The organism is Paenibacillus sp. DP01 (assembly GCF_044784315.1).
GTDB lineage: Bacteria > Bacillota > Bacilli > Paenibacillales > Paenibacillaceae > Paenibacillus > Paenibacillus polymyxa.
Genome location: NZ_CP173059.1, coordinates 3,647,745 through 3,878,430, shown reverse-complemented (window position 1 = coordinate 3,878,430; position 230,686 = coordinate 3,647,745). Strand labels below are relative to the sequence as shown.

The 230,686-nt window shown below is 46.0% G+C and carries 186 protein-coding genes, 2 tRNA genes, 1 other RNA gene and 2 other annotated features (2 of these 191 only partly in view); of the genes, 166 read left to right on the top strand and 23 right to left on the bottom strand.

Annotated features, from left to right (window positions below; genetic code table 11):
• The 7 genes from aroE to ACH59B_RS16915 form a co-directional block, all read left to right on the top strand.
• Positions 1 to 745, top strand: partial view of a shikimate dehydrogenase gene (gene aroE, locus ACH59B_RS16945; protein ID WP_016821639.1) — the 3' portion only. 125 nt of this gene lie to the left of the window's left edge; 745 of the gene's 870 nt are visible here — the last part of the coding sequence; its start codon lies beyond the left edge, outside the window; it ends in the stop codon at positions 743 to 745.
• Positions 746 to 812: 67 nt separating this feature from the next.
• A complete protein-coding gene (gene yhbY / locus ACH59B_RS16940) occupies positions 813 to 1,109 on the top strand; it encodes a ribosome assembly RNA-binding protein YhbY (protein ID WP_013372202.1) in 297 nt (98 codons plus the stop codon).
• Between the two features lie 17 nt (positions 1,110 to 1,126).
• On the top strand, positions 1,127 to 1,717 hold the full coding sequence (nadD, locus tag ACH59B_RS16935) for a nicotinate-nucleotide adenylyltransferase (protein ID WP_025365380.1): 591 nt from the start codon (positions 1,127 to 1,129) through the stop codon (positions 1,715 to 1,717).
• Positions 1,701 to 2,297 (top strand): bis(5'-nucleosyl)-tetraphosphatase (symmetrical) YqeK, encoded by a 597-nt coding sequence (gene yqeK, locus ACH59B_RS16930; RefSeq protein ID WP_016821637.1) that lies wholly within the window; start codon positions 1,701 to 1,703, stop codon positions 2,295 to 2,297. Before nadD ends, yqeK begins: the two co-directional genes overlap by 17 nt.
• Positions 2,294 to 2,641: a ribosome silencing factor gene (gene rsfS, locus ACH59B_RS16925; RefSeq protein ID WP_013372199.1), complete on the top strand. Its 348-nt coding sequence runs from the start codon at positions 2,294 to 2,296 to the stop codon at positions 2,639 to 2,641. Before yqeK ends, rsfS begins: the two co-directional genes overlap by 4 nt.
• Positions 2,638 to 3,546 (top strand): S1 RNA-binding domain-containing protein, encoded by a 909-nt coding sequence (locus ACH59B_RS16920; RefSeq protein WP_016821635.1) that lies wholly within the window; start codon positions 2,638 to 2,640, stop codon positions 3,544 to 3,546. Before rsfS ends, ACH59B_RS16920 begins: the two co-directional genes overlap by 4 nt.
• A 2-nt stretch (positions 3,547 to 3,548) precedes the next feature.
• The gene (locus ACH59B_RS16915; protein ID WP_025365379.1) at positions 3,549 to 4,322 is read left to right on the top strand and encodes a class I SAM-dependent methyltransferase; all 774 of its coding nucleotides are present in this window, start codon (positions 3,549 to 3,551) and stop codon (positions 4,320 to 4,322) included.
• A gap of 72 nt (positions 4,323 to 4,394) precedes the next feature.
• On the opposite strand, the gene ACH59B_RS16910 is transcribed toward ACH59B_RS16915, so the two are convergent.
• A complete protein-coding gene (locus ACH59B_RS16910; RefSeq protein ID WP_019688081.1) occupies positions 4,395 to 4,784 on the bottom strand; it encodes a tautomerase family protein in 390 nt (129 codons plus the stop codon).
• 179 nt (positions 4,785 to 4,963) lie between these two features.
• Positions 4,964 to 5,222: a binding site (T-box leader), on the top strand.
• Between the two features lie 61 nt (positions 5,223 to 5,283).
• On the opposite strand from ACH59B_RS16910, the gene leuS reads away from it, so the two are divergent.
• Positions 5,284 to 7,722, top strand: coding sequence for a leucine--tRNA ligase (gene leuS / locus ACH59B_RS16905; protein WP_016821632.1), 2,439 nt, complete (start codon positions 5,284 to 5,286; stop codon positions 7,720 to 7,722).
• Here leuS and comER read toward each other — a convergent pair.
• Complete coding sequence (comER, locus tag ACH59B_RS16900) at positions 7,703 to 8,548, bottom strand: late competence protein ComER (protein WP_016821631.1); 846 nt, start codon at positions 8,546 to 8,548, stop codon at positions 7,703 to 7,705. The two genes, leuS and comER, sit on opposite strands and share 20 nt — an antisense overlap.
• Before the next feature lie 289 nt (positions 8,549 to 8,837).
• Here comER and ACH59B_RS16895 point away from each other — a divergent pair, with 289 nt between their 5' ends.
• From ACH59B_RS16895 to holA, 6 genes are all read left to right on the top strand, one after another.
• Positions 8,838 to 9,494, top strand: a complete 657-nt coding sequence (locus ACH59B_RS16895; RefSeq protein ID WP_045244372.1) for a helix-hairpin-helix domain-containing protein — start codon at positions 8,838 to 8,840, stop codon at positions 9,492 to 9,494.
• 85 nt (positions 9,495 to 9,579) lie between these two features.
• Complete coding sequence (locus ACH59B_RS16890; protein ID WP_016821629.1) at positions 9,580 to 10,098, top strand: dCMP deaminase family protein; 519 nt, start codon at positions 9,580 to 9,582, stop codon at positions 10,096 to 10,098.
• A gap of 202 nt (positions 10,099 to 10,300) precedes the next feature.
• Positions 10,301 to 12,919 (top strand): ComEC/Rec2 family competence protein, encoded by a 2,619-nt coding sequence (locus ACH59B_RS16885; protein ID WP_404302184.1) that lies wholly within the window; start codon positions 10,301 to 10,303, stop codon positions 12,917 to 12,919.
• A 407-nt stretch (positions 12,920 to 13,326) separates the two neighbouring features.
• Positions 13,327 to 13,875, top strand: coding sequence for an RNA polymerase sigma factor (locus tag ACH59B_RS16880; RefSeq protein ID WP_013311184.1), 549 nt, complete (start codon positions 13,327 to 13,329; stop codon positions 13,873 to 13,875).
• Positions 13,872 to 15,335, top strand: a complete 1,464-nt coding sequence (locus ACH59B_RS16875) for an anti-sigma factor (protein ID WP_017428181.1) — start codon at positions 13,872 to 13,874, stop codon at positions 15,333 to 15,335. Before ACH59B_RS16880 ends, ACH59B_RS16875 begins: the two co-directional genes overlap by 4 nt.
• A gap of 213 nt (positions 15,336 to 15,548) precedes the next feature.
• Entirely contained in the window at positions 15,549 to 16,580 is a 1,032-nt protein-coding gene (gene holA / locus ACH59B_RS16870; RefSeq protein ID WP_017428180.1) for a DNA polymerase III subunit delta, read from the top strand.
• An 83-nt stretch (positions 16,581 to 16,663) separates the two neighbouring features.
• Here the strand turns inward: holA and rpsT are convergent, their stop codons facing one another.
• The gene (gene rpsT / locus ACH59B_RS16865; protein WP_013372187.1) at positions 16,664 to 16,936 is read right to left on the bottom strand and encodes a 30S ribosomal protein S20; all 273 of its coding nucleotides are present in this window, start codon (positions 16,934 to 16,936) and stop codon (positions 16,664 to 16,666) included.
• Positions 16,937 to 17,134: 198 nt separating this feature from the next.
• Between rpsT and gpr the strand changes: the two genes are divergently transcribed.
• The 6 genes from gpr (at position 17,135) to ACH59B_RS16835 (ending at position 24,286) form a co-directional block, all read left to right on the top strand.
• Positions 17,135 to 18,136, top strand: a complete 1,002-nt coding sequence (gene gpr / locus ACH59B_RS16860; protein ID WP_031461814.1) for a GPR endopeptidase — start codon at positions 17,135 to 17,137, stop codon at positions 18,134 to 18,136.
• A 233-nt stretch (positions 18,137 to 18,369) separates the two neighbouring features.
• On the top strand, positions 18,370 to 19,629 hold the full coding sequence (locus ACH59B_RS16855) for a stage II sporulation protein P (RefSeq protein ID WP_019688075.1): 1,260 nt from the start codon (positions 18,370 to 18,372) through the stop codon (positions 19,627 to 19,629).
• A 28-nt stretch (positions 19,630 to 19,657) separates the two neighbouring features.
• Positions 19,658 to 20,167 carry a hypothetical protein gene (locus tag ACH59B_RS16850; RefSeq protein ID WP_016821622.1) on the top strand — a complete coding sequence of 170 codons (510 nt, stop codon included), beginning with the start codon at positions 19,658 to 19,660 and terminating at the stop codon, positions 20,165 to 20,167.
• Between the two features lie 71 nt (positions 20,168 to 20,238).
• A complete protein-coding gene (lepA, locus tag ACH59B_RS16845) occupies positions 20,239 to 22,053 on the top strand; it encodes a translation elongation factor 4 (RefSeq protein ID WP_016821621.1) in 1,815 nt (604 codons plus the stop codon).
• A gap of 412 nt (positions 22,054 to 22,465) precedes the next feature.
• Positions 22,466 to 23,653: a radical SAM family heme chaperone HemW gene (gene hemW, locus ACH59B_RS16840; RefSeq protein ID WP_016821619.1), complete on the top strand. Its 1,188-nt coding sequence runs from the start codon at positions 22,466 to 22,468 to the stop codon at positions 23,651 to 23,653.
• A gap of 156 nt (positions 23,654 to 23,809) precedes the next feature.
• Positions 23,810 to 24,286, top strand: a complete 477-nt coding sequence (locus ACH59B_RS16835; RefSeq protein WP_017428176.1) for an N-acetyltransferase — start codon at positions 23,810 to 23,812, stop codon at positions 24,284 to 24,286.
• 86 nt (positions 24,287 to 24,372) lie between these two features.
• Here the strand turns inward: ACH59B_RS16835 and ACH59B_RS16830 are convergent, their stop codons facing one another.
• A complete protein-coding gene (locus ACH59B_RS16830; RefSeq protein ID WP_017428175.1) occupies positions 24,373 to 24,822 on the bottom strand; it encodes a hypothetical protein in 450 nt (149 codons plus the stop codon).
• A 441-nt stretch (positions 24,823 to 25,263) separates the two neighbouring features.
• Between ACH59B_RS16830 and hrcA the strand changes: the two genes are divergently transcribed.
• The 15 genes from hrcA (at position 25,264) to ACH59B_RS16755 (ending at position 40,987) form a co-directional block, all read left to right on the top strand.
• Positions 25,264 to 26,295: a heat-inducible transcriptional repressor HrcA gene (gene hrcA / locus ACH59B_RS16825; RefSeq protein ID WP_013372178.1), complete on the top strand. Its 1,032-nt coding sequence runs from the start codon at positions 25,264 to 25,266 to the stop codon at positions 26,293 to 26,295.
• A 120-nt stretch (positions 26,296 to 26,415) separates the two neighbouring features.
• Positions 26,416 to 26,988: a nucleotide exchange factor GrpE gene (gene grpE / locus ACH59B_RS16820; RefSeq protein ID WP_016821616.1), complete on the top strand. Its 573-nt coding sequence runs from the start codon at positions 26,416 to 26,418 to the stop codon at positions 26,986 to 26,988.
• Positions 26,989 to 27,075: 87 nt separating this feature from the next.
• The gene (gene dnaK, locus ACH59B_RS16815) at positions 27,076 to 28,911 is read left to right on the top strand and encodes a molecular chaperone DnaK (RefSeq protein ID WP_013372176.1); all 1,836 of its coding nucleotides are present in this window, start codon (positions 27,076 to 27,078) and stop codon (positions 28,909 to 28,911) included.
• Positions 28,912 to 29,159: 248 nt separating this feature from the next.
• Complete coding sequence (dnaJ, locus tag ACH59B_RS16810) at positions 29,160 to 30,284, top strand: molecular chaperone DnaJ (RefSeq protein ID WP_016821615.1); 1,125 nt, start codon at positions 29,160 to 29,162, stop codon at positions 30,282 to 30,284.
• 152 nt (positions 30,285 to 30,436) lie between these two features.
• The gene (dcuS, locus tag ACH59B_RS16805) at positions 30,437 to 32,092 is read left to right on the top strand and encodes a DcuS/MalK family sensor histidine kinase (protein WP_107733282.1); all 1,656 of its coding nucleotides are present in this window, start codon (positions 30,437 to 30,439) and stop codon (positions 32,090 to 32,092) included.
• Complete coding sequence (dcuR, locus tag ACH59B_RS16800; protein ID WP_107733283.1) at positions 32,085 to 32,792, top strand: two-component system response regulator DcuR; 708 nt, start codon at positions 32,085 to 32,087, stop codon at positions 32,790 to 32,792. The genes dcuS and dcuR overlap by 8 nt, the downstream gene beginning before the upstream one ends.
• Positions 32,793 to 32,912: 120 nt before the next feature.
• On the top strand, positions 32,913 to 34,259 hold the full coding sequence (locus ACH59B_RS16795) for a 2-hydroxycarboxylate transporter family protein (protein ID WP_107733284.1): 1,347 nt from the start codon (positions 32,913 to 32,915) through the stop codon (positions 34,257 to 34,259).
• 62 nt (positions 34,260 to 34,321) lie between these two features.
• Positions 34,322 to 35,518 (top strand): NADP-dependent malic enzyme, encoded by a 1,197-nt coding sequence (locus tag ACH59B_RS16790; protein WP_019688067.1) that lies wholly within the window; start codon positions 34,322 to 34,324, stop codon positions 35,516 to 35,518.
• 185 nt (positions 35,519 to 35,703) lie between these two features.
• Positions 35,704 to 36,078 carry a hypothetical protein gene (locus tag ACH59B_RS16785; protein WP_016821610.1) on the top strand — a complete coding sequence of 125 codons (375 nt, stop codon included), beginning with the start codon at positions 35,704 to 35,706 and terminating at the stop codon, positions 36,076 to 36,078.
• Between the two features lie 24 nt (positions 36,079 to 36,102).
• Complete coding sequence (locus ACH59B_RS16780; RefSeq protein ID WP_016821609.1) at positions 36,103 to 36,288, top strand: YfhD family protein; 186 nt, start codon at positions 36,103 to 36,105, stop codon at positions 36,286 to 36,288.
• A gap of 230 nt (positions 36,289 to 36,518) precedes the next feature.
• Positions 36,519 to 37,484, top strand: coding sequence for a 50S ribosomal protein L11 methyltransferase (gene prmA, locus ACH59B_RS16775; protein ID WP_045244382.1), 966 nt, complete (start codon positions 36,519 to 36,521; stop codon positions 37,482 to 37,484).
• 2 nt (positions 37,485 to 37,486) lie between these two features.
• Positions 37,487 to 38,179 carry a site-2 protease family protein gene (locus tag ACH59B_RS16770; protein ID WP_016821607.1) on the top strand — a complete coding sequence of 231 codons (693 nt, stop codon included), beginning with the start codon at positions 37,487 to 37,489 and terminating at the stop codon, positions 38,177 to 38,179.
• A gap of 160 nt (positions 38,180 to 38,339) precedes the next feature.
• Entirely contained in the window at positions 38,340 to 39,104 is a 765-nt protein-coding gene (locus ACH59B_RS16765) for a 16S rRNA (uracil(1498)-N(3))-methyltransferase (protein ID WP_017428169.1), read from the top strand.
• Position 39,105: 1 nt separating this feature from the next.
• Positions 39,106 to 40,449 carry a tRNA (N(6)-L-threonylcarbamoyladenosine(37)-C(2))-methylthiotransferase MtaB gene (gene mtaB / locus ACH59B_RS16760; RefSeq protein WP_404302173.1) on the top strand — a complete coding sequence of 448 codons (1,344 nt, stop codon included), beginning with the start codon at positions 39,106 to 39,108 and terminating at the stop codon, positions 40,447 to 40,449.
• Between the two features lie 103 nt (positions 40,450 to 40,552).
• Positions 40,553 to 40,987 carry an NUDIX hydrolase gene (locus tag ACH59B_RS16755; protein ID WP_016821604.1) on the top strand — a complete coding sequence of 145 codons (435 nt, stop codon included), beginning with the start codon at positions 40,553 to 40,555 and terminating at the stop codon, positions 40,985 to 40,987.
• On the opposite strand, the gene ACH59B_RS16750 is transcribed toward ACH59B_RS16755, so the two are convergent.
• The gene (locus ACH59B_RS16750; protein ID WP_126665842.1) at positions 40,977 to 41,999 is read right to left on the bottom strand and encodes a Na/Pi cotransporter family protein; all 1,023 of its coding nucleotides are present in this window, start codon (positions 41,997 to 41,999) and stop codon (positions 40,977 to 40,979) included. The genes ACH59B_RS16755 and ACH59B_RS16750 overlap by 11 nt on opposite strands.
• A gap of 297 nt (positions 42,000 to 42,296) precedes the next feature.
• Between ACH59B_RS16750 and ACH59B_RS16745 the strand changes: the two genes are divergently transcribed.
• From ACH59B_RS16745 to rnpB, 34 genes are all read left to right on the top strand, one after another.
• On the top strand, positions 42,297 to 43,676 hold the full coding sequence (locus tag ACH59B_RS16745) for a class I SAM-dependent rRNA methyltransferase (RefSeq protein WP_153794752.1): 1,380 nt from the start codon (positions 42,297 to 42,299) through the stop codon (positions 43,674 to 43,676).
• Between the two features lie 241 nt (positions 43,677 to 43,917).
• Positions 43,918 to 47,484: a helicase-exonuclease AddAB subunit AddB gene (gene addB / locus ACH59B_RS16740; RefSeq protein WP_153794753.1), complete on the top strand. Its 3,567-nt coding sequence runs from the start codon at positions 43,918 to 43,920 to the stop codon at positions 47,482 to 47,484.
• A complete protein-coding gene (addA, locus tag ACH59B_RS16735) occupies positions 47,481 to 51,500 on the top strand; it encodes a helicase-exonuclease AddAB subunit AddA (RefSeq protein ID WP_017428165.1) in 4,020 nt (1,339 codons plus the stop codon). The genes addB and addA overlap by 4 nt, the downstream gene beginning before the upstream one ends.
• Positions 51,501 to 51,528: 28 nt before the next feature.
• The gene (locus tag ACH59B_RS16730; protein ID WP_017428164.1) at positions 51,529 to 52,713 is read left to right on the top strand and encodes an exonuclease SbcCD subunit D; all 1,185 of its coding nucleotides are present in this window, start codon (positions 51,529 to 51,531) and stop codon (positions 52,711 to 52,713) included.
• Positions 52,710 to 56,099 (top strand): AAA family ATPase, encoded by a 3,390-nt coding sequence (locus tag ACH59B_RS16725; RefSeq protein ID WP_404302168.1) that lies wholly within the window; start codon positions 52,710 to 52,712, stop codon positions 56,097 to 56,099. The genes ACH59B_RS16730 and ACH59B_RS16725 overlap by 4 nt, the downstream gene beginning before the upstream one ends.
• Before the next feature lie 260 nt (positions 56,100 to 56,359).
• Entirely contained in the window at positions 56,360 to 56,764 is a 405-nt protein-coding gene (locus tag ACH59B_RS16720) for a hypothetical protein (protein WP_017428162.1), read from the top strand.
• Between the two features lie 351 nt (positions 56,765 to 57,115).
• Positions 57,116 to 58,459 carry a PLP-dependent aminotransferase family protein gene (locus ACH59B_RS16715; protein WP_016821596.1) on the top strand — a complete coding sequence of 448 codons (1,344 nt, stop codon included), beginning with the start codon at positions 57,116 to 57,118 and terminating at the stop codon, positions 58,457 to 58,459.
• A gap of 162 nt (positions 58,460 to 58,621) precedes the next feature.
• The gene (locus ACH59B_RS16710; RefSeq protein ID WP_013372152.1) at positions 58,622 to 58,981 is read left to right on the top strand and encodes a histidine triad nucleotide-binding protein; all 360 of its coding nucleotides are present in this window, start codon (positions 58,622 to 58,624) and stop codon (positions 58,979 to 58,981) included.
• A 170-nt stretch (positions 58,982 to 59,151) separates the two neighbouring features.
• Positions 59,152 to 59,325 carry a 30S ribosomal protein S21 gene (gene rpsU / locus ACH59B_RS16705; protein WP_005547957.1) on the top strand — a complete coding sequence of 58 codons (174 nt, stop codon included), beginning with the start codon at positions 59,152 to 59,154 and terminating at the stop codon, positions 59,323 to 59,325.
• 16 nt (positions 59,326 to 59,341) lie between these two features.
• On the top strand, positions 59,342 to 59,785 hold the full coding sequence (locus ACH59B_RS16700) for a GatB/YqeY domain-containing protein (RefSeq protein ID WP_013372151.1): 444 nt from the start codon (positions 59,342 to 59,344) through the stop codon (positions 59,783 to 59,785).
• A 280-nt stretch (positions 59,786 to 60,065) separates the two neighbouring features.
• Positions 60,066 to 61,433: a nodulation protein NfeD gene (locus ACH59B_RS16695; protein WP_031461801.1), complete on the top strand. Its 1,368-nt coding sequence runs from the start codon at positions 60,066 to 60,068 to the stop codon at positions 61,431 to 61,433.
• 42 nt (positions 61,434 to 61,475) lie between these two features.
• Complete coding sequence (gene floA, locus ACH59B_RS16690; protein WP_016821594.1) at positions 61,476 to 62,477, top strand: flotillin-like protein FloA; 1,002 nt, start codon at positions 61,476 to 61,478, stop codon at positions 62,475 to 62,477.
• A gap of 43 nt (positions 62,478 to 62,520) precedes the next feature.
• Positions 62,521 to 63,099, top strand: coding sequence for a hypothetical protein (locus tag ACH59B_RS16685; RefSeq protein WP_019688053.1), 579 nt, complete (start codon positions 62,521 to 62,523; stop codon positions 63,097 to 63,099).
• A gap of 422 nt (positions 63,100 to 63,521) precedes the next feature.
• Complete coding sequence (locus ACH59B_RS16680) at positions 63,522 to 64,931, top strand: amino acid permease (RefSeq protein WP_164964485.1); 1,410 nt, start codon at positions 63,522 to 63,524, stop codon at positions 64,929 to 64,931.
• A gap of 402 nt (positions 64,932 to 65,333) precedes the next feature.
• A complete protein-coding gene (gene yqfC / locus ACH59B_RS16675) occupies positions 65,334 to 65,627 on the top strand; it encodes a sporulation protein YqfC (RefSeq protein ID WP_016821590.1) in 294 nt (97 codons plus the stop codon).
• Positions 65,624 to 66,817, top strand: a complete 1,194-nt coding sequence (gene yqfD / locus ACH59B_RS16670; RefSeq protein ID WP_016821589.1) for a sporulation protein YqfD — start codon at positions 65,624 to 65,626, stop codon at positions 66,815 to 66,817. Before yqfC ends, yqfD begins: the two co-directional genes overlap by 4 nt.
• 6 nt (positions 66,818 to 66,823) lie before the next feature.
• On the top strand, positions 66,824 to 67,795 hold the full coding sequence (locus tag ACH59B_RS16665; RefSeq protein WP_016821588.1) for a PhoH family protein: 972 nt from the start codon (positions 66,824 to 66,826) through the stop codon (positions 67,793 to 67,795).
• Between the two features lie 95 nt (positions 67,796 to 67,890).
• On the top strand, positions 67,891 to 70,137 hold the full coding sequence (locus tag ACH59B_RS16660) for an HD family phosphohydrolase (RefSeq protein ID WP_031461798.1): 2,247 nt from the start codon (positions 67,891 to 67,893) through the stop codon (positions 70,135 to 70,137).
• A 55-nt stretch (positions 70,138 to 70,192) separates the two neighbouring features.
• Positions 70,193 to 70,690 (top strand): rRNA maturation RNase YbeY, encoded by a 498-nt coding sequence (gene ybeY, locus ACH59B_RS16655; protein WP_016821586.1) that lies wholly within the window; start codon positions 70,193 to 70,195, stop codon positions 70,688 to 70,690.
• Entirely contained in the window at positions 70,690 to 71,064 is a 375-nt protein-coding gene (locus tag ACH59B_RS16650; RefSeq protein ID WP_016821585.1) for a diacylglycerol kinase family protein, read from the top strand. The genes ybeY and ACH59B_RS16650 overlap by 1 nt, the downstream gene beginning before the upstream one ends.
• Positions 71,065 to 71,120: 56 nt before the next feature.
• Entirely contained in the window at positions 71,121 to 72,023 is a 903-nt protein-coding gene (gene era, locus ACH59B_RS16645; protein ID WP_016821584.1) for a GTPase Era, read from the top strand.
• Positions 72,024 to 72,535: 512 nt separating this feature from the next.
• Positions 72,536 to 72,673 carry a YqzL family protein gene (locus ACH59B_RS16640; RefSeq protein WP_404302160.1) on the top strand — a complete coding sequence of 46 codons (138 nt, stop codon included), beginning with the start codon at positions 72,536 to 72,538 and terminating at the stop codon, positions 72,671 to 72,673.
• 42 nt (positions 72,674 to 72,715) lie between these two features.
• A complete protein-coding gene (recO, locus tag ACH59B_RS16635) occupies positions 72,716 to 73,468 on the top strand; it encodes a DNA repair protein RecO (protein WP_016821583.1) in 753 nt (250 codons plus the stop codon).
• Between the two features lie 138 nt (positions 73,469 to 73,606).
• On the top strand, positions 73,607 to 73,753 hold the full coding sequence (locus ACH59B_RS16630; protein WP_155399770.1) for a hypothetical protein: 147 nt from the start codon (positions 73,607 to 73,609) through the stop codon (positions 73,751 to 73,753).
• Positions 73,754 to 73,871: 118 nt separating this feature from the next.
• Positions 73,872 to 74,759 carry a glycine--tRNA ligase subunit alpha gene (gene glyQ, locus ACH59B_RS16625; protein ID WP_039276142.1) on the top strand — a complete coding sequence of 296 codons (888 nt, stop codon included), beginning with the start codon at positions 73,872 to 73,874 and terminating at the stop codon, positions 74,757 to 74,759.
• Positions 74,752 to 76,827: a glycine--tRNA ligase subunit beta gene (glyS, locus tag ACH59B_RS16620; RefSeq protein WP_039276140.1), complete on the top strand. Its 2,076-nt coding sequence runs from the start codon at positions 74,752 to 74,754 to the stop codon at positions 76,825 to 76,827. The genes glyQ and glyS overlap by 8 nt, the downstream gene beginning before the upstream one ends.
• A gap of 122 nt (positions 76,828 to 76,949) precedes the next feature.
• Positions 76,950 to 77,426, top strand: a complete 477-nt coding sequence (locus ACH59B_RS16615) for a YaiI/YqxD family protein (RefSeq protein ID WP_017428153.1) — start codon at positions 76,950 to 76,952, stop codon at positions 77,424 to 77,426.
• Complete coding sequence (dnaG, locus tag ACH59B_RS16610) at positions 77,419 to 79,293, top strand: DNA primase (protein ID WP_173426142.1); 1,875 nt, start codon at positions 77,419 to 77,421, stop codon at positions 79,291 to 79,293. The genes ACH59B_RS16615 and dnaG overlap by 8 nt, the downstream gene beginning before the upstream one ends.
• Positions 79,294 to 79,335: 42 nt before the next feature.
• The gene (gene rpoD, locus ACH59B_RS16605) at positions 79,336 to 80,469 is read left to right on the top strand and encodes an RNA polymerase sigma factor RpoD (RefSeq protein ID WP_007431230.1); all 1,134 of its coding nucleotides are present in this window, start codon (positions 79,336 to 79,338) and stop codon (positions 80,467 to 80,469) included.
• Positions 80,470 to 80,556: 87 nt separating this feature from the next.
• Positions 80,557 to 81,396: a hypothetical protein gene (locus ACH59B_RS16600; RefSeq protein WP_016821578.1), complete on the top strand. Its 840-nt coding sequence runs from the start codon at positions 80,557 to 80,559 to the stop codon at positions 81,394 to 81,396.
• Entirely contained in the window at positions 81,393 to 82,154 is a 762-nt protein-coding gene (locus ACH59B_RS16595; RefSeq protein ID WP_404302155.1) for a tRNA (adenine(22)-N(1))-methyltransferase, read from the top strand. The genes ACH59B_RS16600 and ACH59B_RS16595 overlap by 4 nt, the downstream gene beginning before the upstream one ends.
• Positions 82,130 to 83,245, top strand: coding sequence for a Nif3-like dinuclear metal center hexameric protein (locus tag ACH59B_RS16590; protein WP_016821576.1), 1,116 nt, complete (start codon positions 82,130 to 82,132; stop codon positions 83,243 to 83,245). The genes ACH59B_RS16595 and ACH59B_RS16590 overlap by 25 nt, the downstream gene beginning before the upstream one ends.
• A 62-nt stretch (positions 83,246 to 83,307) precedes the next feature.
• On the top strand, positions 83,308 to 83,874 hold the full coding sequence (locus ACH59B_RS16585; RefSeq protein ID WP_016821575.1) for a flavin reductase family protein: 567 nt from the start codon (positions 83,308 to 83,310) through the stop codon (positions 83,872 to 83,874).
• Between the two features lie 79 nt (positions 83,875 to 83,953).
• Positions 83,954 to 84,352, top strand: an RNA gene (gene rnpB / locus ACH59B_RS16580) — RNase P RNA component class A.
• Positions 84,353 to 84,628: 276 nt separating this feature from the next.
• Here rnpB and ACH59B_RS16575 read toward each other — a convergent pair.
• Positions 84,629 to 85,849 carry a PLP-dependent aminotransferase family protein gene (locus ACH59B_RS16575; RefSeq protein WP_019688045.1) on the bottom strand — a complete coding sequence of 407 codons (1,221 nt, stop codon included), beginning with the start codon at positions 85,847 to 85,849 and terminating at the stop codon, positions 84,629 to 84,631.
• A gap of 116 nt (positions 85,850 to 85,965) precedes the next feature.
• On the opposite strand from ACH59B_RS16575, the gene ACH59B_RS16570 reads away from it, so the two are divergent.
• Positions 85,966 to 87,441, top strand: a complete 1,476-nt coding sequence (locus tag ACH59B_RS16570; protein WP_045244387.1) for a PLP-dependent aminotransferase family protein — start codon at positions 85,966 to 85,968, stop codon at positions 87,439 to 87,441.
• 88 nt (positions 87,442 to 87,529) lie between these two features.
• Entirely contained in the window at positions 87,530 to 87,760 is a 231-nt protein-coding gene (locus tag ACH59B_RS16565; protein ID WP_013372124.1) for a hypothetical protein, read from the top strand.
• A gap of 53 nt (positions 87,761 to 87,813) precedes the next feature.
• On the opposite strand, the gene ACH59B_RS16560 is transcribed toward ACH59B_RS16565, so the two are convergent.
• The gene (locus ACH59B_RS16560) at positions 87,814 to 89,694 is read right to left on the bottom strand and encodes a S8 family peptidase (protein WP_039276131.1); all 1,881 of its coding nucleotides are present in this window, start codon (positions 89,692 to 89,694) and stop codon (positions 87,814 to 87,816) included.
• Between the two features lie 185 nt (positions 89,695 to 89,879).
• Here ACH59B_RS16560 and ACH59B_RS16555 point away from each other — a divergent pair, with 185 nt between their 5' ends.
• The 6 genes from ACH59B_RS16555 (at position 89,880) to thiI (ending at position 94,633) form a co-directional block, all read left to right on the top strand.
• Positions 89,880 to 90,386, top strand: a complete 507-nt coding sequence (locus tag ACH59B_RS16555; RefSeq protein ID WP_016821571.1) for a YpuI family protein — start codon at positions 89,880 to 89,882, stop codon at positions 90,384 to 90,386.
• 188 nt (positions 90,387 to 90,574) lie between these two features.
• Entirely contained in the window at positions 90,575 to 90,802 is a 228-nt protein-coding gene (locus ACH59B_RS16550) for a DUF1540 domain-containing protein (protein WP_025365350.1), read from the top strand.
• A gap of 41 nt (positions 90,803 to 90,843) precedes the next feature.
• Complete coding sequence (locus ACH59B_RS16545; protein ID WP_016821569.1) at positions 90,844 to 91,239, top strand: hypothetical protein; 396 nt, start codon at positions 90,844 to 90,846, stop codon at positions 91,237 to 91,239.
• Between the two features lie 163 nt (positions 91,240 to 91,402).
• Entirely contained in the window at positions 91,403 to 92,101 is a 699-nt protein-coding gene (locus ACH59B_RS16540; protein ID WP_016821568.1) for a lytic transglycosylase domain-containing protein, read from the top strand.
• Positions 92,102 to 92,256: 155 nt separating this feature from the next.
• A complete protein-coding gene (locus ACH59B_RS16535) occupies positions 92,257 to 93,405 on the top strand; it encodes a cysteine desulfurase family protein (protein WP_117289016.1) in 1,149 nt (382 codons plus the stop codon).
• 1 nt (position 93,406) lies between these two features.
• Positions 93,407 to 94,633: a tRNA uracil 4-sulfurtransferase ThiI gene (gene thiI / locus ACH59B_RS16530; protein ID WP_243537549.1), complete on the top strand. Its 1,227-nt coding sequence runs from the start codon at positions 93,407 to 93,409 to the stop codon at positions 94,631 to 94,633.
• Positions 94,634 to 94,701: 68 nt separating this feature from the next.
• Here thiI and ACH59B_RS16525 read toward each other — a convergent pair whose 3' ends face one another.
• Positions 94,702 to 95,397 carry a TerC family protein gene (locus ACH59B_RS16525; protein WP_016821565.1) on the bottom strand — a complete coding sequence of 232 codons (696 nt, stop codon included), beginning with the start codon at positions 95,395 to 95,397 and terminating at the stop codon, positions 94,702 to 94,704.
• Between the two features lie 217 nt (positions 95,398 to 95,614).
• Here ACH59B_RS16525 and ACH59B_RS16520 point away from each other — a divergent pair, with 217 nt between their 5' ends.
• The 5 genes from ACH59B_RS16520 to ACH59B_RS16500 all read left to right on the top strand — a co-directional run bounded on the left by ACH59B_RS16520 (position 95,615) and on the right by ACH59B_RS16500 (position 101,883).
• Complete coding sequence (locus ACH59B_RS16520; RefSeq protein WP_025365349.1) at positions 95,615 to 96,274, top strand: TerC family protein; 660 nt, start codon at positions 95,615 to 95,617, stop codon at positions 96,272 to 96,274.
• A 162-nt stretch (positions 96,275 to 96,436) separates the two neighbouring features.
• Positions 96,437 to 96,928 (top strand): hypothetical protein, encoded by a 492-nt coding sequence (locus ACH59B_RS16515; RefSeq protein WP_016821563.1) that lies wholly within the window; start codon positions 96,437 to 96,439, stop codon positions 96,926 to 96,928.
• A 293-nt stretch (positions 96,929 to 97,221) separates the two neighbouring features.
• A complete protein-coding gene (gene typA, locus ACH59B_RS16510) occupies positions 97,222 to 99,063 on the top strand; it encodes a translational GTPase TypA (protein WP_016821562.1) in 1,842 nt (613 codons plus the stop codon).
• 125 nt (positions 99,064 to 99,188) lie between these two features.
• Positions 99,189 to 100,250, top strand: coding sequence for an LCP family protein (locus tag ACH59B_RS16505; RefSeq protein ID WP_016821561.1), 1,062 nt, complete (start codon positions 99,189 to 99,191; stop codon positions 100,248 to 100,250).
• 301 nt (positions 100,251 to 100,551) lie between these two features.
• Positions 100,552 to 101,883, top strand: coding sequence for a PhoH family protein (locus ACH59B_RS16500; RefSeq protein ID WP_019688036.1), 1,332 nt, complete (start codon positions 100,552 to 100,554; stop codon positions 101,881 to 101,883).
• 99 nt (positions 101,884 to 101,982) lie between these two features.
• On the opposite strand, the gene ACH59B_RS16495 is transcribed toward ACH59B_RS16500, so the two are convergent.
• Positions 101,983 to 103,068, bottom strand: coding sequence for a coiled-coil domain-containing protein (locus tag ACH59B_RS16495; RefSeq protein WP_404302148.1), 1,086 nt, complete (start codon positions 103,066 to 103,068; stop codon positions 101,983 to 101,985).
• A 296-nt stretch (positions 103,069 to 103,364) separates the two neighbouring features.
• Here ACH59B_RS16495 and ACH59B_RS16490 point away from each other — a divergent pair, with 296 nt between their 5' ends.
• The 37 genes from ACH59B_RS16490 (at position 103,365) to ACH59B_RS16310 (ending at position 144,826) form a co-directional block, all read left to right on the top strand.
• Complete coding sequence (locus ACH59B_RS16490) at positions 103,365 to 104,015, top strand: RsfA family transcriptional regulator (protein WP_016821557.1); 651 nt, start codon at positions 103,365 to 103,367, stop codon at positions 104,013 to 104,015.
• Positions 104,016 to 104,118: 103 nt separating this feature from the next.
• A complete protein-coding gene (locus ACH59B_RS16485; RefSeq protein WP_404302146.1) occupies positions 104,119 to 105,099 on the top strand; it encodes a ketopantoate reductase family protein in 981 nt (326 codons plus the stop codon).
• A 4-nt stretch (positions 105,100 to 105,103) separates the two neighbouring features.
• Entirely contained in the window at positions 105,104 to 105,493 is a 390-nt protein-coding gene (locus ACH59B_RS16480) for a DUF3397 domain-containing protein (RefSeq protein WP_013372105.1), read from the top strand.
• Positions 105,494 to 105,646: 153 nt separating this feature from the next.
• Positions 105,647 to 107,347, top strand: a complete 1,701-nt coding sequence (locus ACH59B_RS16475) for a peptide ABC transporter substrate-binding protein (RefSeq protein WP_019688033.1) — start codon at positions 105,647 to 105,649, stop codon at positions 107,345 to 107,347.
• A 197-nt stretch (positions 107,348 to 107,544) separates the two neighbouring features.
• Positions 107,545 to 108,477: an ABC transporter permease gene (locus ACH59B_RS16470; protein WP_016821554.1), complete on the top strand. Its 933-nt coding sequence runs from the start codon at positions 107,545 to 107,547 to the stop codon at positions 108,475 to 108,477.
• 4 nt (positions 108,478 to 108,481) lie between these two features.
• Positions 108,482 to 109,432, top strand: a complete 951-nt coding sequence (locus tag ACH59B_RS16465; protein ID WP_016821553.1) for an ABC transporter permease — start codon at positions 108,482 to 108,484, stop codon at positions 109,430 to 109,432.
• A gap of 11 nt (positions 109,433 to 109,443) precedes the next feature.
• The gene (locus ACH59B_RS16460) at positions 109,444 to 110,382 is read left to right on the top strand and encodes an ABC transporter ATP-binding protein (protein ID WP_016821552.1); all 939 of its coding nucleotides are present in this window, start codon (positions 109,444 to 109,446) and stop codon (positions 110,380 to 110,382) included.
• Between the two features lie 122 nt (positions 110,383 to 110,504).
• Complete coding sequence (gene bshC / locus ACH59B_RS16455) at positions 110,505 to 112,136, top strand: bacillithiol biosynthesis cysteine-adding enzyme BshC (RefSeq protein WP_404302142.1); 1,632 nt, start codon at positions 110,505 to 110,507, stop codon at positions 112,134 to 112,136.
• 43 nt (positions 112,137 to 112,179) lie between these two features.
• On the top strand, positions 112,180 to 113,445 hold the full coding sequence (locus tag ACH59B_RS16450; protein WP_016821550.1) for an adenosylhomocysteinase: 1,266 nt from the start codon (positions 112,180 to 112,182) through the stop codon (positions 113,443 to 113,445).
• A gap of 328 nt (positions 113,446 to 113,773) precedes the next feature.
• On the top strand, positions 113,774 to 114,211 hold the full coding sequence (mraZ, locus tag ACH59B_RS16445; RefSeq protein ID WP_013311099.1) for a division/cell wall cluster transcriptional repressor MraZ: 438 nt from the start codon (positions 113,774 to 113,776) through the stop codon (positions 114,209 to 114,211).
• A gap of 17 nt (positions 114,212 to 114,228) precedes the next feature.
• The gene (rsmH, locus tag ACH59B_RS16440; RefSeq protein WP_017428135.1) at positions 114,229 to 115,179 is read left to right on the top strand and encodes a 16S rRNA (cytosine(1402)-N(4))-methyltransferase RsmH; all 951 of its coding nucleotides are present in this window, start codon (positions 114,229 to 114,231) and stop codon (positions 115,177 to 115,179) included.
• A 24-nt stretch (positions 115,180 to 115,203) separates the two neighbouring features.
• Positions 115,204 to 115,584, top strand: coding sequence for a hypothetical protein (locus ACH59B_RS16435; protein WP_404302138.1), 381 nt, complete (start codon positions 115,204 to 115,206; stop codon positions 115,582 to 115,584).
• Positions 115,585 to 115,644: 60 nt separating this feature from the next.
• Positions 115,645 to 117,999 carry a penicillin-binding transpeptidase domain-containing protein gene (locus ACH59B_RS16430; RefSeq protein WP_404302136.1) on the top strand — a complete coding sequence of 785 codons (2,355 nt, stop codon included), beginning with the start codon at positions 115,645 to 115,647 and terminating at the stop codon, positions 117,997 to 117,999.
• Positions 118,000 to 118,080: 81 nt separating this feature from the next.
• Complete coding sequence (locus ACH59B_RS16425) at positions 118,081 to 119,997, top strand: stage V sporulation protein D (RefSeq protein ID WP_016821547.1); 1,917 nt, start codon at positions 118,081 to 118,083, stop codon at positions 119,995 to 119,997.
• A 55-nt stretch (positions 119,998 to 120,052) separates the two neighbouring features.
• Complete coding sequence (locus ACH59B_RS16420) at positions 120,053 to 121,540, top strand: UDP-N-acetylmuramoyl-L-alanyl-D-glutamate--2,6-diaminopimelate ligase (RefSeq protein WP_019688028.1); 1,488 nt, start codon at positions 120,053 to 120,055, stop codon at positions 121,538 to 121,540.
• The gene (murF, locus tag ACH59B_RS16415) at positions 121,540 to 122,943 is read left to right on the top strand and encodes a UDP-N-acetylmuramoyl-tripeptide--D-alanyl-D-alanine ligase (protein ID WP_404303988.1); all 1,404 of its coding nucleotides are present in this window, start codon (positions 121,540 to 121,542) and stop codon (positions 122,941 to 122,943) included. The genes ACH59B_RS16420 and murF overlap by 1 nt, the downstream gene beginning before the upstream one ends.
• Positions 122,944 to 122,965: 22 nt before the next feature.
• The gene (gene mraY / locus ACH59B_RS16410) at positions 122,966 to 123,934 is read left to right on the top strand and encodes a phospho-N-acetylmuramoyl-pentapeptide-transferase (protein WP_013372092.1); all 969 of its coding nucleotides are present in this window, start codon (positions 122,966 to 122,968) and stop codon (positions 123,932 to 123,934) included.
• A gap of 4 nt (positions 123,935 to 123,938) precedes the next feature.
• Entirely contained in the window at positions 123,939 to 125,360 is a 1,422-nt protein-coding gene (gene murD / locus ACH59B_RS16405) for a UDP-N-acetylmuramoyl-L-alanine--D-glutamate ligase (RefSeq protein ID WP_153795324.1), read from the top strand.
• A 49-nt stretch (positions 125,361 to 125,409) separates the two neighbouring features.
• Positions 125,410 to 126,507, top strand: coding sequence for a stage V sporulation protein E (spoVE, locus tag ACH59B_RS16400; protein WP_031461775.1), 1,098 nt, complete (start codon positions 125,410 to 125,412; stop codon positions 126,505 to 126,507).
• Positions 126,508 to 126,513: 6 nt separating this feature from the next.
• Positions 126,514 to 127,623, top strand: a complete 1,110-nt coding sequence (gene murG / locus ACH59B_RS16395; RefSeq protein ID WP_061828512.1) for an undecaprenyldiphospho-muramoylpentapeptide beta-N-acetylglucosaminyltransferase — start codon at positions 126,514 to 126,516, stop codon at positions 127,621 to 127,623.
• 146 nt (positions 127,624 to 127,769) lie between these two features.
• A complete protein-coding gene (gene murB / locus ACH59B_RS16390; RefSeq protein ID WP_069289985.1) occupies positions 127,770 to 128,675 on the top strand; it encodes a UDP-N-acetylmuramate dehydrogenase in 906 nt (301 codons plus the stop codon).
• Positions 128,665 to 129,975: a UDP-N-acetylglucosamine 1-carboxyvinyltransferase gene (murA, locus tag ACH59B_RS16385; RefSeq protein ID WP_013372087.1), complete on the top strand. Its 1,311-nt coding sequence runs from the start codon at positions 128,665 to 128,667 to the stop codon at positions 129,973 to 129,975. The genes murB and murA overlap by 11 nt, the downstream gene beginning before the upstream one ends.
• A 56-nt stretch (positions 129,976 to 130,031) precedes the next feature.
• A complete protein-coding gene (locus ACH59B_RS16380; protein WP_017428129.1) occupies positions 130,032 to 130,796 on the top strand; it encodes a cell division protein FtsQ/DivIB in 765 nt (254 codons plus the stop codon).
• Between the two features lie 199 nt (positions 130,797 to 130,995).
• A complete protein-coding gene (ftsA, locus tag ACH59B_RS16375; RefSeq protein ID WP_016821540.1) occupies positions 130,996 to 132,267 on the top strand; it encodes a cell division protein FtsA in 1,272 nt (423 codons plus the stop codon).
• Between the two features lie 67 nt (positions 132,268 to 132,334).
• Positions 132,335 to 133,459: a cell division protein FtsZ gene (ftsZ, locus tag ACH59B_RS16370; protein WP_013372084.1), complete on the top strand. Its 1,125-nt coding sequence runs from the start codon at positions 132,335 to 132,337 to the stop codon at positions 133,457 to 133,459.
• A gap of 191 nt (positions 133,460 to 133,650) precedes the next feature.
• Positions 133,651 to 134,637, top strand: a complete 987-nt coding sequence (spoIIGA, locus tag ACH59B_RS16365; protein ID WP_404302130.1) for a sigma-E processing peptidase SpoIIGA — start codon at positions 133,651 to 133,653, stop codon at positions 134,635 to 134,637.
• A gap of 104 nt (positions 134,638 to 134,741) precedes the next feature.
• Positions 134,742 to 135,482 carry an RNA polymerase sporulation sigma factor SigE gene (gene sigE, locus ACH59B_RS16360; RefSeq protein ID WP_044785336.1) on the top strand — a complete coding sequence of 247 codons (741 nt, stop codon included), beginning with the start codon at positions 134,742 to 134,744 and terminating at the stop codon, positions 135,480 to 135,482.
• A gap of 96 nt (positions 135,483 to 135,578) precedes the next feature.
• The gene (gene sigG, locus ACH59B_RS16355) at positions 135,579 to 136,361 is read left to right on the top strand and encodes an RNA polymerase sporulation sigma factor SigG (RefSeq protein ID WP_013372080.1); all 783 of its coding nucleotides are present in this window, start codon (positions 135,579 to 135,581) and stop codon (positions 136,359 to 136,361) included.
• 112 nt (positions 136,362 to 136,473) lie between these two features.
• Complete coding sequence (locus ACH59B_RS16350; protein ID WP_173426158.1) at positions 136,474 to 136,818, top strand: YlmC/YmxH family sporulation protein; 345 nt, start codon at positions 136,474 to 136,476, stop codon at positions 136,816 to 136,818.
• Between the two features lie 82 nt (positions 136,819 to 136,900).
• Positions 136,901 to 137,785, top strand: a complete 885-nt coding sequence (gene pgeF / locus ACH59B_RS16345; protein ID WP_026065490.1) for a peptidoglycan editing factor PgeF — start codon at positions 136,901 to 136,903, stop codon at positions 137,783 to 137,785.
• Between the two features lie 8 nt (positions 137,786 to 137,793).
• The gene (locus ACH59B_RS16340; protein WP_017428126.1) at positions 137,794 to 138,495 is read left to right on the top strand and encodes a YggS family pyridoxal phosphate-dependent enzyme; all 702 of its coding nucleotides are present in this window, start codon (positions 137,794 to 137,796) and stop codon (positions 138,493 to 138,495) included.
• The gene (locus tag ACH59B_RS16335) at positions 138,486 to 138,938 is read left to right on the top strand and encodes a cell division protein SepF (protein ID WP_013372076.1); all 453 of its coding nucleotides are present in this window, start codon (positions 138,486 to 138,488) and stop codon (positions 138,936 to 138,938) included. Before ACH59B_RS16340 ends, ACH59B_RS16335 begins: the two co-directional genes overlap by 10 nt.
• Before the next feature lie 7 nt (positions 138,939 to 138,945).
• The gene (locus ACH59B_RS16330) at positions 138,946 to 139,203 is read left to right on the top strand and encodes a YggT family protein (RefSeq protein ID WP_013372075.1); all 258 of its coding nucleotides are present in this window, start codon (positions 138,946 to 138,948) and stop codon (positions 139,201 to 139,203) included.
• An 8-nt stretch (positions 139,204 to 139,211) separates the two neighbouring features.
• On the top strand, positions 139,212 to 139,994 hold the full coding sequence (locus ACH59B_RS16325; protein WP_017428125.1) for an RNA-binding protein: 783 nt from the start codon (positions 139,212 to 139,214) through the stop codon (positions 139,992 to 139,994).
• 172 nt (positions 139,995 to 140,166) lie between these two features.
• Positions 140,167 to 140,676, top strand: a complete 510-nt coding sequence (locus ACH59B_RS16320; RefSeq protein WP_013311075.1) for a DivIVA domain-containing protein — start codon at positions 140,167 to 140,169, stop codon at positions 140,674 to 140,676.
• Between the two features lie 170 nt (positions 140,677 to 140,846).
• Positions 140,847 to 141,125 (top strand) — a binding site (T-box leader).
• Between the two features lie 78 nt (positions 141,126 to 141,203).
• On the top strand, positions 141,204 to 144,293 hold the full coding sequence (ileS, locus tag ACH59B_RS16315) for an isoleucine--tRNA ligase (protein ID WP_404302125.1): 3,090 nt from the start codon (positions 141,204 to 141,206) through the stop codon (positions 144,291 to 144,293).
• Between the two features lie 140 nt (positions 144,294 to 144,433).
• A complete protein-coding gene (locus ACH59B_RS16310) occupies positions 144,434 to 144,826 on the top strand; it encodes a DUF5665 domain-containing protein (RefSeq protein ID WP_026065489.1) in 393 nt (130 codons plus the stop codon).
• Positions 144,827 to 144,838: 12 nt separating this feature from the next.
• Here ACH59B_RS16310 and ACH59B_RS16305 read toward each other — a convergent pair whose 3' ends face one another.
• The gene (locus ACH59B_RS16305) at positions 144,839 to 145,579 is read right to left on the bottom strand and encodes a TraR/DksA C4-type zinc finger protein (protein ID WP_016821531.1); all 741 of its coding nucleotides are present in this window, start codon (positions 145,577 to 145,579) and stop codon (positions 144,839 to 144,841) included.
• Positions 145,580 to 145,813: 234 nt separating this feature from the next.
• On the opposite strand from ACH59B_RS16305, the gene lspA reads away from it, so the two are divergent.
• From lspA to ACH59B_RS16240, 13 genes are all read left to right on the top strand, one after another.
• Positions 145,814 to 146,305, top strand: coding sequence for a signal peptidase II (lspA, locus tag ACH59B_RS16300; protein ID WP_107733308.1), 492 nt, complete (start codon positions 145,814 to 145,816; stop codon positions 146,303 to 146,305).
• Position 146,306: 1 nt separating this feature from the next.
• Entirely contained in the window at positions 146,307 to 147,278 is a 972-nt protein-coding gene (locus tag ACH59B_RS16295) for an RluA family pseudouridine synthase (protein WP_107733309.1), read from the top strand.
• 509 nt (positions 147,279 to 147,787) lie between these two features.
• Entirely contained in the window at positions 147,788 to 148,348 is a 561-nt protein-coding gene (pyrR, locus tag ACH59B_RS16290) for a bifunctional pyr operon transcriptional regulator/uracil phosphoribosyltransferase PyrR (protein WP_016821529.1), read from the top strand.
• A gap of 2 nt (positions 148,349 to 148,350) precedes the next feature.
• Complete coding sequence (locus ACH59B_RS16285) at positions 148,351 to 149,265, top strand: aspartate carbamoyltransferase catalytic subunit (RefSeq protein ID WP_016821528.1); 915 nt, start codon at positions 148,351 to 148,353, stop codon at positions 149,263 to 149,265.
• A 60-nt stretch (positions 149,266 to 149,325) separates the two neighbouring features.
• Positions 149,326 to 150,648, top strand: a complete 1,323-nt coding sequence (locus tag ACH59B_RS16280) for a dihydroorotase (protein WP_404302121.1) — start codon at positions 149,326 to 149,328, stop codon at positions 150,646 to 150,648.
• A 61-nt stretch (positions 150,649 to 150,709) separates the two neighbouring features.
• A complete protein-coding gene (gene carA, locus ACH59B_RS16275; RefSeq protein WP_404302119.1) occupies positions 150,710 to 151,846 on the top strand; it encodes a glutamine-hydrolyzing carbamoyl-phosphate synthase small subunit in 1,137 nt (378 codons plus the stop codon).
• A 1-nt stretch (position 151,847) separates the two neighbouring features.
• On the top strand, positions 151,848 to 155,063 hold the full coding sequence (gene carB, locus ACH59B_RS16270) for a carbamoyl-phosphate synthase large subunit (RefSeq protein WP_016821525.1): 3,216 nt from the start codon (positions 151,848 to 151,850) through the stop codon (positions 155,061 to 155,063).
• 66 nt (positions 155,064 to 155,129) lie between these two features.
• Positions 155,130 to 155,924 carry an orotidine-5'-phosphate decarboxylase gene (gene pyrF, locus ACH59B_RS16265; protein WP_016821524.1) on the top strand — a complete coding sequence of 265 codons (795 nt, stop codon included), beginning with the start codon at positions 155,130 to 155,132 and terminating at the stop codon, positions 155,922 to 155,924.
• Positions 155,921 to 156,562, top strand: coding sequence for an orotate phosphoribosyltransferase (pyrE, locus tag ACH59B_RS16260; RefSeq protein WP_404302116.1), 642 nt, complete (start codon positions 155,921 to 155,923; stop codon positions 156,560 to 156,562). The genes pyrF and pyrE overlap by 4 nt, the downstream gene beginning before the upstream one ends.
• A 150-nt stretch (positions 156,563 to 156,712) precedes the next feature.
• On the top strand, positions 156,713 to 156,877 hold the full coding sequence (locus ACH59B_RS16255; protein WP_010345444.1) for a hypothetical protein: 165 nt from the start codon (positions 156,713 to 156,715) through the stop codon (positions 156,875 to 156,877).
• Positions 156,878 to 157,000: 123 nt separating this feature from the next.
• Positions 157,001 to 157,074, top strand: a tRNA-Ile gene (locus ACH59B_RS16250).
• A gap of 1,049 nt (positions 157,075 to 158,123) precedes the next feature.
• Positions 158,124 to 159,188, top strand: a complete 1,065-nt coding sequence (locus ACH59B_RS16245) for a fibronectin type III domain-containing protein (RefSeq protein ID WP_404302114.1) — start codon at positions 158,124 to 158,126, stop codon at positions 159,186 to 159,188.
• Between the two features lie 183 nt (positions 159,189 to 159,371).
• Entirely contained in the window at positions 159,372 to 160,379 is a 1,008-nt protein-coding gene (locus ACH59B_RS16240; protein ID WP_404302112.1) for a hypothetical protein, read from the top strand.
• 71 nt (positions 160,380 to 160,450) lie between these two features.
• Here the strand turns inward: ACH59B_RS16240 and ACH59B_RS16235 are convergent, their stop codons facing one another.
• The 3 genes from ACH59B_RS16235 to ACH59B_RS16225 all read right to left on the bottom strand — a co-directional run bounded on the left by ACH59B_RS16235 (position 160,451) and on the right by ACH59B_RS16225 (position 163,549).
• Entirely contained in the window at positions 160,451 to 161,005 is a 555-nt protein-coding gene (locus ACH59B_RS16235) for a hypothetical protein (RefSeq protein WP_404302110.1), read from the bottom strand.
• Between the two features lie 429 nt (positions 161,006 to 161,434).
• Positions 161,435 to 161,695, bottom strand: coding sequence for a hypothetical protein (locus ACH59B_RS16230; protein ID WP_404302107.1), 261 nt, complete (start codon positions 161,693 to 161,695; stop codon positions 161,435 to 161,437).
• A 357-nt stretch (positions 161,696 to 162,052) separates the two neighbouring features.
• Positions 162,053 to 163,549: a GDSL-type esterase/lipase family protein gene (locus ACH59B_RS16225; RefSeq protein ID WP_016821520.1), complete on the bottom strand. Its 1,497-nt coding sequence runs from the start codon at positions 163,547 to 163,549 to the stop codon at positions 162,053 to 162,055.
• Positions 163,550 to 163,714: 165 nt separating this feature from the next.
• Here ACH59B_RS16225 and ACH59B_RS16220 point away from each other — a divergent pair, with 165 nt between their 5' ends.
• Positions 163,715 to 165,976 (top strand): helix-turn-helix transcriptional regulator, encoded by a 2,262-nt coding sequence (locus ACH59B_RS16220; protein WP_016821519.1) that lies wholly within the window; start codon positions 163,715 to 163,717, stop codon positions 165,974 to 165,976.
• On the opposite strand, the gene ACH59B_RS16215 is transcribed toward ACH59B_RS16220, so the two are convergent.
• Entirely contained in the window at positions 165,973 to 166,872 is a 900-nt protein-coding gene (locus ACH59B_RS16215; RefSeq protein ID WP_016821518.1) for a carbohydrate ABC transporter permease, read from the bottom strand. The genes ACH59B_RS16220 and ACH59B_RS16215 overlap by 4 nt on opposite strands.
• 268 nt (positions 166,873 to 167,140) lie before the next feature.
• Here ACH59B_RS16215 and ACH59B_RS16210 point away from each other — a divergent pair, with 268 nt between their 5' ends.
• The 7 genes from ACH59B_RS16210 to ACH59B_RS16180 all read left to right on the top strand — a co-directional run bounded on the left by ACH59B_RS16210 (position 167,141) and on the right by ACH59B_RS16180 (position 175,282).
• The gene (locus ACH59B_RS16210; protein ID WP_016821517.1) at positions 167,141 to 168,106 is read left to right on the top strand and encodes a sugar ABC transporter permease; all 966 of its coding nucleotides are present in this window, start codon (positions 167,141 to 167,143) and stop codon (positions 168,104 to 168,106) included.
• A 21-nt stretch (positions 168,107 to 168,127) separates the two neighbouring features.
• Positions 168,128 to 168,751, top strand: coding sequence for a YesL family protein (locus ACH59B_RS16205; RefSeq protein ID WP_016821516.1), 624 nt, complete (start codon positions 168,128 to 168,130; stop codon positions 168,749 to 168,751).
• A gap of 28 nt (positions 168,752 to 168,779) precedes the next feature.
• A complete protein-coding gene (locus ACH59B_RS16200; RefSeq protein WP_117288990.1) occupies positions 168,780 to 170,300 on the top strand; it encodes an extracellular solute-binding protein in 1,521 nt (506 codons plus the stop codon).
• A gap of 134 nt (positions 170,301 to 170,434) precedes the next feature.
• Complete coding sequence (locus tag ACH59B_RS16195) at positions 170,435 to 171,796, top strand: glycoside hydrolase family 28 protein (protein ID WP_044785318.1); 1,362 nt, start codon at positions 170,435 to 170,437, stop codon at positions 171,794 to 171,796.
• 24 nt (positions 171,797 to 171,820) lie between these two features.
• Positions 171,821 to 172,705, top strand: a complete 885-nt coding sequence (locus ACH59B_RS16190) for a dienelactone hydrolase family protein (protein ID WP_044785317.1) — start codon at positions 171,821 to 171,823, stop codon at positions 172,703 to 172,705.
• A 25-nt stretch (positions 172,706 to 172,730) separates the two neighbouring features.
• Positions 172,731 to 173,711: a pectinesterase family protein gene (locus ACH59B_RS16185; RefSeq protein WP_044785316.1), complete on the top strand. Its 981-nt coding sequence runs from the start codon at positions 172,731 to 172,733 to the stop codon at positions 173,709 to 173,711.
• On the top strand, positions 173,705 to 175,282 hold the full coding sequence (locus tag ACH59B_RS16180; protein WP_044785315.1) for a glycoside hydrolase family 43 protein: 1,578 nt from the start codon (positions 173,705 to 173,707) through the stop codon (positions 175,280 to 175,282). The genes ACH59B_RS16185 and ACH59B_RS16180 overlap by 7 nt, the downstream gene beginning before the upstream one ends.
• 58 nt (positions 175,283 to 175,340) lie before the next feature.
• Here the strand turns inward: ACH59B_RS16180 and ACH59B_RS16175 are convergent, their stop codons facing one another.
• Complete coding sequence (locus ACH59B_RS16175) at positions 175,341 to 176,228, bottom strand: LysR family transcriptional regulator (protein WP_017428109.1); 888 nt, start codon at positions 176,226 to 176,228, stop codon at positions 175,341 to 175,343.
• A 117-nt stretch (positions 176,229 to 176,345) separates the two neighbouring features.
• Between ACH59B_RS16175 and ACH59B_RS16170 the strand changes: the two genes are divergently transcribed.
• Both ACH59B_RS16170 and ACH59B_RS16165 read left to right on the top strand, forming a co-directional pair.
• Positions 176,346 to 177,371 (top strand): YeiH family protein, encoded by a 1,026-nt coding sequence (locus tag ACH59B_RS16170; RefSeq protein WP_404302102.1) that lies wholly within the window; start codon positions 176,346 to 176,348, stop codon positions 177,369 to 177,371.
• A 236-nt stretch (positions 177,372 to 177,607) separates the two neighbouring features.
• Positions 177,608 to 179,152, top strand: a complete 1,545-nt coding sequence (locus ACH59B_RS16165) for a GH25 family lysozyme (protein ID WP_044785313.1) — start codon at positions 177,608 to 177,610, stop codon at positions 179,150 to 179,152.
• Positions 179,153 to 179,222: 70 nt separating this feature from the next.
• Here the strand turns inward: ACH59B_RS16165 and ACH59B_RS16160 are convergent, their stop codons facing one another.
• Positions 179,223 to 179,489 (bottom strand): DUF2642 domain-containing protein, encoded by a 267-nt coding sequence (locus tag ACH59B_RS16160; RefSeq protein WP_016821507.1) that lies wholly within the window; start codon positions 179,487 to 179,489, stop codon positions 179,223 to 179,225.
• A gap of 169 nt (positions 179,490 to 179,658) precedes the next feature.
• On the opposite strand from ACH59B_RS16160, the gene ACH59B_RS16155 reads away from it, so the two are divergent.
• On the top strand, positions 179,659 to 179,787 hold the full coding sequence (locus ACH59B_RS16155; RefSeq protein WP_016821506.1) for a hypothetical protein: 129 nt from the start codon (positions 179,659 to 179,661) through the stop codon (positions 179,785 to 179,787).
• A gap of 187 nt (positions 179,788 to 179,974) precedes the next feature.
• Here ACH59B_RS16155 and ACH59B_RS16150 read toward each other — a convergent pair whose 3' ends face one another.
• Both ACH59B_RS16150 and ACH59B_RS16145 read right to left on the bottom strand, forming a co-directional pair.
• A complete protein-coding gene (locus ACH59B_RS16150; protein ID WP_016821505.1) occupies positions 179,975 to 180,202 on the bottom strand; it encodes a hypothetical protein in 228 nt (75 codons plus the stop codon).
• Positions 180,203 to 180,311: 109 nt separating this feature from the next.
• Entirely contained in the window at positions 180,312 to 180,983 is a 672-nt protein-coding gene (locus ACH59B_RS16145) for a cupin domain-containing protein (RefSeq protein WP_044785312.1), read from the bottom strand.
• Between the two features lie 456 nt (positions 180,984 to 181,439).
• Between ACH59B_RS16145 and ACH59B_RS16140 the strand changes: the two genes are divergently transcribed.
• From ACH59B_RS16140 to ACH59B_RS16115, 6 genes are all read left to right on the top strand, one after another.
• Positions 181,440 to 182,093 carry a cell wall hydrolase gene (locus ACH59B_RS16140; protein ID WP_044785309.1) on the top strand — a complete coding sequence of 218 codons (654 nt, stop codon included), beginning with the start codon at positions 181,440 to 181,442 and terminating at the stop codon, positions 182,091 to 182,093.
• A gap of 186 nt (positions 182,094 to 182,279) precedes the next feature.
• Positions 182,280 to 182,630 (top strand): hypothetical protein, encoded by a 351-nt coding sequence (locus ACH59B_RS16135; RefSeq protein ID WP_013371964.1) that lies wholly within the window; start codon positions 182,280 to 182,282, stop codon positions 182,628 to 182,630.
• A gap of 31 nt (positions 182,631 to 182,661) precedes the next feature.
• Complete coding sequence (locus ACH59B_RS16130; RefSeq protein ID WP_404302098.1) at positions 182,662 to 183,648, top strand: ketoacyl-ACP synthase III; 987 nt, start codon at positions 182,662 to 182,664, stop codon at positions 183,646 to 183,648.
• A gap of 216 nt (positions 183,649 to 183,864) precedes the next feature.
• Positions 183,865 to 184,398 (top strand): GNAT family N-acetyltransferase, encoded by a 534-nt coding sequence (locus tag ACH59B_RS16125; RefSeq protein ID WP_016821500.1) that lies wholly within the window; start codon positions 183,865 to 183,867, stop codon positions 184,396 to 184,398.
• A 133-nt stretch (positions 184,399 to 184,531) separates the two neighbouring features.
• A complete protein-coding gene (locus tag ACH59B_RS16120; protein ID WP_019688002.1) occupies positions 184,532 to 185,632 on the top strand; it encodes a glycerol dehydrogenase in 1,101 nt (366 codons plus the stop codon).
• A gap of 189 nt (positions 185,633 to 185,821) precedes the next feature.
• Positions 185,822 to 186,037, top strand: coding sequence for a hypothetical protein (locus ACH59B_RS16115; RefSeq protein ID WP_013371960.1), 216 nt, complete (start codon positions 185,822 to 185,824; stop codon positions 186,035 to 186,037).
• A gap of 72 nt (positions 186,038 to 186,109) precedes the next feature.
• Here the strand turns inward: ACH59B_RS16115 and ACH59B_RS16110 are convergent, their stop codons facing one another.
• The gene (locus ACH59B_RS16110) at positions 186,110 to 187,141 is read right to left on the bottom strand and encodes a glycosyl hydrolase (protein ID WP_025365323.1); all 1,032 of its coding nucleotides are present in this window, start codon (positions 187,139 to 187,141) and stop codon (positions 186,110 to 186,112) included.
• Positions 187,142 to 187,803: 662 nt separating this feature from the next.
• Here ACH59B_RS16110 and ACH59B_RS16105 point away from each other — a divergent pair.
• The 3 genes from ACH59B_RS16105 (at position 187,804) to ACH59B_RS16095 (ending at position 188,604) form a co-directional block, all read left to right on the top strand.
• Complete coding sequence (locus ACH59B_RS16105) at positions 187,804 to 187,986, top strand: hypothetical protein (protein ID WP_016821496.1); 183 nt, start codon at positions 187,804 to 187,806, stop codon at positions 187,984 to 187,986.
• 43 nt (positions 187,987 to 188,029) lie between these two features.
• A complete protein-coding gene (locus tag ACH59B_RS16100) occupies positions 188,030 to 188,356 on the top strand; it encodes a YnfA family protein (protein WP_113049891.1) in 327 nt (108 codons plus the stop codon).
• Between the two features lie 95 nt (positions 188,357 to 188,451).
• Positions 188,452 to 188,604, top strand: a complete 153-nt coding sequence (locus ACH59B_RS16095) for a hypothetical protein (protein ID WP_019688000.1) — start codon at positions 188,452 to 188,454, stop codon at positions 188,602 to 188,604.
• A 35-nt stretch (positions 188,605 to 188,639) separates the two neighbouring features.
• Here ACH59B_RS16095 and ACH59B_RS16090 read toward each other — a convergent pair whose 3' ends face one another.
• Entirely contained in the window at positions 188,640 to 188,831 is a 192-nt protein-coding gene (locus ACH59B_RS16090) for a hypothetical protein (RefSeq protein ID WP_025365320.1), read from the bottom strand.
• 125 nt (positions 188,832 to 188,956) lie between these two features.
• A complete protein-coding gene (locus ACH59B_RS16085) occupies positions 188,957 to 189,115 on the bottom strand; it encodes a hypothetical protein (RefSeq protein WP_013311032.1) in 159 nt (52 codons plus the stop codon).
• Between the two features lie 247 nt (positions 189,116 to 189,362).
• On the opposite strand from ACH59B_RS16085, the gene ACH59B_RS16080 reads away from it, so the two are divergent.
• Positions 189,363 to 189,448: transfer RNA gene (locus tag ACH59B_RS16080), tRNA-Leu, on the top strand.
• Positions 189,449 to 189,849: 401 nt separating this feature from the next.
• Here the strand turns inward: ACH59B_RS16080 and ACH59B_RS16075 are convergent.
• The gene (locus ACH59B_RS16075; RefSeq protein ID WP_404302093.1) at positions 189,850 to 190,668 is read right to left on the bottom strand and encodes a MerR family transcriptional regulator; all 819 of its coding nucleotides are present in this window, start codon (positions 190,666 to 190,668) and stop codon (positions 189,850 to 189,852) included.
• A gap of 84 nt (positions 190,669 to 190,752) precedes the next feature.
• Here ACH59B_RS16075 and ACH59B_RS16070 point away from each other — a divergent pair, with 84 nt between their 5' ends.
• Genes ACH59B_RS16070 through ACH59B_RS16060 form a run of 3 tightly spaced genes read left to right on the top strand, consistent with a single transcriptional unit; the run spans position 190,753 to position 191,968 of the window.
• Positions 190,753 to 191,190, top strand: a complete 438-nt coding sequence (locus ACH59B_RS16070) for an N-acetyltransferase (protein WP_017428097.1) — start codon at positions 190,753 to 190,755, stop codon at positions 191,188 to 191,190.
• Positions 191,191 to 191,241: 51 nt separating this feature from the next.
• Entirely contained in the window at positions 191,242 to 191,682 is a 441-nt protein-coding gene (locus ACH59B_RS16065) for a ribonuclease domain-containing protein (RefSeq protein ID WP_017428096.1), read from the top strand.
• A gap of 13 nt (positions 191,683 to 191,695) precedes the next feature.
• Positions 191,696 to 191,968: a barstar family protein gene (locus tag ACH59B_RS16060; RefSeq protein WP_404303986.1), complete on the top strand. Its 273-nt coding sequence runs from the start codon at positions 191,696 to 191,698 to the stop codon at positions 191,966 to 191,968.
• Between the two features lie 543 nt (positions 191,969 to 192,511).
• On the opposite strand, the gene ACH59B_RS16055 is transcribed toward ACH59B_RS16060, so the two are convergent.
• Positions 192,512 to 192,751, bottom strand: coding sequence for a hypothetical protein (locus ACH59B_RS16055; RefSeq protein ID WP_404302090.1), 240 nt, complete (start codon positions 192,749 to 192,751; stop codon positions 192,512 to 192,514).
• A 464-nt stretch (positions 192,752 to 193,215) separates the two neighbouring features.
• Between ACH59B_RS16055 and ACH59B_RS16050 the strand changes: the two genes are divergently transcribed.
• The 10 genes from ACH59B_RS16050 to ACH59B_RS16005 form a co-directional block, all read left to right on the top strand.
• Complete coding sequence (locus ACH59B_RS16050) at positions 193,216 to 193,851, top strand: MBL fold metallo-hydrolase (RefSeq protein ID WP_038978042.1); 636 nt, start codon at positions 193,216 to 193,218, stop codon at positions 193,849 to 193,851.
• Positions 193,852 to 194,178: 327 nt separating this feature from the next.
• Positions 194,179 to 194,700 carry an antiterminator LoaP gene (loaP, locus tag ACH59B_RS16045; RefSeq protein WP_016821487.1) on the top strand — a complete coding sequence of 174 codons (522 nt, stop codon included), beginning with the start codon at positions 194,179 to 194,181 and terminating at the stop codon, positions 194,698 to 194,700.
• 113 nt (positions 194,701 to 194,813) lie between these two features.
• A complete protein-coding gene (locus tag ACH59B_RS16040) occupies positions 194,814 to 195,569 on the top strand; it encodes a 4'-phosphopantetheinyl transferase family protein (protein WP_404303984.1) in 756 nt (251 codons plus the stop codon).
• Between the two features lie 25 nt (positions 195,570 to 195,594).
• Positions 195,595 to 195,834: an acyl carrier protein gene (locus ACH59B_RS16035; RefSeq protein WP_016821485.1), complete on the top strand. Its 240-nt coding sequence runs from the start codon at positions 195,595 to 195,597 to the stop codon at positions 195,832 to 195,834.
• Positions 195,812 to 197,059 (top strand): beta-ketoacyl synthase N-terminal-like domain-containing protein, encoded by a 1,248-nt coding sequence (locus ACH59B_RS16030; protein ID WP_102998783.1) that lies wholly within the window; start codon positions 195,812 to 195,814, stop codon positions 197,057 to 197,059. The genes ACH59B_RS16035 and ACH59B_RS16030 overlap by 23 nt, the downstream gene beginning before the upstream one ends.
• Before the next feature lie 15 nt (positions 197,060 to 197,074).
• Entirely contained in the window at positions 197,075 to 198,337 is a 1,263-nt protein-coding gene (locus tag ACH59B_RS16025; protein ID WP_016821483.1) for a hydroxymethylglutaryl-CoA synthase family protein, read from the top strand.
• Positions 198,334 to 199,095 carry an enoyl-CoA hydratase/isomerase gene (locus ACH59B_RS16020; protein ID WP_016821482.1) on the top strand — a complete coding sequence of 254 codons (762 nt, stop codon included), beginning with the start codon at positions 198,334 to 198,336 and terminating at the stop codon, positions 199,093 to 199,095. The genes ACH59B_RS16025 and ACH59B_RS16020 overlap by 4 nt, the downstream gene beginning before the upstream one ends.
• A gap of 46 nt (positions 199,096 to 199,141) precedes the next feature.
• Positions 199,142 to 199,891 carry a polyketide synthase gene (locus tag ACH59B_RS16015; RefSeq protein WP_404302086.1) on the top strand — a complete coding sequence of 250 codons (750 nt, stop codon included), beginning with the start codon at positions 199,142 to 199,144 and terminating at the stop codon, positions 199,889 to 199,891.
• A 232-nt stretch (positions 199,892 to 200,123) separates the two neighbouring features.
• Positions 200,124 to 211,253 carry an amino acid adenylation domain-containing protein gene (locus ACH59B_RS16010; RefSeq protein ID WP_404302084.1) on the top strand — a complete coding sequence of 3,710 codons (11,130 nt, stop codon included), beginning with the start codon at positions 200,124 to 200,126 and terminating at the stop codon, positions 211,251 to 211,253.
• Positions 211,237 to 230,686, top strand: the 5' portion of a protein-coding gene (locus ACH59B_RS16005) for an SDR family NAD(P)-dependent oxidoreductase (protein WP_404302082.1). Its footprint extends 311 nt past the window's final position; 19,450 of the gene's 19,761 nt are visible here — the first part of the coding sequence; its start codon is at positions 211,237 to 211,239; its stop codon lies beyond the right edge, outside the window. Before ACH59B_RS16010 ends, ACH59B_RS16005 begins: the two co-directional genes overlap by 17 nt.

Genomic DNA, 230,686 nt, shown 5'->3' with positions numbered 1-230,686 from the left:
GGGAGATTTTGTACCTCTTCATGTCACACCGGATCAGCTGGAGGATGCTGTGAAGGGGATTCGGGCTTTGCATTTCCGCGGAGTCAATGTGACGATTCCCCATAAGGTTGAGGTTATGAAATATCTGGATGAGATTGATGAAGGGGCCCGGCTCATCGGCGCTGTCAATACGATAGTGAATGACAATGGACGGCTCAAGGGCTATAATACGGACGGAATTGGCTATGTGCGTTCCCTTAAAGAAGAGACTTCTGTTGAGTTAAAGGGTGCAAGAATTGCTGTTCTAGGAGCCGGTGGGGCTGCTCGGGGCGTGATTCATGCTTTGTTGGAGGAGCGACCTGAATCGGTCATTATTCTGAACCGAACTCGTGACAAAGCTGAACAACTGGCATTGGAGTGGACGACAGAAGCAATTCCAGTAATGGGCTATTCCAACGAGGAAGCCAAGAATGTGCTCATGACAGTGGATGTATTGATTAATACAACCTCGGTGGGAATGTCTCCTTTATCTGATGAGCTTCCACTGGAAACGAATCTGATTCCGCAGGGAATCATTGTGAGCGATTTGATCTACAACCCGCTGGAAACGAGGCTTTTACGCGAAAGTCGTGAACAGCGTGGCTGCACTGTACATGGAGGTTTAGGCATGTTTGTGTACCAAGGGGCAGTGGCTTTTGAGTATTTTACGGGAGTGGCCCCTGCAGTAGACCAAATGAGAGCGGCTGTGCTGAGAAGCCTAACGTAAGTCGGATATACATTAAAATTATGGAAATGCCGCATTGTATATGTGGCGACGAAGGGGTTAAATATACATGTTAACAGGTAAACAAAAAAGATATCTGCGCTCCATGGCGCATCATTTGGACCCAGTTTTTCAAGTAGGTAAAAACGGTACGAATGAGCATCTTATGCGTCACATCAATGATGCGATTGAAAAGCGTGAGCTGATGAAAGTACAAATTTTGAACAACTGTTTAGACGACAAACATGAAATTGCGGAAGAACTGGCAGCAGAGACGGGTTCCGAGCTTGTACAGCTTATTGGGAGCACCATTATTTTGTACAAGGAATCTCGTGATCATAAGCAAATCGAGTTGCCTAGAGGATAATACGCGGGGAGAAAATTATGAAAATCGGTATTATGGGTGGTACATTTGATCCCATTCATATTGGACATCTGCTGGCTGGAGAAGCGGCAAGAGATGCCTATGGGCTGGATCAAGTATGGTTTATGCCTTCTCATATTCCTCCGCACAAGCATCAAGCGGGGGCAAGCGGCAAGGAGCGTCTGGAGATGACGAGTGAAGCGGTGGCGGGTCATCCTGCTTTTGAAGTGCTGGATATTGAAGTGCTTCGCGGGGGGGTATCCTATACCATTGACACGATCAAGAAGCTTCAGGAGCTGCATCCTGCTGTAGATTTTTATTTTATTATTGGTGCAGATATGGTGAACTACTTGCCTCATTGGCAGGGGATTGAGGAATTGGCGCATCGGATTTGTTTTATTGGGGTGCGGCGACCGGGCTTCGAGCTTGCGCTGGATGAGTTGCCATATTATTTGCAGGACAAGGTACTGCTGGCGGATATGCCAGTGGTGGACATTTCTTCGACGGATATACGGGAGCGTGTGACAGAAGGCCGCACTATTCGTTATCTTGTGCCTGATCGTGTTCATGACTATATTACAAGGGGCGGTTTGTATGAAGTACAGCCGTGAGCAGCTAATGGAAGTCGTATCAGGCCAGATGCCTGAAAAACGCTGGAAGCACACGCTGGGTGTTATGCATACCTCTGTTGAGCTTGCGAAGCGTTATGGAGCAGACCCGGATAAGGCAGAACTGGCGGCTATTTTGCATGATGTAGCGAAATATTGGCCTGTTCAGCAGATGGAGGAAGTGATTCGTAACTATCCCGAATGTGATCAGGCGCTATTGGAGCATGACAAGCAGCTCTGGCATTCAGAGGTAGGGTACTGCGTCGCGGCAAGAGATTACGGAGTGGATGATCCGGAAATAAGGAATGCGATCCGCTGGCATACGTCAGGCCGCGTAGGTATGAGCCTGCTGGATAAAGTCGTGTGTCTGGCTGATTACATCGAACCGGGGCGGGATTTTCCCGGGGTTGAACATATTCGTAAACAGGCAAAGAAAAGTTTGGAGCAGGGCCTTATCGCTGGATTTGATTCTACGATTTCTTTGTTGCTGGAAAAGCAAAAGGTTATTTTTCCGCTGACGGTCTTGTCGCGCAATGACTTGATTCGACAGCTAAAACAGAAAAAAACGGAGGTTCATGAATGACCCTAACGAATGAGAAATTAATGCAAACGGCGGTTGAGGCCGCTAATGATAAAAAGGCAATGAATATTGTCGCACTGGATTTGCGTGGAGTATCGCTAGTCGCGGATTACTTTGTAATTTGCCATGGTAATTCGGATACACAAGTACAGGCGATTGTAACAGAAATTCGCAAACGCGCTCATGATGAAGGTGTAGCCATCAAAGGAATCGAAGGAATGGATTCCGCTCGCTGGGTTCTAATGGATTTGGGGGATGTCGTAGTGCATGTCTTCCATCGCGACGAACGCGAATATTATAACATTGAGCGACTCTGGTCGGATGCTAAGGTTGTGGAGAAGGTATGAGTTTGATCGCTGGTACTTATGTCACCATTATGGTGGATCGTGAGGTATCTCCTTTCGGCTACTTTCTTACCGTCGGTGAGCAGGATGTTCTGCTGCATTATACCGAGCTTACTCGTGAAATCGAGGTAGGTGAACGGCTGGAGGTATTTATCTTCCATGATACAGAGGACCGTTTGGCTGCAACTATGAAAAAGCCGTTCTTGTCTCTGGGGGAAATGGCCAAGCTTGAGGTGGCCGATGTGCATCCGCGGTTGGGATGCTTCCTGGAGATGGGATTGGGGCGCCAACTTTTGCTGCCGATTCGTGAGTTGCCAGAAAACCGTGATCTGCATCCTCGGGTGGGTGACTACGTGTATGCCATTATGGAACATGACAAACAAGGCAGACTGCGAGCTAAGCTGGCAGGGGAGCAGGAACTGGCTCCATTGTGTTTCCATGCTCCTAGTTCGTGGCTTAATACATGGGTGCAGGCGACGGTGTACAAGCCGCTTCAGATGGGCACATTCGTCCTGGTGGACGGGGGTGTGCTTGGTTTTGGTGCAATAGGAATGATTCATTCGTCGGAACGTAACCGCATGCTTCGCTTGGGCGAGGAGGTTAAGGTACGGGTCACGCTTGTTCGTGAAGACGGTCGGGTCAATCTGGCGATGTCGCCACGCAAGGAAGTAGGCCGTGATGAGGATGCGGATCGGTTGATTGCATTTCTGAAGGAACGTCCGGGTGGCGGTATGCCATATTCTGACGCAACGCCGCCGGATATTATCAAGCAACGGTTTGGTATCAGTAAATCCGCCTTCAAGCGTGCGATGGGCAAGCTGATGAAGGAAGGGCTGGTTACACAAAAAGAAAACTGGACCTACCTGGTGGAGAAGATGCCTAAACCGAAGGACGGGAATGGGGAATAAAGATGGCTTCTTACCGCAAGTTTGCCTATGTGTATGATGAGCTAATGCAGGACATGCCGTACCCGGACTGGTTGCGCTTTGCACGGCAGGCTTGGGATCGATACGGTATGCCACATACAGTGGCCGAGCTGGGCTGCGGAACGGGCTCAATTACGATTCCACTGGTTAACTCAGGCTTCGAGGTGGCTGGCATCGATTTGTCCTCTGACATGCTGGCAGTAGCCCGTCGCAAAATGGAAACTACTCCTCAAGGGCAGCGATTGTTTCGTGAGGGGAGCGTTCGCTGGATACAGCAGGATATGCGAGAATGGATTTTACCGGAGCCCGTGGATTCTGTCATTTCTTTTTGCGATTGCCTGAATTATTTACTTGAGGAAGAAGATATCATTTCTACTTTTCGCAGAACGTATGCTGGTCTGAAGCCTGGTGGAACCTTTCTGTTTGATGTACATCATCCCCAGACATTTTTGCGTTATGATGAAGAACAACCATTCGTACTGGATGAACGCTCTATTTCGTATATCTGGACATGCGCATTGGACACTCCCCGTTGTGAAATTGAGCATCATCTCAGTATCTTTGCGAAAGCAGAACATGAAGGACGCGATCTGTACCAGCGTTTTGAGGAAATTCATGTACAGCGTGCTTATGATCCAGCCTGGATGAAGGCAGAATTGTCCAAAGCGGGTTTTCGTGATGTGAAGGTATATGCAGATTTTGAATGGGTAGAAGCAGCAGATGACGCGGCGAGACTTTTTTATGTCGCTGTAAAATAGCTAGGATTCATTGAGCTAATATAGAAAAAGAAAGACGCTTTTCATGAAGTCATGAAGGGCGTCTTTTTGCTCTCATATATTCACTTTATAGTTCAGCTGAAGTTCATCACCCGGTACACCCCGAATGCCCCAATTCTGTTTCGGGGTTTCAAATATAGTAATTTCAAGATCCTGTGGAGAAATACCCAAAAGATCGTTAATTCTTTGAAATAACAGGTTGATGAGTTGCTTCTTAGCTTCTGTCGTTCTGCCTTCGAAGATACTGATTTCAATAATGGTGTATGCGTCGGAGCGACCATCTGCATATATAAAATCTTCATGATTCATAGGAAAAAAACGATGAAACCTCTTTTCTGGAGGATAATTGAACGCATCCACCACGGCAGAGTGAATCACCTCTGAAAGTTGCTTTTTGATCGGATTTAGCTTTTCTTTTGTCCCGAAAATTTTAATCTGTGCCATGTCTCCACTCACCTTTCTTATCTCATCTCAACTTGAACCATTGCAACTTGGAGTTATTATAAAACATTCGTATTCATGTGTCATGGACAACTAGTATGAAGATGGCGCTTCGTATCAAATGTAGTCCTTATTTGACTTTTTTCGCGGTTTTCAATATAATAGTGCCATTATTAACGGTTAAATAATCGCTGATGAGGAATAGTAGTTTTGTCTGGACATGTAGAGAGCCGGCGGGTGGTGCAAGCCGGTTGACAGTGCAAAGCGAACTCGCCTCGGAGATATGCGTCCAACGCAGGAAAGCACCTATATAGGTGTCAGTGTCCTGTTATTAATACGCATCGGATCACCTCCGTTATCAGGTGCAAAGGGAGTAGAATGCGAAGAACGCTTTCTGCTAACTAGGGTGGTACCACGGGAATATAACCTCTCGTCCCTAGCGCTGACACGCTACGGGATGCAGAGGTTTTTTTGTTGCATACCGTTTGAGGAGGAAAAGACAATGACAGACACACAGCCGAAGCACGGCTATCAACCGCAAAGTATTGAACCAAAATGGCAGAAATATTGGGATGAGAACAAAACGTTCCGCACTGGGGAAGAACCGGGTAAACCGAAGTTTTATGCTTTGGATATGTTTCCGTATCCGTCTGGAGCTGGTCTGCATGTAGGCCACCCGGAGGGATATACAGCTACAGATATTGTTTCACGTTATAAAAGAATGCGTGGCTACAACGTACTGCATCCGATGGGTTGGGACGCCTTTGGTCTGCCTGCCGAACAGCATGCGCTGGATACAGGCGAGCACCCACGCGAAATTACGGTGAAGAACGTAAATAACTTCCGCCGTCAAATCAAATCACTTGGCTTTTCATATGACTGGGATCGTGAAATCAGCACAACTGATCCTGATTATTACAAATGGACACAGTGGATTTTCATCCAGCTGTACAAGCGTGGCCTCGCTTATGTAGCTGAAGTGCCCGTGAACTGGTGCCCAGCACTGGGAACGGTACTGGCGAATGAAGAAGTAATTGATGGTAAGAGTGAACGTGGCGGCCATCCGGTTATCCGCAAACCCATGCGTCAATGGATGCTGAAAATTACGGAATACGCCGATCGTTTGCTTGACGATCTGGAGGAACTGGACTGGTCCGAAAGCATTAAGGATATGCAGCGGAACTGGATTGGTAAGTCTACCGGGGCAGAGGTTCATTTTCCAATTGAAGGCTATGACGAACAACTCACAGTATTTACAACCCGTCCAGATACATTGTTCGGTGCAAGCTACTGTGTGCTGGCCCCAGAGCAGGAATTGGTGGATATGATCACTACACCTGAGCAAAAGGACGCTGTACAACAGTATCGTGAACAAGCTGCTCGGAAAAGTGACCTGGAGCGTACGGATCTGGCCAAAGATAAAACAGGCGTATTCACAGGAGCTTATGCAGTGAACCCGGTGAACGGCGAAAAGCTGCCAATCTGGATTGCCGACTATGTACTGGCAGGCTACGGAACAGGTGCAATTATGGCAGTACCGGGCCATGATACACGTGACTGGGAATTTGCCAAGAAGTTCGGATTGAAAATCACTGAGGTCGTTCAAGGTGGAGACGTGGACAAAGAGCCATACACCGAGGATGGTCCGCATGTCAATTCAGGCCTGCTGAATGGACTTACCAATGAGGAAGCTATTCCGAAAATGATTGAATGGCTCGAAGCTGAGGGTAAGGGGCAGGGCAAAGTAACCTATCGTCTGCGTGACTGGCTGTTCAGCCGCCAACGTTATTGGGGCGAGCCGATTCCAGTAATTCATCTAGAAGATGGAACGATTAAAACAGTTCCTGAGGATCAACTGCCGCTCGTACTGCCAGAGATGGACAATATCAAGCCTTCAGGTACAGGTGAATCCCCACTGGCGAATGCGACAGATTGGGTAGAAACCGTTGATCCTGAAACAGGTATGAAAGCACGTCGCGAGACAAATACGATGCCGCAATGGGCAGGAAGCTGCTGGTACTACCTGCGCTTTATTGATCCAAAAAATGATAAAGAGCTTGTGTCCAAAGAGAAACAGCGCGAATGGATGCCTGTTGACCTGTATATTGGCGGAGCGGAACATGCGGTTCTTCACTTGCTGTATGCCCGTTTCTGGCACAAGGTGCTGTATGATATCGGCGTAGTGGAAACGAAAGAGCCTTTCTATAAGTTGGTCAACCAGGGTATGATTCTGGGCAACAATAATGAAAAAATGAGTAAATCACGCGGTAATGTCATCAATCCTGACGATATTGTAAATACGTTTGGCGCCGATACGCTGCGTATTTATGAGATGTTTATGGGGCCGCTGGAAGCGACCAAGCCATGGAATGAGAATGGGGTAGAGGGAGCGCATCGTTTTCTGTCCCGCGTATGGCGCCTGTTTGTTTCCGAGGATGGTAGCCTGAACGAAAAAATTAAAAATGACGGCGGTAGCGACGAGTTCAAACGGACCTGGCATAAAACGCTGAAAAAGGTAACCGAGGACCTGGATGCATTGCGTTTCAATACAGCGATCAGCCAGCTGATGATCTTCACCAATGATGCATACAAAGCAGACCTTCTGCCGCGTGCAGCGATGGAAAACTTCGTGCAAATGCTGTCGCCGCTTGCACCGCATCTAGCCGAGGAACTGTGGCAGCTGCTGGGACACAACGAGAGCATTACCTACGCGGCTTGGCCTGCCTATGATGAAGCATGGACGGTAGACGCTGAAGTGGAAATTGTCATTCAGATGAATGGTAAAATCGTACAGCGTGCAACGATTGCCAAAGATCTTGATGCCAAAGCGATGGAAACTTTTGCATTGTCGCTGGACAGCGTTCAGGAAGCACTGGCTGGTAAAACGGTTCGCAAGGTAATTGCTGTTCCGGGTAAGCTGGTTAATATTGTTGCCGGTTAATCGGCTTTAAGCCGAAGGAGGCATCTATCTTTTGCATGTCCTCTTCATACTTGTTGTGCGTGACCCGTATTAGCTCAGGGAAGACACTATGCAGGCTGATGTCTAACAACGCAAGAGCTTCAGCGGTTATACCTCCGGGAACCGCTACTCTTGCTTGTAACTCGGCTGGTGTCATCCCGCCTTCCGTGAGCAGCTTTCCAGTGCCGATGATCATTTCACCGGCCAATGCGCATAGTTCTGTACGGTCTATACCCGTAGCTTGAACTGCGGCTTGAATCCACTGGTCCATAAAAAAGGCCAAGAAAGCAGGGCCGCAGCTCGAAAAATCCGATGTGATCCGTGTGTGAGACTCTTTAACCCGAATTGGCCTGCTGATGTGGGACATAAGCTCTTCCAGAAGGGAGCGATCCTCCTCTGTAATCCGGTTTCCATGGATGCACAGTGAGGCTCCGCTTCCAATCTGGTGAGTGATACTCGGAATAATTTTGGACACCTTGGCTTTCAGTGCATGCTCCAAAATACGGATCTGTACTGGACTTGTGATAGAAACGACGATCTGCTCTTCTGTAATGACATTGCGTATTTCATCCGTTACGGTTTTTGATTCCAGCGGCTTCACGCAGATAAATAGGATATCGCTTTCCGCTGCCGTCTCACGGTTGCTTTGGGCTGCATGCAAACCTGGATAACGACGGGCTAGCTCGGTTACCTTGGAATACGTTCGGTTGCTTGCTAATATTTGCTGCGGTTTGAGTGCGTCCGAATGAATAAAAGATTCGATTAGCAGACTTCCCATGCTGCCAGTCCCGATAAATCCAACTTTCATTGTTCAACGTCCTCCTTTCATACTTTGCGGTATAGACGCTGTGCTGTCATTCTTCTTAGTGTATGCACTTGGTCTTGGCCGACATGACGAATTTTATGTCTGAGCACATTAGATCGTGCCTGGGGTCGTACCACCCTTGTGTATAAATACTCACAGCGATACCGTATGGAGGTGTTTACAACCTCCGGTTTAACGGGAATTGAACAGACTTGCTCTGTTTAATTGAGACGGTGTTTTCAGTCGGCTCAAAATTCTCGAAATCCATGTGGAGTAGGGGACGATACGAAAAATGAAACGCGTATGGACAGGAACGGCAATAACGCTTGCTGTAATCGGGAGTGGACTTATTTTGTTTGCTGGAGGGCAGCGAACTGAGCCACAAGAAGAGTGGAGTTTGCTTAACCATAAGGTGGAGCAGGCTTTGGCGATAGAGTCGCAGCCAATTGAGTCACAGCGCAGCAGTGAGTATGCCGAAGGAAAGCATGCTGTAAAAGAGGCTTCAGACCAAGCTGAACGCAGTGCGAATGACGAAGCTGTTGACAATGTGAAGCATAATACTAAGCAGAGTTCTACGGGTGTATCTGCTGATTTAAGTGAAAACTCTGAACACTCCATGGCGGGGAATTCAAGTACCGTAAAGCAGTCAGATGTTGCGGATTCGAGATCAGACACAGCTGTTGCCAGTTCGAATGCTGCAACGACGAGTAGGACAAATACGGTGAATGATTCGGCTACTCCATCCGTTTCCGGTGAAAAAAAGGTGAACATTAACACAGCGACTGCTGCCGAGTTAATGGAGCTGCCGGGAGTTGGGGCTAAAAAGGCCGAGGCTATTTTGAACTATCGTAATCAGCACGGGCTGTTCAAACGTGTGAACGATTTGGATCATGTAAAGGGAATCGGAGCTAAAATGTTAGCGAAAATGAAGCCGTATGTTAGCTTATAACTTATTTAAGTTTACGGTGTAGGCTTTGAGAGTGGCTGTAACGGATATGTTTTACGTTTAACTTGTTTATACGGGAGAGATGGAAATGAGTGCAGATGTACGCAAGGACTGGGACACCTATTTCATGGATATCGCTTATATGGTATCCACCCGCTCGCGCTGCTCGCGGCGTCATGTTGGAGCCGTACTTGTGCAAGGTAAGAAGCTATTGGGGACGGCCTATAATGGAGCACCATCCGGGGTGCCTGACTGTTCTGAGGCAGGCTGTATGATCTCGGAGGAATATGAGGTCGTTCACCGTGATGGACGGGAGGAAATGGTTAAGAAGCAGCGTTGTATTCGCACTATTCATGCGGAGCAGAACCTGCTGCTGTTTACTGACCGGATTGACCGTGAAGGCTCCTCAGTATATGTCACCGACCAGCCGTGCTGGACGTGTGCCAATATGCTGGCGAACAGCGGCATTGTGGAGATTGTATATCACCGACCTTATCCAAAAGATGCCGACAAGGTTCGAGCTATGATGGAGGAAAAGGGAATCGCCTTTCGCATGCTGGAGACTTATCATCCACCGCAGGAAACGCTGATGGATGTTAAGGATTAAACAATAACGAGGAAGAACCTCTGACAATGTTATTTTGTCAGGGGTTCTTTTTTTGTTTTGTGTGTTGACAGAAAGCAATGTTTGCTAATGGGAAGGTGATTGTATTCAAGCCCAACTTGTGTTTACTAGGCCTATATTAAGCCTCACTGTTTGTTGGATTATAGGAAGTGCGGGAGCGTGTCTGTATTCGGGACGTATACTTTTGGTGCTGTGGGCGGGAATTACTTTGGTTTTCCCGCTTATAGCTTTATTGATGAAAATTCCTAGCCGACATATGGTATTGCTATGGATTGCATTGAGTGGTGGTGGATTTCATTGGTTTTGGCATGATACGCATAACGTGAGCAGTATTCCTGGTGCACTTCATGTATCTTCTTCTGTCATAGAAGACATGCCTGTTCAAGCAGCAGGGTTTATTGCTTCAGAAGTTGAGATTGATGGTGATCGTGCGCAGTTTGAGATGAGAGTTACTTCAATTCATCACTTTGCTAGTCCTTCCAATAAGGATGAACATCGGGGGTCTATTTCTGAACAGGTCATTGTTCATATCAAGTTGGCTGCGAAGCAGGAACAGCAACTTGCGGCAGCATGGCAGCGTGGGGATGCAATCCTGCTGCGTGGCAGCTTAAAGGCACCAGCAAAAGCGGGGAACTTTGGTAGCTTTGATTACAGTGAGTACCTGCACACGCAGGAAATTCACTGGCTTATCAAGGGGGCTGGAGCCGCCTCGTTACAGAGGCAGAAGGCTTCACTGTGGAACCGCTACACATTATTGAGATGGAATGATCAGCTTAGAGAGCAGTTAGGTCAGAAAATGGAATCTGCTTTTACATCACTTCTTCACGCAGGATATATGAAAGGTCTGATACTTGGGGTTACAGATGAGCTGGACCCAGCAACGTATAATGAATTTACGCAGCTTGGTTTAACGCATATTTTGGCGATATCAGGTATGCATGTGGCGGTATATGCGGCCACATTATTATATTTACTCAAGCTGTTACGAGTTAGCCGTGAAACCTCCCTTACGATTGTGATGGTACTGATTCCGGCTTATGTGCTGCTGACAGGTGCTTCTCCCTCTGTTGTAAGAGCAGGGATTATGGCGATGATCGGCTTGTTTGCAGCTCGGCGAGGGTTGCTCAAAGACGGACTTAATATTTTAAGTGTATCTGCGTTGCTTATGCTGCTATGGAATCCATACTACCTGCTTAGCGTCAGCTTTCAGCTTTCCTTTTTGGTGACAGGTGGGTTGCTCATATATATGCCGCTTATGAAGCCGTTTTTCGCCAAATGGCCCCTCCTGATCGGTGGTGAAGTTGCGATCACAATTACGGCACAGCTTGTTTCGTTTCCAATGACGGTGTTCTACTTTAATCAATTTTCGATATTATCATTTGCGGCTAATTTTTTACTTGTCCCCCTAATTACATATATCGTGCTTCCACTAGGTACGGTGGCAATGGGAATGGCCTTTTTATGGGGGGAGGGGGCTCGCATCCTTGCGTGGCCAGCGGAGCAATTAAACGATCTAACCTTTTCGCTTGTGAAATGGATGAATGTGGATGATGCTTATGTGAGTATTTGGCCGTCTTCTTCTATTCTGTGGGTTCTGGCATATTACGCAGCTTTGTACAGCGTTCTGTACTGGCTCAAAACATGGTTGATATCTCGAAGGCAAACAGGCGACATCTCCGATGTGAAATCTAATCCCATAGCTTCACCTGTGCATACAGGACTAGCGGCTTCTGCCGAGTGGGCGGCTATTTTGCAAACGGATCATGAACCGAAGGGTGCAGGGAAATTTGCGCATCGACAGTGGGATGGATATCGTCATGTGGCACTGGCTTTAAGTGGTATTGTCTGGCTTGGCATACTATGTATAGGGTACCAATCTCCTAGTGAAAGAAACACGGGAGTTGTTCAATATCTGGATGTGGGCCAAGGTGATAGCATTTTAATTACAACGCCGGGAGGAAAACATATTTTGGTAGATGGCGGGGGTACGATGGACTTTGCAACAGGGAAAAATGCTTGGCGCAAGCGTACAGATCCCTACGAGGTTGGCGCGGATACGATTGTCCCTTTGCTAAAGCAACGTGGGGTGCATCGGCTGGACGCTGTCATTTTAACGCATGGAGACCATGATCATGCCGGAGGACTACAGGCTATATTTGACCAGATTCCCGTAACCACCTTGTTTTTTAATGGTACCCTAACAGACAAAGCTCCATTTCGAAAGTTGTTAAACACGGCTTTGAACAAGCAGATCAAGCTGTACGGTGCACATCATAGCATGGAGTGGGAACCAGACCGGGATACGACAATTCGCTTTCTCTATCCGTTTAAGCTGGAGGAGAACGAATCTGGGCAGTTGCCTGTTATGAAGGAACAGAATCATTATTCCGTTGCCATGATTTTAGAGATGGAGGGGGTCTCGTTTTTATTCACAGGAGATATGGATGATGCCGCAGAGTCGCTGTTGATTTCTGAATTAACCCATTCTTCATCCCATGTGAAAGCTCAGGGAGCAATAGGAGCTGCAAGGAAAGCTGTAGACGTTATGAAAGTGGCACATCACGGAAGTAAGTATTCCACCTCGGAAGAGTGGTTGTCCTATTGGCAGCCGAAAGTATCCGTCATTTCAGTTGGTGCAAGCAACACTTATGGACATCCGAATCAAGCAGTATTGGAACGTTTGGCGGAGGTTGATTCTGCCATATATCGAACAGATACAATGGGAGAGGTGCAGATTCGTGCGCAGCAAGGTAAGCTGAGTGTTCGGTATCAACGCAGACGTGAACAGACGAATTCAAAATGATTTTGTTAAAATCATCTTCAACTACAAAAAAGCAGGCTTGTAACAGCCAAGAACCTGCCTGCCGTTAAATCAGATAAGGTATATCAATTCTTAATCGACGATTTTTATTTTCAAGATCCGATTGCTCTATCTTATCGATTACAACTCATATCTGATTTTCTGATTTCTAAGAAGTGACAAAATGTTTCATGCAGTTTAATAGGTCTAGTATTTAGATGTATGTAGGGGCTGAGGGAAGGTGACTACCTTCCCTTTTTCTGTTATTCTAAGGGAGGATACAATGGGGATTCTGGGCATTTTGTTATAATTTTTTTTATTAAAAAAATAAAATTAGCGTCAGACGTCTATCCTGCAACAATTTGCAAAAGGGATACGTCTGTAATATTGCAGGGAGAGGGGGATCCTTTGTGGTAGAGCAGGGACTCATCCGAGCCGCTCAATCGGGCGATCGCGACGCTCTCATTACCCTATTAAGAGAGATAGAACAGCATGTGTACCGTACGGCATATTACATTCTAAATAATGAGCAGGACGCCATGGATGCTTCACAAGAAGCCCTCATACGAATATATTCCAAAATTAACTCTTATGAGGAAAAAGCACAGTTTAAAACCTGGGTCCAGCGCATTGTAACGAACATATGCATCGACAAATTCAGAAGAACAAAGCCTTCGGTTTCCATTGACGAGCATGACATGATATTTAACGACCCCCAAAACGTGGAGGTTGAGGTGTTAACCTCTTACATGGCACAGGATGTTCGTGAGGCTATACAACAGCTCCCGGAACACCACCGGACGGTAATTGTCCTGAGATATTTGCAGGATTTCTCTTATAACGAGATTGCCGATTCTCTGGATTTGCCGCTAAATACGGTCAAGTCATACTTGTATCGTGCAAGACAGCAATTGCAAGGGCTACTTCAGGAATATCAGAAAGGTGGTGTATCAGGATGAAGTGTGGAGAAGAGGTGATGGATTGGATGCAGCGTTATGTGGATCATGAACTGGGCGAAGAAGAGACGTCCCAATTAATGAACCATATTGCGACTTGCCCGGACTGTGCGGAAAAATTCCATATTCTTCAGACACTCTCTCGCGAGCTGGAGGAATTGCCTGCGGTTTCCCCGGCGTTCAGCCTGGTGGATTCCATCATGCCTCAGCTTGATGCCATTGACCGCGCACGTGAAGAGCAGGGAAGCGCGCTTCAGGAAATGCAGCCTGTAGCTGCTGATCCAGAGTCTGGAGCAGGGCCTAGACAACGTACTCAGCCTATACCTTGGTGGAACAGGGTGGGAGGGCGTGCTGCCATGGGCGTGGCTGCCGCTGCCGTTGTACTGGGGATTGTAGTATTCAACTTTGAGCCTAAAACAGTGCAGGATGCGGAAGGTATACTTACATCCCAGTCACCCGAGGTGACAAGCCAGCAGACTCAGACGGAAATTCCAGGTACGACCAATGGGAGTGGAGGACGTGATGCAGCCATTGGAGCGGAATCGACCAAGCAGCCATCTGAACAGGGACAAGGTGCTGATTCCTCTCTGACACCTGCAGATAAGGAACCTGACCTGGGCAACCAGGGAACAGACAGTTCAGATAGCGAAAAGAATCCTTCCAAACAGGATGCTGGGAAGGTCGATGACCAGCAAGCTGGCGAGGAACCTTCAACAAAGTCTGCACCGACTAAGCATTCATCCCATCAGGATGAAAAGCAGGGACAGCCGAACGTCGATCGTCAGGCGACAAAGGATGACTCGCCTGCAGATGCTCCTACATCCGATGACAAACAGCTAAGACAGAAAAAATCTGATCAACCCACGATTGCTCCTGATGAACAGCTGGATCCGAAAATGGAAAAGGCACCTTTAGCGGGTACGAGTACCGCTCAGGAGGATAATAGCGATGATACAAGTACAAATGATGCATCTTCGTCGCTTAGCCAGGAATTAAAGGTACAGAGTCGAATTGCCTCAAATGAAACGTCGAAAGATGCGACATCCAAAAGTGTCACCAAGGATGCGGGGAACTCTTTAGGGGCGGATAGCAGCAATGCCGATTCTAATGATCAGCAATCATCGGTGTCACAAGACCCGGTTCGTAGAGAAGGCTTTGTATCTAATTCGCTGGTCTCTCCGGACAGTAATAATGCTTCCACCTATGGTGCCCAGTCGGCCTCTACAGATCAGTTCAACTCGCCTGATGGTAGCTATGCGGTGGCTATTGAGGGCAAAAAGCTGAAAGTGTATAAGCTTTCCGATAACGGTGTAGACCGAACAACACTGGAAGTCCGTACCCTGAAGGGTGCTTGGGTCAAAGGAAGCTGGTCAGATGACAGCCAGACCTTTATGTATGAGACAGAGCAGGATGGGACTGCAAGTAAATATACGTACACCGTTCCGCGTGGCACTGGAAAATAGTTTTCGTAAGTGGCACACTTTTTAGAAACAGAGAATAAACTATATGAACCGACGTCGTATCCCGACGGCCGAAAGTTTCTAGAGCTTTCTGCTGCCGTGTTGATATAGATGGTGGTGAAGGGATTCTGCCTAAAGGTGGGGTCCCTTTGTTTGTGTCATGACTTGCCTTCCGGTCGGATGTCAGGTACGATCAGTGGGTGGGGGGAACGGAAAATGGATGTAAAAACAGCCTCTAAGGCTATTCGTAAAGGTGATATTTCGCCAGTGTATCTGTTATATGGCAATGAAAAATATCAAATGAAGCAGTTTGTTGAGATGCTAAAAGAGAAGGTGGTCGAGGAGGAGCATCGTGACTTCGCCATTAGTTCTTATGATTTAACCGAGACGCCAATTGAGGTGGTTGTAGAGGACGCAGAAACAGCGCCTTTTCTGGTGCCAAAGAAGCTAATTATTGTACGGGATACCAGTGTATTTGCAGCAGGCAAAGATAACGGCAAAATAGAGCACCGTCTTGAGACGCTGTTGACTTACATGGATAACCCGACTGACTATAGCGTCATCGTTTTTACGGTTCAGGCTGAAAAGTTGGATGAACGGAAAAAGATCGTCAAGAAACTGAAAAGTGATGCCTCAGTTATTGCTTTCGCCCCTATGGGTGGAGATGATCTTGTGGCTTGGGTCCATAAGCGTGCAGCAGAAAGAGAAGTGCAGTTGGCAGCAGGAGCGGCTGAGAGACTCATTCAATACACGGGTGTCGGGCTTCAATCCTTGGCAGCCGAGATAGATAAGCTGTGCTTGTACGCAGGAGCGCAGGGAACGATCTCATCCGCTGACATTGAATCCCTTGTGCCTCGTAATACAGAGCAGAACGTATTTGCGATGGTCGAGGATCTGGCTAATTTGCGGCTGGATAAGGCGCTCAGTATTTTTTATGAATTGCTTAAGCAAAAAGAAGAACCCATCAAGATAGCAGCTTTGATCACACGGCAGTTTCGTATTATGTTGCAGGTCAAAGAGCTGGCAGGTCAAAGCTATTCTCAGCAACAAATTGCGAGTCAGCTCAGCTTGCATCCTTATGGGGTGAAAGTTGCAGGGGATCAAGCACGACGCTTCCGTTCTGAGCAGCTACGCCAGCTTCTCTATGAACTGGGCGAACTGGACTATCATATGAAGACAGGTGTCGTTGACAAGGTGCTGGGACTGGAACTGTTTTTAATGAAAATGGGGGCAGGCGCTTCAATCTAATCTCATAAAGTTATAAACTAAAAAATCCTGATCAGCCAAGGCTGGTCAGGATTTTTTCATTAACGTATAAAAGTAGCTCGTGCTTACGCTTGAGCTGTAAGAGCGTTAAGTTTTTTCGCCAAGCGAGATTTCTTGCGAGCCGCTGCATTTTTGTGGATCAGACCTTTAGTTACAGCCTTGTCCAGCTTTTGGGAAGCCACTTTGAAAGCAGCAGCAGCAGCTTCAGCTTCGTTACCTACCAACGCTGTATCGGCAGCTTTAACTGCTGTACGAAGCGCGGATTTTTGGGAAGCGTTCAACGCACGGCGTTTGTCGCTAGTTTTAACGCGTTTGATAGCGGATTTGATGTTTGGCATTACATTCACCTCCTGTAAAGGCATTACTTATGAACACAAACGTTTCACAACTTAAAATATTTTAGCATGCCACACCCCAAATTGCAATAAGAAAACATTCTAAGACGATGCAAATTACAGGATGAAAATGGATGTGCATAAACCTGTTGGGTGTCTCGCACACTATAGCCAGAGATGGTATATAAGGAGGTTTAACAGATGGATCTGGATTTGCAGAAGTATGCGGTACGCACGGATTTGGCATTAGAGGCAAGAGAGCTGGCAGAACGGAATCAGACTGTCCCGCTGACGGGTATAAATGAGAATGTGGAGGAAGATAACGGGATTAAAATTACGCGGCTGGATGTATTAAATGAGGAAGGAGCCAACCGTATTGGGCGGGTACAAGGGCATTACGTTACGCTCGAAGTACCTGGCTTGCGTGAAGGCGACACTGGACTCCAACAACGGGTAGCCATTGCCTTTGCAAAAGAAATGGAGCATTTTATACAAAAAATAGGGATCTCTAAGGTGGCAAGGGTGCTGGTGGTAGGGCTGGGGAATTGGAACGTTACTCCTGATTCGCTGGGTCCGCTTGTCGTTGAAAATTTAATGGTCACCCGTCAATATTTTGAACTGACACCTGATCAGATCAACCCTGGATATCGGGATGTGAGTGCGATTGCGCCGGGTGTTCTTGGTATCACGGGAATCGAATCCAGTGAGATCGTTCAAGGTATTGTGGACCGCACAAAACCAGAGCTGATTATTGCTATTGATGCTTTGGCGTCACGTTCACTGGAGCGTGTCAATACGACCATCCAGGTGGCGGATATCGGAATACATCCGGGTTCAGGTATTGGCAACAAGCGCCGCGGTATCACCAAGGATATTATGGGGGTTCCGTGTATTGCTATCGGCGTTCCAACGGTATGCTATGCTTCGACCATCGTCAATAATGTAATCGAACTGATGAAAACGCATTTTACCAAAGAAAAGGCTTCTACCAAAGTAATTCTGGGAATGTTGGATGATATTTCAGAACCTGAGAGACTCGGGCTGGTGAGAGAGGTACTTCAACCGCTGGGGCATGATTTGATTGTGACTCCAAAAGAGATCGATGAATTTATTGAAGATATCGCGAATATCATTGCGACCGGTTTGAACGCAGCTCTACATGAAGCTGTTGATCCCGACAATGTCGCCGCTTATACGCATTAATGAAAGGCTAGCAAAACCATCTTTCTAAGACACGGCACAAAAATCTCTATTTAACAGGTAGCCTATCTCTTTCAAAAAGGGATGGGCTTGTCCTGTAGATAGAGATTTTTGTGTTCTAGTAATTGTTCTCCGTTCATAGAGTTGAAGTATAAGAGATTTCCGAAACAGATAGGAACCCTGTGTTCTGAATGTAATAAGCGGGTTTCGACGGGACGAAGGAGGACAAGGCTCACATGAAAAAAATTCAGACCTGGAACGTCGGAAGATGGAGAAGAAAAGGTATCGAAATTTTGGCAATGGGACATACGCTTGTGCTGCTCATCATGGGCTCGGCGCTTTTATTTGTCGTTTTGGGACTAGGAGGGCTGGCAGAAAATCGTTTGCAAACTTCTCCTGTTTCTTCGATGAAAGGATTGGCAGGCTCGGTGTCCAGCGGTTTTTTCGCGGATATGCTAGGTATGGAGGTACCTCATTTGGCACAAAAGAAACAGCATTCTTCGTTGTCGGGTGAACAATGGTCGCCATTTGTTTTTCAGATGCTTACAGGTATTAATCCGCAAGATCCCAAAAGTCTCATTTCTCGTGAAATTCCTGGCATGGCTGCTGGAGCGCCTGTCTTGCTGCGCAAGGGTTCGGGGAACATCAAGGTAGAGGGTCCTACGGATTATCAGCCTGATCAGGGAACGACAGATACCCCTGGGAGCTCAAACGCAGCTGAGAACCCGCCGTCTACTACGCCGGATATTCCGACAACACCGGAAACAGACCCTGCACGTGAGGATGATCCAGGTGATTCCGCCAAAGGGGAGAAGCGTATATTAATCTACCATTCTCATCCCAGAGAAGCATATAACCCATTACTGAGCAAAACCAGTTCCAACCCCAATTCAGGCTCTAAGTCAGCTAATGTATCAAGGGTAGGAGACTTTGTAAAGAAGAGACTGGAAAAGCAAGGGATATCTACACTGCATGTAAACAAGGATTATGCCACCACAGTTCAAAATTACAATTGGAACTACTCCTATAAATATTCACGCACAACAGTCAAGGAGGCTTTGGCTCAAAATAAAGGTTTAACTTATCTGCTCGATATTCATCGTGATTCCCAACGTCATGGAAAAACAACAGCCACGATTAATGGACTTTCTTATGCCAAAGTGTATTTTATTATCGGACATGACAACAAAAATTGGCGCAAAAATGAAGCTTTTGCTGCTCGCATTCATGAAAAGCTGGAAAAATCATATCACGGCGTATCGCGCGGTGTATGGGGAAAAGATGGCGGCAAAGGAAACAATGGTGAATACAATCAAAGCTTGTCTTCTCATAGCATTTTGATCGAAATCGGAGGGATTGACAACACCGAGGAGGAGTTAAAACGAACTTCTGACGTTTTGGCGGACATGATCAGTGAAGTGTATTGGGAGGATCAGAAAGCACAGAAGGCGGGTACCAACGTATCTGACACCAAAAAGAACAACAGCGGTAATTAAATAAGGCAGCAGTTAGGGGGGGGATATAATGACCGGACATTTTCGTAAAAAAGCGCTTGGATTTGTGCTTCTGATCGGAGCAGGCGTATTACTTGGCATGCAGCTGGCAGGCTCTGGCCTGCGCTCAGTCTATGGCCCGGAATGGGACGAGAATCCAGTTTCATCGGTGAATCAACAGAAAGTTGATTATGAGCAGACGGTGATTGAAGATACCCCGGCAGCTAATGCCCGAGCGTATAATCGTACGTATAATACAAGTGGAAAGGTCGAGTTTGAGCCACAAACGGACACGAATGAAGGAAAAACAAACGAACGAAGTGAGGAGCAGACCGCACGCTGGACACATGAATGGGATACGAAGACTGCTCAGAATGACAATATTCGGCAGGGCCTAGAGACGCCTCGTGAGCTGCTAGCCGTAAAGGCGCAGCAGGCTTCGGTGGATACCATGGCCGATAAAACGGCTGGGCTGCTTCAAAACCTGTCAAGACAAGGTATTCGCTGGGTTGTATCTGTATTTGACGGGGTAACAGAATAGAAATATTGCTGCCCCCCCTTACAACTGCTATAATAAGCTGATTGATACTAGGCATTGTGTGGGGGTAAGGCATGACTGACATTTTGGCAAGACAACGTAAAATTCGGAACTTTAGTATCATTGCACATATAGACCATGGTAAATCCACGCTGGCTGACCGGATCTTGGAGTACACCGGTGCACTCACTTCCCGCGAAATGCAGGAGCAAGTGCTTGACCAGATGGAACTGGAGCGGGAGCGCGGGATTACAATTAAGCTCCAGGCAGTGCGACTCACCTATAAGGCCGATGACGGCGAAGAGTACATTTTGAATTTGATTGATACACCGGGACACGTCGATTTTACCTATGAGGTATCTCGTAGTTTGGCAGCCTGCGAAGGCGCTTTGCTGGTCGTAGACGCAGCGCAGGGGATTGAGGCGCAGACATTGGCTAACGTTTATTTGGCGCTCGACAACAATCTGGAGATTTTGCCAGTGCTTAACAAGATTGATTTGCCAAGTGCTGATCCTGAACGGGTAAAGCAGGAAATCGAGGATGTTATCGGTTTGGACACGAGTGAAACTGTACATGCTTCAGCCAAAGCTGGAATCGGTATCAAGGAAATATTGGAACAGGTGGTCAGAAGTGTGCCTGCTCCGCAAGGAAATCCGGATAATCCGCTTAAGGCGCTTATTTTCGATTCGCATTATGATCCTTATAAAGGCGTAATCGTATATGTACGTGTTGTGGACGGCAGTATCCGTGCGGGTTCGAAAATTAAAATGATGGCGACTGACAAAACGTTTGAGGTTATCGAGGTTGGAGCTTTCATGCCACGTATGACGATCGTGGATGAGCTAAATATCGGTGATGTTGGTTTTATCGTGGCCGGAATCAAGCATGTGGGCGACACTCGTGTCGGGGATACGGTAACGGATGCCAAAAATCCAACACCAGAACCGATGCCAGGCTATCGGAAAATTAATCCGATGGTGTATTGCGGTCTGTATCCGATTGAAACATCGGAATACAACGATCTGCGTGAGGCGCTTGAAAAGCTGCAGCTGAACGATGCTTCGCTCAGCTTTGAACCGGAAACATCCAGTGCGCTGGGCTTCGGTTTCCGTTGCGGTTTCCTTGGTCTGCTGCATATGGACGTTATTCAGGAACGTATTGAACGTGAATTCAATATTCCGTTGATTACAACGGCACCAAGCGTAATTTACCGTGTACAATTGACTAATGGGGAAACGATCGAAATCGATAACCCGTCCAACTACCCAGAAGTAGGGCGTATTGAACATGTACAAGAGCCATATGTTAAGGCGGGCATCATCGTGCCAAATGATTATGTAGGTACAGTTATGGAGCTTTGTCAGAACAAGCGTGGTGAGTACGTGAACATGGAGTACCTAGATACAACACGGGTAACAATTACGTACCAGATTCCTTTGTCTGAAATCGTATATGATTTCTTTGATCAGCTTAAATCCAGCACCAAAGGCTATGCTTCCTTTGACTATGAGATTTCAGGCTATCGCCAATCTAATCTGGTGAAGATGGATATTCTGTTGAATGGTGAGCAGGTCGATGCGCTGTCGTTCATCGTGCATAGAGATCGAGCTTACCACCGCGGACGTATCATTTGTGAGAAGCTGCGCGAGTTGATCCCGCGGCAAATGTTCGAGGTGCCAATCCAGGCATCTGTAGGAACAAAGGTTGTTGCGCGTGAAACCGTTAAGGCTATGCGTAAAAACGTCTTGGCCAAATGTTATGGCGGCGATATTTCTCGTAAACGGAAGCTGCTTGAGAAGCAAAAAGAGGGCAAGAAGCGTATGAAGCAGGTCGGTAACGTAGAAGTACCACAGGAAGCATTTATGGCGGTACTGAAGATAGATGAGTAAAGCAGTTTGAAGTATTCGTCCATTCTTTCATGGGGCATTTGCCATGCATGGAGAATGGACGTTCTTTATTTGAGCAAGCTATTCAGGACAGAGAGCTCGTTCAAGTTATAATCAGCGTAACAAAGCATAGTATCATTAAAACTTTAGAGTAATTCTTAAAGCAGTGTCTCTTTTACTGCAACACCTACACCACAAAAATGGGCCGACTCGTGGTGGGCAGCAGCGGAGGGGGCCATTTGAATCTGGAGAAGCGTAGCGTTCGCCTTTACTCCCCAATTTTATCCCTAAGAGTGCTTATATAATGGAAAATTGCGGAGTAACAGCGATCAGAAGATCAAATGGAACACGAAGCGGTTGGTCTCGACCTCGGCTCATTTTCTCACTAAACCCTGAATCGACAAGGAGGATCGGTATGACCGCATCCATACAAAAACATGAATATTCATCCGCGCCTCAAGCGGTTTATCTGCATATACCTTTTTGCACGAATAAATGCTTTTACTGTGACTTTAACTCTTATGTGCTCAAGGATCAGCCTGTTATGGAATATCTGTATGCCTTGGAACGGGAGATGGAACATACGGTCAAACTTCACCCGCCAGGACAGATAAAAACCATTTTTGTCGGGGGCGGAACACCAACAACCCTCAATCCGAAGGAAATGGAATATTTCCTGAAGAGCGTTCGTACCTATTTTCCAAATTGGGCGGAAGATATTGAGTTTTCCATGGAAGCCAATCCAGGCACAACTGATTTTGAAAAACTTTCTGTGATGAAAGAAGGCGGCGTCAATCGACTCAGCTTTGGTGTGCAGGCTTTCCAGAATGAGCTGCTTACAGGCATAGGTCGTATTCATAGTACAGATGACGTCTATCGTAGTTTGGAAAACGCACGTAAGGCCGGCTTGGACAATCTGTCGATTGACCTGATGTTCGGTTTGCCGAACCAAACGGTGGACATGCTGGATGAAAGCGTCAGTAGAGCCCTAGAGTTGGGACTTCCTCATTACTCTATCTACAGTTTGAAGGTTGAAGAGAATACGCTCTTCCACACGTTGTACCAGAAAAATCAGCTGCCGCTTCCACATGAAGATGACGAGCTGGAAATGTATTTGCTCCTCATGCGTCGCATGAAAGAAGCGGGTTATGAACAGTATGAAATTAGCAATTTCGCAAAACCAGGTTTGGGAAGTAAGCACAATATGACTTATTGGCGTAATGAGGATTATTACGGTCTTGGCGCTGGGGCACATGGTTATGTTGGCAGAGAGCGTCATATGAACATTAAGGGCATTAACCCTTATGTGGAGGCTACTCGGAATGGTTTACCGCGTTTGGACAGTTTTGAGGTGCCGACGGCGGAAGCCATGGAGGATTTCCTCATGGTCGGTTTGAGAATGCTGGAAGGTGTGTCTAAATCCCGTTTTGAAGCTCAATTTGGTCAGACATTGGAAGACACGTTTACAGTTCCTCTCAGAAAAATGCTGAATGCGGGATTAATTGAATCAATCGAGGATGGGTATCGTTTGAGCGAACGCGGTATTTTATTCGGAAATGACGTATTTGCAGAGTTCATCGGTTCTATCACGGTAAATTCATAAGTTGCAGGTTTCAATACAATACATTTTGACATCGTAAGCTGGGCTATCATTTTATTACACCATTCTGCCACAGCAGGGTAAATGGAGTATTGCGATTCTATGCGTTATGTTGTATATTTATTCATTATATGCGGCAAGCGGCAGGAGGAGAGCAAGATGGCTTCAGTGTGTAAAGATGTATTGTGCAGAAGTGCGGTTCCTGAGGATGTGGAGCCTTTATATCAAATGATTAGTGGCTATGCAGAGCGGGGGATTATGCTGCCACGTTCAAGGGAAGTGCTTACGCGCCAACTGGAGCTGTTTATTGTTGCAGAGGTGGACGGCCAAGTCGTTGGCTGTGGTTCTTTATGCAAATTGGGGGCTGATTTGGTAGAGATTCGCTCCCTTGGCATCTCTGAGGGGCATAAAGGAATGGGGATAGGCTCCAAGCTTGTGGAAGGCCTTATTATAGAAGCACGGCGGCAACGTATTCCTAAAATTATGGCACTGACCTACGAGGTATCCTTTTTTATAAAAAACGGTTTTGATGTAGTTAGCAAAGAGATTTTCCCCGAGAAGGTATGGACCGACTGCATTCACTGCAGTAAGCAAAACAATTGTGATGAAATCGCAGTGTTGAAAGTACTGAACTGACCTGTCAATAATGAGGTCAGTTCAGTGTTTTTTTATCAGGACGTAGCCGTGTGTATGTGTTACGGCTTACATTATTGTGCCCCTGTTTATTTCTCAAATGTTTGGAGTAACCACCAAATGAATTGATGATGAGGCTCCAGTTCCGAAGGTATATCATTCAAGCTTCTTATGGGATGGTCCTTATGGTAATCCGTATCATTATAAAAGTATGTAGTGCCATCTAACGGAACCTGACGTTTGTATTTATACAAGGCGACAACATATTTTTCAGACTCTCCGGTTCGGCTTGGACGATATGTGTATCCTTCCCAGTCGGCTGGTGTTACATCATCATAATGCAGTATAGCTGCCACACTATATTTGATTTGCTTGGGAATGCTTGGACTGAATTCTTGTGGGTAAAATAAAATGGTATTCCACATGCTTAACAGAATGGTAGGGACCAAAATTAAGGCACACCATAGGGGTCTTAATTTACGAATTAAGTGGATCACCGAAATGATAAGGGCAGCGTTCAGAATAAAAACTAGTGGCAAAGCAAGTATTCTTCCTAGTCCTGTGTACGGAAACAATTCGATTAAAATGTAAAACATACAAATTGTAGTTAAAAGAGCGATTAATGCGTATAAAAGGTTGCGGCGCTTGCTTCTCAGATCCCATTCCTCCTTAAAGGCAATAAAGTTATACAGTTTGTAGACACAGTCTCAAATTTTTCAGTTTTCTGTTGCCTATACATAAATACGGTTTGGATATGATGAAAAATGAGGTTTTCCGTGAAAAATTGCAAATAGTCTGTTTCATTGTAGTCATCCAAATGGATGTAATAAATCTGGTTTATTGAAAATACTGATCTGACTTGACAATGATCAGGTCGGTTTGGTATTTTTGTATTATCAGTTAGCACTCATCGCGAACGAGTGCTAATGATTCCATTTAACAATCATGCTATTATGGATAAATGACAAGGGGGGATTCGCTTGTTAACCGAACGTCAGAGACTCATTTTGAATGCGATTATTGATGACTACATTCGTTCGGCTGAGCCAGTGGGTTCCCGCAGCATATCCAAAAGGCAGGATGTCGGATTCAGCCCAGCCACAATCCGTAATGAAATGTCGGATTTGGAGGAACAGGGCTATCTGGAGCAACCCCATACTTCTGCGGGACGCATCCCGTCTCATAAAGGCTATCGTTATTATGTGGACCATTTGGTGCCACTAAATACACTGAAGCCTATGGAAATGCGGGAACTAAAAGCCTTTTACGCCGAAAAGCTGAATGTAATGGAGCAAGTGATCCAGCATGCATCAGGCATTTTGTCCCATATGACCAATTATACTTCCATCCTGCTTGGGCCGGAGGTTTTTCATACTTCGTTGCGTCATTTTCAGCTGTTGCCGCTCAACGAAACGACGGCTGTGGCGATTATCGTGACCAATACCGGTCAGGTGGAGAATAAAACGGTGGATATTCCGCCTGGAATTTCAATCTCCGAGATGGAAAAGGTTGTGAATTTACTGAACAGCAAGCTGGTCGGTGTACCGATTTATCAGCTTAAATCACGCCTTTACACCGCGCTGGGTCAGGAAATGGAGAAGCATGTATCTCATTTTGAGGACGCTATGAAGGTGCTGGATAAAGCACTCGATAATGAATCAGATCAGCGCCTATATTTAAGCGGTGCGACGAACATGCTGAATCAGCCTGAATTTAAAGATGTAGAAAAGGTTAAACATATTCTCGATCTGCTGGAGGAAACACCAACGCTACTTAAACTGATGACTCCTGTAGCCGGAGCACCTGAAATTCAAGTCCGCATCGGCACAGAAAATGATCATGAAGCATTTGCCAATTGCAGCCTGATTACTGCTACATATGCAGTAGACGGAGAAGCGTTGGGTACTATAGGTATATTGGGTCCGACGCGGATGGAGTATGCGAGAGTTATTAATATTTTGGGTATCCTGTCTAAGGATTTGACCGCAATGCTAACGCAACGGTTTAAATAAAATAAGATCGCATAGGTTGCGGTCCTACATGTTCCGCGCTGGGATACGGTTTGTATCCTGCGCGGGTGCATTGTTGCGTGCTTTTATAGGGGAGTTACAACTTGAAGGAGGTGAAACATTTTGAAGGAAGAACAAGCGTTCCAAGATGACAAACAACAAAATGTAAGCACAGAGGAAGCCGCCGAAACGAGCCAGCAGGACGAGCTGGTGAATGAAGCGGCAGCACTGGAAGCCGAGGAAGAAAACACAGAGGTGGCAAAACTTCGTGCAGAGGCGGAGGAGCATCAGCAACGGTTTTTGCGCGCACAGGCGGATTTTGATAATTTTCGTCGCCGTACGCTGAAAGAAAAGGAAGACCTTGCTAAATATGCGTCTATGAAGCTTGTTACCGAGTTGGTGCCTGTTCTGGATAACTTCGAGCGAGCGCTGGCAACAGCAACGCAAGGAGCGGAGTCTGAGTCATTCACCAAAGGCGTGGAAATGATTTTCCGCCAGTTTGAGAGTGTGCTTCAGGCAGAGGGAGTGACGGCCATGAATGCAGTGGGACAACCGTTTAATCCTGATTTCCATCAGGCTATTATGCAGGTGGAGAGCGAAGAGCATGATGAAGGCATCGTCGTTGAAGAGGTACAAAAAGGATACATGCTGAAGGACAAGGTGCTTCGTCCAGCGATGGTAAAAGTTAGCATGTAACTTTTTCTATATACATTAGAATTACATCATTTTGATTCAACCATTCTGGCCTGAGGGCCTCGTATATACAGAAGGAGGAATTGTCCGATGAGCAAAGTAATCGGTATTGACTTAGGTACAACCAACTCTTGTGTGGCTGTTATGGAGGGCGGCGAAGCCGTCGTTATTCCAAATCCGGAAGGCGCGCGCACAACCCCTTCCGTTGTCGGTTTCAAAAAAGATGGGGAGCGTACTGTAGGGGAAACGGCAAAACGCCAAGCAATTACGAACCCGGATCGTACAATCATGTCCATCAAGCGCCACATGGGTACAAATCATAAAGAAAACATCGACGGTAAGGAATATTCCGCACAGGAAATTTCCGCTATGATTTTGCAAAAGCTGAAAGCTGACGCTGAAGCTTACCTGGGCCAAACGGTTTCTCAAGCGGTTATCACTGTTCCAGCATACTTCAATGATGGTCAACGTCAAGCAACTAAGGATGCAGGTAAAATTGCCGGTCTGGAAGTTCTGCGGATTGTCAATGAGCCAACAGCAGCTGCATTAGCATATGGTATGGAAAAATCCGAAGACCAAACCATCCTCGTATATGACTTGGGCGGCGGTACATTCGACGTATCCATTTTGGAACTGGGCGATGGTTTCTTCGAAGTTAAAGCAACAAGCGGCGACAACAAGCTGGGTGGCGATGACTTTGACCAAGTGATTATTGATTACCTCGTAAATGAGTTCAAGAAAGATCAAGGTATTGACCTGAGCAAAGATAAAGCAGCTGTACAACGTCTGAAAGATGCAGCAGAAAAAGCGAAAAAAGAACTGTCCGGCGTGCTGACAACGACAATTTCCTTGCCGTTTATCACAGTAGCTGATGGCGTTCCACAGCATTTGGAGTTGAACCTGACTCGTGCGAAGTTTGAAGAATTGTCCGCAGGTCTGGTAGAACGTACTTTGGGACCTACTCGTCAAGCGATGAAAGATGCAGGCATGAGTGCTAGCGACATCGATAAAATCGTTTTGGTCGGCGGCTCCACACGTATTCCAGCTGTACAAGAAGCAATCAAAAAACTGACAGGTAAAGAGCCTCACAAAGGCGTAAACCCTGATGAAGTGGTAGCTTTGGGCGCGGCAGTTCAAGCAGGTGTATTGACAGGTGATGTGAAAGACGTCGTTCTCCTTGACGTAACTCCACTGTCCCTCGGTATTGAAACCGCAGGTGGCGTATTCACTAAAATGATTGATCGTAACACGACAATCCCTACGAGCAAATCGCAGGTATTCTCGACGTATGCCGACAATCAGCCTAGCGTAGAAATTCACGTGCTGCAAGGTGAACGCGAAATGGCAGCAGGCAACAAAACACTGGGCCGTTTCCAATTGGGAGATATCCCTCCAGCACCACGTGGTGTACCGCAAATCGAAGTTACTTTCGATCTGGATGCGAACGGTATCGTGAACGTATCTGCTACAGATAAAGGCACAGGCAAAAGCCAAAAAATTACGATCACTTCTTCTAGCGGCTTGAGTGACGAAGAAGTAGAACGTATGATGAAGGATGCCGAGTTGCATGCGGAAGAAGATAAGAAACGTAAAGAGTTGGTAGAAGCGAAAAACGCTGCAGACCAACTGATCTACTCCGTAGACAAAACGATTAAAGATCTGGGCGAAAAAGCGGATGCAGGTGAAGTCGAAAAAGCAAATGCAGCTAAAGAAAATCTGCAAAAAACGCTGGAATCCGATAACCTGGAAGACATCAAAAAAGCTACTGAAGAGCTGACTGAGATTGTTCAGCAATTGTCTGTGAAATTGTATGAGCAAGCTGCTCAAGCAGCGCAAGCTCAAGACGGAGCAGCAGACAGCAAAGGCCGTGACAATGTAGTTGATGCGGACTATGAAGTTGTTGACGAAGATCAGAAGAAAGACTAAGCAACGGATCGGATAGTGGCAACTTTACGGTATACCGGTACGTTATGATATACTGAACAATAATTAGCAGCGTAGCTGCCTTGATAAATAACAATTAGCCTAAGGGTAACTGTTATTTCCAAGATAAATAAGCATATTACGGGTTGTACTGCCTTGAAATGATGGGAAGGTCAAAGCCGGGTCATCCCGCGCCTTTGGCTTTCCTTTTATATGTAGTGCAGACACGTTGTAGGCATGGGGGTGGAACATTGGCTGATAAGCGTGATTATTATGAGGTGCTGGGTGTCGCAAAAGGCGCTTCGGATGAAGAAGTCAAAAAGGCTTACCGTAAGCTTGCGCGTCAGTATCATCCGGACGTGAACAAGGCTGCGGACGCAGAAACTAAATTCAAAGAAGTTAAAGAAGCTTACGATGTCCTCAGTGATGGTCAGAAGCGGGCAAGATACGACCAATACGGTCATGTAGACCCGAATCAGGGCATGGGAGGCGGCTTCGGTGGTGCCGACTTCGGTGGCGGATTTGGTGATATTTTTGATATGTTCTTTGGTGGCGGTAATGGTCGACGTGACCCGAATGCACCGCAACGAGGGAACGATCTTCAATATACGATGACAATCGAATTCAAAGAAGCGGTGTTTGGTAAAGAAACCGACATTCAAATTGAACGTACGGAAACATGTGATACGTGTCATGGTACAGGAGCCAAAGCGGGCACTCAACCACAGACCTGTTCCGTCTGCCACGGCAGTGGACAGGAAGAAGTGGTGCAGAATACACCGTTTGGCCGCATGGTTAACCGACGTGCCTGCTCCAATTGCGGCGGTTCCGGTAAAATCATCAAAGAAAAATGTACGACTTGTAGCGGATCAGGCCGTGTCCGCAAGAAACGTAAAATTCATATTCGCATTCCGGCGGGTGTGGATGACGGCGCACAAATGCGTATCAACGGTGAAGGCGAAGGCGGTGTCAACGGAGGACCGGCAGGTGACCTGTACGTCGTATTCCGCGTGAAGTCGCACGACTTCTTTGAGCGTGAAGGAGACGATATCTACTGTGAAATTCCGCTTACGTTCTCACAGGCAGCGTTGGGAGATGAGGTGGAGATCCCGACGTTGACCGAGAAAGTGAAGCTGAAAGTTCCAGCAGGCACGCAAACAGGGACTTATTTCCGTCTTAAAGGAAAGGGTGTGCCAAAACTGCGCGGCGTAGGTCAAGGTGACCAGCATATTAAAGTAGTCGTGGTAACGCCTAGCAAGCTGAGTGAGGAACAGAAGGATTTGCTGCGTCAGTTCTCTTCGCTTAGTGGAGAGCAGACACATGAGAATGAGCAGTCCTTTTTTGACCGTGTGAAGCGGGCTTTCCGAGGCGACTAAGCCAAAGTCGAAATCGCGGAGCTTCAATTATGAATCCGAGGGACTATTCCGCAATTGCGGGATAGTCCCTTTTTTTATATTCACGTAAACACATACATAGCCATTTTTGTATAACCAGAGTTAACAATTGAGCTTCTATCAACTAGAAAGGGGTGAGTTCCATCGAAAAAATACGGACAAGTCTGCGTCGAGGTAAGCCGATATTAAAGCTTAGAGGTCTAATAACGCTGCTCGTATGTCTGGTTATGGCACTTGTGCTCCTGCCAGTAACACTGTTATTTGCCGAGAGAGTTGAGCATGAAACGGAGAAGGGGCTCGAGGAAAAGGCAATGTCCATTGCGCGTACACTCGCCCATACACCGCTTATTATTGAGCAATTGCAACAGACAGGTTCTTCTCCTTCCATGCAGGAGTATGTGAAGAAGGTCTCAACGGCGAATCATATCCAATTTGTCGTGGTTATGGATATGAAGGGAATTCGTAAAACCCACCCGGATGCTAGGAGGATCGGCAAAGCCTTTGTCGGAGGGGACGAGTATACTGCACTTCACGGTCAGGAGAGCGTGTCCGTTGCAAAGGGGACATTGGGCATGTCCATGCGGGCCTTCTCCCCCGTGTTTAGTGTGACGGGAAAACAGGTAGGTGCGATTGTTGTCGGTATATCCATGCAGGATGTACAGCGGGCCCAGGAAGGCAACACCCGTCTTATTGCTATCGCCATTGGGATCGGAATGTTGATTGGCACAGGAGGAGCGGTTGTGCTGGCTCGTAAAATCAAAAATATGCTGGTCGGTCTGGAGCCGCCGGAAATCGCACGTTTGCTGGAGGAACGCAGCGCGATGTTACAGTCCATCAAGGAAGGCGTCATTGCGGTGGATGAATGCGGTCGTATCATGCTGATGAATGCAGAAGCGATCCGTCTACTGAGGCAAGCGGGGATTGAAGATTTCTCATTCTCTGGACAGGAAATTACTGTGTATTTATCTGCTTTCCGATTACAAGAGGTCTTGGAAGTAAGCACTCCACTGATGGATGAGGAAATGGAGCTGGGTGGGATCACCTTGCTGACCACCAGTGTTCCGATACGGGTCAAAGGAAAAATTGTCGGAGCCATTGTAACCTTTCGGGATAAGACGGAGATGAAACAGCTTGCTGAACGTTTGACAGGAGTTTCTCTGTACACGGAAGCACTACGCGCGCAGGCTCATGAATTTATGAACAAGTTGCATGTCATTATGGGGATGGTGCATTTGCGAATGTATGATAAACTGGAGCACTATATTATGGATGCTGTCGAGCATCATCAAGTAGAGATTGGCTCCATTACTCGGCAGCTTAAGGACCCAGTGATGGCGGGGTTTGTGTTAGGGAAATTAAGCCGGGCCAGAGAGGCAGGGGTAAATTTTGAACTGACTCCGGGTAGTTACTTGCCTGAATCCAGTCAAACTCAAACGACTCATGAACTGATTACTATTCTTGGCAATCTGTTTGATAATGCAGTGGAGGCGATGGAATCTCTGGAGCACAAGCGGATTACCCTTTCACTTTATTATGAAGAAAACCAGAAAAATGGCTGTCTGACCTGTATCATGTGCGACAATGGTCCAGGTATACCGGAGGGCCTTGGGAAGGCCATTTTTAAAAAAGGTTTTTCGACCAAGGGAGAGTCGCGAGGGATGGGACTTTACCTAGTGTCGCAAAGCGTGAAAAGGCTACAAGGTAGTGTAAAGTTGATCCCAGTCGAGCAGGGGTGCTGTTTTCAGATTAAGATTCCATACATTATAGCGGGGAATGATGAACATGATTAATGTCCTGATTGTAGAAGATGATCCGATGGTTGCGGAATTCAACCGCAAATATACGGAGCAGGTAGAGGGTTTCCAATGTGGTGGTTGGGCTTCTTCGGTGGAAAAGGCTAAGAAATATATAGCTGAACAAGCCATTGATCTGATATTGCTGGATGTGTATATGCAAGAAAGTAATGGCCTCGATTTACTGTCATTTATACGGGAGGCTGGAGTGAATGTGGACGTTATTGTCATCTCAGCTGCAAGTGACATGAGTAGCATCAAAAAAGCGATGAACTTTGGCGCGGTGGATTATTTAATCAAGCCTTTCCACTTTAACCGTTTTTTAGAGGCCCTTACCGGGTACCGAGAACACATTAGTATTGTTCGTGAGCGTAGTCTACTGTCGCAGGAGGAGCTGGACCGACTGATTTATCATAAAAGCTTGACTAAAGACTTGGCACGGTTGCCTAAGGGGATAACGAAATCCACGCTGGCTATGATATGGAATTGTATCCAGCAGCATCATAAGGTTCTGTTTTCCACCGAGGATATTGCGGAGAGTGCAGGGATCTCCAGGGTGTCTATGCGCAAGTATCTGGCTTTTATGACAGAGATTGAAGTGCTTTCTATGGAAACTATATATGGTACCATTGGACGTCCTGTTTACCAATACCAGGTGTTGCCGCAGGCAGAAGGAATCATGAATAGTTATATTTAGCCCTATTTCTGATTACTTTAGTTACTAAAGTTAGTTCTTAGTTTTAAAACCAAATAAAGCGTTTTCCAAGATGTAGAATGGGAACATGATCATCATTCTTCACTTTATGGAGGGAGATTTATGGAAAATGCTACGAACCAGCCTGTCATTCAAAAGGGGCAAAGATGGAGTAAAAATACTGTAGATGGGTTTAGGATGCTGGGCAGGATAAAGGTGGGAGTTATTCCTCTTCCGCTATATGCCGTGATTGCGCTAATTGTTTATGCGGCTGCAATTACAGAAAGACTTCCGAACGATCTATTGGGCGGGTTTGCCGTCATCATGATTTTAGGTATACTGCTCAGTGATCTGGGGGCCAAACTTCCACTGCTCAAACATATAGGCGGGCCAGCCATTTTATCCCTTATGGTTCCATCGTTAATGGTATTTTGGAATATGTTCAGTCCATCTGCAATGGGGGCTGTGCACACGCTTATGAAAACCTCGAATTTTCTTTATTTTTACATCGCATGTCTAGTAACAGGAAGCATTCTTGGCATGGATCGCAAAATGCTGATGAATGGAATTGTCAAAATTTTTGCCCCCATTATCATAGGATCTATTGCTGCTGTTGCTGTCGGTATGGTGGTGGGTATGGCTTTTGGCTACAGTGCTTATCATACATTTTTTTTCATCATCATTCCGATTATTTCCGGTGGGATTGGAGAAGGTATTTTACCGTTGTCCATTTCGTATGGAATGATACTGGGCAAGGATTCTGCGGTATTCGTATCCCAGTTTATCCCGGCTGCCATTATCGGTAACATTGTTGCAATTATAGGTGCAGGGGTCTTGAAGAGATTAGCGGAGAAAAAACCAAAAACTTCTGGTAACGGAAGGTTGTTAAAACTAGAAAAAGACGAAGACAAGTTAGCTCCGGTAAACTTGGGACAAACCGTTTCTTTTCCATTAATGGGTGGTGGTCTGCTGTTGGCCTGTACTTTCTTTATTGTGGGTAAGCTGCTAGAGCCGTATCTCCATATTCCAGGGCCGATTCTCATGATTCTGGCGGCCGCATTAATAAAGTGCATTCAGATCATGCCGAACACATTGGAGCAGGGAGCTTTTCATTTGTACAAATGTATAACCGCTAGTTTGACGTGGCCCTTGATGGTGGGGTTAGGCATTTTGTATGTGCCATTAGATAGTGTAGTTGGGATTCTAACGGTTCCTTATGCGATCACCTGTGCATCTGTAGTGGTTGCATTGATTGTTACTGGATACTTCACAGGAAAATGGATTCATATGTATCCCGTAGAAGCTGCCTTGGTGACCAGTTGTCGCGGCGGATTGGGGGGCACGGGCGATGTAGCCATTCTGTCTGCATCCAATCGGATGGAACTGATGCCTTTTGCCCAAATTGCAACACGGATTGGTGGAGCAGGCACCGTCATTTTAGCAACCTTGTTACTACAATTATGGAGCTGATGAGTTTTAGACCAAGCTATAAAATTCATATCATATACAGTCATGAAAGGATGGAGAAATATATGGGCAGTTTAAGAGATGAAATCAGAGAATTACACGAAGGTGGCAAAATGGAGACCTTACCCAAGAAGCGAATTGAAACGATGGAGGGGTTGTCCAAAGTTTATACGCCAGGTGTGGCTCAAATTTGCATGGAAATTGCCAATGATCCAGCCAAAGCGTTTCAATTAACGATCAAAAAAAATACAGTAGCAGTCGTTTCAGATGGAACAGCGGTACTTGGATTAGGAGATATCGGGCCGGAGGCAGCTATGCCTGTGATGGAGGGGAAGGCAGTACTGTTCAAACAATTTGCAGGTGTCGACGCATTCCCAATCTGTCTCAATACGAAGGACCCTGATGAGATTGTTCAAATTGTCAAAATGATCGCTCCTGCCTTTGGCGGCATTAACTTGGAAGATATATCTTCACCACGCTGTTTTGAGATCGAGAGACGGTTGAAGCAGGAACTCGACATTCCAGTATTTCATGATGATCAGCATGGTACGGCAGTCGTGGTATTAGCGGGTTTGGTCAATGCATTAAAGGTATGCGGCAAAAAAATGGAAGATGTCAAAGTAGTTTTTGCCGGTATCGGTGCGGCGGGTATGGCTTGCTCGCGCATGCTGCTCAAGGCAGGAGTACGCAATCTGATTGGGGTCGATCGGCAAGGAGCCATTCACCGCGATGTGGAATACAGTAACCCGCATTGGACAGAGTATGCGAACATGACTAACCCGCATAATCTAAGTGGAAGCTTATCTGAGGTAATTGTGGGAGCTGATGTGTTCATCGGTGTGTCGGGTCCAGATATACTGACTGTGGAAGACATACAGAGCATGGCAACTGATCCTATAGTGTTCGCCATGGCGAATCCGAAGCCAGAAATTGATCCGGCAATAGCTTCACCTTATGTACGTGTGCTTGCTACCGGTCGCTCCGATTTTCCTAATCAGATTAATAACGTGTTGTGCTTTCCGGGAATTTTCCGGGGCGCTCTGGATTGCCATGCGAAGACGATTAACGAGGAGATGAAACTGGCTGCCGGGCTTGCCATCGCTGATGCAATTTGCCCTGAGGAGCTAAGTGAAACTTATATCATACCGGATGTTTTTAATCCAAAGGTGGTGCAAAAGGTACGGGATGCTGTTATTCACGCAGCCTGGGAGACAGGAGTAGCCATGTCAGGTGAAGCTCCGGCTGCTACTTTACGTCCGTAAAAGTTATGTTCTTCACAAACTTTAGTTCACCGTCTTGCCCTGCTGTTCATGACAATGCAATGTCTGTATCCGTTAAGCTTTCGTGGAGAATATAAAGTCTTGCCAATGAGCAGGATATAACAAAGCGTAACGATCTATGTTCTCAAACACGAGTTGCGCTCAATACTACACAGGGAGATTTTGGGATGGGCGAAAAAAATATTTTGGCGTATTTCAAAAGTCCTGAGGAAGCACAGGGAGCCGCGAGAAAACTGGAAGCTCTCCGGGTAACGGATATGTCGATAGATCGTTTTAGCCGGTATCCGCGGCAGTCTACAGGCAACGCCGGACTGCCTGTGTTTTCGGGACAGATTAGCAGCTTGTCCTCACTCACACAGGGTGTGGATTTTACAGATGCGTCTCCAGCGATACTGGCTGCGGCTGATCCTGCTGCCAGTGGCATGAGTGATGGAGGACAAGGTGGACCAACAGGCCGCGATATTTTGTTGACTGCGGTGGTGGACGAATCCATTCATCATCAGGCGATGTCGATTGTGGAACAAGCGGGTGGAATGCTGTGACAAGTTTGGAAGGAGCAGTGACCGATGTCTAAAAACAAACGGTTCGATAAAGTGCTGACCAAAACCGAGAAAATCAAACGCATGCAATCTGCCAAAAACGAAGATGTTGAGTTCTCGGCAGAGCAGGCAGATGCTGAGGATCTGGAAGCGATCCGACGTAGTGAAGTAGCTGACCGCCGTCAGCAACGGATCATAAACGACAACGAGTAGAATACAATAAGGCGGGTATCCCACCTAAAAAGGTGATTTGTGGGATAGCCCGTCTTATTTATGTTTCTCCTTTGTGCTATTCACTAGTAGATTTATACCAGATGATAGCCGTAACAATAACTAGCATTATAATCTAATATTGTCTTTGTCATACTGGCTTTTTTGAACTCCTATGCGAGTATATAGTACAATGTAATGTATGCATGTGAAATGAGGAGGAAATGTAAACAATGTTGTGGAATGAAATTACAATACATACAAGTGAAGAAGCCATCGAAATGATTTCGAATTTTCTGCACGAAGCAGGTGCGGGAGGGGTTTCCATTGAAGAATCCGGTTCGCTTAATAAGCCCCGGGACACGTCTTATGGACAATGGTACGATCGTCCTTTGAACGACATCCCTGAAGGACAAGCGATCATCAAGGGCTATTTTGCCGAAGAAGTAGACATGGACAGCGTGCGTGCACAAATTGAGCCGCGGGTTGAACAATTGAGAACTTTTGATATTGACCCTGGCGAGGTTCGGTATGAGCTGAAAACGGTCCACGAGGATGACTGGGCTAATGCCTGGAAGCAATATTTTAAGCCTTTACGTGTATCGGATCGTTTGACCATCAAACCGACTTGGGAAGAGTATGAGCCTGCGAGTGAAGATGAAAAAATTATTGAGCTTGATCCGGGTATGGCCTTCGGCACTGGAACACATCCGACGACGTCCCTTTGTCTGAGAACGCTGGAATCCGTGATTCAGGGTGGAGAAGAAGTGATTGATGTTGGTACGGGCTCCGGTATCTTAGCGATTGGAGCGGTCAAGTTGGGAGCAAAGCATGTACTTGCCTTGGATCTTGACCCGGTAGCGGTATCCAGTGCGCGTGAAAATACGCGTTTGAACGAACTGGAGGAGCGCATCACCATTAAAGAAAGCGATTTGCTCTCCGTGCTTAATGCAAGCGATCCAACGCTGGGTATTCAACTGCCAGTCAAGCTGGTGGTAGCTAATATTTTAGCCGAGATCATTTTGTTGTTCATTGATGATGTATATAATGCCCTACAGCCAGGCGGTATTTATATTGCATCAGGAATTTGGAAGAACAAAGAAGAGGCTGTCGAAACCGCATTGAAAGCTGCTGGCTTTGAGATTACCGAAATCAACCGGGATGAAGATTGGCTGGCGTTTGTGGCGAGAAAGAGGTAAGCATGGATTTTTTACAAAGTATTTTTCGTGTAAATTTAAATGTCCTTCCATTTTACTTGTTGGCTGTGATCATATCGTTTACGGTGCATGAATTTGCGCATGCGTATTATGCCAATAAATTTGGCGACCCTACGGCCAAGCTACTGGGGCGCGTGACTTTAAATCCGGCAGTGCATATTGATCTGCTGGGTACGCTGTTACTGTTGATCGGAGGCTTTGGTTGGGCCAAGCCAGTCCCGGTCAATCGTGACAATTTTAGCCGCCCGCGCCTTATGGGCATTATTGTATCGGCTGCTGGTCCGCTGAGCAATCTGCTGCTTGCATTTGTGACTACACTGATCTATGCTGTGCTTCTTCATTTTCAAGTATTGCCGGGAATGGAGAACCAGCGGGTGGCTCAGGCAATCTATTTGTTTATCAATGCGCTAATCAATTTAAATTTGTTTTTGTTTATCTTTAATCTGATCCCACTGCCTCCACTCGATGGCTACCGGATTGTGGAGGACGTGGCTCCGACTCCTGTGCGCCGCAAGCTTCAGCACTTTGAGCAATGGTCGATCTTTATTTTTCTGCTTATACTGGTAATTCCGCAAGTACGAGCTGTAACGATTGAACCTCTTTACACGCTGTCTCAGATGATTTATATACAGTTTTTACAGTTCTCTTTTTACATTACCGGATTGTTTGGAGCCTAAGGGCTCCTTTTTTTTTACGAGAATTGGTATAACATAAACGGAAAAGGGAACAGACTGGTCATACAGGCGCAAAAGATGATATGATGGTGCTTGGTGATTTCATCGGATTTTGTACGGAACGTTAGTGGATAATAGTTATTTTTAGAATAGGTGTGAGAGAATGCAGCGTTATTTTATTCCGGCAGAGCAATTTCTAGAAGATCACGCAATTGTTACGGGTGAGGACGCGCGACATATCGCCAAAGTCATGCGCGGCCGTAGTGGTGACAAAATTATAGTCAGTGACGGGGTATCCAGGGAAGCGCTGGCTGCATTGGATACGATTGAGCAGGACCATGTGAAGGCGACGATTATCGAACCGCTGGAGATGACCTCTGAACCGCATGTTCAGATCACCATCGCGCAGAGTCTTCCTAAAGGGGACAAGATGGAGACGGTGATGCAAAAATGTACAGAAATCGGAGCCACCGGGTTCGTACCGTTTTTATCCGAGCGCACGGTCGTACAGTATGATGCCAAAAAGGAAGGCAAGCGACTGGAGCGTTGGCGCAAGATTGTGAAGGAAGCGGCTGAGCAAAGCCATCGTAACCGGATTCCGGAAATTAGCGCACCCCTGACGTGGAAAGAACTTCTGGCTTCTTTTGCTGGGTATGATTTGATATGTTATTGTTATGAAAAAGAGCAGGGGCGGCAGCTACGGGATGTAATCCAGCCTTTCGCAGGACAATGGGTGTCCACAGACAAGCCGCGTGTGCTGGTGGTGGTGGGCCCGGAAGGCGGCTTTACTGAAGCGGAAAGCCTAGAGGCTGAGCAGGCCGGGGCACAGTCTACAGGACTGGGAAGACGTATTTTACGTGCGGAAACCGCAGGTATGGTTGCATTGGCATGCATTTTATATGAGACAGGAGAAATGGGAGGGGTTTAATATGCCATCAGTGGCATTTTACACATTAGGTTGTAAAGTAAACTTTTATGATACAGAAGCGATCTGGCAGCTGTTCAAAAAAGAAGGTTATGAGCAGGTGGATTTTGACGAGCAGACTGCTGATGTCTATTTAATTAATACATGTACGGTTACGAATACCGGTGATAAGAAGAGCCGTCAGATCATTCGTCGTGCGATTCGCCGAAATCCAGATGCCATTGTGGCAGTGACGGGCTGTTACGCTCAAACTTCTCCGGCCGAAATTATGGATATTCCAGGTGTTGATCTTGTTATTGGTACGCAGGATCGAGATAAGATTATTCCGTTTGTGAAGGAGATCCAAGAGTCGCGTCAACCTGTAAACGCTGTGCGTAATATAATGAAGACCCGTGTGTTTGAGGAAATGGATGTGCCTGATTTTGCTCATCATACCCGTGCGTTTCTAAAAATTCAGGATGGCTGCAATAACTTCTGTACCTTCTGCATTATCCCGTGGTCGCGGGGCTTATCCCGCAGCCGTGATGCCGCGAGCATTATTACACAGGCGCGTCAACTGGTGCACGCAGGCTACAAGGAAATCGTACTCACGGGTATCCATACTGGTGGTTATGGCGACGATATGGATAATTATGACCTGTCCGATCTGCTGTGGGATCTGGAGAAAGTGGAAGAGCTGGAACGTATCCGTATCAGCTCGATTGAAGCCAGTCAGATTGATGAAAAAATGCTGGATGTACTGAAACGCTCCAATAAGCTGGTTCGCCATTTCCACATACCGCTTCAAGCAGGGGACGATACCGTGCTGAAACGGATGCGCCGCAAGTACACGACAGAAGAGTTTTATAACAAAATGCTTATGATTCGTAAAGCGATGCCAGATGTAGCAATTACAACAGACGTAATTGTCGGCTTCCCTGGAGAAACGGACGAAATGTTCCGTAATGGCTATGAGCTGATGAAAAAAATCGGCTTCTCGGAAATGCACGTGTTTCCGTATTCCAAGCGTACTGGCACGCCTGCGGCACGTATGGAGGATCAGGTGGACGAGGACGTGAAAAATGCGCGTGTGCGTGACCTGATTGCATTGTCAGAGCAAATGCAGCTGGCATATGCTGAAAAGTTTGTTGGTCAGGTGCTGGAGGTTATTCCTGAAGTAGCCCCTAAAGGGACGGAAGATAGCGGTATACTTTATGGTTATAGTGACAATTACATTCAACTGGTGTTTGAAGGTAATAAGGATCTGGTTGGCAAGGTGTGCCGCGTGAAGCTGACGAAGGCGGGCGTTAATGAAAGTGAAGGCCAATTGGTCCGCGTATTGGAGAACGGGCTGCAAACAGCTTTGTAAAATAAAAAGAGCCTGAACAGGCAATAGCGATGGCCAACAAGGATTTCGCCTTTCCCTACAGAGAGGACGGAATCCTTGTTGCGCAAGGAAAGGAGATTACAGGATGGCAGCAAAAAAGGAAATTTCCGCAGGTGGCGTAGTGTTTCGCAAACAGGGGGAGCAGCTTGAAATTCAGCTGATTACCGACCGATATGGCAAGACATCTCTGGCTAAAGGCAAAATGGAGCCAGGTGAAACAATCGAACAAACCGCTCTACGTGAAATTCGTGAGGAAACAGGGCTGAACGGGCGGATTATTCAGCATGTGGATATGATTGCTTATACGTACCAGCACCCTGAATATGGGGAAGTGGACAAGGAAGTTCATTATTATCTCGTAGAGGCACTGGATGGGAATTTGCAGGCACAGATAGAAGAAATCAAAGGCGTCGCGTGGCATACGCCCGAAGAAGCATGGCGTCTCCAGCGTCAGGGTGGATATGACAACAATGATGTCATTCTGAGCAAGGCGCTGTCTATGCTAGGAATTAACGTTTAACCCTATGGGAAGACACTTGCTCCTCTATACGAGTCCATACAGGTAAATAGCAGAGGGGCAAGGCAAGCAGAGAACTGATGACGTTAAACAGGGTTTGGGCATGCGCTACCTTGGCTCCGGGCTCAGTAGATATCCAAGAAGCGGCCATATCCAGCCCGGGGATTAACGGCATAAAGAGCAATGCCCCGCCTACGTTCAGCAGCACGTGGGACCAGGCCACAAATTTGCCAGACACGCTGCCGCCAACAGCGGCAATCAGGGCAGTCACGCAGGTGCCCACATTGGAGCCGATGACGATGGCGATCCCTACATCAACTGGCAGGGCACCCGCAGCAGCCAGGCTAATCGCCATACCAATGACAGCTGCGCTGCTGTGAACCAGTGCGGTTAGGCAGGCTCCAGCAGCGAAGGCCCACCACATGTTGGCTGCAGCATGATCAAGAAACCAGCGGAATAGTCCGGCTTGCTCAATCCAGGGGCCAACGGCTTGCATCACGCGGATACCTGCGAGAATCAGCGAAAATCCGGCAAAGACGAGGCTGATAAATTGTACAGCCTGTGGGCGGCTAAGCCCATTGGAGGTGGCTGAAGCTCCGGCAGCTGCATACTGACGGCCAGCGACCGTTTCCCCCCACAGAACAGCAGTGCCCCAGCATAGCAGTGATCCACATAGCAGTGGAGCAGCCAGCTTGCCGAGCTGGAGGCCCATCAGCTCGGTTGTCAGGCAGGTACCAATATTGGTACCAAGAATGATGCCGAGCGTGCGGCCGTAGGTCAACAGCCCGGCATTGACCAGTCCGATCGTCAGCACCGTTACGGCGGTGCTGCTTTGCAGTAGGGCGGTAATGCCTGAGCTAAACAGCATACCCCGCCAAGGGGAAACCGTAGCCCGGTTTAGCCAGCGAGTAAGGAAGGGGCCGGCCAAATGCCGGAGGGCAGCTTCCATCAGCTTCATTCCACCTAAAAAAATAAGCAGCCCACCGCACAGCGGCAATATAACATGTATAAACACGGCTTTAGCCCCCCCTTTTCTAGGCGAAAATGAGAATACTTATGTAACAGCCTATGATCTACCTAGGACAGCCATGACAAGCATGGCCGAGCAGTTTTTTATGGAACGAACATTTTGTAGTATCTTCACAAGCTTTTAAAGCGTGACGTCGATATATAGGCGGGCAGTAGCGAAGCGGTTCATTTGAAGCTGGAGAAGCGCCAGCGATCGTAAGACCAAATGAATCGGTGGAGCCGCGCCCCTATCGAACAAAATGTTTTAACACTTTGAGTAATCCAAGAATAGGAGTGAAGGATTTTGCCTTCAGTAATATTAGAGCGTAGCCGTAAAAAAAGGCTGGAGCAAGCACACCCTTGGGTGTTTAAAAATGAAATAGCCAAGATTGAGGGTGATCCAGAAGCTGGTGACTTGGTCAGCATCCTGAACCATCAGGGGCGTTATTTGGCGACAGGTTACTATAATCCTGCTTCACAAATTACAGTGCGTGTGATGTCCTATGAGCCGCTAGAAGTGATGGACCAAAGCTTCTTTGCCCAACGTTTCCGCAATTGCTTGGAGCACCGCGAACGCTTTGTGACCGGAGGAAACGCTTATCGTTTGGTGTACGGCGAGGCTGATTTTTTGCCTGGGCTGATTGTAGACCGTTTTGGTGATGTATTGGTCGTTCAGCTGTTAACGCTTGGCATGGATCGGCGCAGGGAAGAAATCAGAGATGCACTTGTTGAAGTAATGGGGCCAGTTGGTATATATGAGCGTAGTGATGTATCCATCCGTGAGCTGGAAGGGTTGGAACAGACGAAGGGTTCTTTGTACGGCGATTGCCCGCGCCATGTGGTGGTGACGGAAAATGGCTTACAAATCAAGGTCGATATCGAAGAGGGACAAAAGACGGGGTATTTCTTTGACCAGCGTGAAAATCGTGCGGCCATCGCGCCGTTGATGACAGGTTGGGGAGCGCGTAGCGGAATTACGTTGCAAGAAGTAGCTGCAAACCCAGGGGATGACGGCACAACGGTCATAAAGCCTGTGAATAAAAGTGGTAAGGTTGTTGAATTCCCATTCTGGGACGGTGCAACTGTATTGGAATGTTTTTCACATACAGGTAGCTTTACGCTCAATGCGTGTAAACATGGTGCGAAAAAAGTAACTTGTCTTGATATTTCTGAACATGCGATTGAAAGTGCTCGGGATAATGTGAAGCTGAACGGTTTTGAGGATCGCGTCGAGTTTGTCGTCGACGATGCTTTTCAATATTTACGTAATCAGGTTAAAGGTGTAGAGGAACGCACCGCGCGAGCGGGCGGCAAAGGAGATACATCTAAGCCGCTGACTGCGGGTGGCGGACGTACCTTTGACGTAGTTATTCTGGATCCGCCGGCTTTTGCCAAAACGAAGAGTGCTGTCAAAGGAGCTACACGTGGATATAAAGATATCAACCTTCACGGAATGAAGCTCGTCAATGAGGGCGGTTATTTGGTAACGGCGAGTTGTTCGTTCCATATGCGGCCGGAGCTGTTTTTGGACACGATTAAGGAAGCGGCTGCAGATGCCGGCAAAATCCTCCGACTGGTAGATTGGAGAGCGGCAGGGAAGGACCATCCCCAAATTTTAGGTGTGGAGGAAGGTCATTATTTGAAATTTGCCATCTTTGAGGTGCGCAGCCGGACACAGCTGTAGATTTCATACCCTTGTCAAAGTTAATCTACTATTAGGCGATAAAGATAAATAGGTGAAAACAAACTCATTTTTAGTATACATCAGTCCTGTAGAGAAGGCTTGCACCAAGCCATCCTGCGGGACTGTTTGTTTTTGAGAAGAGCCCAATTGCTACAACATGGCAAACGTACGTTCTTTTCTCCTTTGCCTGATATGCTATACTGTTTAATAGAATGTTGTTGGTTAGAAAGGAGGCGGCATCATGTCGGTCCGCTTATTGATTGGCCGCTCTGGTAGTGGTAAAAGCACGTTAATCCGTAATGAAATGACCTCTATGTTACGCGAGGAGCCGCTAGGTAAGCCTATGCTGTTACTTGTGCCTGAGCAATCGTCATTTGCTTCAGAGCATGCGTTGCTCACCGAAGTCGGAAACGGTATTCAGGGGTCGGTGCGCGCCCAGGTGATGGGATTCCATCGTCTTGCCTATTTAGTCATGCAGGAAACAGGGGGTTCAGCACTGGTGCCTGTAACGGAAGAAGGCAAGAAGATGCTTTTATATAAAATTATTCGTCGTCGCAAGGATGAACTGAGTTTATTTAAAGATTCAGGAGACCAACTCGGTTTTGTGGATCGGTTGAATACGTTGTTCACAGAGCTAAAGCAGTACGGAAATGATGCTCGGTCTGTACCGGAGCAACTGGATAGAATGCATGCTGCGGGGGAGTCCACTCCGATTTTAAGAGGCAAGCTCAAGGATATCAGTCTAATCTATGAGGATTTTGAACGGGAGCTGACGCTTAAATATATCGATGGTGAAGATACGCTTCGCATGCTGACAGAACAGATTGCACAGTCTTCCCTCGTGCGCGGAGCAGACATTTGGATGGATGGCTACCGGAGGTTTACACCACATGAATACAAGGTGGTGGAGCAGCTTATGCTGCACGCCTCCTCGCTGACAGTGGCGCTGACCTGTAACCGTAGCTACGATAGCGGACAGCTTCCACATGAGCTGGATTTGTTTCATCCTTCAGCGGCTACCTACGTCAAGCTTAAAGGAATGGCAGAGGAGCTGATGATTGAAACGCAGACACAGTTATTACGCCCCGATCCGATGCCTAGGTTTAAGGAACGTCCAGCGTTGGCGTATTTGGAGGCTAATTTCGAACATCGCACAGGGCTGCGGAATCAGGAACAGCGGCTGGGGCTACAGCAGCTACGAGAGCAATGGGCAGGTACAGAACCTAAGGGTATAAAACTGCATGCTGCGGCAAATCGTCGTGCCGAGCTGGAAGGAGCCGTACGCGAAATGCGCCGTCTGGCCCGCGATGAAGGTGCGCGTTATCGGGAAATGGCCCTGTTTGTGCGTCATATTGAAGATTATGAGCCATGGGTGGAACCGATATTCAAGCAGTATCAGGTTCCAGTATTTTTGGATCAGCGGAGAAGTATACTTCATCATCCCTTGGTGGAATTGATTCGGGCTTCACTGGATATCGTGCAGCGACGCTGGCGATACGAGGATGTATTTCGTGCGGTCAAAACAGACCTTCTATTGCCGCTGGACGGTCGAGTGAGCCGCGAGCAGATGGACCGTCTGGAAAACTATGTGCTGGCCTGCGGAATACAAGGTAGCCGTTGGACAGATGGTCGGGCGTGGCAGGCTGTGCCCAGTTTGTCGCTGGAGCTGGAGGAACAGGAACGGAACCGTCAACGGGATGAAACGCTGGATTTGATGGAGTTGTGCCGAGATGTGATTGTGACGCCTTTGCATGCGTTTGAGAAGCGTATAGGTAAGGCACGAACGGCGCTTGAGAAGAGCGAAGCTGTATATCTGTTGCTGGAGGATGCAGAAATCGGTCACAAGCTGGACGCCTTCATTCATCAGGCAGAAGAAGCTGGAAATCCCGAGCAGGCGAAGGAGCACCGTCAGGTATGGGAGGCGGTGCTTGAACTGCTGGATCAAATCGTCGAAATGATGGGTGATGAGCGACTGGACACTGCTTTGTTTGCGGGTGTGCTGGAAACGGGATTGGCTGAGTTCCGTATGGGGCTTGTTCCACCGGCTCTGGATCAGGTGCTGGTCGGAAATACGGACCGTACACGTGTATTCGGCATTCAACATGCCTTTGTGCTAGGGATGAACGAAGGTGTAATGCCGGCTGTGTTCCATGAGGATGGGGTGCTGAATGAGCAGGAGCGTACGGCATTAAATGAACAAGGTATAGAGCTGGCGCCAGATATGACAAGACGTCTGTTGGACGAACGGTTTCTCGCTTATACGGCCCTGACCTCTGCTGGTAAAAGCCTATGGATGAGCTATGCGGTGACTGATGAAGAAGGCAAGCCATTGCTGCCGTCGGAGTTAGTGCGACATGTGCGGCAACTGCTTCCTGGTCTGGATGAACGTCCACTGGCTGGATACCCTTTGCCTGAAGACGCTTGGACGACGCAATGGGAGTATGCTTCCCATCCGTCTGAGGCATTGCCGCAGCTCATTGCGCAATTACGGCATTGGCGGCGTGGCGGTGATATTTTATCTCCCTGGTGGGAGGTATATAACTGGTATGCCAGCCAGCAGGGACGTGAGAAGGACAAGCTGCGTCAGTTGTTGACCTCACTTTTTTACGAGAATCATGCCGAAATGCAGAAGGAAACGAGCCGCCGTCTGTATGGCAGCAAGCTGCGTACCAGTGTATCTCGGATGGAACGTTTTGTCGCATGTCCATTTTCTCACTTTGCCTCTCATGGTCTTCGTTTGAAGGAACGTCAAATGTATCGTCTGAAGGCTCCGGATATCGGACAATTATTCCATGCAGCGCTTGGTGAGATGGCGATCAATCTGCGTGAACGTAATGTCAGTTGGGGAAGCCTCACTACCGAGGAATGTCGCCAAGAGGCGGAAAGTACGGTGGAGCGTCTTGCTCCTCGCCTGCAAGGCGAGATTTTAATGAGCTCCAAGCGGTATGGCTATATTTTGCGCAAGTTAAAAGACATTGTGAGCCGTGCTTCGTTAATTTTGGGTGAACATGCACGGAGAGGTAGCTTTGAGCCGATTGGGCTGGAGTTGGACTTCGGACCGGGTCAGCCGCTTCCTCCCTTAAGCTTCCGGTTAGATAACGGCGTGGTGATGGAAATTGTCGGACGGATTGACCGTGTCGATGTGGCAGAAGGAGAAAAAGGATTACTTTTGCGTGTCATTGATTATAAGTCCAGTCAAAAGGATCTTAAACTGCATGAGGTGTATTATGGCTTGTCTTTGCAAATGCTCACCTACCTGGATGTGCTGCTGAATGCGGCGGAGGAATGGTTGGGCGAGACTGCTTATCCGGCGGGTACACTGTATTTTCACGTCCACAATCCGATGCTGCAATCGCCTAACGGCCTGAGCGCAGAACAGGCGCGTCAGGAGCTCTTGAAACGTTTTAAGATGAAGGGATTATTGCTCGCGGATCGGGATGTAGTTGGGCAAATGGATACAGCATTGGATAAAGGATATTCCTCTATTTTACCTGTTGCAGTGAAAGCAGACGGCAGTTTTTATAGCAGTGCTTCCGTTGCTTCGCCTGAACAGTGGGATAGCCTGTTAGCGTCGGTGCGCAACAATATTCGGACGATTGGCACACGGATGACGGAAGGCGATGTTGCCATTGAACCTTATCGCATCCAGCAAGAAACGGCATGTACCTTCTGTTCTTTTAAGCCTGTTTGTCAATTTGACGACAGTCTGGAAGGCAGTGGTTACAACCAATGGGGGAAACCGGGCAAGGATCAGGTCTGGGATCTGCTGGGTCATACACAGGAAGGGAAAGGAGGAATGAAGCAATGATAAGCACGTCAAATGCTAAAGGCTTGCCGAAGCCGGAAGGAAGCATGTGGAGCGATGATCAGTGGCGTGCCATTTCGGAATCCGGTAACAACATGCTGGTTGCGGCAGCGGCGGGGTCTGGTAAAACAGCGGTGCTCGTAGAGCGTATTATTCGCAAAATTGTTGATCCTCAGCTCGGCTTCAGTGTAGATCGGTTACTGGTGGCGACCTTTACGAAGGCTGCAGCCGCAGAAATGCGTCAACGGATACGCGAAGCGCTGGAACGTGTGCTGGAACAGGAACCGGAAAGTGAACATGTACGTCGCCAGCTATCGTTGTTGAATCGAGCCTCGATTACGACGCTTCACTCTTTTTGTATGGAGGTCATCCGCAGGCATTATCAGGCCATTCCTCTTGATCCCGGCTTTCGGATTATGAATGAGCATGAAACAGAATTGCTGCGCCAAGAGCTTTTAGAAGAACTGTTTGAGGAGAAATATGAGCTTCATGATGAAGGCAGCACATTCCGCAGACTGGTCGACTGGTTTAGTGGAGAACGCACCGATGATGCCATGTATGTGCTTGTTCAGCGTTTGTATGATTTTTCTCAAAGTCATCCTTGGCCGGAGCATTGGCTGCGCGAGACGGCAGCAGCATTTCGTGTACAGGATGTAGCAGCTTTGGGGGAGACTCCTTGGGTTCGTAGTATTTTGACGGATGCTGCCCTTTCGTTGCGCGGAGCAGCGAGTTTGCTGGAACAGGCGCATGAAACAGCTATGCAGCCTGGCGGTCCTGCACCCTATGCCATGACACTGCAAGAGGATACGGCGATGGTGAAGGAATTACTGCAAGAGCTCGAGACACAGCCGTGGGCATCCTTGTATGATCAATTTCAAGCAGCATCCTTTGGCAAGCTCAAGCCAGTTAAAAAAGATCAAACCGAGCCTGCATTGCAGGAACGGGTTAAGACGCTGCGCGAGGCTGCCAAAAAAATGATTACGGATATGAAGGCTTCCCTGTTCGGTCGGAGAGCAGAAGCTTATTTGGAGGAACTGCATGCGACCGCTCCTCTGATGGACGAACTGGTGGAGACTGTGATTGCTTTCGGGGAACGATTTCAACAGCACAAGCAGTCAAAAGGACTGGTGGATTTCGGGGATTTGGAGCATTATTGTTTGAAAATATTAAGACACCCCGAATCTACTCCGTACAAGCTGTTACCTTCCGATGCTGCACTTGAATACAAGGCGCAGTTCGACGAGGTACTGCTGGATGAGTATCAAGATACGAATACCGTACAGGAAGATATCGTTAGACTGGTATCGCGCGAGGAACCGGGTAACCGTTTTATGGTGGGAGACGTGAAACAGAGTATTTATCGGTTTCGGCTGGCAGAGCCAGGGCTGTTTTTGAATAAGTATCAACGATACGGCATGCAGGAACAGGAAGATGGCTTTTTGATTGATCTGGCGCGTAATTTCCGCAGTCGGGAGGAAGTTGTCGATGCGGTTAATTTGGTGTTCCGCCAGATTATGAGTGTGGGTGTGGCGGAAATTGAGTACGATGAACGAGCCTGGCTCGTACACGGCGCGTCCTACCCAGAGAAGACAGAGAAGGACGCTGCTTCTGCATACGCGCCTGAACTGATGTTAGTTGATAAAGGCGGGCGTGGTCTTTCTGAGGTTTCGGAGTTGTCTGAAACGGGGGACGAATCGGCTTTACAGGAAAGTGAGCTGGCCGAGCTTGCGGAGCTTGAAACGGCTCAGTTGGAGGCTCGTGCAATCGCTCAACGGATCAAGGAGCTGACTGGAGATACTGGACAGCCACTGTTGATTTATGACAAGGGATTAAAAGCGATGCGTCCAGCAGTCTACGGTGATATTGTCATATTGCTTCGTTCAGCAAGCGTATGGGCTCCCTTAATTGTGGAAGAATTGCGGCTTGAGGGCATCCCAGCCTCTGGAGAGCAGACGACAGGCTTTTTTAAAGCAACGGAAGTTGAGGTAATGTTGTCCCTGCTGCACATTATTGATAATCCGCAGCAGGACATCCCGCTTGCATCCGTGCTTCGTTCGCCAATTGTCGGCTTGACCGAAGATGAACTGGCACAAATTCGTCTAGAGAAGCCGGATGGAATGTTTTATGATGCATTGCTGGCGGCGGCAGAGACTGAACAAGTTGAGGAGAGTTTAAAAGAGACCTCTGCTGATGTTATGGAGATGGATCTTTTCACTGAGGACCCGCTATCTCCACCTGACCCAGTCCATAGGAATGACGGGAATACGTTGTCTACCCGACTACGTTCATTTTTGCGTAATTTGGACGCATGGCGGCAGGAAGCCAGACAAGGAAGCTTAAGTGTATTGATTTGGAATGTGCTGGAGGAAACAGGATATCTGGATTGGGTGGGTGGACTCCCTGGCGGCTCACAGCGTCAAAGCAACCTACGGGCTTTATATGACCGAGCGAGACAGTATGAGACTTCTACGTCCAACCGAGGCTTGTTTCGATTCCTGACCTTTATTTCCCGTCTGCGGGAGCGAGGCGGTGATTTAGGATCCATCAGCGGGGGGACTGAACCCGATCAGGCTGTCCGCATTATGACTATTCATAAAAGTAAAGGACTTGAATTTCCTGTCGTGTTTATTGCCGGGACGGCAAAAATGTTCAATCAGCAGGATCTGAATGCGCCGTTTCTTATGCACAAGGAGTTGGGATTTGGTCCTAAATATGTGGAGGAACAAAACCGCGTTAGCTACCCTACGCTGCCTAATTTAGCGATCCGTCGACGCTCACAGCTGGAGCTTTTGGCTGAAGAAATGCGTGTGCTATACGTAGCGCTTACGCGTCCGCGTGAAAAGCTGATTATGACCGGAACCGTGAAGGATCTCGCTTCCCGCGCAGCAGGTTGGGCACGTGCCAAGGAACATGCGGAAACAGTACTACCAGACTATATGCTGGCGGCAGGTCGCAGCTATCTGGACTGGGTAGGTCCTGCGTTGATTCGTCATCCTTCTGCAACTTCGCTGAGGGAAGCGGCAGGGGATCAGGAGGGGTATTATCACAGACTGGAACACATGCCGGGGGCAGACTGGTTATTTAAAATCGTAGCCTCAGAAACACTTTCTGGCTCTCGTGTGAACTCGGATCGTGGAGAAGAGGTATCGGCCGAAGAACGCCAAAAGAAAACAGAAGCACTGAGAAATGTTGAGCTAATCGAATTAGACGAAGAAAGTGAAACGGATATTGCTGCGGCTCTTTCCTGGACCTACCCGTATGAACGGGCGGGCAAGACAGCAGCCAATACATCGGTCACAGAGATGAAAAGATGGCTGGAGATGCAGGAGATAGGATCTGATGATTGGCTGAATCTATCTTCTATCTCCCAACAAGCAGACTTACCAGAGGATCGCGAAGATTCTGACACTAGGGGCAGTCAATTACACTTGCGCAGACCTAAGTTTATGGGAAATCAGCGACTGACTCCTACAGAACGAGGGACGGTCTATCATACGTTGATGCTGCATGTGCCCCTAGATGGAGTCTTGAGCGCTGAGGTTATTGAGGAAACCAAAGCTCGTTTGCTGAATCAACGTATCTTACTGGATGTTCATGCAAAGGCGCTGGATACGAATAAAATATTACGGTTTTTCTCTAGTGAGCTAGGGGAGAGAATGCTGGGTTCATCCCGTATTCAGCGTGAGCTTCCGTTTACTTATACCATGCGGGCAACCGATTACTGGAACCACAGTTTGCCTGCGGTGTTGCCAGAACAGAAGACAGTTACGGAAAGCGGGCGGGACGATAAAGTGCTGATGAACGGGATCATTGACTGTTTGTTTGAAACTCCCGAAGGGCTTGTGCTGCTGGATTATAAAACAGACCGGATAACCAAATATCGTACGCTGTCACATTTAACAGACCAATATCGTTTTCAATTGGAGCTGTATGCCCGTGTGATTGAAGAGATTACAGGCAAAAAGGTTGCTGAGAAATGGTTGTATTTTATAGAAGCTGGAGAGAGTGTGCAGCTGTAGTGATATAGATAGGGAGAGGGGGAATAGCATGCGGATTTTGCATACAGGGGATTGGCATTTGGGTCGCACATTGGAAGGTCGAAGCCGTCTGAAGGAGCAGGAGGCGTTTTTGGAAGAATTGGTGAAAATGGCTGACGACCAGCAGGCTGATTTGATTATGATGGCTGGGGATGTGTACGACTCAGTCAATCCTTCGGCCGCCGCAGAGCAATTGTTTTATGAAGCATCTGCTCGTCTTACGGCTGGAGGAAGACCGCTAGTCGTCATTGCCGGCAATCATGATCAGCCGGAAAGAGTATCCTCGGTCACCCCGCTGGTGAGCGGGCGTGGAATTACATTGCTGGGACTGCCTCATGGGGAAGCAGTGCGCGTTCGTACACCGCGAACGGGCGAAATGGCATGTATTGCGGCCTTGCCATATCCGTCTGAGTCTCGTCTGAATGAGCTATTGTCTGAAGACGGGGATGAAACCATATTACGCGAGGCATATAGCCGTCGTGTAGGGATGCTGATGTCACAGCTGGGTACAGCGTTTCGGCCCGATACTGTTAATTTGTCGATGAGCCATATATATGTGCTTGGCGGGCTGGAGTCGGATTCGGAACGTCCGATTCAGGTCGGGGGAGCCTATACCGTAGATCCGTCTGCTTTGAGCATTGGAGCGCAGTATACGGCTCTGGGGCATTTGCATCGTCCCCAATATGTGAAGGGCGATGGGCTGATGCGTTATAGTGGTTCTCCGCTGGCTTATAGCTTTTCCGAAGCTGGACAAGCCAAATCAGTTACGTTAATTGACGTGATTGCCGGCAAGCCAGCACAGGTTGAGGAACTGTATATTACCAGTGGACGCCCATTAGTGAGGTGGCGAGCACGGGGAGGTCTGGAGGAAGTATATCGCTGGCTGGATGAAGGACTGGATGCTGATGCCTTTATTGACCTGGAAATTACGCTGGATGAAGCGATGTCAATGGGAGATATTCAACGGTTGCGCAAAAGCCGTGAAGGCATCATTCATATTCGGCCCGTGTACCCAGAAATGGCGGCGGCACAGTTGGAACAGCAACGTTCAGAACTGCCGGTTCATGAGTTGTTCCGGGCGTTTTACCAAAGACAGACGGGCGGAGCACAGCCGGATGACGGATTAGTACAGTTGTTTTTGGAACTGGTAGAACAGGATGATGCAAGAGACCACGCTGAGGAGGATGAAGTATGAAACCGATCCTTCTGAAACTGGCGGGGTTGCAAAGCTACCGGGAGTCGCAGGAAATTCGCTTTGACGATTTGACCGAAACGGGACTGTTCGGAATTTTTGGTCCAACGGGTAGTGGTAAATCAACATTGCTGGATGCCATTACGTTGGCCATGTACGGTAAGGTGGAGCGGGCGGTGAATGGTACACAAGGCATCATGAATCATGCCGAGGATACGCTGTCTGTAGCATTTACATTTGAATTAATGTCAGCTCAAGGACCTCGCCGTTACCGTGTAGAACGACGTTTCAAACGTCCAGGAGGCGTATCGGTTAATAATACGCTTAGCCGTTTTATTGCATATACAGAAGACGGCGAGGAAGTACTTGCTGACAAAGTACAGGATGTGACGCGCTGTGTGGAGGAGTACATCGGCCTGAAAATGGACGATTTTACGCGCGCTGTCGTATTACCGCAGGGGAAGTTTGCGGAATTTTTATCCTTAAAGGGCAGTGAACGTAGACAGATGCTTCAGCGTTTGTTCCATCTGGAGAAGTACGGAGATCAACTTGCTCAGAAGCTGAGCCGTCGTGTGAAGGATAACGACATCGCCTTGAAGTCGTTGGAAGCGGAGCAGCAAGGGCTGGGGGATGCGAGTGCTGAAGCGCTTGAGCTTGTAAAGCTGCGCCTCCAAGAAGCGATGGACCATGCAGAGGCTTCACGCCGCGAACTAGAGCGTGTTTCACGGGAAGCGGAGGCGCTGAACAAAACACGGGAACTGGTCATCGAGCTTAGCCAAAGAGTGAATGAGCTGGAGGATATGGCAAGACAGGAACCAGGCATTGCTTTGCTGGAGCGCAAGCTGCGACAAGCATCTGCAGCGGAGGCGTTGCTGCCTGCACTGACAGATTGGAAGGAAGCCGTTGCCGAAGCAGAAAAACGGCAAAAGAATGCTGAACAGATGGCAGTCCAGGCTGCCTCCGCAGCGGAGACAGCGCTTGTATCTGTGCAAGCAGATGAGCAGGCGCGACAAGCACTCAGTGCTGAAGAACCGAAGCTATTGCTTCGGATCGACCAACTGGAGCAGGCACTTCAACTGGAACGTGATACGGAGGTGCTGTGGACCGAAAGAGAACGTTTGGCGGCCGAACTGGCGCATAGCGAACAAACCCTTGCAGAGCATGCCGCAGGTCTCGCAAAGGAACAAGAGTTACAGACACGAGGTTTAAAGCGGCAGCAGGAGCTTCAGCAGGAGTTGAAGCAAAATGAAGTGCGGGCAGATGAGCGGCGTATGCTGCAAGAGGCTGTGCAGCGGCTACAACAGCTGGAGATAGCGCATGAGCAATGGCGTGAAGCTGAACAGGAGTATTTAGCTCAGGAGAAACGGCTTGCGCTAGCAGACGAACGTCTAAAGCTAATGGAGCAGGAGACACAGGAGACCGAGACACGACGTTCTGTCCTTGCTGCACAGGCGGCTGAAGGCATCGAGGCGTTGCTGGCGCTGGATGCGGAAATTACAGCCGACGTGTCGGCACTGGCTGCCGAGGAGGAGCAGCTGCGTCACGAGCTTCGTGCCGAGGAGCTCGGACGTCTCGCGCAGCATCTCGCTGCCGAGCTGCGCGAAGGAGAGCCATGCGCAGTGTGTGGCTCTCTGCATCACCCCGCGCCTGCCGCTGTTGCGGCCCATGGCGCGGATTCCGCTGCGCCGGATGAGCTGCACCGCCTGCGGCTCGGCTTACAGGAGCTGCGTCTCACACTGCGCCAGCAGTTGCACGAGCAGCGCAGCCTGCTGACGCAGCCCGCCGCCGCAGACAGCGGCGCTGCCGCCACGGGCGAGCCTTTTACGCCTGCGGCTGCTGTGCCTCGTGGTGTCGCCGTATGGGCGGAGCGCTGTGCAGCGCTGGAGCGTACAGCGGCTGAGCTGGCAGCGCGTGCGCATACGCTGCCTGCCGAGGCACAGGCACTGCGTGAGGCGGACGTCGCCGGACAGCAGCGGCGTATCCGTGCAGCCGCTGAGCAGGAAGTGGCGGTTGCAGCCCTGGCGCAGGCGCGGAGCAAGCGCGAGGCATGTACCACGCGCAGCGAGGGGCTGCGCGCCGAATGGACAGCGCAGCTGCCGGATGTCGGCCCCGACCAAGCTGCGGAGCGTTATCGCGCCATGCAGGAGCGCGACCGGCGTGCGGAGGAGCTGCGATCCCGACTGGAGACGAGCGTGACCTTCCTCGAAGAAAAGGCAGCGCGTGTACAGCAGATACAGCAAAGCATCATCGAGGAGGACAAAATCATTATTGCCCGTCGTACAGGGCTGCAAAGTAAAGATGATTTGCTGCGTGAAAAGCAAGAACAGCTCCGAAAGTGGGTTGGAGAAGGCCAAGCAGCCTCATTGCTGGAAGAAGCGACCTCACGCTTGTTGGGACTGAAAAACGGAGCCGAAGCCGCTGCACGCCGCCGTACCGAAGCGGAAGAACGCAAGCAGCAGGCTGTTCATGCTTCACTGATAGCGCGGCAGGCCTCCGACTCGGCAGAAGAAAGACGGCAGACAGCAGCATCCCGTTGGGGCATCCGTCTGGAAGCTTCCTCTTTTGCTACGGAAGCAGAGGTCTTGGAATGCTGCTTGGGACCGGAAGAAGCCACACGCTATGAGCGTGAAGTGAATTTGCACCGAGAACGGGAGAAGGAGCTGTCTTCCCGCTTAAAACATGTCGAAGAGCAGTTGAATGGAGCAACAATAACAGAGGAACAGTGGAAAACGACCACTGCGAGGCTGCGTGATTGCCGTGCACGCGACGAAGAGGCGCTTCAGAATCGCGCCAAGGCCGAACGTGATTTAGAGGACTTGCAGCGTCGGCACGTCCGCTGGATGGAGCTGGAGTCCAATCGTTTACATCTGCGTAGCGAGGCAGAAAAAATGTCCAAGCTCCAGTCTGTTTTTCGAGGCAATGCCTTCGTTGAATATATTGCCGAAGAGCAGCTCATGCAGGTCAGCCAATCCGCTTCACGCCGCCTACGTTTTCTGACTAAGCAGCGTTATGCGCTAGAAGTAGATTCCAGCGGTGGTTTTGTCATTAGTGATGATGCCAACGGTGGGGTCAAACGTCCGGTATCGACCTTGTCCGGCGGCGAAACGTTCCTGACCTCTTTGTCGCTTGCGCTTGCGCTGTCGGCTCAAATTCAATTGCGGGGCCAATACCCTCTACAATTTTTCTTTCTGGATGAAGGATTTGGAACGTTGGACCCCGAACTGCTTGACACAGTAATTACCTCGCTAGAAAAGCTGCATCACGATCAATTATCTGTTGGTGTGATTAGCCATGTGCCTGAATTGCGGGCCCGGCTCCCACGCAAGCTGGTTGTTCTTCCCGCAGAGCAGGCTGGTGGAGGCTCTCGTGTAGTTATGGAAACATTTTGAAACAATGTGATACGGATCACAGATACAGTTTCAAACTGTTGTTATAATACAGCTAAGCCGACAAGTTAATCATACAGCACCCCGGCGGACGTATGCTGCGGAAGAAGTCTTCCCGTCATACGTCCGTTCAGAGGGGCTCTGCCAAGAGCTCCCGGGGTGCTTCTTTTTTTTGTAGCCGGAATTCGCCCAATTTGATGTAGCACATAGCCCGTTTTTGAATAACATACGGTATACATGCAAGAGTCTAGGAGGAAACAACCATGGAAAAAAGCATGATAACCGAAAATGTTACAGCATCGCAACAGATGGATGCTAAAACACTATGTCAACAGCATATGCATCGTTATGTATGCGTATGGGTAAAGGATGGGACAATGTATGACGGAATAGTAGAGCATGTGGATGATGAAAAGATATACTTAGCCGTTCCTATGGGTGGAGAAGAAATGGAGAATGTTAATCTCCCCTATCCGCCCAACAATTGTGGATGCGGCTCCCGTGCTTATGGCGGCTATGCATCTTATCCTCCGTACCCTTATCCGTACCCTTACCCGGTCCCAGTACCCGCCTATGCGTATGGATTCCCATACGGACGTCGCCGCTTTAATCGCTTGATTCTGCCACTTGCTGCGTTGACAGCGATTAGTTTACTGCCTTACTACTAATCCGATCTTCTTCGTTGCCTGACCATCGTTCTACTCTCTCCCGCCTAAAGCCCTTGTACAGTATAAGTGGCTATATAGGCGTATCCATACATCATCACTAAGTAAGGCTGTTTCTTCCAGCATGAAGAAACAGCCTCTTTTTCACATCTACCGTCTCAATATGTTAATGAGCTATAACGCTTACAGCCTTTATCGAGGTTACAATTATTTATGAATGGAGACTGTATGGGTACAGTTTAGTGAAAAGAGGTATCCTGTTTATCTAAAAACCATGTTAACATCAAGCGTGTACAGAAACATAAGAAGGAATAAGCATATAAAGAGGATGTACTGAACAGGCAGGAGGATATCGTGAAAAAATATGTTTCGGTTTTATTAGATATAGAGCTTAAAATTCGCGAGGGACAATATAGATCTGGTTACAAGCTGCCATCGGTCCGTGATGCTTCGGAGCTATACAAGTGCAGCAAAAGCACAATTCTGCGAGCCTATGCTGAACTTGAAAGGAAGCATGCCATTTATTCCATACCGCAAAGCGGATACTATGTAGTGGAAAACCCCAGTGACGTACACCATAGCCATATTTCCGACTACGTTGATTTTGCTTCAGCATCCCCGGATTTAAATGTATTTCCATATCTAGATTTTCAACATTGTCTAAATCAGGCTATTGACACTTACAAATATCATCTGTTCACATATGGGGATTCGCAAGGATTGGAAACATTGCGACATACGCTCGTCTCTCATTTGGCTGATACTCAGGTGTTTGCAAAAACAGATCGGATTATCGTTACTTCAGGTGTTCAACAAGCATTAGAAATACTCGCGAAAATGCCGTTTCCCAATGGCAAAGAAAAGATTTTGGTCGAGCAGCCCAGCTACGATATTTATTTGCGTTTTTTGGAGGAAGAGAGCATACCCGTCAATGCGATTGCACGGACAGCGGAAGGTCTAGATTTTTATGAGTTGGAGAACCAATTTAAGCAGGGTAACATCAAATTTTTTTATACCATGTCAAGGCATCATAATCCTCTTGGTATCTCATATAACACGGAGGAACGAAAAACGATAGCTGCCTTGGCTGCGAAATATGATGTGTACATCGTAGAAGATGACTATATGGCTGATTTGGGAGTTGATCATCTTGTTGATCCTATTTATGCATACGATCAGACAGAGCACACTATTTACTTGAAAAGCTTCTCAAAAATCATTTTCCCTGGCTTGCGATTAGGGGTTGCGGTACTGCCAGAAAACTTATTAAAGACGTTCAGTACCTATAAAAGATATGTTGACACATCCATTTTGTCTCAGGCAGCACTTGATATCTATATTAAAAATGGAATGTATGAACGCCATAAACACACGATATCCAAACTGTATTCGGAGCGCGTTCGTATTCTGAACAAGGCGGTGGAACGATACAATCAGTCCGGGTACATTCAAACTCCAGCTGCAACCTCAGGTGTTTATACGCAGTTTAAGCTGCCGAGGACGGTGAATTTGGAACGTTTGGTACACAGTCTTAACGCGAGAAGCATCCAAGTTGTAGCTGGAAAAGGCTTTTATTTATCAAGCTACAGGGAACAAGAAAAATTTTTGCGCATAAGTATTTCGCGTGCACAGCCGGATCTAATTGATAAAGGAGTTAAATCTATAGTAGAGGAAGTTAGTAAGGGAAACTGGTATTAAGCCCCATTTTCCGTTATGATACATATAGAAACAAAGGCATAACCAATCATGATTGGTTATGTTTCTGTTTGGTGTGGAAAATACATAACTTTGAATGCCGAGAGCAAGGACTGCTGATGTTTAATTGCTTATGATCGGCTCACTGCCAAAGGAGGGTTTTGAATGGACGATCTGTTTTTGAAAATTGTGGATGGAAGCATCCCCAGCAAAAAGGTGTTGGAAACCGACAATGTGCTCGCATTTCATGACATCCAGCCTGCGGCGCCAGTACACGTGCTCATTATTCCAAAAAAATACATTCCTTCAATGAATGCTGTAACGGAGGAGGATCTTCCTCTTATCGCGGAGATTCATCGTGTTGCGGTTGAGGTTGCGAAAAAGTTGGGAATCGCTGAGTCTGGTTATCGGTTGATTAACAACTGTGGACCGGATAGTGGACAAGCGGTAGGCCATCTGCATTATCACTTGCTGGGCGGCGCCAAATTAGGTGCCCTGACAGGTATTTCGGACTCGCATTCTTAAAAATGACAGAGCTAGTCTTTTCAGTAATGCGGAAGTGACGGGAAAAAAAGTTCCTTCTATGTACTCATTTTTTCTTATAGGTTGACACCTGGTTTCCGTTTCACCTATAATAAAATTTGATGAACCGTGTTATTGCTCTTGGACGGTCTGGTCGGAGGGAGGGAAAACTGGTGTCTGAAACTAAAGTTCGCAAAAACGAGACAATTGATGCTGCACTTCGTCGCTTTAAACGCTCCATTGCTAAGGATGGCGTATTGGCTGAGGTGAAGAAACGCAAGCATTATGAAAAGCCAAGCGTAAAGCGCAAGAAAAAGTCCGAGGCTGCTCGTAAGAGAAAGTTCTAGGAGGATCTAAGTAATCATGAATTTGAGCGAACGATTGAACGAAGATATGAAGCAAGCAATGAAGAGTAAGGACAAGTTCAAACTCTCCACCATTCGAATGGTTCGTTCTACGATTAAAAATCTTGAAATAGATTTGAAACGGAATTTGGACGACAACGAAGTGCTTGATATTCTGAGTCGTGAGATCAAACAGCGAAAAGATGCCCTCCATGAGTTTGAAAAAGCCGGTCGTGATGAACTTGCGACAAGCACTAAAGCAGAAATAGAGATCATCGCTCAGTACCTTCCTGAACAACTTTCTGAAGAAGAAATTAAAGTTATTGTACAGCAGACCATCCAGGAAACCGGTGCTTCTTCGAAAGCCGAGATGGGGAAAGTAATGACGGCCTTAATGCCTAAGGTAAAAGGTCGTGCTGACGGTAAGCTCGTGAACCAGGCGGTTCAGCAATTTCTGCAATAAACCCTGCGACAAACAGGAAAACACAACACCCTCTGTTTACAGAGGGTGTTATTTCTATATGTGTGACGCCTGTCATAAAAGAGAATGGTGGAAAACGCCTTTATGAAAGCGCTTCTCGCAATTGTGTGAAACGTGATGTCCATTAGGGGCGTAAAGTATTTGACAGGCGTCAGGATTAGCAATATACCCAATAATTTCACATTAAATCCTGAAAACTGTATAGTTTGTCTAACAAAGTTTGGTATGCTGTAACAAGGAAAGATCGAAAGGGGGGAAAGAAATGCATAGAGAACATCACCACTCCAGCCGCAAATTGGTCTTTTTAACGTTGTGGATTATGATATCCGTTCTGTTGTTACCCTTAGTTCATTCTGGATCAGCGGCAGCTCAAACAAAGGGTGGAGCTGTGTTTGTTATACCAGTTGATCAGGAAATTGAACAGGGTCTGGGCAAATTTATGGAGCGTGGATTTGCAGAAGCGGTTGATTCCAAAGCAGGTCTGATTTTACTGGATATTAACACTCCCGGCGGACGGGTAGATACAGCGGAGAAGCTGGGCAAACTGATTAAAGACAGTCCCATACCGACCGTAGCCTATATAAAGGGAGAAGCGGCCTCAGCGGGTAGCTATATTGCGTTGAGTGCTAACAAGATTGCTATGAAACCGGGGAGTATTATCGGAGCAGCAGCGTTAGTAGACGGCAGGGGGAATGCTATTACAGACCCAAAAACGATAGCTTGGTGGAAGAGCAGCATGGCATCTGCCGCAGAAGCTGGCGGGCGCAATCCCGATATTGCTAGAGGCATGGTCGACTCCAAATCGACTGTATCTATCCCGGAGATGAATTTTAATAAGGAAAATGGCCAGATCATTTCTTTAACCAGTGAGGAAGCGCTGAAATTGGGGTACGCGGATCACATCGCGTCTTCGGAACAAGAAGTTATCCAGTGGATGGGCTACAGTACAGATGATGTAATCCATGTGGAGCGCACATGGGCTGAAAAAGCAGCCGAGATATTGACCAACCCGATCGTGCAGACATTGCTTTTATTTGTTGGTATCGCGGGTGTAGTTATTGAACTGCTTGTACCTGGCTTTGGTGTACCGGGAATTTTAGGTGTACTTGGATTTGGTTTGTATTTCTTTGGTAATTATATCGCTGGCTTTGCAGGTTCGGAGACGTGGCTGTTGTTCATTATCGGTCTGGCACTGCTTATACTTGAAATGTTCATTCCAAGCTTTGGCATTCTGGGTATTTTGGGTTCCATCAGCCTTGTCGCGGGTGTAGTCCGTGCAGCATACAACATGCAGCATGCGTTTATATCTTTGGGGATTGCTTTTGCAGCGGCTGTTGCCGTGGTGGCGATCATCGCGGTTGTCTTTAAGGACCGAGGGATATGGAACCGTTTTATACTTCAGGAACGTTTAACGGCTGACCAAGGGTTTTCTTCGGTTGTGAATCGGGAAACGTTACTAGGTCAGAGGGGTGTCAGTCTGACCCCATTACGTCCAGCTGGAACGGTGCTAATCGCTGACGAGCGAGTGGATGTCGTAACGAATGGGGAGTTTATCGCCCCGGATATGCCGATTATCGTATCCAAAGTAGAAGGCGGGCGAATTGTAGTCAAGGCAGACGCGAGCGTCTAGCAAGCTAACAACGAAGAATTAGATTAATGGAGGATGATGCGAGTGTTCGAATCGGGTATTGTCAGTATTTTGCTGATTGCCGTAGTAGTGATTATTGTATTGAGTGTGTTTTTTAGTTTCTTCCCGGTGATGCTGTGGATTTCGGCGCTGGCTTCGGGTGTGCGGATCGGTATCATTACGCTAGTAGCTATGCGGTTGCGGCGCGTCACGCCAAGCCGAATTGTCAATCCCCTCATTAAGGCTACCAAAGCTGGTCTGGGCTTGAATATCAATCAGCTGGAAAGTCATTTTCTCGCAGGGGGGAATGTAGACCGAGTGATCAATGCGTTGATTGCCGCGCAGCGCGCTAACATTCCGCTTGAATTTGAACGTGCGGCTGCGATTGATCTTGCGGGACGGGATGTTCTGCAAGCGGTCCAAATGAGCGTTAATCCGCGTGTTATTGAGACGCCTATTGTTGCTGCGGTCGCCAAGGATGGTATCGAAGTGAAGGTTAAAGCTCGTGTTACGGTGCGTGCCAACATTGATCGACTCGTCGGTGGTGCAGGAGAAGAAACGATTATTGCTCGGGTTGGTGAAGGTATCGTAACAACGGTTGGTTCCAGTAACTCGCATAAAGACGTGCTGGAAAATCCAGATTCCATTTCGAGAACCGTACTATCCAAAGGTTTGGATGCAGGGACAGCATTTGAGATTCTGTCGATTGATATTGCAGATGTTGATGTAGGTAAAAATATCGGTGCCTTCCTGCAAACAGAGCAGGCGGAAGCAGACAAACGTATTGCGCAGGCAAAAGCCGAAGAACGGCGTGCGATGGCTGTAGCGCAAGAACAGGAAATGAAGGCACGTGTTGTAGAAATGAGAGCGCGCGTGGTGGAATCCGAATCCGAAGTGCCTCTGGCAATGGCTGAAGCGCTGCGTAGTGGTAAACTTGGCGTCATGGACTATATGAATTTAAAAAATATTGAGGCAGATACGCAAATGCGTAGTTCCTTAGGCAAACCGAATGAGAACTCGGGGAATGATAACAAGAACCGGGATTAACTAATGGACGGGCCGATGAACTATAGCAGTTAGGCGGTGAGTAATGAATTTTATCAGCTGGATCTTTGACCATTTGTATATCTTGATCGTGATTGGCTTTGCACTGGTGTCCTTTTTGGGGAAAAGCATTCAAGGTGGAGATCGGAAATCTTCCCCGCGGCAAGGTATGCCTACCTTTGGTGGTGATCATGGTTCGCGCGGGTCCTCGACGTCGTCCAGACCTTTCACAACGGAACCTGAGATAGAGCGACGTCAGCAAGATGTTACTGGAGAGCTGCAACGTCAATTTCCTAATGAGCGACGGGCGGTGATGGAAGCTCGTCGTATAGAAGAAGTGGGGGACGGGCTGAAAAAGGAAGAACAGATGGACCAAGATTCATTAGATAACGGTACGACTCTAGAGGATCGGATTCGTATTATGGAAGAAGAGCGAAGGATGGTTTTAGCCCGACTCGATCGTATATCCAATGCGAGTGATTCGGAGGAAATTACAGATGGGCTAGAGCAAACTTCTCAAGAGCGGGGTACCGTGAATGCAGCTGACCTACGCAGAGGTGTAATTTGGGCAGAGATATTAGGCCCTCCGCGTTCCAAGCGTTACATGGGTGGAGGAAGACGTTAAAATGATAGTGATCCGTCACGGCTTTGGCTGTGGCGGATCTTTTTTTTGCGATGTTTTTAGCAATACATAAACTTGCTAGAATAAAAAAAGACCTAACGACAAATGCTCAAATTACCTAACAACGAATGTGATGATCTCATATATGCTACATTCTTCTGACATTTACTGTCATCTAAAAAGACGGCATTTTGTCTAATTTAGAATCTCATTTGTGAAAATACTTATGTGAAAAATGATCAAATGTAACAATATGAACGAAGCCTTCCAAAAGTCGTTTTCATTTTTTCTTTTTTATATATAATGTTCTCAACGATAGAACTTATGAAAATTTACCCCATATTTAGCTAAAATTTGATTTATATCGAGGTGATGTCACAGGGTTATACAAAAAGTAAAAATTTATGTTTAGGAGGATGGGATGGATGGGGAATAGCTTGTTCAGAAAGAAGAACATTGATCAACTGATCGCTGCTACACGTGGGGAAAAAGCACTTAAAAGGGAATTGGGTGCGTTTGATTTAACAATGCTTGGGATTGGAGCCATTATCGGAACGGGAATTTTTGTTTTGACAGGTACGGGAGCAGTTACGGCTGGTCCGGGTTTGGTAATGTCTTTTGTGATTGCGGGGCTCGCTTGTTTGTTCGCAGCATTGGCTTATGCTGAGTTTGCTTCCACCGTTCCAGTATCCGGTTCTGTTTACACTTTTACATATGCTACGATGGGAGAGCTATTGGCTTTTATTATCGGATGGGATTTAATTTTGGAATATATGTTGGCTGCCAGCGCTGTTTCAGCAGGTTGGTCGGGTTATTTTGTATCCTTTTTGAAAGGAATTGGTCTTCATATCCCGGTTGAATTCACTGCTGCGCCAGGAGCTTTAAAAGACCGAACTACTTATTTTAACCTTCCAGCTTTTTTAATTTTGATGGCTATCACATTCTTGCTTTATTTTGGAATAAAAGAATCCAAACGAATTAACAACATCATGGTTATTGTAAAAATTGTTGTCGTTTTATTGTTTATTATTGTTGCTGCTAAATATGTGAAGCCAGACAACTGGACACCATTTATGCCGTTTGGGTTCAGTGGGGTGTTTGGAGCCGCAGCCCTTGTGTTTTTTGCTTTCATTGGCTTTGATGCTGTTTCATCAGCTGCTGAAGAAACCAAAAATCCAGCTCGTGATTTACCACGTGGCATTATTTTCTCGCTTGCTATTTGTACGCTTTTGTATGTGATCGTTAGCGCGATTATGACAGGTATTGTGCCGTTTATGCAATTTGAAGGTATCTCCCATCCGGTGTCATTAGTTTTGCAGGTTGCCGGTCAGAATTGGGTGGCGGGTATTGTGGATATCGGAGCCATCTTGGGGATGACAACGGTCATGCTGGTAATGTTATATGGTCAAACCCGTATTATGTTTGCGATGTCACGTGATGGCTTAGTACCTAAAGTATTGTCAAAGGTTCATTCCAAATATAAAACACCCTATATTAACACGTTGTTTTTTGGTACTTTATCTGCATTAATGGGTGGGTTGATCCCGCTGGATGAGTTAGCAAGCTTGGTGAACATTGGAACCTTATCAGCATTTATTCTGATTTCAGTCGCTGTCATAGTGATGAGAAAAACACAACCTGATTTGCCAAGAGCCTTCCGATGTCCTGGGGTTCCATTTATTCCTATTCTGGCTATCATTTCATGTGGGGTTCTTATTCTTAATCTGAATGGTCAAACGTTTATTCGTTTTATCATTTGGCTTGTTATTGGTATGGTTATTTACTTTTTATACTCCCGAAAAAACTCTCTTTTGAATCAGGATTCCGAAAACTAACCATTTCATACTGTGAAACTAAAAAGACAGCCTTGTTTTGATATGAAAACGAGGTTGTCTTTTTTTATGTGAATTTTTATAAAGCATGGTCTTTTTCCTCTTTAATATTGCAGTTGCTACGAATTGTAAGTTTAGCCTCATAAATGCGATGACTGGATCATAAAATGTACAGTACAGATATCTGTGACGCTGGTGTAACAGTGTCCAGTGATGATCGAGACATAGGATAAACCGAATAGTCATAACAAGCGATTAAAAAAGCAGCATAGCTGCTGTCGTAACAACGATGGAGTGCTAATGGTAATAACAGAAGATTATAAAAAAGCAGCATAGCTGCCATCAACACAACTATTAGCCGTTGGATAACAGTTGTTCTGATGACAGGAAAGGAGATTTCGCCGTATGAGCCGGATGAGCCGCAAACTGCGAAAGTGGGCCAGCGAGACGTTGGAGCTTCCGCAGGATATTCTATTTGATCTGCCGCGGTTAACCCTCATCGGCAGCCGCCAGCTTTATGTAGAAAATCACCGGGGTGTGGTGGATTTTACACCAGACCAGCTCGTACTTGCACTTGCGCAAGGCAGGCTAAGAGTGTCAGGCCATGATCTAATCATTACGTCTATCCTGCCAGACCAGGTAAGTGTAGAGGGACATATTACGGATATTCAATTGGAAGGAACGGAGGAAGGCTCGTGAAACATCCCGCTTTAGCAAAGCTGCGTGGCACGGTTACCCTAGCTGTCGAGGGCGAAAGTGTGGAAGCTTTCATTAATTTACTCACTGATCACCATATACCTGTTTGGAACGTGCGGCCGATGGGTACTAGACTTGCAGAAATGAACCTTCTGCTGCCGCACGTCTTCCTGTTGCGTCCGCTTTTGAGAAGGACAGGCTGCAAAATGCATGTTCTCAAACGTCAAGGACTTCCCTTTACTGTTGTACGACTCGCCAAACGTAAATTTTTTCTCGCAGGACTGGCCTTGTTCTGGATAGGACTCCTGCTGATGTCATCGCTCATCTGGGACATTGAAGTGAAGGGGAATGACAAGCTCCCAACGGAAGCTGTTCTCAAAGCAGCCCGACAGGAGGGGCTTTATCCGTTTCAATGGAGTTTTCGCCTTTCCAGCCAGGACAAGCTTTCGCGCGCACTCATGCAGAAGCTTCCAGAGGCATCCTGGATCGGTGTGGAAAGGCAGGGAACCTTGGTGACAATTCAGGTCGTTGAAGCTTCACAGCCTACTCCCCCGCCGCTCTACAGTCCACGTCATCTCATCAGTAAGGCGGACGCGGTAGTCACTGAAATTTTTGCCGAGCAGGGACGTCCTGTTGTGCATAAAAATACACGGGTCAAAAAAGGAGCTATTCTCATTTCAGGAACGCTTGGAGATGAGGAGAATCAGCAACAGGTCGTAGCCAAAGGAGAGATTAAGGGGCTTGTGTGGCATGAATATGAAATTAGTAGTCCCATGGTACGACGCAGCAGCACATATACGGGGAATAGCCACGATCGCTTGTATCTGGTGCTAGGCAACCGTGCGATACAATTGTGGGGATATGGGAAAATACCTTATTCTACACATAAAACAACCGTTGAACATGATCCGCTAACATGGCGTTCTTACAAACTTCCGATGGGTTGGATGAATGAAAGTGTGAGGGAGACCAAGATACAAGAGCAGAAGTTAACGGAAACAGAAGCCAAAATGTCAGGAATAGAAGGCGCACGCGCGGATATTTTAGCTAAATACGGCAAAGGAACGAAAATAATGAGCCAAAAAATTTTGCATGAGAAGAGAGAGAATGGTAAAGTTTATATGAAAGTACTTTTTGAAGTGGAACAGGATATTGCGGAAGAACTTCCGTTAGTTCATAACCAAGGAGAATGAGGCTATTTGGCAGAACAACAACGCAGCATACAAATTGCATTGAACAGTGCGGGAGAAGGTCAGGCGTTATTCGGCCCGCAGGATTCCTTTTTAAAATTGATCGAAGCAGCTATTCCTGCAAAAATAGCATCTCGTGAGGCGGAAATTAATGTTTTTGGAGATGCTCACGAAGTGGAAGTGCTCGAACAATTGTTCGATGTTTTGCTCCAGTTAATTCGTAATGGGTATATACTGACCGAAAGGGATGTCCATTATGCGATTGAGCTGGCAAAAGATCTGCGCGCCGATCAGTTGCTTGATTTGTTCAAGGGAGAAATTACGACAACGTTTCGGGGCAAACCGATTCGTGTCAAAACGATTGGACAGAAGCACTATGTAACCACGATTAAAAAACGCGATATTGTATTTGGGATTGGCCCAGCGGGTACTGGTAAAACCTATCTGGCTGTAGTGCTGGCCGTAGCTGCTCTAAAGGAAGGTTCAGTCAAGCGTATTGTACTGACTCGTCCTGCGGTAGAAGCTGGTGAGAACTTGGGCTTTTTGCCCGGGGATTTACAGGAAAAGGTTGATCCGTATTTACGCCCGTTGTATGATGCCCTATACGATGTGATGGGTCCTGAGCAGACGGCAAAAGCGTTGGAGCGCGGGTTGATAGAAATTGCGCCACTGGCTTATATGCGGGGTCGTACGCTGGATGACTCATTTATTATTTTGGATGAAGCCCAAAATACCACACCAGAACAAATGAAAATGTTTTTGACTCGACTTGGCTTCGGTTCCAAAATGGTTATTACCGGCGATGTTACACAAATTGATTTACCTCGTGGCAAAAAATCCGGTCTAATTGAAGCAAATGCGATTTTAAAAGGGATTGAGGAAATAGGCTTTGTCCAGTTTGCGGAAGAGGATGTTGTCCGTCATTCCCTGGTTCAAAAAATCATCGTCGCTTATGACCGTGTTGCTGAAAATCAAGCATAAGCCCTTGAGCACGAGTATAGTGGGTATGATCAGAAAACGAACAAAATGAGCAGCATAGCTGCCTTGAAAAAGATGATGGAGAGGGATTGTTTTAGATGACCTCGAAGGAATTATCTAAAGGAAAAACGTTCCAGCATAGAATGAATGGATGGAAGTATAGCGTGGCGACACGCTATCTTCTGTTTTTATTTTTGGTGGTTCTTTTTTATGTGGGTTTTGCGTCCAAGCTGCTTCCCGAACGCTATGACATCCGGGTGAATCAACCGAGTGAAAAGGAAATTGTCGCTCCAATGCAGCTTCCTAACAGTAAGGCGACTTTGAAGGCCCAAGAGGAATCTGCTGAGCGCGTGCAGCCCATGTATACCATTGTACCGATCCGCAACGATAACCTGATTACCGGTATTTTGGATCGAATTGAACGGCTCAATCAGGATGATCAGGTCTCCAGAGCAGATAAGATTTCGATTTATAAGGATGAGATTCCTCAACGTGCACGGGAATTCGTGCAAAATTTTGTGAACAACAGCCGTAATGCGGATGCCTACCCAGATAAATTGCTGGATGAGGTGCTGGAAAAAACGAAAGAGCAAACGTACCGAATCCCAGAGGAGACATACATCAAAATTCCGCGACTTACATCTGAGGATATTGCCGAAATGCGGCCCGTAGCCCGTGAGATTGTAACAGGATTGATGAATGATCAAATTACGGATGCCCAGACGGCTCGAGCCAAGGTAGCTGAACGGGTGAGTACAAGCTCTCTTACTAAACGTACCTCCCGGGAGGTTGTTCAGGAACTTGCAAGGCTTGTGATTACAGCCAACAAGTTTTATGATGATACAGCTACGAAGGACGCTAAAGTACAGGCTCGTGAAGATACACCTACAGTTTACATTAAACAGGGTGAAGTACTTGTTAAAAAGGGTGAGATTATTACCCAGGAAATCTATACACTGCTTGATGAGAATGAGCTGCTCAAGGATAAAATCAACTATTGGCCACAATTTGGCCTGCTGTTGCTGTCTATGATGCTGGCATTGGGTCTGTTTATGTATATTCGTCAATTTCAATCACGAACACGAAACTTCAAGTATAATAATGCACAGTTGCTCATGCTGGTGTTAATCTTTGTGATTACAGTGGGAGCTATGATGTTAATTTCTATACTGCAGACTAGTGAACGATCCTACCTCGGCTATCTGGCGCCTATCGCACTTGGAGCTATGCTTGTAACGTTGTTGCTTGATATGTCGCTGGCATTCGTATGTGCCGTTATATTCAGTATATTGGCAAGTGTTATTTTGAATGTTCGTCAGGGACAAATTTTTGATTTTAATTTTGGTTTTTTTGCCCTTGTGGTCTGTCTGGCGTCGATTTTTTCTACCCACCGGGCCAGCCAGCGTTCAACGCTGTTCAAGGGATCTATTATGGTATGCCTGTTCGGGGCTCTGGCTGTTTTTTCTTTGGCGCTGATTGACCAAGGGAACTGGACTCAAACAACGACACTCTATGGGGTAGCCTTTGCTTTTGCAGGTGGTCTGGTTACAGCGATCCTTGTTATAGGGCTAATGCCATTTTTTGAATCCACCTTTGGCATCTTGTCGGCACTGAAGCTTGTCGAATTGTCAAATCCTAATCATCCATTGCTTCGCAAGCTACTTACCGAGACTCCCGGAACATATCATCATAGTGTAATGGTAGGTAATCTGTCGGAGGCCGCAGCGGAGGCTATAGGAGCAAATGGGTTGTTGTGCCGGGTTGGTTCGTATTATCATGACATTGGTAAAACCAAAAGGCCTTCATACTTCATTGAAAATCAAAATGGGATGGAAAATCCGCATGATACAATAGAGCCCAAGCTTAGTAAATCCATCATTATAGCCCATGCCCGTGATGGTGTGGAAATGCAATTGGATTACAAGCTACCCAAGCCGATTCGTGATATAGCCGAACAACACCACGGAACGACATTTCTGCACTATTTTTACCACAAGGCATTGCGTGAGGCGGAAGAACGGGGGGTGGAGCCTGACTTCACAGAGGATGATTTCCGTTATCCGGGACCGAAGGCTCAGTCGAAAGAGGCTGCTGTAGTAGGAATTGCTGATAGTGTGGAAGCAGCAGTTCGATCCTTGCGAAAACCTACGGTGGAGCAGGTAGAATCCATGATTGAAAAAATTATTAAGAGCCGTCTTGATGATCACCAGTTTAACGACTGTGAACTGACCATGAGGGAGCTTGATATCGTGGCCCAAACGCTCAAGGAAACAGTAATGGGAATTTTTCATTCCCGTATTGAATATCCAGAGGAAAGACCTAAGCCCGAAAGTGGAAAAGCTTAATATTACTTGTGCATGAAGCACAGCTAAAGCATTAGAATTAAAAGGAGCGGTTGGCATGGGCCTTCAATTAGCTTGGAATAATGAACAAAACGATATGGTAATTAACGAATCGTTGATCACGCTGCTGAACACCTTATTAGAGGAGGCTGGCAAAGCGGAAGGGGTTATGGACGGTGAGGTTGCCCTTACTTTCGTGAATGATGATCAAATACATGAGTTGAACAGGGATTATCGCGGAATTGATCGTCCTACTGATGTGTTGTCTTTTGCTATGAAGGAAACACTAGATGAAGAGCTTGAAATAATTTACGAACCGACGGAAGAAAATCCTTTAAACGATGTACCGGATGTTCTAGGAGATATTATTATTTCTGTACAGACAGCCCAAGCTCAAAGCGAAGAATATGGACATTCGATTGAGCGTGAAATCGGTTTTTTGTTTGTTCACGGTTTTCTGCATCTGTTAGGCTATGATCATCAAGACGATGCAAGTGAAGCGGAAATGATGGGTAAGCAGGAAGCTGTGCTGGCTCAAGTGGGGTTGACACGGTAATGAGACGTCAGCCTTGGAGAATGACCTTTCGCTATGCCGCAGAAGGCGTGGTATACGCTCTGCGTACGCAAGTAAATATGCGGATACATGCGGTCGTGGCGCTCCTTGTCATTGTGGCAGGGTTAACTCTGCGCATCTCCCGGCTCGACTGGTTATTCGTGTGCATGGCCATTGCCATAGTCATGGTAGCCGAACTGATCAACACCGCTGTTGAAGCAGCGGTGGATCTAATCTCACCTGATATTCATCCGCTGGCCAAAGCGGCTAAAGACACCGCCGCCGGAGCCGTGCTCCTGGCAGCGGTTTTTGCTGTAATTATTGGCATATTTGTATTTTATAGACCTTTGTTGACGTTAATGAGTCAGCTGCTTTAATGAAAAAAACAAAAATAAAAATTAGGTGCTTAATCGCGCTGGAGGAAATAAAAAAAATGGCTAAGAAACAGTTTAAATCCGGCTTTGTCGCAATTGTTGGCAGACCCAATGTCGGAAAATCAACATTGATGAACCATGTCATTGGGCAGAAGATTGCCATCATGTCAGACAAACCCCAAACGACACGGAATAAAATTCACGGTGTATACACCACAGAGGACACACAAATTGTATTTTTGGATACACCGGGGATTCACAAGCGCCAGTCAAAACTGGGCGATTATATGAATCAGACCGCTTTTAATACATTGGGTGAGGTAGAAGCGGTACTTTTTCTGATTGACGCTGCTGAAGGTTTGGGCGGAGGCGACCGTTTTATTGCGGAACAGCTTAAACAAGTCAAAACACCAGTTATATTGGTGTTGAATAAAATTGACCGCATTGAGCCGGAGGCATTGTTGCCCCTGATTGAGCAGTATCGCAAGTTGTATGACTTTGCGGAAATTGTGCCGATCTCGGCCAAAATGGGCAATAATGTAAACACTCTGTTGGACCAGATTCAAAAATACTTGCCAGAAGGTCCGCAATATTATCCTGATGACCAAATTACCGACCATCCAGAGCAGTTTGTCATTGCCGAGCTGGTTCGGGAAAAGATTTTGCACATGACACGTGAGGAAGTACCCCATTCTATTGCGGTTATGATTGAAGACATGAAAGTACAGGATAATGGTGTAGTGCATATTATGGCGGTTATTTTTGTAGAGCGTGATTCCCAGAAGGGGATCATTATCGGCAAACAGGGAGCCATGCTCAAAGAGGTGGGCAAACAAGCTCGCCAGGATATCCAAAATTTGCTAGGCTCCAAAATTTTCTTGGAACTTTGGGTTAAAGTCAAAAAAGACTGGCGTAACCAGGAACGTGTCCTTCGTGATCTGGGCTTCCATCGCGACGCTTAAAAGCAGATATCGATTCTACCATCACTTTGGTCGTCAAAGGTTTATTGAGGCTAAAATTGATGTTAAATAATATGTATAGTTGTTGTAAGTATCATAAAAAAGCCGTACCGATCTCTACGACGGAGATAAGTATCAGTCTTCTAATCATCCCAAGCGCCGCGCATAAGCGGCGCTTAACTTCTTGCTCTTACCCTTTCTTCCAGCGATGAAATAAGGAGTGCTTTTTAAAAGAGCTATTGTAACTGTATGCACGTTGTAGCGGAGCGAAGAATTTGAATCTGAAGAAGCGTCAGCGTTCGCCTTTACTCCTGATTTACTCCTTTTCTCATTGGATAAAATAAATTCAGGGGTAACAGCGATCGTAAGATCAAATCATTCGCGAAGCGGTGACCAGACCGTACACAGTAGCCTTTTTCAACGTAATCCATTAATTTCATCGCATACTTCTTCCCTCTTCGCATCATCCTATTTTTGAGATGCAGACGTCATTTCCGAAGAAAGGATGAATACGAATGCGAGATTTTTCGTGGAAGTATTTTGCGATGACTGGAGATGTCGATGCGTATCTGTTATACAGGGAGAGCGCCGTGACAAGGGAGCAAGACACGGATGAAGGAGAGTCGGACGAGCATGAAGAAGCCCGTGAATAGAGCGAACCACTGGCTTCTTCGCGAATGTTTGGGGGAAGAAGCATGCTTTACAGGATGGAAGGAATCGTCATCCGCAGCATGGATTACGGTGAGGGGAACAAAATTATTACGCTTTGCACCGAAAGCGGAGGCAAAGTAGGTGTGCTGGTCAGAGGCGCGAAAAAATCCAAAAGCCGTCATGCTGCTTTAACGCAGCCGTTTACGTACGGTGAATTTGTTTTTTTTCGTAACACAGGCTTAGGCACACTGAATGCCGGTGAAATTATCCAATCCCACCATACACTGCGCGAGGATATTACAAAGGCTGCTTACGCTTCCTATGCTTGTGAACTGCTTGATCGGGTATTACAGGATGAGGAAACAGGTGCATTTTGGTTTAAGCAGCTCAAAGCCTGTTTGGAGGCATTGGAGAGTGGCAAAGATCCGCTGATCGTCATGAGTATTTATGAATTTAAAATATTGCAGGCGGCCGGATATGCACCTCAGCTTGATGCTTGTATTTCAAGCGGTCAACAATGTGCTGATGAGGATATGTTTATCAGTCCGAGGTTAGGTGGGGTTTTGTGTCGGGGCTACAAGCATTTTGATCCAGCTGCGTTGAGTGTTGCTCCACGTACGTTGAAGCTGCTGCGCTTGTTCGCCCAAATGGATCTAAATCGACTCGGCAATATCGACGTGAAGGACTCCACCAAGCTGGAGATCAAACATGTCATGCGTCAGTTCATGGATATGCAGTTGGAGGTTAAGCTGAAATCCCGTAATTTCCTGGATCAGCTTGATAAGTACGATATGTGAAATACGGTGTTCTCTTGACTGTATCCCTGAAAACGTGTAATATCCTACTATATATCTCCTTTGGGAGCAGATGCATTGAACGAGAAAGTAACGAGACGTATTCTCTGTAGTTAGCGAGTTGGGGACGGTGTAAGCCCAGTGGGAATTGTTCGTGAACATGGCACTCTGGAGCGTCTGAATGGACACGGAAAAGAGGATTACGATCTGACTGGTGATGTAGGATCGCAATCAAGTAGGGTGGAACCGCGGGAGTCAGCTCTCGTCCCTACGTCTGTACAGGCGTAGAGGCGGGGGCTTTTTGCTGTCTCTAGCAAGGCTTATGGGATAAATTAGCCCTGTACATATGAGCTTAATGTTTAGAAATCACCAACATTTTAGGGAATTGGAAAGGAAGCGTGTGCCCATGAATTTTCAGCAGATGATTTTAACGCTGCAACAATTTTGGTCTGAACACAACTGTATTATTGTACAGCCTTATGATACGGAAAAAGGGGCAGGTACGATGAACCCGATGACGTATTTACGTTCAATTGGACCTGAGCCGTGGAACGTAGCTTACGTTGAGCCTTCTCGCCGTCCGTCTGACGGACGTTATGGTGAGAACCCGAACCGCCTGTATCAGCATCATCAGTTTCAAGTGGTTTTGAAGCCTTCACCTGATAATATTCAGGAATTGTATTTGGAGAGTTTGAACCGTTTGGGGATTAACCCACTGGAGCATGATATTCGTTTCGTGGAAGACAACTGGGAAGCACCGACGCTGGGAGCCTGGGGGTTAGGTTGGGAAGTATGGCTGGACGGTATGGAAATTACCCAATTCACCTACTTCCAGCAAGTGGGTGGTATTGATGCCAGTCCGGTTGCGGTTGAAATTACCTACGGTATGGAGCGTCTTGCTTCCTACATCCAGGACAAGGAAAATGTGTTCGATTTGGAATGGGTCACTGGAATCTCGTACGGTGATGTTTTCCATCAACCAGAATTCGAACATTCCAAGTATACGTTTGAAGTATCTGATGTCAAAATGCTATTTACTCTTTTTAATATGTATGAAGAAGAGGCGAATAAAGCGATGGCGCAGCATCTTGTATTCCCAGCCTATGATTATGTGCTGAAATGTTCTCACACGTTCAACTTGCTGGACGCTCGCGGAGCAATCAGTGTAACGGAACGGACTGGCTTTATTATACGAGTACGCAATTTGGCGCGCCAGGTCGCTGCGACCTATCTAGAGGAGCGCGAGAAGCTGGGCTTCCCGCTGTTGAAGAAAGGAGGTGCGGCAAATGTCTAAGGATTTATTATTTGAAATCGGATTGGAAGAAGTTCCTGCACGTTTTATCCCGAATGCGATTCAGCAGTTGAAGGAACGTATGACAGCGTGGCTCGACAGCTCGCGTATTGCTTACAGTGCTGTAGAGGCTTATGCTACACCTCGTCGTTTGGCAGTACTTGTTAAGGAAGTAGCGGAGAAGCAGGAAGATATTAACGAAGAAGTTAAAGGACCTTCCCGCAAAATCGCACTTGATGAAGCCGGTAACTGGAGTAAGGCTGCTCTAGGCTTTGCCCGTAGCCAAGGTGTTGATCCTGAACAGTTCACGTTCAAAGAGCTTGGAGGCGTGGAATATATTTACGCGACCAAGAGCAGCATAGGTGTACCGACGGCAGATGTGCTGTCTGAAGGTTTACTACACATTTTACATGCCATGACATTCCCTAAATTTATGCGCTGGGCGAGTTATGACTTTAAATTTGTTCGTCCAATCCGCTGGTTGGTAGCCTTGTTTGGCAACGATATTGTTAATTTGGAGATTGCTGGCGTACAGTCAGGGAATGTGACAAGAGGACATCGTTTCCTTGGACAGGAGGCCATTGTAGAAAGCCCGGCGGACTATGTCGAAGTACTTCACAAGCAGCATGTCATTGTGGACATTGAGGAACGTCAATCGCTTATTGTGAAGCAGATTGAAGCACTTGCAGCCGAAAAAGACTGGACGATTGCGGTCAAGGACGATTTGCTGGAAGAAGTGCTGTATTTGGTGGAAACTCCAACAGTGCTGTTCGGAGGCTTTGACCCTGCGTTCCTGAACATTCCGAAGGATGTATTGATTACTTCCATGCGTGAACATCAACGCTATTTCCCAGTGCTGGATCGCACAGGAAAGCTGCTGCCATACTTTGTTACGGTACGTAATGGTGGCAGTCAATCACTGGAAGTCATTGCAAAAGGAAACGAAAAAGTATTGCGTGCGCGGCTGTCTGATGCCAAATTCTTCTATGAAGAAGATCAGAAGCTGGAAATTAAGGATGCACTCTCCAAGCTGGAAAGCATCGTTTTCCACGAAGAGCTGGGAACGGTTGGAGACAAAGTGCGCCGGATTCGCCGCATTGCCGATGCTCTGGCAGAGAAGCTACGTGTTTCCCAAGATACACAGGAATCGGTTAGCCGAGCAGCAGATATTTGTAAATTTGACCTTGTAACACAAATGGTCTATGAATTTCCGGAACTGCAAGGGGTTATGGGCGAAGATTATGCTCGTAAGGCTGGAGAGAAGGAAGAAGTGGCAAGAGCGGTGTTTGAGCATTACCAGCCGCGATTCGCAGGTGAAACGGTTCCTTCAACGAACGCTGGAGCGATTGTAAGTATCGCAGACAAGATAGATACCATTACAGGCTGCTTCTCCATCGGCATTATTCCGACAGGTTCACAGGACCCTTACGCGCTTCGTCGCCAGGCAGCGGGTATCGTGCAGATCCTGTTAGATCGTAAGCTTTCGGCTACGTTGTCTGATGTGTTCAATATCGCGCTTGATGTGCACAGCAACTTTGGAAATATGAAACGTTCTGCAGATGAAATACGTAAAGAATTACATGAGTTTTTCGGATTACGCGTGAAGAAACTATTGTCCGAGACACTTCGTTATGACGTTGTGGATGCTGTGCTTTCAGCTGGATATGACGATGTTGCTTCCGTTGTTAACCGCGGAGCTGCGTTAATGACTGCTGTACAAACAGGGGATGCCTTCAAGGCAACAGTCGAGTCTTTTAATCGCGTAGGTAATTTGGCTGCTAAAGCAGTTCATAAGTCAGTGAATACGGGTGAATTTACGGAACAGGGCGAGAAAAACCTATATGAAGCATGGTATGGCGCCTATGAGTCTTATTGTACAGCTTTACAGGAAGGTGATGCGACACAAGCATTGACGCTTGCTTCATCCATTACTCCTGCGGTGACGGCGTTCTTTGATTCCGTTATGGTTATGGCTGAGGATGATGCTGTACGTAATAATCGTTTGGCATTGCTGGCTGCTATTGACTCAGAATTGAAGCGTTTTGCTGATTTTTCCAAGCTTGTAGTTTAAACGTCGGTTGTGGTAGTATGAACAACTTGAAAAAATGGGTATAAATATACGGAACGGTGTAAGAGTGATCTTGCAGCCGTTCCGTATTTTACTCGAATGCGGATGCGAGATGGGGGATGTTCATGGGAGGGTCCGGAAATTTCCCGGATATACGGATCGTTGTTGACGGGGACGCTTGTCCGGTTAAAAGTGAAATAGCAGAGACAGCTTCCCGTTTTCATATTGACGTTATTATGGTATCTTCATATGATCATCTCATTCAGGGCAGCAAAGGCGTAAGCGTTGTTAAAGTAGACCGAAGCGACCAGAGTGCCGATCTCTATATTGCCAATCATATCCGCCGCGGAGATATTGTAACAACCAACGACTATGGTCTTGCTGCACTTGCCTTGGCAAAAGGGTGTGAAGTGATGTCTTTTCGCGGAACGATGTATCGAAACGATTCGATAGACTTCATGCTGGACCGACGCCACACTTCTGCCAAAGAACGGAAAAAAGGACGTTATGGAAAAGGTCCTAAACCGTTTACATTAGAGGATCGTGAAGTTTTTCAACATAAACTGACAAAACTTTTACTTCGCTTGCAGGAGAATGAATAACGGTATCGAATTATATTTACGTGCTAAAGAGATGAAGGTGGTTAATATGAGTGCCGGACAAGGTAACATACCGGACGATATCATCGAGTCAGTTTTACAACATCATGATATTGTAGATACGGTAAGCAAGTACGTGCATTTGACCAAACAGGGGAAATATATGAAAGGCCTCTGTCCTTTTCATTCCGAAAAAACCCCTTCATTCACCGTGACACCGGATCGTCAGATTTTTTACTGCTACGGCTGCGGCGCGGGAGGCAATGCCATCAAGTTCATGATGGAAATCGAAGGACTATCCTTTCCCGAAGCTGTCAGGACAATGGCAGAAGAAAGTCATATTCCGCTCGGCGAATGGCAGGGACGTGATTCATCGCATCAGCATCCTGAGTTGGACAGGCTGTTGCAAGCGTATGAACTAACATCTAAGATGTACCATTTTTTGCTTAAAAATACGGAGCACGGCAAACCAGCCATGGAATATTTGCGTTCACGGGGATTCAGTGACAAGATCATTGACCAATTCCAAATTGGCTATGCACCCAACCGATGGGATACGATCGTTCAGTTTCTAGAGAAGCGTTCTTTTGATCCTGTCGAGATGGAGAAGGGAGGGCTTATTTCTCCCCGACATGAGGGTGACGGATATGTAGATCGATTCAGAGATCGTATCATGTTTCCCATTTGGAATCGAAACGGAAAAGTTATTGCCTTTGCGGGCCGTATACTTGGCGAGGGGCAGCCGAAGTATTTGAACTCACCGGAGACCAAGCTATTTAACAAAAGCCGAACGCTGTACAATCTCCATCATGCTAAAACCTCAATTCGCAAGCTTCGTCAAAGTGTTCTTTTTGAAGGTTATGGCGATGTGATCTCGGCATGGGAAGCTGGCGTACAAAATGGAGTGGCCGCCATGGGGACAGCTCTAACGGAGCATCATGCTACGATGTTAAAGGGACTGTGCGACGAGGTTATTATTTGTTATGATGGTGACCGGGCAGGACAAGCGGCAGCGCTTAAAAATTTTCCACTGTTGGAAAATGCGGGACTTCACGTGAAAGTAGCGATAGTCAGCGACGGTATGGACCCGGATGATTTTATCCGGCAATACGGCGCCGAACGATTTCAACGCCAAATTATCGAAAGTGCTGTTTCAACGGTGAAATTTAAGCTTATATATCTGAAAAAAAACCATATACTGCAAGAGGAAGAAGGAAGAATCGCGTATTCCCGCGAAGCATTAAATGTCATTGCACCTCTGTCATCCCCGACTGAGCGGGAAGTGTATCTGCGCGAAGTTTCAGCCGAAGTCAAGGTTGATTTTGAAACCTTAAAGCAAGAATGCAATTTACTCCGCCAAACCCTGCAAAAAAAACAGAACTTTGGGGATAATAACGAAAATGGGTGGAATAATGGTAGGCATAAAAAAGGGCAGGTTTCTACGCCTAATCTGTTGCCGGCTTACCATGTGGCTGAACGTAGGCTGCTTCACTGGATGATGCAGGATTTAGAAGCTGCAGAGTATGTAGAGAAGCATCTGGGGGACGCCTTTAATATTGAGGATCATGCAGCAATTGCTGCTTATCTATATGCCTATTACGCGCAAGGGAAGTTACCGGATACAAGCCGTTTTATTTCATCTTTGCAAGACGACCGACTGGAGAAGAACGTAAGTTCGATCATGATGATGGATGCTCCAGGCGTATGGGCACCGCACATTTTGGATGATTATATTCGTCAAGTGCGAAAATTTCCATTGCAGGAGCAACTGGATTTGAAAAGGGAAGAAATGAGAACCGCTGAGCGCTTAGGTGATTTTTTGCGTGCAGCACAAATTGCAAGTGAGATTATAGCCCTAGAGAGACAATGAACACACAGAGGTCGGATGTTTCTAGGAGGAGGGAGTCGAAAGATGGCGAATGATCAGCATACTGAACTGGAGACGGAATTAACACTGGATCAGGTCAAAGATCAACTGATTGAGTTGGGTAAAAAAAGTTCCTCTCTGAACTACAAAGATATCATGGAAAAACTGTCGCCGTTTGATCAGGACCCCGAGCAAATGGATGAGTTTTATGAGCAGCTGGGTGACTTGGGGATTGAGGTTGTAAATGACAACGACGAAGAAGTTACCAGATTGCGTCAAAATGACGACCCGGAAAACAATGACGGGGATGATTTTAATTTCGATGACGATCTGAGCCTGCCTCCCGGTATTAAAATTAATGACCCAGTCCGGATGTACTTGAAGGAAATCGGTCGTGTACCGCTGCTTTCTGCTGATGATGAGGTGGAGCTTGCCAAACGGATCAATAACGGCGATGAAGAAGCTAAGCGTCGGTTGGCTGAAGCAAACTTGCGTCTGGTTGTAAGTATTGCCAAACGTTATGTTGGTCGTGGCATGCTTTTCCTGGATCTAATTCAAGAAGGTAATATGGGTTTGATTAAGGCAGTAGAAAAATTTGATTACGAAAAAGGCTTTAAATTCAGTACGTACGCAACCTGGTGGATTCGTCAGGCGATTACACGCGCAATTGCCGATCAGGCTAGAACGATCCGTATTCCGGTGCATATGGTGGAAACGATCAACAAGCTAATTCGCGTATCGCGTCAACTGTTGCAAGAGCTGGGGCGCGAACCTACGCCGGAAGAAGTGGCTGCCGAGATGGAGCTAAGCGTGGAAAAAGTACGGGAAATCATGAAAATTGCCCAAGAACCGGTTTCATTGGAAACACCAATTGGTGAAGAGGATGACTCACATCTGGGGGATTTCATTGAGGATCAGGAAGCATTGGCGCCTGCAGACGCAGCTGCCTATGAGCTTCTGAAGGAACAACTCGAGGATGTACTGGATACGTTGACCGAACGGGAAGAGAATGTTTTGCGTCTCCGTTTTGGTTTGGACGACGGAAGAACCAGAACTCTTGAAGAAGTGGGTAAAGTGTTCGGTGTTACACGTGAACGTATTCGTCAGATTGAGGCCAAAGCGCTGCGTAAGTTGCGCCATCCAAGCCGCAGTAAGCGACTGAAGGATTTCCTCGAATAGAAGCGTAACATTGCGGACCTTCTGCGGCTTGAAGCGCGCAGAAGGTCTTTTTTTATCTCATGGCAGCCTTGGTGGAGGGGAAGAAGCTTGGACCAGGAGAAAAAACGGACAATACTGTTACATGAAATTGAGCATTGGCGGCAGAGTCGACTGCTCCCTGAGCAATATTGCGATTTTCTATCCAACCTGTATCGGGACGATGAAAATCCGGCACAAAGCCAGAACCGTAACAACACTGGGCTGCTTACATATCTTAGACACGGGCATGGGATCGCCTGGCTTCTTGGTTTTGTCATTATTTCCTGCATTTGTTTGATCGGTTTTTATTTTACCGCTTTTCCGTTGGCAATGCAAATATGCTCGGCAAGTGCAGTTACTGCCATTTGCTATGGAATGGCCGCGGTTTGGCGGTCTTCCGAAAAGAGTATGAGTGCAATGTTGAGCACTTTAGGCAGTGCAATTATGCTGGGTTCAGGTGTATGGATCATTCAGCTTCATCAGGGTGAAGCTAAGGTTTGGTTTCTAGTGCTGGTGGGCCTGTGCGGTTTGATATGGTGTCTCGTAGGATTAACTTTGCGCATCAGCTTGCTTCATTACTGTGGTCTTGCTGGGCTGCTTTTAGTGTATGCGGTGCTTATAGGCCGCTATTGGCCTACAGCTACTTTAGTGATGCTTGAGGTATTTTGGATTTTACACGCAGTATTGTTGATTGGATTAAGCTGGTGGGTACATCGCCGCTTTCCCCGTCTCGCGTTGGTTTATTTTACTATAGGACTGACCCTTGTGTTTATGGCGGAAGCAGACACGGTCGTCCTGCGCCATCAAGCAGCAGGCGAAGTGATGTTTTTTAGCATACTGAAGTTGGCTTTTGTCGTAGGGATTTTATTTTGGACTCGAAAAAAATGGATTACGTGGGTGACGTCATGAAACTTTCTCAGCGATTACAATATATTTTGGAACAAATTCCTGCCGGTAGCAGACTGGCTGATATTGGCTCGGATCACGGATTACTCCCTGTGGCTGCAGTGCGCTCTGGCAGAGTATCACAAGCCGTAGCGGGTGAGGTCAACGATGGACCATTGCGTGCGGCTCAAAAGCAGGTGGCTGAAGCAGGCCTTACAGATCGCATTGCGGTTAGAAAAGGGGATGGCTTGGCTGTAGTTAAGGTCAATGAGGTAGATGTTATTACGATAGCGGGCATGGGTGGTGCCTTGATCGCTTCCATTTTGGAGCAAGGGAAAGACAAGCTTGTTTCAGTGAAACAGCTTGTTTTACAGCCCAACGTAGGCGAGGATATTTTACGACGCTGGCTAATCAAGCATCAATGGGTATTAATAAACGAACATATTATGGAAGAAGACGGTAAAATATATGAAGTTCTGACAGCAGTACCTGCTTCCGAAAGCGCACTGAAACAGGACGAGCTGTATCGGCCATGGGAACTTCCTGGTAGTTCGCTGGTGCTGACAGAGGATTTGTTGATACTACTCGGACCGTTATTGGTCAAAGCACCCAATGAAATCTTTTTTTCTAAATGGCAATTGGAGATTCGCAAGCTTCAGGATGTGCTGGCGCAAGTGGCACGGTCAGATCAGGAATCCGCGCAGCATAAGCAGGAGCAATTGCGCAAGCAAATTGAACAGCTGAAGGAGGTACTTGCATGTTTGCCAAAGGACAGACAGTAATTAGCTATATGGAGCAGCTGGCTCCGAAATACTTGGCAGTTCCAGACGATAAAATTGGTCTTCAACTGGGTAGCCTGCAAAAGGAAATCAAAAGCATATTAGTAGCCCTGGATGTCAATGATGAGGTTGTTGAAGAGGCGATCCGCATAAAAGCTGATCTCATTATTGCGCATCATGCGATTATATTCCGCCCACTTAAAGCTTTGAACACGGACCAGCCTGCAGGCAGATTGTATGAAAAGCTGATCAAGAATGATATTGCTGTCTACATCAGTCATACGAATCTGGATACGGCAGAGGATGGCATGAATGATTGGATGGCAGAAGCACTGGGTATTCAAAGTGAAGGTACGCTGGAGGATGTTCACACCGAGCAATTATTTAAGCTTGTCGTTTTCGTACCCAAAACACATCATCAACGTGTACTGGATGCCGTACTGAATGCGGGAGCTGGACATATCGGTAACTACAGCCATTGCAGCTTTAACATCGATGGTTATGGAACTTTTGTACCGGGTAAAGGCACACAGCCGTTTTTGGGTGAGCCAGGTAAAATGGAACGTAGTGAAGAGGTTCGTATTGAGACTATTGTACCGCAGGGTGTACGCAATAAAGTTGTCCAAGCGATGCTGAAGGCTCATCCTTATGAAGAGGTGGCTTATGACCTTTACTCTATGGATTTGAAAGGCCGTACCTTTGGATTGGGACGAGTGGGCAAGCTCAAGGAAGCCCGCACGTTGCGGGAGTTTGTAGATGTTGTTAAAAACGGTCTCAACGTTGAGCATGTACGTGTGGTGGGTGACTTGGACCGTTGGATCAAAAAAGCAGCCGTGCTTGGAGGCTCTGGCAGTCGCTATGTAAATAAGTCGCTTTTTAAAGGCGCTGACGTATTAGTGACGGGGGATATCGACTATCACACGGCTCACGATGCCCTGATGGCAGGCATTGCTATTATTGACCCTGGACATAACGCAGAAAAGATTATGAAGCCTAAAACCGCAGAATGGATGCGCAAACGCTTGGCAGAAGGTCGATACTCAACGGAAGTATATGTATCAGAAGTGGACACCGAACCTTTTCAATTTTTGTAAAACCTTCACATCTATGAGAAAATAAAGGCGTACTATTACATTTTTTCGTAGGGAGAGGTTGTATGCGAACGATGATAGCCGATTCTGCGATTCATGCCTATCCAGGCATGGTTGCAATTGTTACTTCCCGTTATGAGGGAGTAAATAATGTAATGGCCTCAGGCTGGCATACATATATCGGATCATCACCGGGCATGTATGGCATTTCATTGAGGAAGGAAACGTATTCTTACGGACTGATTAAGAAAAGCGGAGGCTTTGGTGTTCAGTTTCTGCCTGCGCACAGATCGGAATGGATTCAGGCTGTAGGTACCTTTAGTGGTAGAGATGTAGATAAGTTTCAGCAGTTTGGGATTGCATATGAAGACGGAATTTCAGTGGATGTGCCTATATTGCTGGAAGCGTATCTCGCTTATGAGTGTAAAGTAGTGGATATTCATACCTACGGAGATCATGACTGGATTGTCGGCGAAATACAGCAGACCTACCGGGATGATGAACTATTCCTAGATGAGGACGTTCCTGATTTTAGTAAGCTTTCAATTCCGTTATACGTGGGAAGATCTGCTTATTACGTGGCAGATGATTCATTACAGAGAAAGGTACATCCGTTTTATTTGAGCAAGTAAAAAGAGTGCTCTATAATTTACAATATTTTCAGGGTTGTATCATGCACGCGTTCCCTGTATACTATGTAATGTTGTTCGGAAAGTTTAACAGACAATCGCTGGTGGCGTAAGCCACGAGAGGAAAGTCCGGGCTCCATAGGGCAGGATGCTGGATAACGTCCAGTCAGCGCGAGTTGAAGGATAGTGCCACAGAAATGGACCGCCGATGGCCGCTTGCGGCACAGGCAAGGATGGAACCGAGGTGTAAGAGACCCCGAGGAACGCTGGTGACTTCGTTCCTGGTAAACCCCATCTGGAGCAAGACCTAAAGGGACACAGCTTCTTCGCGAAGCAGCCTTAGCCCGAGGTGTGTCTAGGTTGGTCGCTGGAGCTGGATAGCAATGTTCGGCCTAGATAGATGATTGTCGCTTTTAGTGGGAGGGTAGTTCCCGTCTGTACCACGAATAGCACAGAACCCGGCTTACGGAAAACTTTCCCCACTGCAACACCTTAAAATGTATGAATCTATTTTATTAATGACCTGTTTGCATGAGAAATCTTTAATCCAAATGTATTTATTGCATTAAAAAGGGTGCGTCATATTCCTGTGGGAATGATGAAGCACCCTTTTTAATGCACAGCCGGATTGCGCAAAATCCGTACATTTATAGAATGAAGCCCCCAGCATAGCACTGGAGGCTTCATTCTGTTTTTTTGACTTACAAATCCTGTGTCGTATAAACGTGCGAGGATGAGACTTGCAATCAGCACTCTATTAACGCGCGTTTCTTACTACATTTTCCTCCATATACATCTTCAACGCCCGATCCAATCGGTCAACTGCTTTTGGAAGCAGGCTTGGATCGGTATGCGTGAAGTTGATTCGCATATGGTTGCTGCCGCTCAGGTCAGCATAGAAAACTTGTCCAGGCACAAATGCGACTCCTTCCTGAATCGCGAGTTGCAGCAACTGCTCAGAACGGAAGCCTTCAGGTAAGGTAACCCACATAAACATGCCACCAAGTGCATCATTCCAAGTGATTCCTTCCCATTGGCGTTCTTTCATTAACGATGTAAGACGCAGCATACGAGTGTGATACTCAGCGGACACGGTACGTATATGTCCCTCCAAATCAAAGAAGTCCAACAGTTCATTCAAAGCACGCTGGTCAATACTGCTGGAGTGCAAATCAGCAGATTGTTTGGCATTCGCGGTCTTAACGACGATCGCTTGATCGGCCACCAACCATCCAGAGCGAACACCTGGAGCGACAGTTTTAGAGAATGTAGAAGTGTACATTACATGACCGTCGCCACCTAGCTGTTGATCAATAGAAAATAGGGATGGGAAGTTAAGGTTCTCATCAAATTTGAGTCGCCCGTAAGGATCGTCTTCAAAAATTAAAGTTCCGTATTTACGGCATAGCTCAACAACACCTGTTCTGCGTTCCATACTCCATACACTTCCTGCTGGGTTGGAGAAGGTAGGGATGACATACACAAATTTTGGCTGATGCAGTTTGATTTTGGCCTCAAGATCATCTAATTGCATACCGTTAGCGTCTGTATTTACACTTACAATGTTAGCGCCATAGGAATTGAATACCTGAAGAGCTGCCAAATAAGTAGGGGACTCCACCAATACAGTATCCTGCGGATCAAGCAACACACGTGAAACTAGATCAATGGTCTGCTGCGAGCCTGTTGTCATGAGGATGTTATCTCTGGTGACGGAGATGCCTTGGGATGACATGATTGCTGCCAGACGTTCCCGTAGAGGAATGTATCCCTCGGTTAGGCCGTATTGAAGTGCGGTAGTACCGCCGAGGCGGAATACCCGCTCATAGGCTTTAGCAACCGCTTCGACGGGAAAGAAGGCATCGGCCGGAAGGCCACCTGCGAGAGATAATACATCTGTTCCCTGTGTCAGCTTCAAAATGTCCCTTACCATGGACGAGCCCTGAGTACGAGCCATACCCGAAAATTTGTATTCCAATCCAATCATCTCCTGTGTTCTATACTGTGCTAAGAAATTTGTTGTATTATATCGATAATGAAGTATAACAGTAAACGTCTAAATGTAACAGTTGATTTTTGGAGGGAAGGGTTCCGATGCATATTGATCTCAGCCGCAACAGCAGTGTCAAATTATATTTACAGATTACCAAAACATTAGCGGATCGCATTCAGTCAGGGCTCCTACCTCAAGGTACCAAGCTTCCCTCTATCCGTCATCTGTCCAGTCTGCTTGCGGTGAGTCCTGTAACTGTAAGCAAAGCGTATGCCGAGCTGGAGTCCATGAATCTGGTTACGTGTACACAGGGAAAAGGTTGCTATGTGGCGGAAGCTTCAGTACCGATTTATCGTGAGCGGACGCAGGATTTGTCTTGGCAGATGTCGCTCATCGATTATTTGCCGCGCGCGCAGTTATGGAGAAACTTTAATCATAGCCGAAAGGCTACCTATTCTTTTCATATAGCCGCAATACAACCGGAGCTTCTTCCCACGCGCGAAATCATCGCAGATACTCAACGTTTATCCTCTGAACATTCCGATGTAATGGCTGCATATGGGACTTTTGAAGGTGATTTAGAACTAAGAGAAGTGTTTGCAGACCACTTGAGTGAACGTGGTATACCTACAGTGGCAGAGCAACTGCTTGTGACCAGCGGAGCTCAACAGGGGATTGACCTAGTGGCGCGTACGTTTGTTGGCCCGGGAGATGTGGTCTACATGGAAGCTCCTACCTATACTGGGGCCATTGATGTGTTCACTAGTCGTGGTGCCAAAGTAATTATGATTCCGATGGACGAGCAGGGGATGCGGATTGATATTTTGACACGTCTCTGTGATACCCATCCCCCAAAATTGATCTATACGATACCTACCTTTCATAATCCTACCGGTGTAACTTTGACGATGGCCAGACGCACACAATTACTAGATCTGGCTCAAAGTTATCACTGTCTCATTGTTGAGGATGATCCATTTTCCGACCTGTATTACAAAGCAAAACCACCGCTTTCTATCAAGGCGCATGATCAATCCGGGCATGTTGTCTATATCAAAAGCTTCAGTAAAACTGTTGCTCCCGGTTGCCGTATAGCTTGTGTAGCGGCAACTGGGAGCGTAATGGATCGTTTAGTGGCTGCCAAGTCAACTACGGATTTGGGAAGCCCTCTATTAACGCAAAAAGCACTGCTACCCTTTATCAGAAATCGACTTGATCAGCATTTTGTTTCATTGCGAGAACAAATTCGTGATCGTCTAACTGTCGCATTGAATACGCTCCAGCGCTATGCTCCGCCAGAGGTTGCCTGGTATGCTCCTGAAGGTGGTCTCAATCTATGGATTAAACTTCCCTCTATGGTGGATATTCCAGAATTGGAGCGGGTAGCTGACCGTGAAGGCATTTCCTTTTTGCCTGGTGCGGTGTGCTATGCAGGTGGTATGGATAGTAATCATATCCGTATTTCTTTTTCGTATGCGGACAAGGAAACACTTAAATCAGGTCTGCGCAAGCTATGTCGTATGTTGGGCGAAATTCTTGATCATTCGGTCATTGTGGAACGAAAGCCTATTTTATAAGGGATAAATGTATTAGGGGGTAAACATCCAAGCACAGCATACGCCTTCTTAATATGCTGTACTAATTCACCGAAAGGAGTTGCACATTATGAGTCATTGCCATTACGACCCGGTTGTGTGCCCGCCGATCCAATTTGTAAATCATCAATTTTACCCACAGGTGGTGCCTGTTGTTCATCCGATTGAAATTATCAATCAGGCGCATGTTATACCTGTGCCCCACCACGTATTTCCGGTGGTTGTCAAGGATCCTGGTGACCCATGCTGTCATACTCGCAGTCATGGAAAGCGGCCTGTCCGTACCAGTTCCAAGCGTTAAGAAAGCCTAAAAAGGCAGCCATGGAGCAACATGGCTGCTTTTTCTGGGGTATCCTAGGCTTCCAGTTTCCTCAATAGGGATTTTAACTTGTCACTGAAATGCTGTGGATAGAATTGCAGGGGAACATACGGACGTTGTGCTGCTTTCAATGCTTTATACACGTCGATTTGACCATACCCAAAATATTTGTCATGTCCTGGTGTGCCCAAATCAATTACGCTGTCTCTCATTAAATCCATTACCTCTTTATTGGTTAGATCAGGGTTAATGGATCGAATCAGGGCAGCTAGCGCTGATACATGTGGACTGGCCATTGAAGTACCCGACAGCGCAGCATATTGATTCCCTGGATACGTACTGGCAATACTTGCACCTGGAGCCATGACGTCCACGTAATCGCCGTAGTTAGAAAAGGATGCGCGGTGCATAGAAGAATCTGTAGCAGAAACGGCAAATACTTCAGGGTATGCTGCTGGATAACCAGGTCGCTCCGTATTATCATTGCCTGTGGCTGCAACTAATACAACATCTTTGTCATAAGCGTATTTGATTGCATCATGCAAAAATGAAGCTTGTGCATAGTTGCCGAGACTCAAATTGATGACCTTGGCCCCGTGATCAGCTGCCCATATAATACCTTCTGCAACCGAGTAAGTCGTACCGGAGCCAGATTGGTCAAGTACCTTGATCGGCATGACCTTGTTGTACCACGTCATACCGGCGACTCCCTCACCGTTATTTACGAGCGCAGAAATGATGCCAGCGACATGCGTTCCGTGACCGACGTCATCATAAGGCTTTTCAGACGGGTTGACCACGTTATGCCCTGAAAGAATTTGACCTTTTAGATCAGGATGATCCAAATCCACTCCTGTATCTACAACCGCGACAATTACATCCTTGCTGCCTTTGCTTAGTTTCCAACCTCTGTTGGTTTCGGTAGCAGGCAGGTTCCATTGATAGCGAGAAAAAAGCAGATCATTAGGAATAGAGCTGTCCGCTTTGATAGGTGCTTTCTCATTAGTCAGATACACATAGTGAGGCTCAGCATAAAGTGGATTCCACTTTCGTGAAAAGTATTGCTTTAGCTCTTTAAAGTTCATCTTATCCGAATGAAATACATAAGTATAACCAAGCTTGCGACCTGGCTCACAATGTAAGTCTGCTGCAATTTCCTGCAGTTGTCGTGAATCAGGATTGTGACGGAAGCGAACCACAATTTCGTTTTCAAAATAATGGCTTGCATTTTCGTTGTCGTGTCCCGTTTTGACCGTGATATCGTGCAATGTGTCGGGATGTACGGATTCGATTTTGTAGCTACCTTCTTTTGGATAGGGAATTAAACGCAAATTTTTGCGCTGGTGCTTCTCCACGTCACGCAATACTTGCTGACTGACTAGAGCAGCAACACCGCATGTTCCGTCAGCCGATGGTTCAGCCATGACGAAATATTTACCGCCTTCAACCTGAAAAGCAGCCGATTCATAGGATTTATTTTGCGTGACGGAACGACGAGCTGCAGCCAAGCTGCTTTGAATTTGAGGATGGCTTAGCAGACTTGTCTGTGCTTTGCTACCTGTATAGGTGTTAGTCTTTCCGTCCCTAATGTGAATCCACTGGAGCGTATGAAGATGACTGTGTGATTGCTGCAATGTGTGGGTGAACTGTCTTTTCTGATCGGCAGTTTTACCATTCAGCTCCCGCATTACGTATTGAATATCCTGTCTTGCGTCCATCCGTGTGAGGGTATCTGTAGCGGACAGGTCCAAAGCCAACATTCCTTTTTTAAGCTGCTTCTCCTGCTGTGGTACCATCTTGGTCGTATATTCGGGCTGTGGTGTGTGGCGGTGATCGCGTGAAGGCAGCATCAGTGTGATCAGAAGCACCCCGGCAGCTGCTCCAAGCAGGGGTTTTAACCATTTTCGCCGAGACATGAACCGTCCTCCTTAAGTATTCATAAATTTATGGTTTAGCGTGAGGAGGTTGGCATGTTTTTATACCTTTCAATGCTTATTTGTGGTAGGATAAATACTGAAAATTACAGCTCTTTCGGTTAGAAGGGACTATTTTCGGGTAACCAAATTGATGAACAAGCAACAAATAAGGGGGAGCTGCCTTGATGTCAGCAGTCAACGTACAAAAATTATGTGAGTCGGCGCAGGAGAGACTGAAAACTGCCGTAAAACGTGTGGAAACATTTCTCAATGAGCATGCTCTGCCGCAACTGGCTGTGGATGGCAATGAGGAGTCTGTACTTTTTTACAAAGGTTTTTTATCGGATCTCCGCCATGTCCTTGTTTTTTCCGAAGTATCCTATGAAAAGCTGGGTGTGGCTTTGCGCCGTGCCAACTTTGACGTCGATTTTGCGGAAAAGGCATTGTATAACGTATACCATGACTGCGTGAACAGCTTTTTTTATCCCAAAAATGAATCTTACGCAGAGGACGGACGCTATGCTTATACGGGACAAGATGCTATCCGCTTCCGTAAAACGCCTGTGCCAGCCGCACGCGAAGTGATCATGGACATTACGAAAAATTTTGAAGAATTGCGTGATGATCTGACTTATTATGAAAGTGATTATTTGACACAGCGCCGGATGCAGACTCGTCGTACTCATGCCTAAAGCATTCAATCCAGAAATTCATTTCTAATCAAAAACTAAAACAAGACAAGCAAGCCGTTTTCTACTTGTTTCCTGCCAGTTTGGAGGAGACGAAGGGAAGCGGCTTTTTTCGTATGTCACCAACTGCCATATGCCATGAACGCATAGGTGCAGACGAGCGGGGGGACAATGAATCCGAGGTGATGATCATGAGCCAAGAGGCCAAGCCAATCGTAAAGTGCAGTGTAGCCAATTGCCATTATTGGGGAGAAAACAACTTTTGCAAGGCAGATTTGATCATGATTGAAGTAGATGGTCATGCCGGGAAAAAATTTAAAGAAGAATATGCGGGGGAAAGCTTTAGTTCAGAAGAACGTGATAAGGCTGCAACGTCTGCTGCAACCTGTTGCCACACCTTTAAGCCGAAGTCTCTGTAGATTTATTACGCGATTCATTTCCATTTGGAGGTGCAGGAATTATGGAAGATCATGAAAACGATAAGCATAAGAATGAAGAGCATGTTAGCCGTGAACGTGTAGATTATCCTCGTCACGTTCAGGAGCGCTCTGCCAAGCGCCGCCATCATCGTGAGGAATATGCCGCAGAGGTTGCTCCTGGCTCGCCAGTTGTGACCAAACATGAGAACAAGGGTGAAGAGCAGGTTATAAACAATAGTGGTCGTATTTCCGGCTATATTGGGCTGGCTGCTGGTATCGCATCATTGTTTATGTGGTCTATTGTGCTGGGACCCATTGCGGCAGTTTTAGGATTTTTTGCTTATGTAAATGGCAGTAAAACAACCGGTATTTGGTCGATTGGTCTTGGCGCATTGGCAACCTTGAGTTATTTTGCTTTTATCCCGTTTGTGCGCTAACCCTGTTGGGTAAAGGTTCCGATATCTTAGCTCCGCTGTCTTTTCGACAGAAACGGAGCTTTTTTTCATTAAAAAGTATGGAAGTACATAGTAAAAAGTTGTATCATAGCAATAACGACAAGCTATTTGGGATATAACAACTATAGAAAGTTGGGAACACCACATGCAAATTGATCCGCGCGTGTCCAAATCTATGTTAGACATGCAGCTGTTAAATAATATGAGTGCTACGACCCAGACGGGTACAGCGGATGCTTTTTCTGGATTGCTGGAACAAGTAGGTCAGCTGGAAACAGATGATGCTGTCACCCAAGAAAATTCAGGCGATGTTACCAGAGATGAAAACGGCTTGCTCTGGCTACAACTGGGACCTTCGAGGGGAACGGCTTCGCCATTGGCAGTCTATCCGGCTTCTTCCAATGCGGCAACGGACGGACCTACAAAAGCTACAGCGTATGATAGTTTGATTAATGAGGCAAGTCAGAAATACGGCGTTCCGGTAGCTTTGATTAAAGCAGTTATTGATACGGAATCTTCATTTAATCCATCGGTTACTTCTTCGGCCGGAGCCAAAGGACTTATGCAGTTGATGGATGCTACAGCTCAAGGTCTGGGAGTTAGTGACCCCTATGATCCTGCACAAAATATTGATGCTGGCGTACGCTATTTGTCTTACCAGATTAAACGTTTTAACGGACAGGAAAATATGGCGCTGGCTGCGTACAATGCAGGTCCCGGACGGGTGCAGCGGCTTGGAGTAAGTAGTGATGAGCAGTTGATGTCTGTACTGGACAAGCTTCCGGTAGAAACGCAAAGATATATTTCCAAAATTCAGAATGCACGTGAAAAATATACCATCTAAGCCCTATAGCTTATAGCATAAAAGTGCGTAATTTCAATTCGATTAGGTCCGCAGACAGGATCAATATGGGGAAAGGGTGTCGCTGTAATGAAGCGGCCTTTCCCTGTTTTGGTCTTTTTTTGTTGTAGCAGTTGTGGGGCAGAAAGGGGAGTTTGATGAAATATTTTGATTATGCCGCGACAACTCCGCCTTTTGAAGAGGTGATTACAACCGTTGCCGAGGTAATGAGACGCCATTATGGCAATCCATCTTCCATGCATCGGTATGGAGAGGACGCGGATAAGTTGATTAAGCGCTCGCGCGAAGTATGCGCTGCAGCTTTGGGAGTATCTCCTTCAGAGATTGTCTTCACATCCGGGGCAACGGAAAGTAATAATCTTGCCGTTAAGGGAGCAGCTTTGCAGTATCAGACTAGAGGCAAACATATCGTTACTGTATCGACAGAGCATCCGTCTGTGTATGAAGCATGCAAACAGCTAACAAATTTGGGTTTTGAGGTTACTTTTTTACCTGTGGATGAGGAAGGTCATGTGACTGCCGAACAGGTTTGTGCAGCTGTTCGTAAAGATACGATTTTAGTTAGTATCATGCATGTCAATAATGAGACGGGAAGAGTGCAACCGTTGCATGATATCGGAGCTGCGCTGAAGAAACAGTTCCCTCGTGTCCTATTTCATATTGACGGTGTACAGGGGTTTGGAAAGCTGCCGGTTGATATCCGGGGGTGGCAAGCTGATCTGTATAGCCTTTCAGCGCATAAGCTACGTGGACCCAAAGGTGTGGGGTTGCTATTCGTTCGAGAAGGTGTAGAGCTTTTCCCACTGCTTAGTGGCGGCTCTCAGGAGCAAGGGGTTCGTGCGGGTACCGAAAATGTACCATCGCTTGTCGGTATGTCCAAGGCGGTACGGCTGGCGGGCGAACGACAAGCAGAGACAGCACAGCGCATGATTGAGTGGAGAGAACGAGTGGCTGCAGAATTGAAAACAATCCCACAACTGCGGCTGAACAGTGGGAAAGAAGCGCCGCATATTGTCCACTTTTCGTATCCGGGCATGAAGGCCGAGGTACTGCTGCATACGCTGGAGCAATTGGGTGTGGCAGTGTCCACCAAATCGGCTTGCTCTTCAAAATTAGCCGAGCCCAGCCGGGTACTGCTGGCGATGGGCCGCAATGAGGCAGAAGCAGCCGGCGGCATTCGTATCAGCTTTGGTGATGAACATACGGAACAGGATATCGACGAGCTCATACTCGCACTTCGACAGGCTGTAGCCAAGCTGGAATCCCTTGAAAGGTGGAAACGTTAAAATGCACTATGATATGCTGTTACTTCGCTTCGGCGAATTTACATTAAAAGGGAAGAATCGTGCTCGTTTTGAAAAGGCTGTACTGAAACACGTAAAACTGCTGCTTAAGCCCTTTCCAGGTGCCTCTTTGCGCAAGGAATTTGGACGGATTTATGTGGTTCTCGGGGGAGAGCCTTATGAACAGATCATTCAAGTATTGCAAAAGGTGTTTGGCATCACGACGATTAGTCCTGTCAAAATGGCTCCTGTTGAGTTGGATGCTATCATTGAGACGGCTGTAGCTTTAATGCATGAGCTGAACGTAGACGAGGGAACAACATTCAAGGTAAATGCCCGCAGAGTATGGAAGGAGTTTCCCCATTCTTCACAAGAGATGAATCATTTAATTGGTTCTCCTCTATTGCGGAATTTTCCGGCGCTGAGGGTCGATGTACGTCAACCTAATATTGAGCTGCGTGTGGAGGTAAGAGAGCAGGCGGCATATATTTTTAGTGATGTTATTATGGCTGTAGGGGGCTTTCCGTTAGGGACGAACGGCAAAGCTATGCTGCTGCTGTCCGGTGGAATTGACAGTCCGGTAGCAGGATGGTCATCCATGCGTAGAGGCTTGGAAATCGAATGTGTACATTTTTATAGCTATCCATTTACAAGTGAGCGTGCGAAAGAAAAGGTTATTGATTTGGCAAAAGTATTAGCAGGCTACGCGGGCCGAATCAAAATCCACCTTGTGCCGTTTACAGAGGTGCAGACGGCCTTTACTCGCACTGGGCAGGATAATTTGATTATTACGCTAATGAGGCGGTCTATGCTGCGAATTGCAACGATGCTGGCAGAGCGTGAAGGAGCATTGGCACTCGTGACGGGCGACAGTCTGGGTCAAGTTGCTAGTCAAACGCTATCCAGCATGAATGTGATTGGTCGTTCGACGGAACTCCCCTTGCTGCGACCTCTCGTCATGATGGATAAGCAGGAGATCACAGAAATCGCTAAGCAAATTGGCACCTACGATTTATCCATTCTCCCGTATGAGGATTGCTGTACATTGTTTGTTCCCAAATCTCCCACGACCAATCCGAATTTGTGGGTAGTGCAGAAGATTGAAGCTTCTATTCGGGATTTAAATGCTTTAATCGATCAGGCTGTAGCTACAACGGAGACGGTTGTCCTTGAGGCAGGCGGAGCTATAGAGGGGCGTAAAGAGGAAGTTATACAGGAAGATTGGTTTTAATAAAAAAGGCAGACCCGCAACAGTGTTGGGTCTGCCTTTTTATTTGGGTTGTGCTTTTGAAAACTCTTTTAGACGGCTTTTTCTCGACGGGCTACTGCTCTGCGATTTTGAAGATATCCTGTGAGCAAGATCCCAGCCATAACGGTGGCAATAAACAAGATACGCAGCGCCGGATGCTCTGTAAAGTATGGTGCCAGCTTACGTTCTTCAGTGATCATATTAGAGGCCGTATAACCAAGCACAGCCGATCCTAAATAGATGATCCATGGGAATTTGTTGATCAGCTTGATAAAAAGAGTGCTTCCCCATACAACGATCGGCACACTGATTAACAGGCCCAGTACTACAAGTATCAAATGTTGCTGGGCCGCGCCAGCAACAGCAATCACGTTGTCCAGACCCATTGCCGCATCGGCGATAATAATGGTGCGGATAGCACCCCATAGCGTTGTGCCTGCTTTAACTTCAGCATGATCCTCTTGGTCCACGAGCAACTTATACGCGATCCAGACTAGCATCACACCCCCAATGAGTAACAACCACGGTACTTGGAGCAACCAGAGTACCACAATAGTGGCTGCTATGCGGATGAGCAGGGCACCCCCGGTGCCGTATAGAATCGCTTTTTTTTGCATTGCAGGAGGCAGCTTTCTGGCGGCAAGCCCAATTACAATTGCATTATCTCCTGCGAGTAGAAGGTCAATAAATATTACATTAAGCAATAGCCAAAAGAACTGAAGTACAGACATGTCAATCGTTCTCATCTCCCTGATTAAACATCCTCAAAAACATTGCATGTTGTTTATGTTAATACCCGTTTTTCGGAAATACGATTCATTATATTGCTGTTTGTTATTGAATTCAAGGTATATACTCAACAAATTGGATATCAGTTATTAATAAATGATGACTTATTTGAAATGCCTGCAAGCATAGCCTCGTCCAATTTCGCATACATGTAGGATGGGGGTGTTTGTACATATGGAGCATATCATTTTGCTATTGAAAATATTAATGATTAATTTGGTGCTAAGCGGTGATAATGCAGTTGTTATAGCCATGGCGAGCAAAAACTTGCCTGCAAGGCAGCGAAGTCAAGCAATATGGTGGGGGGCAGTCGGTGCGGTCCTTCTGCGCTGTGTGTTGACTTTTGTAGCTGTTATTTTGCTGGGCATACCTTTTATTCAGGCGGCGGGCGGTTTACTTCTGTTATGGATTGCATTCAAGTTGCTGTATGAGAATGATGATCATGTAGGAGTAAGAGCGGAAACAACCATTTGGAAGGCAATACAAGTGATACTAGTAGCAGACTTTGTGATGAGTCTAGATAACGTGTTAGCTATTGCAGCTCTAGCCAATGGGGACATTGCTATTATAGTCATTGGTATCGCAATTAGTATTCCGATTGTCGTCTGGGGCAGCAATGTGATAGCAATCTGGCTTCATCGATTCCCGATCCTTGTTCTGCTGGGATCTGCCATTCTGGCCTTTACGGCAGGAGAAATGCTATTGCGTGATCCCAAATTGGGCATATGGTTAGCAGTCATGGGTGAGGTTATACATGCATGGTTACCTCTCTTGCTGGCCGTAGCAGTTGTCATTGCAGGAATATATCGACAGCTACGGACCCGTCATATTTGAACGTGGTTTTTTTGGAAAACATCGGCTAAACTAGACATAGGGTTTTGCAGATGCCGGGGAGTTTGCTCGGTTTTTGTAAAAACTCTATATTCATAAAAGTGTACTTAAAAATAACTACATTTAATGACTCAAAAACAAATCCAGCAAACAAAGGAGACCACGATGAATTCCGGAAAAGAGCGTATGATCGGAGTAGGCATTGTTGCCGTAGGACTGATTATTTTGTTGGGGAAATTGGGGACGTTCTCCTTCTTGGGACGCAACCTTTGGCCCTTGCTGATTTTAATACCTGGAATCGTGCTGCATGCAATGTATATGATGCGCAAGGTATCACCCTTTATGTTGCTGCCGGCAGGGATTTTGTCGGTATACGGCTTCCTCTTTTTTCTCTGCAATACTTGGGGATGGCATTTAATGGTCTACTTATGGCCTATGTTCCTTCTAGGTGTGGCGATTGGATTATGGGAGTATGCCATTAATGATATTTCGCTTTCTCGCAATGTATACACAGGGAGCGTGCTATTAGGCTTGATATCGGTGCTATTATTAATTATTACCTTGCTAAGTACAGGCATCATGTATATTATCGCCGTTTTGCTGATTGGAGCTGGAATCTGGTTGGTCATAAACAACCGTAGCAAACGCAACTGGTAAACCGACAAGCTGTGCAGATTTCATGGCGGTAAATTACGGAACAGGCAATAATGTCTTGCTTTATGACATATTTCTACTATAATATAATGGATATGAAAAGAGCGTCGGAATGATTTCTGACGCTTATTTTAAGGTTTTCACGCGAATCGGAGAGAGAAGCTGTCTGTATAAAGCCTGAAACATATAGAAGGCTGGCAGGGAGTGGGCCTAAAGAACGATTGTTAGCCTTGAATGAGCATTGCTTCAGGATAGAGACACTATTTTGATATACGGAAAGGATATGGATACAAACCATGCATGCAAGAGAGAACATTCGCAATATTGCGATTATTGCCCACGTCGACCACGGAAAAACGACACTTGTCGATAAGTTGCTTCAACAGTCTGGAACATTTAGAGAACACGAGGCTGTTCAGGAGCGCGCCATGGACTCCAACGATCTGGAACGTGAACGCGGTATTACGATTTTGGCTAAAAATACAGCTATCACTTACAAAGATTACCTGATTAACATTGTAGATACACCGGGACACGCCGACTTTGGTGGTGAAGTGGAACGGATCATGAAAATGGTTGACGGCGTTTTGCTCGTCGTTGATGCTTACGAAGGCTGCATGCCGCAAACGAAATTCGTACTGCGTAAAGCGCTGGAACAAAATCTGACGCCTATCGTTGTAGTCAATAAAATTGACCGTCCGGCAGCTCGTCCAGCAGAAGTCATTGACGAAGTACTGGATCTGTTCATCGAGCTGGGTGCAAATGATGATCAATTAGAATTCCCTGTTGTGTACGCTTCGGCACTGAACGGAACCTCCAGCTTGGATGCTGAAAAGCAAGATGACAACATGCAAGCATTGTACGAAACAGTGGTAGAGCATATTCCATCTCCAACTGAGAAAGTAGATGAGCCTCTTCAATTCCTCGTAACACTGATGGACTATAACGAATACCTGGGCCGAATTGCAGTAGGTCGGGTGAACCGCGGTATTATCAAGCAGGGACAAGCGGTCACAGTTATCCAACGTGATGGCAGCAGTAAATCAGCGCGTATTGAGAAGTTGTTCGGCTTCCAAGGACTGAAACGGATTGAAACCGATCAAGCAGGCGCTGGTGACATTGTGGCGATCGCGGGGATTAAGGACATCAACATTGGTGAAACCATTGCCGATCCAAATCATCCTGAAGCGTTGCCTGTACTGAAAATTGATGAACCTACACTGCAAATGACCTTCTTGGTTAACAACAGTCCATTCGCAGGTCGCGATGGTAAGTGGGTAACATCTCGTAAATTGCGTGAGCGTCTTCTGAAAGAACTCGAAACAGATGTCAGCTTGCGTGTTGATGAAACCGATAGCCCGGATGCCTTTATTGTATCTGGACGTGGTGAATTGCATTTGGGAATCCTGATTGAAAACATGCGTCGTGAAGGTTACGAACTGCAAGTGTCCAAACCGGAAGTTATCGTTAAGGAAATTGACGGTAAAAAAATGGAGCCAATCGAACGTCTCCTCATTGATATTCCGGAAGAAAGCATGGGTGCAGTTATGGAAAGCCTGGGCTCCCGTAAAGCCGAAATGGTCAACATGATTAATAACGGTACTGGACAGGTTCGCTTGGAATTCCTGATCCCTGCACGTGGTTTGATCGGTTACACTACAAACTTCCTTACTTTGACTCGTGGCTACGGTGTAATGAACCATGCATTTGACAGCTATGGACCATTTGTTGGCGGTCAAGTAGGTGGACGTCATCAAGGTGTACTCGTATCCACGGAAAACGGCACCTCTACATTTTATGGTATGCTGGGCGTAGAAGATCGTGGTATTTTGTTCTTGGAGCCAGGGACTGAAATTTATGAGGGTATGATCGTTGGTGAGCACACACGTGATAACGACATTGTCGTTAACATCTGTAAGGAAAAACAATTGACAAACGTTCGCTCCGCAACAAAAGATGATACAGTTAAATTGAAAACACCTGTTATCTTCTCTCTGGAGCAGGCGCTTGAATACCTGAATGATGATGAGTATTGTGAAATCACTCCTAAATCCATTCGTTTGCGTAAAAAGATCTTGAACAAAGGTGAGCGCGAGCGTGCGGAGAAACAACGTAAAACAGCACAAGCAAATAGTTAATTCATAGGATTGGTCTTTGGCCACAGCGGCGACGCCCGGAAATGGGATGCGCCGCTGTATGTGTTTTAGGATTGTAAACTTGGAGAAAGCTATATTTCTCAAAACGCAGGAAAAGGTGTTGAAGCATGAGTAATCTTTCGAATGGATTGCCTCCCCGGACACAAAGCGGGAAAAAATCCGCCAAACCGAAAAAAACGAAAAAGAAAAAAAGCTTTTTCAGATCGTTTATGAAGTTTGTCTTATTTCTACTCATTATAGGTATCTTGGCAGCAGGTGGTTATACCTACTATATTTACAATCAGGTAGAGGAAGTTTTGGATACTGGAATCAACAAGGAAGTGCCCAAAACGCAACTGGCTGAGGCTAAGCCTTTGACTATTTTATTGCTTGGAACCGACTATCGCCCTGACCATCCGACGTATTTGTCAGATGTTATTATGGTAGCTACATTGAACCCTAGTACAAAATCGTCTACCATTGTGTCCTTGCCTCGTGATACGCGTCTAGAAATGGATGGGTATAAACCACGCAAGCTGAATGAGTATTATCCGGTGTTTAAGGCTAGAGAGAAAGACTCTGGTGAAGTTGCTGAAGAGCAAATGAAGAAGATGATCGGCAAATATTTAAACATTAATATTGATTATGTAACGGTTATTAACTTCCAGGGCTTTAGAGATGTTGTAGATAATCTAGGTGGCGTAGATGTAACGGTTGACAAAAATATGTGTTATCGAGACCGTGCTGATGGCACCGATATTAACTTGACAGCTGGGGCCAAGCATTTGAACGGTGACCAAGCTCTTGATTTTGTTCGCTACCGCAAGTCGAATTGTCGTCCGAGAACGGCTGAATCTGACGACTTTGATCGCAATCGGCGACAAAATCAGGTGCTTCATTCCCTAATTGACCAAATGCAATCCTTTAATGCTTTGACCAAGTTTAGTGCAATTATTAAATCGGTTGATAAGAATATGATGACTGATATCGAGTCACAGCAAATGAAAAATATCGTACAAACCTATTGGAATATTTCCAAGCAAAATGTAAAATACAATCCTGTATCAGGAACGTGGCGTAGCCCTTATGTGTACATTGATGAGCAACAGCTCGATTTGGCCAAACAAGCGCTACAAGAGGAATTAGCCAAAAAAGCAAGCGACAGCACTGAAGCTTCTTCCAATTCCTGAGTATGTATCTTTTTCCCCGCTTATGTTATACTCGCAGCGAGTAAAGCTCTTATATAGCATAAGGGGGTTGAGGTATGTCTAAATTTAAAGTGAACCCAGTCTAGGTCCAGTGAGCAATCACTGGGCCTTTTGTGTCTAATTTTAAAAATGTACAGGCTCTGAGGCTATCTTCAGCTACACTTTTCGTTGCATTATGCTGTTTTGGGGTTCTTTTTTCAGGGAATCAGCAAGTATTGGGTAGCCAGTGAATAGGTATAGGTATGAAACATGAGATTGTCCACGCCGCTTTGGAGGGGATTTAATGAAGAAAATTTTTGTGCTGGATACGAATGTGCTACTGCATGATCCGAAAGCCATTTTTACCTTCAAAGAACATGAAGTTGTTATTCCAGCTGTTGTTCTGGAAGAAATCGACTCCAAAAAACGCAACGCGGATGAGATTGGACGGAATGCCCGTAATGTATCGCGATTGTTGGACGGGTTGAGAGAAGTGGGGCATCTTCACAGCGGCGTTCCACTTCCCCAAGGGGGAAGGCTTAAGGTTGAGTTAAACCACCGGAGTTTTTTGAAAGTCCAGGAGATGTTCGGGGAGGTTTCGAACGATAACCGGATTTTGGCAGTTGCCTTAAATTATCATTTGGAAGAACAGGAGCAATCTGATCCGCGTTCGGTGGTGTTGGTTAGTAAAGACGTATTAGTCAGAATCAAGGCAGATGTATTGGGGCTGCTGACTGAAGACTACCTATCCGATAGAACGGGCGATCCAAGTGAGTTGTACCCCGGATACTCAGCGATACAGGTGCATCCGTCCATCATAGATGAATTTTACTCTAACCGTTTCTTACCAATCAAACCACTGAAACTACCTTATACACTGTATCCACATGAATTTGTTATTTTGAAAGATGAAATGGGCACTGGAAAATCAGCATTGCTGAAAGTAAACCAGGAGGCAGAGCGATTAGAACCTTTGTACTTAAGTAACGAATCGGTGTGGGGAATCAGCGCGCGTAATGCTCAACAACGGATGGCATTGGAGCTTTTGCTTAATGATGATATCCCTCTTGTGACGATTACTGGAAAAGCAGGTACAGGCAAAACGCTACTGGCACTGGCGGCGGGGTTGCTTAAAGTAGAGGATGAGCATCGCTTCAAGAAACTGTTAATTGCTCGGCCTGTTGTTCCTATGGGCAAGGATATCGGTTATTTACCGGGAGAAAAGGAAGAAAAGCTTCGCCCCTGGATGCAGCCAATCTACGACAATCTGGAGTATCTGTTTGATGCCAAAAAATCTGGGGATATCGACAAAATCTTGATGGGCTTGGGCAGTATTCAGGTTGAGGCGCTCACTTATATTCGCGGACGTTCGATACCTGGGCAATTTATTATTATCGATGAGGCGCAAAATTTATCACGACATGAGATCAAAACGATTGTGTCTCGGGTAGGTGAGGGAAGTAAAATCATTCTGATGGGAGATCCGGAGCAAATTGATCATCCTTACCTAGATGCAGCCAGTAATGGCTTGACCTATGTGGTGGAGCGGTTTAAGCAAGAAGGGATTAGCGGACATATTATGTTGGAAAAAGGAGAACGCTCCAAGCTCGCGCAGTTGGCAGCTGATCTGTTATAACCCCTGATCGTTATTACAAATAATGAAGACCTCGGGAACATCCCGAGGTCTTTTGTTTTGTTCATATCAAAAATCAGAACAATGTAGGTGAGCAAAAACTTACTTAAAACTTAATTCGAGCTTAACTTCAAGAATACCTTTTAAAGCATGTACTTCTGTAGCTTTGACGTATGATATAAGCTGCTGTGGATAGAAGCCGAGATCAAAATCTTCTTCCAGTTTGTTGCGAGTCGTGTCCGGCAATTCCAGTCCGTTAAATACCAGTCGATCTACATGAAATAGAATGGCATTTTTGGGTTCATTCTCTACTGTATAGTGACCTTCTACCCTCAATTTCATCGTTCCTTGCTGACCTTCTACCACAATCTGATCCTGCACGAAGAAAAAGTTGAAGTGATTAAACAATTCATTCTCTGACTTTAAAAAACGGTTAAATTCTTCTTCACGAATGCTTATCGTAATGATTTTTCCATTTGTAATCATAGCACCTTGCTGTTGTTGAATGAATTGGGGTAAATCCTGCATCGCTTGAGCTAATGCTTTAAAGTGTTTATTTACCTCGTATACCCCTACATTCTCCCAATAAGCTGTCATTTCGCCAATTAACTTGCGTAGAGTATCAGGGTTATCGCTGGCGTTAACGCCGTCATCTACACGCGACTGGAGTTGGAGAATCCGTTTACGTTGTGCCAGTAGGTTTGTTTTAACCGTCCCCAATTCCGTCGTGGCTTGGGCGACTTGCTGCTCTGTTTTTCGCATAAATTGATAATTGGATTCGTATTCTTGAAGCACATCCTGATCGTGACTAATCAATAATAAGTAATAATCGTACAAAGAGAGAAGTTGCTTTATACTTTTAGCCCCTAGCACTACACTCAGCAGCTTGTCCCTTTCTCCCATATAGTAAGATCGAAGCACAGAACCTGCACGCTTACGTTGTAGGTTCATTTGCTCCTGTTGATCAGCTAGACTACTACGCAGTTCCTGCTGACGCTGTAAAAGAGCCTGCTGTTCCTGACTAATCCGCTCGATTTCATGGTCGATCTCCACGATAGACAGGCTATCTTGTAAAATCTGATTTTCTTCAGGAGAGGGAGCGGCCAAAATAGGACGTACATATATGGAAGTCAGCATCATTATGAGGACCAGCAGGGTGCAGATCGCGATTTTTATTCGTTTATTCATTTAGTTTCCCCTTTTATGTATTCCAGAAAAAGACTAATGGTAATGTATATGATCCTTTTTTATTCTTTAACCATTCATTTTATTGTACAGCAGTCAGAGCATGCGTGAAACCCGAAACTGTTTACTTCACGTATGAGTTCTGGCAGAAATGGAAATACAATTTAGTATCAAATAGATTCTATGAACTCTACGAGAGGCATAGGAATGAATAAACAGCTTTTATACCCTATTCAAATACCGGCAAGATCGGTTCATGAAGACGGTTATTTCAGGATGTTGTTAGGAGGGCTAGAGGCATGACTGCAATAAGACAAGATGCATGGAGTGCGGAAGATGACTTGATATTGGCGGAGGTGACATTGCGGCATATCCGGGAAGGTGGAACACAGCTCGCTGCGTTTGAGGAGGTTGGACAAAAAATAGGTAGAACCTCTGCGGCATGCGGCTTTCGTTGGAATAGCTGCGTGCGCAAACGTTACGATGAAGCGATTAGCATTGCCAAAGCGCAGCGCCAGAAGCGCAGTTATATTCGCAAGCAGAGCCCAGTAGGTGTATCGCAGGTAGCGGCCTTTGCCACGCTCGATACAGTCGAAGGGGGATACAGAACCGATGGCACGAGTGAAGATACGTTATCTATTGATGCTGTAATTCGCTTCTTGCGTCAATGGAAGGGATCTGTGCAGGAGACTAATCGGCAGATTAAGATGCTGGAGAAAGATTTGCGGGAAAAGGAAGAAGAATTAAATCAGCTTCGCTCCATTAATGACCGGCTGTCCAAAGAAGTGAATGATGTGCAGACCGACTATCGTGTTGTAAATGATGATTATAAAGCTCTGATTCAGATTATGGACCGTGCCCGGCGTTTGGCTTTAATCACTGAAGATGAGGAAGAGCTTAAATCCAGGTTCAAAATGGACGCTAATGGGAATCTGGAGCGCATTGAGTAGCAAGATTACAATAGCTATCTAAATAAAACGTCAACTATCGCTTGGCCGTAGTTGGCGTTTTTTGTTATTACATTGGAGTGCATATGATATAGTAGAAAAAAAGATGGAAGCGAGACGATACAAAGTGATTGATATTATTGGAGCGGGTTCGCTGGGATTGCTGTTTGCCGGGAGATTATCGGCCTCGGGTGCTACAGTAAGGCTGTGGACACGAACACTTGAACAGGCACAAATCATTGCTCGTGAAGGGATTACTGTGCTTGATAAGGAGGGACAGGTGGTTGTTCATGTATCGGGGGACCAATTAAAGGTAGCGCCATTGGCAGATTGGCAACGGTTAAATTCACAGACTTCGGCACGGTGGATCATGTTTTTGACCAAACAGGGGGCGATAGAAGAAGTATTGGCGCAGATCCAGCCTGTAGCTCAAACGGAAACAGGTACAGGGATTATTTGTTTACAGAATGGAATCGGTCATATAGAACGCATCAGGCAGGCGTGGCCTAAAGCTGTAGTATATCCTGCTGTGACAACCGAAGGAGCCAAGAAACAAGGCGCAGCATCCATTGTGCATGCAGGATCGGGCGTGACTGAAATTGGATATTCGGAGGAAGTAGAGGGAGAGCACAACACTGATTTCAAACAATATGTGTTAAATCGGCTGCTTGCAGCAGGATTTGACGTTTGCTTGTCGAAAGAAATCGAGAAAGGGATTTATCGCAAGTTGTTGATTAACGCTGTGATCAATCCACTGACAGCCGTATGGCGAGTTCGGAATGGCGAGCTGCTATCGGAGCCTGTTCGAATACATATGATGCGTAAGCTGTATGATGAAGGCATTCAAGTATATGAAGCTCATGGTATCCGCTGGGAAAGCGCATGGTGGGATCAAATTATGGATGTTTGCCGGGCAACGGCAGAGAATCACTCGTCTATGCTAGCTGATGTACTTGCACATTCCATGACCGAAGTTGCTTCCATTAACGGGCAACTGGTGCAGATGGCAAAGCGAGCTGGGATTAGTGCGCCAACTCATGAGGTATTGTGGCAATTAATTGAAGGAATGCGGCTAAAAGAGGGGTGATCAGTTGAGTCTTATACAAGGTACTATTATCACTTTCAGTATTCTTCCCTTTTTTCCGTTTTTGATCGTGTTTGCGGTTTGTCGCTACATTCTTAAAATGGAAAAGAAGAAATCATTGCTTACTTCTATGGATATTACCACTTTTTTTCTGATATTTTCCGTCGCAGCACTCTTTAATGTCCTATTTACATCCCGATTCGGTTTTTATTTGATTCTACTGCTCTTGTTACTGGCATTGGGTTTAATTGGAGGAGCTCAAAACCGAATAAAAGGAAAGGTTGATGGTAAAAGATTATGTAGAGCGGTCTGGAGATTAACTTTTATGGCGATGACATTGGCGTATACTTTGTTGACTGTTGTTGGTATATTTAAAAATATATTCAACTCTATGTGATGAAATATGACATGAAATGATGAAAAAATATGAATTAATCATGTTTTTTTGAAAAAAAAGCTCAATTTGAAGAAATGTAATGTAGATTTTTTTGACCGCTGGTTGTATAATCTATAAACATATACCACTTTAGAACTAGGGGGAAAACGCTAGATGAAAAGGAAAAGCTTTTTAGTCCTTTTGACACTCGTTCTTGCAGTTGGCGCACTGCTCGCAGGTTGCGGCGGCAAGAATGATACCAATGGTAAGGGCGCACAAGAAAATACCTCGACTACGCCGGCCCCGGCCGACAAGCAAATTTTGCGCGTTAACCTTTCTTCCGAGCCGCCAACCTTCGATCCGGCACAAGCTCAGGATAGTCAAACCAACGCGGTTCTGAAAACTTTGTATGAAGGTCTCGTACGTATGGGTCCTGACGGCAAAGAAATCCCTGGCGTTGCTGAATCTTGGAAAATCTCCGATGACGGCAAAACCTACACGTTCAAACTTCGTGATACTGCAAAATGGAGTAATGGCGACCCAGTCAAAGCAAGCGACTTCGTATTCGCTTGGCAACGGGTATTGGATCCTTCAACGGCTCCTGCACCTCCATATGCTTACCAATTGTACTATATCAAGAATGCTGAGGGCTACAACCTGAGCACTTCGAAATCTTATAAAGGAACAAAAGTTACAGACTTTAAAGATGTAGGTGTCAAAGCTGTTGATGACCATACATTGCAAGTAGAGCTGGAACACCCAACTCCTTACTTCTTGGGATTGACTTCTTTCTACACTTTCTATCCTGTAAACCCTTCTATTAAAGGTAATGACAAGTGGGCAGTTCAGAAAGATAGCATGATTACTAACGGACCTTTCACATTAACGGCTTGGGATAGCGGTCAAAAGATCGAAGTTTCCAAGAACGAAAACTATTGGGGTAAAGACGAAATCAAGTTGAGCAAAATCACTATGTCCCTTGTAAACAGTGGAGCAACTGAACTGGCTTCGTACAGAAGTGGACAACTTGATTATTCAGGTATGCCAACAGGTGAAATTCCTACTGACCAAATTACGGCTGTGAAAAACGAATTGCCTAATGAATTTAAGGCTAAAGGAATTGCAAGTACGTACTACTATCTGTTTAATGTAACAGAAAAACCATTTAACAATGCTAAAATCCGTAAAGCGTTTGCGATGGCTATTCAACGCCAACCGATCGTTGAACGTGTAACAATGGGCGGTCAAATTCCTGCTTACGGCTTTGTACCTCCAGGCATAAAAGGAGTTTCTCAAGAATTCCGTAGCGAGCATAAAGACGATTTCTTCAAAGAAGACTTCACTGAAGCGAAAAAATTGCTTCAAGAAGGTATGAAAGAAGAAGGCATGACTACGCTTCCTACAATAACTATGCTGTACAACTCCAGTGAAAGTCACCAAAAGATTGCTTTGGCAGTAGCTGATATGTGGAAGAAAAATCTTGGTGTAGATGTTAAAACTCAAAACCAAGAGTGGGGCGTATTTATCCAAACACGTAACAAGCTGAATTTCCAAATCGCTCGTGGTGGTTGGTCTGCTGACTATAATGATCCAATGACATTCCTGGATATGTGGACAACAGGCAATGGTAACAACAACTCAGGTTATGCTAACCCTGCGTATGATGAATTGATTAAAGCTGCTAAAACAGAAACTGATCCAGCTAAACGCATGGAAGATTTTGCGAAAGCAGAGAAAATTTTGGTTCAAGATGATATGGTAATGCTTCCGATCTATTACTATTCAAATGTTTCTTTAACGAAACCGAATGTTAAAGACATTGGACTTGACTTTAGTGGAGCAATTGATTTCACAAGAGCGTATATTACACAGTAACTGAAGCTTAATTCTGAAGTTTGATAGTTACTTCGGGATATATATGTGGATTGAACCATATATATCCCGTTTTTTTTGTGTGTCCTAGTCTTTTCCATCATCATGTAACCATGCAAATAAGTAGATTGGACAGTCCAATTCTATTTCGATAAAATCGAATGGTGTCGAAAATAATTTATGGGGGGTGTAAACGGGCAATGACGCGTTATTTGATCAGTAAATTTTTCTATATGTTGCTGTCTTTGTTCATTCTGATCTCTGCGACGTTTTTTCTCATGAAAGCAATTCCGGGTAACCCCTTCATGAGTGAAAAAGCGACTTCTCCTGAGATTCAAGCCCGGTTAATGGAGCAATATGGGCTGGATAAGCCTGTATATGTCCAATATTTTAAATACTTAGGTGATATTGCTTCAGGTGATTTTGGTATTTCTATGAAAAAGCTGAATCAAAGTGTAACTGACATTATCGGACAAACGTTTACGGTTTCCCTCAAACTCGGTTTTGTTGCCATAATCGTGTCGATAATTGTCGGTATCTTGCTAGGAATGCTAGCAGCTTTGTATCATCGTAGGCTCATAGATAACGTCGCTATGGTATTAGCTATCATGGGGATTGCGGTTCCCAGCTTCGTTCTGGCATCGTTAATTCAATTTTTCTTTGCTCAACAGTTAGGCTGGTTTAATGTTATGGGCTTTGAAGGCCCGATGGATTACTTCTTGCCAGTTGCGGCTCTATCTGCTTCACCGATTGCGTTTATCGCTCGACTAACGCGTTCCAGCATGCTGGAAGTACTCCATGCAGATTACATTAAGACTGCCAAGGCTAAAGGTTTGAAATCCATTACAATTATGTTCAAACACGTTATACGTAATGCCATTCTTCCAGTTGTTACCTATGTAGGACCAATGACAGCCAATATTATTACGGGTTCGGTTGTTATTGAACGAATCTTCGGGATTGGCGGTATCGGTAAGGTGTTCGTAGATAGTATTACAACCCGTGATTATACGATGATTATGGGAGTTACTATTTTTTACGGTATTTTGTTGATGGTGGCACGTTTTATTACGGATATTGCATATGGATTTATTGATCCGCGGATTAAGCTTACTGGCGGGAAGGAGGGATAACTTTATGTCTGTTAAAGATAATGCTGTGAACTTGGATAAACTTCAGGTGAAACCGGAAGATTTCCAGAGGGTCGGAGCGGATGAAAAGCAGTCTGAAGTTATTCAGCGTGAAAGCTTATCCGCTTGGCGAGATGCTTGGGAGCGTCTTCGTAAAAATAAATTGGCTATGACGAGCTTAAGCGTTTTGGTTCTCATAGTGCTTGCTTCAATTATTGGTCCGATGCTGTCGCCATACGATGACCGCACGAATGATTTGTTGAGCACCAATCTTCCTCCATCGGCGGAACATTGGTTCGGAACAGATGATCTGGGGCGTGATATGTTTGTACGTACTTGGATGGGCGCTCGGATTTCATTGATTATTGGTTTGGCTGCTGCAATGATTGACTTGATGATTGGTGTAATTTATGGTGGAATTATGGGTTACTTTGGTGGCCGCGTTGATGAAATCATGAATAAATTTTCTGAAATCTTGTATTCCATTCCTTACTTGCTTGTTACAATTCTGTTGCTGGTTGTACTGGAGCCAAGTATCACCACCATTATTATTGCGCTCTGTGTAACAGGGTGGATTAACATGTCGTGGATTGTACGTGGTGAAATGCTGCAACTTAAAAACCGAGAATTCGTACTTGCTTCCCGTTCAATGGGTGCTGGTGCAGGTCGTTTGTTGTTCCGTCACTTGTTGCCTAACGCGGTAGGACCAATCATTGTCACATTGACCTTGACGGTTCCAAGTGCTATTTTCTCCGAGGCATTCCTGAGCTTCCTTGGATTAGGGGTACAGGCTCCTCAGGCATCGCTGGGTTCAATGATTGAATCAGCTCTGACAGGGTGGATGTATTACCCTTGGCGGATGCTTTTCCCAGCAGGTTTGATCAGTTTGATTATGCTTGCGTTCAACCTTTTTGGCGACGGCTTGCGTGATGCGCTTGATCCGAAGTTGAAGAAATAGGAGGTGAGATCATGGTGAGTAGCAACAATTTAATTGAAGTTGAAGGCCTTAAAAAGTATTTTAATGTTGGCAAAAACCGTGTGCTCAAAGCGGTGGATAACCTGAATTTCTATATTCGTGAGGGTGAAACGCTGGGTATGGTTGGCGAATCCGGTTGTGGTAAGTCTACAGCGGGTCGTACTATTTTGCGCTTGTATGAGCCTACAGCAGGTAGCGTACGTTTTAACGGCACAGATATTTACAAATTATCACCGGGGAAAATGAAAGCAATGCGTCGTGATATGCAGATGATCTTTCAAGATCCGTATGCATCATTGAACCCACGTTTTACCGTGTCTGATATTATTGGTGAGGCACTGGATATTCACAATATGGCAGGTAGCCGTGCAGAACGTAAGAAACGGATTGAGGAATTACTCGATCTGGTTGGTTTGAACCCTGACCATGCAACACGCTATCCGCATGAGTTTTCTGGTGGTCAACGTCAGCGGATCGGTATTGCCCGTGCATTGGCTGTTAATCCTAAGTTCATCATTTGTGATGAGCCGATTTCAGCGCTTGACGTATCTATTCAGGCTCAAGTTGTCAACCTGTTGAAAGAGCTTCAAGAACGTCTTGGTCTGACGTACCTGTTCATTGCACATGATCTGTCGATGGTCAAGCACATCAGTGATCGGGTAGCTGTAATGTATAGAGGCAGAATGGTGGAGCTTGCTGAAAGCTCTGAATTATATGCCAATCCGATTCATCCGTATACGAAAATGCTTTTGTCGGCGATTCCACTTCCTGATCCGGAAGTTGAAGCCAACAAAAAGCGAATTATTATGCCTGACGATCAAGGCGGACCGATTCATAACGCGTCCGATAATAAGGCAGGGGCTTATAACCTGGAAAATGCCACGCTTATCGAAGTGTCTAAAGGGCATTTTGTAGCTGAACCTTACGCTTGATTTTGTTCTATATACCAACCGCCGAGTTATTCGGCGGTTTTTTTTGTAGGAAGCTTTGACGTGGACATGGGCTTTCGGTACAATCAAGCAGTAAGGTTTTGGTGGAGACAGGAGGCAGACCCATGAAAATAGTTCCGGAAACGCTTCGCGGAGGGTCGGCTTTGGCAGAAGACTATATACAGGGTACAGGACGCGCAAGCGATTTGTATGAATATGATATTCTGCACGCCGATGCTTATGCCCAACGGGCGAAGTGGCTGGATAAGACGGAGCATCTGCGATTAAACCGTAAGGATGTCGTAGCATGTTTTCGTATATACAATGAGCAGCACAATTCGCATGAGGCGGTTCATACTTCATTGGACCGTTTGGAAAGCCCAGATGCTTTAGTAGTAGTTGGCGGACAGCAAAGTGGCCTGTTCACAGGCCCAATGCTGGTCATTTATAAAGCCGCTACGATTATTAAAGCAGCTAGAGAAGCTGAAGAACGGCTTGGACGTCCGGTTATTCCAATTTTCTGGATTGCTGGTGAAGATCATGACTGGGACGAGGTCAATCATACATACGTAATGGCAAAAGACCCGCAAGCAGTTAAAATCAAGCTGAATAAGCAGCCTGAACGTCGTTCTTCAGTTAGTGCTATTAAAGTCGATACGGTTGAGTGGAAGCAAGCTATGGCGGATATAGAGCAATGCTTGCCAGATTCAGAACATAAGACCGATATTATGCACATGATTGAGCAGGGTTTGACAGAGTCATATGGACTAAGTGATGCCTTTGCCAAGCTGATGGGTCGTTTGTTTGGTACCTATGGATTGGTGCTCATGGATTCTGCAGATCCTTTGCTGCGCAAGCTAGAGACATCCGTTTTTAGACAGTTGGTTCAGCACAATGATGAGTTGGAGACAGCGTATAGGACAACCGCTACGCGGATCGTGGACTATGGTTATCATTTACAAGCGGATGTGCATGAAGGTGGTGCGAACCTTTTTTACATTCATGAAGAGGAACGCCTGCTGCTTTTTAAAAAAGCTGGATTATTCACAGATCGACGCGGTTTAGTGGCGTTTACAGCGGATGAACTGCTTGAAGAGATAGATAGACACCCCGAACGTTTTAGTAACAATGTACTAACCCGTCCTCTCATGCAGGATTCACTGTTCCCCGTACTGGCATCTGTGTTGGGTCTAGGAGAAATTGCCTACTGGGCAATTACACGGGATGCTTTCGAAGTGCTCGGGATGCAGATGCCAATACTGCTGCCGCGTATGTCTTTTACATTGATGGAGCCAGGTGTGGAGAAGCATATGCTTAAGTACGAGCTAACTTTTGGTCAAGTTAGAGACGGGCTTGAGGAACGGAAAAAGCAATGGATCGCCACTCAAGATCAGCTTGGAATGCAGGATCAGTTTTCCGAGGCTAAGGATGCTTTTGTCCGCATCTATAAACCGCTTATACAGCAGACAGGAATGATAGAAAAAGGTTTGCTACAGCTCGGAGAAACCAACTGCGAGAAAATTCTGGGGCAGATCGCCTATCTGGAGGCAAAGGTGGAGGAAGCGCTGCTTCGGCAAAATGGAACAGCACTTCGCCATTGGGATCATATCGAATGGTCGCTTTTCCCATTTGGACAGCCGCAGGAGCGTGCGTATACGATCTATCATTTTCTGAATCGTTATGGTCTCGACCTGATGGATATGATTATGAACGTACCATTGGATTTGTCCGGGACGCATCGTGTGATTTATGTATAATGATCATAAACGAATTTAACTAATATTTAGGAGGAAATAACGTATGACTTCCCATTCTCTGCAAAATAGCATTATTCACGATCTTAAATTGGCCCCTGAAGGTCATTTGAAAATTGATTGGGTAGAAGCCCATATGCCGGTATTGAACCGTATACGTCAACAATTCGAGCAAGAGCAGCCTTTTGCTGGTCTGAAGGTAACGATTTGTTTACATCTGGAGGCCAAAACGGCTTACCTGGCTAAAGTGGTACAAGCAGGTGGAGCACAGGTCACCATTACGGGTAGTAATCCTTTGTCGACACAAGATGATGTTTGCGCCGCATTAGTAGAAGATGGCGTTACGGTATTAGCTAAATACAATCCAGATCCAGAGGAATTCAAGAATTTGCAAATCAAGGCTCTGGAAACTAAGCCAGATCTCATTATAGATGACGGTGGTGACCTGGTTACTCTGTTGCAATCTGAACGGCCTGATCTGATTTCTACGATCCGTGGAGGAGCAGAGGAGACCACTACAGGGATTATTCGTTTGAAGGCCTTGGAAAAAGAAGGGCAGCTTCACTTTCCGATGGTAGCTGTAAATGATGCTTACTGTAAATATTTGTTCGACAATCGCTATGGTACAGGCCAGTCAGCTTTCGACGGTATTATTCGTACGACTAATCTGGTTGTGGCAGGAAGTACAGTTGTTGTGGTGGGTTATGGTTGGTGCGGCAAGGGGGTTGCAATGCGTGCGAAAGGGCTGGGAGCCAACGTGGTTGTAACGGAAGTTGATCCAATCAAGGCTGTAGAAGCCCATATGGATGGTTTTCATGTATTGCCAATGGTGGAAGCTGCCAAACTGGGCGACTTCTTCATTACAGTAACTGGAAATAAAGCTGTAATTACAGGGGAACACTTTGATGTTATGAAGGATGGAGCTGTGCTGTGTAACGCAGGGCATTTTGATGTGGAGGTTAGCAAGCCTGAGCTCGCTAAACGCTCCGAATCCATTCGCACAGTGCGTCGCAATATCGAAGAATACCGCTTTAAAGATGGACGTAAAATGTATTTGCTCGCAGAAGGACGCCTCGTGAATCTAGCTGCCGCTGACGGTCATCCAGCAGAGATTATGGATACGACATTTGCTCTTCAGGCACTTGGCTTGAAATATGTGAATGATCGTTACAACGAGCTGGGTAAAGCTGTGATTAATGTACCTTATGAAATTGATGAGCAAGTGGCTCGATTCAAGCTTGATAGTCTGGGAATCAAGATTGATACATTAACAGAAGACCAAAAGGTCTATCTGGACAGCTGGAACGCCTAATCTATTTTCGGTCACGATGTCCGCTGCAGAAATGGTGCATTTTTAAGCAAGTGCTTGTATAGGTTGACATGATGGATAGAGAATAAGCCCTTTATTCCGTGTTGTTTCGAAACCTGATGCATATTGTCGGGGGTTCGACTTCATGGGATAAGGGGCTTTTTGGCATCTTATGACGCGGGGCAACAATAACAGACATATGCCCGAATTCTAGGTTTATCACTTTTTTGTAATGAAAAAGAGGTCTTTGATTTTTTAAAGCGAATCTATTATGCTTAGGTGGTGGAAAGTGGGCCAAAGTGGGAGAATGGGGTAAGGGGTGACGAAACCAATGTTTATGGGGGAGTTCCAACATAGCATTGATGAGAAGGGTCGGCTTACTGTCCCGGCCAAGTTTCGTGAACTTCTCGGTGCCTCGTTCGTGGTTACCCGCGGGCTGGACCAATGCCTCTTCGTGTATCCTATGGATGAGTGGGCTGTCATGGAGAAAAAACTTAAAGCACTGCCTTTGATGAAGGCTGATGCGCGTGCGTTTACCCGTTTTTTTTTCTCGGGAGCGACTGAATGCGAATTGGACAAACAGGGCAGGGTAAATTTACCGGGGAATTTGTGCGAATACGCCAAGCTTACAAAAGAGTGCGTCGTATTGGGAGTGTCCACCCGGGTAGAGATTTGGAGTAAGCACACTTGGGAGCAATATTTCAACCAATCAGAAGAAGCATTTAACGACATTGCTGAGAAATTGGTTGATTTCAACTTTGAATTGTAATTTAGGAGGTCAGCCGTTTGTTTCACCACATTACCGTACTCAAGGAAGAAGCAACACAGGCACTAAACATCAGGCAGGACGGGATTTATGTGGACTGCACGTTGGGAGGGGCAGGACACAGTTCCGTCATTGCATCACAGCTTGGCCCTGAGGGGAGGCTTATTGCCTTTGATCAGGACGACTGGGCATTGAACAATGCACGAGAGAAGCTGTCAGCCTATGAAGGAAAGATTTCATTAGTGAAATCCAACTTCCGCCACTTGCAGGACAAGCTGGCCGAACTGGGATTGCCCGAAAAAGACGGCGTCCCGCAGGTCCAGGGTATTTTGTTCGACCTGGGTGTATCCTCGCCCCAGTTCGATGAGGGGGAGCGGGGATTCAGTTACAATCATGATGCACCGCTAGATATGCGGATGGATCAGAGCAGTTCGCTTACGGCATATGAAATTGTTAATGAATGGCCGGAGGCGGAGATTGCGCGTATCCTGTTTCAATATGGAGAAGAGAAGTTCTCCAGGCGGATCGCGAAGATCATGGTTGAACGTAGAATGAACAAGCCTATTCACACAACGGGGGAACTTGTCGATATTATCAAAGAAGGAATTCCGGCTGCGGCACGCAGAACCGGGGGACATCCGGCTAAACGCAGTTTTCAGGCTTTGCGGATTGCTGTGAATGATGAGCTGGGTGCACTGGAAGATACTTTGCATCAGGCAGTAAAATGTCTGGCTCCAGGGGGCAGAATTTCGGTTATTACGTTTCATTCCTTGGAGGATCGGATATGCAAGCATATTTTCAAGGAGTATTTGGCGAAAAGCATCTATCCGTCTGACTTGCCGATTCTGGATGACAAAATGGTAGGCGATCTAAAGCTGGTGAATCGTAAGCCGATTGTGGCATCAGAAGAAGAGTTAGAGCTTAATCCACGATCCCGGTCAGCCAAGCTGAGAGTTGCCGAAAAATTGTAAATTTAATGGAGAAGGAGAGGCGACATGGCTTATACACGCGGTAATTTGGCTGTAAAAGAAAGAGCCCGTCAGGAACAGGTTCAGCAACAACGGTATCGTGAGACCACTAAAGTCGTTACACGCCGCAGAGAGCTGCCGATTCGAGAAAAGCTGCTGTATCTATTGACACTTGTAGCATGCATTGTCATTGCGGGGACGTTGATTGGCAGATATGCGCACATTTATCAAATTAATTATGCGATTAATACAGCCAGCAAGGACATTTCCAAATTACAGACCAATATCGCCCAATTGAAGATTCAGAAGGAACGTCTGGAGAATCAGATTGTGCCTACTGCAAAGGAACAGGGATATATCGAACCAACAAGAGAGCCCATTCGTGTGGAAAAGCAGGCTACCAAATAGTTAAGAGCATAGCATCAAGCTATGCTCTGACGTATATTTTTTTGCAGAGAGGTTTGAGCTATGGTCAAAAGAATAAAGCTTCGCACACTGCTGATAGGGGGATGTATTACCCTCTTTTTTCTTGTTCTGCTACTTAAAGTATTTTGGATTCAAGTTGTGAGTGGGGAATACTGGCATAATCAGGTAGTTGCACAGATAGAAAGAGACCAGGTGATTCAGCCCAAGCGTGGAACTATAATGGACCGTAAAGGGAATGTACTAGCTACGGATGCACCGGCTTACACGGTGGTTGTCAACCCTAGCATCATTCAGGAGTATGATCTGGAGAATGAGGTTGTAGCCAAGCTGCATCAGCTTCTCAAAACGCCTGAGGATGAACTGAGAAGACATCTATCTGCAAAGGATAAAAAGGGTAACTATTTAAAAAACCGTGAGATTCGTAATGGAGGCTGGAAGGTAGACCCTGAGGTGAAGGCACAGGTGGATACATTCAAAGAGTATTTGAAGGATAAGTATGAGGTAGTTGGAGCTGTGGACACTGTTCAGGAATCCAAACGCTATTATCCAGAAAATAAGCTGGCTTCTCATGTCCTTGGCTATTTGCGAAAAGATGGTACAGCAGGTATGGGGTTGGAAGCTTATTACAATAAAGAGCTCTCCGGCACGGCTGGAAAGCTTCTATATCAGCGGGACCGAAAGGGAGTTCCTCTTCAGGGATCGGAAAGTGTCTATGAGCCGGCACAAAATGGTAAAAATTTAAAGCTGACGATTGATGATACGATTCAGTATTATATAGAGGATGCCATGCAGGAAGCTATCGCAAAGTATAATCCCAAAACGATGACTGTCGTAGCGGCTGATCCCAAAACGATGGATGTTCTCGGTTTGGCGACTTATCCGAATTTTAATCCCAATACATATGGGAGTACACCTTTGGAAAATTTCCGTAATAATGCTACTCAGTCTATCTACGAACCAGGCTCCACGTTTAAGATAGTAACCTTGGCTGCTGCGGTTCAAGAAAAGGTATTTAATCCGAATGAGACCTACCAATCTGGTATGATTCGTGTCGGAGGCTGGGATATTCGTGACGTAAGCCGTAGCTGGGGAACATTAACCTATCTTCAAGGGGTCAAGCGTTCAAGTAACGTGGGTTTTGTCCATTTGGGGCTGGATAAGCTGGGTGGCGAGCGGCTGAAGAAGTATATCAATAACTTTGGGTTTGGTGTCAAAACAGGCATTGATCTTCCGAGTGAGTCTACCGGTGCTATCACATTCCATACCCAGTACAAATCCGAAGTCGCGACGGCTTCATATGGACACGGACGGGTTCAGGTAACGCCAATTCAGCAGGTGGCAGCGATCTCGGCGATTGCTAACGGTGGGAAGTTGATGCAGCCTCATCTGGTGAAGGAAATTATAAACCCAGATACAGGCGAAGTGCAGACGATTCGACCGAAGGAAGTCCGCCAAGTGATTACTCAGGAATCGGCAACTCAGACAAGCAACTATCTGGAGCAGGTCGTGTCTGACCAGGAAATTGGTACGGGACGTCTAGCTTATATTGACGGATATCGTGTTGCTGGTAAAACAGGGACAGCGACGAAAGTCGTCGGAAAAGTTTACGATCATTCGAAGGATGTCGTGTCTTTTATTGGTTTTGCACCAGTAAATGATCCGAAAATAGCTGTCTTGGTAGTTATGGATGAACCTAACAAATCGGTAGGCGGCGGTACAGCAGCAGCACCTGTGTTTAAAAAAATCGTGTCCCAATCGCTGCAATATATGGGGGTTCCCAAAACGGGAACCAAAACGAATAAATCAGGTGGGGCTGCAGCGAAAACGGTGAATTTGCCAACGGTACCACAATTAACAGGCCAAGTGAAGAAGGATGCGCAAAACGCATTGCTCAAACAGGGGATTGCTTACGAAACGGTAGGTAAAGGCTCCAAAATTGTTCGTCAGTATCCTGAAGCAGGCGTCAAAATGAAACCGGGACAGCGCATCTATTTGCTGACAGAGGATAGTGCCAACATGACTATTCCCGATTTTACAGGTGTCTCGTTGCGTGACACACTTCAAGTTCTGACGCTTATGAAGGTTGGTGTTCAGGTAAGCGGGGAAGGGTATGTTGTCTCTCAAAAGGCACAAATGGTAAATGGCAAGCGGGTCGTCAGTGTGACGCTTCAGCCGGCCAAAGAAACAGTGACCGGAGTGAAGCCGGAGGAAACACAGGACTCGACTACTGGAGTTGCAGCTAACGAGACAGGCAATGCAACGAAAACGGAAGCCGATACTAAAACCAAAGCCGATACTACTGCGAATACTGAAACAAATGCGGGAACTCCAAAGGGAGGAATATCTGCTGTAGCAGATGAGAAAAGTGCTGCCGCGATTAAAGGCGAAGATAACTGATAGCTTGTTCTAATGTCCGTTCTTTTGAATATTCATGAGGTAAGACATGTCATGAGTATTTGAGGAACGGAGGGGGCGCGTTTGAAAAAATCTAACGTGACCATGCGGCGTAGGCTGGTATGGGGGCTACTGGGATTGTTTGTACTGTTTGCGGCCTTGTCGATCCGGCTCGCCTATGTTCAATTGGGTAAAGGAGGCGAGCTCTCAGCCAAGGCTGAGGATTCGTGGCGCCGCAATATTCCTTTTGCCGCCAAGCGTGGCGAAATTTTGGATCGACAGGGTACTGCGCTGACCTATAATGTCAGTTCGCCGACTGTCATGGCGATACCAGTACAGATTAAGGAGCCGGAAGAAACGGCTCGCAGGCTGGCGCCGTTGCTAGATATGAGTGAGGATAAAGTGCTCAAGCTGATTACCAAACGAACAGCAAGCCAAAAACTTCAGCCCGGTGGACGAAAAATTACGATGGAGAAAGCCCAGAAAATTCGTGATTTGAAGCTGCCGGGTATCGTTGTTGCTGAAGACAACAAACGTTATTATCCTTATGGTGATCTAGCGGCTCATATTCTTGGATTTACCGGAATTGATAATCAAGGGCTGACAGGCGTAGAGAAGCAGCAAAACAGTAAGCTTCGGGGAATCGATGGAAGCATCGCGTATTTATCAGACGCAGGTGGCCGTCTGATGCCTGGTTCTTCTGAAAAGTACATTGAACCGAAGGATGGACTGAATTTACAATTAACCATTGATAAATCGGTGCAATCCATTATGGAACGAGAGCTTGACCAAGCCATGGTCAAATTTCAGGCGAAGTCCGCGTTGTCTATTGCGATGAACCCCAAAACGGGTGAAATATTAGGCATGGCTGGACGGCCAAGCTATGAGCCAGCGCTTTACAAGCAATATGCGCCTGAAATTTATAATCGCAATCTGCCGATTTGGATGACATATGAACCTGGGTCTACTTTTAAAATTATTACCCTTGCCGCTGCCTTGGAAGAAAAGAAGGTCAATCTCAAAAATGATCGTTTCTTTGATCCGGGATATATTGAAGTTGGTGGAGCACGTCTACGTTGTTGGAAAAAAGGCGGGCATGGCAGCCAAACCTTTCTTCAAGTGGTGGAAAATTCATGCAATCCCGGTTTTGTAACGTTGGGACAACGTCTGGGCAAAGAAACACTGTTCAAGTACATTCGCAATTTCGGCTTCGGCAGCAAAACAGGAATTGACATGATTGGTGAGGGCAATGGCATTTTGTTCAAGCTACCTCAGGTCGGACCTGTAGAGCTGGCTACTACGGCCTTTGGTCAAGGGGTATCTGTCACTCCGATTCAGCAGGTTACGGCTGTATCGGCAGCAATCAATGGCGGCAATCTTTATAAGCCTCACATTACAAAAGGCTGGATTCAGCCCGGAACTGGAAAGGTTCTCGAAAAAGTGGAGCCGGAACTGGTGCGTAGAGTTGTTTCAGAGGATACCTCTCGACAGGTAAGGGAAGCGCTGGAAAGTGTCGTCGCTAAAGGTACAGGTCGCCCTGCCTTTATTGAGGGTTACCGGGTTGGAGGTAAAACGGGGACAGCACAAAAGGTGATTAACGGACGTTATTCTTCCTCGGAGCATATTGTATCCTTTATTGGTTTTGCTCCGGCGGATGATCCGCAAATCGTCGTCTATACTGCTGTCGATAATCCGAAAGGGATTCAATTCGGCGGTGTGGTTGCTGCGCCAATCGTGCAAAATATTTTAAAAGATGCACTGATTGCCTTGAAAATACCACCTCGTACTAATCAAATTGCCAAAGAGTACAAGTATGGCGAAAATCCGATTGAAACGGTACCTGATCTGGTAGGTGCCACTGCAGCTGATTTATATGAAGATATGAATATGAACTTTATGCTCGTGAAATCTGGGTCAGGCAAGACGGTCGTAAGTCAGGCACCGAAGCCAGGCTCTCGATTGGAACGAGGATCAACGATCCGTATATATATGGGGGATTGATAGGTTCTTTTTATACCATACTATGAATAACGAGAGAGCAATGGAGGAATGTAAGATGCAGCTTCAACAATTGGCTTCACTGCTGGCCGTTTCCCGAGTGGTGGGTGACGGTACAGTGGATTGCCGAGGAATCGGGGCGGATTCACGTCGTGTCCAGCCGGGAGACTTATTTCTGTGCTTGCCTGGTTTTACAGTGGACGGACATGATTATGCTGAGCAGGCCGTTGCGTCTGGGGCGGCGGCTTTGGTCGTAGAGAGAGAACTGGATGTGCCTGTCCCGCAGCTTGTCGTTAAGGATGCGCGACATGCCATGGCGGTTTTGGCGGATTATATGTTTGATTCGCCAAGCCGCCGTATGCGTATGATCGGCATAACCGGAACGAACGGGAAAACAACGATAACATACCTGCTTGAAAAAATTATGAAGGACGCCGGGGTGAACACCGGGCTGATTGGTACGATTCAAATGCGTTATAACGGCCAGTCTTACCCTATGTCCGGCACTACGCCCGAAGCGGTAGAACTGCAACGTTATCTCGGAAATATGGCAGAGCAAGGAGTTCAATGCTGTGTCATGGAGGTATCCTCACATGCGTTGGAGCAGGGCCGTGTCAAAGGAACAGATTTTCGTACCGCTATATTTACAAACCTAACGCAGGACCATTTGGACTATCACAACACGATGGAGGAGTACCGCGCTGCCAAGGGACTTTTGTTTTCCAGATTGGGAAATGCCTTCTCGCGTGATGCATCCAATAGTAAATATGCTGTTCTGAATGCAGACGATCCGGCCTCTTCCTATTTGCAGGCTCAAACAGCGGCCCAAGTGATTACCTACGGCGTGGAAAAGGATTCGGATGTGCAAGCGTCTCGTATCACTATAAGTGCCAAGGGAACATCCTTCCATGTCTCCACTTTTAAAGGAGATACTGATATTGAGCTTCGGATGGTAGGCAAGTTTAATGTGTACAACGCACTAGCAGCCATTTCAGCTGCTTTGCTGGAAGGAATCTCGTTGGTGGATATCAAGCGGAGTCTGGAATCTATCGCAGGCGTAGATGGGCGCGTAGAGCCTGTTGATGCGGGTCAACCCTTTGCTGTAATCGTTGATTATGCCCATACGCCAGACGGATTGGAAAATGTCCTTCGTACCGTAAAGGAATTTGCGATTGGTAAAGTATGGTGTGTATTTGGATGCGGCGGAGATCGGGATCGTACGAAACGTCCGTTGATGGGGAAAATTGCTGCACGATACAGCGATCATTCGTTTATTACATCCGACAATCCGCGAACAGAAGACCCGATATTGATTTTGAAAGACATCGAACAAGGGTTGATTGATGAAGGTGTACCTGCCGAACGTTATGAACTGATCGTGGATCGCAGAACTGCAATTCATAAAGCTGTTGAAATGGCAAGCCCTGACGATGTAGTATTGATTGCGGGAAAAGGTCACGAGACTTACCAGTTAATCGGAAAAACGGTGCATGAATTCGATGATCGCATCGTAGCCAAAGAAGCGATAAGGGGTTTATCCAAGTGATGAAAAGAACAATCAGTCAGATTGCATCCATGTGTGGAGGAACACTTCACGCAGAGGCGGACGCTGAACGGATGGTTGAGGGCGTTTTTACAGACTCACGCAGGCCGCAGAGTCTGGGACTGTTCGTTCCACTCGCGGGTGAACGATTTGATGGACATCATTATGTTCAGCAGATCGTAAGCGAGGGAGGGGCAACAGCATATTTGTGGCAAAAGGATCATGGAACACCTCCGTCCGTAAATGCTATTGAGGTCGAGGATACGTTAGAAGCCCTTCAGCATCTAGCGGCCGCATACTTGCGCAAAACTGACGTTTCTGTCGTCGGAATCACGGGAAGCAACGGTAAGACGACGACGAAAGATATTGTAAATGCTCTATTGGGCACGACTTTTAAAGTACACAAAACCGAAGGAAATTATAACAATCATATCGGGTTGCCTTTAACAGTACTGTCCATGCCGCAGGATACAGATATCCTGATTCTGGAGATGGGCATGAGTGGACGCGGGGAAATCCGTCTGTTGGCTAATATTGCCCAACCAGATGTAGCTGTCATAACTAACATTGGCGAATCGCATTTACTTCAGCTTGGTTCTCGCACTGAAATTGCTCGTGCAAAGCTGGAAATTGCAAGTGGGATTAAACCTGGTGGATTGCTTATTTATAATGGGGATGAACCACTACTTCCACAAGTGTTGGCAGAACCTGAAACGGTCAAGCCTGAAGGATTAAAATTATTCACGTTCGGGTTAGCTGCGGACAATGATGATTATCCAATTGAAATCACTTCGGATGAAGAAGGTAGCTCATTCATAACAGCCCAATCCGGCCAAGAGGCTTTCCGGCTTCCCTTGCTTGGACAGCACAATGTTGTAAACGGGTTGGCAGCGCTGGCGGTAGCACGTCATTTCAATGTGGATGTAGACCATATACGTAAAGGATTGTCGTCTTTAAAGCTGACGGGCATGCGCATTGAGGTCGTGAAGTGTTCGGATGGACTTACCGTGCTAAATGACGCTTACAATGCCAGTCCTGCTTCAATGAAGGCTGCAATTCAGACGTTGTCTGCATATCAAACGGGTGGACGTAAAATTGCCGTGCTTGGGGATATGCTGGAACTGGGCGCTGAGGAAACGCAATTTCATGAGGAAATTGGGCGTTTTGCTGCAAAGCATAACATAGAGGCACTGTTTACCTATGGTGCGTTAGGCGCTTCGATTGCGCAGGGTGCGCAAGGAACAATGCCAACTGCTAACGTACACGCTTATACAGATAAGCAAAAGCTGATCCAGCATTTGAGGTCTTATCTCCATGCCGATGATATTGTGCTGGTTAAGGCATCCAGAGGGATGCGATTAGAAGAAATTGTGGATGCGCTGAAAAACGGTCCGCTACAGAACTGATGTTGACGAGAGGGAGACTCCCATGGATATTCAATTATTACTGCTGACGATCGTCGTATCGTTTATACTGGCGGTCATTGCCGCTCCACTGCTCATTCCGCTGCTGCGGCGAATGAAATTCGGCCAGCAGGTCCGGGATGACGGGCCACAAAGCCATCTTAAAAAGATTGGTACGCCTACAATGGGCGGTATCGTAATCTTGCTGGCTTTTACGCTGACCTTTCTTAAGTTTTCAGCTATCAAAAATACGGACTTTTACGTTCTACTGGTTGCTACGCTCGGTTTTGGGCTGATCGGCTTTTTGGACGACTATATTAAAATCGTATTCAAACGCTCGCTCGGTCTGACGGCGCGTCAAAAGCTGTTCGGGCAGTTATTGTTTGGCGCAATTATGTGCTGGCTTCTGATTAGCAATGATCACAGCACGGCAATCGGCATCCCAGGCACCTCATGGTCATTTGATTGGGGCGGCTGGTTTTACTATCCGTTCATTATTATCATGATGTTGGCGATCAGCAACGCTGTCAATTTTACAGATGGGCTGGACGGGCTGCTGTCCGGTACAAGTGCGATTGCATTTGCTGCTTATGCCATTGTGGCGATTCAAGCAACCTCGCTTCCGGCTGCCGTTTGCGCAGCGGCCATGATTGGTGCTGTACTTGGTTTTCTCGTATATAATGCTCATCCTGCCAAAGTATTTATGGGAGACACAGGCTCGCTGGGAATCGGCGGAGCCATCGGCGCCATCGCCATTGTTACGAAAAGCGAAATTTTGTTCCTCATCATCGGTGGTGTATTCGTGATTGAAATGCTGTCCGTGGTCTTGCAGGTAGCTTCCTTTAAAACTCGTGGCAAGCGTATTTTCAAAATGAGCCCGATTCATCATCATTTCGAGCTGTCCGGCTGGTCCGAATGGCGCGTAGTTATCACATTCTGGGCTGTAGGACTGCTGTTGGCAGGACTCGGACTTTATCTCAACAAGGGGTTGTAGACAAATGAATCATCCAGATGCATACCGAGATCAGGAAGTCGTTATTATCGGTCTGGCCAAAAGCGGCGTACAAGTGGCCAAGGTGCTACATCATGCCGGGGCAAAGCTCACAGTCAATGATAAAAAAGATAGGGAACAATGTCCCGAAGCTTCTGAATTAGAGGCTTTGGGAATTTCCGTTTTATGCGGGGGTCACCCGGAAGGACTGATTCATCCTGGAGTGAAACTGGTTGTCAAAAATCCAGGAATTCCTTACGCGGCCCCTCCCGTACAGAAAGCTGTCGAGCTCGGCATTGAGGTCGTGACCGAGGTTGAGGTCGCCTACCATCTATGTAAAGCTCCGATTATCGGAATTACTGGCTCCAACGGAAAGACGACCACGACCACTTGGGTGGGCAAGTTGTTGGAGGCATCCGGCATTAATCCGATCGTGGCTGGTAATATCGGTACGCCGTTATGCGAGGCGGCTGTGGACGCCAAGTCGGACGAGTGGATGGTTGTGGAGCTGAGCAGCTTTCAGTTAAAAGGAACAAAGGATTTCAAGCCCGCTGTAGCCTGCTTGCTCAATGTAGCTGAGACCCATTTGGACTACCACGGAGGCATGGAGGATTATGTTGCATCCAAGGCACGTCTATTTGCCAATCAAACAGCGTCGGATACCGCGGTGGTGAACTGGGATGATCCCGTCTGCCGGGAGCTTGTGCCCTATATTCAAGCGAAGCTGCTTCCTTTCTCAATGACGGAACGTTTGCAGGAAGGGGTGTTCGCTGACCCGCCATACATACCGGATGTAACGGATGATATTGAAAGAAACATCGTATACCGTGATGGAAATGGGGTACTGCAACCCATTATAGGCGTGACCGATATTGGGCTTCCGGGTCGTTTTAACGTAGAAAATGCTCTAGCTGCTTGCGCAATCGCCATAGCCGCAGGCGCAGAACCAGCAAAATTGGTGGAACCATTAAGCTCTTTTCGCGGTGTAGAACATCGGCTTGAATATGTTTTAGAACACGGTGGAGTAGCTTATTACAACAATTCCAAAGCAACCAATTCCAAAGCGACAATGATGGCCTTATCTTCCTTTAAGCAACCCATCGTACTCATTGCCGGAGGATTGGATCGTGGCTCTGATTATGCGGAGCTTGTACCGTCCTTGCAGGAAGGTGTGAAAGCCGTTGTTCTCTTGGGTGAGACACGGCATAAGCTGGCAGATCGGGCCCGTCAGGCTGGAATAGAGCATGTCAAGGTCGTCGATAATGGAGAGGATGCCGCCGCTACGCTCGTGGAGGCTGTAAACAAGGCAGCTGAATTTGCTGAGACGGGAGATGTGGTATTACTCTCACCCGCCTGTGCAAGTTGGGATATGTTCCAATCCTATGAAGAGCGTGGACGTATTTTTAAAGAGGCGGCGCATAAATTGTAAGTAGGGGGGTTGGATAAGCCCCTACTTTTATGCAAGGGGTGGCCTCCTGATGAAGCAATCTCGTCCGGCGCCAGATATATGGCTTTTCGTCTGTATTGTAAGCTTGTTAGCCATCGGCATGGTTATGGTATACAGCGCGGGCGCCGTCCTCGCTTTTCACGAGTACGGGGACTCCTACTATTTTGTTAAACGACAATTGTTGTTTGCGGGGCTCGGCCTTGTAGCCATGTACTTTACGGCCAGAACGGATTATCGGATTTGGCGGAAATATGCCAAGGTCGTATTGTTGATCTGTTTGGCTCTACTGGTTGCCGTTTTAATTCCTGGCATTGGTGTAGTAAGAGGTGGAGCACGAAGCTGGCTTGGTATTAGCTCTTTTGGCATTCAGCCTTCCGAGTTTATGAAGCTGGGTATGATTCTTTTTCTGTCTCAATGGCTCAGTCGTCCTGACTATGATATTAGCTCTTTTACGCGCGGGCTGTTGCCTCCGCTTGGGCTCATGGGACTGGCCTTTGGGCTCATCATGCTCCAGCCCGATTTGGGCACAGGCACCGTAATGATGGGAGCATCCATGCTGATAGTATTTACGGCAGGCGCGCGTATGAAGCATCTGGGTCTACTGGCCTTGTCGGGGGCAGCGGGGTTTGCTGCACTGATTGCAGCTGCTCCTTATCGACTCCAGCGTATTACCGCGTTTCTGGATCCTTGGTCTGATCCGCTTGGTGCGGGTTATCAAATTATTCAATCGCTATATGCGATTGGTCCTGGCGGATTGGCGGGGCTGGGGCTCGGCATGAGTCGGCAAAAATACAGCTACGTTCCTGAGCCACAGACGGACTTTATCTTCTCTATACTGGCGGAGGAGCTTGGTTTTATCGGTGGAATGACGGTACTGGGGCTTTTTTTGGTCCTTGTTTGGAGAGGGATGCGTGTCGCTATTACCATCCCGGATACCTATGGCAGTTTGCTTGCAGTCGGTATTGTCGGAATGGTGGCGGTACAGGTCGTTATTAATATTGGTGTTGTTATCGGTTTAATGCCAGTGACAGGAATAACACTGCCCTTAATCAGCTATGGAGGTTCTTCACTGACCTTAATGTTAACTGCTCTGGGTATTTTATTAAATTTATCACGTTATGCGAGGTGAACGTTTATGCGCGTCGTGTTGAGCGGCGGCGGCACCGGAGGGCATATTTATCCGGCGCTGGCCGTAGCCAGACAGTGCGAAGAGATTGATCCGGACGCTGAATTTTTATATATTGGCGGTCAACGAGGACTCGAAAGTAAGTTGGTTCCTCAGGAAAAAATTCCATTTGAGGCTATTGATATCACAGGATTTCGCCGCAGCTTGTCTGTGGAAAATATAAAAACGATCATGCGCTTTTTCAAAGGGGTTCGCAGATCCAAAGCATTATTAAAGAAATTTAAGCCAGATGTCGTTATTGGCACTGGGGGATATGTATGCGGCCCCGTCGTTTATGCAGCTTCCAAGTTAGGAATTCCCAGCATTATTCATGAGCAAAATGCAATTCCAGGGTTGACTAATACATTTCTGAGTCGCTATGTGGATACAGTGGCTGTTAGCTTTGAAGGCTCAGAAGGAGCTTTCCCCAAAGCTAAAAATGTACTGTACACTGGGAACCCGCGTGCTACAACAGTTCGTTTGGCTAACCGGGATCGGGGATTTGCTACAATTGGGGTTCCGATGAACAGTTCGGTCGTCCTTGTGGTCGGTGGCAGCAGGGGAGCGAAGGCCATTAATGACGCCATGATTGCAATGGCTCCGCAACTTTCGCAACTGAAAGACGTCCATTTTGTATATGTAACCGGTGAATCTTATTATGAGCAAACGCTGGATAGCATACGGAATCAGATCGGCTCATTGCCCAATCATCTACATGTGCTTCCCTATATTCACAATATGCCTGAGGTGCTGGCTTGTACCTCATTAATTGTTAATCGCGCAGGTGCGTCCTTCTTGGCAGAGATCACATCTTTGGGCATTCCGTCCATTCTGATCCCATCACCTAATGTGACGAATAACCATCAGGAGGCTAATGCTCGTACACTTGAAAAGGCAGGCGCATCCGTCATGATTGTAGAAAAGGAACTGAGTGGCCCGGCCCTGTTTCAATCTATAGCGGGAATTATGAAGGATGAGGCCCGGCGAAGTCGCATGGCAGAGTCGGCGTCTGCGCTCGGCAAGCCTGACTCAGCAGATATTTTAGTAAAAGAAATGGAACGTCTTGCCCATAAAAGGTAGTCTGCAGCGCAGAATTGGGCGGTTGTCACACACCGGATGGTATTTACATAGGATACCCTATAGATTGTGACCATCACTCAGGCTGCCGGTTGTCAGGTGAGAGCCTTACAACCATGCGGGGCAAGCAACAAGGAGGTTTCAGTACAATGCAGCAATGGATGCCATTATTAGCGGAGCATGATATCGGAAAAGTGCTGGAGCATGAGCCGCTGTCCAAATATACGACATGGAAGATTGGAGGCCCTGCGGATGCACTTGTCATCCCGGATACCAAAGAGCAGCTGGCAAGAGTTTTGAAGCTGGCTAGCGAGCACGGAATTCCCTGGATGCAGTTGGGGCGGGGCTCCAACATGCTCGTCTCTGACAAAGGGATACGGGGACTTGTGATCAAGCTGGGGCCAGGATTTGATTATGTTCATTTTGAGAATGAACAGATCGTTGCTGGAGGAGGCGTTTCACTGGTCAAACTGTGCGTTATGGCCAGCAAGCAGGGCCTGTCCGGTCTTGAATTTGCTGGTGGTATCCCAGGATCAGTCGGTGGGGCTGTCTACATGAACGCCGGTGCCCATGGGTCTGATGTGTCACAAATATTCCAGTCCGCTGAGATTGTGCTGGATACAGGGGAATTGGCTGTGTACGATGCTGACAATATGCATTTCAGCTATCGTCACTCCGTGTTGCATGAGCAACGTGGAATGGTGACAGAGGCAGTGTTTCGGATGAAGCGGGGCGATCGGGAGGAAATTTCATCAGCGCTTGCGGCTTTTAAAGACCGCCGTCGGCTGACCCAGCCGCTACAGTTAGCTTGTGCAGGAAGCGTGTTCCGTAATCCTCCAGGAGACTATGCTGCTCGTCTTATTGAGAGCGCAGGTCTCAAGGGCTTGAAGGCGGGAGGCGCTGAGGTATCTGTACAGCATGCCAATTTCATTGTAAATACCGGTCAAGCGACAGCAGAGGACGTGCTTACCCTAATGAAGCATATTCAAAGTACAATATCATCTCAAACCGGCATCAAGCTAGTTCCGGAGGTTTTCGTAGTGGGTGAGCGGTAAACTCGGAGGTGATACATTGGACAAATTGGTGATTGAGGGAGGCCGTCCCCTGTCAGGCACCATACGTATCCATGGGGCAAAAAATGCGGCACTACCTATTCTTGCAGCGAGCTTACTTGCACAAGGTAAGGTAGAAATTCGGAATGTGCCCCATCTTTTAGACATTAAGGTCATGCTGCACATCCTTGAAAGACTCGGCTGTACATGCCGACATGAAGAGGAAACGGTATACGTGGATACGTCGTCCGTCCGAACGTTCCAAATTCCGGAAGATTTGATGAAGCAAATGCGCTCATCTATCTTTCTGATGGGACCGCTGCTCGCCAGATATGGAGAAGTTTCCATTTACCAGCCCGGAGGCTGCGCCATAGGCGAGCGCAAAATTGATCTTCACCTAGAGGGCTTAAAAGCTCTTGGCGCAGAGATAGAGGAAAAAGACGAGCAAATTACGTTTCGAGCCCGTAAGCTGATCGGCTCGGACATCCACATGGATTTTCCGAGCGTAGGCGCAACAGAAAATATTATGATGGCTGCCGCGCTGGCCGAAGGACGAACAACGATTACCAATGCAGCGAGAGAGCCAGAGATTCAGGATCTTCAAAACTTTCTGAATGCCATGGGAGCCCATATTATCGGTGCTGGAACAGACACAATTACAATCACGGGGGTCAGTCAACTCAATCCTTGTACGTATGAGGTCATTCCTGACCGCATAGTAGCTGGAACGGTTATGATTGCAGCGGCAGCTACACGAGGTAGTGTGTCGTTGACACACTGCAATCCTTCCCACTTGTCTGCTCTGATTCACGTCCTCAGGCGGGCTGGTGTTCAAATTGGCATCTTGAATGATATAATGACCGTAAGTTGTATGAGTCGTCCCAAAGCAGTGGAGAGGATCGTTACCTCACCTTATCCGTCATTTCCGACGGATTTGCAATCTCAGGTCATGGTTCTATTATCTTTGGCGGACGGCTTCAGTGTCATGAAAGAGACTGTCTTCGAAAGCCGATTTAAACATGTAGATGAACTGAATGTAATGGGTGCTGATATTACGGTCGATGCGAATGCTGCTTTTATAAGAGGGGTTTCTCGTCTGTACGGGGCTACAGTAGAGGCTACCGATCTGCGGGCAGGGGCTGCACTGGTTATAGCCGGTCTAGCCGCTCAGGGACGTACCATTGTCGAGCAGGTTCATCACATTGACAGAGGATATGACCGGATCGAACGTCTTTTCCAGGGATTGGGTGCCCGAATGAGCCGTCAGTCTCCGGTGCCCGAGCAGCTGGATTTCGTAAATTAATGCCTATAATGTCCCTCCGTTAACGGGGGGACAAAGGGCTTTTGTGGAGAGAAGCTATGCCAAATGCTCAAATACCTGTTCTTAAAAAGAACAGAACGAAAAAAAGAACAAGCCGGAAGATTGCTATTCTTCTCATTTTGTTGTTTATTGTACTGCTCGCTGTTCTCTTTTTCCGTTCTTCGTTGAGTCAGGTTTCTGAAATTCGTTTTGATGGTAATGTATTTTCGACCCGGGAGCAACTTCTCAATCGAAGTGGTCTCGCTGTCGGAGATCAATATTTCGGAGTCAGTGCTTCCGACGTCTCTGAGAAGCTGCGGGAAATTCAGTCGATTCAGCAAGTCACTGTGGACAAGCAGTTTCCGGGCATCATTACGATTCACATTAAGGAGTTTGCTACAGTAGCTTACGAGTTACAAAGTGACGGTAGCCTGCGTGCTATTCTAGCAAATGGGACAAGCGTGGGCGTAGGTAGCAGTGGGATAGCGGTTGAAAAGCCTATTTTGACTAAATGGAAATCAGATGATCCCTACAAAGCGAAGCTGTGTGATGCTTTATCACGCATTCCGGGAGAATGGACAGCTGATATTTCGGAAATCATTCCGGCGCCGATTCCTTCTTTTCCAGACCGTATAAAAATGTACACGCGTTCCCAGTTTGAGGTTATTACAACTGTTTCACTGTTGAACTCTAAAATCAGCTATCTGAACCAAGTGCTAGAAACAGAGGAGCCTGGTGTGATCACAATGCTGGAGGCGGATTCCTACGTTCCATTCAAACCCGATACGAGCGAAGAGGGCCAAGAAAAAGATACTACTCAGTGATGTGAAAAAATGCTAGAATTGATTTTATGGGTAATAGACTTGCCTCCTTCTTTTTTCTTCAAATTTTTATGTGACTGCAACCATAAATTGGCTTCTAAAAAATTTGTAGAAAAAAGAGGGAAAGCATGGAGTATGTTGAATATGTACAGAGTGTGTTTAAAGAACGAAATTCATTTTGGAGTCAGGAGGTGCCACAGACTTGAGCAACAATGACATCATTGTTAGTTTGGACATCGGTACATCCAAAGTTCGGGCTATTATTGGGGAAATGAATAATGGAACCTTTAATATTATTGGAGTTGGATCTGCCGACTCGGAAGGGATTCGCAAAGGTGCAATTGTAGACATTGATCAAACCGTGCAATCAATCCGTAACGCCGTGGATCACGCAGAACGCATGGTTGGTATTCAAATAACAGAAGTGTATGTGGGGATCTCAGGCAACCATATTGGTCTGCAAAATAGTCATGGCGTAGTAGCCGTGTCCAACGAGGACCGTGAAATCGGTGAGGAGGACATTGAACGTGTACTGAAGGCAGCAGAAGTAATTGCCGTACCACCGGAGAGAGAAATCATTGACGTGGTAGCCAAGCAGTATGTCGTGGATGGCCTTGAAGGAATTCAGGACCCTCGTGGTATGATCGGTGTTCGTCTCGAAGTAGAGGCTACGATTGTTACTGGAGGCAAAACCCCAATACATAATCTGTTGCGCTGCGTTGAGAAAGCTGGCCTGAGGATTAAAGATCTCGTCTTGTTGCCTCTCGGAGCTGGACAGTTGTCTCTTTCGAAGGATGAAAAGGTGATGGGTTCCGTGCTGGTGGATATTGGTGCAGGTTCTACGAATGTGGCCATTTTCCAGGAAGGAACGATTGTCGCCACATCAACACTCCCAATCGGCGGAGAATTTGTAACCAATGATATTGCCTACGGACTGAGAACCCTTACCGATCAAGCCGAAAAAGTTAAACTCAAATACGGCTGCGCTTGGTATGATGATGCAGCAGCCGATGTCGTCTTTAAAGTGACCCGTATCGGCAGTAATGTAGATAAGGAGTTCAACCAACAGGATTTGGCTGCTATTATTGAGCCGAGAGTACAGGAAATTTTTCAACTCATTCAGGCGGAAGTTAAGCGCTTGGGTTACACAGAGCTTCCGGGGGGTTATATACTTACCGGAGGCACCGTCTCCATGCCTGGTGTACTTCAGGTGGCACAAAGCGAACTGGCCGCTTCCGTAAGGATCGCTGTACCTGATTTTATCGGTGTAAGGGATCCGGGATACACGAGCGGAGTTGGTATCTTGCATAATGCTATTCGTTACTATCGCGGGAGATCGACTAGTGTTAGCAACAGTGGCGGTAGTACCAAGAAGCCGACTAACCGAACCAAGAGCAGCAGTCCCGTTGCGGAAGGCGAGCAGAAGCAGGGGTTGATTGAACGCTTAAAAAATATGTTCAGTGAATTTATATAACGTTCATTGCTAATTATGCCAATCATGGACGGGCCATCCATGCACATTGAGGGGGAGATGGAATAGTATGTTGGAATTTGATTTTGAAATGGAGAGCTTGGCTCAAATTAAAGTGATCGGCGTCGGAGGCGGCGGCAGCAATGCAGTTAACCGAATGATCGAAAATGGAGTTCAGGGTGTAGAGTTTATTACTGTCAATACAGATGCCCAGGCGCTTCACTTGGCGAAGTCTGAGCATAAGCTTCAAATTGGCGATAAGCTGACTCGTGGTTTGGGTGCCGGGGCTAACCCTGACGTGGGTAAAAAAGCGGCTGAAGAGTCGCGTGAGCTCATTATGAATACGCTCAAAGGCGCGGATATGGTATTCGTAACTGCGGGAATGGGTGGCGGTACAGGAACCGGAGCGGCCCCTGTCATTGCAGAAATTGCTAAGGAGTGCGGTGCGCTGACTGTAGGCGTGGTAACCCGACCATTCACATTTGAAGGGCGTAAACGCTCTAATCAAGCTGAACTTGGCATTGAGGGATTGAAAGAAAAAGTAGATACCTTGATTGTAATCCCGAATGATCGCTTGCTTGAGATTGTGGATAAGAAAACCCCAATGCTGGAAGCATTCCGTGAAGCAGATAATGTTCTGCGTCAGGCCGTACAAGGTATTTCGGATTTGATCGCTGTACCGGGTCTGATCAATCTTGACTTCGCTGACGTAAAAACGATCATGACGGAGCGTGGTTCCGCGTTGATGGGGATTGGCGAAGCGACGGGTGAAAATCGTGCGGCTGAAGCAGCGCGCAAGGCTATCATGAGTCCGTTGCTAGAGACATCCATAGAAGGTGCGCGTGGTGTCATTATGAACATCACTGGCGGCACCAATTTGTCTCTATACGAAGTCAATGAGGCGGCTGAAATTGTAACATCAGCTTCCGATCCGGAAGTGAACATGATTTTCGGTGCTATCATTGATGAAGACTTGAAAGAAGAGATTAAGGTTACCGTGATCGCCACTGGTTTTGAAGGTAAGCCGAGCCAACCAGCACCGGGACGTAGACCAGCAGCTAACCCAGCGGCTTCCGAAGCAACGGAAAAGTCCTCTCCTAACTTGCGTCCATTCGGTAACACTCAAAGCAGTGACCAATTGGATATTCCGACATTCTTACGTAACCGTTCACGCAATAATAATAACGATAACTAGTTTATATCTAGACAGCCCGCATCTTCCTTGGAGATGCGGGCTTCTTTCTGTTTTCTCCGCATCCCGCACGGCCAGTGCTTCTCCTCTTTCCGACAAAATTAGTCGGACACCGTCCCCACCGTTAGACAGACTTTGAACCATATGACTACTATACTTAAGCCTATCCTGCAAAATGCTGGGCGGGTGAATCCTTGGTTGTTTATATCGATTTAATTTTCTTGGCCAATTTGTTCATTGATGCTGTGTTGCTAATGGCCACCGCCTGGATGAGAAAGATTCGTCCAGTGTGGTGGCGATTGATGACTTCAGCTGGAATTGGCGCAATGTATGTAGTCATGATGTTTGTGCCGGAACTGTCATTTTTATTTACGTTTCTAATCAAGCTGGCCTTATCGGTCATCATGCTGCTGGTGGCATTTGGTTTTGGAAGCATGCAAAAGTATCTTCGTACAATGGGTGCCTTTTACATGATCAATTTTGTAGCAGCAGGTGGCATTTTGGGGATGCATTATTTTCTCCAAAATACGGGGGAATTGTTTAATGGCATCTGGTATACCGCATCAGGTGGAATGTCTTTTGAATTGAAAATCGCATTCTGGTTTATTTTATGCGCATTTGGCGGAGTGATGCTTTTCTTTCGTATTGTGCAGTCCTCGAAGCAGCGCACAGAAAGGATGAGTGGCTTTTTGGGGCAAGTACAGGTGTGGATTGGGCAGGATCATATTGAGTGTACAGGCTTGTTGGATACAGGTAACCAACTGCAAGATCCTTTGACCCGAACCCCAGTAATGGTGATGGAGGCGGCTTTGTGGGAATCGTATTTACCCGCTTCCTGGCTCCAAAAATGTTCTGAGGGTAATGCTGATCAGCTAGTGATGGATCTGGGGGAGGAACCGTTCAACTGGCAGGATCGTGTTCGTCTCGTTCCCTATCGTGGAATTAACAAAAGTCATTCCTTTATGCTCGCACTCAAACCAGATCGAGTAGAGGTGGTGATGAATGGGATTCATTTTGTACATCATCGAGTGCTGATTGGCTTGGACGGGGGAAAGTTGTCGGCAGAGGGCAAATACCGTGCCATCATCCATCCAGATGTGACGGCACACGAAGAGGGGGATGCTGATTCAAGCTTGAAACGAGAAGCATATGCTAGTGATCATTTTACAGAATCAGGATAATGGAGAAGAGTACAGGACAAGGTTTAAAGACGAGGAGAAACATTCGATGCTGAAATGGACGGAGCCAGTAAGACTTGTACTATTTCCAAAAGGGGGAGAATGATATGAGGGAACAAATGAATTTAAAGATGAAATTTAGGCTAGCATTACAACTGCAATATTATCGTATTTTATTTTTATTCGGGCTGAAAAGTGAAGAAATTTATTATATTGGCGGTAGCGAGGCGCTCCCCCCTCCATTAACAAGAGACGAGGAAGAGTATTTGCTTGGAAAGCTTTCTTCTGGAGATGCAGCAGTGAGGTCGATGCTAATTGAGAGAAACTTGCGGTTAGTCGTGTATATCGCCCGTAAATTTGAAAATACGGGAATCAACATTGAGGATCTCGTATCCATCGGTGCTATTGGGCTGATCAAAGCGGTGAACACTTTTGATCCAGAGAAGAAAATCAAACTTGCCACCTATGCATCTCGATGCATTGAAAATGAGATTTTAATGTATTTGCGTCGTAATAGCAAAACGAGAACGGAAGTTTCTTTTGATGAGCCTCTGAATATCGATTGGGATGGTAATGAGTTGTTGCTTTCCGATGTGATGGGCACGGAAAATGATACCATTTACCGTAATATTGAGGAGCAAGTAGATCGTAAATTATTGCATAAGGCACTGGATAAGTTGACGGATCGAGAGCGTTTGATTATGGAACTGCGCTTCGGCTTACAAGACGGAGAAGAGAAGACACAGAAGGATGTTGCTGACCTGCTGGGTATATCGCAATCGTATATTTCGCGTCTGGAAAAACGAATTATAAAGCGCTTACGAAAAGAATTCAATAAAATGGTATAATGCTTGGGGATATCCGGAAGCGATGGAAACGGCGAATAAAAAAATGCCCTCAGGAGATAATGTACATTAATGTTGCTCCTTGGGAGGTAAGACACGATGACCCGAAACAAAGTGGAAATTTGCGGTGTGGATACCGCCAAACTGCCGGTATTAACCAATGCAGAGATGCGCGAGTTGTTCACATCACTTCAGCAAAATAATGAACGATCAGCCAGAGAAAAATTGGTCAACGGCAATCTCCGGCTCGTCCTGAGTGTGATTCAGCGTTTTAACAATCGGGGGGAGTTTGTGGACGATTTGTTCCAGGTAGGATGCATCGGCCTGATGAAGGCGATTGATAATTTTGACCTTTCGCAAAACGTAAAGTTCTCCACTTATGCGGTGCCGATGATCATCGGAGAGATCCGCCGTTATTTGCGGGATAACAATCCGATCCGTGTGTCCCGTTCGTTGCGGGATATTGCATATAAGGCGCTTCAGGTGCGGGACAGTCTGACAAATCTGAACTCGCGGGAACCAACGATTTTTGAAATATCAGAGGTGCTGAACGTGCCTAAAGAAGATGTTGTGTTCGCATTGGATGCGATTCAGGATCCAGTTTCGCTGTTCGAGCCGATATATCACGACGGGGGCGACCCAATCTATGTGATGGATCAGATCAGTGATGACAGAAATAAAGACGTCTCATGGATTGAGGAAATCGCTCTCCGGGAAGCGATGCATCGCCTGGGCCAGCGTGAAAAGATGATATTGTCTATGCGTTTTTATGAAGGAAAGACGCAAATGGAGGTTGCCGACGAAATCGGTATCTCTCAAGCCCAGGTTTCGAGATTAGAGAAGTCGGCTATACAGCAAATGCAAAAACATGTAAAGTCCTAATGAAATGAATGCTTGAATGATTCAGTGATAAAAACGATCCCGTGTGGATCGTTTTTGCGTTTGCAGGACATTTTTTGGGCTCTCCCACTCATATAGTGAAATAAAGGATGTGATGCGTGTGAATGCACCGGAAACGTCAGTAAGAGCCATGAAAATTTCCGAGTTTCAAACCAAGGATGTCATTAACATTGTAGATGGACGACGTCTAGGACAAATCAGTGATCTGGAGATTGATGTACGACAAGGGAAAATTGAAGCTATTGTGGTTCCGGGCAGCAGCCGATTCATGGGTTGGTTTGGAGGGGGAAGCGAATTGGTTATTCCGTGGCGCAACATTGTGAAAATTGGTTCGGATGTTGTGCTTGTTCGACTGGAGGGATTGCATGAGCCGCCGGATGAGAGGGAGGAAAAGTCTTATATCGAACGTCAGGAGCGGAATGACCGACGGGGCTTTTGAACAGCAGGTACACGTAATTTAGTATGTTGTGAAGACACAGCGGCGGCTTTTTGGTACACTGGGCAGTAGAGGTGAGAACGAAATGGAACCGTTTATAGTGAATACCGAGGCTAGAGGGACTACGCCCATGCAAGATGGCGGACGTCCCGTGCCAGAGTTGTTATATATCCAATCTTGGGAGCGGCAGGTTCAGGGATTAACAGTGGGGTTTACAGGGCGTCATGGCGGTGTCAGCGAAGCGCCATACGATAATCTGAACTGTGCGTTTCATGTAGGGGATGACCCGGAGAAAGTCATTCGCAATCGCCAATTAATTGCTGAGCAGCTTGGTTTTGCTGCTGAAGCGTGGACGTGCGGCGAACAGGTCCACGGTAATCATGTTGCTGTTGTCCACGCTGCTGATCGTGGGCGAGGCTTTATGGATCGTGCATCAGCTTTTCAGGACACAGATGGACTTCTGACGAATATACCAGGCATTTTGCTGACGTCCTTTTATGCGGACTGTGTACCCTTATATTTTTGTGATCCCGTGCATCGTGTGATTGGATTGGCGCATGCAGGCTGGAAGGGAACAGTTGCGGAGATTGCGTTGAAAATGGTACAGACCATGCAAACTGAATATGGATCTCAGCCGTCCGATATACTAGCAGCTATTGGTCCTTCTATTGGTCCTGAATCCTATGAGGTAGATGAGCATGTGATGAATCAAATCCGGGTTTTAGAGCATGATTGCCCGGGTAATGATAAATGGGAAGGTTCTGTTTATTTCCCCTTAACTGGTGGAAAAACACTACTCGACTTGAAACAATGCAATCGACACATTATGATGAAAGCAGGAATATTGCCGAGCCATATCGAATGTACTACCTTGTGCACGAGTAGCCGCAGCGATTTATTTTTTTCATATCGCAAGGAAGGCGGCGTTACAGGAAGAATGGCGAGTTGGATTGGTCTGGAAGAGAGGTGAGTCCTCCCGTGTCTTTGGAGGAACGAATTAAAGAAGTTAACGCCCGTATCGAAGCGGCATGTGCCCGTAGCGGACGTTCGCGTGATGAAGTAAATGTCATCGCTGTCACGAAATATGTTTCGGCGGCGGCAATGGCATCCGTATTGGATAACGACTTGGAGCATGTGGGCGAAAATCGCTGGCAGGATGCTGCGGATAAATGGAGCAAGTTGGGTGATCGGGGAACGTGGCATTTTATTGGTCATCTCCAAACGAATAAGGTTAAAGATGTAATTGGAAAATTTAAATTTATACATTCGCTTGATCGCTTATCGCTTGCTCAGGAATTGGACAAGAAGGCAGCCGCTTTGGGACTGCGAGTCAAAGCTTTTGTGCAAGTCAATATTTCTGGGGAAATTTCAAAATACGGCTTATCCTCCGAGGCAGTTGCCCCTTTCCTAGAACAAATTCGCGAGTTGGAACATGTGGATGTAATCGGCCTGATGACCATGGCTCCTCATGAGGAAAACCCAGAACATACTCGACCTGTGTTTCGGGGATTACGTGAACTGCGTGATCGGTTAAATGGACAAGCTTTGACTAGAGAACCTATCGTTCACTTGTCTATGGGGATGTCCAATGATTTTGAAGTGGCGGTTGAAGAAGGAGCGACTTGGTTGCGGCTTGGTTCCGTACTGGTCGGACGAGAGGAGGATTTTCAGTGGGCGTAATGAATAAGTTCATGAACTTTCTGGGCCTTCAGGAAGAAGAGGAAGTTATAGAGCGAGAGGTTATGAATACGCCGGAAGATCAAGAAATTGAAACCCCAAGCTTTGATAAACGTAAGAACCAGAAGGGCACGAATGTTGTCAGCATCCATTCACAAAAAAATGTGAAAGTTGTTCTGTATGAGCCGCGTTCTTACGATGAAGCACAGGAAATCGCCGACCATATCCGTTCCCACCGGACCGTCGTGGTTAACTTGCAACGAATTCGCAAGGATCAGGCGCTACGCATCATTGATTTTTTGAGTGGCACTGTGTATGCACTGAGTGGCGGCATTTCGAAGGTCGGTAACAATATTTTTCTGTGCACACCGGATACGGTTGAAATTCAAGGCTCCATTACGGAGATACTGGCTGACACTGAACAAGAACTTAACAGAATGAGGTGAGCTTTTCTTGATCGAGGTAATTTACTGGCTATTTCAGATTTATTCGTACATGATCATTGCATATGTCCTGCTGTCATGGCTTCCTAATGCCAGAGAGAGTGTGATCGGTGATTTACTTGCCAGGTTTGTGGAGCCATATTTGTCTCCTTTCCGCAGGTTTATACCGCCAATCTTCGGGATGATTGATATTTCACCTATCGTAGCGTTGATTGCTCTGCGTTTTGCATCGTACGGTTTGATTTCTTTAATCGGCAATTTCGTCTAGGAGGATTTATGCGGACTGAGATTTATGAGCATTTTCACCCGGATGAACGGGATTATGTGGATCGTGCTTCCGAATGGATCAGTCATGCGGGAGCTTATCATGAGCAGAAGCTGACTGATTTTTTGGATCCGCGACAACAGTACATATTGGAGACACTTGCTTCGAAGGAAGACAAGGTCACGATTAGGGTAGATGGCGGATACATGGCTTCGGAACGAAAGCGGGCGCTGATTGCGCCCGATTATTCGTATTTGGACGATGAGGAAATGGGAATTCAGGTCCTTTCCATCACTTCTGATGATCATAAAATCAATACCCTTGAGCACGGTGATTATCTAGGTGCCATTTTGGGGCTTGGAATCAAGCGTGGCAAAATCGGGGACATTCACGTGCTGGATGATGGGTGTCATGTATTGGTGGCGTCAGAGATTGGAGATTTTATGACCATGCATTTGCAGCAGGTACATCGTGTTCATGTATGGACAGAACTGTTGCCAGTAGCAAGTCTCCGAACGAAGGAAGTCGCATTAGAGGCGATGGATCTGACGGTGGCTTCTTTGCGCCTGGACGGGATTGCTAGTGACGTCTACAAATTGAGCCGCAGTAAAATATTAACACCGATTCGAGCGGGACGATGTCGGGTAAACTGGAAGGTGGAGGAGAATCCATCGACTTCACTTAAAGTTGGGGACGTTATTTCCATGCAGGGATTTGGGCGTTTTAAAGTGCTTGAAACAGACGGGATGACAAAAAAGGGTAGATTCCGTGTCAAAATTGGTAAGTTTGTATAGCTGAAGGCAGGATTCATGAGATTTCTGTCGAAAGAATTAACCTATAGCGTTGAACTGGAACGATTTTGCTCTGTACAGTATTCACAAAACGGGGTATGATGACCGATAGATGATATTGAGCGTCGTGACGCGGAAAATTAATTTTTTGTCAATCTTATAGGAGGTGGACGGCATGCCATTAACGCCATTGGATATACATAATAAGGAATTTGCCCGCCGGCTTCGCGGTTATGACGAGGATCAGGTTAATGAATTTTTGGATCAGGTGATCAAGGACTACGAGGGCGTTATCCGTGAAAATAAAGAATTGAGCACCCAGTTGTTGAACGTACAGGAGAAGCTCGATCATTTCGCGACGATTGAGGATACACTGAGCAAGACAATTATTGTCGCGCAGGAAGCAGCTGATGAAGTTCGCAACAACGCCAAGAAAGAATCTCAACTGATCGTGAAGGAAGCGGAAAAAAATGCGGATCGTATTGTGAACGAAGCATTGTCCAAATCCCGTAAAATCGCGTTGGAGGTTGAAGAGCTGAAGAAACAGGCTTCAATTTACCGAGCACGGTTTCGTACATTGGTGGAAGCGCAGCTCGACTTGTTAAGCCAAGATGGCTGGGAAGCACTTGAAAACCGTGAACGCGAAGTGCTGGAGCGCGAGCGTGAAATGAAAGAAATTTACTAATTTTGATTTCTGACAAGCTTTTATTAGGTCTTGTTAGGGTTGACTTTTATCTTTAAACAGGCTATAACTGTAAATACTATACTGAATTCAACGATTATCCGTCTATCGGTTGATGGTTGTTATTCAAGGCAACGATGTTGCTGATTTAAGATTTCGATGAATTTAACATGTTTAATTCGTTGATGGGAACGAGTACGTCATGATTTGTCCCTCAGAGAGTTGGCCTACCGGTGCAAGCCAACGTTCAGAACATGACTGAAGATCCTCCCGGAGAAGTGAGCTGAAGCGCTTAAACTTGGGGCGTGTGTAAGCGATCACCGTTTGCCATGCGTTATAATGGCGCCCTGCTGAAGTAGAGTAGGGCTCAGAGAGTCGTGACAAGATCGTCTTTTTAGATTGGTCTATTTACGGAATCAGGGTGGTAACGCGAGCACAGTCTCGTCCCTTTTACAGGGATGGGGCTTTTTTTGTTGCTTTTTTAAGTGCGCTAGAACAATCAATGATGAGCAGAGAGGAAGTATAACGTTATGAACAGAGTGGATGTTAAAGAAAAAGCACGGTCACGTGACCTACGCATCCTGAGCAAATGGAAACAGGAGGACACATTCCGTAAATCCATTACCAATCGTGAAGGAAAGCCCAATTTTGTGTTTTATGAGGGCCCACCAACAGCTAACGGCAAACCACACATCGGTCATGTGCTGGGTCGCGTAATTAAGGATTTCGTCGGCCGCTATCAGACTATGAAGGGATATCGTGTCGTACGGAAGGCGGGTTGGGATACGCATGGCCTGCCGGTGGAACTGGGTGTGCAAAAGCAACTGGGGATCTCCCACAAACCTGAAATTGAAGAATATGGTGTTGAGAAATTTATTAAAAAATGTAAAGCGAGCGTGTTTGAATACGAGCAGCAATGGCGCGATTTAACCGAAGCGATCGGATACTGGACAGACCTTGATCACCCGTACATTACCTTGGACAATAACTATATCGAGAGCGTATGGAACATTTTGGCAACGATTCATGAGAAAGACCTGCTGTATCGTGGTCATCGTGTGAGTCCGTATTGCCCGGATTGTCAGACGACGCTAAGTTCCCATGAAGTAGCACAGGGCTACAAAGATGTAAAGGATCTGAGTGCCACGGCCAAATTCAAGCTGCATAGCAGTGGTGAATATGTACTGGCCTGGACGACAACACCTTGGACCTTGCCGAGCCACGTGGCGCTCGCTGTCAACACTGAGCTGGAATACGCACGTGTGAAGCAAGAAGATGGTGTATACATCGTTGCTAAAAATCTGGTTGAGACCGTAATTAAAGGTGATCATGAAGTGATTGGCACACTATCGGGTTCTGAACTGGTAGGCCAAACCTATACCCCGCCATTTACTTATTTTCAGGTGGAAAAGGGTAACCAAATTCTGGGTGCGAAGTTCGTAACAGACTCCAGCGGTACAGGTATCGTTCATATGGCTCCGGCACATGGTGAGGATGACTATCGCGTATGTCGTGAAAATGGTGTTGGGTTTATCAACGTAGTGGATCTTGAAGGTAACTATGTAGCTGAAATCACTGATTTTGCAGGCCGTTTTGTGAAAGATTGCGATGTAGATATTGTGAAAATGCTATCCGAAAAAGGTTTGCTGTACAGCAAGGAAAAATACGAGCATAGCTATCCGTTCTGCTGGCGCTGCGATACTCCATTACTGTACTATGCTATGGACAGCTGGTTTATCAAAACAACTGCGATCAAGGATCAACTGATTGCCAACAACAGCGAAGTTGAATGGTACCCAGGTCATGTATGCGAAGGACGCTTTGGCAAGTTTTTGGAGGAACTGGTGGACTGGAACATCAGTCGTGATCGCTATTGGGGTACACCGCTTAATATCTGGGTTTGTGAGGAAACTGGAGAACAGTTCGCACCCCACAGTATTGCTGAGTTGAGAGAACGTGCGATTGGGGACGTGCCGGCGGATATCGAGCTACATAAACCATATGTAGATGATATCAAGGTTCGTAGCCAATGCGGTAAATACGAAATGACTCGCACACCGGAAGTCATCGACGTATGGTTCGATAGCGGTTCTATGCCGTTTGCACAGCATCATTATCCTTTTGAGAATAATGAAACGTTCGAGCAGCAATTTCCAGCAGATATGATCTGTGAAGGGATTGACCAGACTCGTGGCTGGTTCTATAGCTTGCTTGCGGTTTCGACTATGCTGACTGGCAAAGCTCCTTACAAAGCTGTCATGGCAACAGGCCATGTACTGGATGAGCAGGGTCAGAAAATGTCCAAATCGAAGGGCAATGTTATCGATCCGTGGGAAGTAATTGACGAGTACGGTACAGACGCTTTCCGCTGGGCATTGCTCTCCGATAGCGCACCATGGAATAGCAAACGTTTTTCCAAAGGCATCGTAGGCGAAGCTAAATCGAAGCTGGTAGATACGCTTGTCAATACACACGCATTTCTGACTTTGTATGCAGATATTGACGGATTTGATCCGGCACAGCATCCGTTCAAGCCATCGGCACACAAATTGGATCGCTGGATTTTGTCCCGTCTGAACAGCTTAATTTTGGTTGTGGACAAAGCATTGTCTGTCAATGACTTCCTGAACTCTGCCAAAGCGATTGAGTCGTTTGTGGATGAACTGAGTAACTGGTATATCCGTCGTTCACGTGATCGATTCTGGGGTAACGGGCTTACAGAAGATAAACTGGATGCGTACCGCACACTGACGGAGGTGCTGTTAACGACGGCGAAGCTGCTTGCACCGTTCACACCGCTGCTTGCTGAGGATATTTACCTCAACCTGAGCAATGGGGAAAGTGTTCATCTGGATGACTATCCGTCTGCCAATGAATCCTTAATTGATCTGGAACTGGAGCGAGATATGGAAACGGCACGTCGCGTCGTTGAATTAGCACGTAATGTCCGTAACGAAACGGGTTTGAAAACACGTCAACCGTTGTCTGAGTTGATTCTGTCTATGGATCAGGATTTTGACCTGGGTGGCTATGAGGAAATCATCAAAGATGAGATCAATGTGAAGCATATTCATGTTGAGACGGACGATAGCGGATTTGTAGATTTTACATTGAAGCTGAATTTGAAAGTGGCAGGCAAGAAATACGGCAAAAATGTCGGATTCCTACAAAATCTTTTCAAGGGAATGTCTGCTGAAGAAACTCGTTCTGTTGTAGAAAAAGGGGTACTGAACGTGGCTTCTCCAGAAGGAGAAGAGTTGCAAGTTACAGCTGAGGAATTGCTGGTGGAGAAAAAAGCGAAAGAAGGCTTCGCTTCTGCTTCTGGCTATGGCTTAACGGTAGCGTTGAACACAGACATTACACCGGAGCTTGAGCAAGAGGGCTGGGTACGTGAAGTGGTTCGTGCGGTACAAGACTACCGCAAAAAGCTGGATCTGCCGATTGAAAAGTATGTAGCATTGACGTTGGATGTAGACAACGACTTGCGTCAGGCGATCGAAAGCTTCGACTCTGTGTTGCGTGAGAACGTATTGGTAACCACGGTGACATTTGGTCAAGCCGAACCAGCGGAACATGTAGAAGTGAATGGCAAAACGATCGGCGTTCATATTGGGGAATAATTACAAGCCCCCTGTCCCATAATACAATAACAGGCAGCATATAAAAACGAGCCTAAGCATCGGAAACGGGTTTCCTCCGTTACGTGCTTCGGCTCGTTTGCTGCTTTCGGGGCAGCCATGGGAAAAGGGGGATTGTGCATATGACAGCACGGTCAAGGCGCAGACTGGGAAGGAGTCTCCGAGGGATGAACGGAGAAGGGGCCGCCATAGCATCAGATAAGGGAATAGCAGGTGACCAGGCAGAGAAACTAAGTCGTGTGGAAAAGCTGGTGCAAGCTGTATCAGAGCAGATGGAACGAACACGTATTGCAGATTACGCTTTGCTGCTGAATAAGCCTTGGCGATTACTTTGGCTAAACCTAATATCAGGTGTTTCCCGTGGAATCGGCATTGCGCTAGGGTTTACTTTTTTTGCCGCTACCATAATTTATGTGCTGCAAGTGCTCGGAGCGTTGAATTTGCCGATTATCGGTGATTATATCGCTGATATTGTACGGATCGTACAGCGACAATTAGAGCTTACTACCTACTAGGGCGTTTCACTTTTAAGCTTCCGATTCGTCCTCGTGCAAATCTGGCTCCAGCAGACCTTCACCCTCGCCATCTTCTATATAACGCTGATAAATAGAACTGCGGACAATGGATACATTTCTGCCATAAATGTCAGTAGCGACAAAGCTTTCATATGGCTCTACGAAGCCCATATTATCATCGCCAGCTTCAATTTCCATATCATCATAGCGGTGGATTTCACCACTTTCCGCCATGGCCGGGGTGTTAGAGGTTCCCCAATTTTCAACGATCTGCCAAGCATCTTCACCGTCAAAGCCGTTTTGTTCTTCACGCTCATCCAGGCTTGTTCTACCGAACGCGGGAGCGAGAAATTCTTCCTCCACCGGACGGTTGTTGGATACTTCTGTTTCAGGACTGTATTCTTTGCAATAAATGGTATAGGGAACAGCCAACAGGCGTTCATAGGGGATGGGTTTGCCGCTGGCGGCGCAAATGCCATAGGTTCCCTTATCCATAGCCATCAAGGCTGATTTGATACGTTCCAATTGAAACTCGTCATGCTCCAGTAAGGAAATATCTTTGGCTCGCTCATAGGTTTCGGTAGCTAGATCGCCTGGATGGTTATCGATGGGAGAAAGCTCACCGGTTTGGTCGCGTTGAGAATCGCCGAGTCCATAATGGTCGTTGTTTTGCAAACGATGCTCAATTTCCTTTTTGCGTTCCAGCAGTTCGTTACGCAAGCCCTGCAGTTGTTGCTCGGTCAATGGGGACATGGAATCCTCTCCTTGTTCTAGATTTACATGCATGCAATGTGTCAGGTATGCTCCTTGTAGTGTGCACCGGGAAGACCTCTTTTACATAGGAAATTCTAATCAAATGTGATTGAGTTCATTCCATTTAAGGACTATGCTCGATAGCCTGCAGGACTCGTGGACGATCTGAGAAGGCTTATGCTACAATAAATGGGTTCGACAACGGATATAAGCGGATCGGAGTGACGAAGGACTGTGATTTATTTTGGTATTGCGCTAATTATTTTTTTGATTGATCAGGGTTTCAAATATTTGGTGGCTACGCGGATGGAATTGTACGAGCAAATACCAGTCATCGGCAATTTCTTTTTAATCACCTCTCATCGTAATCGCGGAGCCGCTTTTGGGATTTTGGAAGGGCAACGCTGGCTTTTTATCGTGATTACAATTGTAGTTGTGATCGGTATCGTATGGTACCTGAGAAAAACGGTCAGAGCTGGGCAAAAACTACTTCCTGTTGCGCTAAGTTTGGTGCTTGGGGGAGCGGTTGGTAATTTTTTGGATCGAGCTATTTCTGGAGAAGTAGTTGATTTTGCACAGTTCAATTTTGGAAGCTACACATTCCCGATTTTTAATGTGGCAGACTCGGCAATTGTCATCGGTGTTGCACTGATTATTTTGGATACATTGCTGGAATCGCGTCGGGAAAAAGGGAATGGCAATGATAGCGTTGAAGGGAAGTCATAGCATGAACGAAGTGAATGAAAACGGCGAAGCCATAGGTCTGTCTTATGAGGACGAACTGGAGGGTGAATCTCTGGAATGGACAGCGGATTCAGGGGATGCCAAAACACGTATAGACAAATACATCGCCGAAGAAATGAAGGAAGTGTCTCGTTCCCAGATCCAGCTGTGGATCGGGAATGGTCGGGTACTGGTGAACGGTGCGGCGGTCAAAGCGAACTACAAGCTGGCTGAAGGAGATCATATCGTACTATCGGTACCTGAACCAGAAAGTGTAGATATTATGCCGGAAAATATTCCGCTAGATGTCGTATACGAGGATTCGGACGTTATTGTCATTAACAAGCAACGTGGTCTAGTTGTGCATCCTGCACCAGGACACTCCTCGGGAACACTGGTCAACGCACTGATGTACCACTGCCATGACCTTTCCGGCATCAACGGGGAATTACGTCCCGGTATTGTTCACCGTATTGATAAAGATACATCAGGACTGCTGATGGCAGCTAAAAATGATCAGGCCCACGCATCACTTGCAGCACAGCTGAAGGATCATAGCGTGACTCGGAAATATATAGCATTGGTCCACGGTCATTTGAGTCACGATCAGGGAACCGTAGATGCTCCGATTGGTCGTGATTCAGGTGACCGTAAATTGTTCACGGTTACGGAACGCAACAGCAAGCATGCAGTTACCCATTTTCTCGTCATTGAACGGTTAGGTGATTATACCCTGCTTGAACTTCAATTGGAGACAGGACGGACACACCAAATTCGTGTTCACATGAAATTCATTGGACATCCATTGGTTGGCGACCCTATGTATGGACGCAGTAAAGGGGTTCGTATGGATGGCCAAGCGCTACATGCAGCGGTTCTGGGATTTAAGCATCCAACTACTGGAGAGTACTTAGAATTTAGCAGACCGGTCCCTCCTGATATGGAGGACGTATTAACGTCCTTGCGTAGTCGCTAAAATAATGATGATTTGCTCTGCTTTCCTATTCAAAAACTTGAATAAATTATTAAGTATAACCGCCTAAATGGCGGTTTTTTTATTGTCTGAATAGGAATGGGTAAAAACAACTATGGATAATTATACAATGAGGATGTATAATTATTAAAGTGCTTCCGGTGGTTCCGGTTGAACGGGTGTTGACACGAGATTTTCAATCTGTCATACTTCTTGTAGTTGCGATGGACTTTGTCCGAGAGATGGTTAACCATCTCACACTATGAGAAACAGGACAAAGGAAATCCTGAATAGCACCTTTAAATCAGTCCCGTGAGGCTGGCAAGGTAACGTGAATGGATCACTGATCAGTGCATCCGCTGCGGCGGTATGTCTTCAGTGTGTCCGACAGATCGGAGAACAGTGGAAGACTGTTCATACGAGACTCCTTGCCAAACTTGGGCAAGGAGTCTTTTTTGTATCCGAACACGGGACCAGGTCTGAAGGGAACATCACCTGAGGAGGCTGGAAGCATGAGTATTGAAACACATGTACTGATGGATGAAATTGCGATTCGTCGGGCATTAACGCGGATTGCACATGAAATTTTGGAGAAAAACAAGGGTATTGACGATTGCGTACTCGTAGGTATTCGAACACGCGGAGTTCATCTGGCGCAGCGCTTGGCTGAAAAAATTGCTGAAATTGAAGGCGCACCAATTCCATGGGGAGAGCTAGATGTCACAGCCTACCGGGATGACCGGAGCAGCGTTGCCGAGGCTAAAGGAAATGGAAAAGAGCTTTTGATGAATCCCGCTGACGTATCGGTTCATGATAAGAAAGTTATTCTCTTTGACGATGTGCTGTACACAGGCCGTACTATTCGCGCGGCGATGGATGCATTGATGGACTGCGGACGACCGCAAATGATCCAGCTGGCTGTGCTAGCAGATCGCGGACACCGTGAGCTTCCGATTCGTCCGGATTACATCGGCAAGAACATCCCGACCTCCAAATCTGAGGAAATCGTAGTTGCACTTCAGGAGACGGACGGTAAGGACGAAGTGACGATCATTCAGAACCGGGGGGAATAGGTATGATCACAACAGCCAGTCAACTTAGAGAACGTAGCCTGCTCGGATTAAAAGAACTTAGCCGAAATGAAATTGAGTCGATTCTGGATCGTGCTCAGTATTGGGAATCACAGCCGCAAAAACTGATTCCAGTCCTACAGTCACGCTTCGCGGCCAACATGTTTTTTGAAAATAGTACACGCACACGCTTTTCCTTTGAAATGGCGGAGAAGCGACTCGGCGCTCAGGTTTTGAACTTTTCCGCTGCGGCTTCCAGTGTGGAAAAAGGGGAGTCCATTTACGATACTGTGCGTACGCTTGAATCCATGGGCATTGATGCTGGAGTCATTCGCTTAAAGCCAGCCGGAGTGCTACAAGAGCTTGCTGAGAAGGTCAGTGTTCCGCTGGTTAATGCGGGAGACGGCAACAATGAACATCCAACGCAGGCTTTGCTAGACCTCTACACCATGCGCAAAACTTTCGGTGAGCTTAAAGGCTTGAGAGTATCCATCATAGGAGACATTTTGCACAGCCGTGTAGCTCGCTCGAATCTGTGGGCCTTGCAAAAATTCGGAGCCGAGGTTAGCTTCTGTGCACCAGACAATATGCAGGCATCTGATCTTGCAACGTACGCGCCTTATGTGCCGATGCAAGAAGCATTGCAGGCAGACGTAGTCATGATGCTGCGGGTCCAGCTGGAACGGCATGCCGAAGGAATGTTGCGCTCAGCGGATGAGTACCGAGAGCAGTACGGTTTGACAGAAGAAAGAGCAGCAAGCCTTAAGTCCGGAACAATTATCATGCACCCGGCTCCAGTGAATCGAAACGTGGAGATCGACAGTGCAGTTGTGGAAAGCGAGCAATCGCGAATTTTTCCGCAAATGGCCAACGGGGTTCCGATCCGCATGGCGGTTATGGAACGGGCAATGAAGCTGTAGAAGCTGTCAGCAGGATCGTAGGAAAAAGTTGCAAAAAACCTGAGCGGAGGAATATTTCAGATGAAACAATTAATTATGAATGCAAGCGTATTGAACGAGCAGGGCGAGGCTGAATTGAAATCCATCCTAATTGCCGACGGAAAAATTTTAGCTATCGCCAATGCGGATGCCGGTGTTAGCCTACTTGTGGAAGAAGGGGCATCTGGGCAAGAGCTCGATGTCGAAAAAATCGACGCCCAGGGAAAACTGGTCATCCCCGGTCTAATCGACATGCATGTGCATCTGAGAGAACCTGGCTTTGAATATAAAGAAACCATTGAAACAGGTAGCCGCGCTGCGGTGAAAGGTGGATTTACCACGATTGCCTGCATGCCGAACACACGTCCGGTTACGGACAATGTAGACACGGTTCAGCTGGTGCTGAAAAAGGGGCAAGAGGCTGGGCTGGCCAAGGTACTTCCTTACGCAGCCATCACGAAAAACGAACTGGGACGAGAACTGACGGATTTTGAAGCGCTCAAAGCAGCAGGTGCAATCGGCTTTACTGATGACGGAGTCGGAGTGCAGAGTGCGCAAATGATGAAAGATGCCATGTCACGAGCCAAAGCGCTGGATATGCCAGTCATTGCGCATTGTGAAGATAACACACTTGTTGTAGGAGCAGCGGTGACGGACGGTGAATTTGCCAAGCGTCACGGACTTAAAGGTATCCCCAATGAATCCGAGGCGATCCATGTTGGGCGTGACATCCTGCTATCCGAGGCAACCGGGGCACATTATCATGTATGCCATGTCAGCACAGAGCAATCGGTGCGGTTGATTCGCCATGCAAAATCTTTTGGCATCAAAGTCACTGCTGAGGTATGCCCGCATCACTTGGTATTGTCCGATGAGGACATTCCTGGGCTGGATGCCAACTGGAAAATGAATCCTCCACTACGTTCCCCGCGTGATGTACAGGCATGCATCGAGGGGCTGGAGGACGGAACGATTGATATCATCGTAACTGACCATGCAGCACACAGCGAGGAAGAGAAGGCAAAAGGGTTGGAGCTGGCGCCATTTGGAATCGTCGGATTTGAAACGGCCTTTCCACTGCTGTACACCAAATTCGTAGCTACCGGGAAATGGACGCTGGACTTTCTGGTGCGCCGTATGACGACTGACCCAGCGCGTGTCTTCCGCCTTGATACAGGACGTCTGGAAGAGGGAGCACCCGCTGACCTGACCATGATTGATCTGGAGCAGGAGCAGGTAGTTGATCCACAAACGTTTGCCAGCAAAGGACGCAACACTCCTTTTACAGGCTGGAAGCTCAAAGGCTGGCCGGTAAAAACTTGGGTAGACGGCAAACTGGTATGGTCTGCTGACGAAGCAAAATAATACACAACTACTTAAAAAATAGAACCTTATAGCAGGAAACAAAATAGAGGAGTGAGACGGGATGCAGGCAAGATTGTTACTTCAGGACGGCACGCTGTTTACAGGCACATCATTTGGTGCGGAAGGTGAAAAAACAGGCGAGGTCGTTTTCAACACAGGGATTACAGGCTATCAAGAGGTGCTGACGGATCCCTCTTATTGCGGACAAATCGTAACCATGACTTACCCGCTGATTGGTAATTATGGAATTACTCGTGATGATTTTGAATCGGTACGGCCTTATGTTCATGGCTTTGCTGTTCGACATTACGAGCCGGCGCCAAGTAACTGGCGTGCTCAATACAGCGTGGGCGATTTGCTGAAGGAATATGGCATCATTGGCATTAGCGACATCGACACCCGCATGCTCACCCGGATTATTCGCCATCACGGCACAATGAAGGGCATTTTGACGACTGGTTCCCAGCCGGTGGAAGAACTAAAAGAAATGATGTCCGACATGACCATAGAAGAACTGCGCAATCAGGTTCCTTTGACTTCTACACCTCATCCGTACAGCAGCCCTGGCAACGGAGAACGGATCGTATTGATTGACTATGGTGCCAAGAGCGGCATCCTGCGCGAACTGAATAAACGGGACTGCGATGTGGTTGTCGTTCCGCATGATACGACGGCCGAAGAAATTCGTCGCTTAGATCCAGACGGTATACAGCTGTCCAACGGTCCTGGAGATCCGAAAGACGTACCACATGCTGTCCGTACGTTGGCTGAACTGCTAGGAGAATACCCTATTTTCGGGATTTGCTTGGGACACCAGTTGTTTGCCTTAGCTTCGGGAGCAGATACGGAAAAGCTGAAATTTGGACATCGCGGTGGTAACCATCCGGTGAAAGAACTGGAGAGCGGCCGTTGCTTCATTACATCACAAAATCACGGGTACACAGTGAATGAGGATTCGATCCAAGGAACTGAGCTTGAAGTGACGCATATTAATAACAACGATAAAACGATCGAGGGTCTTAAACATACTAAATATCCTGCGTTTTCGGTGCAATATCACCCAGAGGCTGCACCTGGCCCTTACGACAATGGCTACCTGTTTGACCGCTTTCTGGATATGATTCGTGAACACAAAAGAAATCAACCAAAGCAACCGCGTCAGGCTGCTATCGCCGCCGCAGTGAGAGGAGAGCGCTAATATGCCGAAAAATACAGAACTTAAAAAAATACTCGTGATCGGTTCCGGTCCTATCGTTATTGGTCAGGCAGCAGAATTCGATTACGCTGGTACACAAGCTTGTCAAGCGCTCAAAGAAGAAGGCGTCGAGGTAGTACTGATTAACAGTAACCCGGCAACCATCATGACAGACACCAATATGGCAGACAAAGTATATATCGAGCCGATTACACTGGATTTTGTGACACAGATTATCCGTCAGGAGCGTCCAGATGGTCTACTTCCTACACTGGGAGGACAGACAGGTCTGAATATGGCAGTGGAACTGGCTCGCGCAGGGGTGTTGGAGCGCGAAAACGTTAAGCTGCTGGGAACTCAACTGAATTCAATTGAAAAAGCCGAAGACCGGGACTTGTTCCGCGACCTGATGCGTGAGTTGGAACAGCCCGTGCCGGAGAGTGTAATTGTAACGACATTGGAAGAATCGCTGGAATTTGCTAACGAAATCGGTTATCCCATTATCGTTCGCCCGGCTTATACGCTGGGAGGTACAGGCGGTGGGATCTGCGCCACAGAAGAAGAATTGCGTGAAACCGTAAGCTCTGGCTTGCGTTACAGTCCAATCGGACAATGTTTAGTGGAAAAAAGTATCGCAGGTATGAAGGAAGTCGAATATGAAGTCATGCGTGACGGCAATGACAACTGTATCGTGGTCTGCAATATGGAAAATTTCGATCCGGTCGGCGTGCACACTGGTGACAGTATCGTCGTAGCGCCGAGCCAGACGCTGTCAGATCGTGAGTATCAGATGCTGCGCTCCGCTTCTCTCAAAATTATCCGCGCCCTCAATATCGAAGGCGGCTGTAATGTACAGTTTGCACTGGATCCGCACAGCTATCAATACTACGTGATTGAGGTCAACCCACGGGTGAGTCGTTCCTCGGCACTGGCTTCCAAGGCGACCGGATATCCGATTGCCAAAATGGCGGCCAAAATTGCACTAGGCTACACACTGGATGAAATTGTGAATCCGGTAACGGGACAAACGTATGCTTGCTTTGAGCCGACATTGGATTACATCGTGAGTAAAATACCACGCTGGCCATTTGACAAGTTCATTTCTGCCAACCGCAAACTTGGCACACAAATGAAAGCAACCGGTGAAGTCATGGCCATCGGACGTACATTTGAAGAGTCAATCCATAAAGCGGTTCGTTCTCTGGAAATTGGTGTACATCGCCTGCATCTAAAGGGTGCCGATCAACTATCTGATGAGGTGCTTAAGGATCGTCTGAGTAAAGCAGATGATGAACGCTTGTTCTTGGTAGCCGAGGCATTCCGTCGCGGCTGGAAGCAACAAGATATTCAGGATATAACTAAAATTGATTGGTGGTTCCTCGACAAGGTAGAGGGAATTGTCAAATTTGAATCCACTATCGCAGAAGAGTCTGAGTTGACTTATGAAACACTCTATCAGGCCAAACGAAAAGGATTTACTGACCGCTCCATTGCTGAGATTCGCAGTATGGGTCAACGCAAGAGTATGACAACCGAACCCGAGGTTCGTGAATTCCGTCTAAATCAAAACCTGCGTCCTGTCTACAAAATGGTAGATACGTGTGCGGCCGAGTTTGAAGCCACAACTCCGTACTACTACTCCTCTTATGAGGTGGAAAACGAAGTGATTCCATCTAACAAAGAGAAAGTCATCGTACTCGGCTCAGGACCCATCCGAATCGGGCAGGGGATTGAATTTGACTACTCTACTGTGCATGCGGTGTGGGCTATTCAAAAAGCGGGTTACGAAGCGGTAATTATTAATAACAATCCGGAGACTGTATCTACAGACTTCAACACATCTGACCGTCTCTACTTTGAGCCACTTTTCTTCGAGGATGTAATGAATGTCATCGAGCAGGAAAAACCGATTGGTGTCATCGTCCAGTTCGGCGGTCAAACGGCGATTAACCTCGCAGCTCCACTTAGTGCGGCAGGCGTAAATATTTTGGGTACGAGTCTGGAAAGTATCGATGAAGCAGAAGACCGGAAAAAGTTCGAACAGCTGCTGTCTCGCCTTGCTATCGCCCAGCCTAAAGGTAATACGGTCACGTCGGTAGATGAAGCGGTAGGAACTGCCCAAGCATTGGGGTATCCGGTTCTGGTACGTCCATCCTACGTCCTGGGCGGACGCGCTATGGAAATTGTGTACTCAGATACGGAATTGCTGCGGTACATGGAAGAAGCGGTTAAAATCAATCCAGAACACCCTGTGCTCATCGACCGTTATATGCTGGGCAAAGAAGTTGAGGTTGACGCCATCTGTGACGGTGAAACGGTCTTGGTACCTGGGATTATGGAACATGTGGAACGGGCAGGGGTTCACTCGGGTGACTCGATCGCAGTGTATCCGCCACAACACTTGTCTGACGAGCTGAAGCAAAAAGTCGTGGACATTACGATCAGCATCGCCAAGGAATTGAAAACGATTGGTCTGGTAAACATTCAGTTCGTCATTCATCAGGATGAGGTGTATGTCATCGAGGTTAACCCTCGTTCCTCACGGACGGTTCCTTTCCTAAGCAAAGTAACGAATATTCCGATGGCTAACCTGGCGACACAGGCAATTTTGGGCGGTAAGCTCAAAGATGCAGGCTACACAGAAGGGCTATGGCCTGAAAGTAATTATGTCTCGGTTAAGGTTCCTGTATTCTCCTTTGCCAAGCTGCGTCGTGTAGAGCCAACACTGGGGCCTGAAATGAAATCTACAGGTGAAGTTATGGGACGCGATATCCAGTATGCGAAAGCATTGTACAAAGGACTCGTAGGCGCAGGTATGAAAATTCCATCTACTGGGGCGATTATCATCACAGTGGCGGATAAGGATAAGGAAGAAGCGGTCGAGCTGATGCAGGGCTTTTATAGACTGGGCTACAAAATTATTGCTACAGGTGGAACAGCAGCTGCCTTGGAACAGGCCCACATTCCAGTGAACACTGTTAACAAGCTAAGTGAGGGCAATCCGAATATTCTGGATATGATCCGTACAGGTGAAGCCAACTTTGTCTTCAACACGCTCACCAAAGGCAAAACGCCAGAGCGTGACGGATTCCGCATCCGCCGCGAAGCAGTTGAAAACGGCATTGTCTGCATGACCTCGCTGGATACAGTGCGCGCTCTGTTAAAAATGTTGGAGACGATTAACTTCACATCCGAATCGATGCCAGTTCTGAGCAACTAACGCGTTATGAATAGATAAGCAAAATAAGTGGTAATGGGAAGGACATTCATCAGCATTTGCTGACGGATGTCCTTTATCACGGGCAAATATACCCGAATTGATGTGAAAAGGGGCGGTAGAACGGTGAACGAAGCATTTCAGCAGATGGCAGGACGGCTGATGGTTGCGCTAGATTACCCGGATGCACAACAAGCAGAGCAGTTAATTCGGCAGCTGGAGGGAATTCCTTGTTATATAAAAGTGGGTATGCAGCTGTTTTATAGCGCAGGGCCAGCTTTTGTAGAACAATTAAAATCAAGAGGATACTCCGTATTTCTGGATTTGAAAATGCATGATATCCCTAACACGGTACGGGGAGGGGCAGAGAGTATTACCCGTCTAGGGGTGGATATGTTTAACGTACACGCTGCTGGAGGCCGCAGTATGATGTCGGCCGCCAGATCCGGAGCCGAAGCAGCGATTTCCGCAGACAGCTCACTTACCATGCCGCTCATTATTGCAGTCACACAGCTGACCAGCACGGATCAGACGACCATGAATACAGAGTTGGGCATTCCGGGCACGGTGCAGGATGCTGTCGTTCGTTATGCACAATTGACACGTGAGGCTGGGCTGGACGGTGTGGTCGCATCCCCATTAGAAGTGCCTGCAATTCGTGCGGTATGCGGAGCGGACTTTAAAACCATAACCCCTGGCATACGCCCGGCAGGCAGTGCTACAGGTGATCAGTCGCGTGTGCTTACACCCGGACAAGCCATTGCCCAGGGCAGCAGCTATATCGTCGTTGGACGGCCGATCACGGCGGCACCAGACCCACGCGCCGCAGCGAAACATATTATTGAGGAGATGATACAAGTATGACTACATTAAACAATATCCCAGAGCAAATTGCATCCCATCTGTTACGCATTCAGGCAGTGGCATTGCGTCCACAGCAGCCTTTTACATGGACATCCGGTATTAAATCCCCTATCTACTGTGACAATCGCCTGACCATGTCTTACCCAGAGGTGCGTGAACTAATCGCAGATTCTTTTGCGGCTCTCATCCGTGAACAATACCCTGAAACCGAGGTCATTGCTGGTACAGCCACAGCAGGAATTCCTCATACCGCCTGGGTGGCACAAAAGCTAAATCTGCCAATGGCTTATGTCAGAGACAAAGCTAAAGGACACGGGAAGGAAAACCAAATCGAAGGCCGCATCAGCGCCGGACAAAAGGTTGTGGTTATCGAAGACCTCATCTCTACCGGGGGAAGCTCCATTAAAGCAGCACAGGCCGTAGAGCAAGCAGGAGCTCAGCCGTTAGCTGTATTGGCTATTTTCAGCTACCAGCTGGACAAAGCCACTCAAGCTTTTGAAGAAGCAGGTGTGAAGCTGCAAACCTTGTCCAATTACACCGCCTTGATGGAGGTTGCCTTGCGTGAAGGAACCATTCAGCAGGAAGAGATGGAACTGCTGCGTTCCTGGCGTCAGGATCCGGCTTCTTTTGGCAAATAAGGCTGAGTATTAGAGAGACAACGGAGCTAATAAGTAGTGCGCCACAGACTCATTGCCATCCAGTGCAGATTGTTAGTAATCAAGCTGTGTAAATCGAATTCGATCCGGTTACACTAACTCCTACTATACATGTGAAAAGAGGGAGTTCGGATGTATTGGGTTTACTATGGCAGACTGTACACGACTAAATTTCAGGCAGGATGTTTGGCAAAAAGGCTGGAGCATGATGGCTGGATGTATGGCTACAATGATCCCCGCGCAGTGGAGGTGTACCGCTCGCGCAAAGGTCGTTATGGTGTCCGATTTATTCCATAGGTTTACAAAAATAATTTTTAAAAAGAAAATTTCTAAAAACTATTGACGAAACACAAGAAAATGTTGTATATTAATTAACGTTGCTGTTACGAATATGTAGCGTGAATATACATGTTTTTTTGAGGGCCCTTAGCTCAGTTGGTTAGAGCGGTCGGCTCATAACCGATTGGTCGGGGGTTCGAGTCCCTCAGGGCCCATTTCCTCAAAAACCCTTGCTAAGCAAGGGTTTTTTGTTGTTTGTAGAGGGTGAAAAAATGGAGGGAAGTAGCATTTATAAGGGAGCGATTATAATTTGCTAACGTATTTGATATCATGAATTTATTTTCGAGGTTTATCGCCTCTACTAAGCTGTTTCACAAATGGTAAATCTGCAGGTAAGAAATCATATTGGAGTATTGTTTCTTTGTTGACCCAACGTAATTGATCATGATCTATTAATTGAATTTCACCAGATATCCATGTAGCCCAAAATGCAATTAATTTTAATGAACCATCACCATATGAATTAACAGATTCTCCAAGTGTTTCATTGAATCACTTTCCTCTAGGAAACTCCCACTTGTATCAGCTAGTTTTTAATCGGGATTCGTCTGGTGATTAAGTATTCGCCATCGTTGTGAATAAAGACTGCCGTAACTGATTTCATCGCCAACACCTCATATATAATTTTATAATACATAAAAATCTTAAAGGTATGTTCACGATGGTATTTTACATAATGCTTATGGCTTCAAGTAAGGTGATTTTCAATTGATCTTCCACATTTATTAATAACTTACTTAGATCGTCGAGATTAGTAGTTATGTTGAATTCGCTTTGCAATCTTCCGCAGAGGAATTAAACGGATTTTATTCATGATTTGAGAAACATATTTATGATTTCAGTTGTTAAGAACTTGACTCCCAAAGCAACATATAAACTGGGGTATTTCGGTTTCTAATAAGATTTCATTCTTATCACTACTAAAGAAGCAATAAGGCAGTTTAGTTCTTAGGCAGATTGGGATCAACGCTCCCTTGAAGTTAATTAAATAGTATGCTGATGACGCAAAGGTAAGATTCATGGTGAGATAAGGCAAAGGACTAATCAGTTTAGTAGCGGGTAGAAATCTAATTTTATATCCAATAAAAAATATATATGAGAATATATGTGTTATATTTATAAATCAGTAAATGTATGTTTAGACATAATTTTAGGAATATATTACCTTAGTATCTGTTCAATAGATCACTGGGGGGATTATAAAATGAAATGGATTTCTTTTAAAAAAATAGGTGTTGTTGCAGGTATATTTTTCTTTGCATCGATTCTCTTTTCTAACATGAGCGTCTTTGCAGCAAAAGTTGGAGAACGCTTGGATACACCTGAACCTGGATGGACTCGGTATGACGATCGATCACCAGAATTAATTTATGGTAATGACATGGTTAAAATAGAGGATGCAGAAGACTATAACAAGACAGTGTTAGGAGCTGCTCATAATAAGCCAAGTACTATTAATTTTAAATTCGATGGAACAAAAATTAGACTAATTATCAATATGTCAGATTCATATACTAAAAAAGTAGGGATTAGCATAGATGGTAATGTAGAATACTTTACTGCGTATAGAGAGTCTTGGTCGCACCAACGCTTAGCTTATGAGAAAATAGGTCTAAAAAAAGGTGTACACGTCGTTAAAATTTGGACTGAGACTCCGTCAGAAAACTATGTCGTTTACGATTACCGATTTGATGCTATAGATATAGACTCTGATGGAAAGCTCATTGATTACAATGTTTCACAAATTAATCTAAATGCCGAGGCAGGGAATAGTCAGGTTACATTGAAGTGGAATCAGATTAAAAACTCAGAAAACTATACAGTAAAATATGGAACAGAATCAGGCAAATACACTGAAACGGTAACAGCAACAAAAGATGCATATGGCAACTTCGTTATTCCGAGCCTAACCAATGGAATAAAATACTACTTTATTGTGAGTGCTAAAGTAAATGGTGTGGACTCCAAATACTCTAATGAAGCATCTGCAACTCCAGAAGGAGATGGGCAAACAGTCCCTGAGCAACCAACAGGCAATCGTGCAATTCTGATGGTTACCTTGACAACTGGTTTGGAGAAAGAATTTGACCTGAGTATAAAAGAGGTAAATGACTTTATTGCCTGGTATGAAGGAAAACAAGCAGGAACTGGATCGGCTTCATATGCTATTAATAAACATGACAACAATAAAGGGCCATTCAGCAGTCGTAATAATTATATGTTGTATGATCGCATCCTGACGTTTGAGGTAAGTGAATACTCTAAATAGAAAAATCCTCGCTAACCTGTGTTGGTTGGCTCGAATCTTATATACTCTAAATTGTTTGAATGAGTGGATATAGAGAAGGGTCTTCATTTGGTGCATATTGTATATTAGGAAGTCTTTTTTATGTGTTTTAGATATGATTTCATGTGATTGATGTATTATAAATCTTATAGAGGGTGAAAATGGATGACAGCAATGGTGAATAAGGAAAAAGGTCTTATAAAAAGCTGTGCGGTTAGGATATTTTGTGGAACTTTAGCTCTGCTTTATTTTTTAGTTTTGCTTTCGCCTAACAATGTACAGGCTAATGCCAATATATATCAAGGGGGCTTACTAGATAACAAACCAATATCTATAATGAATTTACGAAATACAGGAATAGCAAGGATTACTAATAATTTGACTGACAATAACATGGATACTGGAGAAACGATAAGTGGACAACGAGTCTATTATAAGTTTGATACTCCAACTGATGTCTCTCAAATTCGCCTAGATTACCAGACGACTGGCGCAACTACTTTACTTCAAGTCTTCAATTCAGATGGAAGCAAAGTTTACTCTACTAGATTAGGTTACCAAGTTCCAACTGAAGTTTCTTTGGATGTCCAAGCTAAAAAGGTTTCCTATATTATTTTCACTCATGAAAATGGACACCCTTATACAATTCATGAATTCAATGTATTTGGTTACTCAACTGATCCAGGTACAGGTAATCCGTCTCAGCCTGATCCAGGTACAGGTAATCCGTCTCAGCCTGATCCAGGTACAGGTAATCCGTCTCAGCCTGACCCAGGTACAGGTAGTCCGTCTCAGCCTGATCCAGGTACAGGTAATCCGTCTCAGCCTGACCCAGGTACAGGTAATCCGTCTCAGCCTGACCCAGGTACAGGTAATCCGTCTCAGCCTGATCCAGGTACAGAAAATCCGTCTCAACCAGATCCAGAACAACCTTCTGGTAACCGTGCCATCCTGGTAGTCACCATGACAACTGGTTTAGAAAAGGAATTTGACCTAAGCATGAAAGAGGTAAATGACTTTATTGCTTGGTATAAAGGCAAACAGGCTGGTTCAGGATCTGCTTTATATGCTATTAATAAGCATGATAACAATAAAGGCCCATTCAGCAGCCGAAAGGATTATATGCTGTATGATCGTATCCTAACGTTTGAAGTAAGTGAATACTCTAAATAAAATAAAATACCCTGCTTATAGTGGCAGGGTATTTTTTGTGTTTAATTAAAATGACTGGCAGTTGATATAACTCAAGGTAATTGTCCACTGCCTCTATACTTACCATATTTAGCATCCCATTTGTATGTTGCAAGTGCTAAATCCCATCCACCTACAACCGGGCGGTAATTCTTCCAAAATTCTAATACCTCACCATCTGATTCTATGCGAACTTCTAAATCCCCCATAATAGACAGTTTTTGTTTCAATGTCCCATCTTCCAGTTTGTAGATATACAATTTTGTATTTGATGGGGCATAATTATAAGTTACAGCTACGTGTTTTTCGTTTTTAGCAGGTGAAAATATTTGAATATTAGGTTCTTCAAAAGACTCATCCGAATATATTTCATCTTGTATAAATACTATTATACCTTTTGAATTTATAAGATAAAATTTTCCTGATTTCGTTAGAATAAAACTTTCTGTTTTCTTATCAGAATTGATATCTTCTGTTTTAATTAAAGCGATTTTTTCATTAGGGTACCTTTGGTTAAACTGGGCTTTGGGATCGGAAGAAGCAAAAGCCCAGTTTGAAGATAATAGAAATAAGGTAATGAATATTAACTGGAAAATAGCGGTTCTCATAGAAATCTCCTCAATTTTAGATTGTTAGCTGATCAGATTTTTTTTGAAAGAAAATCATGTTTTATAGTAGTCTATCAGACCTAAGGAAATTTTTCTATTAATAATTACAGAATAGACCAGATGAATTATACTTTCAAAAGTATGGTTGATATCCTGCTGGTAAAAGTCATTCAGGTGTTTTTTATGCGTATGTATTAGACTTTAGAATTCTTGAAACGTATCAGTAAGCCATGCATGATTGGGAAATCAACCATACTTTATGGAACAAACAAATGAGTTATCAAGAGACTGCTAAAGAGTGGGCCAAATATCATAAGTGGAAATAAAAAAAGATCGCTGGTCATGGGAAGCACCAGTGATCTTTTAAAGTTCAAAGAACGGGACATTGAGTAGCAATCAGGAGAGGTAACCTCAGCCCGTCCGTTTTTCCTAGTTTACCTTAATGGTATACACCATTCTCAATTTACCGTTACCGGCGTAAATCTCAACTCTTGCATTCGTTGCAGTGGTGGTGGTTACTACGCCGGAAGCGGAGACGGTGACATTTCCGCTCGCCACTTTATAAGTATCTCCAGGGTAATTTGACAACGCATAAGAATAATTACTTTGCAACGTAGCCGTTCTGTAGGATACTCCGTTTACTTGTACAACAGGTGTAATTTCTGGAGAAGGGCCTACTGCTGCGGACACGCTAGGGATAATAATCCCCCAATGAGTCCCAAAGAGATAGCTGTTGATAATAATATTTTCTTAGTATTCATAAAAAAATCCTCCTTATGTATGATATGAACTCCTAAAATATACCGTGTAAAATGGTTGCTTTCACTTCATTCGATAAATATTGTAAAAATAATACAATGAAACGATTCTATAGTCTTATAAGATACAAAATAATTAAAATATGACAATTAAAGAAACTCATTTAATATACTGTATTTTTGAGCTATTCTCTATAGCTGGGCCATCTTTGCATAACAAAATAAAAACGGACGTCGGAGTGATTCGTCCGAGATCCGTTTTTCGTATGTGCATGTATGGCACTTGATATCAGTTGACAAGTTGATGTGCAAGCTTCTTGCTACTATCTAGATTTCTTTCGACCATGCGTTGTTTTAATGCAGACAGCTCCGTATTTTGACGAATCGCTTCTGCTACCAGCTGGGCAATTTGCCTTGCTCCTTCGTCAGAAAAATGGGTATTATCTGCTACACCAGCTGGGTAATTAGGGTGCGTTTTTTCAGGCAAATGCATAAATAGAAGCTGGGAATCTTTTTCGCCCATGGAACGATAAAGCTGCTGTGATGCTTCGAAAATATCGAGCAACGGTGTCTGGGTTTCCTTGGCTACTTGTCTCATGGCAGCGGGATAGGCTCCTACGGCCAGCGGATCAGGTTCACCGTTTGCGGTAAAGCGGCGGCGGCTTACAGAGGTTAACAGCACTGGAATTCCGCCACGTTCCCGAGCGGACTGAATGTATTGAATTAAGTTTAGACGGTACTCTCCATCAGGATCGGTGTAGCGTGCAGGGTCTTCTTTTTTCTCGTCGTTATGTCCAAATTGAATAAACAAATAATCGCCAGCTTGAATATCTTTTTCAATATCAGCTAATCGCCCTTCTGCTATAAAAGATTTGGTGCTTCGTCCGTTGACGGCACGATTATCCACATGAACAGTAGAGTCCAAATGAGCTTGCAAATGTTCGCCCCAGCCTGTCATCGGTTTTTCGGTTGCTCCTTTTTGAGCTGCAGTAGAGTCCCCTGCGATAAACAGTCGAGTTGTCATCTGTTGTCTTGCCTGCGCATATCCATGTTTTTGTAGCCATGTTTCCGCCAGGTCGAGCCATTGTCTGCATTCAAGGTTGTCCTCGGATAGTCCCAAGCCGTGTCGTCCTTCCTCAAATACATGCAGTTCAAACGGAATACGCTCTCTGGATAATGAGAAAGCGAACAACAGGCTATTTTCTACCGGTACAGCGCCATCATTGGCCGTTGTCCACATAAAAGTCGGAGGTGTCTGTGCAGTCACTTGCCGATCGGATGAAAAGGCTTGGAGCTGCTCCAGGGTTGGCTGTTCCCCTAAAAAGTGCGTACGGCTTCCAAGATGCGTATAAGGATCATGAAATGAAATGACAGGGTATCCCAACATCAGAAGATTTGGTTTTTCCGCTCCGATCGTGGAGACAATGGAGGCCAGGTGACCCCCTGCTGAAAAACCGATGAGACCCACTTGATCAGGGATCACTAGCCAGTCATGCGGTGTTTGGCGAATCCATTGCAGGGCATGTTCTACATCCTCCAGCAAGGAGGTAATCTCGAAATCACCGACCTGATACTCCAGCACGCCCGCATGAATACCTAGATCATTTAACCACCGGGCGATTGGCTCTCCTTCATGTGAGGCCAAATGCTCGTAGCCACCGCCAGGTAACACCAATACAAAAGGACGAGCTTCACGAGCCACTACGGGATAGAGGGAGAGAAAGGAAGTGTCCAACGGAAATTCTTCTTTTACAATCTGTTCTTTAGAACTAACGACATGTAACATAAGAGACCTCCAAATTTCTTTTTAACTGCCGCAAACCAAATAAAATCAACTTAAATTGGAATGATACGGATGTAAAAAATAATGCACACGTGAAAAAAATGATTTAAACCTTGTTATGAAAGCGCTATAATTTGGTGTGATACCAAGGACCAAAGGGGGAGCGCAATGAAAAAAGGAAGAATGTTCTACACTATTTTTATTACGATTCTGGTTTTGGGAATAGGATTGGTGGCCAGCTTTGGCAGCTATATCTATTTTACAACAATTAGCTCCGTTGTGGAGAGAGTTTCCAATACCAAGCAAAGCTACATGGCGCAGATCAGAAATAGCCTGGAACAGAAAATTCAAACGATTGAATACGCTTTTAATACGTATAGCACGACCAGTTCCTTTAATGAAGTTGTCAAAAATCCCATTACAGAAAAAGATTTTGTAGCGTATCGGAATGTAAATACCCAGCTCAATTATATTGCTACGATGGGATTAGAAGGAACCGAGTATTCACTAATAAGTCTAAATCAGAATTGGAGAATCTCCAATGGAAGCCTGTCTTATTTGACGAAAACGGAACGAGAAAAGCTGATTAGTACCTATATCGACCACCAGGATAAGGGACTATTCTGGATTAAAACAGATAAAGGAATCCGTTTTGTGAATACCTTGCCTGTGTTTTCCAAAAAGAAACAGGCCATCGCGCTATCTGATATTTCGTCGCAGACGTTAAGCCATACCATTCAAACAGAGGATCATATGCCTGTGTTTATTTTGAATAAAAAAGGCGACTTAATGTACGAAACTGAGCCTGCTACTCCCTTATTGTCTACTCAGCAGCTTCAGCACATTTCAGAGGTTACTGCTAAATCAAACAACACGGGCATGCTGACATTGGAGAAAACGGAGCATCAGCCAGCGCGGCAAATCATTTATGCTAAATCTGCTTACAACAATTGGACTTACTTAACGGTATTAGATAAAAAAGAGATTGCAAACGCGTTTCAAACGACCAAATTTGGGATTATCATGATGGGCCTTGTATTAACGCTTTTAATGGTGGTGGTGGCATACATCATTGCCATTTACTTTACCAAGCCATTCCAGCAAATAAAACGCAGCTTACCGAAAAATCCTAACTTCGCTTTCAAAAATGAACCTTCTAAAAATGAAATTGAGTGGATTATTAATTCCATCGACAACATTGTAACAGAGAAGGAAAGCTTGGAAAGTCTCATTCAGTCCGAAATGCCACAGTTGGAAACGCAATTGATTCTCAACCTGTTTCGCAAACGTGTTTCCGCAGAGGAATTGGCACGAAAAATGCCACGCTTGGGCTACCCGCAGATCGAGAATCAAATGTATATTACCTTGTTGGTTCAACTGGATAATCTGGGAGATCGAGAACCTTCGGATAAAGATGTTTTACTGCTGGCTATTAACAAAATCGTAGAAGAAACGATTCCTGAGCAGCAGCGTATGCTTCCGATCATATTGAACGATAACACCCAGGCTACCATATTAATTTTGGTAGGTAAGAGTGCACAGGAAATGAGAAAGCAAGTGCTGGATCATGCGACGCTTTTGATTCAGAATGTAAAAGAGTATTTGAATGTATCCATCAGCATCGGTATTAGCACAGCGTATGATAACTTATTAGAAAGTAAAGAAGCTTGTGAGATGAGCAAGCAAGCATTGCATCACCGTTTAAATCTTGGTAAAGAGTCGATTATTTTTTATGAGGATATTTCCATGGTCATTTCAGGTCCGGTGCTGCTGCATTATCCTGCGGAATTGGAATCCAAACTGTTTGATGCCATCCGCATAGGAGATGAAGAGCAGGTATATCATACCGTGCACTCTTTGTTGGCGGAAATGATGACAAAGAACAACCATTCCATGAACTTTGAAGTGCTGCTGGTACGCTTTGTCAATAACCTCATCCAATTAGAGCAGCTATTAGGGATTGAAGTACTGCTAACGCAAGACAATCATGCCTTGTATCACCGTTTGCTGGATATCCGTAACCCGGAGGAGATAGAACGCATGCTGCTGGAACAGGTTATTTTCCCCATGGTAAAAAGCATGAAGGAGAAGACCAACCAGCAATTCCGCTGTCTCTCTGAGAAAATTGCCGCGATTATCCGTGCTGAATATGACCAGGAATTATCATTAGAACTCATTGGAGATCGACTGCATTACAATCCAAATTATTTAAGCAGTATTTTCAAAAAAGAATACGGAACGACGTTTAGTGAATATCTGATGGGCTATCGCCTGCAAATGAGCAAGAAATGGCTCGTTGAGACAGATATGACGATTAAAGAAATCGCCGAGCGGCTTCAATATCATAATTCGCAAAACTTTATCCGCTCTTTTCGAAAAAAAGAACAGGTTACACCAGGGGCTTATCGAAAGATGAAGCAAGCCAATTAACCTTTAACCGCCCCCAGTAAGGCTCCTTTGACAAAGTGCTTTTGCACAAATGGATACACGATTAACATCGGAACGGTCGCTATAACAATGACCGCCATCTTAATCGTCTGCGCAGGCGGGATGACATCTACCGCAGTTCCTTCTGCCTGCATACCACTGGAGACGATAACAATTTGGCGAAGTAAGACTTGAATTGGCCATTTGGCAGAGTCATTGATATAGAGAATGGCGTGCATATACGTATTCCAGTAGGCAACAGCGTAGAATAAAGAAATGGTTGCAATAGAAGGCAGGGCTAATGGCAACATAATTTTAAAGAAGATACCAAAATCGTTGCACCCGTCCATCTTGGCCGATTCCTCCAAATCATCCGGCAATGCCTGAAAAAAGTTACGCATGATAATCAGGTTAAATGCATTAATAGCTACGGGCAGAATCAAGGACCAATACGAATTGATCAGTCCCATGCTTTTGACAACGAGGAATGTCGGAATCATCCCCCCGCTAAACAACATAGAAAACACGACAATGAAGTTAATCGTATTGCGGCCAAGCAGATATTTTCGGGATAATCCATAAGCCATAAAAGCGGTAAAAATCATACTTACAACTGTACCCACGATCGTTACTCCGACCGAAACCCCAAGTCCTCTAAAAATCGTTGGAGTGGATAGGATATAGCGATAAGCATCCAGTGAGAAAGTTACAGGGAATAAAATGAACTTCTTGGCCACTACTTCCTCAGTTGAAGCAAATGAGCTGGCGATGATATTCAAAAAAGGCAAGAGACAAGTGAGGGCAATGAGAATCAAGAGTGTACTGTTTACAATGTTGAAAATACGACTGCCCAGCGATTCTTTTTTTCGTGATTTTGGTTTGATTAATGGTTGTTCCAATGTGGGTGACCTCCTTGTAATCGTTTACATGTAAACCTTATCAAGAGGAAAGAATTCCGTATATAATCAAATCTTGAGGTGTTCTCTAAGCGTGGAAAAAGAGGATGATCATTAAGTTGTGTAGTAATCATTAGCTAAGGTGAAAAGGCTGTAAAGTAGGCTGTTGGCCTATTTTTGTAAACGCTATCATTTGATGATTATATGCGGAATGACAAAAATATCGTACTCTTGAAAGCGTATACAGGAACGTTTGAAGGAGGTCGAACTAATGAAAGTTTCAAGTGTCCCCGCACCAAACATGAAGATGAAAATGAAAAAGAACAAAAGAACGACGGAAAGCCTTTTACGAATGCAGAAACACAAGCTGCTCTATCTGATGGTTTTACCCGGGTTGGTGTACTTCATTATTTTCAAGTACTTCCCTATGGGAGGATTGGTAATTGCATTTCAGGATTATCAAGCCTTTCAGGGAATTACAGGCAGTCCATGGGTAGGAATGAAGCATTTTATTCGTTTGTTTACAGAGCCTACGTTTTTTATGTTGCTTCGCAATACGCTGGTTTTATTTGCACTGAATATTGTAATCTTTTTTCCATTGCCCATTATATTGGCGCTCATGCTGAACGAGGTTAGGAAGATGTTTTTCAAAAATATAATTCAAACCATCATCTACATTCCGCACTTTATGTCATGGGTTATCATCGTTTCGATTTCTTATGTATTCCTGACGGTGGACGGCGGTGTGCTGAATGAACTGATTGCCGCACTAGGCGGTGAGAAGATCAGCTTCTTAACATCACCGCAGTGGCTGCGAACGGTCTATATCGGGCAAGTGATTTGGAAGGAACTTGGCTGGTCTACCATCATTTATTTATCTGCAATTACAGTGGTGGATACACAATTGTATGAGGCAGCAGAAATGGACGGTGCTGGACGTTTGAGAAAGACATGGCACGTGACTTTGCCAGCGATCCGCCCGGTTATTATTACTTTGTTAATTTTGAAAATCGGTAGCACGCTGGATTTGGGCTTTGAACATATGTATCTGCTATTGAACTCATTAAACCGCGAGGTTGCCGAAATCTTTGACACCTATATTTATACTGCGGGCTTAAAGAATGGACAATTAAGTTTCAGTACGACGGTAGGACTTTTCAAAGGTGTAGTAGGTTTAATTCTGATTATGTTCTCCAATCGACTCGCTAAGAAATTTGGTGAGGACGGCGTTTACTAATGACGACGGGAAGGATGCAAAATGGTACGGTTTGTAGAAAACATGAACAAATGGTGCATGCGCCTGCTACGCCTGGTCTACCTTAACTTGCTGTGGACGATTGCGACCATCCTGGGCTTGGGTTTTATAGGTGTAGGGCCTGCAACCGTTGCTATGCTTAGTATTTTAAGGCAGTGGATTCGGGGCAATGAGGAAGTCGCCATTTTCTCGACGTTTGTACGTTACTTTAAAGAAAGCTTTAAGGAAGCAGCCATCATTGGCGGGCTATACAGCCTTGTGGGTTACGTGCTCTACGTGGATATCGTCAACAGCTCATCCTGGTATGTTCGTGTGGTGACACTGATGGGTGCCTTTTTGTATCTGATCTCTTTGGCATACATTTTTCCGTTACTGGCTCACTATGATTGGAAAGGCATCAAGCTGAAGATCAAGATGTCGATCGTAATTGGATTTTCGTATTTACAATATACACTTGTTCTTTTTGTAGCTATTGTCGTGCTTTATGCATTGATTCTAGGCTTGTACCCAGGAATTCTAACTTTTGCCGGAGCGAGCATCATCGGTTATCTCGTGATGTGGATGACGCATCAGGTATTCAGCAAAATAGAGCGAGAGGTTCTGGTGAAAGAGGAAGATATGGCATGAATATACAAACGAAAAAGGAGCAAACACGATGAAAAAAAGAACCGCGATGAAAAAGGGAGTATCGGGTCTTCTTGCCGGACTTATGGTCATGAGTGTTTTTCTAACTGCTTGTGGTGACAAGGAGACTGAGGATCAAGGCAGCCAAACCTATGATCCCAAATCCAAACTGGAATTTACCTGGCTAAACGTATTGCATACAGCCTCTCCACCTACAGAAACGATTAAAAGCAAAATCGAAGAATACACCAATTCCAAAATTACGTTCAACTGGGTGCCGGATGCTTCCAAGGAAGAGAGAATTACCACCGCACTGGCTTCTGGTGAATTGGCAGACATGGTGACTTTGACGATGATGACAAATTCATCAGTGCGTAGTTCATTGAAATCAGGACTATTCTGGGATGTAGGCAAATACTTGGATGATTATGAAAATTTGAAGAAGATCCCGCCTGAAGTGCGCGAAGCTGCTTCTATTGAAGGGGTACTGTATGGTGTTCCGTTCCAGAAAAATCTGGCTCGGGCGGGTCTGGTCATTCGTCAGGATTGGCTCGATCGCTTAGGACTGAAAGTGCCGACCACACTGGATGAGTTGTATGAAGTTGCGAGAGCGTTTACAGAAGATGATCCAGATGGCAATGGAAAAAATGATACGACTGGGTTTGTTGACAGATCGGATCTGCGTTACAGCAGCTTCAAAACATTAAGCTCCTACTTTGGGACACCTAATGGCTGGAAAGTAGATGAAAACGGCAAGTTTACGCCGGAATTTGATACTCCTCAATATTTGGAGACCTTAAAGTATTCCAATAAATTATACAAAAACGGATACCTCTCCAAAGACTTTGCCGTAACCGCTAAAACGGACCAGCAACAACAATTTGCACAAGGTAAAGCAGGGATTTATACAGGCATGATTGATATCTCTAACCTTAGAACCTTGTCTCAAGGCTTACAAAAAGGGCTGAAGCTGGTACCTGTTAACAAGATTTCTAATGGAGATGGCCAATATCACGTATGGTCTGAAGGAAGCGGGGTAGGAGGCTTGCTGGCATTTCCGAAATCTGAAGTAAAGACAGAAGCTGAGTTGAAGAGACTGCTGCAATTTGTAGATGATTTAATTGACAAAGATGTATATATGTACATGACCGGTGGTATTGAAGGTACTCATTATAAAATCGAAAAAGATGGTTCCTTTAAAATTACGAATACAGATTTGTGGCAAGCAGACGTTCAGCCATTTTCAAGCTCCAGACCAAGTGAAGTGACCTATAACTTAAAGGATGCCAATCCGGAAAAGGAAATGGCTAATGAATTAGTGCGAGAAAATAATAAATTTGCTGTTCTGGACCCGACAGTGCCACTGGATTCAGCCACCGCTAATGAACAAGGAACAGAGCTGGAGAAAATCATTACCGACGCCTCCTTCAAATTTATTATGGGTGAAATTGATGAAGCCGGATTTAAAGCAGCTGTAGAAAACTGGAAAAAGTCAGGCGGAGCACGAATTACCACTGAGTATGAGGAAGCGTATAAGAAAACGAAAAAATAAAGATATAGGCTGAACATTAGTGTACATGAATTGTTACTACGCAGGCGGATGGTGCTTAACATCGCTGACACTTGTCCAGCACCATTCCGCCTACTGCGTTTTATTCACAAAAAATAAAGACAGGAGAGAACGAAATGCAATTGTATAACATTGTAGATTATGGAGCAGTTCAGGATGGTACGACGATGGCGACAGAGGCGATTGCGGCTGCCATTGAAGCAGCAAGTAATGCTGGTGGAGGCACCGTTTTTGTTCCGTCTGGAACATACCTGACGGGTGCTATTATTCTGAAAAGTAACATTGAGCTGCATTTAAGCCCCGGTGCAATTCTTTCCTTCAGTACGGAACTGGCAGATTACCCTGTAGTAGAATCCAGATGGGAAGGCGTTCAGCGGGAAGTACATGCATCGTGCATTTATGGAGAGAACCTTGAGAATATTTCGATTACAGGCAGCGGAACACTGGACGGAAATGGTCAACCGTGGTGGGAAAAGCATCGGAATCACCCTGAAGAGTTGCAGTATCCAAGACCCAAATTAATCAGCTTTGACCGCTGTCAACGGGTCACCATTAAAGACCTCATGTTAAAAAATTCCCCCAGTTGGACTGTAAACCCCATTGCTTGCTATAACGTTACGATTGACAATTTGTCCATTCTTAACCCGGCCGACTCTCCCAATACGGATGGCATTAATCCCGAATCCTGTTCCAATGTTCGTATTAGCAACTGCAATATTGATGTAGGCGATGATTGTATTGCGATCAAAGCAGGAACCGAAGATACCCATGAGCGGATTCCTTGTGAAAATATTACGATTACCAACTGTACAATGGTGCATGGTCATGGTGCTGTCGTACTGGGAAGCGAAATGAGCGGAGATATTCGTAATGTTACGATCAGCAATTGCGTGTTCAAGCAAACGGATCGGGGCATACGTCTGAAATCAAGACGGGGACGCGGTGGAATCATCGAGGATATTCGTATCAGCAACCTTGTGATGGAGGAGGTCATTTGTCCATTTATTCTAAACCTGTATTATTTCTGCGGACCTCGGGGCAAGGACAAATATGTGTGGGATAAAAATCCCTATCCAATTACTGATGAAACTCCGTGCTTTAGAAGAATCCATTTTTCCAATATCACGGCACGTCAGGTTCATGCGGCGGCTGGTTTCTTATACGGACTTGCAGAACAATATATTGCTGAAATTACATTTTCCAATATTGATATATCTATGGCTAAAAATGCGATTCCCGGTCGTCCGGCCATGATGACAGGGATTGAAGATATGAATAACCGTGGTTTTTATCTAGGTAATGTGAGGGATATTCGTTTTCAACAGGTTACGATTGAAAATCATGAAGGTCCTGCCTTTTACATTGAAAATGGGGAAGATGTTGAAATCAATCGTTGTCATTCGAAGAATACAGCTCAGCCTGAAAAGCTGATAGAACAAGTAACGATACAACCTTCTGAACAAAATGTTGTGAAATAGGAGGGGAGGAAAGGAGCATAAAACGTGGATAAGTTGCAAGCATTGTTGGGAGACCTTCCGGCAGATCGCCCTATAACGGCGACTCTACTGAATCAAGAAGAGCGGGAGGGTTATCGACTGGAGTGTCTCCTGCTGGACTTGAACGGGATTGAGTCTGTGCCCGCTTATGTAGCTACACCCTTACAAGGGGACGGTCCGTTCCCATTGGTCGTATTTAACCATTCGCATGGGGGCAACTATACGAATGGACGTAAGGAACTGCTTCATAGCAGTTCTTACCTGCAGCAGCCCTCGTTTGCTACAACCCTGACAGACATGGGGTATTGCGTGTGCTGTATCGACATGTGGGGCTTCAATGAGCGTGGAGGCAAAACCGAGAGCGAGCTGGTAAAAGAAATGCTCTGGCAGGGTCAGGTGCTGTGGGGCATGATGCTGTATGATAACCGTCGTTTGGTAGATTATATGTGCCAGCGTGAGGACATTGATGCTTCCCGTATCGCAACGATCGGCATGTCGATGGGTGGACTTATGGCATGGTGGATGGCTGCTTTAGATGAACGAATACAGGTCACGGTGGATATCTGCGGACAGGTAGATGCCCATACGCTGATCGCTAAAAGGGGATTGGATCATCATGGCTTCTATTCCTATGTCCCCGGCTTGTTGAAGCATTTCACCACGCTGGATATTCAAAAGCGGATCGCACCTCGTCCACGGATGAGTATAACAGGTCAAAATGATCGGATGTGTCCTATAGAAGGAGTCGAGCATTTGGCCAAGGGGTTGTTGGAAGCTTATCAGAAAGCAGGTCACCCTGAGCATTGGCAGCCTGTGATTGCGGGCGGTGGCCATATGGAGACATTGGAAATGCGAACGGCTTGGCAGTCATTTTTAGCTGAACACTTGTAAATCAAATGAAAGGATTGGGGTAACCATGCTAGTCGGAAAAGAATCCTTTTGTGATTTCCACACTATTCAGGAGGCGATTCATGTATTGGAGCAATCGCCTTCCAACGAAATGGAAACGCTAACTATTTTATCGGGTACCTATGAGGAAGAAGTGCGGATTTACCGTTCAAATCTACATATCATAGGCATCGGGCAGGTAGAGATTCGTATGGACCGGTATGCCAAGGAGCGGAATGAAGCAGGTGAGGAAATAGGAACCTTTGCGACACCGACTTTATTTATAGGCGGCAGCCATCTGATCTTGGAAAATCTCATCATTTCCAACACGGCCGGACAGGGAGAACACATTGGGCAGGCCGTTGCGGTATACGCTCATTGTGATCAAACCGTCTTTAGAAACTGCACCTTTAAAGGGTACCAGGACACGTTATTTACAGGCCCTCTGCCTCCTGCACCCAAAGAACGATTAAAGTTTGGTGGAATTCCTTTGAAAGAACACCATGCACACTATCGCCAGCTTTATCAGCATTGTTACATCGAGGGTACGATAGATTTCATTTTTGGCGGGGCTACCGCTTACTTTGAAGATTGTGAGATTCGTAGTTTGCGTCATCATAAGAACCATACAAGCTACGTTACAGCCGCCTCTACACCGCAAGGACAAACGTACGGCTATGTATTCGATCATTGCTATTTAACCGCAGAGCCTGATATTACTCCTGTTTTTTTGGGCCGTCCATGGCGGGAATATGCCAAAACCGTATTTGTCGATTGTAAAATGGGCGACCATATCGACCCGCGCGGCTGGGACAATTGGGACAATGTCGCGAATGAGAAAACCGTCTGCTATCAGGAATATGGCGGATCTGATGAAATAGCTTTATTACGTAAGCAGCGTGTTCCGTGGGCGGATTGCTTTGAAGCGAGGACAGAAGCATGGAGCAAGGAGCAGGTTTTTGAGGGAGTCACATTTTGGAAAGTAAGGAGAAGTGATGTCTCATGTTGATCCAAAACCCTATATTAAAAGGCTTTAATCCCGATCCGTGTATTACGCGAGTCGAAGATACTTACTATATTGTAGTGTCATCATTTGAGTGGCTGCCTGGAGTACGGGTGTATCAGTCCAAAGATTTGGCTCATTGGGAGCACTGCACGGATATTTTGACTGACCAGGTTGATTTGAGAGGGAACCCGAAAAATTGCAGCATTTGGGCACCGCAATTAAGCTATGCGGATAACCTTTTTTATCTGCTCTATACGGATGTGAAAAGCACCAAGCGTCCGTTCAAGGACGTTCATAATTTTGTGATAACGGCACCCACGATCAACGGACCGTGGTCGGAACCCGTTTATCTGAATAGTAGTGGATTTGATCCATCTTTATTTCATGATGAGGATGGACGCAAATGGCTGCTGAACGCGTTGTGGGATTACCGCATGTTGGAAAGCAATAAGTCATCGGGTATTGTCATGCAGGAGTATGACAGCAGTCAACAGCGGCTTGTTGGCGAGCCTATTAAAATTTTTGATTGCACTCCATTGAAGAAGACAGAAGCGCCCCACATCTACAGGCAGAACGGTTATTATTATCTTGTTACAGCGGAAGGTGGAACGGGTACGGGGCATGCAGTTACTGTAGCACGCTCCAAGCAGATAACCGGCCCGTATGAAGTGGACCCGCATAACCCGATGCTTACGTCTCGTGATCTGCTGAATTTCCCTTTACAATGCGCAGGACATGGCAGTCTTGTGAAAACACCGGACGGAGAATGGTATATGGCTCATTTATGTACACGTCCAGTGGAGGGGAAATACGCCATTTTAGGGCGCGAGACAGCGTTACAGCAAGTATATTGGAATGATGAAGGCTGGCTGCGATTAACCGCCGGGGGCCATACACCCCAATTGGAGGTGCCTGCGCCTCAAGGGACAATCTTGGTTCAGCAAGAGCAGCAGAAGTATATTTTCGAAGACTTTTTCGAGGGCCCCACACTTGACAAAACGTGGAACACATTGCGTATCCTGGCGGACGATAGCTGGTGTTCATTAAGTCAACGCCCAGGCTATCTTCGAATCCATGCTGGAGAATCCATACAAAGTCTGTTCCAGCATCACGTGCTTGCCATTCGGCAAACGGATCATCATTTCCGGGTAGAAACAGCACTGGAGTATCAGCCAACCAGCTATTTGCAAATGGCGGGACTTTTGCTGTATCTCAATGAAGAAGACTATTTGTATGCGTATGTTAGCTATGAAGAGGGAGTGGGAAAAGTGCTGCGCATGATGCGCTGTGAAGCTAATTCATTTACGCTAATTCCGCAAGTGATTGCCCTTCAGAATGATCTTCCTGTACATTTGGCTGTAGAGGTTCATGCATCCCATGCACAATTTTATTATGGAGTCGGAGATGAACCTTCCTGGACGCGACTTTTTGAAATACAGGATATCAGCTTTTTGTCTGGAGGATTTACAGGGAATTTTGTAGGTATTGCAGCTCATGATATGCAACAATTCCAAGGAAGCCATGCTGATTTCTCCCACTTCTTATACCATGGTAAGGACCATCTCTCCTCATAAAAATATAATACTGACTATACTGCAAGCACCTTAATGGGTGCTTTTTTTCTTTCGCAGATTACCTTTTCACATTATAATCTCGCAAAATCTCCAAAAAAGCAGTGGTTGCTTTCGTCTCAAATATTGCAGAAGGGGTCAGAAAAGAAAATTTCCGAATGAACGGGAGATTGAGAATATCCAATACTTCTAATGTTCCCAAAGCAAGTTCCTTTTGAATTACCCATTGGGACAGCAAAGAAATCCCCAAGCCTGCTTCTACCGACTCTTTGATGATCTGTGTACTGCCAAAATTCATCATATGAGAAGGATAAAATCGAAGCTGTGCAAACATCTTTTCAGCCGCCTCTCGGGTTCCAGAGCCTTCTTCCCGCAGAATCCAGATGTCCTCATGCAGCTCATTTATATCCACTTGAGATTTACCGGCCAAACGATGATTTTGCGGAACGACAATAACCATTTCATCATCGGCGAAGGATTCAATGTGCAAATGGTCATGCTGAAATTCTCCTTCGATAATGCCCACATCCAGTTGATTATGGATCACGAGCTTTTCAATTTCCAATGTATTGCCGATGGTAATGGAGGGCTGAATGAGTGGGTACTGAATTCTCATTTGCGCAATTACATGTGGTAATACATATTCACCATACGTGTAGCTTGCACCAATAGACAGGTTACCCTTTGCCGTATGCATTAGCTCATCCACCAAGTACTGCATACGTGTATGGAGTCGGATAATCTCCTGGGCATGATGATACACAATTTCACCTGCTTTAGTTAAACGCACATATTTATTACTTCGCTCCAAGAGCCGGGTTCCTACACTGCGTTCCAGTGTTTGAATATATTGACTTACCGCAGGTTGGGTCATATGTAGTGCCTCAGCAGCTCGTGTGAAGTTTTGTTTCTCCGCAACCTTAACAAAAACGATTAAAGATTGATCCAAAGCTTATTCCTCCAATTTAATCATGCTATTTACTTATTATCATTATTTTAATGATTTATTTTTCTTATGACAAAATACATATTAAGCTGTATGCATGTAGAATTGGAGGGAATCAGCATGAAAAGTCATATTCAACACAGCAAACTTTTATTGAACAAAGGTCGATTGTTTCGGTTTTTATTCGGCATTGTGCTAACGATGATCTTCGCACTGGCGGGATACGTCCTGAATGAAGTACCAGGCTTTCATTATGTAGGTCCATTGGCATGTGCGATGTTTCTCGCTATACTATACCGACAGTTGTGGGGATATCCTGAAGCTGTACGCTCAGGAATTGAATTTTCAGCTAAGAAAATACTGCGCGGAGCTATTGTGTTATATGGACTGAAGCTGAATATGGATGTTGTTATTCATCAGGGGCTGGGGTTGCTTTTACGTGATGTAGGCACTGTGGTGTTCGCCATTTTTTTTACGGTTTGGCTGGCCAAACGATGTAAGGCAGATGCTTCGCTTTCTCTACTTCTAGGGATTGGAACAGGAGTTTGCGGTGCAGCAGCAATAGCAGCTGTTTCTCCCTTGTTAAAGTCCGACGATGAGGATACAGCCATAGGAGTTGGACTCATTGCCTTGGTCGGAACGGTATTTGCTATTTTGTTTACCGTGCTTCGACCTTGGCTTCCTCTGACGGATATGCAATATGGAATCTGGTCGGGCACCAGCTTACATGAAATTGCACATGTGGCCTTAGCAGCAGCGCCTGCCGGACAGGATGCTCTTGCCATGGGTTTATTAGCCAAACTGGGGCGTGTCTTCTTACTCATACCGCTTAGCTTTAGTTTAATGTATTGGATGAAACGAACCGGAAAGATTCGTACAGGTACTAAAGTAGAGTTCCCCTGGTTCCTCATTGGCTTTATTGCGGCAAGTATTTTGGGAAGTTATGTTTTTGGAAAATATATTGTAGTTCCACCTAATCTAATGAACGAACTTTCTCAGCTTACTACCTTTATGTTAACGATGGCTATGGTAGGCATGGGGCTGAATGTGAGCTTTAAGACTTTAAGAGAGAAAGCAATGCTGCCCTTACTTGTACTGTCTGTTACTTCGATCATTCTTGTAGGGTTAACGTTTGTAACTGTATAAATTGGAAGTATGTGCTTGTGATGAGATTGTAGCAAATGAGATTAGTAAAACTGGAAAGAGCTCTGCTTGCGTATAGCTGGCGGAGCTTTTTAGTGCTTTCGTATTACAAGGCTGAAATATATAATGAATGAATCGTAACTTTTTACATAGGAGTCGCGTCTATCAAAATGGAGGCTTCAGAGGTGCATAGAATGTAAAATTTACATAGTGAAAAATTAGAGATTGGTAGGGTACATATGAAGAAAATTAGTTTATTTGCTTTTTTGTTTCTGTTTCTATTAGCATTTCCAGGAGAAAGTCACGCTGCGTCTTCAAATTCACATATTCAGCTGGACGGTAAAGATATAAGTGTCAGCAAGGGTGCGCAGATTCAGGAAGTAAAGGGCAATGTGCTGGTTCCACTCCGTCTTATTGTAGAGGAATTGGGTTATAGTGTGAATTGGGAATCCAAGACAGGTACCATAACTATACATAAACAAAATCTCAACCTGAGCCTTCAGGTCAACAATCCCATTGCCTCAGTTAATGATCAACCGATGGGGCTGGCTGTAGCTCCTTTGCTGAACGGGGGGACGACTTATGTTCCACTTCGTTTTGTATCTGAACAGACAGGAGTTGAAGTGGTCTGGAACAACGAACTTAAAACCGTATTTTTGACGACTCCGTCTGCTTCAAGCGGAAACAGCGTGACCACCCGTGATCACTCTGCTACTCAAGCTGCAAGTGATGCTACAGAGAGTGAGCGTACAGCTATACACCAAATTAACTTCAACAATCACGAATTGATGATAACGGTGGATGGAAAGGTAAGCCCCAAAGTAACCACATTGACTCAACCAGATCGTATTGTTATAGATATACCTGATTCGAAGTTTGGCGAGGAATTTCCAGCTTCGCAATCTATTAACAATGGTGGACAAGGAAGCTTTCTAGTCACAGAAGATCTAGATGCTTCCAAGGTAAGATACTCCATGTTTAGCACAAACCCAGCCTCGGCACGTATTGTGGTTGATCTTGATCACAGCACACCCTTTCATCTTATTAATGCAGATGATGGTAAAGTTGTCATAGCGTTGGATCAGGCTTCGGAGGAGTCAGCCTCTACCGATACTGTTATATCTACTATACCTGTTGAGCCTACGATTTCTTCTGACGGACACGCGCAGGGGATTGACGTCTCGCACCATAATGGCAATATTGATTGGCAGCAGGTGGCGGCAGCAGGCAAGACATTTGCTTTTATTAAAGCTACAGAGGGCACCAAGTATCAAGATAATCAATTTTTAGCAAATGTTCAGGGGGCCAGAGATGCTAACATCCTGGTTGGCGCTTATCACTTTTTAAACGCAACTACCGTAGATGGAGCTCGCCAGGAAGCAGCTAATTTCGCCAGGGCTCTAGATTCAGCAGGAGGAAGGCTGGATCTGCCCCCTGTGATGGATTATGAAAATAATCCTAAAGGTCTTACTTCCGCACAGATCAGTGAAGTGGCTCATGCATTTTTGGATGAAATGGAGAAGCTTACCGGACGTGAGCCGATCGTATACACGGGAAATGTCTTTGCTTCCAAGTTTGATCCTACGTTTTCTATGTATAAATTGTGGGTAGCGCGATACAGCACTACGCAAAAGCCGACCGCAGTTCCAGCTTGGAATAGCTGGTGGGCTTGGCAATACAGTAGCACAGGCAGTGTTCCAGGTATTAGCGGCCAAGTCGATCTAGATGAGTACAATGGAACGATAGATGAACTTCGTGCTTCATTGGCAGGCTCGCTTGATTAGAAGGTTCATGTCATGATTAATCCTCGCGAATCCGGATAGGATCTGCGAGGATTTTTAGTGTCTGATTTGTTTAGTTGGGCATGATCCATACGATTTCGCTGATTCGAACAAAGAATTTTTTTCCGTATACATCCAAGATGACATGGTCAGGCTTACTATCTACTACACATCCATCAATTCTGCCACGTGTTGTTTCAAGTACAACGTACTTGCCGATCATTGATTTTAATGTCTCTACGACATATGGATCTACGGGGTGTACCACGACATGGTGGGAGGTAGGATGGTGAGGAAAAGGTTGGTTAACGTTATAATTAAACATTTGATTTGAATTCAATTGCTTCACTCCTTCAGGATTAGTTGTGATATCCTATGCTCCTGCCTAGGAAAGGTGTAGGCTAATGCCCATCCGTGAAAATATTCATAACATTGCCAAAAAGCCCGGTCCATAGGAAAGCTCCATACATAAGCTATGTTGTACCTTGAATTAAAGGAGGCAATGATCCATGAGTGAATGTGAAAGAGGTTGCGGTGGCGGTTCGGTAGGGGGCTACCCAGGCGTTTGGACATCGACAGGAGCTATTCTGGTATTGTTCATTCTGCTCGTTATCATTACAAAGTCTTTCTGGATCTAAATTCAATTGAGTAGCTTAACCCCCCATTGGTATATTACCGGTGGGGGGTTAAGTGCTTTAGAGAATGGATTGTATGATAAAACACCCCAAATAACAGCGCACAAGCCCAACACAACTGTGCAGGGCTGGGGAGCTGTCAAATGGGGTGTTTTGGCATCAATAAGCCGAAACGGGAGATGGATGAGGATTAAATTAAAGCAATCGCTAATAGGGTAAATAGGCTCAAAGTTAAGATTTGATCACCATACCCATAAGGATAAAAGGCAGACGTTTGTACACGTCCGTTCCGCTCGGTTTTTAAGTACACATTTTTACGATCCACATCCGTAATGGTTCCTTCGTACTGTTTTCCGTCAATGGTGAGAATACGCACCTTTTTATTCATACAGTTCAAACAGTTGTAGTAAGCGTCCATTCAATCACCCCCTCTTATACACATTGGCATTTTATGAGAGGGAAAGTCTTATGGTAACGGCGAACATACAGGGAAGGGGGATTCCGGCGTACTTCAGGTCTGACTAGGGTTAATCTTGCTCTTGATAGGGATTAAAGGAAAAGCCAGGGTATCCATGAGTATAGGTGTAACCTCTTTGGGGGGCGATCTGACGATGTGATGAAGTATCGTTTAGCCTTACATGAATCCCTGGTTTTCGAGGTGGCTGCTGCTTGCAGTCATTGGGAGGACCGATGATGACAGGTTTTTTAATAGGGGCGAGCGCTTCCTGAACCTTTTTCTCATCCAGGCAGTAAGTATGAGCCATAATGTTACTCGGCGTTAGCCGCAAAACATCGGAGCCTAAAATGAATTCAGGGACTGGAGCGTTAAAAATCGCCAACAAGTGAGTGTTGTCCACCGTGGCGACTAGATAATGCCACCATCCCTGAGGGACGTTAGCCACCTGTCCAGGTGTAATCGGAAAATGTCGTAACTCGCGGGTAAAGGGATTAAGCAGTGACACGGTCACTGCTCCAGAAATACAGTATATTAGTTCTGTGGCATTTTGATGGTAGTGAGGCTCTACAACATTAGCAGTGCTGAGACGGATATCCAGTAGCGATACATTTGCTAATGTATTCAGCTGCTGGATCGACAGCTCGTTGATTGAGTTCTGAGCATCTTTCTGAAACAAAATATTGTCGCTTAAATCATAGGTGAACTGTACAGTGGGAGAGGTGTAATCCATATATGAATTCACGTGTCCTTTCCTGCCTTTCTGTTACTCGAAATGAATGATCGTACGCTACCCTATGCATTCGCCTATATTTATGTGCACAAAATGTGGTTTGAAAAAGCAAATGTCAGATTCAGGTCCTGGGTAGATTGAATCGAAAAATAGCGAAAAAAGTCACGTATTCAAGTGTAGTCGAAATGTGGTCTATTGCCCTCTCATACACGTCAGCCCCTTAGGAATGGTGTTTTATTAGCTTAGTTATTCTTAGGACCAGAGCCGGATGATACGTAAATGCGGCTTGTGGTATACTGCAACGGACGTGTGAATGCATCAATATCCGATTCCATATATAGCCACGCGTCATTTCCGCAGCTAGTCATAAGTTATGGCAAAAGAAGCATCATCGGATAAACGTCCCTGAGTTGTACAGGCCGGAATGGTTGCACCGGACAGAACATGAAAGAGGAGGTTGTCTGGAATATGAAAAAATTATCTATTTTAATCCTGTCCTGCGCATGCATGTTAGGTACTGTATTATCAGTCGCACCAGGACAAGCACAGGCACAATCGTCAGCTTTAAAGAAAGGGATTCAAAGCGAACGGGTGCTGGAGCTTCAACAGCAGCTTCATTCACTCGGTTACTTCAAAGCTGGTTTTACGGGATACTATGGCTCTTTGACCAGCAAAGCGGTGGCTCGTTTTCAGAAGGATAACGGTCTGACGCCTGATGGTATAGCGGGAGCGGCAACACAGGCCAAGCTGGATTCGTTCGGAAAGGTCCGCGTAACCGCGTTGGATCAACTGGCACGGATCATTTATTCCGAGGCGCGTGGGGAATCGTTTGAAGGACAAGTAGCTGTTGGCGCTGTCGTATTAAACCGTGTGCAGTCCGGCGAGTTTCCAAGCTCGATTCCCGACGTTATTTTACAGCCGGGTCAATTCACCGCTGTACAAGATGGTCAATACCGCCTGAAGCCCAACAAGACTGCGTACCGAGCAGCCAGACAGGCACTTAATGGGGCTGATCCGACCAATGGGTCCTTGTTTTATTACAACCCAGCGATTGCCACAGCCAAATGGAGTAAGAGCCGTCCGGCTGTCATCTCACTTGGTCGTCATACATTTACGAATTAATTCCATATGAGCATTTGTAATTTTTTCAGCCGTCAGTAGCTTCTTCTAGAAGTGGTGACGGCTTTTTGTGTATTCACAAATTTGTAATATATTAGGGGTGATGTATCTCGTTTTATATTAAAAATTCTACCTATTATTCCGATAATCTTAATAGACAAAAAATGAAATCAAAGGAGTCTTTCTAAAATGAGTCAACATCCTTATACCATCGAAGTGGATCAAGTCATTAAAACGGTACATATGGCAGTGAATGGAGTTTTTAGCCAAGAGGAGTATGACAGCTTTGTAAAGGATTATATCGCCAAAACTTCATCTATTCAGGCATCGAACTTTACACTCAGGGTAGATTGCACCCAAATGGCACTTTTGGGACCAGGTGAAGTAGAGAAACTGAAGGGTTCTTTTGCACGTTATAAAGAAACTGGATTTGCCAAAATAATTTTTGTTATCAGCCTCCAGCAAACGATTATTAAAATGCAGCTTGGTCGCGTAGCACGTGAAGCAGGATTAAACAACGTAGATATTGTAGTACAATAATGCGCTGACGTATGAGTAAGGGGGAAACCTGATGAGCCATATCAGAATAAAAGCACTGGGAGTGTATCATCCGTCCCACTCGTTGAATAACGAATATTATATTCGCCATTTTGACGAGCGGGGAAAAGATATCCGACGCTTCATGGAGCATATGGGTAGAAAACAGCGTTATATCATTGATGATCCGAACGAAAACGGTCTAACCATGGGAATAGCAGCTGCGCAAAAGGCTCTGGAGCAAGCCGGTATGACAGGTCGTGATGTGGATATGATCGTGTTCTCCACTCAAGTTCCTGAGTCGCTGTTTCCGATGAATGCCTTGTTTGTTCACCAGGCGATTGGGGCCAGACATGATGTGGCAGTGATGGATTTCAATGCGAATTGTGCAGGGATGACAGTAGCTGTCGATCAAGCCAGTCGGTCGATGTTATCTAATCCCGATGTGCGGACAGCGCTTATTATCGGCTCAGATTATAATTCGCTCATTTCCGATCCTGCGGATGAGATTACTTATGCGAACTATGGGGATGCTGCGTGCGCAGTTATTTTGGAGCGTACTGAAGAGGAAACTGGATTCATAGATTCCCTGTATTTTACGGACCCCGTCAATATAGATAAAATTTTGTACCCGGCTCAGGGGTTAGCGGCGACACTCCAAAGGAACGCGCCCGGAAAATATATTCAGTGGCTTCCGTTCGACGCCAATATGGCCCTGCCTCCAACATTCGAGCTGCTTGAACGCATTATAAAAAAGAATGGGCTGACGCCTCAGGATGTACGGGCTTATTGTCTGTCGCAGTTTTCATTGGCCAATGTGTTGAAGATCCAGGATCATTTGGAGCTAGAGGATGATCAGATGATTTATGTGGGTGATCGTTATGGTTATACAGGTACCAGCAGCCCGTTCATTGCTCTATATGAAGGTATTGGATCAGGTCGTATCCGGCGTGGCGATTATGTGCTATTCTGGACGATCGGAGCTGGATATCAACTGGTTGCTATGTTGTTCAAATATTAGGAATACGAAGACCTTGCAGCTGCAAGGTCTTTTTGTATTTCCCACCATGATAATTGTAATGATTTGGTTGTGTTAGGGGTGATTATTTTGTAAAATTTAAACATTGAATTCATAAGGGAGAGCTCATATTGCGGACATTGGATAACATGACAATGATGACGGAAAACATCATACACAATTCATAATAGGAGCTGAAGGGTTATTAAAATCGAAAATTTGTTTTACGGGGAACGAATAAAACTGGCCGCAGTCAGGGAAGAAGATGCTGAACTGATGTTCAAATGGGGTGAGGATGCGAAGTATTTGCGAAATGTAGATACGGATTTGGCACTCCCCTACACGTTGAAACAGATGGAATCGGAAGGATCTCCTAGCTCTAACGAGATCTATTTTCGGTTAAGAACATTGGCAGACGATGTCTTGATCGGATTTGTTGCTATTCATGGGATTGAGTGGAATAATCGCTGCGGGCAGCTGGCAGTAGGTATAGGTAATACAGACTACCGTGGCAAGGGGTTTGGAGCAGAAGCTATACGTCTCATTCTTCGTTATGCGTTTTATGAGCTGAATCTTAATCGGGTCGGCTTGGATGTGATTGAGTACAATACACAAGCGATCCGTACCTATGAAAAGGCAGGGTTCCAGCTGGAGGGTAGAGTTCGTTCCGCTGTTCTCCGTGATGGCAACAGCTATGATCGCATCATGATGGGCATCCTGTACTCTGAATGGATTTCGACTCTTCAAGAATAATAGATACACAATTTGTTCATAAAATATTCCATAATAAGCCTTTTAATAATGTGAAAAGAGGTTTATAGTTAAGGGGTCACATGCCCAAATCATTATTAATTTGAGTATGAGTCAAAGCTGAGGAGGAATTTACATGGCAAACGTTGTAAGGTCCGTTACTTCACCCAAGAAATTTATTTCTGGACAAAATCTACTCTCGTCGTTAAATGACTACATCAAGGATTATGGCGATAAGGCTTATGTTATTTGCGATGAGTTTATCCTTGAAAGAGCCCAAAAGGAGGCAGGTGCTTCGATTGAAGCAGCTGGTAACCAGGTGGTCTTTGAGAAATTCCAATATGAATGTACAAAAGAAGAGATTGATCGTAACCGTGAATTAGTACGCAAACATGGTTCGAACATCATTATAGGGATTGGCGGGGGAAAAACGCTGGATACCGCCAAGGCAACAGCATATTATGAAAAGCTGCCTGTTGTTATTTTTCCAACGATTGCTTCTACAGATGCTCCTTGTACCGCGCTTGCGGTTATTTACAAGAAGGATGGCTCTTTTGACGAATATTTGTTCCTGCCTACGAATCCAGATGTAGTACTTGCGGATACAGGTATTTTGGCAGCGGCGCCTGCACGTTTCTTTGCAGCAGGAATCGGTGATGCACTGGCCACTTATTTTGAAGCTCGTGCCTGCTATCAGGCCAATGGGGACAATCTGGTGCTGAACAAGCCTTCCACTACAGGTCTGGGACTGGCTCGCCTTTGTTATGATACATTGCTGGAGAATGCTGTGAAGGCCAAGCGTGCAGTGGATCGTAAAGTGTATACTCGTGCAGTTGAGGATACGATTGAAGCGACCATTTATCTGAGCGGTGTCGGAGCGGAATCAGGCGGATTGGCAGCAGCACATGCTATTCACAATGGTATGACGGCTGTTCCTTCACTTCACAAAGCACAGCATGGTGAGAAAGTTACATTCGGCTTGTTAACTCAGCTGGTGCTGGAAAACGCACCAAAAGAAGAGCTAGAGACCGTGATTAAGCTGGTTAAGGATGTAGGTCTTCCATTAACTCTTCGTGACCTGGGTGTAGAGGAATTTGTTGAGGCTGAATGGCGCCAGGTGGCTGAAGCTGCTTGTGCAGCAAATGATACGATGATCAACATGCCGTTCCCGGTTAGTCCTGATGATGTGTATAATGCAATCATCGCAGCCAATGCGATTGCAGAATCCTATCAATAATAGTTTCTTTCTAATTCGAAAAGTGAATTTTACAAAGACGGGTCTGTCATAACACTGACAGGCCCGTTTCGTTTATGTGCACTAACGAGTGAAACGAAAGAAGGGACCAGGGACTTATATCCTATCTTGTTCTGACCGATATAGATATAACAGGGAAATTAGGTTGGTCACACAGCAGGAGGAGATTTGATGTTGGTACATGGTAAAACACGTAGGGGCAACTTGTACATCCATATGTCCAGCGGTTTTCACAAGATTGGGGATTTTCGGGAAGAATATTCCGTAGCACCAGGTGATCGGCTGATGTCTAGATTAACCAAGCGGATCTACACCATTGTATCCGTACATCTTGGTGAAGAGGCGTATGCCGATCTTGATCTTGAAGAGGTAATCAGAAATAGTTAGAGAGTTTCTTTTGACTGGGTATGAAAAAAAGCTTGTATTTCGCTCTAGGAGCAAAGTACAAGCTTTTTTCTTTCAGCGGAGGGACTCATGGAGAAGATCTCGTGTGATAATATTATTTTGGTTCATAAAATGTCTAATGGTTGCCTGCGAATTAGTTGCCGACAGTTCCTTTCCCCATGTCATAGCATAAGCCCAGGCTGGCTGATTCTGTAGCACCTTCGCACTTGGCAGAATATCGCTTTCTCCGATTCCCATAGGCTTGCCTTGTGCAAGCTTTAGCAATTCAGTGTAGTAGGAGGATTTGTAATCATTATTATAGATATCGGCTGCAAGCACATCTACCCGGTTAATGCCTGGAAAGGACAGATTATAGGGCGTGCTGTATGCGTTCGGGGCATTGGGACTCCAGACCCACAATAGGTTATCTAAATGATGGACATGTACGAACCGATCATACATTAGATCCCACAGCTTAGCGTAATTTTGTTTGTTCCCCCACCAAAACCAGTTGCCGTTCATTTCATGATAGGGTCTCCATAAAACTGGTACATCCGCATCCCGTAAGGTCTTAAGGGACAGAGCCGCCTCGTCCAAATCAGCGATGAGCTGCTTATATTGCGGGGTACCCGGCGTGATGTAACGATTAAATTCAGCTTGAGTAATTTTTGCTTGTACGTTTTTCCACGTTTTTGGCTTGCCCGGTAACGCCTGATGAAAGGTGATAGCTACGATTCCGCCGTCCTGGCTCCATTCAATAGCACTATTCACAACGCGCTGACGTTGCTCTCGTAAAGCAGTACGGGACTGATTAGTCAACCCACCAAACTCATAGCCGTGAAGTCCTGCGTATTGTCCGCTGATTTGTTGCAGCTTGTTATTTTGTTCATCCGGTGCCTCTAAATAATCATGCTGTCCAGAAATTAGCATACCATCCGGTACATTAGTTAAATAGGCAAGTAATTGCCTGGCTTTGGCAGAGGCATGAGCATTAATTGGCGGGGCGGCATCGGCAACAATGAACGATTGTTGAGAGCCGCTAAAGAGTAAAACAAGCATTAGCAGTAGCACCCTCTGTAACCAAAAGCGTGTTGAGTGAGATTTCATGGCGCTCCTCCTTTGATGCTGGTAATGGGATTAGTGTTTTTCTTTGTGTTTTCTAAGTTGTATGTAGGCGCTAATCATGATCATTATCAGACTAATCATAGTCCACCCATTGAGTTCCTGCGATTGTATCCAATTGTCCCACACAAGGAAGCCTGATATAAAAACAAGCAAACCCACTATAAGGTACATTTTGGTTTGTGCTGGACGCTTGGTACGTTTAGAAACCCAATGTATGATGCCCAAAATGATGGCTGCCTGAAATAAAAATATACCCATTATCATTAAACTAGCTATAAAAATAGGGGACATCCGTATCCTCCTCCTAGGTCTACAAAAAGAATATGCAGGTTGTAACCGCAGATGTGGATTCTTAGATGCAAGTTTTAGGACAGGGTGAGTAACTGTTGTGCTCTGGTTATGATCTTGAACAAGTTGACTAAATTATACCATAACTACCGTCCTGCAATGAAAGGCGTCTAAATACCCACTCTACCTTGATTCGCCATCATACTTTATATTCAGTGAAATATCGACATATGGTTTGTACACTACGTACATATGAAGCTCCGTTTGGAAATGGCGGTAAAGTATAAGCATAAAGCAACGCGAAATCGACGGAAAAGTTTGGTATGATTAAAGTGGATTGCAAAGGAGGTTTTCATATGAATGAAGAAAACAGACCATTTTCTAGTCCAGCAGATGCTGAGGGAACCAAAGCAAACTTTGATGCCAATCAGCGGAAGCTTCACTCCGAGGGAGCTTCAAGCCTTTGGCGTCAGGTCAGTAATCTGCTTATTCTGGTTGGCGTAATTGCATTGATTATTATTATAGGCCGATTACTTTAATGAGATGACTGAAAAGTCAAAAAGATTAGGGATGTGAAATGGAGTGTTAAAGGCAGCTTTACTTTTTATTTTGGCTGGCATCGCCGAAATCGGAGGTGGATATTTGATCTGGCAGTGGCTGCGAGAAGGCAAGACATGGTATGTCGGACTTTGCGGCGGAGTGATTTTAGCTGTCTATGGAGTCATTGCCACCTTCCAGGGTTTCTCCTCCTTTGGGCGTGTATATGCAGCATACGGAGGTGTCTTTATTGTTCTTTCCATTGCATGGGGCTGGTGGATTGATAAAAAGACACCTGACTTGTACGATTTCATTGGTGGATTGATTTGTTTGGTAGGTATAGCTGTAATTCTGTTGCCGCGCTCAGGGTGATAGGACAAAAACCCCTTTTTTATTTTTAAAAACATGACTATAGGTCTACAAAAATAAGCTTCATATTCCGAAATAGAACTTAAGGAGGGGGTTCTATGAACTGGAATCAAATGAAGCTTAGATTGAAATTTGGCAGTGCTATGCCGAAGAGTGAAGGTAATTTCTCTTTTGGTCTCTTGTGTGGACTCTTCATCAGCATTGTGCTGTGGATCTCAATTATTGGTTGGATCATGCTGATCTTCAAGTGATGCTTAACAAAAACCTGTGACTTATAATTTATGCTTTATTTTGTAAAATCATTACGTAGTTTGTCTATTCCACGGCCTACGGCTTCATCAATCATATCGGTAGCTGCAGGTGAATCGGCACCAGGGTCAGGAATCCGATCAAATCCTGGTTCACGCTTATCCAGAGATTGTTTATATTCGATTTGATCGTCAGTAAGACTCTTTTTTTTGGAATTATGTTTTTTCATAGCACATTACACGCTCCTTCTTAGGCATGGTCAGTTCTACACTTTACATAAACGCTTATGCTCCATATTAAACGCTTATAAAATAAACCGGGAAGGATAAATCCCGCCCGGTACTTTCCAAACAACTAGCGATGCTCAATCAAATCAATCGCTCCCAGAACAACATGAGCCAGTCCGAAACCGAGAATGCCTGTAGCTGCAAGTTTGTACTTACTGCTCAGCAACACAGCGCCTGAAGCCGATACTACCGTCCCAAGAACAGCTGGAATCATACCTTCACGCATTCGTAACACCCCTTCTGGTGGTTTGGAAAGACGTTTATTAGTGTAGTTCAAATGTGCACAAGTTATACAAAAAGAGAAATTTTATATTTTTTTAAAAACCCCTTTACATTTTGATGAAATTATCGTATTATAAGTTGGTGCCCAGATGAACGACATTTACATAACGAGAACACTTCTTAGTAAGTAAGCTTCTCAGATACTTGTAAGACAAGAACAAGTAAGTGTAAAATAGCGTTCCTAAATGCTTGCCGGGGTGGCGGAATTGGCAGACGCACAGGACTTAAAATCCTGCGGTAGGTGACTACCGTACCGGTTCGATCCCGGTCCTCGGCATCCTAGTTTATTGCATGAAGCCCTTGATAATTAGGGGCTTTTTGCTTTTTTTAGGGGTTGAGATCTAAAACCCATATCATAAGGGGCGAGTGCCATTTTCACTTTTGGGGACGGATTGGGGACGAATTTTTGGATTTACGCATAGCTTTGACATGAGTGGATACTTCCTCTATATGCATATATGCATATCTGCATACCTCATAGGCTTCATTTTTTATGTAAAGGTAAAGTCTCCAGACTGAGTCGCTCTTGATTAACGCATCAATAACTTTGGTGCTTCTTCCTCAAAATAGTTTTTCTGTTCTCTTTACGCCTTTCTTATCCTCGTTACTAATATCCGCTAGGGGATTGTTTTTCGTAGCCTGATGAAGGAGAGATTGAGGTAAAGTAGGAGCCTACCCTTATTCTAATATGACTTCCATCATAATTTTGGTAATATAATCTTTTTCCCGGTATTTTACCACGGCATCATATATATATTCTTCATAAACATAATCTCCTAAAGATAAGTTTAGTCGATCCATTTCCGAAAAAAGTCGATCATAGGTTTCATGAATGCTCTTTTCTTCACCAATATGGTAGCCCGTTAGAAAATATCCTTTCTTAGTTTTCAAATAAGGATAGTCCTCCCGAGGATTAGGTTGCTTTATGTACAGATAACTGTAGTTCGTATAGTCACCCTTCAATACTTGCTCTTTTTTTGTAATACCCCCAATAGGATATCCTGTATCGAGAAATGATACATATAATTCGTCAACAAATTCTGAAACCACTCTCACAAAATCTTCTTCCGAAATATTTTTTATATTTTTACTAAGATAAAGTGTTGCTTCTGTGTGTTGTTCAAGAGAAATCTGGTGAAAATCTAACCGTGATGCCTCTTCCATGAGTTCTATTTTTGCGTCGATGATTCTTTCCGTCATTTCAATTTCTTTTCTTTTTTTAACAATGTTCTCTTTCTGTTGGTGCATTAAAGATAAAAAGCTGGCAGGTGATTTGTGTTTCATATACTGCTGGATTTCTTTGAGTGACATTCCAAGATCTTTTAACAATTCAATCACGTTGAACCATTCTAATTGACGAATAGAATAAAAACGATATCCTTTATCGTTTTTGTAAATCGGAGAAAAAAGGCCAATTTGATCGTAATAGAGTAATGTCTGCTTATTAACTTTACATAGATCGGAAAATTCCCTCGGAGTAAAGTATTTTTCATTCATTTTTGAGTGCCTCCCTTGACTATATAGTTACTATATACCATATGATCGTTTTGTAAACAAACTAAATGGAAAGGTTTTGTTATTATGTTTAGCGAAATTCGGGTTGTAACGAGCTCGAATGAAAAAGAAGTACTTTCCTTAAGCATAGCTAAGGATCAGCGACAGTTTGTAGAATCCATCTCACAGTGTTTACAAGAGGCTAGGGAGGATACTCGTTTTGTACCAGTAGGTCTGTATAAAAATGCTATACCAGTGGGTTTTGCTATGTACGGTAAATTTGAAGACGAAGTCTGGTTCGATCGGTTTCTAATAGATGAGCGATTTCAGGGAATGGGCTTGGGCAAATATTTTATGGAAAAGCTTATTTCATTTTTAGAAAATGAGTACCCTGGCCACCATATTTATTTAAGTGTTTATGAAAATAATATCCATGCAATTCAATTATATAAACAATTTGGATTTACTTTCACAGGTGACTATTATACACCAAAAGAAAAAATAATGAATAAAAGAAATCAATGAGATTGATAAGTTTTGAACATAGGATGTAACTATCAAAGGAGATTAAATGTAATGAATGTTAAAAAATATTTAGGTGTCTTGCTTTTTATTTTAGTGACCATCCTGTTTACAGGCTGTTCGCTCCAAACGGTCTCATTAAAGGACTCGACACACAGCAGTTCTGTTTTAACGCAATTTGATGAAGTCGCTAAATATATTTCGGAGCATAATGATCTTCCCGGGAATTATATAACCAAGAAAGAGGCCAGAAAATTAGGCTGGGAGCCTAGTGAAGGAAATTTGGAAAAAGTAGCCCCAGGCAAAAGCATAGGCGGTGATGTATTTCGAAATCGAGAAGGCTTGTTGCCTGAGAAAAAAGGGAGAATTTGGTACGAAGCAGACATTAATTACTCAGGCGGAACTAGGGGGAGCGATCGAATTCTCTACTCCAATGATGGCTTAATCTATAAAACAACTGATCATTACCGTACGTTTGAGCAACTAAAAGAATGAAGGAGGCTTTATGATGGTTGTAATTATAAATGGAAATAACATTCATGGAAAAGAAGAATTACATGACACACTTCAAGCCCAGCTTGGATTAGACCAAACTTACGGTCGAAATTTGGATGCATTATGGGATTGCTTAACTGGCTCCATCCCGATGCCACTTACAATTCAATGGCTTGATTTTCACGCAAGCAGGAAATCCCTTGGAGAATACGCCGATCGTTTGTTGGATTTAATGCGTGAAGCCGAAGAAGAGATGGAGAATTTTACTTTTGACGTGAAAGTATAATTATCTTTTTAAGATTTTCACTTTTAGTTAGGAGAACAAAGACGAATTGGGGACAGACTCTGGTATTTTATATAGATTACAGTATCTGCAGGTACACAGGACCAACGAAGCGCCTCACCGTTAATATGCGGAGGAGGCGCTTTAATTTTGGGAAAATTACATGCTATAAAATTCAGTTTAGTTTTGTGTTTTGTAATGATAATTCTGCTACCAAATGATTTATTATCTTAATCTGGATATAGATACATCATCCAAAAGAATGGTTGCAAAAGTATCCTGTGCTGTAACGCGGAACACTAAATCTCTGGAGACTGTCCCCGAATTCCCTGAGATTGAGAAGGTACGGGAGACTCTCTCATATTGTGATGAAGGTAGCGAGTTAAGCTGGATCGTGTAGGTTTGCTCTCCTAAACTAATTTGAAGCCGACCACCGAAAGGACTGATCAAATTACGTACCCAGAAGGTTACACGGTATCTTCTTCCTCTTCTCAGATCGGAAATCGTTTGTCTAAGCGAGACGCTGTGCCCCGGGTTAGCTGAGAATCAGACGGCTTGATTGCCACTGTGCGGGTTGGTTCTGGTAATAAAGATTTGACCTGTCACGTTGCTGACGTTTGCAATCCAAGGTGTCAAATCCTGATCTTCAAAGCCGCCGTTTCTAACAACAGCCTGAGTAGGCAATATTCTTTTCTTCTTCAATGCGTGAGGTTGAGATTGTATAGGGGATCTATTCATCCCTCTACGGACAGTAGCTGTACTTTTTCCAGTTTTTTTAGGTTTCATCTCAGCCAACTCTCTTTCAGTAAAAAATGTATTTTGTATTAGTAGTTTATGAAAGTGTGAATAATAGTGTTCATATTAAGAGAAACCAAAAATACCGCCGTATGGCGGTATTTTTTTGGTTATGTAATTACAGCGAAGAAAGAGTTTTACGACTTTATAGAGCAAAATCTTGTAACAGAGGGCCGAAGCCTTTCTATTGCATAAGTTGGTATAATCATTGGTACAGCAACTTTTGACAGAAAGACATCGGAGACGAGAATTATCCCGAAAAGCGCAGAAATGCTTGTTATTCAGGAACTCTTAGCAAAGACTACAACATAGCAAATGCATAGTGATGTAGATCAATTCAGCCGCATTTGAACTGTGAATTTGACGCACAAATTTGGATTTGGCCATGGGAAGGTGGGTTCAGTGAAGCTGATATGAGTCTGACATACCATATGGAACAGTTAAGAGTCTGTTTTATGAATTTTATTAACTATGTATATATTGTAATGGATAAGAAAACAGGAGACATTGCTATTGTCGATCCGTCATGGGATTTATCGAAAATAGAGTCATATCTTCGACAGTTGAATGGTAATCTCAGAGCCATACTATTAACCCATTCACATTTAGATCATGTTAATTTGGTAAATCCGCTCCTGGAAAAGTATAGACCGCACGTATTCATGTCAATACAAGAAATCGATTATTACCATTTTAGATGTGAAAATTTACATCCCGTTAAAGATGGGGATTTTATCAAACTTGGAGAAACAGAAATTAGAAGTCTTTTGACCCCAGGACATACCGTGGGAAGTGTATGCTATCTTTTATCCAATCACTTGTTTACGGGGGATACCATTTTCATTGAAGGTTGTGGCTTTTGTGATCCGAATGGAGGAGATCCGAAAGACTTATATCATAGCGTTCAAAAAATAAAGCGAGAGGTTGATAGCTCCATTCAAATTTATCCTGCTCATTCATATGGTAAAGCACCTGGGTTCCCACTCAGTCACCTTATGGATGAAAATATTTATTTTCAATTTACGAGCATGAAGCCGTTTATTAATTTCAGAATGCGCCCCAACCAAAAAGGTTTATTCAATTTTAAATGAGTTGGTAAAAAGGGGGCAGTTCTAAAGGGTGATGGGGTCTCTCCCCCCTTAAATATAGACCGGGTTGTTGCCAAAATGGCAATTGACACTGTTTGAGCAGAGGATTATAATGGAAATATACTATTCCAATTATATGATTATATGAAAAATAAAGGAACTTGTTTGCGGTTAATCGCTGGCGGGTCACGTTAACCACTGATGAGGGACATATCGTGAGAGATTGTAGCTTATCAAGCAGGATAAGTGAAAGGGCGAAGCTATGCATACACTGGCAGCAGACATTATAGGGTTGATTTTGGCAGTATGTTTTGTTAGGAGATGAGCGGAGTGAATTGGTACGTGCTTTTTGTGCGAACGGGTAGGGAAGAAAGGGTTAAACAACTTTTTAATAAGTGGTTTGATTCTGAAGTTTACAAACCATTTATACCGCTCCAAGAGAGACTTTTTAAAGTAGCAGGAACAGTCAAGAAAGAATTAGCGCCTTTGTTCCCCAGTTATGTGTTTATTGAGTCCAACTTACCTGACTTGCAGTTCGTAACAAGTACAAATTCAATGATTTATACTTCCAGCGATATCATTCGTTTATTGAGATATTCGAAGTTAGAAGCTTCTATGCGAGATTGCGAGAGACAAGTTTTAGAGAGTTTATGCAATGATAGATATTGTATAGAATGCTCAACTGGAATTATTGAAGGAGACAATATACGTATCATAGAAGGGCCGCTTAAAGGAAGAAGCAGCATAGTTAAGAAGATAGACAGACATAAAAGACAGGCGGTTATTCAGCTAGAATTTATGGGTGATATCAGACTAGTGAACGTAGCTTTAGAAATTATTAGTAAAGTTTAAATAGAATAATAGTGGGGATATCTTCTCCATTTGGAAGCTTTCAGAGCCCTTAAGGCATTTGAAGGTTTTTTTGGTTTGTGCTCGCCTATTCATAGGGGGATATGCATGTGGTCATGTATACAGAACAGCTCATGTTGAAGCGGGAAGATACCGTGATGAAGGCGGCTGTTAGTTTTGTACATGCAGTTTGCCGTGACGATGCTGCTCTCGATCCGGAGATTTTTCATTCAGATGAGTGTAGCTACTTTGAGAGCCTGCTATTCCAGCGCCGAAAATCCAACTTTCTGCTCGGCAGGCTAAGTGCAAAACAAGCAGCATCCGTGCTGTTAAGGGAGCAGAACCTACGCAACATAAGCGTGGAGACAGGTGTTTTCGGCCAGCCCTTGCTTCGAACTACCGGAGTCCCTGGTTACCAAGTGAGCATTGCCCACTGTGATGATATCGGGACCGCTGTTGTTTTTCCAGAAGCGCATCCTATGGGGATTGATATTGAGAGGATAAGTCCTAACCGAAATAAGACCATGGAAAGCCAATTGACGACGGAAGAAAGGGAAAGAATCGCAGCCGTGCGAGGAGTAGAGGAATACTCTGTTTTATTGACGGTTTCTTGGACGGTAAAGGAGGCGATTTCGAAAATATTGCGCACAGGCTTTACCGCATCATTGCAAGTGCTTGAAATTAACGAGATCAGATTTAATAGTGGATGCTTTCGGAGTACATTTTCGCATTTTCCGCAATATGCCGCCCAGTCGTATCGGTTGGGTAACTACATCTTTACTATTGCAGCGCCAAGGAAGACGGAATGGAGTATCAATATGTCTCAATTGTATGAGCAATTTAACCCGATTTTCCATCCAAGCTGTTTGTAAATAACCCAATTTTAGGAGGATATACATGCGCAAAGAAGAAGTATTCGAAATCGTTAAAGGTTGTATTTGTGAAGTTCTACCGGAATTAAACGATCACCAGTTTCAGTATGACGATCGCTTGGTAGATTTGGGTGCGGATTCGGTAGATCGAGCCGATATTGTAATGAAGTCTATGGAAGCATTATCTCTTAATATTCCGCGCGTTGAGTTATCTGGCGTTAAAAATGTAGGAGAGTTGGCAGATGCGCTCTATGCCAAATTATAAAGAGCCTGAGTTAGTTATTACGGGAGTTGGTGTTACTTCGTCGATTGGGCAAGGGAAGACTGCCTTTGCTTCGGCGCTGTTCAAAGGGCAACATGCATTTGGAGTTATGCAACGTCCAGGCAGAAAGGGAGAAGCTTCATTTATAGGTGCGGAGCTGCCATCTCTGTCTTATCCGGAGACCATTTCCAAACGAATGTTACGAACCGCATCATTTTCAGGACAGGTGGCAATGGTTACCCTTCAAGAGGCCTGGGATGATGCTCAATTGGATGACGTCGACCCTAGCCGCATAGGATTGGTGATTGGAGGCTCCAATTTTCAGCAACGGGAATTATTTCAAACCTATGAGGCTTATCGGGAAAAAATGCACTTTGTATCTCCGACCTATGGGCTGTCCTTTATGGATACTGATTTGTGCGGATTATGCACTGAGCAATTCGGTATTCAAGGGTTAGCGTATACTGTCGGCGGGGCTTCCGCGAGCGGACAAGTCGCCATCATTCAAGCGATTGAGGCAATTCAAGCAAATCGGGTTGATGTGTGCATTGCGATGGGGGCGTTGATGGATATTTCGTATTTGGAATGCCAGGCATTGCGATCCTTGGGAGCCATGGGAAGCGACCGATATGCCGACCAACCAGCAATGGCGTGTCGCCCCTTTGATAAGATGCACGATGGATTTATATACGGGGAATCTTGCGGAGTTATCGTCATAGAGCGGTCGGATTTTGCAATGAAGCGGCAGGGGAAACCTTATGCAAAGCTTGCAGGCTGGGATATGGGGATGGATCGGAACCGGAACCCCAATCCTTCTTATGAAGGCGAGGTTCGAGTGATTAAAAGGGCCTTGGAGAAAGCGAAACTGTCGCCGGAAAAAATTGATTATATTAATCCCCATGGGACAGGCTCTGTAATTGGGGACGAGATCGAAATAAAGGCAATACAGGATTGCCAATTATCACATGCTTACATCAATGCAACCAAATCCATTATCGGGCATGGCCTGAGCGCAGCCGGGACGGTTGAAATTATTGCTACTCTTCTACAAATGAAAGAGTCGAAACTTCATCCTACCCGCAATTTGGAGGAGCCGATCAGAGTGGATTGCAACTGGGTGAAAAATGAGTCCATCCCAGCGGTTATTCACAATACTATGAATTTGAGCATGGGATTTGGCGGGATCAATACGGCCATCTGTATGCAAAAGTATGAGTCGGGCATTTAAGAAAGGGGGAGCATTATGGTATTGGTAGGAATAGAAGCAATGAATGTTTTTGGGGGCTCAGCCTATCTAGATGTCATGCAATTAGCGCAGCACAGACAGTTGGACCCTGCGAGATTTGAAAATTTATTAATGAAAGAAAAGGCTGTTGCCCTGCCCTATGAAGATCCGGTTACCTTTGGAGTCAATGCGGCAAAACCGCTGGTGGACGCCCTCTCTGAAGCGGAAAAAAACCGCATCGAAATGCTCATCACCTGTACAGAATCAGGAATTGATTTTGGAAAATCAATCAGTACATATATTCACCACTATTTGGGACTGAATCGGAATTGCAGGCTATTTGAACTCAAGCAAGCCTGCTATTCGGGTACTGCCGGACTCCAAATGGCGGTGAATTTTATTTTATCCCAAGTCTCGCCAGGGGCCAAAGCGCTTGTTATTGCCAGTGATATCTCACGATTTATTGCCGCTGAAGGCGGGGATGTTTTGAGTGAGGATTGGTCTTACGCTGAACCAAGCGGAGGGGCAGGGGCTGTGGCCATGCTCATTAGTGAAAATCCTCATATATTCCAAGTCGATGCGGGCGCTAATGGATATTATGGCTATGAGGTGATGGATACTTGCCGGCCGATACCAGATAGCGAGGCCGGAGATGCGGACTTGTCTTTAATGTCCTATCTGGACTGCTGCGAGCAAGCATTTTTGGAATACCAGAAACGGGTACAAGGAGTGGACTATAAAGATACCTTCCAGTATCTTTCCTTCCATACTCCATTCGGTGGAATGGTAAAAGGAGCGCATCGCACGATGATGCGAAGGATTACTCAGGCCAAGCCCAATGAGATTGAGGCGGATTATGTACAACGTGTCAAGCCAGGATTGGAGTATTGCCAACGAGTCGGCAATATTATGGGTGCGACCTTGTACCTGTCCTTGGCAGGCACGATTGATAAGGGCACATTTGATTCTCCGAAGCGGATTGGTTGCTTTTCCTATGGATCAGGCTGCTGCTCGGAATTTTATAGCGGGGTAGTGATGCCGCAAAGCCAGGAATATCTGCGTCGTTTTGAGATCGAGCGTAATTTGAATGATCGGTATCAATTATCCATGGATGAATATGAATCCTTGCTGAAAGGCAGTGGCGCTGTACGTTTTGGAACCCGCAACACCAAACTTGATTTTCAATTGGTTCCTGGAGTGATCGATTCCGGGAAAGGGAGACAGCGATTATATCTGGAGGAAATCTATGAATTCCACCGCAAATATCGGTGGGAATCATGAATTATCAAACAATTCAGGTTCGGTTTCAAGAATCGATTTGTTATTTACGGTTTTACCGACCAGAGGCAAATAACACGATTAATAACACCCTCATTGAGGAATGCATGCATGTGCTTGCACTGTGTGAGGAGTCGGTTACGATCGTTGTTTTGGAAGGCCTGCCGGAAGTGTTTTGTCTTGGAGCGGATTTTCAAGGAATGTACGAAAAAATGGCAAATGAACATGAGCATGCACAGAATCCAGAACCTCTATATGATCTGTGGTTAAAACTGGCGACAGGGCCCTATATCACGATTTCTCATGTGCGAGGAAAGGCAAACGCTGGCGGCATTGGATTTATTGCTGCCAGCGACATTGTGATAGCAGATCAGACAGCACAGTTCAGTCTGTCGGAATTGTTATTTGGGCTTTTCCCTGCTTGTGTTCTGCCCTTTTTAGTACGCAGAATTGGATTCCAAAAAGCGAATTATTTGACATTAATGACACAGCCGATTATGGTTGAGCAGGCTCTTACATGGGGATTAGTCGATGCATATGATGCCCAGAGTGATACGGTGCTGCGCAAGCATTTATTACGCCTCAGACGATTGTCCAAAACGGGTATTTTACGCTACAAACGCTTTATGGACGAACTCAGCGATTTGCGTCAGTATAAATCACTGGCGCTGGCGTCCAATCAAGAGGTGTTTTCAGACGCTCAAAATCTGAAGGGCATTTTCCGATATGTCGAAACAGGTCAATTTCCGTGGATGGACTGATGGGCGTTTGCCACAAGACGGGATGCTGAGGGGGAAGTAGATCATCATGTCACAATCTGTGGTTGAGTTACTTGAGATCGAGCGAGGGATTATTCAAGTAACAATGCAAGATAGAGTTCATAAAAATACATTTACACTTGAAATGACTCATGGACTTAGAGAAGCGTTCCGTACGATCCAGGATGACTCGACCTGCAAAGTCGTAATTCTAACAGGGTATGACAACTACTTTGCCACGGGTGGGACGCAAGAAGGACTATTGGCTATACATGAAGGAACATCAAAGTTTACTGATGAAAATATTTACTCTCTAGCATTGAACTGCAAAGTTCCAGTGATAGCTGCTATGCAGGGCCATGCGGTTGGTGGGGGCTTTGTCATGGGGCTATTTTCTGATTTCGTAATCCTGAGTAAGGAAAGTATGTACACGACTAATTTTATGAGATACGGATTTACACCAGGAATGGGTGCGACGTTCATTCTTCCCCAAAAACTCGGGTTCAGCCTGGGAGAAGAATTATTGTTAAATGGGGGGAATTACCGAGGCGTAGAATTGGAGAAGCGAGGAGTGCCGTTTCCAGTTTTGCCTCGCAAAGAAGTGATGAGCTATGGATTGGATCTTGCTAGACAGCTGGCCGAGAAACCCAGATTTTCATTAATCACATTAAAGGATCATCTGGTTGCTCCACTCCGTGTTCAGCTTCCCAAAATCGTAGAACAAGAGCTGATTATGCATGAGAAGACCTTTCACCAAGCCGAGGTTAAAGAACGAATCATCAACCTGTTTGGAAAATAATAATTTTTTCACATCCTTATTTATTTATATTTGTTGGACGCTTTTACGGTTTTTCATGGGAATCTGGAAACGAGTGTGAAAGGGGCGCATAGCCTTTCTCATCACTCGTTTTTTCTTTGCTACTTTCGTTAGGCAACGCTTCAAGCGTGAAACAGTAGCTCAAAATAGACATCGTGATAAGCATTTAGCTCATGTTGTATTTAAATTTTGTGTTTGAGGAGTTGGTGGATGAATGACACGTAAACATGATCAAAGATCAGACTTTAATATCCCGATCCTTTCTTTTATGGAAACTTGCCGGCAATTTCCTGAAACAGAGTTGTTTACTTTTGAGAATGAAGGAGAGCATCCTCACGTTCTTACGGGGACCACGCTTTTGCTGCAAGTGCAAACTTTGGGCAACTTTCTAATGAAAGAACTGGCTGCGCAGGAAAGAGCGCTCCTTGTATTTCCTCAGGGTCTGGGATATATCAGCAGCATGCTGGCATGTTTTTATGCAAACATCGTAGCCATCCCTACACCCATTACAGCAGCAGAGCCAGATGAAAAAATGCTTGAGAAAATAAAGCCTATTCAAACGGATTCCGGGGCTGTATGTATCATAACCAATACTGCCTTCAAAGCTTTTCTCCAAACACAACCGGAGTATAGAACGTTTCGTATCCTAAATATTGATGAGATTCTTCAAGAGAGCGCCGCCCACGTAGATATAAAGATGAGAATGCCAGCACCTGAAGATATGGCCCTTTTGCTGTACACATCAGGCTCTACATCACTGCCTAAAGGTGTAATTCTCAGCCATAGATGTTTGATGAATCAGGTTAAGGCTGAGCAATGGAGAATTGACCAAAATAGCCGTATCGTTTCCTGGATGCCGCAATTCCATGCTTTTGGACTGCAAAACAATATTTTGGTACCGCTATTGAATGGCGCCTCAAGCATTATTCTCCCGCCAGAAAGCTTTGCTAAAAATCCGGAGCACTGGATTCAGATGATTGACAAGTATCAGGCTACCCATACGGCTGCGCCAAACTTTGCATTCGATTACTGCTGCTCCACCTTGGACGTAGCTTCACTACAGGAATATTCTTTGCACCATCTTCAAGCTATTATATGTGCAGGTGAGCCCATTCGGAAGGAAAGTTACGAAAATTTTGTCCATCATTTCCGGGCATTAGGGCTTAAAGAAGATATATTTTGTCCTCTTCTTGGCTTATCTGAGCTGTGTCCTGTTACCAGTGTAAAACCGGGCCAGTCGATGAGATTTATTAATTTGGATATTCCTAGCTTGGAGCAAAGAAGAGTCCAATACACAGATGAGAAGAACCCATCGAAGTCCGTTGTCAGTTGCGGGGAAATCGAAGCTCCGACAGAAATACGGATTGTTCATCCTGAAAGTCATATGCTATGCCTGCCAGAGGAAATCGGCGAGATTTGGATTAAATCCGATCGGATGGCAGAGGGTTATTTAAATAGGAAGCAAGAAACGGACAGCACTTTTGAGGCGGTACTTTCCAGTACACAAGAAGGCGGTTTTTTCCGTACAGGTGACCTTGGCTTTATTGCAGACAATCATACTTATGTCATCGGCAGAGAGAAGGAAGTCATTATCGTTCACGGCAAAAATCATCATCCTGTCGATATTGAATGGACCATCCAAAAGAATATGCCGGAGTTGACCTTGCCTATCGCTGTATTTGCCTCTGAAGTCAAAGGCCAGGAAAAGGTAATCGTCGTACAAGAGATTGAAACGTCCCTTCATGAGCAGGAATATAAACGACTGGTCGAAAAGATGTTAAATGCCGTATCTGGGACACATCAACTTGAGATTTATGATATATATTTGCTGCCAAAAGGTAGTATTCCCAAAACGGGGAGCGGGAAAATTCAAAGAAAGGTTTGCCGTAATGCTTACATCAAACAAGAGCTTAGGGCACTTTATCAATATCGGAGTGCACTCTCAACAGCGCATTCGGGTATTGGAGAAACGGATGCTACTGTAGACGCTGTTTCGTTGATACAGCTGAAGATTCAGGAATATATGGTGCAATTTTTGCAACGGGAACTGAATTTGGAGTCCGAGGCAATGGATTTGAATAAAAATATTCACGGTTATGGCATCGATTCCATTCTTATCATGAAGCTCATACGCGGCATTGAAAAATCTTATCCGATCAAGGTTAATGCAAGAGAAATTCTAGAGTACCCAACGATTCAACTACTATCGGCTTATTTAGCCAAAAAGATTGAAAAAGATAAACCGGTTGTAGAGATCAAGACCGAAACAATCCTGCATGGTTTGCAACAGAATCCACTTTCTGAAGTTCAAAAAGGGTTGTGGCTATTACATAAAATGTCTCCTGAAATAAATGCTTACAATGTACCAATATGTCTCCGATTTAATACGAAAGTTGAGATAGAGAACGTTAAACAGGCTTTCCACACCGTTTTAGAGCAATATCCTATTCTAAAAAGTGTGATTGAAGAGGATAATGGGACACCTTATCAAAAGCTGGAGTCTGCTCAGCCGTTCAATATGCAGATAGAGGATATTTCAAGCTTGAAAGCGGATGCAATCATTCCCTTTATTCGGAGCAAGGCAAAGCAGCCATTCGCGCTAGAACAGGACCCTTTGATGCGTGTTTATCTGATGTCCAGGTCCGAACAAGAACATTTCATACTGGTGGTCATCCATCATATTATTTTTGATGGTAGTTCTTTCATCCTTTTTATTCAAAGCTTTTTAGATGCATATAAGGACTTGGGACAAGGAAAGAGACCAGTCGTTTTACCACCTGCCGCGAGCTATAACGATTTTGTGGAATGGGAACAAACGATGCTGGCGAGCGCAGAAGGGGAAAAGCATTTTTCCTATTGGAAACAACAACTGTCGGATGCTTTACCGACTCTAGAGCTTCCATATAACCGTTCAGGTTTTCTGACTCCGAGCATGGAAGGACAAACATACACCAAGCGGCTTCCAGTTGATTGGGTCAATCGGGTAAAATCTTTCGCCCGTACGCAATATATGAGCTTGTCTACCGTCTTGTTAGGTATGTATGTGATATTGCTTAACCAGTATTCGAAACAGGAAGACATCATCGTTGGAATGCCAGTTATGGTACGACCAGAGGAGCGTTTTGACCAATTAATCGGATATTTTGTCAATATGCTTCCAATACGCAGCCAAGTGTCGGAAACAGAGACATTCCTGGATTTTATGAAAAAATTGCAAATCACCGTAGTCAATGGGATGGATCATGCTCCTTATCCTTTTCCGGCTCTGGTTCGAGCATTAAATGTGCCACGTTTGCAGGCGAGCTCGCCTGTTTTTCAGGCAGTTTTTTCTTACCAAAATTTTCTGCAAACTTCAAGCTTGCAGCAGCTTTGTGCGCCGTATAGCGATAGCTTTACCGTTGAGTTGGTAGAGGAAATTCACCAGGAAGGTGAATATGAGCTGGTATTGGAGCTGCTGGAGCAGGAAGAAGAGCTGACATTAAATATCAAATACCGTTCCGGTTTGTTCGATGAATCAACCATCGTACAGATGGCTGAGCGTTACATCGGATTAGCGGAAGCACTTATGAGCAATCCTACAGCTGCCCTGCAGGACTATTCATTACTTTTGCAAGAGGAAAAGAACAGCGTCCTTTATGACTGGAATGCGACCGAAATAAGTTATCCAGATAAATGCTTCCCTGAATTATTCATAAAACAGGCAAGGAAAACGCCTGACGCTATTGCAGTCGTGTATGAAGAACAATCGCTTACCTATCGGGAATTAAAAGAAAAGAGCACATTGCTCGCTCTATATTTGCAAAATCAGGGCGTTACCCCTGATACGCTGGTAGGAATTTGCATGGAACGGTCTTTAGAAATGGTCATTGGGCTGTTGGGAATCCTTCTGGCGGGAGGAGCCTATGTGCCGCTTGATCCGGACTATCCAGAGGATCGATTGGAGTATATGCTGCAGGATTCCAATGCATCCCTTGTCATTACGCAATCGGGATTGTTGAAAAAAGTATCTCGGCTGGCAGGGAGTCGTGTGAACTGCATTGTTCTTGATAACGATTGGGATATTCTTACAAGTAGTATAAAGGGGAGAAAGACACTCAAACGGGAAGTGCAGCCTAGCCATTTGGCATATGTGATATATACCTCTGGAAGTACAGGGAAACCCAAAGGGGTCATGATCCCACACAAAGCGTTGACCAACTTTCTTCTTTCCATGGGAGAAAAGCCAGGCATAACAGAGCAGGATAAATTGCTTGCAGTGACAACGTATTGCTTTGACATCGCGGGACTGGAATTATATCTACCTTTGATTAAAGGCGCTCAATGCTATGTTTGCAGTTCTGAAAAGGCTAAGGATGCCGAAAGACTCAAGCAGGAGATTCAAAAAATAAAACCGACAATGATGCAGGCAACACCTGTGACCTGGACCATGCTTTTTCAAGCTGGCTGGAAGAACGAAGAGAACATGAAAATGCTCTGTGGCGGAGAAGCACTTTCGGAAACATTGAAATCTTATTTTGTGCATAACAACGGTGACGCATGGAATATGTTCGGTCCGACTGAGACGACGATTTGGTCTACAATTCAAACGATTACCTCCGACAAGCCGATTTCGATCGGTAAGCCTATTGCCAACACCCAGATTTATATTTTGGATCAGCACCTTCGACCTGTGCCTGTCGGATTTCCGGGTGAGCTTTTCATTTCGGGCAATGGCTTGGCCAGAGGCTATCTGAATCAGCCGGTGCTTACGGATGAAAAGTTTATTGACAACCCATTCAAGCCCGGAACTAAGCTCTATAGAACCGGAGATTTATGCAAGTGGCTTTCTGACGGTTCCATTGAATATTTGGGTCGGATGGATTATCAAGTGAAAATCCGCGGGTTTCGAATTGAGCTAAGTGAAGTTGAAGGTCAGGTCAGAACATATCCGGGAATTGATGAATGTGTCGTGATCGCCAAGGAACAAGGAGCGGATAAGCAGCTTGTCGCCTACTATTTACGCAACAACTCTCAGTTCGGGGAATCCTCACTTGATCCTAAAGAAGTACGAAATTATTTAAAAGCATTCTTGCCTTATTATATGATTCCAGCATTCTTTATCGAACTGGACAAGCTGCCATTGACCCCGAATGGCAAAATAGATCGGAAGGAATTAATGGGTCGTAGGGTCGAGCTGGCGACAGCAACAAGAAAAATCCATTTGCCGCAATCGGATGTTGAACAACAAGTTTTAACAATATGGAAAAAGCTTCTGGATATCGATCATCTAAGTACGGATGATGCTTTTTTCGACGTGGGCGGAAATTCTTTTTCAGCCGCAGAGATGATTAGAAGGATCAAGGACAAGTTGGAATGTGATATTTCGGTGACAGCATTGTTCAAGTATCCAACGGTTAGGGAACTTAGTGCCTATATTACGAAAGTAAAAGGCGAGGCACCAGCTTCTGCAACAGAACAAACAGATACCGCTAAAAATACCATTTCACAGGGATTAGACTCGGAGGAAGATGAACATAAACCATCCTACCCTGATTATTATGAGGATAGTATCGCAATCATAGGAATTTCATCCCATTTTCCGGGTGCGAAAAACCACGTTGAGTTTTGGAGCAATTTGAGGGCAGGGGTGGAAAGTGTCCGGTACTTTTCTGAGGAAGAACTAGCCCAGTTAGGGCTGGAGAGAGAGATTGTCGAGCATCCACACTTTGTGCCCGGACAATGCACGATTGAGGGGAAAGAGTATTTCGACCCTGAGTTTTTTAATTTATCCCAGAAAAATGCAGAATTTATGGACCCTCAGATGAAATTACTGCTACAGCATGCATGGAAGGCTGTCGAAGATGCTGGTTATGTCTCCAAGGAAATTCCTGAGACCAGTGTGTATATGTCGGCGAGCAGCAGCTTTTATCAAGCCTTTATTCCTAATTTGGCATCGCAATCACCTAATGTCCTGAGGAATGCGGATGAATATGTAACCTGGATTTTGGCACAAGGCGGGACCATTCCTACTATGATCTCTCATAAATTAGGATTTAAAGGTCCTAGCTTATTTGTGCATTCCAACTGTTCTTCTTCGTTAGTCGGACTTCGTCTAGCTTCGCAAAGCCTGTTGTCTGGTGAAGCAAAATACGCCTTGGTTGGAGCGTCAACAATCTTTCCTTTCAACAGCTTAGGTTATGTGTATCAGCCTGGCTTGAACTTTTCTAGTGATGGCCATATTAGAGCTTTTGACGATTCGGCAGACGGAATGATTGGCGGAGAAGGGGTTGGAGTTGTTCTACTGAAAAAAACGCTGGATGCCATTAGAGACGGTGACCATATTTATACGATTTTACGAGGGGTTAGCGTGAACAACGATGGGACTGACAAACTAGGGTTTTATGCTCCAAGTGTTAAGGGTCAATCTGAAGTTATTCAGAAGACGATCGAATCAACCGGAATTCATCCCGAAACGATCAGTTATATTGAGACACATGGAACCGGAACCAAATTGGGCGATCCGGTTGAATTTGCTGCCTTGAATGATACATTCAGGCAGTATACAGCCAAAAAACAGTTTTGTGGTATTGGATCGGTCAAAACCAATATCGGACATTTGGACACTGCAGCAGGTTTGGCGGGGTGTATTAAAGTCGCTTTAAGCTTATACCATAATGAGATTCCTCCTACGCTTAATTATGATACACCCAATACCGATATCCATTTGTCTGAATCGCCTTTTTATGTTGTTGATAAACTGCGGAAATGGGAACAAGCGTCGGCTCCCCATCGAGCGGCGCTGAGCTCTTTTGGCATAGGCGGAACGAATGCTCATGCTATTTTCGAACAATTTGTAGCTAATGATGAACCCGAACGTTCTAAATCCAGTTTGGTGAACGATGCTGCTGAGTATCTTATTCCTTTGTCTGCCAAAAATGATCAGCGCCTTAAGGCATATGCTGGGGACCTCTCGGCTTTCTTGACAGCTTCTCAAGAAATCAATTTGTCGGATGTATCTTTTACGCTTCAAACAGGACGAATGGCAATGAAAAGTCGGGTAGCGTTTATCGTCAGGAATACGAGCGAGCTGGTGCAAAAATTGGATTCGTTCGCGAATGGACAAGAACATATCGAGAATTGCTGGAGGGGAGAAAATAACCAGCAAGATTCAATGCAATGGTTTGAACAGGAAGAAGTGTTCAAGGAATTAGTGAGCAAATGGATCTCAAATCGTGAAATGAACAAGCTGGCAGAGCTATGGGCCAAAGGCTTCTATATCGATTGGAAATTGCTGTATTACGATATGCGACCGAAAAGAATCAGTCTGCCTACGTATCCTTTTGCTCAGCAACGCTGCTGGGCTCCTGAGGTTGAGGCTGGAGCAGCAAGGGTCAGAGCAGTGGCGGAAGCACCTGCGACTGCAGCCAGCCAAACTCTGATGTTTGAGCCAGTCTGGAAGGAGCAGGACGTACCTCCAGAGGTCGAAGCCCCTGCCTACGACCGCCGTATCATCTTACTGTGTGAGCCGGACGAGGCTTTACCTGAACGGCTTGAAGCGCGAGTGAACGGAGCGGCACAGGTCTTGGCCTTCTCATCTGGGAAGAGCCGGGTGGATGAGCGGTTTCAGACCTATGCAGTTCAGGCCTTTGAGAGCATCCAAAGCCTACTCAAAGACAAGCCTGCCGGAAGGGTGCTGGTTCAGCTTGTCGTGACGGCGGCTGGAGAAGGACAGCTCTTTTCAGGGCTTTCGGGTCTGCTGAAGACCGCCCGGCTGGAAAATCCAAAATTCATCGGGCAATTGATCGAAGTGGAACAGGGAGAATCTGCGGAAAGCCTGCTGGCGAAATTGGAAGAAAACAGCCGCAGTCCGTTGGATGGATGGATTCGCTATGAGGGTAGTCAACGCAAAACCGCTTGCTGGAACAGGTTGGAGCCATCTCGGTCAGATGAGGAGCTGCCATGGAGAGATGGGGGCGTGTATCTCATCACCGGCGGCTCTGGCGGCCTGGGGCTGCTTGTTGCCGAAGAACTGGTTCGGCGCACCCGAGCAGCGACCTTGATCCTGACAGGGCGGTCGACACTGGACGGCAACAGACAAACTCGGCTGAAGGAACTGGAGTCCTCAGGAGCCAGAGTGGTGTATAAGCAGGGGGATATCACTGACAGGAACACGGTTACTAGCTTGCTGGAAAGCATTCAGAAAGAATTCGGGCGTGTTCACGGGATTATCCACTGTGCTGGGATCATTCACGATAACTTCATTCTCAAGAAAAGCAGGGAAGAATTTATCGAGGTGCTGGGGCCGAAGGTCCAAGGGCTGGTCCATCTGGATGAGGCAAGCAGCGGCCAGGATCTGGACTTCTTCATGCTCTTTTCCTCCATCTCGGGCAGTCTGGGAAATCCGGGACAGGCCGATTATGCCACCGCCAACGCCTTTATGGATGCGTACGCAGCATACCGGAATACCCTGGTGGAAGCCCAGCAACGGCGGGGCCGGACGCTATCCATCCGCTGGCCGCTGTGGAAAGAAGGCGGAATGCGGATCGATGCGGACACGGAAAAGCTCATGAGACAAAATATGGGCCTCACGCCTCTACAGACCGAGTCGGGCATTCAGGCGTTGTACCAATGCCTGACCTCAAGCAAGGATCAGGTGATGATCCTGGAAGGAGAGCCAGAGAAAATCAAGGCCTATCTGGCGAAAGCCGTCTCGCAGACCGATGTTCGAGCGGTAGAGGCAGCTGGATTGAAGCTGGATGCGGGTTTACTGTACGATAAAACCTTGTATCATCTCAAGGCGCTATTGGGAGAGGTGACCCGTCTGAGCGTCGGTAGCATTGAAGCCCAAGAACCGCTAGAGCGCTATGGCATCGATTCGATTATGATTACCCAGCTCAATGCCAAGCTGGCAGAGTCTTTTGGCGAGCTATCCAAGACGCTATTTTATGAGTACCAGACCCTGCGTGCCCTGGCAGAACATTTAGTGGCGGAATATGCACCGGAGTGCATGCAATGGGTTGGAATGAGCACGGACAAGGAACGGGTAGAGGAAACGGCTGCGACAGCCCGGTACGCTGAAGAAGAAAGCACGCAAATTGCGGGGCAGACGATAGCGGAGGAGGCGACAGCGAAGTCCAGAAGCTACGTGGAGCCGATTCGAAGCTACGCGGAACTTGGCGCAGAGGAAACACGAGAACCGATCGCCATCATTGGCATGGCAGGAAAGTATCCAGGTTCGAGGGACATGAACGAATATTGGGAAAATCTCAAGGCAGGAAAGGATTGTGTCAGCGAAATCCCGCAGGAACGCTGGAAGCTGGAAGAATTCTTCCAGCCTGACAAACAGGAAGCGGTGGCTGATGGCAAAAGCTACAGCAAGTGGGGCGGCTTTATCGAAGGCTTTGCGGAATTCGACCCATTGTTTTTCAATATTGCACCGCGAGAAGCCCTCAGCATGGATCCTCAGGAAAGGGTGTTTATTGAAGCTTGCTGGGAAGCGATGGAGGACGCAGGCTACACCAGAGAACAGCTTGCGGTACGACATAACAGCCGTGTAGGTGTGTTTGCGGGAATTACCAAAACGGGCTACGAGCTTTATGGGCCGGAATTATGGAAGATGGGGGCCAAAATATTTCCCCAAATATCCTTTAGCTCGGTAGCCAACCGGATTTCGTACCTGTTTAATTTGCAGGGGCCGAGCATGCCAGTGGATACGATGTGTTCGTCCTCGTTGACCGCGATTCATGAAGCGTGTGAGCATCTGTACCGCGGAGAATGCGAGTTGGCCATGGCAGGAGGAGTGAACCTGTATCTGCATCCGCTGAGTTATGTCGGACTTTGTGCGAATCAGATGCTGTCCGTAGACGGACAGTGCAAGAGCTTCGGAAAGGGAGGCAACGGCTTTGTCCCAGGAGAAGGTGTGGGGGTCGTGCTATTGAAGCCGTTGTCGAAGGCGATAGCAGATGGGGACCCGATCCATGCGGTCATCCGGGGAACGAGCATCAACCATGGAGGCAAGACCAACGGGTATACCGTGCCTAACCCGACTGCTCAAGGGGAGCTAATCCGGTCGGCTTTGGAACGAGCCGGGGTACATGCCCGGACCATTAGCTATATCGAAGCTCACGGAACTGGCACAGAACTGGGAGATCCGATTGAAGTAACCGGTCTGACCCAGGCCTTCAGAAAGGATACAGCAGATAAGGGATTTTGTGCTGTGGGCTCTGTGAAGTCCAACATCGGACATTTGGAGGCGGCGGCGGGCATCGCAGGGATTGGGAAAATTGTCCTGCAGATGAAAAACCGGACGCTGGTTCCCAGTCTGCATGCCCAGGAACTGAATCCGAACATTCCTTTTGAGCAGACGCCGTTTGTCGTCCAGCAGGAGCTGGAGGAATGGAAGCGACCGGTGGTTGAGCTCGATGGAGAGACAAGGGAATACCCGAGAATGGCAGGGATTTCATCGTTTGGAGCAGGAGGCGCCAATGCCCATGTCATCATCGAAGAGTACGTTCCGGAAGAGAAGATGCCCATTCGTGTAACAGCTCACCATCCTGTGATTATCGTATTGTCAGCCAAAAATGAGGAACGACTGAAACAGCAGGTCGAGAGATTGCTGTCCGTGATCGGGAAAGGAGAGGTCACAGAGGGTAATCTGGCCGATGCAGCCTACACGCTCCAGGTAGGACGTGAAGCGATGGAAGAACGCCTAGCGGTCATTGCTGAATCGATGCCGAAACTGGTGGAAAAGCTGCAAAGATTCTTGGAAGGCCACGACGGGATTTCCGAGCTGTATCGAGGACAGGTCAAGCGAAACAAAGAGGCACTGTCCGCACTGTTAGAAGATGAAGATATGGAAAAAACGATCGCTGCCTGGATCGGGAAACGGAAATACGCGAAGATAGTGGATCTTTGGGTGAAGGGACTGGCGATGGACTGGAGCATGCTTTATGGAGATGCCAAGCCGCAGCGAATAAGCTTGCCAGCCTATCCTTTTGCAAAGGAGCGGTATTGGATCACAGATATTAAAACCAAGCAGGCTTCCATTGAATCTACCAAATCTGTACAGTCAACAGATATATTTGTTGATCAAAGAACACCTGAGACAGCGGCAAATATTTCGCAAAAGTATAGAAAAGAAAGCGAAGATCCAAATTCCGAAGCTATTCCTTCGTATATCCAGAATATTCAGAGCCATATTTCCACCAGTGTCAAAATGAAGAAGATGCCAGATATTTCTTATCTAGCGGCTGAATACGAAAGAATTCCTTCGACTATGATCGACAACCAAGCTTACTCGGAACAGGATGGGACGACGCGAGGGACTAATCGGATGAGGAGGCTTACAGATGAAGGAAATGAATGATGTCTTATGCAAATTGCTATGGGGTTATTTGCAGTTGATGGGATTATGCCCCTATGCACATATGGACAAGAAAGCTATGATTAATGATTTTAAAACCAAAACAGCATTGCTGAATTTATATGATCGCTGGCTTGAAGAAAGCATAGAGGTATTGGCGCGGAATCATTATTTTTACCGTAAAGGAGACTCTTATAGCGTAACGGATACAGCTTTGGTTGATCTGCAGGCTGTATGGAAGGAATGGGAATTGAAGAAAGGGGAATGGCTGAAAAATCCGGATCTCTCGGCCTGGGTTGTACTCGTAGAATCAACATTGCGCAAGCTGCCGGAAATTTTGACCGGAAACATACCTGCCACTGACATTGTTTTTCCTCAGTCCTCTATGAAGCTGGTAGAAGGTATATATAAAAATAGTCCTGCAGCAGATTACTTTAATGAAGTGCTGGGGGATATTGTAGTTTCCTACTTGAATGAACGGCTTAAGCATGACCCGTCAGGGTCGATTCGAATTATTGAAATTGGTGCAGGCACTGGAGGAACCAGCGCTATGCTCTTCCGGAAGCTTCGACCTTATCAGGAGCATATTCGTGAGTACTGCTATACCGATAAATCCAGAGCATTTTTATTGCATGCGCAAAAAGAGTACGGCCCGCAAAATCCTTACCTGACTTATAAAATTTTTAATGTGGAAGAGTCGGCTGTGGGACAAGACATCGAAACGGGCGGATATGATATTGCAATTGCCACCAATGTCCTGCACGCCACGAGGAACATTCGGCAGACATTAGGCAATGTCAAAGCAGCGCTGCGAAAAAACGGCCTGATTCTTATCAATGAAATTAGTGGAAACTCGCTGTTAAACCACCTAACCTTTGGCCTGTTGGAGGGATGGTGGCTTTATAATGACCCCGAGCTGCGTATTCCAGGCTCTCCCGGTTTATACCCTGAACGTTGGCAAGAGGTATTGGAAAGCGAGGGGTTCCGGTCGGTCTTCTTCCCCGCTCAGGAAGCGCATGAAATAGGCCAGCAAATTATTGTGGCTGAAAGCGATGGTAAGCTTAGCGATGGGATGCTTCGGGACCAACAGAAGCTTGAACAGGGCAAGCCTCCATTAGAACAGCGTGACACAGGGACTCAATCAGCTGCTGATGTAACCGATGAGATGGCTGAAGAGCATGTCAGGGAACTTATTGTAGAGAAGTTGGCAGAGGCCTTGAATGTGGACATTTCAATGATTGATGTCCATGAGTCATTCGCAGATTATGGCCTGGACTCTATTCTTGGCGTCAACTTTGTACAGGATGTTAATCAGGGGCTGGGCATTCATTTGCAGACTACAGACATCTTTGATTACAGTTCGGTCAAACAACTGACGTTATACATTTTAGGCCAATTCGGCGACATCGTTTTACCAGTTTTGGGACACAATGCTGATCCAATAGAGGATGGGAAAGATACAAGCCGTGAAACCCAAGCGCCTAAGGAAAAGGAATATATGTTTAATCCGGTTCAAACGGCAAGTGCATCGATTGAGCCAGAAAGACCTAAACAGGAGAATACAGGAAAAAGCTTGGCGCAAAGAGAGCCGATTGCGATTATTGGAATGAGCGGGCGGTTTGCCGGGTCTGACAATGTAGATGAGCTTTGGAATCACCTTAAGAATGGCGACGATTTAGTAAAAGAGGTAACTCGGTGGGATCTTTCAAAATACCAGGAAAAAAATGCAAGTTACTGCAATTATGGAAGCTTTTTGGAGGATATTGATAAGTTCGATCCGCTTTTTTTCAATATTTCCGGACTGGAAGCAACTTACATGGATCCGCAGCAGCGGTTGTTTCTCGAGGAAGCATGGCATGCTCTAGAGGATGCAGGTTATGCGGGTACAGGGATGGATGGGCGTCGGTGCGGAGTTTATGTAGGCTGTGCCGAAGGCGATTACCAGCGATTGCTGGGTGAAGACCTGCCTCCGCAAGCACTGTGGGGCCATATGGGCTCCGTGATTCCCGCCAGAATTTCCTACTACTTGAATCTTCACGGACCGGCAATAGCTGTAGATACAGCTTGTTCGAGTTCGCTAGTTGCCACCCATCTTGCTTGCCAAAGCTTATGGTCTGGAGAAACGGATATGGCTTTAGCTGGCGGGGTGTATATTCATACAACCCCTCGTTGCTATTTATACGGTGACAGAGCAGGAATGCTGTCTCACACAGGGCACTGTTATACCTTTGATGACAGGGCGGACGGAATGGTTCCAGGAGAGGCTGTTGGCGCTGTTGTACTCAAACGGCTTGAGGAAGCAGTTGCCGATGGTGACCACATCTATGGGGTAATTTTAGGCTCAGGAATCAATCAGGACGGTACCACGAATGGACTTACTGCACCAAGCCAGAAGTCTCAGGAGCGACTGGAGCAATATGTGTACGATACTTTTCATATTCATCCAGAGCAAATCCAATTGGTGGAAGCACATGGGACAGGTACCAAATTGGGAGATCCAATTGAATATCAGGCATTGACGCGAACATTTAGAAAGTATACGGACAAGAAGGGATTTTGCGCGATCGGGTCCATTAAAACGAATATCGGTCATACGCAAATTGCGGCAGGAATCACAGGAGTAATTAAGCTGTTATTGTCATTAAAGCATGAGCAGATTCCGCCTTCACTTCATTTCCAATCAGGCAATTCTAATATTCAGTTTGCGGACAGTCCTTTTTATGTCAATACGCAGCTGCAGAATTGGCTGATTGAGCCTGAAGCCAGACGCTGTGCTGCGGTCAGCTCCTTTGGTGCCAGTGGTACTAATGCCCACCTGGTCATCGAAGAGGCTCCACATACGAAACGAAGACATTGCGAAAAGCCGGCTTATTTCATTCCGCTGTCCGCCCGGACTTCACAACAATTACGCCGTCAGGTGGAGCAACTGATTGCCTATTGCGAACAGGAGCCTGAGGCAGACTGCGGTAACATGAGTTATACATTATTGCTTGGGAGAAAGCACTGCAATCATCGGCTTGCATGTGTTGCCCGCAATCAAGGTGAGCTTGTCATGTCCCTTAAAAGGTGGCTGGAAAAAGGCAATTCTTCTCAAGTTTATTATTCTGAACTACACGAAAAAGACCAACGCATTCAAACGTCATTGAAGAGATATGGAAATGATTGTATTCAAAACTGTCAAAATGCAGGTGAAGCCCGCGAGTATTTGGAGCTTTTAACTACGATTGCGGATTTATATGTTCAGGGATATCCGTTAGACTTTGAGCGTTTGTTTTCAAATGAACCGTATTGCAGAATCCCATTACCGACTTATCCTTTTGCAAAAGAGCGGTATTGGGCGCCTGGGAATGAAACCCAAGTGGCTAAAAGCATAAGTATAGAAAGTGAAACCAAATCAACGATTTCCAGAGCAGAGGCAAAACCTGTGGCTACAGCTAGTCATACCCTGTTGCTAGAGCCAGTTTGGAAGGAGCAGGACGTATCGCCAGAGGTGGAAGCACCTACCTACGACCGCCGTATCATCTTGCTGTGTGAGCCGGACAAGGCTTTACCTGAACGGCTCGAAGCGCGAGTGAACGGAGCAGCGCAGATCTTGGCTTTCTCATCCGGGAAGAGCCGTGTGGATGAGCGGTTTCAGGTCTATGCAGTTCAGGCCTTTGAGAGCATCCAAGGCCTGCTCAAAGACAAGCCTGCCGGAAGGGTGCTGGTTCAGCTTGTCGTGACGGCGGCTGGAGAAGGGCGGCTCTTTTCAGGGCTTGCGGGTCTGCTGAAGACCGCCCGACTGGAAAATCCAAAACTCATCGGCCAATTGATCGAAGTGGAACAGGGAGAATCTGCGGAAAGCCTACTGGCGAAGCTGGAGGAAAACAGCCGCAGTCCGGTGGATGGATGGATTCGCTATGAGGGTGGTCAACGCAAAACCGCTTGCTGGAGCAGGTTCGAGTCGTCTCGGTCAGAAGAGAAGCTGCCATGGAGAGACGGTGGCGTGTATCTCATTACCGGCGGCTCTGGCGGCCTGGGGCTGCTTGTTGCCGAAGAACTGGTTCGGCGCACCCAAGCAGCAACCTTAATCCTGACAGGCCGCTCGCCACTGGACGGCAACAGACAAACCCGGCTGAAGGAGCTGGAGTCCTCAGGAGCCAGAGTAGTGTACAAGCAGGGGGATATCACCGACAGGAACACGGTTACCAGCTTGTTGGAAAGCATTCAGGAAGAATCCGGGTGTGTTCACGGGATTATTCACTGCGCTGGGGTCATTCACGATAACTTCATTCTCAAGAAAAGCAGGGAAGAATTTATCGAGGTGCTGGGTCCGAAGGTTAAAGGGCTGGTTCATCTAGATGAGGCGAGCAGCGGTCAGGATTTGGACTTCTTCGTGCTCTTTTCCTCCATCTCGGGCAGTATGGGCAATCCGGGACAGGCCGATTATGCCACCGCCAACGCCTTTATGGATGCGTACGCAGCATACCGGAATACCCTGGTGGAAGCCCAGCAACGGCGGGGCCGGACGCTATCCATCCGCTGGCCGCTGTGGAAAGAAGGCGGGATGAGGATTGACGCGGACACAGAAAAACTCATGAGACAGAACATGGGCATTACGCCTCTACAGACCGAGTCGGGCATTCAGGCGTTGTACCAATGCCTGACCTCAAGCAAGGATCAGGTGATGGTCTTGGAAGGAGAGCCTGAGAAAATCGAGGCCTATCTGGCGAAAGCCGTCTCGCAGCCCGGTATCCGTGCGATACAGGCATCTGCGCCGAAGCTGGATGCGGGTTTACTGTACGATAAAACCTTGTATCATCTCAAGGCGCTATTGGGAGAGGTGACCCGTCTGAGCGTCGGTAGCATTGAAGCCCAAGAACCGCTAGAGCGTTATGGGATTGATTCGATTATGATTACCCAGCTCAATGCCAAGCTGGCAGAATCCTTTGGCGAGCTATCCAAGACGCTGTTTTATGAGTATCAGACCTTGCGTGCCTTGGCGGAATATTTGGTGTCGGAATACGCACCGGAGTGCATGCAGTGGGTTGGAATGAGTCTGGACAAGGAACAGGTAGAGGAAACGGCTGCGACAGCCCGGTACGCTGAAGAAGAAAGCACGCCAGTTGCGGAGCAAACGATTGCGGAGACGGTGGCAACGAAGTCCAGCCGTAGCTATGTGAAGCCTGTTCGAAGCTGTGCGGAGTCTGTCGCAGAGGAAACACGAGAGCCGATCGCCATCATTGGTATGGCAGGAAAGTATCCAGGTTCGAGGGATATGAATGAATATTGGGAAAATCTCAAGGCAGGGAAGGATTGTGTCAGCGAAATCCCGCAGGAACGCTGGAAACTAGAAGGATTCTTCCATCCTGATAAAGAGGAAGCGGCTTCACATGGCAAAAGCTATAGCAAGTGGGGTGGCTTTATCGAGGGATTTGCTGAATTCGACCCATTGTTTTTCAATATTGCACCGCGGGAAGCACTTAGCATGGACCCTCAGGAACGGCTGTTTATTGAAGCCTGCTGGGAAGCGATGGAGGACGCGGGCTACACCAGAGAACAGCTTGCGGTACGACATAACAGCCGTGTAGGTGTGTTTGCGGGAATTACCAAAACAGGATTTGATTTATATGGTCTTGATCTGTGGAGGAAGGGAGCGCAAATATTCCCTCACACTTCCTTTAGCTCAGTAGCCAACCGGATTTCGTACCTGTTTAATTTGCAGGGGCCGAGCATGCCAGTGGATACGATGTGTTCATCCTCATTGACCGCGATTCATGAAGCGTGTGAGCATCTGTACCGTGGAGAATGCGAGTTGGCCATGGCAGGAGGAGTGAACCTGTATCTGCATCCGCTGAGTTATGTCGGACTTTGTGCGAATCAGATGCTGTCCGTAGACGGACAGTGCAAGAGCTTCGGAAAGGGAGGCAACGGCTTTGTCCCAGGAGAAGGTGTGGGGGTCGTGCTATTGAAGCCGTTGTCGAAGGCGATAGCAGATGGGGACCCGATCCATGCGGTCATCCGGGGAACGAGCATCAACCATGGAGGCAAGACCAACGGGTATACCGTGCCTAACCCGACTGCTCAAGGGGAGCTAATCCGGTCGGCTTTGGAACGAGCCGGGGTACATGCCCGGACCATTAGCTATATCGAAGCTCACGGAACTGGCACAGAACTGGGAGATCCGATTGAAGTAACCGGTCTGACCCAGGCCTTCAGAAAGGATACAGCAGATAAGGGATTTTGTGCTGTGGGCTCTGTGAAGTCCAACATCGGACATTTGGAGGCGGCGGCGGGCATCGCAGGGATTGGGAAAATTGTCCTGCAGATGAAAAACCGGACGCTGGTTCCCAGTCTGCATGCCCAGGAACTGAATCCGAACATTCCTTTTGAGCAGACGCCGTTTGTCGTCCAGCAGGAGCTGGAGGAATGGAAGCGGCCAGTGATTGAGCTCGATGGAGAGACACGGGAATACCCGAGAATGGCGGGGATTTCATCGTTTGGAGCAGGAGGCGCCAATGCTCATGTCATCATCGAAGAGTACGTTCCGGAAGAGCAGGCGCCAATCTGTGTGACAGCTCACAATCCTGTGATTATCGTATTGTCAGCCAAAAATGAGGAACGGCTGAAGCAGCAGGTCGAGAGATTGCTGTCCGTGATCGAGAAAGGAGAGGTCACAGAAAGCAATCTGGCGGATGCAGCCTACACGCTTCAGGTTGGGCGCGAAGCGATGGAAGAACGCCTGGCAGTCATTGCCGAATCGATGCCAGCGCTGGTGGAAAAGCTGGAAGGATTCATGAAAGACCAGACGGGGATCTCCGAGCTGTATCGAGGACAGGTCAAGCGAAACAAAGAGGCACTGTCCGCACTGGTAGAAGATGAAGACATGGGGAAAACAATCGCTGCCTGGATCGGGAAACGGAAATACGCGAAGATAGTGGATCTGTGGGTGAAGGGACTGGCGATGGACTGGAGCATGCTTTACGGAGATGCCAAGCCGCAGCGAATGAGCCTGCCAGCCTATCCTTTTGCAAAGGAGCGGTATTGGGTCACAGATATTACGATCCCATCTGTAGAAAAAATTCCAATGGAATCTCAGGAAAAAGCAGTTCTTGTTCAGTCTCAAGTAATGCAGTCTGCTCTTCCTGAAACTTTAATGCCATCCAGTTTTTCGAGTAGTTCTGAAAAACCAAGCGGGATTTCTTTACGGAATTTGTCAGACAGTCAGCCGCAGCTTAGCAAGTCTGCCAATCAGCAGACAGCACCGATTATTTTAACTTCCCCGGAAGGGGTAATGCACACGTCAGATAATGACAACGAGACGGAAGAGCAGGTGCCTACTAGTCCTGCCCTATCCATATCGTCAGAAATATTGCAGGAGGAGCTGACAACAAGTCTGGCGCAAGCTTTATATATAGATCGGGACGAGATCGATGAGGATAAAAACTTTGTTGATCTTGGATTGGATTCCATTATAGGCGTAGAGTGGATTCGAAACATTAATAAACATTACGACACATCCATAACAGCGACAAAAGTCTACGATTATCCAACCATACGGGAGTTTAGCAAATTTTTAGAAAAGGAATTGGGCAATCCTGTAGCCCAATTAATCATGCCGTCTTCTGCTGCGTCTATTCTGGATCAGGCGCCTGCAAAGCATTTACCGCCGCTCGTATCATTGGAAACGGATAAGCAGACAGAGGCCTCACTTCAGATTAATTTAATGCCGATATCGCCTGAAAAGCAGCCGCAATTCGGCACGATTCCGTCTGGTGTCTCTACAGAGCAATTACGGAAAGAACTGACGGCAAGCCTAGCTGAAGCCTTGTACATGGAGCAAAGCGAGATTGAGGCAGATAGAAACTTTATAGATATCGGTTTGGATTCGATTATAGGCGTAGAATGGATTCGAAATTTGAATAAGCGCTACGGCACATCCATTGCAGCTACCAAGGTCTACGACTATCCGACTATTCTGCAATTTACCGAGTTTTTGGCACAAGAAATCAATAAGCACGGGGGCAAGAAAAGCTTCGTTCAGCAGCCCTTGAACACAGTCTCGGACACGGTCAAACCTATAGCAGAAGTCCATTTACCGCGACCAGAGACGATCCAATGCTCTCCAGCGCAGCTCCCTAAGGAGGAAACGGTGCCATTGCGTCGGGTAAAAGCAGAAGAGGAATCAGTGCCAGCAACTTCGGAAAATCAAGATGCAATTGCAATTGTTGGAATTTCGGGAAGATATCCTGGTGCCGAAGATGTACAGCAATATTGGAAAAATCTCGCTCAAGGTCAAAACTCCATTGTTGAAATCCCGAAGAACCGCTGGGACGTAGACCCGTTGTATGATCCGCGTCCGGCACAAGAGGGGAAAGTAAATTGCAAGTGGCTGGGTGCCTTGAAGGATATAGAATATTTTGATCCGTTATTTTTTAATATATCTCCTACCGAGGCGGAAGGGATGGACCCGCAGCAGCGCATTTTTTTGCAGGAAGCCTATAAAGCCTTTGAGGATGCAGGTTATAGCGGCTCACAGTTGGGAAATAAAAAATGCGGTGTTTATCTTGGCATTTTAAATAATGAGTACAGTATGATGCGCTACAAAAATGAAGCACAGTTCAGCAATACTACCGGGAACAGCAACGCTATTGCAGCGGCTCGTATTTCCTATTTCCTTAATTTGAAAGGACCCGCCATATCCGTAGATACGGCATGCTCCTCATCGCTGGTGGCAACTCACCTTGCTTGCCAGGCTTTATCAAATAAAGAGATTGAAATGGCGCTGGTCGGCGGTGTGTCCTTATACCTGACTCCTGAATCCTATATAGGTATGTCTGCATCCGGAATGTTGTCACCAGATGGTCAGTGTAAGACATTTGACAATAGTGCCAACGGCTTTGTTCCAGGCGAAGGAGCAGGGGTGCTGGTTCTGAAGCGGCTAAAGGATGCGGAAGCTGACCGGGATCACATCTATGGGGTTATTATCGGAACTGGGATCAATCAGGATGGAAAAACCAACGGAATTACCGCTCCAAGCACGAACAGCCAAATAGAGCTTGAGCAGGAGATATACAATAAGTATCAGATTGAACCCGAAAGTATTAGCTATGTTGAAATGCATGGGACAGGCACCAAGCTGGGCGATCCTATTGAATTGGAGGCTTTATGCACAGCTTTCAAAGAAAAAACAGATCAGAAGAAGTTCTGTGCCATAGGCTCGGTAAAGAGTAATATCGGGCATACTTCGGCAGCAGCAGGCGTAGCAAGCATGCAAAAGGTGCTGTTATGCATGAAGCATAAGAAACTGGTACCGACACTGAATTTCAAGAACCCGAATGAACATTTTGATTTCGATAATTCTCCATTTTATGTAAATACACAATTGAAGGACTGGCAACCTTCTCAAGGTAACAAAAGGCGGGCTGCTGTGAGCTCTTTTGGTTTTAGCGGTACAAATGCCCATCTTATTATTGAAGAATATCGTCCAGAGGCTGCAATTTCACCAGCAGACGACGAGTCACATAGTCCCGTTCTTTTCGTATTGTCTGCCAAAAATGAGCAGCAACTAGTAACTTATGCCGAAAACATGAGAAACTTTATTGCCACTCAGCCCAACCTTAACTTGACAGATATGGGGTATACGCTGCAAGTAAGCCGTGAGCCGATGAACCACCGTCTGGCTTTTGTGGCAGATTCAAAAGAGAATCTACTACAAGCGCTGGATGGCTTGGTTCATCACCAACGGCCAGCTGGAGTCCTGACGGCTCAGGTGAAAAAAGGCAAGGACGGGATCGTGCTCTTTGAGGCAGATGAAGATGCCAAATCCTTGCTTGAAACCTGGATCAAGAAGAGAAAATTAGGAAAAATTGCAGAGCTGTGGGTACAGGGGCTAACGATGGACTGGAACAAGCTGTATGGGAACATCAAGCCTCGCCGGATGAGTCTGCCCACCTATCCTTTTGCAAAAGAACGGTGCTGGGCGCCCGAGCTAGACAGTAAGGCTGGCAAAGGTACAACTTCTGTCATGGCTGCAACGCTTCATCCTTTGCTGCACCAAAACACCTCCGATTTTTCGGAGCAGCGATTCAGTTCTAGCTTTACAGGCCAGGAGTTTTTCCTGAAGGATCATGTGGTGAATGGGCGCAAGGTGCTGTCTGGGGCCGCATCCCTTGAAATGGCCCGGGCGGCAGTGGAGCAGTCACTAGGCACGGATGAGGGTGACCTGGTCGGAATGTGCCTTAAAAACGTGGTTTGGGCACGGCCTATTGCGATAGAGGATGGCCCAATACAGCTGCATATCGGGCTTTTCCAGAATGAATATCAAGAAATTTCATATGAGATTTATGGAAATAACGGAGCCGATGATACAGAGCTTATGGTATATAGCTACGGCAATGCGGTTCGGAGATCAGCGGTGGAGGCTCCTGCATTGAATATTAAAGATTTGCAGGATACATGCAGCAGAAGCTTCCATCCGGCAGCATTGTATAACCTTTTCAGAGAGCTGGGGATTGATTATGGTCCTGGGCATCAGGGGATTGAGATGGTATATGCCGGAGAGGGTCAAGTGCTGGCGAAGCTATCCTTGCCCTCCTCAGTCTCTGACAATCACGGTCAATTTGTCCTGCATCCAAGCATGATTGATTCAGCTTTCCAGGCATCCATAGGCTTGACGCTGGGCTCTCGCGAGATTAAGCCTGCTCTGCCGTATGCCATTCAGGAAGTTGAAATTATAAAACATTGCAGCTCCACCATGTGGGCGCTGATTCGATACAGTGCAGATGGTACAGCAGGAGATAAGGCACAGAAACTAGATATTGACCTGAGCGACGAAACCGGAGAGATCTGCGTGAGGATAAAGGGTTATTCATCAAGAATTCTGGATATAGACTCTATTCCCACAGACGCGCAGTCCAATTCTGGTACCTTGATGCTTGAACCCGTGTGGAAAGAGCAGGGAGTTAGCATAGAGGGCGATTTACCTGTATATGATCGCCATGTCGTGATCCTTTGCCAGTCGTCCCAGATTTCTCGTGAACAAGTAGAAGCTCAAATAAGCGGCGCAAAGTGCATAATATTGCAACCTGATCAAAACGGAATCGGGGAACAGTTTCAGTATTACGCCGTTCAGATACTTGAGCTAATACAAAGAATTTTTAGAGAAAAAAACCATGGCAAGGTGTTAATCCAGATTGTTACTAACGACCAGGAGGAGCAGCAGCTTGTATCAGGGCTCTCAGGTCTTTTAAAAACCTCCAGAATAGAACATCCAAAACTGGTGGGGCAGTTGATAGAACTTGAACAGGATAAGGCCCCGAATACATTCATAGATATTTTAAAAGAAAACAGCTGGAGTCCTGGAGACATCCAGATTCGGTATGGGAAAGGTAAACGGTGGATTTTCAGCTGGAACGAGATTCCATTTTCTCCGGAAACGGCGGACATTCCGTGGAAGGAGAACGGAGTATATCTCATTACCGGCGGTGCCGGTGGCTTGGGACTTATTTTTGCCAAAGAGATTGTAAATAAAGTACAAAATGTCGCGTTGATTTTAACGGGCCGTTCCGCGCTGGATGAGGGCAAGCGGGCAGAGATAAAGAAATTGGAGTCATTAGGAGCACGAATAGCATATAAGCAGGCCGATGTGACCCGGGAGCAGGCGGTGGCTGATTTAATTCGGGAAATAGGGGCAGAATTCGGAAGCCTGAATGGCATCATTCATAGTGCAGGAGTCATTCGTGACAACCGCATACTTCAAAAAAATAGCGGGGAAATGCTGGAGGTTCTCGCTCCCAAAGTTTTAGGGGTAGTGAATCTGGATCAGGCGAGCAAGCACTTGCCTCTTGACTTCTTCATTATGTTTTCGTCGGTTGCCGGAGGGCTGGGCAATCAGGGACAGGCAGACTATTCTACAGCTAATGCGTTTATGGATGCTTATTCCAGATACCGGAGCACATTGACAGGATCACAGCAACGCCAGGGGCAAACGCTATCCATCAATTGGCCACTATGGAAAGAAGGCGGGATGCATATTGATGAGGAGACGGAGAAGCTGGTAAAGCAGCACACAGGCATGGGCAGTATTTCAACTTCTTCTGGTATTCAGGCTTTGTACCGTGCCATGCTTACGGATGCTAATCAGGTTATGGTGCTGGAAGGCAATCTCGAGAAAATGAAAAGAACAATAGGCTTAGAGATTCCCGAAACCAGACAGCTTGAAAAGGCGGCGGGTGCTTCAGCAAGTATTTCAGCCATTTCCACGACTGACAGGAATGCCGCGCCGGACCTGCTGGACAAGGTGCAGATCGCCATGATGCAGGCGGTATCGAAATTGCTGAAAGTCAAGCTTGAAGATATTGATGCCTATGTAGAACTGAGTGAGTATGGCTTCGATTCGATCTTGCTCACGCAATTTGCCAACAACATCAATCACTTGTATCAGCTTGAGCTGACTCCTGCCGTATTCTTTGAATACACTACACTTCATGACTTCTGCAGGTATTTAGTGGACGAATATGCCACCTTGCTTGGTGAGCAGTTTGTCGTCCAGACCCGGACTGAGCCTGCCGTGCAGAATGAAGAGGATGATAGGGAAGACAGCATCCGCAGTAGACGCCAGCGTTCCCGATTTGCAAACGAGAATGTGCTAGCTATGCCGCAACAGACCCAGGCTGGTTCTGAACCTATTGCAATTGTAGGCATAAGCGGTGTCTTTCCCATGGCCCGGGATGTAGATGAGTTTTGGAAAAATCTTGAGGAAGGCAGGGATTGTATCACTGAAATACCTGAAGATCGCTGGGATTGGAAGGCGTATTACGGTGACCCTGCGGAAGAGACCAATAAAACAAACATCAAGTGGGGCGGGTTTATTGACGGGATCTATGAGTTTGACCCTTTATTTTTTGGAATTTCACCGAGGGAAGCTGCACTCATGGACCCGCAGCAGCGTCTGTTAATGACCTATATTTGGAAGGCGATTGAAGATGCAGGCATTCAGGCAGCGGGACTGTCGGGAAGTCGTACAGGTATCTTTGCAGGAACTGCGAACAGCGGCTACAGCGGAATGATCTATCAGGGAGATGTGGGTGTGGAGGCGTATTCCTCTAGCGGAATGGCGCCGTCGGTAGGACCCAATCGTATGAGCTATTTCCTTAATATTCATGGTCCGAGCGAGCCTGTCGAAACTGCCTGCTCCAGTTCGCTGGTGGCCATTCACCGGGCAGTAAAGGCTATAGAGGATGGAAGCTGTGAAATGGCAATTGCAGGTGGTGTCAATGCAATTATCACACCTGAGCTTCATATCAGCTTCAATAAAGCAGGGATGCTGTGTGAGGATGGCCGGTGCAAAACCTTCTCTGATCAAGCCAACGGTTATGTGCGTGGTGAAGGGGCAGGCATGGTTTTCCTGAAAAAGCTGAAGGACGCAGAAAAGGCTGGAGACCATATTTACGGCGTAATCCGAGGCACAGCTGTCAATCATGGTGGCCGGGCTAATTCCCTGACAGCACCTAATCCGAGGGCACAGGCGGATTTACTGGTAAATGCATATACAAAGGCTGGTATCGACCCAAGAACAGTCTCTTACATTGAGGCCCATGGGACAGGCACCGAGTTGGGTGATCCTATTGAAATCAACGGACTGAAAGCAGCCTTTAAAGAGCTATATGAGAGTACAAAGGGACCCGGGATCAAAGAGCCCCATTGTGGCCTAGGTTCGGTGAAGACCAATGTTGGACATCTGGAGCTGGCTGCCGGAATCGCTGGTGTCATCAAAGTTCTGCTTCAGTTGAAGCATAAAAAGCTTGTTAAAAGCCTTCATTGCGATGCCATTAATCCCTATATCAAACTTGAAGACAGTCCTTTCTATATCGTCCAGGAGACGAGTGAATGGAAGCAGCAGCAAGATGCTTCTGGGCACAATATTCCTCGGAGAGCAGGTGTCAGCTCTTTTGGATTCGGCGGCGTCAATGCTCATTTGATCATCGAGGAATATGTTCCGAAAAATCAGGAGAAAGAGCCAGTTACCTTCAGTGCCCAAAAGCCGGCTATTGTTGTACTGTCAGCCAAGACTGAAGGACAGCTGCAAGATCAGGCACGGCAATTGCTGGCTGCAATCCGGGAGCGCCAGTTCACAGACGGCAGTCTGGGAGATATAGCATATACCCTGCAGATGGGGCGCGAAGCGATGGAAGAACGTTTGGCCTTCACTGCGGTGTCTCTCTCTGAGTTAGAGGAGAAGCTAAAGGGATTTGTTGAAGGGCGAGAAGGCATCCCTAGCTTATATGTAGGGCAGGCAAAACGCTATAGAGAACAGGAAACAAGAGCGGGCGCGGCCGAGACGATTGAGTCGCTGGCTAGTGAAAGCGACTACGCCCAAATCGCACATCTTTGGGTAAAAGGCGCATTTTTTGACTGGGACGTGCTGTACGAAAAGCATAAGCCAAACCGTATCAGCCTGCCTACCTATCCTTTTGCCAAAGAACGATATTGCGTAACCGATACCAATAACCTGAGTGGAGCAAACGATATTGGGCCAAAGCAGGAGAAGTCAGCCATCATTCATCCTTTGCTTCAGCGCAATACGTCCGATATTTATGGACTTCAGTTCAGCTCCACATTTACGGGAAGAGAATTTTTCCTCGCTGACCATGTGATCAAGGGACAGAAGCTTTTGCCTGGAGTGGCCTATCTTGAAATGGCGCGAGCAGCAGTAGAGGAAGTCGCTACACCTTCGGAAGTAAATGGGATTTGTGTTCGTTTAAAAGATGTATTATGGCTCCGACCTGTGGTAGCTGGGGAGCGGCCGATTGCTATAAATATCGGGCTTTACCCGCAAGACGGCGGAGAAATTGCCTATGAAATCTACAGCAAGTCTGAATCAGTGGATACAGAGTTAGTTGTGCATAGCGAAGGCAGCGTAGCAATTGCTCCGTTGGCTGAGATTCCTGCCATAGATATTGAAGCTCTGCTGGAGCAGTGCAATCTGGGTACCTATTCATCCCAGCAGTGTTATGAGGCGTTTGCAGCCATGCAGGTTTCCTATGGGCCAGGGCATCAAGGAATTGAAAAGATCTACACTGGCGTGGATCAGGTACTTGCCAAATTGTCCTTGCCTACCTCTGTTTACCAGACCATGGGACAGTTTGTGATGCATCCTAGCTTGATGGATTCCGCTTTGCAGGCGTCCATAGGCCTGATGATGGACACATACGGCGCTGCCATGTCTGACGGTAAAGCTTCTATAAAGTCAAAGCCGGCTTTACCGTTTGCTGTGGAAGAGCTTGAGGTGTTTAGTGGCTGCACATCAGAGATGTGGGCTTGGGTTCGTAATCGTGAAGGCAGCAGACAGGATGGTCCAGTGCAAAAGCTGGATATTGATTTGTGCGATATGCAGGGGAATGTTTGTGTAAGCATGAAGGGCTTGACATCGCGAATTGCAGAAGGAGGAACAGGGGGCTCAGATGAATTGACGCTATCTGAGACTTTGATGCTTGAGCCTGTATGGGAGGAACAAGCCCTTGTCCCGGGAGGAACAGCACCTGAATATCGGCAGCATTTGGTCATTTTATGTGAACCAGCACATATTTCCGGGGAAATGATTGAATCACAAATAAACGGGGGGCACTGTCTCATCCTGCAATCCGAAGAGAAAAGCATGGATGCACGGTTTAGAACTTATGCAGCTCAGGTGTTTGAGCAAATTCAACAGGTGCTTAAAACCCAATCCAAACACAAAACATTGATTCAGCTTATCATTCCGGTACAGGATGAAAGACAGGTATTCTCTGGACTTTACGGACTCTTACAAACAGCACAGCTTGAGAATCCCACACTAGTGGGCCAACTGATCGAAGTGGATATGGAGGAAGATGCAGCAGGTATTATAAATATCCTGCAAGAAAATAGCCGCAACTTCATGAGTTCACATATCCGCTACCAGTGGGGCAGACGATATGCTGCCGCATGGACGGAAATCAAATCCTCGCAGGAAGTGAACCGTATTCCTTGGAAGGACAAAGGGGTTTATTTGATTACTGGCGGAACCGGCAGCCTTGGTTTGATTCTGGCTGAAGAAATGGCACGACAGGCTAAAGATGTCGCGTTAATTCTCGTCGGACGATCTATGCTCCGTGGTCACATCAAAGCAAGGATTGAGGAAATAGAGGCTCTAGGAGCAAGAGTCGTATTTCGGCAGGCCGATGTCGACGATAACAGAGCGGTTGAGGATTTGGTTCGGGATATTCGGGAAGAGTTTGGGAAACTGGACGGGATTATTCACGGTGCAGGAGTAACCAGCGATAATTTTATGATTAAAAAAACAGAAGAGGAATTGCAGAAAGTATTGGCGCCAAAGGTTACAGGATTAACGAATCTGGACCAGGCCTGCAAGGATATTCCGCTGGACTTTTTCATTCTATTTTCATCTGTTGCAGGCAGTCTTGGGAATATAGGACAGGCTGACTATGCTGCTGCCAATGCCTTTATGGATGCCTATGCCAGATATCGCAATACACTTGTAGAACAGAAACAACGTTATGGGCAGACGCTTTCAATCAACTGGCCGCTCTGGAAGGAAGGCGGAATGCGTATTGATAGTGAAACGGAACAAATCATGGAGGAAATGGGGATGTTCGCTATGGGGACCGACACAGGAATGCGGGCTTTGTACCAGAGTCTGGCTTCTGGAAAAGATCAAGTCATGGTATTGGAAGGGCATGCCAGCCAGCTCAGAGAAACGCTCCTGCAGCAGCCATCCCTGAATCAGGTTGAAGATGCCTCCTCTATGATCATGGAGAGCAGAAAGGAGCCTGGAATCGCTCAAGACCTGCTTGTCGAAAAAGCTGCAAATTATTTAAAGCAATTGCTCGCAACATCCATCAGACTGCCAGCAAGGCAGATTGAAGCCGATGCCCCTATGGAGAAGTATGGAATTGACTCTATTATGATCAGACAACTGACACGTGAATTGGAGAAAACATTCGGTACATTACCCAAAACGTTGTTTTTTGAATACCAGAGTATCCGGGAGCTGACCCAATATTTTCTTGAAGTTCACCAGAAGCAGCTGATTCAACTGCTTGGAATGGAGGAAGAGGTCAACGCCGTCCAAGCGTTTACGTCTTCCACTGTGAAAGAGAACCCGGAAAGGCCGCTTTCCAGCAGCCGAAGACAAGCTCGTGAAATGCCGGCTCAGGCAAAATTGCTGGATCAGAAAAAACTCCAACCGCAGCCGGAAGCAGCAGGTGGTACGGGGGATATTGCCATTATCGGCTTGTCAGGCATGTATCCTGAGGCCGAGAATGTTAGAGAATTCTGGAGTAATTTGCGTGATGGGAAGGATTGTATTACAGAAATTCCTAAAGAGCGCTGGGATCACAGCATATACTTTGACGAGGAAGGGAACAAGTCTGGAAAAGCTTACAGCAAGTGGGGAGGCTTTATCAAAGGCGTGGATCAATTTGATCCGAAGTTTTTCAACATTTCTCCTAGGGAAGCAGAAATCATCGATCCACAGGAGCGCTTGTTTCTGAAATGCGTCTATGAAACGATCGAGGATGCAGGTTATACACGGGAAGGGCTTGGACTGGAAAGGAATGTAGGCGTTTTTGTCGGCGTTATGTACGAAGAATATCAGCTTTACGGGGCGCAGGAGCAGGCTAGAGGCAAAATGATTGCCGTTCCGGGGAATCCGGCCTCCATTGCAAACCGTGTTTCTTATTTCTGTAATTTCCACGGACCAAGCATGGCTGTGGATACGATGTGCTCATCCTCATTGACGACCATACATCTTGCCTGCCAGAGCTTACAGCAAGACGAGTGTGAGCTTGCCGTTGCTGGCGGTGTCAATGTCTCCATTCATCCGAACAAATACCTGATGCTTGGGCAGGGAAGATTCGTATCAAGCAAGGGACGATGCGAAAGCTTCGGAGAAGGCGGAGATGGGTATGTGCCGGGTGAAGGCGTAGGGGCCGTGTTGCTCAAACCGCTGACCAAAGCAATAGCAGACGGCGATCACATATACGGGGTCATCAAGGGAACCGCTGTGAATCACGGCGGGAAGACCAATGGCTTTTCAGTTCCAAATCCTAAGGCGCAGGCTAGTGTAATTGGAAGGGTCTTTAAGAAAGCTGGTATAAACCCCAGAACAATCAGTTACATTGAAGCACACGGCACCGGGACATCTTTAGGTGATCCCATTGAAATCGCTGGATTGCAAAAGGTTTTCCAGGAATACACGGAAGACACCCAGTTCTGCGCCATTGGTTCGGCAAAATCCAATATAGGGCATTGCGAGAGTGCAGCAGGGATTGCAGGAGTGACTAAGGTGCTCCTGCAGCTCAAATACGGACAGATCGCACCTTCGCTGCATTCAAGCACACTCAACCCGAACATCGACTTTAGCAATAGCCCTTTTATAGTTCAGCAGGAGCTAGAAGATTGGAAAAGACCGGTCGCCACGATAAATGGGAAGACCGTTGAGTACCCAAGAATTGCAGGTATTTCTTCTTTCGGTGCTGGAGGCTCCAACGCACATGTGCTTATTGAGGAATACATCCCTGAGGTACAGGAGACTAGACAAGCTCCTATGATATTGCAAAACTCGGCCATAGTCGTGCTGTCAGCCAAAAATCAGGAGCGATTGTACGAGCAGGTGCAAAGATTGCTTTCTGCACTCAGAGCACCGGAATACGCGGATGCCAGTTTGGGGGATATAGCATTTACCCTTCAGGTGGGACGGGAAGCTATGGAGGAACGGTTAGCAGTCATAGCTAAGTCTACGACGGAGCTTGAAGGAAAGCTGGAGAGCTTCCTAGCGGGGAATGAGGAAATCGACGGACTCTATTCGGGTCAGGCAAAGAAAAATAAAGATATTCTGACGGTTCTTGAAGCAGACGAGGACATGGAACAATTGGTGGATATCTGGATAAGCAAGAGCAAGTATACAAAGCTGGCAGAGCTGTGGGTTCAGGGACTACTATTCGATTGGAACAGGCTTTACGGAAAGGTTAGACCTCATCGGATGAGTCTGCCAACCTATCCATTTGCCAAGGAAAGCTATTGGATCTCTACGTTTGGAAGCCAGTCCAAGGAAGTCAAGACGGAGCTCCCTGTAGTTGATATTCCAGCACAAAAGCAAGAGCCCGTTGTTTTCAGCCCTCCTACTGCCAACGCTAATGTGCAGGTACAGACATTGGCAAGGGTACCTGAAAAGCCGCAGGGTATTTTGCTGCGCTCAGTCTCTGATATCGAGAAGGTAGCCGTCGCACCCAAAAAGGCAGCTAAGCCTGCAGAATTGAAGCCTGCTCCCCCGCAGCCTAAACCTATCAATTCTACACCGCAGCCCGCTGTCAGGGACGAGGCCAAGCGACCTGCTAACGGACCTACGGCTGTACGGGTGGATGCATTGGAGAAGGAACTAATTAAAAGTCTTGCGAAATCCTTGAGTATGGATG

Bases quoted from the DNA above. Each gene is read 5' to 3' on its own strand.
- yhbY (WP_013372202.1), top strand. From the start codon at position 813: ATGTTAACAGGTAAACAAAAAAGATATCTGCGCTCCATGGCGCATCAT.
- nadD (WP_025365380.1), top strand. From the start codon at position 1,127: ATGAAAATCGGTATTATGGGTGGTACATTTGATCCCATTCATATTGGA.
- yqeK (WP_016821637.1), top strand. From the start codon at position 1,701: ATGAAGTACAGCCGTGAGCAGCTAATGGAAGTCGTATCAGGCCAGATG.
- rsfS (WP_013372199.1), top strand. From the start codon at position 2,294: ATGACCCTAACGAATGAGAAATTAATGCAAACGGCGGTTGAGGCCGCT.
- ACH59B_RS16920 (WP_016821635.1), top strand. From the start codon at position 2,638: ATGAGTTTGATCGCTGGTACTTATGTCACCATTATGGTGGATCGTGAG.
- ACH59B_RS16915 (WP_025365379.1), top strand. From the start codon at position 3,549: ATGGCTTCTTACCGCAAGTTTGCCTATGTGTATGATGAGCTAATGCAG.
- ACH59B_RS16910 (WP_019688081.1), bottom strand. From the start codon at position 4,784: ATGGCACAGATTAAAATTTTCGGGACAAAAGAAAAGCTAAATCCGATC.
- leuS (WP_016821632.1), top strand. From the start codon at position 5,284: ATGACAGACACACAGCCGAAGCACGGCTATCAACCGCAAAGTATTGAA.
- comER (WP_016821631.1), bottom strand. From the start codon at position 8,548: ATGAAAGTTGGATTTATCGGGACTGGCAGCATGGGAAGTCTGCTAATC.
- ACH59B_RS16895 (WP_045244372.1), top strand. From the start codon at position 8,838: ATGAAACGCGTATGGACAGGAACGGCAATAACGCTTGCTGTAATCGGG.
- ACH59B_RS16890 (WP_016821629.1), top strand. From the start codon at position 9,580: ATGAGTGCAGATGTACGCAAGGACTGGGACACCTATTTCATGGATATC.
- ACH59B_RS16875 (WP_017428181.1), top strand. From the start codon at position 13,872: ATGAAGTGTGGAGAAGAGGTGATGGATTGGATGCAGCGTTATGTGGAT.
- holA (WP_017428180.1), top strand. From the start codon at position 15,549: ATGGATGTAAAAACAGCCTCTAAGGCTATTCGTAAAGGTGATATTTCG.
- rpsT (WP_013372187.1), bottom strand. From the start codon at position 16,936: ATGCCAAACATCAAATCCGCTATCAAACGCGTTAAAACTAGCGACAAA.
- gpr (WP_031461814.1), top strand. From the start codon at position 17,135: ATGGATCTGGATTTGCAGAAGTATGCGGTACGCACGGATTTGGCATTA.
- ACH59B_RS16855 (WP_019688075.1), top strand. From the start codon at position 18,370: ATGAAAAAAATTCAGACCTGGAACGTCGGAAGATGGAGAAGAAAAGGT.
- ACH59B_RS16850 (WP_016821622.1), top strand. From the start codon at position 19,658: ATGACCGGACATTTTCGTAAAAAAGCGCTTGGATTTGTGCTTCTGATC.
- lepA (WP_016821621.1), top strand. From the start codon at position 20,239: ATGACTGACATTTTGGCAAGACAACGTAAAATTCGGAACTTTAGTATC.
- hemW (WP_016821619.1), top strand. From the start codon at position 22,466: ATGACCGCATCCATACAAAAACATGAATATTCATCCGCGCCTCAAGCG.
- ACH59B_RS16835 (WP_017428176.1), top strand. From the start codon at position 23,810: ATGGCTTCAGTGTGTAAAGATGTATTGTGCAGAAGTGCGGTTCCTGAG.
- dnaK (WP_013372176.1), top strand. From the start codon at position 27,076: ATGAGCAAAGTAATCGGTATTGACTTAGGTACAACCAACTCTTGTGTG.
- dcuR (WP_107733283.1), top strand. From the start codon at position 32,085: ATGATTAATGTCCTGATTGTAGAAGATGATCCGATGGTTGCGGAATTC.
- ACH59B_RS16795 (WP_107733284.1), top strand. From the start codon at position 32,913: ATGGAAAATGCTACGAACCAGCCTGTCATTCAAAAGGGGCAAAGATGG.
- ACH59B_RS16790 (WP_019688067.1), top strand. From the start codon at position 34,322: ATGGGCAGTTTAAGAGATGAAATCAGAGAATTACACGAAGGTGGCAAA.
- ACH59B_RS16785 (WP_016821610.1), top strand. From the start codon at position 35,704: ATGGGCGAAAAAAATATTTTGGCGTATTTCAAAAGTCCTGAGGAAGCA.
- ACH59B_RS16780 (WP_016821609.1), top strand. From the start codon at position 36,103: ATGTCTAAAAACAAACGGTTCGATAAAGTGCTGACCAAAACCGAGAAA.
- prmA (WP_045244382.1), top strand. From the start codon at position 36,519: ATGTTGTGGAATGAAATTACAATACATACAAGTGAAGAAGCCATCGAA.
- ACH59B_RS16770 (WP_016821607.1), top strand. From the start codon at position 37,487: ATGGATTTTTTACAAAGTATTTTTCGTGTAAATTTAAATGTCCTTCCA.
- ACH59B_RS16765 (WP_017428169.1), top strand. From the start codon at position 38,340: ATGCAGCGTTATTTTATTCCGGCAGAGCAATTTCTAGAAGATCACGCA.
- mtaB (WP_404302173.1), top strand. From the start codon at position 39,106: ATGCCATCAGTGGCATTTTACACATTAGGTTGTAAAGTAAACTTTTAT.
- ACH59B_RS16755 (WP_016821604.1), top strand. From the start codon at position 40,553: ATGGCAGCAAAAAAGGAAATTTCCGCAGGTGGCGTAGTGTTTCGCAAA.
- addB (WP_153794753.1), top strand. From the start codon at position 43,918: ATGTCGGTCCGCTTATTGATTGGCCGCTCTGGTAGTGGTAAAAGCACG.
- addA (WP_017428165.1), top strand. From the start codon at position 47,481: ATGATAAGCACGTCAAATGCTAAAGGCTTGCCGAAGCCGGAAGGAAGC.
- ACH59B_RS16730 (WP_017428164.1), top strand. From the start codon at position 51,529: ATGCGGATTTTGCATACAGGGGATTGGCATTTGGGTCGCACATTGGAA.
- ACH59B_RS16725 (WP_404302168.1), top strand. From the start codon at position 52,710: ATGAAACCGATCCTTCTGAAACTGGCGGGGTTGCAAAGCTACCGGGAG.
- ACH59B_RS16720 (WP_017428162.1), top strand. From the start codon at position 56,360: ATGGAAAAAAGCATGATAACCGAAAATGTTACAGCATCGCAACAGATG.
- ACH59B_RS16710 (WP_013372152.1), top strand. From the start codon at position 58,622: ATGGACGATCTGTTTTTGAAAATTGTGGATGGAAGCATCCCCAGCAAA.
- ACH59B_RS16700 (WP_013372151.1), top strand. From the start codon at position 59,342: ATGAATTTGAGCGAACGATTGAACGAAGATATGAAGCAAGCAATGAAG.
- ACH59B_RS16695 (WP_031461801.1), top strand. From the start codon at position 60,066: ATGCATAGAGAACATCACCACTCCAGCCGCAAATTGGTCTTTTTAACG.
- ACH59B_RS16685 (WP_019688053.1), top strand. From the start codon at position 62,521: ATGAATTTTATCAGCTGGATCTTTGACCATTTGTATATCTTGATCGTG.
- ACH59B_RS16680 (WP_164964485.1), top strand. From the start codon at position 63,522: ATGGGGAATAGCTTGTTCAGAAAGAAGAACATTGATCAACTGATCGCT.
- yqfC (WP_016821590.1), top strand. From the start codon at position 65,334: ATGAGCCGGATGAGCCGCAAACTGCGAAAGTGGGCCAGCGAGACGTTG.
- ACH59B_RS16660 (WP_031461798.1), top strand. From the start codon at position 67,891: ATGACCTCGAAGGAATTATCTAAAGGAAAAACGTTCCAGCATAGAATG.
- ybeY (WP_016821586.1), top strand. From the start codon at position 70,193: ATGGGCCTTCAATTAGCTTGGAATAATGAACAAAACGATATGGTAATT.
- ACH59B_RS16650 (WP_016821585.1), top strand. From the start codon at position 70,690: ATGAGACGTCAGCCTTGGAGAATGACCTTTCGCTATGCCGCAGAAGGC.
- era (WP_016821584.1), top strand. From the start codon at position 71,121: ATGGCTAAGAAACAGTTTAAATCCGGCTTTGTCGCAATTGTTGGCAGA.
- ACH59B_RS16640 (WP_404302160.1), top strand. From the start codon at position 72,536: ATGCGAGATTTTTCGTGGAAGTATTTTGCGATGACTGGAGATGTCGAT.
- recO (WP_016821583.1), top strand. From the start codon at position 72,716: ATGCTTTACAGGATGGAAGGAATCGTCATCCGCAGCATGGATTACGGT.
- glyQ (WP_039276142.1), top strand. From the start codon at position 73,872: ATGAATTTTCAGCAGATGATTTTAACGCTGCAACAATTTTGGTCTGAA.
- glyS (WP_039276140.1), top strand. From the start codon at position 74,752: ATGTCTAAGGATTTATTATTTGAAATCGGATTGGAAGAAGTTCCTGCA.
- ACH59B_RS16615 (WP_017428153.1), top strand. From the start codon at position 76,950: ATGGGAGGGTCCGGAAATTTCCCGGATATACGGATCGTTGTTGACGGG.
- dnaG (WP_173426142.1), top strand. From the start codon at position 77,419: ATGAATAACGGTATCGAATTATATTTACGTGCTAAAGAGATGAAGGTG.
- rpoD (WP_007431230.1), top strand. From the start codon at position 79,336: ATGGCGAATGATCAGCATACTGAACTGGAGACGGAATTAACACTGGAT.
- ACH59B_RS16595 (WP_404302155.1), top strand. From the start codon at position 81,393: ATGAAACTTTCTCAGCGATTACAATATATTTTGGAACAAATTCCTGCC.
- ACH59B_RS16590 (WP_016821576.1), top strand. From the start codon at position 82,130: ATGTTTGCCAAAGGACAGACAGTAATTAGCTATATGGAGCAGCTGGCT.
- ACH59B_RS16585 (WP_016821575.1), top strand. From the start codon at position 83,308: ATGCGAACGATGATAGCCGATTCTGCGATTCATGCCTATCCAGGCATG.
- ACH59B_RS16570 (WP_045244387.1), top strand. From the start codon at position 85,966: ATGCATATTGATCTCAGCCGCAACAGCAGTGTCAAATTATATTTACAG.
- ACH59B_RS16565 (WP_013372124.1), top strand. From the start codon at position 87,530: ATGAGTCATTGCCATTACGACCCGGTTGTGTGCCCGCCGATCCAATTT.
- ACH59B_RS16560 (WP_039276131.1), bottom strand. From the start codon at position 89,694: ATGTCTCGGCGAAAATGGTTAAAACCCCTGCTTGGAGCAGCTGCCGGG.
- ACH59B_RS16555 (WP_016821571.1), top strand. From the start codon at position 89,880: ATGTCAGCAGTCAACGTACAAAAATTATGTGAGTCGGCGCAGGAGAGA.
- ACH59B_RS16550 (WP_025365350.1), top strand. From the start codon at position 90,575: ATGAGCCAAGAGGCCAAGCCAATCGTAAAGTGCAGTGTAGCCAATTGC.
- ACH59B_RS16545 (WP_016821569.1), top strand. From the start codon at position 90,844: ATGGAAGATCATGAAAACGATAAGCATAAGAATGAAGAGCATGTTAGC.
- ACH59B_RS16540 (WP_016821568.1), top strand. From the start codon at position 91,403: ATGCAAATTGATCCGCGCGTGTCCAAATCTATGTTAGACATGCAGCTG.
- ACH59B_RS16535 (WP_117289016.1), top strand. From the start codon at position 92,257: ATGAAATATTTTGATTATGCCGCGACAACTCCGCCTTTTGAAGAGGTG.
- thiI (WP_243537549.1), top strand. From the start codon at position 93,407: ATGCACTATGATATGCTGTTACTTCGCTTCGGCGAATTTACATTAAAA.
- ACH59B_RS16525 (WP_016821565.1), bottom strand. From the start codon at position 95,397: ATGAGAACGATTGACATGTCTGTACTTCAGTTCTTTTGGCTATTGCTT.
- ACH59B_RS16520 (WP_025365349.1), top strand. From the start codon at position 95,615: ATGGAGCATATCATTTTGCTATTGAAAATATTAATGATTAATTTGGTG.
- ACH59B_RS16515 (WP_016821563.1), top strand. From the start codon at position 96,437: ATGAATTCCGGAAAAGAGCGTATGATCGGAGTAGGCATTGTTGCCGTA.
- typA (WP_016821562.1), top strand. From the start codon at position 97,222: ATGCATGCAAGAGAGAACATTCGCAATATTGCGATTATTGCCCACGTC.
- ACH59B_RS16505 (WP_016821561.1), top strand. From the start codon at position 99,189: ATGAGTAATCTTTCGAATGGATTGCCTCCCCGGACACAAAGCGGGAAA.
- ACH59B_RS16500 (WP_019688036.1), top strand. From the start codon at position 100,552: ATGAAGAAAATTTTTGTGCTGGATACGAATGTGCTACTGCATGATCCG.
- ACH59B_RS16495 (WP_404302148.1), bottom strand. From the start codon at position 103,068: ATGAATAAACGAATAAAAATCGCGATCTGCACCCTGCTGGTCCTCATA.
- ACH59B_RS16490 (WP_016821557.1), top strand. From the start codon at position 103,365: ATGACTGCAATAAGACAAGATGCATGGAGTGCGGAAGATGACTTGATA.
- ACH59B_RS16485 (WP_404302146.1), top strand. From the start codon at position 104,119: ATGGAAGCGAGACGATACAAAGTGATTGATATTATTGGAGCGGGTTCG.
- ACH59B_RS16475 (WP_019688033.1), top strand. From the start codon at position 105,647: ATGAAAAGGAAAAGCTTTTTAGTCCTTTTGACACTCGTTCTTGCAGTT.
- ACH59B_RS16470 (WP_016821554.1), top strand. From the start codon at position 107,545: ATGACGCGTTATTTGATCAGTAAATTTTTCTATATGTTGCTGTCTTTG.
- ACH59B_RS16465 (WP_016821553.1), top strand. From the start codon at position 108,482: ATGTCTGTTAAAGATAATGCTGTGAACTTGGATAAACTTCAGGTGAAA.
- ACH59B_RS16460 (WP_016821552.1), top strand. From the start codon at position 109,444: ATGGTGAGTAGCAACAATTTAATTGAAGTTGAAGGCCTTAAAAAGTAT.
- bshC (WP_404302142.1), top strand. From the start codon at position 110,505: ATGAAAATAGTTCCGGAAACGCTTCGCGGAGGGTCGGCTTTGGCAGAA.
- ACH59B_RS16450 (WP_016821550.1), top strand. From the start codon at position 112,180: ATGACTTCCCATTCTCTGCAAAATAGCATTATTCACGATCTTAAATTG.
- mraZ (WP_013311099.1), top strand. From the start codon at position 113,774: ATGTTTATGGGGGAGTTCCAACATAGCATTGATGAGAAGGGTCGGCTT.
- ACH59B_RS16435 (WP_404302138.1), top strand. From the start codon at position 115,204: ATGGCTTATACACGCGGTAATTTGGCTGTAAAAGAAAGAGCCCGTCAG.
- ACH59B_RS16430 (WP_404302136.1), top strand. From the start codon at position 115,645: ATGGTCAAAAGAATAAAGCTTCGCACACTGCTGATAGGGGGATGTATT.
- ACH59B_RS16420 (WP_019688028.1), top strand. From the start codon at position 120,053: ATGCAGCTTCAACAATTGGCTTCACTGCTGGCCGTTTCCCGAGTGGTG.
- murF (WP_404303988.1), top strand. From the start codon at position 121,540: ATGAAAAGAACAATCAGTCAGATTGCATCCATGTGTGGAGGAACACTT.
- mraY (WP_013372092.1), top strand. From the start codon at position 122,966: ATGGATATTCAATTATTACTGCTGACGATCGTCGTATCGTTTATACTG.
- murD (WP_153795324.1), top strand. From the start codon at position 123,939: ATGAATCATCCAGATGCATACCGAGATCAGGAAGTCGTTATTATCGGT.
- spoVE (WP_031461775.1), top strand. From the start codon at position 125,410: ATGAAGCAATCTCGTCCGGCGCCAGATATATGGCTTTTCGTCTGTATT.
- murG (WP_061828512.1), top strand. From the start codon at position 126,514: ATGCGCGTCGTGTTGAGCGGCGGCGGCACCGGAGGGCATATTTATCCG.
- murB (WP_069289985.1), top strand. From the start codon at position 127,770: ATGCAGCAATGGATGCCATTATTAGCGGAGCATGATATCGGAAAAGTG.
- ACH59B_RS16380 (WP_017428129.1), top strand. From the start codon at position 130,032: ATGCCAAATGCTCAAATACCTGTTCTTAAAAAGAACAGAACGAAAAAA.
- ftsZ (WP_013372084.1), top strand. From the start codon at position 132,335: ATGTTGGAATTTGATTTTGAAATGGAGAGCTTGGCTCAAATTAAAGTG.
- sigE (WP_044785336.1), top strand. From the start codon at position 134,742: ATGAGGGAACAAATGAATTTAAAGATGAAATTTAGGCTAGCATTACAA.
- sigG (WP_013372080.1), top strand. From the start codon at position 135,579: ATGACCCGAAACAAAGTGGAAATTTGCGGTGTGGATACCGCCAAACTG.
- ACH59B_RS16350 (WP_173426158.1), top strand. From the start codon at position 136,474: ATGCGTGTGAATGCACCGGAAACGTCAGTAAGAGCCATGAAAATTTCC.
- pgeF (WP_026065490.1), top strand. From the start codon at position 136,901: ATGGAACCGTTTATAGTGAATACCGAGGCTAGAGGGACTACGCCCATG.
- ACH59B_RS16325 (WP_017428125.1), top strand. From the start codon at position 139,212: ATGCGGACTGAGATTTATGAGCATTTTCACCCGGATGAACGGGATTAT.
- ACH59B_RS16320 (WP_013311075.1), top strand. From the start codon at position 140,167: ATGCCATTAACGCCATTGGATATACATAATAAGGAATTTGCCCGCCGG.
- ileS (WP_404302125.1), top strand. From the start codon at position 141,204: ATGAACAGAGTGGATGTTAAAGAAAAAGCACGGTCACGTGACCTACGC.
- ACH59B_RS16310 (WP_026065489.1), top strand. From the start codon at position 144,434: ATGACAGCACGGTCAAGGCGCAGACTGGGAAGGAGTCTCCGAGGGATG.
- ACH59B_RS16305 (WP_016821531.1), bottom strand. From the start codon at position 145,579: ATGTCCCCATTGACCGAGCAACAACTGCAGGGCTTGCGTAACGAACTG.
- ACH59B_RS16295 (WP_107733309.1), top strand. From the start codon at position 146,307: ATGAACGAAGTGAATGAAAACGGCGAAGCCATAGGTCTGTCTTATGAG.
- pyrR (WP_016821529.1), top strand. From the start codon at position 147,788: ATGAGTATTGAAACACATGTACTGATGGATGAAATTGCGATTCGTCGG.
- ACH59B_RS16285 (WP_016821528.1), top strand. From the start codon at position 148,351: ATGATCACAACAGCCAGTCAACTTAGAGAACGTAGCCTGCTCGGATTA.
- ACH59B_RS16280 (WP_404302121.1), top strand. From the start codon at position 149,326: ATGAAACAATTAATTATGAATGCAAGCGTATTGAACGAGCAGGGCGAG.
- carA (WP_404302119.1), top strand. From the start codon at position 150,710: ATGCAGGCAAGATTGTTACTTCAGGACGGCACGCTGTTTACAGGCACA.
- carB (WP_016821525.1), top strand. From the start codon at position 151,848: ATGCCGAAAAATACAGAACTTAAAAAAATACTCGTGATCGGTTCCGGT.
- pyrF (WP_016821524.1), top strand. From the start codon at position 155,130: ATGTCCTTTATCACGGGCAAATATACCCGAATTGATGTGAAAAGGGGC.
- pyrE (WP_404302116.1), top strand. From the start codon at position 155,921: ATGACTACATTAAACAATATCCCAGAGCAAATTGCATCCCATCTGTTA.
- ACH59B_RS16255 (WP_010345444.1), top strand. From the start codon at position 156,713: ATGTATTGGGTTTACTATGGCAGACTGTACACGACTAAATTTCAGGCA.
- ACH59B_RS16245 (WP_404302114.1), top strand. From the start codon at position 158,124: ATGAAATGGATTTCTTTTAAAAAAATAGGTGTTGTTGCAGGTATATTT.
- ACH59B_RS16240 (WP_404302112.1), top strand. From the start codon at position 159,372: ATGACAGCAATGGTGAATAAGGAAAAAGGTCTTATAAAAAGCTGTGCG.
- ACH59B_RS16235 (WP_404302110.1), bottom strand. From the start codon at position 161,005: ATGAGAACCGCTATTTTCCAGTTAATATTCATTACCTTATTTCTATTA.
- ACH59B_RS16225 (WP_016821520.1), bottom strand. From the start codon at position 163,549: ATGTTACATGTCGTTAGTTCTAAAGAACAGATTGTAAAAGAAGAATTT.
- ACH59B_RS16220 (WP_016821519.1), top strand. From the start codon at position 163,715: ATGAAAAAAGGAAGAATGTTCTACACTATTTTTATTACGATTCTGGTT.
- ACH59B_RS16210 (WP_016821517.1), top strand. From the start codon at position 167,141: ATGAAAGTTTCAAGTGTCCCCGCACCAAACATGAAGATGAAAATGAAA.
- ACH59B_RS16205 (WP_016821516.1), top strand. From the start codon at position 168,128: ATGGTACGGTTTGTAGAAAACATGAACAAATGGTGCATGCGCCTGCTA.
- ACH59B_RS16200 (WP_117288990.1), top strand. From the start codon at position 168,780: ATGAAAAAAAGAACCGCGATGAAAAAGGGAGTATCGGGTCTTCTTGCC.
- ACH59B_RS16195 (WP_044785318.1), top strand. From the start codon at position 170,435: ATGCAATTGTATAACATTGTAGATTATGGAGCAGTTCAGGATGGTACG.
- ACH59B_RS16185 (WP_044785316.1), top strand. From the start codon at position 172,731: ATGCTAGTCGGAAAAGAATCCTTTTGTGATTTCCACACTATTCAGGAG.
- ACH59B_RS16180 (WP_044785315.1), top strand. From the start codon at position 173,705: ATGTTGATCCAAAACCCTATATTAAAAGGCTTTAATCCCGATCCGTGT.
- ACH59B_RS16170 (WP_404302102.1), top strand. From the start codon at position 176,346: ATGAAAAGTCATATTCAACACAGCAAACTTTTATTGAACAAAGGTCGA.
- ACH59B_RS16165 (WP_044785313.1), top strand. From the start codon at position 177,608: ATGAAGAAAATTAGTTTATTTGCTTTTTTGTTTCTGTTTCTATTAGCA.
- ACH59B_RS16155 (WP_016821506.1), top strand. From the start codon at position 179,659: ATGAGTGAATGTGAAAGAGGTTGCGGTGGCGGTTCGGTAGGGGGCTAC.
- ACH59B_RS16150 (WP_016821505.1), bottom strand. From the start codon at position 180,202: ATGGACGCTTACTACAACTGTTTGAACTGTATGAATAAAAAGGTGCGT.
- ACH59B_RS16140 (WP_044785309.1), top strand. From the start codon at position 181,440: ATGAAAAAATTATCTATTTTAATCCTGTCCTGCGCATGCATGTTAGGT.
- ACH59B_RS16135 (WP_013371964.1), top strand. From the start codon at position 182,280: ATGAGTCAACATCCTTATACCATCGAAGTGGATCAAGTCATTAAAACG.
- ACH59B_RS16130 (WP_404302098.1), top strand. From the start codon at position 182,662: ATGAGCCATATCAGAATAAAAGCACTGGGAGTGTATCATCCGTCCCAC.
- ACH59B_RS16120 (WP_019688002.1), top strand. From the start codon at position 184,532: ATGGCAAACGTTGTAAGGTCCGTTACTTCACCCAAGAAATTTATTTCT.
- ACH59B_RS16115 (WP_013371960.1), top strand. From the start codon at position 185,822: ATGTTGGTACATGGTAAAACACGTAGGGGCAACTTGTACATCCATATG.
- ACH59B_RS16110 (WP_025365323.1), bottom strand. From the start codon at position 187,141: ATGAAATCTCACTCAACACGCTTTTGGTTACAGAGGGTGCTACTGCTA.
- ACH59B_RS16105 (WP_016821496.1), top strand. From the start codon at position 187,804: ATGAATGAAGAAAACAGACCATTTTCTAGTCCAGCAGATGCTGAGGGA.
- ACH59B_RS16095 (WP_019688000.1), top strand. From the start codon at position 188,452: ATGAACTGGAATCAAATGAAGCTTAGATTGAAATTTGGCAGTGCTATG.
- ACH59B_RS16090 (WP_025365320.1), bottom strand. From the start codon at position 188,831: ATGAAAAAACATAATTCCAAAAAAAAGAGTCTTACTGACGATCAAATC.
- ACH59B_RS16085 (WP_013311032.1), bottom strand. From the start codon at position 189,115: ATGCGTGAAGGTATGATTCCAGCTGTTCTTGGGACGGTAGTATCGGCT.
- ACH59B_RS16075 (WP_404302093.1), bottom strand. From the start codon at position 190,668: ATGAATGAAAAATACTTTACTCCGAGGGAATTTTCCGATCTATGTAAA.
- ACH59B_RS16070 (WP_017428097.1), top strand. From the start codon at position 190,753: ATGTTTAGCGAAATTCGGGTTGTAACGAGCTCGAATGAAAAAGAAGTA.
- ACH59B_RS16065 (WP_017428096.1), top strand. From the start codon at position 191,242: ATGAATGTTAAAAAATATTTAGGTGTCTTGCTTTTTATTTTAGTGACC.
- ACH59B_RS16060 (WP_404303986.1), top strand. From the start codon at position 191,696: ATGGTTGTAATTATAAATGGAAATAACATTCATGGAAAAGAAGAATTA.
- ACH59B_RS16055 (WP_404302090.1), bottom strand. From the start codon at position 192,751: ATGAAACCTAAAAAAACTGGAAAAAGTACAGCTACTGTCCGTAGAGGG.
- ACH59B_RS16050 (WP_038978042.1), top strand. From the start codon at position 193,216: ATGAATTTTATTAACTATGTATATATTGTAATGGATAAGAAAACAGGA.
- ACH59B_RS16040 (WP_404303984.1), top strand. From the start codon at position 194,814: ATGTATACAGAACAGCTCATGTTGAAGCGGGAAGATACCGTGATGAAG.
- ACH59B_RS16035 (WP_016821485.1), top strand. From the start codon at position 195,595: ATGCGCAAAGAAGAAGTATTCGAAATCGTTAAAGGTTGTATTTGTGAA.
- ACH59B_RS16030 (WP_102998783.1), top strand. From the start codon at position 195,812: ATGCGCTCTATGCCAAATTATAAAGAGCCTGAGTTAGTTATTACGGGA.
- ACH59B_RS16025 (WP_016821483.1), top strand. From the start codon at position 197,075: ATGGTATTGGTAGGAATAGAAGCAATGAATGTTTTTGGGGGCTCAGCC.
- ACH59B_RS16020 (WP_016821482.1), top strand. From the start codon at position 198,334: ATGAATTATCAAACAATTCAGGTTCGGTTTCAAGAATCGATTTGTTAT.
- ACH59B_RS16015 (WP_404302086.1), top strand. From the start codon at position 199,142: ATGTCACAATCTGTGGTTGAGTTACTTGAGATCGAGCGAGGGATTATT.
- ACH59B_RS16010 (WP_404302084.1), top strand. From the start codon at position 200,124: ATGACACGTAAACATGATCAAAGATCAGACTTTAATATCCCGATCCTT.